At 65.8% G+C, this 230111-nt stretch carries 189 protein-coding genes and 7 pseudogenes (1 of these 196 running past the window's edge); 88 read left to right on the top strand and 108 right to left on the bottom strand.

Going from position 1 to position 230111, the window contains the following annotated elements; translation table 11 throughout:
- The 3 genes from G5S35_RS15770 to ydiK all read right to left on the bottom strand — a co-directional run.
- Positions 1–674, bottom strand: partial view of an alpha/beta fold hydrolase gene (locus G5S35_RS15770; protein WP_124261960.1) — the 5' portion only. It extends 370 nt beyond the left edge of the window; 674 of the gene's 1044 nt are visible here — the first part of the coding sequence; its start codon is at positions 672–674; its stop codon lies off the left edge, out of view.
- A 333-nt stretch (positions 675–1007) separates the two neighbouring features.
- Positions 1008–3671, bottom strand: a complete 2664-nt coding sequence (locus G5S35_RS15765) for an ATP-dependent Clp protease ATP-binding subunit (protein ID WP_183039184.1) — start codon at positions 3669–3671, stop codon at positions 1008–1010.
- A gap of 292 nt (positions 3672–3963) precedes the next feature.
- Complete coding sequence (ydiK, locus tag G5S35_RS15760; RefSeq protein ID WP_124261961.1) at positions 3964–5025, bottom strand: AI-2E family transporter YdiK; 1062 nt, start codon at positions 5023–5025, stop codon at positions 3964–3966.
- A 175-nt stretch (positions 5026–5200) separates the two neighbouring features.
- Between ydiK and surE the strand changes: the two genes are divergently transcribed.
- Entirely contained in the window at positions 5201–5989 is a 789-nt protein-coding gene (surE, locus tag G5S35_RS15755; protein WP_074985662.1) for a 5'/3'-nucleotidase SurE, read from the top strand.
- Between the two features lie 105 nt (positions 5990–6094).
- Here surE and G5S35_RS15750 read toward each other — a convergent pair whose 3' ends face one another.
- Entirely contained in the window at positions 6095–6781 is a 687-nt protein-coding gene (locus tag G5S35_RS15750; protein ID WP_065065719.1) for a CBS domain-containing protein, read from the bottom strand.
- A 151-nt stretch (positions 6782–6932) separates the two neighbouring features.
- On the bottom strand, positions 6933–7712 hold the full coding sequence (locus tag G5S35_RS15745) for a cyclase family protein (RefSeq protein ID WP_065065718.1): 780 nt from the start codon (positions 7710–7712) through the stop codon (positions 6933–6935).
- Between the two features lie 265 nt (positions 7713–7977).
- Between G5S35_RS15745 and G5S35_RS15740 the strand changes: the two genes are divergently transcribed.
- Entirely contained in the window at positions 7978–8427 is a 450-nt protein-coding gene (locus G5S35_RS15740; RefSeq protein ID WP_065065717.1) for a MarR family winged helix-turn-helix transcriptional regulator, read from the top strand.
- Between the two features lie 18 nt (positions 8428–8445).
- Here the strand turns inward: G5S35_RS15740 and G5S35_RS15735 are convergent, their stop codons facing one another.
- The 4 genes from G5S35_RS15735 to G5S35_RS15720 form a co-directional block, all read right to left on the bottom strand.
- Entirely contained in the window at positions 8446–8880 is a 435-nt protein-coding gene (locus G5S35_RS15735; RefSeq protein ID WP_065065716.1) for an acyl-CoA thioesterase, read from the bottom strand.
- 42 nt (positions 8881–8922) lie between these two features.
- On the bottom strand, positions 8923–10434 hold the full coding sequence (locus tag G5S35_RS15730; RefSeq protein ID WP_183039183.1) for an indolepyruvate oxidoreductase subunit beta family protein: 1512 nt from the start codon (positions 10432–10434) through the stop codon (positions 8923–8925).
- Positions 10435–10462: 28 nt separating this feature from the next.
- Positions 10463–12649: a thiamine pyrophosphate-dependent enzyme gene (locus tag G5S35_RS15725; protein ID WP_183039182.1), complete on the bottom strand. Its 2187-nt coding sequence runs from the start codon at positions 12647–12649 to the stop codon at positions 10463–10465.
- A gap of 394 nt (positions 12650–13043) precedes the next feature.
- A complete protein-coding gene (locus tag G5S35_RS15720) occupies positions 13044–13634 on the bottom strand; it encodes a BPSL1445 family SYLF domain-containing lipoprotein (RefSeq protein ID WP_065065713.1) in 591 nt (196 codons plus the stop codon).
- Positions 13635–14095: 461 nt separating this feature from the next.
- On the opposite strand from G5S35_RS15720, the gene G5S35_RS15715 reads away from it, so the two are divergent.
- The 3 genes from G5S35_RS15715 (at position 14096) to G5S35_RS15705 (ending at position 18840) form a co-directional block, all read left to right on the top strand.
- Positions 14096–14584, top strand: a complete 489-nt coding sequence (locus G5S35_RS15715) for a hypothetical protein (protein WP_176080596.1) — start codon at positions 14096–14098, stop codon at positions 14582–14584.
- A gap of 234 nt (positions 14585–14818) precedes the next feature.
- On the top strand, positions 14819–15481 hold the full coding sequence (locus G5S35_RS15710) for a response regulator (RefSeq protein ID WP_065065711.1): 663 nt from the start codon (positions 14819–14821) through the stop codon (positions 15479–15481).
- A complete protein-coding gene (locus G5S35_RS15705; RefSeq protein WP_074985653.1) occupies positions 15481–18840 on the top strand; it encodes a hybrid sensor histidine kinase/response regulator in 3360 nt (1119 codons plus the stop codon). The genes G5S35_RS15710 and G5S35_RS15705 overlap by 1 nt, the downstream gene beginning before the upstream one ends.
- Here G5S35_RS15705 and G5S35_RS15700 read toward each other — a convergent pair.
- Positions 18785–19153, bottom strand: a complete 369-nt coding sequence (locus tag G5S35_RS15700; RefSeq protein ID WP_176080597.1) for a hypothetical protein — start codon at positions 19151–19153, stop codon at positions 18785–18787. The two genes, G5S35_RS15705 and G5S35_RS15700, sit on opposite strands and share 56 nt — an antisense overlap.
- 250 nt (positions 19154–19403) lie before the next feature.
- On the opposite strand from G5S35_RS15700, the gene G5S35_RS15695 reads away from it, so the two are divergent.
- The 4 genes from G5S35_RS15695 to G5S35_RS15680 all read left to right on the top strand — a co-directional run bounded on the left by G5S35_RS15695 (position 19404) and on the right by G5S35_RS15680 (position 24447).
- Entirely contained in the window at positions 19404–19769 is a 366-nt protein-coding gene (locus tag G5S35_RS15695; RefSeq protein WP_074985650.1) for a DUF2946 domain-containing protein, read from the top strand.
- A gap of 299 nt (positions 19770–20068) precedes the next feature.
- The gene (locus G5S35_RS15690) at positions 20069–22414 is read left to right on the top strand and encodes a TonB-dependent receptor (RefSeq protein WP_183039428.1); all 2346 of its coding nucleotides are present in this window, start codon (positions 20069–20071) and stop codon (positions 22412–22414) included.
- A 35-nt stretch (positions 22415–22449) separates the two neighbouring features.
- Entirely contained in the window at positions 22450–23982 is a 1533-nt protein-coding gene (locus G5S35_RS15685) for a PepSY-associated TM helix domain-containing protein (RefSeq protein WP_074985648.1), read from the top strand.
- A gap of 108 nt (positions 23983–24090) precedes the next feature.
- Entirely contained in the window at positions 24091–24447 is a 357-nt protein-coding gene (locus G5S35_RS15680) for a hypothetical protein (protein ID WP_183039181.1), read from the top strand.
- A 63-nt stretch (positions 24448–24510) separates the two neighbouring features.
- Here the strand turns inward: G5S35_RS15680 and G5S35_RS15675 are convergent, their stop codons facing one another.
- Both G5S35_RS15675 and G5S35_RS15670 read right to left on the bottom strand, forming a co-directional pair.
- Positions 24511–25221 carry an SDR family NAD(P)-dependent oxidoreductase gene (locus tag G5S35_RS15675; RefSeq protein ID WP_074985645.1) on the bottom strand — a complete coding sequence of 237 codons (711 nt, stop codon included), beginning with the start codon at positions 25219–25221 and terminating at the stop codon, positions 24511–24513.
- Between the two features lie 162 nt (positions 25222–25383).
- Entirely contained in the window at positions 25384–26292 is a 909-nt protein-coding gene (locus tag G5S35_RS15670; RefSeq protein WP_183039180.1) for a sterol desaturase family protein, read from the bottom strand.
- 402 nt (positions 26293–26694) lie between these two features.
- Here G5S35_RS15670 and G5S35_RS15665 point away from each other — a divergent pair, with 402 nt between their 5' ends.
- The 5 genes from G5S35_RS15665 (at position 26695) to G5S35_RS15645 (ending at position 31273) form a co-directional block, all read left to right on the top strand.
- Positions 26695–27702, top strand: coding sequence for a hypothetical protein (locus G5S35_RS15665; RefSeq protein ID WP_074985642.1), 1008 nt, complete (start codon positions 26695–26697; stop codon positions 27700–27702).
- 110 nt (positions 27703–27812) lie between these two features.
- Positions 27813–28133 (top strand): EF-hand domain-containing protein, encoded by a 321-nt coding sequence (locus tag G5S35_RS15660; RefSeq protein ID WP_065057552.1) that lies wholly within the window; start codon positions 27813–27815, stop codon positions 28131–28133.
- A gap of 34 nt (positions 28134–28167) precedes the next feature.
- A complete protein-coding gene (locus G5S35_RS15655) occupies positions 28168–28881 on the top strand; it encodes a response regulator (RefSeq protein ID WP_074985640.1) in 714 nt (237 codons plus the stop codon).
- 10 nt (positions 28882–28891) lie between these two features.
- The gene (locus G5S35_RS15650; protein ID WP_183039179.1) at positions 28892–30259 is read left to right on the top strand and encodes an ATP-binding protein; all 1368 of its coding nucleotides are present in this window, start codon (positions 28892–28894) and stop codon (positions 30257–30259) included.
- Positions 30260–30511: 252 nt separating this feature from the next.
- Positions 30512–31273 carry a DUF4410 domain-containing protein gene (locus G5S35_RS15645; RefSeq protein ID WP_183039178.1) on the top strand — a complete coding sequence of 254 codons (762 nt, stop codon included), beginning with the start codon at positions 30512–30514 and terminating at the stop codon, positions 31271–31273.
- A gap of 50 nt (positions 31274–31323) precedes the next feature.
- Here the strand turns inward: G5S35_RS15645 and dld are convergent, their stop codons facing one another.
- The 5 genes from dld to G5S35_RS15620 form a co-directional block, all read right to left on the bottom strand.
- Complete coding sequence (gene dld, locus G5S35_RS15640) at positions 31324–33072, bottom strand: D-lactate dehydrogenase (protein WP_082991651.1); 1749 nt, start codon at positions 33070–33072, stop codon at positions 31324–31326.
- Positions 33073–33218: 146 nt separating this feature from the next.
- On the bottom strand, positions 33219–34109 hold the full coding sequence (locus G5S35_RS15635) for a LysR family transcriptional regulator (RefSeq protein ID WP_065057548.1): 891 nt from the start codon (positions 34107–34109) through the stop codon (positions 33219–33221).
- Between the two features lie 84 nt (positions 34110–34193).
- Positions 34194–35738 (bottom strand): hopanoid C-3 methylase HpnR, encoded by a 1545-nt coding sequence (gene hpnR, locus G5S35_RS15630; protein WP_065057557.1) that lies wholly within the window; start codon positions 35736–35738, stop codon positions 34194–34196.
- 175 nt (positions 35739–35913) lie between these two features.
- The gene (locus tag G5S35_RS15625) at positions 35914–37404 is read right to left on the bottom strand and encodes a GntP family permease (protein ID WP_183039177.1); all 1491 of its coding nucleotides are present in this window, start codon (positions 37402–37404) and stop codon (positions 35914–35916) included.
- Entirely contained in the window at positions 37401–38450 is a 1050-nt protein-coding gene (locus tag G5S35_RS15620; protein WP_183039176.1) for a patatin-like phospholipase family protein, read from the bottom strand. Before G5S35_RS15620 ends, G5S35_RS15625 begins: the two co-directional genes overlap by 4 nt.
- A gap of 314 nt (positions 38451–38764) precedes the next feature.
- Here G5S35_RS15620 and G5S35_RS39460 point away from each other — a divergent pair.
- Positions 38765–39331, top strand: a pseudogene (locus G5S35_RS39460) (uracil-DNA glycosylase family protein); the annotation flags it as partial.
- A complete protein-coding gene (locus G5S35_RS39455) occupies positions 39329–39811 on the top strand; it encodes a DUF488 domain-containing protein (RefSeq protein WP_313903850.1) in 483 nt (160 codons plus the stop codon). The pseudogene G5S35_RS39460 and the gene G5S35_RS39455, both read left to right, overlap by 3 nt.
- 107 nt (positions 39812–39918) lie before the next feature.
- Here G5S35_RS39455 and G5S35_RS15610 read toward each other — a convergent pair whose 3' ends face one another.
- Positions 39919–41241 (bottom strand): TIGR00366 family protein, encoded by a 1323-nt coding sequence (locus G5S35_RS15610; protein ID WP_074985636.1) that lies wholly within the window; start codon positions 41239–41241, stop codon positions 39919–39921.
- Between the two features lie 281 nt (positions 41242–41522).
- Here G5S35_RS15610 and G5S35_RS15605 point away from each other — a divergent pair, with 281 nt between their 5' ends.
- Positions 41523–42278 (top strand): SH3 domain-containing protein, encoded by a 756-nt coding sequence (locus G5S35_RS15605; RefSeq protein ID WP_074985634.1) that lies wholly within the window; start codon positions 41523–41525, stop codon positions 42276–42278.
- 59 nt (positions 42279–42337) lie between these two features.
- On the opposite strand, the gene G5S35_RS15600 is transcribed toward G5S35_RS15605, so the two are convergent.
- From G5S35_RS15600 to G5S35_RS15560, 9 genes are all read right to left on the bottom strand, one after another.
- Positions 42338–43318, bottom strand: a complete 981-nt coding sequence (locus tag G5S35_RS15600) for a hypothetical protein (RefSeq protein ID WP_110328209.1) — start codon at positions 43316–43318, stop codon at positions 42338–42340.
- 250 nt (positions 43319–43568) lie between these two features.
- On the bottom strand, positions 43569–43730 hold the full coding sequence (locus G5S35_RS15595; RefSeq protein WP_167371420.1) for a hypothetical protein: 162 nt from the start codon (positions 43728–43730) through the stop codon (positions 43569–43571).
- 134 nt (positions 43731–43864) lie between these two features.
- Positions 43865–44113, bottom strand: a complete 249-nt coding sequence (locus tag G5S35_RS15590) for a hypothetical protein (RefSeq protein ID WP_176080605.1) — start codon at positions 44111–44113, stop codon at positions 43865–43867.
- A 199-nt stretch (positions 44114–44312) separates the two neighbouring features.
- Positions 44313–44744: an Hsp20/alpha crystallin family protein gene (locus tag G5S35_RS15585; protein ID WP_065057540.1), complete on the bottom strand. Its 432-nt coding sequence runs from the start codon at positions 44742–44744 to the stop codon at positions 44313–44315.
- A 148-nt stretch (positions 44745–44892) separates the two neighbouring features.
- Positions 44893–46761: a PHA/PHB synthase family protein gene (locus G5S35_RS15580; RefSeq protein ID WP_183039174.1), complete on the bottom strand. Its 1869-nt coding sequence runs from the start codon at positions 46759–46761 to the stop codon at positions 44893–44895.
- Positions 46758–47504 (bottom strand): acetoacetyl-CoA reductase, encoded by a 747-nt coding sequence (gene phbB / locus G5S35_RS15575; protein ID WP_065057539.1) that lies wholly within the window; start codon positions 47502–47504, stop codon positions 46758–46760. Before phbB ends, G5S35_RS15580 begins: the two co-directional genes overlap by 4 nt.
- The gene (locus G5S35_RS15570; protein ID WP_065057538.1) at positions 47494–48060 is read right to left on the bottom strand and encodes a hypothetical protein; all 567 of its coding nucleotides are present in this window, start codon (positions 48058–48060) and stop codon (positions 47494–47496) included. The genes phbB and G5S35_RS15570 overlap by 11 nt, the downstream gene beginning before the upstream one ends.
- Positions 48061–48468: 408 nt before the next feature.
- Positions 48469–48930 (bottom strand): universal stress protein, encoded by a 462-nt coding sequence (locus G5S35_RS15565; protein ID WP_074985781.1) that lies wholly within the window; start codon positions 48928–48930, stop codon positions 48469–48471.
- Positions 48931–49080: 150 nt separating this feature from the next.
- Entirely contained in the window at positions 49081–50067 is a 987-nt protein-coding gene (locus tag G5S35_RS15560; protein ID WP_176080607.1) for a zinc-dependent alcohol dehydrogenase family protein, read from the bottom strand.
- 409 nt (positions 50068–50476) lie between these two features.
- On the opposite strand from G5S35_RS15560, the gene G5S35_RS15555 reads away from it, so the two are divergent.
- Positions 50477–52912, top strand: a complete 2436-nt coding sequence (locus G5S35_RS15555; protein WP_065057536.1) for a phosphoketolase family protein — start codon at positions 50477–50479, stop codon at positions 52910–52912.
- Positions 52913–52942: 30 nt separating this feature from the next.
- On the opposite strand, the gene G5S35_RS15550 is transcribed toward G5S35_RS15555, so the two are convergent.
- Positions 52943–53914, bottom strand: coding sequence for an acetyltransferase (locus G5S35_RS15550; RefSeq protein ID WP_183039173.1), 972 nt, complete (start codon positions 53912–53914; stop codon positions 52943–52945).
- A gap of 289 nt (positions 53915–54203) precedes the next feature.
- Here G5S35_RS15550 and G5S35_RS15545 point away from each other — a divergent pair, with 289 nt between their 5' ends.
- Positions 54204–55901 carry a bifunctional aminoglycoside phosphotransferase/ATP-binding protein gene (locus G5S35_RS15545; RefSeq protein WP_237181417.1) on the top strand — a complete coding sequence of 566 codons (1698 nt, stop codon included), beginning with the start codon at positions 54204–54206 and terminating at the stop codon, positions 55899–55901.
- 39 nt (positions 55902–55940) lie between these two features.
- Here G5S35_RS15545 and G5S35_RS15540 read toward each other — a convergent pair whose 3' ends face one another.
- Positions 55941–56336 carry a transposase gene (locus G5S35_RS15540; protein ID WP_065057554.1) on the bottom strand — a complete coding sequence of 132 codons (396 nt, stop codon included), beginning with the start codon at positions 56334–56336 and terminating at the stop codon, positions 55941–55943.
- Between the two features lie 167 nt (positions 56337–56503).
- Here G5S35_RS15540 and G5S35_RS15535 point away from each other — a divergent pair, with 167 nt between their 5' ends.
- Positions 56504–57358, top strand: a complete 855-nt coding sequence (locus G5S35_RS15535) for a DUF72 domain-containing protein (protein WP_183039171.1) — start codon at positions 56504–56506, stop codon at positions 57356–57358.
- Positions 57359–57382: 24 nt separating this feature from the next.
- On the opposite strand, the gene G5S35_RS15530 is transcribed toward G5S35_RS15535, so the two are convergent.
- From G5S35_RS15530 to G5S35_RS15520, 3 genes are all read right to left on the bottom strand, one after another.
- Positions 57383–58033 (bottom strand): TetR/AcrR family transcriptional regulator, encoded by a 651-nt coding sequence (locus G5S35_RS15530; protein ID WP_183039170.1) that lies wholly within the window; start codon positions 58031–58033, stop codon positions 57383–57385.
- A gap of 159 nt (positions 58034–58192) precedes the next feature.
- Positions 58193–59737 carry an RNA polymerase factor sigma-54 gene (locus tag G5S35_RS15525; RefSeq protein WP_074985619.1) on the bottom strand — a complete coding sequence of 515 codons (1545 nt, stop codon included), beginning with the start codon at positions 59735–59737 and terminating at the stop codon, positions 58193–58195.
- A 176-nt stretch (positions 59738–59913) separates the two neighbouring features.
- Complete coding sequence (locus G5S35_RS15520) at positions 59914–60132, bottom strand: hypothetical protein (protein WP_124261972.1); 219 nt, start codon at positions 60130–60132, stop codon at positions 59914–59916.
- Here G5S35_RS15520 and G5S35_RS15515 point away from each other — a divergent pair.
- Complete coding sequence (locus G5S35_RS15515; RefSeq protein WP_065057530.1) at positions 60131–60475, top strand: BON domain-containing protein; 345 nt, start codon at positions 60131–60133, stop codon at positions 60473–60475. The two genes, G5S35_RS15520 and G5S35_RS15515, sit on opposite strands and share 2 nt — an antisense overlap.
- A gap of 109 nt (positions 60476–60584) precedes the next feature.
- On the opposite strand, the pseudogene G5S35_RS15510 reads toward G5S35_RS15515, so the two are convergent.
- Positions 60585–61382 (bottom strand): annotated as a pseudogene (locus tag G5S35_RS15510) (aldo/keto reductase); the annotation flags it as partial.
- 243 nt (positions 61383–61625) lie between these two features.
- Here G5S35_RS15510 and G5S35_RS15505 point away from each other — a divergent pair.
- A pseudogene (locus G5S35_RS15505) lies at positions 61626–62060 on the top strand (ShlB/FhaC/HecB family hemolysin secretion/activation protein); the annotation flags it as partial.
- A 244-nt stretch (positions 62061–62304) separates the two neighbouring features.
- Here the strand turns inward: G5S35_RS15505 and G5S35_RS15500 are convergent.
- Positions 62305–62445: pseudogene (locus G5S35_RS15500) on the bottom strand (aldo/keto reductase); the annotation flags it as partial.
- 291 nt (positions 62446–62736) lie between these two features.
- On the opposite strand from G5S35_RS15500, the gene G5S35_RS15495 reads away from it, so the two are divergent.
- A complete protein-coding gene (locus tag G5S35_RS15495) occupies positions 62737–67332 on the top strand; it encodes a DEAD/DEAH box helicase (protein ID WP_183039169.1) in 4596 nt (1531 codons plus the stop codon).
- A gap of 213 nt (positions 67333–67545) precedes the next feature.
- On the opposite strand, the gene G5S35_RS15490 is transcribed toward G5S35_RS15495, so the two are convergent.
- The gene (locus tag G5S35_RS15490) at positions 67546–70068 is read right to left on the bottom strand and encodes a heavy metal translocating P-type ATPase (protein WP_420874536.1); all 2523 of its coding nucleotides are present in this window, start codon (positions 70066–70068) and stop codon (positions 67546–67548) included.
- A 106-nt stretch (positions 70069–70174) separates the two neighbouring features.
- On the opposite strand from G5S35_RS15490, the gene cadR reads away from it, so the two are divergent.
- Positions 70175–70657 carry a Cd(II)/Pb(II)-responsive transcriptional regulator gene (gene cadR, locus G5S35_RS15485; protein WP_065060707.1) on the top strand — a complete coding sequence of 161 codons (483 nt, stop codon included), beginning with the start codon at positions 70175–70177 and terminating at the stop codon, positions 70655–70657.
- Positions 70658–70773: 116 nt separating this feature from the next.
- On the opposite strand, the gene G5S35_RS15480 is transcribed toward cadR, so the two are convergent.
- Positions 70774–72234 carry a M20 family metallopeptidase gene (locus tag G5S35_RS15480; protein WP_183039167.1) on the bottom strand — a complete coding sequence of 487 codons (1461 nt, stop codon included), beginning with the start codon at positions 72232–72234 and terminating at the stop codon, positions 70774–70776.
- A 162-nt stretch (positions 72235–72396) separates the two neighbouring features.
- Here G5S35_RS15480 and G5S35_RS15475 point away from each other — a divergent pair, with 162 nt between their 5' ends.
- Positions 72397–72753 carry a superinfection immunity protein gene (locus G5S35_RS15475; protein WP_183039166.1) on the top strand — a complete coding sequence of 119 codons (357 nt, stop codon included), beginning with the start codon at positions 72397–72399 and terminating at the stop codon, positions 72751–72753.
- Between the two features lie 218 nt (positions 72754–72971).
- Entirely contained in the window at positions 72972–73604 is a 633-nt protein-coding gene (locus tag G5S35_RS15470; RefSeq protein ID WP_065060721.1) for a LysE family translocator, read from the top strand.
- Positions 73605–73707: 103 nt separating this feature from the next.
- Here G5S35_RS15470 and G5S35_RS15465 read toward each other — a convergent pair whose 3' ends face one another.
- The 6 genes from G5S35_RS15465 to G5S35_RS39450 form a co-directional block, all read right to left on the bottom strand.
- The gene (locus G5S35_RS15465) at positions 73708–73992 is read right to left on the bottom strand and encodes a YodC family protein (protein ID WP_065060704.1); all 285 of its coding nucleotides are present in this window, start codon (positions 73990–73992) and stop codon (positions 73708–73710) included.
- Between the two features lie 712 nt (positions 73993–74704).
- Positions 74705–75271, bottom strand: a complete 567-nt coding sequence (locus tag G5S35_RS15460; RefSeq protein WP_183039165.1) for a carboxymuconolactone decarboxylase family protein — start codon at positions 75269–75271, stop codon at positions 74705–74707.
- Positions 75272–75394: 123 nt separating this feature from the next.
- A complete protein-coding gene (locus tag G5S35_RS15455) occupies positions 75395–76753 on the bottom strand; it encodes an aspartate aminotransferase family protein (RefSeq protein ID WP_183039164.1) in 1359 nt (452 codons plus the stop codon).
- A gap of 63 nt (positions 76754–76816) precedes the next feature.
- Positions 76817–77863, bottom strand: coding sequence for a C45 family autoproteolytic acyltransferase/hydrolase (locus tag G5S35_RS15450; RefSeq protein WP_183039163.1), 1047 nt, complete (start codon positions 77861–77863; stop codon positions 76817–76819).
- Between the two features lie 199 nt (positions 77864–78062).
- Positions 78063–78923 (bottom strand): MurR/RpiR family transcriptional regulator, encoded by an 861-nt coding sequence (locus G5S35_RS15445; protein ID WP_065060700.1) that lies wholly within the window; start codon positions 78921–78923, stop codon positions 78063–78065.
- 180 nt (positions 78924–79103) lie between these two features.
- Complete coding sequence (locus tag G5S35_RS39450; protein WP_234774723.1) at positions 79104–79241, bottom strand: hypothetical protein; 138 nt, start codon at positions 79239–79241, stop codon at positions 79104–79106.
- Positions 79242–79319: 78 nt separating this feature from the next.
- Between G5S35_RS39450 and G5S35_RS39445 the strand changes: the two are divergent.
- The 6 genes and pseudogenes from G5S35_RS39445 to G5S35_RS15415 all read left to right on the top strand — a co-directional run.
- Positions 79320–79517, top strand: a pseudogene (locus tag G5S35_RS39445) (N-acetylmuramoyl-L-alanine amidase family protein); the annotation flags it as partial.
- 100 nt (positions 79518–79617) lie between these two features.
- Positions 79618–80307, top strand: a complete 690-nt coding sequence (locus G5S35_RS15435; protein WP_065060698.1) for a response regulator transcription factor — start codon at positions 79618–79620, stop codon at positions 80305–80307.
- Positions 80308–80347: 40 nt separating this feature from the next.
- Complete coding sequence (locus G5S35_RS15430; RefSeq protein ID WP_074982307.1) at positions 80348–81643, top strand: sensor histidine kinase; 1296 nt, start codon at positions 80348–80350, stop codon at positions 81641–81643.
- Between the two features lie 255 nt (positions 81644–81898).
- Positions 81899–82480: a c-type cytochrome gene (locus G5S35_RS15425; RefSeq protein ID WP_065060696.1), complete on the top strand. Its 582-nt coding sequence runs from the start codon at positions 81899–81901 to the stop codon at positions 82478–82480.
- A gap of 91 nt (positions 82481–82571) precedes the next feature.
- A complete protein-coding gene (locus tag G5S35_RS15420; protein WP_065060695.1) occupies positions 82572–82847 on the top strand; it encodes a DUF4148 domain-containing protein in 276 nt (91 codons plus the stop codon).
- A gap of 255 nt (positions 82848–83102) precedes the next feature.
- Positions 83103–83864, top strand: a complete 762-nt coding sequence (locus G5S35_RS15415; protein WP_065060694.1) for a YoaK family protein — start codon at positions 83103–83105, stop codon at positions 83862–83864.
- A gap of 44 nt (positions 83865–83908) precedes the next feature.
- Here the strand turns inward: G5S35_RS15415 and G5S35_RS15410 are convergent, their stop codons facing one another.
- Complete coding sequence (locus G5S35_RS15410; protein WP_183039161.1) at positions 83909–85051, bottom strand: FAD-dependent oxidoreductase; 1143 nt, start codon at positions 85049–85051, stop codon at positions 83909–83911.
- A gap of 100 nt (positions 85052–85151) precedes the next feature.
- Here G5S35_RS15410 and G5S35_RS15405 point away from each other — a divergent pair, with 100 nt between their 5' ends.
- Complete coding sequence (locus G5S35_RS15405; protein WP_074982317.1) at positions 85152–85829, top strand: TetR/AcrR family transcriptional regulator; 678 nt, start codon at positions 85152–85154, stop codon at positions 85827–85829.
- Positions 85830–85870: 41 nt separating this feature from the next.
- Here the strand turns inward: G5S35_RS15405 and G5S35_RS15400 are convergent, their stop codons facing one another.
- The 3 genes from G5S35_RS15400 to G5S35_RS15390 all read right to left on the bottom strand — a co-directional run bounded on the left by G5S35_RS15400 (position 85871) and on the right by G5S35_RS15390 (position 88577).
- Entirely contained in the window at positions 85871–86749 is an 879-nt protein-coding gene (locus tag G5S35_RS15400) for a LysR substrate-binding domain-containing protein (RefSeq protein ID WP_110326944.1), read from the bottom strand.
- A gap of 64 nt (positions 86750–86813) precedes the next feature.
- Positions 86814–87923, bottom strand: a complete 1110-nt coding sequence (locus G5S35_RS15395; RefSeq protein WP_065060720.1) for an NAD(P)H-dependent flavin oxidoreductase — start codon at positions 87921–87923, stop codon at positions 86814–86816.
- A gap of 162 nt (positions 87924–88085) precedes the next feature.
- Positions 88086–88577: an Lrp/AsnC family transcriptional regulator gene (locus tag G5S35_RS15390; protein WP_065060690.1), complete on the bottom strand. Its 492-nt coding sequence runs from the start codon at positions 88575–88577 to the stop codon at positions 88086–88088.
- Between the two features lie 173 nt (positions 88578–88750).
- Here G5S35_RS15390 and G5S35_RS15385 point away from each other — a divergent pair, with 173 nt between their 5' ends.
- Genes G5S35_RS15385 through G5S35_RS15370 form a run of 4 tightly spaced genes read left to right on the top strand, consistent with a single transcriptional unit; the run spans position 88751 to position 92331 of the window.
- Positions 88751–89965, top strand: a complete 1215-nt coding sequence (locus tag G5S35_RS15385) for a diaminopropionate ammonia-lyase (protein WP_183039160.1) — start codon at positions 88751–88753, stop codon at positions 89963–89965.
- Between the two features lie 34 nt (positions 89966–89999).
- The gene (locus tag G5S35_RS15380) at positions 90000–91163 is read left to right on the top strand and encodes a M20 aminoacylase family protein (RefSeq protein ID WP_183039159.1); all 1164 of its coding nucleotides are present in this window, start codon (positions 90000–90002) and stop codon (positions 91161–91163) included.
- Positions 91164–91211: 48 nt separating this feature from the next.
- On the top strand, positions 91212–91895 hold the full coding sequence (locus G5S35_RS15375) for a nucleotidyltransferase domain-containing protein (protein ID WP_183039158.1): 684 nt from the start codon (positions 91212–91214) through the stop codon (positions 91893–91895).
- Entirely contained in the window at positions 91870–92331 is a 462-nt protein-coding gene (locus G5S35_RS15370; protein WP_183039157.1) for a hypothetical protein, read from the top strand. Before G5S35_RS15375 ends, G5S35_RS15370 begins: the two co-directional genes overlap by 26 nt.
- 15 nt (positions 92332–92346) lie before the next feature.
- Here the strand turns inward: G5S35_RS15370 and G5S35_RS15365 are convergent, their stop codons facing one another.
- The gene (locus tag G5S35_RS15365) at positions 92347–93225 is read right to left on the bottom strand and encodes a LysR family transcriptional regulator (protein WP_065060687.1); all 879 of its coding nucleotides are present in this window, start codon (positions 93223–93225) and stop codon (positions 92347–92349) included.
- 133 nt (positions 93226–93358) lie between these two features.
- On the opposite strand from G5S35_RS15365, the gene G5S35_RS15360 reads away from it, so the two are divergent.
- Complete coding sequence (locus G5S35_RS15360; protein ID WP_183039156.1) at positions 93359–94933, top strand: MFS transporter; 1575 nt, start codon at positions 93359–93361, stop codon at positions 94931–94933.
- A gap of 133 nt (positions 94934–95066) precedes the next feature.
- Here G5S35_RS15360 and G5S35_RS15355 read toward each other — a convergent pair whose 3' ends face one another.
- The gene (locus G5S35_RS15355) at positions 95067–96224 is read right to left on the bottom strand and encodes a porin (protein ID WP_065060685.1); all 1158 of its coding nucleotides are present in this window, start codon (positions 96222–96224) and stop codon (positions 95067–95069) included.
- Positions 96225–96347: 123 nt separating this feature from the next.
- Complete coding sequence (locus G5S35_RS15350; protein ID WP_161495534.1) at positions 96348–96776, bottom strand: hypothetical protein; 429 nt, start codon at positions 96774–96776, stop codon at positions 96348–96350.
- A 67-nt stretch (positions 96777–96843) separates the two neighbouring features.
- Between G5S35_RS15350 and G5S35_RS15345 the strand changes: the two genes are divergently transcribed.
- Positions 96844–97911, top strand: a complete 1068-nt coding sequence (locus tag G5S35_RS15345) for an asparaginase (RefSeq protein ID WP_183039155.1) — start codon at positions 96844–96846, stop codon at positions 97909–97911.
- A gap of 80 nt (positions 97912–97991) precedes the next feature.
- Here the strand turns inward: G5S35_RS15345 and G5S35_RS15340 are convergent, their stop codons facing one another.
- Positions 97992–100262, bottom strand: a complete 2271-nt coding sequence (locus G5S35_RS15340; RefSeq protein WP_110326930.1) for an amylo-alpha-1,6-glucosidase — start codon at positions 100260–100262, stop codon at positions 97992–97994.
- Positions 100263–100513: 251 nt separating this feature from the next.
- A complete protein-coding gene (gltA, locus tag G5S35_RS15335; RefSeq protein ID WP_065060682.1) occupies positions 100514–101815 on the bottom strand; it encodes a citrate synthase in 1302 nt (433 codons plus the stop codon).
- 364 nt (positions 101816–102179) lie between these two features.
- On the opposite strand from gltA, the gene G5S35_RS15330 reads away from it, so the two are divergent.
- Entirely contained in the window at positions 102180–102581 is a 402-nt protein-coding gene (locus tag G5S35_RS15330) for a hypothetical protein (RefSeq protein WP_065060681.1), read from the top strand.
- Positions 102582–102789: 208 nt separating this feature from the next.
- On the opposite strand, the gene G5S35_RS15325 is transcribed toward G5S35_RS15330, so the two are convergent.
- From G5S35_RS15325 to G5S35_RS15315, 3 genes are all read right to left on the bottom strand, one after another.
- Entirely contained in the window at positions 102790–103575 is a 786-nt protein-coding gene (locus G5S35_RS15325; protein WP_110326928.1) for an alpha/beta fold hydrolase, read from the bottom strand.
- Positions 103576–103788: 213 nt separating this feature from the next.
- Positions 103789–104862: a rod shape-determining protein gene (mreB, locus tag G5S35_RS15320; RefSeq protein WP_065060679.1), complete on the bottom strand. Its 1074-nt coding sequence runs from the start codon at positions 104860–104862 to the stop codon at positions 103789–103791.
- A 392-nt stretch (positions 104863–105254) separates the two neighbouring features.
- Entirely contained in the window at positions 105255–105902 is a 648-nt protein-coding gene (locus G5S35_RS15315) for an alpha/beta hydrolase (RefSeq protein WP_124260543.1), read from the bottom strand.
- Positions 105903–106332: 430 nt separating this feature from the next.
- Here G5S35_RS15315 and G5S35_RS15310 point away from each other — a divergent pair, with 430 nt between their 5' ends.
- The 4 genes from G5S35_RS15310 to G5S35_RS15295 are packed head-to-tail and all read left to right on the top strand — an operon-like array spanning position 106333 to position 109147.
- A complete protein-coding gene (locus G5S35_RS15310) occupies positions 106333–107016 on the top strand; it encodes a YdcF family protein (protein WP_183039154.1) in 684 nt (227 codons plus the stop codon).
- Between the two features lie 19 nt (positions 107017–107035).
- Positions 107036–108184 (top strand): MGDG synthase family glycosyltransferase, encoded by a 1149-nt coding sequence (locus tag G5S35_RS15305; RefSeq protein WP_183039153.1) that lies wholly within the window; start codon positions 107036–107038, stop codon positions 108182–108184.
- Positions 108181–108696: a hypothetical protein gene (locus G5S35_RS15300; RefSeq protein ID WP_074982340.1), complete on the top strand. Its 516-nt coding sequence runs from the start codon at positions 108181–108183 to the stop codon at positions 108694–108696. The genes G5S35_RS15305 and G5S35_RS15300 overlap by 4 nt, the downstream gene beginning before the upstream one ends.
- The gene (locus G5S35_RS15295; RefSeq protein WP_074982342.1) at positions 108683–109147 is read left to right on the top strand and encodes a tyrosine-protein phosphatase; all 465 of its coding nucleotides are present in this window, start codon (positions 108683–108685) and stop codon (positions 109145–109147) included. The genes G5S35_RS15300 and G5S35_RS15295 overlap by 14 nt, the downstream gene beginning before the upstream one ends.
- 12 nt (positions 109148–109159) lie before the next feature.
- Here G5S35_RS15295 and G5S35_RS15290 read toward each other — a convergent pair whose 3' ends face one another.
- The 9 genes from G5S35_RS15290 to G5S35_RS15250 all read right to left on the bottom strand — a co-directional run bounded on the left by G5S35_RS15290 (position 109160) and on the right by G5S35_RS15250 (position 118319).
- On the bottom strand, positions 109160–110215 hold the full coding sequence (locus tag G5S35_RS15290; protein WP_074982343.1) for a GntR family transcriptional regulator: 1056 nt from the start codon (positions 110213–110215) through the stop codon (positions 109160–109162).
- 19 nt (positions 110216–110234) lie between these two features.
- Positions 110235–111449 carry an ABC transporter substrate-binding protein gene (locus tag G5S35_RS15285; protein WP_074982662.1) on the bottom strand — a complete coding sequence of 405 codons (1215 nt, stop codon included), beginning with the start codon at positions 111447–111449 and terminating at the stop codon, positions 110235–110237.
- A 77-nt stretch (positions 111450–111526) separates the two neighbouring features.
- The gene (locus tag G5S35_RS15280; RefSeq protein WP_183039152.1) at positions 111527–112627 is read right to left on the bottom strand and encodes a CobW family GTP-binding protein; all 1101 of its coding nucleotides are present in this window, start codon (positions 112625–112627) and stop codon (positions 111527–111529) included.
- Positions 112624–112923 (bottom strand): hypothetical protein, encoded by a 300-nt coding sequence (locus G5S35_RS15275; protein WP_183039151.1) that lies wholly within the window; start codon positions 112921–112923, stop codon positions 112624–112626. The genes G5S35_RS15280 and G5S35_RS15275 overlap by 4 nt, the downstream gene beginning before the upstream one ends.
- Before the next feature lie 74 nt (positions 112924–112997).
- The gene (locus tag G5S35_RS15270; RefSeq protein WP_183039150.1) at positions 112998–113756 is read right to left on the bottom strand and encodes an SDR family NAD(P)-dependent oxidoreductase; all 759 of its coding nucleotides are present in this window, start codon (positions 113754–113756) and stop codon (positions 112998–113000) included.
- 65 nt (positions 113757–113821) lie between these two features.
- Entirely contained in the window at positions 113822–114577 is a 756-nt protein-coding gene (locus G5S35_RS15265) for an SDR family NAD(P)-dependent oxidoreductase (RefSeq protein WP_074982347.1), read from the bottom strand.
- A 29-nt stretch (positions 114578–114606) separates the two neighbouring features.
- On the bottom strand, positions 114607–115944 hold the full coding sequence (locus G5S35_RS15260; RefSeq protein ID WP_065060670.1) for an MFS transporter: 1338 nt from the start codon (positions 115942–115944) through the stop codon (positions 114607–114609).
- 83 nt (positions 115945–116027) lie between these two features.
- Positions 116028–116912: a polysaccharide deacetylase family protein gene (locus G5S35_RS15255; RefSeq protein WP_065060669.1), complete on the bottom strand. Its 885-nt coding sequence runs from the start codon at positions 116910–116912 to the stop codon at positions 116028–116030.
- 18 nt (positions 116913–116930) lie between these two features.
- On the bottom strand, positions 116931–118319 hold the full coding sequence (locus tag G5S35_RS15250; RefSeq protein ID WP_202035003.1) for an amidase family protein: 1389 nt from the start codon (positions 118317–118319) through the stop codon (positions 116931–116933).
- A 242-nt stretch (positions 118320–118561) separates the two neighbouring features.
- Between G5S35_RS15250 and G5S35_RS15245 the strand changes: the two genes are divergently transcribed.
- Positions 118562–120142, top strand: a complete 1581-nt coding sequence (locus tag G5S35_RS15245) for a DHA2 family efflux MFS transporter permease subunit (RefSeq protein WP_065060668.1) — start codon at positions 118562–118564, stop codon at positions 120140–120142.
- A gap of 12 nt (positions 120143–120154) precedes the next feature.
- Here the strand turns inward: G5S35_RS15245 and G5S35_RS15240 are convergent, their stop codons facing one another.
- Together G5S35_RS15240 and G5S35_RS15235 are read right to left on the bottom strand one after the other, a co-directional pair.
- A complete protein-coding gene (locus G5S35_RS15240; protein ID WP_183039149.1) occupies positions 120155–121399 on the bottom strand; it encodes an NAD(P)/FAD-dependent oxidoreductase in 1245 nt (414 codons plus the stop codon).
- A gap of 31 nt (positions 121400–121430) precedes the next feature.
- Positions 121431–122249: an ABC transporter substrate-binding protein gene (locus G5S35_RS15235; RefSeq protein ID WP_176081858.1), complete on the bottom strand. Its 819-nt coding sequence runs from the start codon at positions 122247–122249 to the stop codon at positions 121431–121433.
- A gap of 196 nt (positions 122250–122445) precedes the next feature.
- Here G5S35_RS15235 and G5S35_RS15230 point away from each other — a divergent pair, with 196 nt between their 5' ends.
- The 4 genes from G5S35_RS15230 to G5S35_RS15215 all read left to right on the top strand — a co-directional run bounded on the left by G5S35_RS15230 (position 122446) and on the right by G5S35_RS15215 (position 125720).
- Positions 122446–123435 (top strand): ornithine cyclodeaminase family protein, encoded by a 990-nt coding sequence (locus tag G5S35_RS15230; RefSeq protein ID WP_183039148.1) that lies wholly within the window; start codon positions 122446–122448, stop codon positions 123433–123435.
- A 71-nt stretch (positions 123436–123506) separates the two neighbouring features.
- Complete coding sequence (locus G5S35_RS15225; RefSeq protein WP_065060665.1) at positions 123507–124175, top strand: helix-turn-helix transcriptional regulator; 669 nt, start codon at positions 123507–123509, stop codon at positions 124173–124175.
- Positions 124176–124357: 182 nt separating this feature from the next.
- Positions 124358–125272 carry a glutaminase gene (locus G5S35_RS15220; RefSeq protein WP_065060664.1) on the top strand — a complete coding sequence of 305 codons (915 nt, stop codon included), beginning with the start codon at positions 124358–124360 and terminating at the stop codon, positions 125270–125272.
- A 109-nt stretch (positions 125273–125381) separates the two neighbouring features.
- Positions 125382–125720 carry a zinc ribbon domain-containing protein YjdM gene (locus tag G5S35_RS15215; RefSeq protein ID WP_065060663.1) on the top strand — a complete coding sequence of 113 codons (339 nt, stop codon included), beginning with the start codon at positions 125382–125384 and terminating at the stop codon, positions 125718–125720.
- Positions 125721–125784: 64 nt separating this feature from the next.
- Here G5S35_RS15215 and G5S35_RS15210 read toward each other — a convergent pair whose 3' ends face one another.
- Genes G5S35_RS15210 through G5S35_RS15200 form a run of 3 tightly spaced genes read right to left on the bottom strand, consistent with a single transcriptional unit; the run spans position 125785 to position 129628 of the window.
- Positions 125785–126339 (bottom strand): Fur family transcriptional regulator, encoded by a 555-nt coding sequence (locus tag G5S35_RS15210; RefSeq protein ID WP_124260535.1) that lies wholly within the window; start codon positions 126337–126339, stop codon positions 125785–125787.
- A 38-nt stretch (positions 126340–126377) separates the two neighbouring features.
- Positions 126378–127454 (bottom strand): hemin-degrading factor, encoded by a 1077-nt coding sequence (locus G5S35_RS15205; RefSeq protein WP_183039147.1) that lies wholly within the window; start codon positions 127452–127454, stop codon positions 126378–126380.
- A 29-nt stretch (positions 127455–127483) separates the two neighbouring features.
- A complete protein-coding gene (locus G5S35_RS15200) occupies positions 127484–129628 on the bottom strand; it encodes a TonB-dependent hemoglobin/transferrin/lactoferrin family receptor (protein WP_231957582.1) in 2145 nt (714 codons plus the stop codon).
- A 574-nt stretch (positions 129629–130202) separates the two neighbouring features.
- Between G5S35_RS15200 and G5S35_RS15195 the strand changes: the two genes are divergently transcribed.
- Positions 130203–131954, top strand: coding sequence for an IlvD/Edd family dehydratase (locus G5S35_RS15195; RefSeq protein ID WP_124260534.1), 1752 nt, complete (start codon positions 130203–130205; stop codon positions 131952–131954).
- 31 nt (positions 131955–131985) lie between these two features.
- Here the strand turns inward: G5S35_RS15195 and G5S35_RS15190 are convergent, their stop codons facing one another.
- The 4 genes from G5S35_RS15190 to mhpA form a co-directional block, all read right to left on the bottom strand.
- A complete protein-coding gene (locus G5S35_RS15190; RefSeq protein WP_237181415.1) occupies positions 131986–132453 on the bottom strand; it encodes a hypothetical protein in 468 nt (155 codons plus the stop codon).
- Between the two features lie 321 nt (positions 132454–132774).
- Positions 132775–133614 (bottom strand): intradiol ring-cleavage dioxygenase, encoded by an 840-nt coding sequence (locus tag G5S35_RS15185; RefSeq protein ID WP_065060657.1) that lies wholly within the window; start codon positions 133612–133614, stop codon positions 132775–132777.
- Between the two features lie 33 nt (positions 133615–133647).
- On the bottom strand, positions 133648–134706 hold the full coding sequence (locus G5S35_RS15180; protein WP_183039144.1) for a maleylacetate reductase: 1059 nt from the start codon (positions 134704–134706) through the stop codon (positions 133648–133650).
- Between the two features lie 15 nt (positions 134707–134721).
- Entirely contained in the window at positions 134722–136485 is a 1764-nt protein-coding gene (gene mhpA / locus G5S35_RS15175) for a bifunctional 3-(3-hydroxy-phenyl)propionate/3-hydroxycinnamic acid hydroxylase MhpA (RefSeq protein ID WP_237181414.1), read from the bottom strand.
- Between the two features lie 159 nt (positions 136486–136644).
- Here mhpA and G5S35_RS15170 point away from each other — a divergent pair, with 159 nt between their 5' ends.
- From G5S35_RS15170 to G5S35_RS15150, 5 genes are all read left to right on the top strand, one after another.
- Positions 136645–137298 (top strand): TetR/AcrR family transcriptional regulator, encoded by a 654-nt coding sequence (locus G5S35_RS15170; RefSeq protein WP_183039142.1) that lies wholly within the window; start codon positions 136645–136647, stop codon positions 137296–137298.
- A 42-nt stretch (positions 137299–137340) separates the two neighbouring features.
- Complete coding sequence (locus G5S35_RS15165; protein WP_065060654.1) at positions 137341–137847, top strand: GNAT family N-acetyltransferase; 507 nt, start codon at positions 137341–137343, stop codon at positions 137845–137847.
- A gap of 94 nt (positions 137848–137941) precedes the next feature.
- The gene (locus tag G5S35_RS15160) at positions 137942–139000 is read left to right on the top strand and encodes an LLM class flavin-dependent oxidoreductase (RefSeq protein ID WP_183039141.1); all 1059 of its coding nucleotides are present in this window, start codon (positions 137942–137944) and stop codon (positions 138998–139000) included.
- Between the two features lie 68 nt (positions 139001–139068).
- Positions 139069–140040, top strand: coding sequence for an aliphatic sulfonate ABC transporter substrate-binding protein (locus G5S35_RS15155; protein WP_074982368.1), 972 nt, complete (start codon positions 139069–139071; stop codon positions 140038–140040).
- 195 nt (positions 140041–140235) lie between these two features.
- Complete coding sequence (locus G5S35_RS15150) at positions 140236–140988, top strand: putative quinol monooxygenase (RefSeq protein ID WP_065060652.1); 753 nt, start codon at positions 140236–140238, stop codon at positions 140986–140988.
- Positions 140989–141100: 112 nt separating this feature from the next.
- On the opposite strand, the gene G5S35_RS15145 is transcribed toward G5S35_RS15150, so the two are convergent.
- Complete coding sequence (locus tag G5S35_RS15145) at positions 141101–141805, bottom strand: CerR family C-terminal domain-containing protein (RefSeq protein WP_065060651.1); 705 nt, start codon at positions 141803–141805, stop codon at positions 141101–141103.
- A gap of 102 nt (positions 141806–141907) precedes the next feature.
- On the opposite strand from G5S35_RS15145, the gene G5S35_RS15140 reads away from it, so the two are divergent.
- The 6 genes from G5S35_RS15140 to G5S35_RS15115 all read left to right on the top strand — a co-directional run bounded on the left by G5S35_RS15140 (position 141908) and on the right by G5S35_RS15115 (position 149894).
- Positions 141908–143044 (top strand): HlyD family secretion protein, encoded by a 1137-nt coding sequence (locus G5S35_RS15140; protein WP_065060650.1) that lies wholly within the window; start codon positions 141908–141910, stop codon positions 143042–143044.
- On the top strand, positions 143037–144644 hold the full coding sequence (locus G5S35_RS15135; RefSeq protein ID WP_373681588.1) for an MDR family MFS transporter: 1608 nt from the start codon (positions 143037–143039) through the stop codon (positions 144642–144644). Before G5S35_RS15140 ends, G5S35_RS15135 begins: the two co-directional genes overlap by 8 nt.
- Before the next feature lie 19 nt (positions 144645–144663).
- The gene (locus G5S35_RS15130) at positions 144664–146133 is read left to right on the top strand and encodes an efflux transporter outer membrane subunit (protein WP_183039427.1); all 1470 of its coding nucleotides are present in this window, start codon (positions 144664–144666) and stop codon (positions 146131–146133) included.
- A 128-nt stretch (positions 146134–146261) separates the two neighbouring features.
- A complete protein-coding gene (locus G5S35_RS15125) occupies positions 146262–147614 on the top strand; it encodes a paraquat-inducible protein A (protein WP_183039140.1) in 1353 nt (450 codons plus the stop codon).
- Positions 147607–149244 carry a PqiB family protein gene (locus G5S35_RS15120; protein ID WP_183039139.1) on the top strand — a complete coding sequence of 546 codons (1638 nt, stop codon included), beginning with the start codon at positions 147607–147609 and terminating at the stop codon, positions 149242–149244. Before G5S35_RS15125 ends, G5S35_RS15120 begins: the two co-directional genes overlap by 8 nt.
- Positions 149241–149894, top strand: a complete 654-nt coding sequence (locus G5S35_RS15115; protein ID WP_110326898.1) for a PqiC family protein — start codon at positions 149241–149243, stop codon at positions 149892–149894. Before G5S35_RS15120 ends, G5S35_RS15115 begins: the two co-directional genes overlap by 4 nt.
- A 65-nt stretch (positions 149895–149959) precedes the next feature.
- Here G5S35_RS15115 and G5S35_RS15110 read toward each other — a convergent pair whose 3' ends face one another.
- Positions 149960–151123, bottom strand: a complete 1164-nt coding sequence (locus tag G5S35_RS15110; RefSeq protein ID WP_183039138.1) for a porin — start codon at positions 151121–151123, stop codon at positions 149960–149962.
- Between the two features lie 624 nt (positions 151124–151747).
- Positions 151748–152527, bottom strand: coding sequence for a hypothetical protein (locus G5S35_RS15105; RefSeq protein ID WP_183039137.1), 780 nt, complete (start codon positions 152525–152527; stop codon positions 151748–151750).
- 256 nt (positions 152528–152783) lie between these two features.
- On the opposite strand from G5S35_RS15105, the gene G5S35_RS15100 reads away from it, so the two are divergent.
- The 3 genes from G5S35_RS15100 to G5S35_RS15090 all read left to right on the top strand — a co-directional run bounded on the left by G5S35_RS15100 (position 152784) and on the right by G5S35_RS15090 (position 155868).
- The gene (locus tag G5S35_RS15100; RefSeq protein ID WP_183039136.1) at positions 152784–153653 is read left to right on the top strand and encodes a PadR family transcriptional regulator; all 870 of its coding nucleotides are present in this window, start codon (positions 152784–152786) and stop codon (positions 153651–153653) included.
- Between the two features lie 60 nt (positions 153654–153713).
- Positions 153714–154523, top strand: coding sequence for a siderophore-interacting protein (locus G5S35_RS15095; RefSeq protein ID WP_065060643.1), 810 nt, complete (start codon positions 153714–153716; stop codon positions 154521–154523).
- 91 nt (positions 154524–154614) lie between these two features.
- Positions 154615–155868, top strand: a complete 1254-nt coding sequence (locus G5S35_RS15090) for an MFS transporter (RefSeq protein ID WP_183039135.1) — start codon at positions 154615–154617, stop codon at positions 155866–155868.
- Positions 155869–155994: 126 nt separating this feature from the next.
- On the opposite strand, the gene G5S35_RS15085 is transcribed toward G5S35_RS15090, so the two are convergent.
- The 3 genes from G5S35_RS15085 to G5S35_RS15075 form a co-directional block, all read right to left on the bottom strand.
- Entirely contained in the window at positions 155995–157122 is a 1128-nt protein-coding gene (locus G5S35_RS15085) for a 3-deoxy-7-phosphoheptulonate synthase (protein WP_237181413.1), read from the bottom strand.
- A 193-nt stretch (positions 157123–157315) separates the two neighbouring features.
- Positions 157316–158323, bottom strand: coding sequence for a sterol desaturase family protein (locus tag G5S35_RS15080; protein WP_065060640.1), 1008 nt, complete (start codon positions 158321–158323; stop codon positions 157316–157318).
- A gap of 15 nt (positions 158324–158338) precedes the next feature.
- Positions 158339–159370 (bottom strand): YncE family protein, encoded by a 1032-nt coding sequence (locus G5S35_RS15075; RefSeq protein ID WP_065060639.1) that lies wholly within the window; start codon positions 159368–159370, stop codon positions 158339–158341.
- A 299-nt stretch (positions 159371–159669) separates the two neighbouring features.
- Between G5S35_RS15075 and G5S35_RS15070 the strand changes: the two genes are divergently transcribed.
- From G5S35_RS15070 to zwf, 3 genes are all read left to right on the top strand, one after another.
- Complete coding sequence (locus G5S35_RS15070) at positions 159670–160995, top strand: Nramp family divalent metal transporter (protein WP_183039133.1); 1326 nt, start codon at positions 159670–159672, stop codon at positions 160993–160995.
- Positions 160996–161004: 9 nt separating this feature from the next.
- Positions 161005–161247 (top strand): hypothetical protein, encoded by a 243-nt coding sequence (locus G5S35_RS15065; RefSeq protein ID WP_183039132.1) that lies wholly within the window; start codon positions 161005–161007, stop codon positions 161245–161247.
- 116 nt (positions 161248–161363) lie between these two features.
- Complete coding sequence (gene zwf / locus G5S35_RS15060) at positions 161364–162839, top strand: glucose-6-phosphate dehydrogenase (protein ID WP_065060638.1); 1476 nt, start codon at positions 161364–161366, stop codon at positions 162837–162839.
- Positions 162840–162984: 145 nt separating this feature from the next.
- Here the strand turns inward: zwf and G5S35_RS15055 are convergent, their stop codons facing one another.
- From G5S35_RS15055 to G5S35_RS15045, 3 genes are all read right to left on the bottom strand, one after another.
- Entirely contained in the window at positions 162985–163164 is a 180-nt protein-coding gene (locus tag G5S35_RS15055; protein ID WP_065060637.1) for a hypothetical protein, read from the bottom strand.
- A gap of 109 nt (positions 163165–163273) precedes the next feature.
- The gene (locus tag G5S35_RS15050) at positions 163274–163690 is read right to left on the bottom strand and encodes a MarR family winged helix-turn-helix transcriptional regulator (RefSeq protein ID WP_065060636.1); all 417 of its coding nucleotides are present in this window, start codon (positions 163688–163690) and stop codon (positions 163274–163276) included.
- A 124-nt stretch (positions 163691–163814) separates the two neighbouring features.
- Entirely contained in the window at positions 163815–165443 is a 1629-nt protein-coding gene (locus G5S35_RS15045; RefSeq protein ID WP_183039131.1) for a Na/Pi cotransporter family protein, read from the bottom strand.
- 273 nt (positions 165444–165716) lie between these two features.
- Between G5S35_RS15045 and G5S35_RS15040 the strand changes: the two genes are divergently transcribed.
- Positions 165717–166769 carry an alcohol dehydrogenase gene (locus tag G5S35_RS15040; protein ID WP_183039426.1) on the top strand — a complete coding sequence of 351 codons (1053 nt, stop codon included), beginning with the start codon at positions 165717–165719 and terminating at the stop codon, positions 166767–166769.
- Positions 166770–166867: 98 nt separating this feature from the next.
- Here G5S35_RS15040 and G5S35_RS15035 read toward each other — a convergent pair whose 3' ends face one another.
- Positions 166868–167872 (bottom strand): aldo/keto reductase, encoded by a 1005-nt coding sequence (locus tag G5S35_RS15035; protein WP_065060634.1) that lies wholly within the window; start codon positions 167870–167872, stop codon positions 166868–166870.
- A 315-nt stretch (positions 167873–168187) separates the two neighbouring features.
- On the opposite strand from G5S35_RS15035, the gene G5S35_RS15030 reads away from it, so the two are divergent.
- On the top strand, positions 168188–170344 hold the full coding sequence (locus G5S35_RS15030) for a tetratricopeptide repeat protein (protein ID WP_183039130.1): 2157 nt from the start codon (positions 168188–168190) through the stop codon (positions 170342–170344).
- A gap of 44 nt (positions 170345–170388) precedes the next feature.
- Here the strand turns inward: G5S35_RS15030 and G5S35_RS15025 are convergent, their stop codons facing one another.
- The gene (locus G5S35_RS15025; RefSeq protein WP_065060632.1) at positions 170389–170607 is read right to left on the bottom strand and encodes a hypothetical protein; all 219 of its coding nucleotides are present in this window, start codon (positions 170605–170607) and stop codon (positions 170389–170391) included.
- A 459-nt stretch (positions 170608–171066) separates the two neighbouring features.
- Between G5S35_RS15025 and G5S35_RS15020 the strand changes: the two genes are divergently transcribed.
- From G5S35_RS15020 to G5S35_RS14995, 6 genes are all read left to right on the top strand, one after another.
- Positions 171067–171396, top strand: a complete 330-nt coding sequence (locus G5S35_RS15020) for a DUF1330 domain-containing protein (protein WP_065060631.1) — start codon at positions 171067–171069, stop codon at positions 171394–171396.
- 273 nt (positions 171397–171669) lie between these two features.
- Entirely contained in the window at positions 171670–172818 is a 1149-nt protein-coding gene (locus G5S35_RS15015; protein WP_065060630.1) for a porin, read from the top strand.
- A gap of 322 nt (positions 172819–173140) precedes the next feature.
- Positions 173141–173569 (top strand): hypothetical protein, encoded by a 429-nt coding sequence (locus tag G5S35_RS15010; protein WP_183039129.1) that lies wholly within the window; start codon positions 173141–173143, stop codon positions 173567–173569.
- A 59-nt stretch (positions 173570–173628) separates the two neighbouring features.
- Positions 173629–175767 (top strand): phosphocholine-specific phospholipase C, encoded by a 2139-nt coding sequence (locus G5S35_RS15005; protein ID WP_183039128.1) that lies wholly within the window; start codon positions 173629–173631, stop codon positions 175765–175767.
- Positions 175768–176159: 392 nt separating this feature from the next.
- The gene (locus G5S35_RS15000; protein WP_237181412.1) at positions 176160–178352 is read left to right on the top strand and encodes a TonB-dependent siderophore receptor; all 2193 of its coding nucleotides are present in this window, start codon (positions 176160–176162) and stop codon (positions 178350–178352) included.
- 247 nt (positions 178353–178599) lie between these two features.
- Positions 178600–180042, top strand: coding sequence for an NAD-dependent succinate-semialdehyde dehydrogenase (locus G5S35_RS14995; protein ID WP_183039126.1), 1443 nt, complete (start codon positions 178600–178602; stop codon positions 180040–180042).
- Between the two features lie 58 nt (positions 180043–180100).
- On the opposite strand, the gene G5S35_RS14990 is transcribed toward G5S35_RS14995, so the two are convergent.
- Positions 180101–180505 carry a GFA family protein gene (locus G5S35_RS14990; protein ID WP_183039125.1) on the bottom strand — a complete coding sequence of 135 codons (405 nt, stop codon included), beginning with the start codon at positions 180503–180505 and terminating at the stop codon, positions 180101–180103.
- 192 nt (positions 180506–180697) lie between these two features.
- Between G5S35_RS14990 and G5S35_RS14985 the strand changes: the two genes are divergently transcribed.
- Positions 180698–181759 (top strand): catalase family peroxidase, encoded by a 1062-nt coding sequence (locus G5S35_RS14985; protein ID WP_237181411.1) that lies wholly within the window; start codon positions 180698–180700, stop codon positions 181757–181759.
- Complete coding sequence (locus G5S35_RS14980; RefSeq protein WP_183039124.1) at positions 181756–182298, top strand: cytochrome b; 543 nt, start codon at positions 181756–181758, stop codon at positions 182296–182298. The genes G5S35_RS14985 and G5S35_RS14980 overlap by 4 nt, the downstream gene beginning before the upstream one ends.
- A 38-nt stretch (positions 182299–182336) precedes the next feature.
- On the opposite strand, the gene kdgT is transcribed toward G5S35_RS14980, so the two are convergent.
- The 4 genes from kdgT to G5S35_RS14960 form a co-directional block, all read right to left on the bottom strand.
- Positions 182337–183353, bottom strand: a complete 1017-nt coding sequence (kdgT, locus tag G5S35_RS14975) for a 2-keto-3-deoxygluconate transporter (protein ID WP_074982396.1) — start codon at positions 183351–183353, stop codon at positions 182337–182339.
- A gap of 226 nt (positions 183354–183579) precedes the next feature.
- Positions 183580–185073 (bottom strand): efflux transporter outer membrane subunit, encoded by a 1494-nt coding sequence (locus G5S35_RS14970; RefSeq protein ID WP_183039123.1) that lies wholly within the window; start codon positions 185071–185073, stop codon positions 183580–183582.
- A gap of 18 nt (positions 185074–185091) precedes the next feature.
- Positions 185092–186771, bottom strand: coding sequence for an MDR family MFS transporter (locus tag G5S35_RS14965; RefSeq protein WP_124260518.1), 1680 nt, complete (start codon positions 186769–186771; stop codon positions 185092–185094).
- Positions 186701–187888: an HlyD family secretion protein gene (locus G5S35_RS14960; RefSeq protein ID WP_183039122.1), complete on the bottom strand. Its 1188-nt coding sequence runs from the start codon at positions 187886–187888 to the stop codon at positions 186701–186703. The genes G5S35_RS14965 and G5S35_RS14960 overlap by 71 nt, the downstream gene beginning before the upstream one ends.
- A 102-nt stretch (positions 187889–187990) precedes the next feature.
- Here G5S35_RS14960 and G5S35_RS14955 point away from each other — a divergent pair, with 102 nt between their 5' ends.
- Positions 187991–188758, top strand: coding sequence for a CerR family C-terminal domain-containing protein (locus G5S35_RS14955; protein WP_065065359.1), 768 nt, complete (start codon positions 187991–187993; stop codon positions 188756–188758).
- A 150-nt stretch (positions 188759–188908) separates the two neighbouring features.
- On the opposite strand, the gene G5S35_RS14950 is transcribed toward G5S35_RS14955, so the two are convergent.
- Positions 188909–189589, bottom strand: a complete 681-nt coding sequence (locus G5S35_RS14950; protein ID WP_074982399.1) for a Fe2+-dependent dioxygenase — start codon at positions 189587–189589, stop codon at positions 188909–188911.
- Between the two features lie 57 nt (positions 189590–189646).
- Entirely contained in the window at positions 189647–192097 is a 2451-nt protein-coding gene (locus G5S35_RS14945; RefSeq protein WP_183039121.1) for a TonB-dependent receptor, read from the bottom strand.
- A gap of 222 nt (positions 192098–192319) precedes the next feature.
- Between G5S35_RS14945 and G5S35_RS14940 the strand changes: the two genes are divergently transcribed.
- Positions 192320–192886 carry a TetR/AcrR family transcriptional regulator gene (locus tag G5S35_RS14940; protein ID WP_065065362.1) on the top strand — a complete coding sequence of 189 codons (567 nt, stop codon included), beginning with the start codon at positions 192320–192322 and terminating at the stop codon, positions 192884–192886.
- Positions 192887–193141: 255 nt separating this feature from the next.
- Positions 193142–193567, top strand: coding sequence for an organic hydroperoxide resistance protein (locus G5S35_RS14935; RefSeq protein ID WP_065065363.1), 426 nt, complete (start codon positions 193142–193144; stop codon positions 193565–193567).
- A 196-nt stretch (positions 193568–193763) separates the two neighbouring features.
- On the opposite strand, the gene recD is transcribed toward G5S35_RS14935, so the two are convergent.
- From recD to G5S35_RS14910, 5 genes are all read right to left on the bottom strand, one after another.
- Positions 193764–196040 (bottom strand): exodeoxyribonuclease V subunit alpha, encoded by a 2277-nt coding sequence (gene recD, locus G5S35_RS14930; protein WP_237181409.1) that lies wholly within the window; start codon positions 196038–196040, stop codon positions 193764–193766.
- Positions 196037–199954 (bottom strand): exodeoxyribonuclease V subunit beta, encoded by a 3918-nt coding sequence (recB, locus tag G5S35_RS14925; RefSeq protein WP_237181408.1) that lies wholly within the window; start codon positions 199952–199954, stop codon positions 196037–196039. The genes recD and recB overlap by 4 nt, the downstream gene beginning before the upstream one ends.
- The gene (gene recC, locus G5S35_RS14920; RefSeq protein ID WP_237181407.1) at positions 199951–203538 is read right to left on the bottom strand and encodes an exodeoxyribonuclease V subunit gamma; all 3588 of its coding nucleotides are present in this window, start codon (positions 203536–203538) and stop codon (positions 199951–199953) included. Before recC ends, recB begins: the two co-directional genes overlap by 4 nt.
- Positions 203539–203996: 458 nt before the next feature.
- Complete coding sequence (locus G5S35_RS14915) at positions 203997–205238, bottom strand: NAD(P)/FAD-dependent oxidoreductase (RefSeq protein ID WP_183039120.1); 1242 nt, start codon at positions 205236–205238, stop codon at positions 203997–203999.
- Between the two features lie 272 nt (positions 205239–205510).
- A complete protein-coding gene (locus G5S35_RS14910; RefSeq protein WP_183039421.1) occupies positions 205511–206383 on the bottom strand; it encodes a transporter substrate-binding domain-containing protein in 873 nt (290 codons plus the stop codon).
- Between the two features lie 349 nt (positions 206384–206732).
- On the opposite strand from G5S35_RS14910, the gene G5S35_RS14905 reads away from it, so the two are divergent.
- Both G5S35_RS14905 and G5S35_RS14900 read left to right on the top strand, forming a co-directional pair.
- The gene (locus G5S35_RS14905) at positions 206733–207107 is read left to right on the top strand and encodes a Rap1a/Tai family immunity protein (protein ID WP_074982405.1); all 375 of its coding nucleotides are present in this window, start codon (positions 206733–206735) and stop codon (positions 207105–207107) included.
- A gap of 71 nt (positions 207108–207178) precedes the next feature.
- A complete protein-coding gene (locus G5S35_RS14900; RefSeq protein WP_074982407.1) occupies positions 207179–207703 on the top strand; it encodes a nucleoside 2-deoxyribosyltransferase in 525 nt (174 codons plus the stop codon).
- A 39-nt stretch (positions 207704–207742) separates the two neighbouring features.
- On the opposite strand, the gene G5S35_RS14895 is transcribed toward G5S35_RS14900, so the two are convergent.
- On the bottom strand, positions 207743–209404 hold the full coding sequence (locus G5S35_RS14895; RefSeq protein WP_080180212.1) for a S10 family peptidase: 1662 nt from the start codon (positions 209402–209404) through the stop codon (positions 207743–207745).
- Between the two features lie 212 nt (positions 209405–209616).
- Entirely contained in the window at positions 209617–211236 is a 1620-nt protein-coding gene (locus G5S35_RS14890) for a S53 family peptidase (RefSeq protein WP_183039119.1), read from the bottom strand.
- A 399-nt stretch (positions 211237–211635) separates the two neighbouring features.
- Here G5S35_RS14890 and G5S35_RS14885 point away from each other — a divergent pair, with 399 nt between their 5' ends.
- Positions 211636–212736, top strand: coding sequence for a BMP family ABC transporter substrate-binding protein (locus G5S35_RS14885; RefSeq protein ID WP_080180213.1), 1101 nt, complete (start codon positions 211636–211638; stop codon positions 212734–212736).
- Between the two features lie 74 nt (positions 212737–212810).
- On the top strand, positions 212811–213335 hold the full coding sequence (locus G5S35_RS14880; RefSeq protein WP_183039118.1) for a nucleoside deaminase: 525 nt from the start codon (positions 212811–212813) through the stop codon (positions 213333–213335).
- Positions 213336–213405: 70 nt separating this feature from the next.
- Here G5S35_RS14880 and galU read toward each other — a convergent pair whose 3' ends face one another.
- Entirely contained in the window at positions 213406–214296 is an 891-nt protein-coding gene (galU, locus tag G5S35_RS14875; RefSeq protein WP_065065473.1) for a UTP--glucose-1-phosphate uridylyltransferase GalU, read from the bottom strand.
- A 358-nt stretch (positions 214297–214654) separates the two neighbouring features.
- Positions 214655–214798 (bottom strand): hypothetical protein, encoded by a 144-nt coding sequence (locus G5S35_RS14870; protein WP_167371401.1) that lies wholly within the window; start codon positions 214796–214798, stop codon positions 214655–214657.
- Between the two features lie 248 nt (positions 214799–215046).
- Here G5S35_RS14870 and G5S35_RS14865 point away from each other — a divergent pair, with 248 nt between their 5' ends.
- On the top strand, positions 215047–216207 hold the full coding sequence (locus tag G5S35_RS14865) for an acyltransferase family protein (RefSeq protein WP_074982412.1): 1161 nt from the start codon (positions 215047–215049) through the stop codon (positions 216205–216207).
- Between the two features lie 148 nt (positions 216208–216355).
- Here the strand turns inward: G5S35_RS14865 and G5S35_RS14860 are convergent, their stop codons facing one another.
- From G5S35_RS14860 to G5S35_RS14850, 3 genes are read right to left on the bottom strand one after another with little or no spacing between them, the layout of a single operon-like run.
- A complete protein-coding gene (locus G5S35_RS14860) occupies positions 216356–218854 on the bottom strand; it encodes a glycosyltransferase family 4 protein (protein ID WP_124260513.1) in 2499 nt (832 codons plus the stop codon).
- Positions 218851–220317: a flippase gene (locus G5S35_RS14855; protein WP_124260512.1), complete on the bottom strand. Its 1467-nt coding sequence runs from the start codon at positions 220315–220317 to the stop codon at positions 218851–218853. The genes G5S35_RS14860 and G5S35_RS14855 overlap by 4 nt, the downstream gene beginning before the upstream one ends.
- Before the next feature lie 39 nt (positions 220318–220356).
- On the bottom strand, positions 220357–222540 hold the full coding sequence (locus G5S35_RS14850; protein WP_183039420.1) for an NHL repeat-containing protein: 2184 nt from the start codon (positions 222538–222540) through the stop codon (positions 220357–220359).
- A gap of 379 nt (positions 222541–222919) precedes the next feature.
- Here G5S35_RS14850 and G5S35_RS14845 point away from each other — a divergent pair, with 379 nt between their 5' ends.
- Genes G5S35_RS14845 through G5S35_RS14835 form a run of 3 tightly spaced genes read left to right on the top strand, consistent with a single transcriptional unit; the run spans position 222920 to position 226039 of the window.
- Complete coding sequence (locus tag G5S35_RS14845) at positions 222920–224008, top strand: acyltransferase family protein (RefSeq protein ID WP_074982417.1); 1089 nt, start codon at positions 222920–222922, stop codon at positions 224006–224008.
- A gap of 44 nt (positions 224009–224052) precedes the next feature.
- Positions 224053–225096, top strand: a complete 1044-nt coding sequence (gene gmd / locus G5S35_RS14840) for a GDP-mannose 4,6-dehydratase (RefSeq protein ID WP_183039117.1) — start codon at positions 224053–224055, stop codon at positions 225094–225096.
- A complete protein-coding gene (locus G5S35_RS14835; protein ID WP_183039116.1) occupies positions 225083–226039 on the top strand; it encodes a GDP-mannose 4,6-dehydratase in 957 nt (318 codons plus the stop codon). The genes gmd and G5S35_RS14835 overlap by 14 nt, the downstream gene beginning before the upstream one ends.
- Before the next feature lie 83 nt (positions 226040–226122).
- On the opposite strand, the gene G5S35_RS14830 is transcribed toward G5S35_RS14835, so the two are convergent.
- The 6 genes and pseudogenes from G5S35_RS14830 to G5S35_RS14820 form a co-directional block, all read right to left on the bottom strand.
- On the bottom strand, positions 226123–227283 hold the full coding sequence (locus G5S35_RS14830) for a glycosyltransferase family 4 protein (RefSeq protein WP_183039115.1): 1161 nt from the start codon (positions 227281–227283) through the stop codon (positions 226123–226125).
- A 54-nt stretch (positions 227284–227337) separates the two neighbouring features.
- A complete protein-coding gene (locus G5S35_RS39440; RefSeq protein ID WP_237181406.1) occupies positions 227338–227661 on the bottom strand; it encodes a hypothetical protein in 324 nt (107 codons plus the stop codon).
- Positions 227655–227960 carry a glycosyltransferase family 4 protein gene (locus G5S35_RS39435; protein WP_237181465.1) on the bottom strand — a complete coding sequence of 102 codons (306 nt, stop codon included), beginning with the start codon at positions 227958–227960 and terminating at the stop codon, positions 227655–227657. Before G5S35_RS39435 ends, G5S35_RS39440 begins: the two co-directional genes overlap by 7 nt.
- A 108-nt stretch (positions 227961–228068) precedes the next feature.
- Positions 228069–228419, bottom strand: a pseudogene (locus G5S35_RS39430) (glycosyltransferase family 4 protein); the annotation flags it as partial.
- On the bottom strand, positions 228338–228559 hold the full coding sequence (locus G5S35_RS39425) for an SDR family oxidoreductase (RefSeq protein WP_237181405.1): 222 nt from the start codon (positions 228557–228559) through the stop codon (positions 228338–228340). The gene G5S35_RS39425 and the pseudogene G5S35_RS39430, both read right to left, overlap by 82 nt.
- A pseudogene (locus tag G5S35_RS14820) lies at positions 228556–229973 on the bottom strand (glucose-6-phosphate isomerase). Before G5S35_RS14820 ends, G5S35_RS39425 begins: the two are co-directional and overlap by 4 nt.
- Between the last annotated feature and the right edge of the window lie 138 nt (positions 229974–230111).

The raw sequence follows: 230111 nt of genomic DNA, 5'->3' as shown, positions 1-230111 counted from the left end.
ATCAGTTTGTTGAACGCGTCGCGATTCTGCGCGTAACCCAGTTCGCCGCGCTCGGTCGTGAAATAAAACTGATACCACCATTGCAGTTCCGCTTTCGGCGGCAGCGGATTCTTGTTCGCCGCCTGGCTACCGATCAGATAACCGCTCACGGAAACCAGCCCCTTCACGCGCTCGGGCCACAGCGCGGCGATCGTATCGGCCGTACGCGCGCCCCAGTCGTAGCCGCCGAGCACGGCCTGATCGATCTTGAGCGCATCCATCAGTGCGATGATGTCCACGGCGGTCACCGCCTGCTGCCCGTTGCGCGGCGTATCCGCCGAGAGAAAACGCGTCGAGCCGTAACCGCGCAAATACGGCACGATCACGCGATAACCCGCTGCGGCAAGCATCGGCGCCACTTCCACGTAGCTGTGGATGTCGTAAGGCCAGCCGTGCAGCAACAGCACCGGCGTGCCGTTCGTCGGACCGGCTTCCGCATAGCCGACGTTGAGCACGCCCGCGTCGATCTGCTTGATCGGCCCGAACGACGCGCCGCTGCCGGTGCGCGAGTTGCCCGCCGTCTCGTTCGACGATTGCGCGTGCGCGAGGCTGCTCAGCCCCAGATCCGCGAGGCTGAAGCTCGCGAGCGTTGTACCGAGAATACGGCGGCGGCGGACATTGACGGGATCGGACATGAGCCCACTTCTCCTGGTTGTCTTCTGAAAAGGCCCGCGCCGGAATCGGCGCGGTTGCTCGAATTCGCCGTCATATGCGGATCGAACGATCGCAGGCGCGGCGGCAGAAAAACGCTTCAGAGGATTTATAGCGGAATCGCGCGCGCGCTTTGTATCCCAATGTGTCTGTTCGGAAGACGTACACAAAAAAATCAATTTGGCGCGAAAGCGTGGTGCGGGCACGACGCGGCCGGGTCGCCGCCGTACAAAAGTTTCCGAACGGAAACCGGGAAAACTTCGGGCCGATGACGCGTCCAGCCAGGCCAGACGCGTCATCGGCCCGTCACACGATGCTCAGGACTGCGCCGTGAATTCGACGCGGCGTTGCGCCGTATCGTAACGGCACACGACCTTCGCGCCCTCCTTCACCTCGCCCTTGAGCATTTCCTTGGCAAGCTCGTTCTCAATGGCCTGCTGGATCTGGCGTTTCAGCTCGCGCGCGCCGTACTCGGGCCGATAACCCTCGGCGGCAAGGAAATCCACCACGCTCTCGTCGAAGCTGAGATCGATATCCTGACTGCGCGCCATACGCTGCACCTGTTCGAGTTGCAGGCGCACGATCGAACGCAGTTCATCGTCGGAGAGCGGCTGAAAAACGATGATGTCGTCGATGCGGTTCAGAAACTCCGGGCGGAAATGCTGGCGCAACTCGCCCAGCACGGCGCTCTGCATCGACGCATCGGCGCTCGCGAGAAAGCCCGGACCCGAACGCTTCTGGCCCGAGACCACGTCGGAGCCGAGATTGCTCGTCGCGATCACCACCGTGTTGCTGAAATCGACCACGCGGCCCTTGCCGTCGGTGAGGCGACCGTCGTCGAATACCTGCAGCAGCACGTTATAAACGTCCGGATGCGCCTTCTCGATCTCGTCGAGCAGAATCACGCAGTACGGTCGGCGGCGCACGCGCTCGGTCAACTGGCCGCCCTCGTCGTAACCCACGTAACCCGGCGGCGAGCCGATCAGTCGCGACACCGCGTGACGCTCCATGTACTCGCTCATGTCGATGCGCACGATGGCGTCCTCGTCGCCGAACACCACTTCGGCCAGCGCCTTCGCCAGTTCGGTCTTGCCCACGCCGGTCGGGCCGAGAAACAGGAACACGGCGGTCGGGCGTCGGCCGCGACGCAAGCCGGCGCGCGAGCGGCGCACGGCATCGCTGACCGCGACAATCGCCTGATTCTGACCGATCACGCGCTCGTGCAGACGCTGCTCCATTTCGAGCAGCCGCGTGCGCTCCTCCGCCGTGAGCTGCGTGACGGGCACGCCGGTGAGCTTCGACACGATCTCGGCCACCTGCTCCGTCGTCACGTCGGATGTGACCGAACCGAGCTGGCCTTTCCAGTCGCTCGTGGCGTCGGCGAGTGACTTTTCCTTATCGGCGATGGGGTCGTCGAGCGCATGCGCGCGCTCGAAATTCTTGCGCGTGGCCGCGTAGTCCTGCTCGCGTTTGAGCTGCGCGAGTTCGGATTCGAGTTCGAGAATCGCGGCGGGCCGCGAGGTCGCCGAAAGATGCACGCGCGCCGCCGCCTGGTCGATCAAGTCGATGGCCTTGTCGGGCAGAAAACGGCCCGTGACATAGCGGTCGGACAATTCGGCGGCCGACACGAGCGCGTCGTCGCGAATGGTCACATGATGATGGACTTCGAGTTTATCCCGCAGCCCGCGCAGAATATTGATGGTCTGATCGACGCTCGGCTCGGCGACGAACACCGGCTGAAAGCGCCGTTCGAGCGCGGCGTCTTTCTCGATGTACTTCTGGTATTCCGCGAGCGTGGTCGCGCCGATCAGGTTCAGCTCGCCGCGCGCCATCGCGGGCTTGAAGACGTTTGCGATATCGAGGCCGCCTTCGTTGCCGCCTTGCCCCGCGCCCACGATCATGTGCACTTCGTCGATGAACAGCACGAGCGTCTCGCGCTGCGCGTTGATTTCCTCCATCACGCCCTTCACGCGCTCCTCGAATTCGCCGCGATATTTCGCGCCCGCGATCAGGCCGTTCACATTCAGTTCGACGAGCCGTCTGCCGCGCAGCGACTCGGGCACGTCGCCGCTCAGCATGCGCTGCGCGAGCCCTTCGGCGATGGCCGTTTTGCCCACGCCCGGCTCGCCGATCAGCACCGGATTGTTCTTGCGGCGGCGCGCGAGCACTTCCACCACGGTTTCGATTTCGCTCGACCGGCCGATCACGGGATCGAGTTTGCCCTCGCTCGCGAGCGCGGTGAGATCGCGGCTGTATTGATCGAGTTGCGGCGTGGGGCTCGGCGCCTTCGCGGCGGGCTGCTCGCGCTTGTCGCCTTGCGCCTCGACGAGCCGTTGCAGCACCTTTTGCGGCGTCACGCCGTAGCGGCCCAGCAGATGACCCGCGAAACTGTCCGGCACCTGCGTGAGACCGAACAGCAAATGCTCGGGCGCGACGTAGCTGTGACCGAGTTCGCGCGAGACCAGGAAGGCGCGGTCGAGCGCGCCCTTGAGTCGCGGCGACACGGCCATGCGCGCTTCGTCGTGCGCTGCGCCCGCTTCGCGCTTTTGCGCGTTGGCGTCGATGAAGGCGCGCACGTCGTCGGGCTCGATGCCGAGGCGCTTGAGCATGGCCGCGCCCGCATCGTTGCCCGCAAGTTCGTACAGCAAATGTTCCGTGTCGACTTCGCGGCGGCCGAACTGCACCGCGCGTTCGGCCGCGCGTTGCAGCAATTCGCGCGCCGTGTCGCTGAAATAGCGCTCGACGATCGCGCCGTCGCCGGCTTCCATGGTCTGCGGCGCGGGTTGAGCCGCAGGATCGCCCGCGGCTTGCTGCGCGCCGCGGAACAGCGATTCGAGCGGACTCACCGTGCGCTGATGGCGCGTAAGCTGCGCGTAGTGATAATCGCAGACGTCGAGATAACGCCGCCTGCCGTCCTGCAACACGGCCACCCGCACGGTCGCAGGACGCACGCCGCAAATGTCGCAGTTGAACTGAGCCATTTCCCCTCCTCGATAGCGGTGCGCCGCGCGAAGCCACGCGCGCGTCCACGAACGGCGGGACGACGTGTGCGGATTATCGGGCGCAAGAAAACGCGCGTGAACGCGAATGACGCCACTCGGGCAGCGACGCCCCGGCGGTCGAAGACGCGCAAAACGCAAGAGCCAAAGCGAAGTCCAGCCGTCATCCTAGCGTCGAATCGTGCGGCGCGTTGCCAGGCTGTCGCACCGGCGGCCGGGCGCGGCATTCAGACGAATAGCGTCTTGATCCGCGCGCAGCCGTTGCCGACGCGGGTCAGGCGCTGGATGCCGGCGTCTTGTCGATCCAGGCCGTCAGCAAGGTGGACGACACCGCAAGAATGACCGGCCCGATAAACAGGCCGACGATGCCGAACGCGAACAGGCCGCCCAGCACGCCGGCGAGGATCAGCAGCATCGAGAGATTCACGCCGCGCCGGATCAGCACGGGGCGCACGAAGTTGTCGAGCATCGCCACCATCACCGACCAGATCGCGAGCAGGATCGCCGCGACATTCGCGTCGTGCATGAACAGCCAGATCACGCCGCCGAGCAGCGGCAGGGCCGGGCCGATCTGCGCGAGACAGAGCATCAGCAACACGGCGGTGAGCACGCCCGCGCCCGGCACGCCCGCCACGGCGAGGCCAATGCCGCCGAGCGCCGATTGCAGCACCGCCGTGACGACGATGCCGAGCGCGACCGCGCGAATCGACGCGCCCGCGAGCTTGACGGCTTGCGCGCCGTGGCTCGGCGCGACGCGCGCCGCGAAGCGCACGACATAGGCGGCGGCCTTCTCGCCCTGCATGTAGAGCAGGCCGGTGATGATCACCGTGATGAACATGTGGATCACGAACACGCCCACCGAAGCCGCATGGCCGATCAACCAGTGCGCCGCAATCGACGCGTAAGGTTCGAGCTGCGCGAGCAGGCCGCCGGGACCGGCGTCGGAGAACGACTGCCATTTGTCGGCCACGCGCGCGCCGATCATCGGCAGGTCGTGCACCCAGCCGGGCGGCGGCGGCAGTGCGTAATCCGGCAGCTTGCGGATCAGATCCATGATCTCGGCGCCGTGCGCGGCGAGCGTGGAGATCGCTTCGTAGAGCGGCAGCACGATCACCACCAGCAGAATCAGCAGCATGCAGAGCGTGGCGAGCCAGCGCCGCCGGCAGCGCCGCTCGACGGCGAGCATGGCGGGCCAGGTGGCGACGACGATGGTGGTCGCCCAGATCAGCCCGGGCAGGAACGGGCGCATGACGTAGAGGCTGCCGACCGTCAACGCGCAGAGGATCGCGACGACAAACAGCACGCGAGCAATATCCGGCGGGTCTTGCGGCTTCACGGGGTTCTCCTCGCTGCGGCCACGCCGCGCGCGTCGTCAGGGGCTTCGGATCATCGGGATTCGGCGCGCACGCCGACGCGCTAGTCTATCCCGGATGCGAGGGCTCCCGTCGCGAAATGGCCCTTTATCCGATAATGACCTTCCCCCCGCCCCCTCACTGGAAGCGCTAACCACCATGTCCGTATCCGCACCGAAACTGCCCTGCGTGCTCCTGACCAATGACGACGGCATCGACGCGCCCGGCCTCGCCGTGCTCGAAGAAGTCGCGCACGAACTGGCCAACGAAGTCTGGGTCGTCGCGCCCGAACACGACCAGAGCGGCACCTCGCATTCGATCAGCCTGCATTCGCCGCTGCGCGTGAGCCGCCGCGGCGAGCGCCGCTTCGGCGTGCTCGGCACGCCCGGCGACTGCGTGGTGATGGCCGTGCGCCAGTTGATGGGCGACGTCACGCCCACGCTGGTGCTCTCCGGCATCAACCGCGGCGCCAACCTCGGCGTGGAGACGATGTTCTCGGGCACCGTCGGCGCGGCCATGACGGGCCTGTTGCTCGGCCTGCCGTCGATCGCGCTCAGCCAGACCTTCCGCGACCGCGAGCACGTGCGCTGGGACACGGCACGCGCGCTCGCGCCGGACGTGATCCGCCGTCTCGCCGCGATCGCGCACGACGCGCCCGTGTGCCTGAACGTGAATTTCCCCGATGTGGACGCCAGCGCGGCGGGACCGCTGACCGTCACGCGTCAGGGCGTGGGCCTCGTGCAAGGCATCGACGTGGTGCCGCTGACCGATCCGCGCGGCATCGACTATCACTGGCTGCGCTTTCATCGCGGTCCGCGCGAAAACGGCCCGGATACGGAAACGGCCGTCGTCGGCTCGGGACGCGTGTCGGTCACGCCGCTGCATTTCGACCGCACCGCCGCGCGGACCTTCGCCACGCTGGAAAACGCGCTTGCGGCCGGCGCATGACGCAATCGTCGATTCGATGAAAAAGGCCGGCGTTGCGCCGGCCTTTTCACGTGCGATGCGCGCCGGTTCCGGTCGGTTCCAGTCGGCCGCGCCAGATTCCGGATCTCAGATGCCCGGCATGATCGGATACGGTTCGGTGTGATCCTCCACGGCGCGCACGCCGGGAATGCCTTCGGCGGCCACGCGCACCGCACGCACGGCGTCGGCGGAATTGAAAGTGCCCCACAGATGCACCACGCCCTCGCGCACGACGACGTTACGGCCCGCGAACGCCCACGGCCGCCCTTCGAGTTCCTCCACCAGACGCTCGCGGATCTCGCGATCGCTCGGCGACACCGGCTGCGGCTCCTCGGCGCTGCTCGCCAGCGCCTGCAACAGATTCGCACGGCTCACGATGCCCACGAGCTTGCCGTCGCGCAGCACCGGCACGCGCTTCACGCCGCGCCGCTCCATCAGCGCCGCGATGTGCGTGAGCGAATCTTCCTCGTTCACGCTGACGATCTCGGTCGTCATCACGTCTTCGACGCGGCGCGCGTGCGACTTCACGTAGGCGTCCGCGTCGGCGTTGGTCGCGAAGAAGTCGAGCCAGCGCTTGCGGCGCGTGCTGTCGGTGCCGATCTCGATGCGCCGCAGCAAATCGCCCTCGCTGATGATGCCCACGAGCTGCCCCTGCGCATCGAGCACCGGCGCACCGCTGATGCGCCGGTCCAGCAGCAGCTTCGCTGCGTCGCGCACGCTCGTTTCGGGACTGACGGTAACGACGTTCGGGGTCATGACGTCCATTGCACGCATGGTTTTTCTCCTGTTCGCTCGTGAAATCGTGGTCGATAGTCAAAGCGTACTGGCGTCCGACCCACTGACATTGATTTACATCAATTCGTACACCGGACGCTGATTCATGCGATGAAATGTCCTGCCGCAATGCGTCTCAGGCGCGCCGATTTCAGTCCTGCACCATCGCCAGCACGCGCAACGGGCTGCCCGAACCGGCCTGGATCTTCAGCGGCGCGGAAACGATGACCGCGCCCGTCGGCGGCAGTTGATCGAGATTTTTCAGGCATTGCAGGCCGTAGCGATTCGAGCCGTGCATGAGCGTGTGACACGGATACGGCACCGGCCACGCATAGGCCTGGCCCGCATCGGTATTGATGGTTTCCACGCCGAAGCCATGCACCTGGCGTTCGTGGATCAGCCACTCGACGGCCGCCTGGGTCGGGCCGGGCGTATGCGCGCCGTCCTCGCGCAGATTGAGGAATTCGGCGGGATCGGTGCGCTTCGACCAGTCCGAGCGCAGCAGCACCCACGCGCCGGCGGGAATACGGCCGTGCCGCGCTTCCCACGCCTCCAGAAACTCGACGGTCAGCAGCCAGTCCGGATCCGCCGCGATCTCGGCGCTCGCATCGACGACGACCGCGGGCGCCACGAAATTCTTCACGTCGATCGTATCGACGGAGTTCTGCGCGTGGTCCTTGCCGGAGATCCAGTGCACGGGCGCGTCGAAGTGCGTGCCGGTGTGCTCGCCGCAGGAAAAGTTGTTCCAGTACCAGCCCGGACCCTGCTCGTCGTACTGGCTGATCGTCTCCATCCTGAACGCCCACACCTGGCCGAACTGCGGCGGCAACTGCAGCGCCGGAAACTCGGGCGACAGCGTTTGCGTCAGGTCCACGATGCGCACACGGCCGCTCGCGAGATCGGTGGTCAGTTGCTGCAGACTGCTCGTCATCTTGCGCTCCTTTCGGTTCTGAACTGCTTGTCCGCTTGTTCTACCGCTGTTTTGCCGCTCCTCGACCGTCATCCGCCCGCACGGCGAATTCATCCTAAGACGCCAAAATTATCTTTAGGCATAAATCAATTCAAAATCATGGTTAACCCCTTTTTCCTTTCGCCGACAAGGGGCCGCACAAGCGTCGTGGTATGTTTGCGTTCCGGCCGTCCCGGCCGTTTCCACCACGTTTCCACCGATTCGCCACCCGCCTGCCCAGACCCGTATGAGCCAGCCCATCGCCCCCAGCTTCGTCGACAGCTACACGCCCGCGCTGCTCGCCCAGGTCAGCCAGCTGATCTCGGGCGAATTCCACGTGATCGTGCAGGCGGCGGGATTCGAGGTATCGGACTGGCGCGTGCTCTCCACGCTCTCGGACGGCAAGCCCATCAGCATCGGACGGCTCGCGCAGATTTCGGTGACGAAGCAGCCCACCGTGACGCGCCTGCTCGACCGCATGGAGGCGCAGGGCTACGTCAAGCGGATTCCGAGCGAAGCCGACCGGCGCGTGACGAACGTGCGCATCACGCCGCGCGGGCAGAAGCTCGTATCGGAACTGATGGTGCAGGCCAAACAGCACGAGGATCAGGTGCTCGAACCGCTCGGCAAGGACAAGGCCGAAGAACTGAAGGCCACGCTGCGGCTCTTGATCGAACTGCATCGTCCGCCGGCCTGAATGTCCAGGCGCACGCGCTTAGCCGGTCTGCGCGCGCGCCATGGCCAGCTCGATGGCGCCGCGCAGATCGTCGGGCATCGGAATGGCCTTGTGCGTGTCGAGCGAGGTCGTCACCAGGGTTTGCAGCGCGCTCATGCGCACCACGCCGTCCGCGCCCGTGCAGGCCCACGCGAGCACCAGCGACGCATTGCCGAGCCGCTGCACATCGAGCGACAGCGTCACGCGGTCGCCCATCTTGCTGATCGCCTTGAAATCGACTTCGAGCCGCACGGTCGGCATGCCGATGCGCCGCGCGCCGATCACGCCGTGATAACCCTCGGGCAGCAGGTCGTCGATCCACGCCTCGATCAGATCGTTGAACAGCACGAAATACTGCGGATAAAACACGATGCCCGCGGGATCGCATTCGGAAAAATGAATCTTGTGCGGACGGCTGAAGGTGGGCGCTTTCATGTCAATCTCGATCTCGATGTCTTGCCGCGCGCCGCGTACGAATCAGGCGAGCGCGTGTCTCGCGAGCGCCGCGCGCAGCTTGTGGCCGTGCTCGTCGGCGAGCGCGGCGTCGCGCAACTCGCGCAGCGTGGCCGGCGCGAGCCGCTGCCCCGCGCGCGCGACCGCCGCCATCACGGTCTGGAAATTCGCCAGCCCGCGCGCATGCGTGTCGCTGTAACCCTTCACGAGACGCTGGCATTGCGCGACTTCGGTCGCCAGCGCCGGATTGTGGCGCGCCGACTCGACGATCTGCGCAAGCCAGCCGTCGATGCGCGCGTGCTCCAGTTCGTAGCGCAACGTGCGGCGGCGCAGGCCGCGCAAACGCGCGACCGCATAGAGTAGCAGGTAGCCGCGCAGCGAACTCGTACGCACGACGCGCCCCGACGCCGCGAAGCGCTTCACGAGCCGATGCACGCCATGCGGTTTCGCGAGCCAGCGCCCGAGACCGGCAGGCAGCGTCTCGCAGATTTCCTCGATGCGCGGATGCATGAACTCGTTGATGGCGAGCAGTTGATCGGCCTGCGCGCGCACTTCGCCGCGCACGCGCTCGAAACGCGAGCCGCGCGTTTTCAGATCGGCGACGCGAATCGTATCTTCGTACGACATCCAGAGCGCGAGATGGCGTGCCGTTTCGCGCAGCAAGGCGCGGTCGGTGTCGGGCAGCGCGGCGCGCAATTGGATCAGACGATCGAGATAGGACGCGGCGTAATCGGGGTCCTGATAGTCGATCAGGCGACGCACGCCTTCGATCGCGAACGGCTGCGCGTCAGCGGGCAAATCCGCGCGTACGCGCTCGATCAGTCTCGCGACGGCAGGATCGCGCGGCGCGGGCGTTTGAGCCTGCTCTGGCTGTTCCGTTTGCGTGGGCGATGAGGCGTCGGTGTCGGTATCGACATCGGCACGCGAGAAGCCTAGTTCAAACGCGCGCAAGCTCGGCTTCACGCCCACGCCGCCGCGCTCGATGGTGGCCTCGAACTGCGCGCGGCTGAACGGCAGCACGCCCGTGCCCGCAAGCGCGCCGAACAATACCGCGCTGATCACGCTGCCGCTCGCCTCGGCGGCCTGCGCCATGTCGAAGCGCACGAAGCGTTTCGCGGCCTGATGCGCGTGCGCGACGAGCGCGCTGTCGTCGACGCGGCCATCGCCCAGCGCGGTTTTCTCGGCTATCGAATACACGCGATGCGTCGACGCCACGAGCGTCGTGCGCTCCGCCGTCACGAGTCCGCGCTGCACGGCGCGGCCCGCTTCCATCAGCTCGGAGGCGAGCACCACGTCGACGTCGCCGGGCAGCGGCATGAGCGCCAGCACCGGCGTGCGCGGCTCGTGCGCCTCGCGGGCGAACAGCTCGACGTAGTAAATGGTCGCGCCGGTGCGCTGCGCGACGCCGGGCACCGAGGTGGTCTGCGCGTAGTAGCCGTTGTGCTCGCCGAGATCGACGATCCAGTCGGCCAGCACGCCGCCGCCCTCGCCGCCCATGGCCAGAATCGCAATCTTGATCGGTTGGGTTGTCGTCATGGTTTCGCCCTGGAATCAAAATGCCGAATCAGAATGCGTAGCGCGCGCGGCGCTGCGCCTCGCGGCGTTGCAGCCAGCCGATCACCGCGTTGCGCAGGCGCTGCCGCAAGCGATCCACTTTAGTAGGATTGCTGATGATCTGCGCGCGATAGAACGACGGGCACAGCACCGCCGCATGCGAAACCTCGCCGCACAGGCCGCAACCCACGCAGCTATCGAGCACGCTCGCGACCGGATCGGTGCGCAGAGGATCGGGATTGGGCTTGATCGACAGCGACGGACAACCCGACAGCCGGATGCACGAATGATCGCCGGTACAGGTATCCGAATCGACGCCGAAGCGCTCGCGCACCACGCGCTCGCCCGCCGCTATCGCCTTGCGCTGCTTCGGTTTCTCGCGACGCTGCTTGTTCAGCATGCATTCGCTCTGCGCGATCAGCACCTTCGGCCCTTTCGCGCCGGTCGTGAGCCCGTCCCTGAGCGTGGCCATCATGGTCTTGAGGTCGTAGGTGCGGCGCACCGTCCTGACCCATTTCACGCCCACGCCGCGCACCGCCTGCTCGATTTCGTGGCCCGTGCTGCGGGTGGGATTGAGCGCCGTCGACGACAGAATGTCCTGGCCGCCCGTCGCCGACGTATAGCTGTTATCGACGACGATCGTCAGGTTGTCGCTCTTGTTGAACACCGCGTTGGCGATGCCGCTCGTCAGACCGTTGTGCCAGAAGCCGCCGTCGCCCATCACCGAGATCGCGCGCTTGCTCGCGGGCGCGTTGAGCGCGGCGGCGCTCGCGCTGCCGAGGCCGTAGCCCATCGTCGTCGCGCCGAGATTGAACGGCGGCAAGATCGAGAACAGATGGCAGCCGATGTCGGCGCTCACGTGATGCGGCCCAAGCTCGCGCTCGACGAGCTTCATCGCCGTGAAGATCGGGCGTTCGGGACAGCCCGTGCAGAAGCCCGGCGGACGCGCATGCACGCTGTCGTCGAGCGTGGGCTGAGTGGGACTTTCGGCGGCCGCAGTGGCCACGGCCTGCACCGGAATCACCTTGCGCGGCGCGGGTTGCTCCGGTTGTGCTTGCAGCACGCCATAGCGCTCGAAGAACGCACGCAGGCCCTTCACCACCGTCGCGGCGTTGTACTCGCCCGCGAGCGGCAGCATGTCCTTGCCGTGCAGCGTGGCGTTCACGCCGCGCTGACGCAGAATCGCGCTCGCGTTCTGCTCGACGAAATTCGGCTGCCCTTCCTCGATCACGAGCACGGCGCGCTTGCCCGCGCAAAAGCGCTCCCACTCCGAATCGATCAGCGGATAGGCCACGTTCATCACGTACAGCGGAATCGCCGAGTCGCCGTAGACATCGGCGAGACCCAGCCGTTCCAGCGCGCGCAGCACCGTGTTGTAGCTGCCGCCTTGCACGGCGAGGCCGATATCGTGCCAGTCGCTTTTATCGTCGGCAAAGAATTCGTTGAGCCGGCGCTCCTCGATGAACTTCACCGCGGCGGGCCAGCGTTCGTGAATCTTTTCGCGCTCGTGCAGGAAACTCGCGGGCGGCAGCACGATGCGGTCGACGTCGCGTCTCGGATGGTCGAGCGCGTCCTTGATCGTGAACGCCGGGCGTCGATTGTCGGACGCCACGAACTGTCCATGCACGTGGCACGCGCGAATGCGCAATTGCAGCATCACCGGCGTGCTGCTCGCCTCGGAAAGATCGAAGCCGTCCTTCACGGCCTGCACGATGCACGGCAGATTCGGACGCGGATCGAGCAGCCAGATCTGCGACTTCATCGCAAACGCGTGGCTGCGTTCCTGCATGATCGACGAACCTTCGCCATAGTCTTCGCCGACGATCACGAGCGCGCCGCCCGTCACGCCGCCCGAGGCGAGATTCGCGAGCGCGTCGGACGCGACGTTCGTGCCCACGGTCGCCTTGAAGGTGACGGCGCCGCGCAGCGGATAGTTGACCGAGGCGGCCAGCGACGCGGCGGCCGTGGCCTCGCTCGCGCTGTTCTCGAAGCGGATGCCGTGGTCGGCGAGGATGTCCTGGGCGTCGGCCAGCACGTCCATCAGATGCGAGATGGGCGCGCCCTGATAGCCCGCCACATAGGCCACGCCCGATTCGAGCAGCGCCTTCGTCACCGCGAGAATGCCCTCGCCGCTGAACACTTCGCCTGCGCCGAGGCGCAGTTTCTTCACTTCCTCGACAAACGACCGCTCTGCCATGACCGTCCTCTTCGCGATGTTCGAAACCGTGGCGCACGACGCGCCATCGTCATGCGTCGGGCCAGTATAGTTTAGATTTAAATATTTCCAAAATCATAGTTAACCCTGCGAAAACGCGTTGCGCGGCGCGTGCCGGAACGCGCGCGGGCGGGTGAAATGGGATTTGCAGGGGGCCGTCCCCGCACGCTACATCGGCCAAAAAATTCTGGAAACCGGGCGCGCGCGGATGCACCGTTCATGTGCTCGAAGCGGCACAGAAGTCGGCGTGGAGATCAGGGAAAACGCGGGGAAAGGCGGAAAACCGACTGGGGGCCCGTGCGCGCGAAGCACCCGATACGGTCGATACGATCGAGGCAAGCGCACGGGCCGCGCCGGACGGGCGCGGCGCGCCCGCTCAGATGACGAGACGCGAGACCTTCACGCCTTCGAGCGAAACGCCGGCCATGAGACCGGCATTGGTCAGCACGAAGGCTTCGACGGGGCTCATGGCCGTCGACGTATCGACATTGCCGTTCGCGCCCACGGTTACGACCGCGACCGTGGCGTCGGCGCCCGCCGACCAGCCCTGGCTGCGCACGAAGCTGTCGAGCGCGCCCTCGTTCATGAACGCGAAGATGATGGCCTTCGATTGCGCGCCGATCTGCAGGCCGAACGAGCCCGCCACGGTGCTGTAGTAGCCCGACGTGCGGCCGTTCACGCGCAGCGCGCCGGTGCCGTACTGGCCGCCGATCCAGAAGCCCGCGGCGATCACGTTCGGAAAGACCAGCACGCCGCTGGCTTTCGAGAGCAGTTCCTGCGAGCCGGACACCGTGCCGTAGAGACGCGAGAGCGTGGCGTCCACGCTGGCGTCGATGGCATTGCGTTTGGCCGCGTTCTGCGCGGCGCTGTTACTTGAACCCAGCGGGGTCGTCGTGCAGCCCGCGAGAGCGAGGCCGCTTGCGGCGAGTGCGGCGCTGGAGCTGAGAAGAAATTGACGTCGGCGCATTGAGGTGTTCCCGTAAAAGCGATGCTTCGATGAGTCTCGCGGGCGCAGCCCCGTTCGAGCGGCGCGCCCCGCGAGGGGCCACAGGATGGCGCGCGTGGCAGCCGGGCCGATGGATGGCTGCGGCGGTCACGTCCGCCCTCCTTGGCGGTATCTGACCATGCGCCGCGCATCGAGTTCACAAACTGGATGAAGAATTCTGCGCGAAGCCGCGTCGGGCGGGCTTTCGTGCGCCGCCATCGCCGGACTTTGGCGGTCTTTTTGCTGCTCCGCAGCAGCGCCGCCGCGTTTCTCGAAATCGTCTGATTTTGCCGGCGCGGCGCGCCTCTTAGAGTGAAGGTGTGGCCAGAGCGTGGCCGCCTCCGTCACCGAGCCCCATCGAGCCCCACCGAACTCATACGGGCTCCACGACGAAACCGCGCCCCGCACGCCACGCTGTCTCCACTCACGCAAAAGGTCCGATCATGTTCGCCGCCACGTTCCAACGCCTGCCCCAAGCCGCCGCCGCGCGGATTGCGCGCGCGTGCGAACGGGCAAGCGGCGTCGGCATCGTGCTGTTGCCCATCGTCTATATCGCGTTCTTTGCCGCGCTTTTCATGCTCGGCGTGATGCCGCGCGCCCCATTCGGTCTGACGATGGCGATGCTCACGCTCGGCGGCGCGATGCTCGCGGGCGCGCTGATCTTCTATCTGGCGAGCGTCGCACCGCAAGCGCGCCCGTCCACGCGCGCGACGGCTGCCGGTTGCGCCGGTCTTCACGCACCGATCACCGCACCGGCCCACGCGCCGACCATCGCGCCGATCCGCTTCGCGCACATGCCGACCCGCACCTGCCAGCAAAGCTGCAAGACGGCCTCGGGCGAGGAAATCCGCATTGCGGTCAACTGCTATCAGGCGCATTGCCCGGCCGCGAATCAAGCGGAATCGCGGCGGCGTTCGACCTGCGGTTCCTGATTTCACGCCGCGCGCGAGTCCTTCGCTTCCGCGTCTGTCGGAATAGATCGCATGACGAAGCGGTTATCGCCGCGCAATCCCAGGCCGAGCGTCCTCCCGCTGACCGCCACCCTACAATGACCCTCATTCCGCGCTGTCATATAATCGGCTGAAGACGTCAAACACTGTCAGCAGGGATCTCCGCGCGTGTAGGCGGGACCGTGCCGACGCGCGCGAGCCGCTACGCACCCGCCCATGACGAACGCCACGCAAACCCTGCGGATCGTGGTCGCCGACGACCATCCGCTCGTGCTCACGGCCATCAGCGACTATCTGACCCAGGCGCCCGGCTGCACGGTGGTCGGCACCGCCGACTCGGGCGCGCGTCTGCTCGACCTGTTGCGCAGGACGCCTTGCGATCTGCTCGTCACCGACTTCTCGATGCAAGGCGAAGTCGAGGACGAAGACGGCCTGCGCCTGATCGCCCGCCTGCGCCGCCTCTACCCCGGTCTGCCCGTCGTCGTGTTCACGATGCTCACGAACGGCGGCATCCTGCACGAACTGACAGCACTGGGCGTGGCCGGACTCGTCGGAAAAGAAGAGCCGATCACCGTGCTCGCCGAAGTCTGCCGGCGCGCGCTCGTCGAGCCGGGCACCACGCTCTCGGCGCGCGTCGCCGAACGTCTCGCACTGGACGGCGCGAACGTGGACGAATTCCGCCGCAGCAATCCGCTTTCGCCGCGCGAACTCGAAGTCGTGCGCCTCTTCGCGCTCGGCCTGAACGTGACCGAGATCTCGAAGCGCCTGAACCGCTCGGTCACGACGGTCGCCACGCAGAAACGCGCGGCCATGCGCAAGCTGCATCTCGATTCGAACGCCGATTTGATCCGCTACGCGAGCGAGCACGGATTCGCCTGATGGAAGCCAACGCCTCCGCGCCCAACGCGTCGCCGTTCGCCACGCTGAAGGCGCTCGAACACAATCTGCGGCGCGAACGCCGCGTGTTCACGATGCTGATCGGCCTGCTGGTGTTCGCCGCGGTCGCGGCCGCCTGCGTGGCGATCACGACGATCGCGTTCCTCTCGCTTGCAGGCGACGGCGCCCAGTTGCGCGCGACCATCGCGCAGAGCAACGAAGCGCTGTCGTTCCGGTACAACCAGCTCACGAGCGCGCGCCTGCTGCTCGGCCTCAAGGAGGCGTCGCTGCTCGTCGCCGACGACACGCCCGCCGCGCACGCGCACTGCGCGCCGACGTTCGCAGGCGTGGATGGCTCGCCGCCGCTGCGCGCGCTCTGCGACCGTGCGATCGACGCGATGTCCCACGCGAGTTCGGACACGCCGTTGCTGTTCGTGCTCGTCGACGGCAGCGCCGCCTACGGCTATCAGCTCGCGCCCGCCGCGCACCTGCCGGACGGCCCGCTGCGCCCCGGCGAAGGCGCGCGCGTGCTGGTCGACAGCGCGCTGCTGCACATGAGCGCGCGCGGCGCGGACCCGCTCTCGGTGGGCCGGGGGCGTTCGGTCATCTGGTTCCGGCCGCCCGCCGCGCTGGGCTTCGCGCCGAACCTCGTGCTCGGCGCGACCAGCGTGCTCAAGGACGGCAAGCCCTATGCGCTCGTGCTGACGAGCGTCGACATCGCGACGCTCGGCCGCGACCCGGACGGCAACGGGCCGGACGTCGCGCCCGTGCTCGTCGATGCGGATGGCCTGCGCCTCGCCGGACCGCTCTCCGACGGCGCGACGCAAGTGATCGAGCGTTACCTCGCGAGCGAGCCGACCGGCCGCTTCCATCTGCTGCCGCGTTTCGGCTGGGCGATGCGCGAGCGCCCGCTCGTTCACGATTTCGGCCACTACCTGCTGGCGCTGTCGTGGGCCGACCATCTGCGCCAGATCCGCGCGCCCGTCGCCGTGGTGCTGCTACTCACGGTCGCACTGGTGCTGATGCTGCTCTCGCTGCTGCGTTACTGGAACCGGCGCGTGCTCGCGCGCACCTATGGCGAGGCCACGCGCGCGCTCGAAAACGAGTTGCTCAATCATCTGCTCGTGCACGCGACGCCGATCGGCCTGTGCATCGTGCGCAAACGCGACTTCGATATCGTCATCGCCAATCAGATCGTGCGCAACGTGCTCGGCCTCGACACCCGCGCGACGCGCCTGCCCGCCGCGCTCTGCCTCGAGTTCGAAAAGCATCTGCCCGCGCCTGTCAACGAAGGCACGGCCAGCACGCCGATCTACGCGCTGCCGTTTTCGCTCACGCGCGAAAACGGCGAGAGCGTGCATCTCGACATCACCTACGCGGCCGCCACGCTGAACCGCGAAGCGGTGATGTTCTGCGCGTTCGCCGACATGTCGAAGCATTACGAAGCCGAACGTCTGCTGCGCGAAGCGCAGCGCACGAGCGACGAAGCCGCGCGCACCAAGGTGAGCTTTTTCGCGGCGATGAGTCATGAAATCCGCACGCCGCTGGCCTCGCTGGTCGGCAATATCGAACTGGTGGCGCGCGGGCCGCTCGCCGCCGAACAGGAAGCGCGCGTGGATGCCATGCAAGTGTCGGCGGCGGAACTGCTGCAAATCGTCAGCGACGTGCTCGACTTCTCGAAGATCGACGTCGGCGCGATGAAGCTGTCCGAGGACGCCGAGTCGATCGCCGCGCTGCTGGTGCGCATCGCGCTCGCGCATGCGCCGCTCGCGGTGCGCCAGAAGCTGCCGTTCTATCTCGTGATGGACCGCGCCATTCCCGCGCGGCTGTTCTTCGATCCGATCCGGCTCGCGCAGATCGTCAACAACCTGCTGAGCAACGCGTTCAAGTTCACGCATTCCGGAAAGATCGTGTTGCGCGCGGCCTGGCGCGACGCCACGCTCGACATCAGCGTGGCCGATTCGGGCGTGGGCATGCCCGACGACCTCAAGGCGCGCCTGTTCCAGCCGTTCACGCAAGGCGACGACCACCGGCTCACCGAATCGCGCGGCACGGGCCTCGGCCTGACGATCTGCGGACGGCTCGCGGCGCTCATGCACGGCCGCTGCGAAGTGGAAAGCACGCTGGGCGTGGGCACTCGCGTGCTCGTCAGCCTGCCGCTGCGCGCGGACGGTGCGGCGACCGCGGGCGAGCAATGGACGCTGCCCGATCCGCATCCCGCGCTTCTGTGCCGCGCGCCCGAGAATCGCGAATGGCTCACGAATCTCTTCGACGCCCGGCTCAGCACGCCGGTCTATCTGCATGCGACCGAGACGCCGCCCGACGGCGCGTTCGACTATCTGCTGGTCACGGGCGAATTCTCCGTGAACGACGTGCAGCGCGTGTGGCGCGATCCGGCGAAAGTCGTCTGGCTGCGCCAGGACGGACCGCTCGTGCCGCTCGCGCTCGAAGGCGGCGGCGTGGAAGTCAGCCTGTACAGCCTCGCGGGCATCCGCACCGCGACGCAGATGCTGCGCGGACAGTTGCCCGCCGCGGATGCAGCGCCCACGCAGACCGACACTGGCGCTGCCGGCGCAGAAGCACACGCGCCGGCTGATTTCCACCGCTTGAGCGTGCTGATCGCCGAAGACAATCTGCTCAACCGCTCGCTGCTGCGCGACCAGTTGCGCACGCTGGGTGCGAACGTGATCGAGGCGAAGGACGGCGAGGAAGCGCTCGCGAAACTCGAGACGGCGCACGTCGATCTCGTCATCACCGATCTCAACATGCCGAAGATGAATGGCTACGAGCTGCTGCAAACCGCGCGTGCGAAACAGCCGTCGTTGCCCGTCTACGCGGTGAGCGGCAATGCGCTGCCCGAACAGATCGCGCAAGGCCGCACGCTGGGATTTACCGACTATCTGAGCAAGCCCGTGCCGCTCGCGGCACTCGCGCGCGTGCTGACCGACGTGACCTCGCGTGTGCTTGCCGATCACGCCGCGGCACAACCCGCGCAAGCGACGCCGGGCACGTCGCCGCTGAGCGCGGACAACGCAACCGGCGTCGATGAACAGACGCCGCGCTTCCCTGACCTGCCGCCCGGACTCGCGCCGATTTTCATCGAGCAGGCCGATCACGATCTCGCCGATTTCGCGCGGATCGCCGGCACGCAGGACGTACAGCGTCTGCGCGAATGGGTGCATCGCGTCGCGGGCGGTATCGCCGTGCTGGGTCCTTCGGTGCTGCACGATACCTGCCGCGAACTGCGCGCCGCCATCCACGAATCCGGCGCGTGGGACGAGAACGTGCAGACGCTGGCCGCCGCGCTCATTGCGGATCTGGAAGCCTTGCGCGCGTATGCGGCGAACCGTGAATCGACGTGACCGGCGTCTCGCCGCCGCTGCGCAAAAAGACCGGCGCCTGTGCGCCCGCTTCCTCGGGACAGCTGCCGCGCTGCCGACGCACGCACCACTGACGCAACGTGCTCGCGTCGAGCGGACAGCGCGCCGTTCCAGTCGGCTTGACGTGCTGGCGCGCCTCCAGTCGCAACGCAAACGCCGACGGCAACGCGAGACCGCAGGCGGCGACGCGCGTCGTGCCCTCGTCGGCTGGAGAATTCGTCGGCACTCCGCACGGTTCGGACGCGCGGGCCACCCAGCGCAGACTCGGCGCGGGACGCAATGAAAAGACAGGCATGATCGATCGCCGCGAAACGCGGCGTGGTAATCGTGTGGATATCGACGATCTTCGCGCAGCGCACAAGTACGCGCTATAGGACGGATTCTAAATACGGGCGCATTCGAGAGACGCGCATTCGAAACGCCCGCGCAACAAGGGTCGCAACGCACCGAATACGCTGTGCTTTATGCCGTGATTCAGCGTGCCGGATCGCGTGCGCAAACGCGCCGACGCGTGGTAGACTGCGCGCGCAATCGCTCACTCCATCATGAAACTACACAAGCACGCACTGCTGACCGCATGGCTTGGCCTCGTCGCCATGTGGCTCATCGTGCTCGCGCCGCTCGTGAGCCAACTGGTTGCCGCGCATCAGGCGCAGCAGCCCGACGCCGCGCTGTGCTCGGCGCTGCAACCCACATCGGCGGCGCCGCATCTTTCGCACGACGACGCATTCGGCGCCTGCGGCTATTGCAACCTGCTCGAACATCATGTGGCGATGCCGTCTATCGCGGTGCCCGCGCTCACGCTCGGCTTCGCGATCGCCGCTCCCGTCGTCGCCACGCTCTCCACGCGTCACACGCCGTTCGGCGCCTTCCCCTCGGGCCGTCCGCGCGCCCCACCCGCGCTCGCCTGATCGCTGCCGTCACCGGCTGCCCATCCGCGCTCACTCATGTTCTGTCGTCTGCTTCGGCGCTTGCGTCCATTAGCGTGTCTTCGCTCGCCCGTTATCGCGCGATGACACCCTGAACGGCGCGAAGGCGCGCGCTGTCGCCAACGCGTCGCGTGCATCGCCTGCATCGACCCGAACGAAGCAGCAACGCCGCGCGCGTGGGCAGCCGCACGTCCATCGTTTCCGGGGAAGTCTCCTACATGTCCACGCCCGTTTCGCGCGGTGCGCGTTTGCGCCTGCGCGCCCGTGCTCGTCTCGGTTTGATGCGGCATTTGCCGCCGTTTTTTCCGATCCTGCCGCTTTCGCTGATCGCACCGTTCGCGGTCGCGACCGCACACGCCGAACAAAGCACCACACAAACCGCAGCCGATAGCGCATCGAACACCGACATCACCACGCTGCCCACCGTCAGCGTGAGCGCATCGAACGGCACGTCGAACGCAGCGCCCACGCGTGCCGTCGATCCGAATCTACCCGCCACGGTCGAAACCGTCACGCCCGCGCAATTCGACAACTGGAACGTCGTCAATACCGAAGACGTCCTCAAGTACCTGCCGAATCTCGCCGTGCGCAAACGCTTCGTCGGCGACCTCAATTCGATCATCGCCGTGCGCGGCACGAGCAATACGCAGAGCGCGCGCGGCCTCGTCTATGCGGACGGCCTGCTGCTCTCGAATCTGCTCGGCAACAGCTATGCGTTTCCGCCGCGCTGGTCGATGGTGTTTCCCGACCAGATCCAGCAGGTCGATGTGATCTACGGTCCGTATTCGGCGCTCTATCCGGGCAATTCGCTGGGCGCGACCGTGCTGATCACCACGCGCATGCCGACGAAGTTCGAAGCGACCGCCGATGTCAAAGCGTTCACGCAGCACTTCAGCCTTTATGGCGTGAACCAGAATTTCAACGGCAGCGAAATGAGCGCGTCGATTGGCGACCGCATCGGCAAGTTCTCGTATCTGCTGGGCGTGAATCATCTGGAAAACGCGAGCCAGCCGCTGCAGTTCGCCACGCTCGCGCAATCGAGCACGGTGGCGCAGCCCGGCGACACGCCCGTGCACGGCGCGTACTTCTACAACAACCAGACCAACACGCGCACGGCGGTGCTCGGCGTGAACGGCGAAGGCATCGAGCATACGGTGCAGGATCAGTTCAAGCTGCGCATGCAGTACGATTTCACGCCGACCGTGCAAGGCGGCGTGACGCTCGGTTACTGGCATCAAAGCTACGACAGCCAGACCTCGACCTTCCTCTACGACGACAACGGCAATCCCGTCTACAGCGGCAAGGTCAACATCGGCGGCTACGAATACACCATTCCGGCCTCCGCGCTCGCGCCCAGCCGCGGCTGGAGCGAGAACTGGCTGTACGGCGCGTCGCTGCGCACGCATCAGGCCACCGGCTGGAATGCGGAAGCGATCGCTTCGTACTACGACGTCAGCAACAGCGTCGCACGCACGGCCAGCAGCGGCGGCTCCGGCGACGGTCCCGGCACGATGACGCTCGGCGACGGCACCGGCTGGAAAACGCTCGACCTCAAGGCGACGTGGACGCCCGCGCGACCCGACGCGGGCCTCGCCGCGCACTGGCTGAGCTTCGGCTATCACTACGACAATTATTCCGTCGACAACCGGACCTACAACACGCTCGCCTGGCGCGACGGCGGCGCGGGCAGCTTCGCCAACGCATTCGCGGGCAAGACCGAAACGCAGGCGTTCTACGCGCAGGACGCGTGGCGTTTCCTGCCGCGCTGGAAACTGGTCTACGGCGTGCGTTACGAAGACTGGCAGGCCTATGACGGCTACCAGGCGCTCGGCGGCGTGCGCGTGCCATATGCGGGCGTGAGCGACCGCCACTTCTCGCCGAGGGCCTCGCTGTCGTTCGACGTCACCGACGACCTCACGCTGCGCGCTTCGATCGCGCGCGCGTATCGCTTCCCGACCGTCGGCGAACTGTTCCAGGGGCAGATTAACGGCTCGTCGATCGTCAACAACAATCCGAACCTGCGTCCCGAAGACGATCTCTCGAAAGAGCTGAGCGCCGAATGGGCGCACTGGAACGGCCTGTTCCGCTTCACGCTCTTTCAGGACGACGTGAAGAACACAATCTTCAGTCAGACCGACACGACCGTCATTCCGAACGTGACGAACTTCCAGAACATCGGCAAGGTGCGTTCGCGCGGCGTGGAAACGAGCTATCAAGGTCAGGACGTGCTGCTGCACGGCCTCGATTTTTCGGCGAACGTCGCCTATACGCAGTCGAAGATTCTCGCCAACGCGCAGAACCCGGCGAGCGTCGGCAAATACTTCTACCGCATTCCGCTGTGGCGCGTGAACGTCGTCGCGACGTATCGCTTCGACGCGCGCAGCGCGCTCACGCTCGCGGCGCGTTATTCGGGGCGTCAGTACAACACGCTCACGAATACCGACACGAATCCGAACGTGTTCGGCGGCACCAGCAGCTACACGGTCGCCGACGTGAAGTTCACGTTCCGTCCGACGAAGCAGACCGAAATCGGCGTGGGCATCGACAACCTGTTCGACGCCCGCTACTACGTCTATCACCCGTATCCCGGCCGCACGTTCTACGCCGAAGCGAAGTTCGGCCTGTGAAGGTCATATTGCAGCCCATCCCCAAGGAGCCTTCGATGTCGACGACAATGCCCGCTTCCGGGCGCCCCGACGCGCGCAGCACACACGCGTCCGGCGCCGCGTATCCCGGCTACCGCACACTCTGGCGCTGGCACTTTTACGCCGGTCTGTTCGTGATGCCGTTTCTGATCGTGCTCGCCATCACCGGCACGATCTACTGTTTTCAGCCGCAGATCGAGCCGCTGCTGTATCCGCATCGGCTCGTGGTCGCGCCGCAAGCGACGCCGCGTCTGCCCGCCGATGCGCTGCTCGCGCGCGCTCAGGCGTCGCTGCCGCCCGGCGCGCAGGCGATCCGCGCGCATATCGAAGCGAATCCGGCGCGCAGCGCGGAGTTCGTGTTCGCGCTGCCGCACGGCAACGCGCCCGCGACGAAGGAAAGCGTCTACGTGAATCCGTATAACGGCGACGTGCTCGGCACGCTCGACGTCGACCGGCGCTTCATGCAGGTCGATCGCATGCTGCATCGCAAACTGCTGATCGGCAAGCCGGGCGAATTGCTGATGGAACTCGCCGCGTGCTGGACGCTGGTGATGATCGGCACCGGCGTCGCGCTCTGGTGGCCGCGCCGATCCGTGTCGCCGAACGCGACGCTGCGTGCCGCGCTGCTGCCGCGTTTCGGCGCGAAGGGACGGCCGTTCTGGAAAAGCCTGCATGCCGCGATCGGCTTCTGGCTCGCGGCGGGCGCGCTGGCGTTCGTGCTCAGCGGCCTGCCGTGGACGGGTTCGTGGGGCAAGCAGTTCAAGGCGCTCGCGACGCGCGTGAGTCTGGGCGCGCCGCGCGGCGCATGGGGCGGCGGGCTGCCGCTGCAATCGACGCTGCCGGGCGCGGGTCAAGCGGCACATGGTGAACATGGCGAACACGCCGGCCACGACATGGCGTCGATGCCCGGCATGGTGATGGACGATCTGCCGCTGCCCAACGTGCCGTGGGCCGTGGGCGCGGTGCCCGTGCCGCAATCGCCCGAAGCGGGCGCGCAGTCCGCGGATGATTCACCCGCGCCGACGCCCGCGCGCTGGACGCTCGATCAGGTCGTCGCGCAGATGGCCGCGCTCGGCGTGCAAAGCGGTTACGACATCGCGCTGCCCGCGTCCGCGAGCGGTGTCTACACGGTCTCGTACTTTCCGCCCGATCCGAAACGCGAGCGCACCGTCTATATCGACCAGTACAGCGGCAAGGTGCTCAAGGACATTCGCTATGCCGATTACGGCGCGGTCTCGCAGGTGATTTCGTACGGCACGTCGCTGCATATGGGCCGTTATTTCGGGCTCGCGAATCAACTGATCTGTACGGCGATTTCGCTCGGGCTCGCGGCGCTCGCGGTGACGGGCTTCGTCATGTGGTGGCTGCGCCGTCCGGCTCGCGCGCTCGCAGCGCCCGCGCGCGAACGCGCCGCGCCGCCGATGCGTTCCTGGAAAGCGGGACTTGTCGTGCTCGGCATCGTCTTTCCGCTGATGGGCGCAACGATGCTGGGCGTGTGGTTGCTCGACAAAATCGCATTCGGCAGACGAGAAACTCTTTCGTCTTCCTGACATTGATTTCCGTGCGTGAGTCAAACGCGCTGCGGTAATCTGCGGACACAATTGCCATTGAACCTGTCCCCGCCGATGGCTTTCCAAGCAGTATCGAGGGAGACGACCGTGTTGCGCCTAATTTCTGCATTGAGTATTGCGAGTCTCGCGGCGGCGCTCGCCGGTTGCGCCGTCGCGCCCTGGCCGGCCTATCCCGGCTACTACGGCGGCGGTTACTACGACGCCGGCTATAGCTATCCATACGGCTATCCCTATGGTTACGGCTACGGCTACGGCTATCCCGGCTACTACGGTTATTACGGCCCGAGTTTCGGCGTGTCGTATTGGGGCGGCGGCGGTTGCTGCTGGCGCGGCGGCTGGCATGGCGGCCACGGCGGCTGGCATGGTGGGGGCGGCTGGCACGGCGGCGGTGGAACGTGGCAAGGCGGCGGCGGGATGCACGGCGGCGGCGGTCACGGCCACTGAGCCGGGCATCGCGCCCACGCCACCATCCGCGTCAATCATCCGCGCAAGACCGGAAGCGATTCGTCAGACGCGTCCGTTCACCGGGATCGACGCGCCCGTGACGGCGCGCGCCTCGCCGGATAGCAGAAAGGCGATCACCGCCGCGATCTCGTCGGGCTGCACCCAGCGCGTGAAATCGGCGTCGGGCATATCGGCGCGATTCTGCGGCGTGTCGATAATGCTCGGCAGGATGGCGTTCACCGTCACGCCCTTGTCCTTGAGTTCCTCCGCGAGCGCTTCGGTCAGGCGCGCGACACCCGCTTTCGAAGCCGCATAGGCGCCCATTCCCAGTCCCGCCTTCAATCCCGCGCCCGCGCCGATATTGACGATGCGCCCCGCGCCGCGCGCGAGCAGATGCGGCAGCGCCGCCTTCGACGCGTTGAGCGTCGTCTTCACGTTCAGATCGAACATCAGGTCCCAGGTGCGGGCGTCGCCCTCCGCGACGGTTTCCCAGCGAAACGCGCCCGCGATGTTGACGAGCGCATCGAGCCCGCCGAGCGCCTGATGCGCCGCGTCGAGGCCCTTGCGCGCGGCCTCGGGATCGACGAGATCGACGCCGCCCACCGGCACGGCGTTCGTCAGGGCGGCGGGCCACGCCGAACCTTGCGGCGCGTCGCCCCGGCCGATCAGCGCCACGCGTGCGCCGCGCGCCGCGAAAAATGCGGCGGTGGCCATGCCGAGATTGCCGAAGCCGCCCGTGATCGCCACGGTCATTCCGTTCATCGAGTTGTGCATTTTTTCTTCCTGCGAGAGATGCGCCGGACGCGCTCGCTTCGCTGCGCTGCGTCCTGGCGGCGCGTGCTTGCCAATTGCTGAAGCGGCAGCGCAAAACGCGCTGCCGCTGCGTGCCGCCACGTTAACCGAGCGCGCCGGCGTCGGCAACTGCAGCCACCGCGCTCAGGCGTCGGTGCGTACCGCGGCGAGCGTGCGCTTGCGCAGATCCTCCGTGGTCTCGCCCTTGCCGTTCGCGCTCCAGCCCGGCGGCAGAAACACGTGACGCACGGCGGTCCACAGATCGGGCGCGGCGGCGATGTCGCGCGCGAGGCTCACCCAGTGCTCGAATTCGACGACCAGCGGATTGCGCGAACGCGTCGGCGTCACTAGGCCGTAGCGGCACGGCTCGTCGGCGCGCTCCGCCACATAGGTGCCGAACAGCCGGTCGAACACGACCAGCACGCCGCCGTAATTCGCATCGAGGTAATCGACGTTCGACGCATGATGCACGCGATGCGCGGACGGCGTATTGAACACGTACTCGAGCCAGCCGAGCTTCGGCATCCACGTGTTGTGCAGCCAGAACTGATAGAGCAGGTTGAACGAGAGAATCGCGAAAACGATTTCCGGACGCACGCCGAGCCAGACGAGCGGCGCGAAGAACATCGCCGGCCCCGTGAGTTTGCCGGTCCAGCCGAGCCGATACGCGGACGACAGCGTGAGCTGGTTCGGCGAATGATGCACGGCATGCGTGGCCCAGAAGAAGCGCATGCGATGCGACGCGCGGTGATACCAGTAGTAACAGAACTCCTGGCCGATGAAGACGAACAGCGCGAGCGTGACGTTGTCGATGGACAGCGTGAAGATGCGATGCGTCCACGCGAAATGGAAGATCGGCGCCGACAGCGAAATCGGCAGGAACGCGAACAATTTTCTGCCGACCAGATCGGCCAGCGAAATCCAGACTTCGCTCCAGTCGAAGCGTTCGGCGCCAGGCTGGCGCTTCTTGAAGGTGAGCACGGCGGCTTCGATCATCGACGCGGCGACGATGAAGAGCGTGACATAAACCGCGATTTTTCCGGTGGCAAGCATGATGGGCGACAGCCTCTTTGCGCGATGCGGCGCGATGCAGTGCAGTTGAGGAAAGACGCGTCGCTCGCAACGGAATGCGCGGGGCGCGTCGGATGAACAGCACTGTAGTGACGCGTCGCGCGAAACTCCACGCGCGAATTATGTCGCCGCATGTCATGGGTCTTTTTTGGCCTTTTGCAGCGCCGCGCGCCCTGCCCGCCTGCGCCCGCCGCGTCTGGCGCGGACGCGTTTCGCCGCCCCGCCATGTAACACGGCGACATGGTTTTCAACGCGACTTGCGCGAGGCGCCGCCCTATAGTTCGTTCCGCTGACACGCCACGAACGTGCTGCCACGAAGCCCCCGGAACCACCCGGCCGATTCGTCCTCCGCCACCCGCGCCACCCGCACCGCAAGGAACCACGATGAACAAGCTCACACTCGCCGTCGCCGCCACGCTGATCGGCCTCGCCAGCGCCCCCGCGTTCGCCGGCTGGTCCGGCCACGGCACCGCCTACACGCCGCACGGCACCTACAGCGGCGCGCACGCCGGGTCGTGCGGCGGCGGTAGCTGCACGCATGCGGGCGGCGTGGTCGGTCCGTGGGGCGGGCTCGCGACCAACACGGGCACGGTCACGCGCACCGCGCCGGGCCAGTTCGCTAACAGCGGCACGGCGGTCGGCCCGAATGGCCGCTCGGTCCAGCATTCGGGCGACACGAGCTGCGCGGGCGGCACCTGCTCGCACACCGGCAGCATGACCGGCGAGGACGGCCGCAGCGCGTCGACCTCGGGCAGCGTGACGCGCACGGCGCCGGGCCAGTATTCGTCGACGGGCACGGTCACGGCCGCGAACGGCAACAGCGTCAGCCACAACGCCTCGACGAGCTGCGCGGGCAACACCTGCTCGCGCTCGGGCACGGCGACCGGCTCGAACGGCGGCAGCGTCGCGCACTCGGGCAGCGCGACGCGCGTCGCGCCCGGCGTCGTGACCACGTCGGGCGGCAGCACGGTCGTGCACGGCGGCACGGTGAGCACGGGCGGCACGACGGTCGTGCATGGCGGGACCGTCGCAGTCGGCGCGACCGTGGCCGTGGTCCCCGCGCCCGCGCCGGTTCCGGTCGTCGTGCCCGCGCCGGTCGTCGTGACGCCGCCGCCCGCGCCCACCGTCTACGTCGCGCCCGCTCCGGCACCTGCGCCGAAGACCGTGTATGTCGCGCCGCCGCCGCCGAAAACCGTCTACGTGGCCCCGCCCGCGCCGAAGGTCGTGTACGTCGCGCCGCCGCCGCCCAAGGTCGTCTACGTGGCGCGCCCCCTGCCGCGCGCGGTCTATATCGCGCCGCGTCCCGTCTATGTCGCGCCCGCGCCGCGCGCCGCCATCTGGGTTCCGGCGCATTGGGCCGGCGGCGTCTGGGTGCCCGCACATTGGGCGTGATTCGGCATAAAAGACGTAAGTCCTTAATTAGCCGCCGCTTTTAATCGCATTCCCTGATCCGCTTTTCAACCACACCGGCGCGCTGCGTCGGCTGCCTCACGGAGTTCAGCATGAAGAAGATGATTGCCGCCCTTGTTTTGTGTATCGTTTCAGCAGCAGCGACGGTGCCGGCCACGGCCCTCGCGCAAACGACGTCCACGCCGCCCGGCGCGATCAACAGCGGACGACTCGAACGCGCGATGGCGCAGTTGCCCACACGCTTCGCCCAGGCGAACACGAGCGGCGACGGCAAGCTCACGCGCGCGCAGGCGCAAAGCGGCATGCCGATGGTCGCGCAGCACTTCGACGAAATCGACACGCAGCACAACGGCTACATCACGCTCGCGCAGATCGAAGATTTCATGCGCGAACGCGCCGCCGCGGTGCGCTGACGCCCTTCAACCCTACCCCCGCCGGAGGCGGCCGATGGAGCAGGCAAACCGGATCATCGTGCTCGATGACGAAGCCGAGCTGCGCAACATGCTGCAACGCTTCCTGAGCGGACATGGCTTCGAGGTGCGCGCCGTCGCCGACGGCAAGCGCCTCGACCGCATGCTGCAACGCGAGCCCTACGACCTGCTCGTGCTCGACCTGATGATGGAGCCGGAAGACGGCCTGAGCGTCTGCCGCCGTCTGCGCGCCGAAGGCCACACCTTGCCGATCCTGATGCTCACCGCGAAAGGCGACGCCGCCGACAAGGTCATCGGCCTCGAAACAGGCGCCGACGACTATCTCGCCAAACCCTTCCTGCCCGACGAACTCGTCGCGCGCGTGAAAGCGCTGCTGCGCCGCCAGAAAATGGCGTCCGGCGAACCCACGGTCACCTCGCAGCGGCTGCGTTTCGGCGCCTTCACCTTCGACGTGGGCCAGCAGACGCTCATGCGCGACGGCGTGCCGATCGACGTCCACTCGGCGCAGATGCTGTTGCTGCACGCGCTCGGCTCGTCGCCGAACCGCGCCGTGAGCCGGGAAAACCTGCTCGCCCGCGCGCGCGGACGCGATCACAACGCGCTCGATCGCAGCGTCGACGTGCAGATCCTGCGGCTGCGCCAGATCGTCGAGGACGATCCCGCCAAGCCGCGCTTCATCAAGACCGTGTGGGGCATCGGCTACATGCTGGTGGCCGGCGTCGACACCTGACGCGCCCCGCATGCGTGCTCCCGCCCAACCGCGCCGCTGGCTGCCGCGCTCGCTGCTCTCGCGCAACATCGTGCTGCTGGTGGTGCTCGTCGCGCTCACGCAGGCGTGCTCGCTGAGCGCGCTGCTTCACTTCGTGCAGCGCCCGCGCATCGAGCGCGCGTCGATCATTTTCGCGGACTACGTGCGCATGCTCGACAGCCTGCTCGCCGCCATGCCGCCCGACGAAGGCCGCGCGGCCGCCACGCGCATGAACGCGCATCGCAGCGCGCCCGCCGCGAGTACGGCGATGCCGGCGATCAGCCCGCTGCGCTTCTTCCGCACGTGGCAGCGCGATGTCTTCATCCGCTCGCTTACGCGCGATCTGCCCGCCGACATGCCCATACGCTGGGAAACCACCGACGAGGAGCGCCTCTGGATCCGCGTGCATGCGGCCGGCGAGCCGGTCTGGATCGCGCTGCCGATGACCGCCGACGCCCAGGCGAGCGGCATCACCACGGCGGTCATTCTGTCGATCGGCCTCGCGCTGCTCGCGGGCTTGACGGGCTGGCTGATCCAGCTGCATCTGAACCGCCCGCTAGCCGATCTCGCGGATGCGGCCCGGCGCGTGAGCGCCGGCGACGCGCCCGCGCCGCTGCCGACCGACGGCCCCACCGAAATCGCCGAGGTCAGCCGCGCCTTCAATCAGATGACCGACGCGCTCAAACAGGCGGAAGCGACGCGCGCGCTGATGCTCGCAGGCGTCTCGCACGACATCCGCACGCCGCTCACGAAGCTGCGCCTCGCGATTGCGATGGCGCTGCCGCGCGGCACCAACGACAGCCTCGTCGCGTCGTCCGAGGGCTATCTCGACCATATCGACACGATTCTTCAGCAGTTCATGGATTACGCGGGCAGCGGCGAGCGCGAGGCGCCGCAAACGGGCGATCTGAACGCGCTCGCGGGCCAGCTCGTCGCCGAATTCACGGGGCTCGGGCACGAGTTCGATCTGGAGGAAGGCGACCTGCCGCCGTTCGCGTTCCGGCCCGTCGCCGTCATGCGCGTGCTGATGAACCTGATGCAGAACGCGGTGGTGTACGGACGCACAGGTCTGCGCGTGCGCACCTGGCGCGACGGCGACGACGCCTGCGTGGCCATCTGCGATCGCGGCAACGGCATTCGCGCCGCGGAACTCGAGCACCTCAAATCGCCGTTCAGCCGTGGCGACAACGCGCGCACGCATTCCGGCGGCACCGGCCTCGGACTCGCCATCGTCGAACGCATCGCGCGTCTGCACGGCGGTTCGCTAACTTTTCACGACCGCGCGGGCGGCGGACTCGAAGCCCTCGTGCGGCTGCCGCTGAACCCTCAGACGAATGCCCCGGCCGCCGCGCGCAGATAAGCGCGGCTCACTGCGGGTGATCGCAGGTGACATGAATCGACATAATTTGCGCGTGGCGTCCGCGCGCGCCTTTGCCCATACTTGCACCCATGCGCTGAACGACGCATCGGACCGCAAGACACGCCAGACACCGCGCGCGTAACACGATGCCCTGCCAGCTCTAACGAAGCATTTCCGATAGTTCGCCATCCTGATCAATTCGCGAGTATCGGACCACTCATGCAATCAAGCACTCAGGCAACGGACATCGACATGAACTCGCTCCTTCTCTCCCTCGTCAACAAGACCAAGCGCCTCGCGGGCGCCGTACTGCTCGCCGGCTCGCTGTTCGCCTCGGGCTGCGCCTCGGCCGCCACGGCGTTGCAGTCGGCCGGTCCGCTGCCGCAAGTTCATGCGGACGTGATCTACGTGTCGGCGTTCGAGATTTCGCCCGATCTCGTGAAGCTCGACGGCGGCATGGCGCAGAAGATCAAGTCGATGGCGAGCGGCGAATCGTCGGCGCAACAGCAGCAACAAACGGCGCTCGCAGCACGCGAAGCGCTCGCCAATGAAATCGTCGCCGAATTGCGCAAGCAGGGTTTGAACGCCGTGCGCGCCGATGGTCCGGTTCCCGCCGGACGCAACGCGATCGTCGTGGAAGGCCGCATCGACACCATCGACGCAGGCAGCCGTCGCCGTCGCATTCTGATTGGTCTGGGCGCGGGCAAGAGCGAAGTGAGCGCGACCATCGCACTCTCGTTCGTGCCGGCCAACGGCGCGCCGCAAGCGCTCGCGACCTTCGAAGCCAACGCGGACAGCGGCCATATGCCGGGCGTCGCCGAAACGGCAGGCGTGGGCGCGGCGGCGGGTCATGTGGCGGTGTCGGCGGCGGCAGGCGGCGGCTTGCACGGCGCGTCGGAAGCGAAGCACGACACCGTGACCTCCGACGCCGACAAGCTCGCCCGCTCGATCGCGAAGCAACTGGGTCAAGCCGCGCAGGAAAATGGCTGGATGCCGGTCAGCCACGCAAGCTGAGTCTTGCGTCGATAAAAAAAGGCGGCGCATGAAAGCGCCGCCTTTTTCATTTATTCAGCCTGCTCGCGATAATGCGCGAACTTCGACGTCTGCCCGATCCCGGGATTGAAGCAGTTGCACGGGTCGAGTTCTTCGTAAAACGCTTTCAACGCAGGCTTCGCGTGATAAAGATGCCCGACGTTGTGCTCCGCCGGATATTCGGCGCCGCGTTCATCGAGCAGTTTCCACATCTCGTGTTCGAGCGCGAGGCAGTCGTTGCCCTTGCGAACGATATAGTCCTGATGAAACACGTGGCAAAGAAAATGCCCGTAATACAGCTTGATCGCGATGGGCTTTTCGACGTGCGCGGGCAAAGTTTCGAACCAGTCGCGATCGTTACGGCGCAAGGCGATATCGAGCGCAACGATATCCTCGACTTCCTGACCGTGCACGGCGCGATAACGCACCGCCGCACCCGCCGCCGCGAAGCGATGCAGAAAAGCCTTGCTGCCTTCTTCGTCGGTGCATTCGAAAAAGTCGCCGCTCGCGTCCCCGAAATAGCGCTGCAAATACGCGCGCGTTTCATCGACGGTATCGGCGGACACCTTGAGCATCAAATGATGTTCGTAGCGCTCGCGATAATCCTTGAGGCGCGCGGGCAAATGGCTCGGAAACAGGCGGCTCAGCGCCTGCATCACGCGGTCGGTGAAATGCGCGGGCAGAAAGCCGAGTCGCTCGAAAAACGCGTCGAAGCGGCTCTTGAGCGCGAACAGCCCCGGCAGACGCTGCGTGCCGAGATGCTGGATCATGAGAAACATGTCCTTGCCGTAGCGCTCGGCGATATCGAAAGCGTCTCGATGCAGATATTCGCCCGCAATCGGCAGATTCGACAGTTTCGTGAGCAGATAACGGCGCACGTCGGTGAGTTCGGACGTTGCGTTGGTGCCGATATAAAACACCTTCGCACCCTTCTCGATGGGGAACGTATCGAGGCGCACCGCGAACACCATCACCTTGCCCGCCGATCCCGACGCCTCATGCAGACGCAGCGGATCGGCGTTATAGCGCGCGGGCGTATCGGCGTTGACGTCGCGCACGTGCTCGGCATAGTGCCGGTCCGATGCCGCACCCGCATCGTGGCGAATCGCGTCTTCGGGCAGCTCGCCGCGATCGAGACGCGCGAGGATCTGCTCGGGCGTGTCGCCCAGCGCGATGCCCAGATGATTCACGAGACTCAGCCGCCCTTGTGCGTCGACCTGCGCGTACACGCTCATTTCCGTGTAAGCCGGACCGCGCCGCACCAGCGAACCGCCGGAGTTGTTGCAGACGCCGCCCATCACCGACGCGCCGATGCACGACGAGCCGATCACCGAATGCGGTTCGCGGCCAAGCGGTTTGAGCGTCTGTTCGAGCTGATCGAGCGTCGAGCCTGGCAGACAGACAACCTGCTTGCCGCCGTCGATCACGTAAACTTTGCGCATGCGCGCCATGCTGACGATCACGACATCGCGATCGTAGTTGTCGCCGTCGGGCGTGGAGCCGCCTGTTAAACCGGTATTCGACGCCTGCGAAATCACGATCGCATTCGCGGCCATGCACGCTTGCAGCACCTGCCACTGCTCGACGAGCGAGCCGGGCCGCACCACCGCCGCCACCTTGCCCTGACCGAAGCGAAATCCCGTGCGATAACGCCGCGTGGCTTCGTCGCCGGTCAGCACATAGTCGCGGCCAACGAGCGCTTGCAGCGAGGCGATTAGCACCGGACGCGCGGCGTCGCGTTGAGCGCGCGACGCGACCGGTGACGGAGAAACAGTGGACATGCGAACAGCTCCTGGATCAAGGGCGAAAACACACACGAAACGGGGCTTTCGCAACTTTTACAAGGATAAAGGCGGGCTGCGGCGCCGTCCAATATCGGAAGCCCGCTCGATCAAGACGAAAAAGATATAGATCGACCTGGGTCGCCTCAGGCGTGGCGCGCCGCCTCGCGCACGATCCGCACGAAGTTCTGCAACGTGGGGGCTTTCTCGCGCGGACGATAGACGAGTGCGATGGTCGTGTGCAGCGAGCCGCCCTTGAGCGCGTGATAGGTCACGCCCTTCGCCTGAATCTGCCGCATAGAGGACGGAATCAGCGTCACGCCGAAACCTGCCGCGGCCATGTTCACGGTCGAGGAAATCTGCGGCGACTCCATGCTGATGACCGGATTGAAGCCCGCCGCATGACACGCGCTGATGATGGAATCGTAGAGATCAGGTCCAATAGGACGGGGAAACAGAATCAGCGGATCACCCGCGAGATCAGCCAGATCGATGCTGCGGCGACGCGCGTAACGGTGGCGCGGCGGCAGCACGGCGAGCACGTCTTCTTCCACCAGCATCTGCGTGGCAAGCCCCCGGCAATCGAGCGGCAAACGCACGAAAGCCGCGTCCACTTTGGCATCGTTCACGCGGTCGAGCAGCACCGAACTGTTGCTCTCCTCGCAGCCGATCGTCACGCCGGGCCACGCGCTGCGAAAGCGCTGCAAGACCGTGGCAACGAGCGGATGAAACACGGTAGAGCCCGCGAAGCCCAGAATCAGCCGTCCGCTTTCGCCGCGCCCGACGTTCTGCGCCTCCGCGAGCGCGAGGTCGGCGTCTTCGACGATGCGTTGCGCGCGCACGCGAAACAGCCGCCCCGCTTCGGTCAGTTCCACGCGCCGCGAATGGCGGATAAACAGCCGCGTGCCGATTTCCTTTTCGAGCTTGAGGATTTGCTGGCTCAGCGGCGGCTGGGCAATGCCGAGTGCGTTCGCGGCTTCGCTGAAGTGCAAATGCTCGGCGACCGCGAGAAAATAGCGTAGCTGACGCAGTTCCATATCTTTTTCGTCTAGATCCAATCCGCGCAGTGTGGATCAGATCGGCGCGCGCGTCCATGACGCCGGATGGCGGATGACGTGGCGTCAGCCCGTGCCCATGCGCGTTTCGTCGACGAAGCGCTCGGTGGCGTCGTCGATCTTGCGGCCCTTGCGGCCGATCGGACCGTGAATATAGACGGTTTTCATATCGATGGCCGGCGCGCCGTGCATGGCAGGCGGCGGCGACATGGCGTATTTCACCTCGCGTTCGTGATCGGCGAGTTGCAGGCGCGGATCGAACACCGAGTTGAACTTCCATAGCATGCGCACAAAATTGGTCTGACCGCGCACGAGCAGATGCGCGGCCTGGCCCGCCGCGCCGCGCAATGCGCTCCAGCCCAGATGTTTGCGATTGAGCACCTGCTGCGTGCGCACGAGTTCCGCGTAGAACTCGGCCAACGGCAGGCGCGTCGGCACCACGGCGTGCTGAATGTCGTAGAGGCGATAGTCGAGGCTCGTGAGCGGCCGCGATTCCTGCTGCCAGTTTTCGGTGCCCGGATACGGCGTGTTCACGCTGATATTCACGATCTCCGGAATCTCCAGGCACCACTGCCGAATGGTTTCGAAGCGGTCGTGATCCCAATCGGGATCGGCGATCAGATTGATGGCCACGGTGATGCCCAGCGAGCGCGCGAATTCCAGCGCCTCGAAATTGCGGTCGAGACTGATGCGTTTGCGAAACGCCTTGAGCCCCGCTTCGTCGATCGCTTCGAGGCCCAGAAACATGTATTTGAGCCCGAGCGATTCCCACGCGCGAAACACGTCCTTGTTGCGCAGCAGCACGTCGCCGCGCGTCTCGAGGTAGTAACGCTTCTTGATGCCGCGTTGGCGGATTGCATCGGCGATCGCCATGCCGTGTTCGGCGTGCACGAAGGCCACGTCGTCGACGATGAAAACGCCCGGTTCGCGCAGCGCAGCGAGTTCTTCCACCACCACTTCGGGGCTGCGCGTGCGATAGCTGCGCCCGTAAAAGGTCCACGCGCTGCAGAACGTGCAGTCCCACGGACAACCACGCGCGAACTCGATGGACGCGCATGGATCGAGTGTGCCGATGAAGTATTTGCGCCGATGCCGCAACAGATCGCGCGCGGGACGCACAGGATCGAGATGCTCGACGAAGCGCGGCGGCGGCCCGGAGCCGTCGCGCGTGACGACGCCCGCCACGCTCAGCAGGTCGCCGCCCTGCGCCACCACGGCGAGCAGATCGTTGATCGACGCTTCGCCCTCGCCGCGCAGAATACAGTCGATCGCGCCCTCGGCGTGGCGCAGTAGATCGTGCGCCGTAAACGACACGCTGTGGCCGCCCACGAACACGAAGCACGACGGCAGCACGGCCTTCACGGCTTTCGCGAGATCGACGATTTCGGGAATGTTCGCCAGGTAGTTGCCCGAAAAGCACAGCGCTTCGGGCCGCCAGTTGCGCACGCGGCGCATGAGGTCGCGATGGGTTTCCACCTGGAGGTCGAGCAGTTGCACCTCGTGGCCCGCATCGCGCGCCGTGCCCGCGACCGATTCGAGACCCAGCGGTTCGAGCCGCAGGAACACGCGCGTGTACATCAACCCACTCGGGTGGACGGCAAGCAATCTCATGAAGCCTCCTTGCACGACGCGCGTCACGCGCCTGCCTGTTGCTCGATGCTGGATGCCTGGCACTGCCACGTGCGAGTCTACGCGCGTTCGCGCGAGCGCGCTTTCAGGCGCGCCGCTTCCTTATCGGCCCTTTATCGTTGCTTCGTGGTTGCTTCCTTATCACCGCATCGCGCATTCAAAAACTGCCGAACAGCGAGCCCAGCGCGATCACCACGGCCAGCGCGATCAGTGCGCCGACGATGCTCACCACCACCAGATCGCGATAGCTGTCGCGATGCGTGGAACCGCATACGGCCAGCAGCGTCACCACCGCGCCGTTGTGCGGCAGGCTGTCGAGCGTGCCCGATGACATCACGGCCACGCGATGCATCAGCGCCGGATCGATATGATGCTGCGCGGCAAGCTGCATATACGTGCTGCCGAGCGCATCGAGCGCGATCGTCAGGCCGCCCGAAGCCGAGCCGGTCAGCCCGGCGAGCAGGTTCGTCGCGACCGCGAGCGAAACGAGCGGACCGCCGCCGATGCCGAGCACCCAGTCGCGCACGGCCTCGAACGCGGGCAGCGCGGCGATCACCGCGCCGTAGCCGACGAGGCTGCCGACGCTCAGCACCGGCAGCACCGACGCGTTCGCGCCCGCATCGACGCTCTCGCGCAGCGCGCCCAGCCGCTGACGGTTCAGCGCCACCAGCACGAGGATGCCGAGCGCGAGCGCCACGCACACACCCCACACGCCCGCGACGGCGGACAGCGACGTCGCGCCCCAGCGCGGCTCGGCGAGATAGCTCGCGTCGATGCGCGGAAACACCAGCATGTTCATCACGAAGTTCATCGCGACCACCACCACGAGCGGCGCGAGCGCGACCGACGCGGGCGGCGCGCCGGCGTGCAGCGACGCGTCCGCGCCCGCGTCGATTTCGGCGGGATCGAAGGTTTGCGCCACGCTCGCGCGTTCGCGCACGAGCGGGCTTTTGCCGCGCGAGGCGTCGTCTGCGCCGCCGTCGTGCGGCTCGACGAAGCCTTCGCCGTTGCGCTTCGCCGCGGCGGCCGCGCGCCCGAGCCACCAGAGCCCGAAGCCCGCCATCACGCAGGTCGCGACGATGCCAAGCCCCGGCGCCGCGAACGGCGTCGTGCCGAAGAACGGCATCGGAATCGCATTTTGCAGCGCGGGCGTGCCGGGAAGCGCGGACATCGTGAACGTGGCCGTGCCAAGCATGATCGTCGCGGGCATCAGACGGCGCGGAATATTCGCGGAGCGGAACAACGCCTGCGCCATCGGCGCGAGCACGAAGAACGCCACGAAGAGGCTCACGCCGCCGTAAGTCACGAGCGCGCCGCCGAGCACCACGGCCACCAGCGCGTGACGCGTGCCGAGCTTGTCGATCATGAATTGCGCGACGGCGTCGACCGAACCGCTGTCCTCCATCAGCTTGCCGAACAGCGAGCCGAGCAGAAACAGCGGAAAGAACTGCGCGAGAAAACGGCCCGTGCTCAGCATGAAGGTCTGCGTCCAGTGCGCGAGCACGGGCTGCCCCGAGATCAGCGCGGCGAGCATCGCGCAGAGCGGCGCGAGCAGCAGCACGCTCCAGCCGCGATACGCGAGCCAGATCAGCAGCGCAAGACTCGCGAGCATGCCGACGAGGCCGAGCGCCAGCGCGCCGGCGGTCATGGCTGTTCTCCGTGGAAGAGTTCGTCGAGTGTGAAGGTCGAGTCCACGCCCAGTTGCGCGCCGTGGCTGGCGAGGAACGCGTCGGCGGTGCGCCGCCCTTCGTCGCGCAACATCGTCATGAAAGCCCATTCCGCATTGAGTTTCGATGACGAGCCGAGCGACACGAGCGTGTCGCTGTGCACGCGATGCAGCCGCATGCTGGCCCAGCGGCGGCCCTCCTCGCTGCCCGCGTCGGCGACCTTGTGCAGCAGCGCCATCATGCGCAGCTCCTTGATGAGCGGCGCGTTGAACGCGATCTCGTTGACCCGGTTGATGATCTCGCGCGCCGAACGCGGCGTGCCCGTGCGCTCCACCGGATTGACCTGCACGAGGATCGTGTCGATCGAATCGGTTTCGCGGATCAGCGGCGTGATCGACGGATTGCCCGCGTAACCGCCGTCCCAGTACGCCTCGCCGTCGATTTCGACGGCCTGGAACAGCGTGGGCAGGCAAGCCGAGGCGAGCAGCGCGTCGGGCGTGAGATCGGCGTTGCGGAACACCCGCGCCTGCCCGTTGCTCACGCGCGTCGCGGTCGTGAACAGCTTGATGCGCGAGGTTCGCAGCGCGTCGAAATCGATGGTGTCCGCGAGGATCGTGCGCAGCGGATTGACGCTCGCGGGATTGAGGTCGTAGGGCGAAGCCACGCGCGCCATCATGTCGAGCGCGACGAAGATCGGCGAGTGATCGAGCGTCCAGCGACCCAGCAGCATGTCGACGAAACCGCGCCGGAACGGACTGAAACGCGCGGCGTCGGCGACGCGTCGCCAGAAGGATTCGAGCGCCTTGCGCGCGCCGGGCGCGCCGTCGTGCGCGAAGCCGCTCGCGAGCACGGCGGCGTTCATCGCGCCCGCCGAGGTGCCGGAAATGCCTTCGATCCGCAGCCACGGCTCTTCGAGCAGGCGGTCGAGCACGCCCCAGGTGTAGGCGCCGTGCGAGCCGCCGCCCTGCAAGGCGAGGTCGACGAGCAGCGGTTCGGCGTGGGATGTCGTGTCACGTTCGGCGGCCATGGGGGCTCCTTGATCTGCGACCCTTGGCGAGGTTACAGGAAAAGCGCGGAGCGCTTCGCGCGGATGCCGCACTGCGCCAATTTCTGGCTTGGGATGGGCTTTTGGGGAGATTGGCGGGGATTTTGGGTACGCTTGAGGTGCGTCCGAGGTGCGCTTTGTCATGCATCAGGACGTGCGTCCCGAATGCCTTTGGTAGACTGATTTTTTCGCCTTTGTCGAGCGTGGCCGCGCCGGTCGCCGCTTCGTTTTTCGCCGCTTCGTTTTTCGCCCCTTCGTTTTCGCCAATCGTGCCCCGTTCCGCCACACTGTCCCGGCTTCCCCGTCTGCTTGCCGACATCCGCGCCTGCGGCGTGTGCGGCGATGCGTTGCCGCTCGGCCCGCGCCCGGTGTTGCAGGCCAGCACGACCGCGCGTCTGCTGATCGTCGGTCAGGCGCCGGGCGCGAAGGTCCACGCCTCCGGCATTCCGTGGGACGACGCAAGCGGCGAGCGTCTGCGCGCGTGGCTCGGCATCGGCAAGGATGTGTTCTACGACGCCGCGCGCGTCGCCATCGTGCCGATGGGTTTCTGCTATCCGGGCCGCGGCGCGAGCGGCGATAACCCGCCGCGCCCCGAGTGCGCCGCGCTTTGGCACGAACGCCTGCTCGCCCTGCTGCCGCAGGTGCGGCTTACGCTGCTGGTCGGACAGTACGCGCAGCGCTATATGCTCGGCGCGCGCCGCAAGGCGTCGCTGACCGAAACGGTCGAAGCGTGGCGCGAGTACGGGCCGGATTGCGTGCCGCTGCCGCATCCGTCGCCGCGCAATCAGGCGTGGTTCAAGCACCATCCGTGGTTCGGGCACGACGTGCTGCCCGCGTTGCGCGCGCGCGTCGCGGCGCTGATGGATGCGGCGGACGGGGCCTCGGCTGCTGCATCGCTAATCGCATCGCCCACATCCGCGCACCGAGGCGCGCGTATCGCCACGGCTCACCAGGAGACGCACACGATGACTCAAGGGACCATCGAGATCCAGCGGGTGTACGAACCGCTGCCCGACGACGGACGCGCCTGCTTTCTCGTCGACCGCCTGTGGCCGCGCGGCATCCGCAAGGAGACGCTCGCCGGCGTGACCTGGGCGAAGGATGTCGCGCCGAGCACGGCGCTGCGCCAGTGGTTTCACGCGAGCGGCACCGACGCCGCGCACTGGGACGAATTCCGCCGCCGCTATCTCGCCGAACTCGACGCCAACCGCGAGGGCTGGCAACCGCTTGCCGACGCCAGCGCGCAGCATCCCATCGTGCTGCTCTACGGCGCGCACGATACGGAGCACAATCACGCCGCCGTGCTGCGCGACTTTCTCGCGAAACATCGCCACCGGAAGTGACAACGCCCGGCGCATGGGCCGGGCGTTGCACTGTCCAAAGTGTCCGTGAAGTGTCCAGACTGTCCCTGGCGGACACTTCAGTACACCTCAAAACACTTCGGTACGGATCAGAACAGATACATCCCCGCGATGAACACTACGCCCGAGAACAGCAGCGTGGTCACGCAGTAACCCATGATGTCGCGCACGCCGAGGCCCGCGATCGCCAGTGCGGGCAACGCCCAGAACGGCTGCGCCATATTGGTCCACGCCTCGCCGTAAGCGATCGCCATCGCCGACTTGCCGAGGTCCGCGCCCAGCGCCTGGGCCGCCGGCATCACGAACGGTCCCTGCACGACCCAGTGGCCGCCGCCCGACGGCACCGCGAAATTGATGACCGCCGAGCTCAGGAACGCGAGCAGCGGGAACGTGTGCACATTGGCGATATCGACGAACCATTTCGTGATCACGCCCGCGAGACCCGAATGGTCCATCAGCGCCTGAATGCCCGCGTAGAACGGGAACTGGATCATGATGCCCGACGCGCCCTTCGCCGCGCCGGCCACCGCACGCGCATAGGCCATCGGCGTCTTGTGCAGCACGAGGCCCGCGGCGAGGAACACCAGATTCACGGTGTCGATGTCGAGCGCGAAACCCTTTTCGTGGAAACGCACGCCCAGAAACACCGCGCACAGCGCCGCCACCAGCAGCGAGAGCGCGCGGCTTTCCTCGATGCGTTCGGCGAAGGTCGCGTCCGGCCCGAGCTTGCGCTCGACCGAGGGCGGATCTTCGAGCAGCGCGGGATCGACCGAGACGACGTCTTCAGGCTTCGGCATCATCAGGCGCACGAGAATCGGCAGCAGGACGATCAGCGCGATCGTGATGAAGGCGTTGTAGCCCGTGAAAATGGTCTGCGAAACCGGGATCAGGCCGATGGTCTTTTCCATCGGATTGCCCTTGGTGGCCGCGACCAGCGGCACCGAGCCCGAGAGGCCGCCGTGCCACGTGAGAAAACCCATGTACGCAGCGGCGACCAGCAGCCGGTAGTCGGTGCCGCGCACGCGGCGCGCCACTTCGCGCGAGAACATCGCGCCGAGCACGAGGCCGAAGCCCCAGTTGATCGCGCACGCAACCGCGCCCACGAAGGCCACCAGCATCACACCCTGGCCCGGCGTGCGCGCACAGCCGGCGAGCGCGACCAGCAGGCGCTTGACCGGCGCCGAGCTGGCGAGCGCGTGGCCGGTCACGAGGATCAGCACCATCTGCATCGAGAATGCGAGCAGATTCCAGAAGCCCGAGCCCCACATCATCACAAGTTGGGCGGGCGGCTGCGGCGTCAGCGAGAACGCCAGCACGAAGGTCACGACCGTCAGCAGGATCGCGAAAATGAGCGGGTCCGGCAAGAATCGATGGACTACGCCGGTAAAGAAATTGGCAATGCGTTGAATCACCTGGTCTGCTCCTCGTCTTTCTGATTTGATCCGGCTGCCGCTTCTGCTGCGACTTGGGGCGCCTGCGTCCTGCGGCGTGCCGAGCCGCGATTCTTGCACAAGCCGCGCGAGCGCGTGCGGCTCGCCCGCGCGCCGTCGTGTCCCGAAATGCGGCGTATGCGTCCTGATGGCGTCGAAATAACCCGTAACATGCGCAACCGCGCCCTAAATCGCTTATCTGCTACCGTTGAGGTTGTGTCCCAATAATTTCACCGGGCAGTGCCAACCACCAAGGAGCCGCGATGCGCAAACAGCTCATCGGTGCGATGCTCGCCGGACTCGCCACGCTCGTCGCGGCGCCCGCGCCGGCGCTCGCGCAGTCCCAGGCGTTCACGAGCATGACCGTCAATCTGTACGCCGGTCCCGCCGGCGATTTCCCCGTCGTGGCGCAAGTGCCGGGCGGCGTTTCGATTGCGGTGATGGGTTGCGTCTCCGGCTTCAGCTGGTGCGACGTCAGCCTGCCCGGCCTGCGCGGCTGGGTCTATGGCGGGTATATCTCGTATCCGTGGCAAGGTGCGCGCGTGCCGGTGATGAACTACGGCCCGACCATCGGCCTGCCGATCATCACGTTCTCGCTCGGCGCGTATTGGGGCAGCTATTACCGTGACCGGCCGTGGTACGGCAACCGGGCACGCTGGAGCCGTCATCCGGGTCCGCGTCCGGGACCGCCGCCCGCGATCCGGCCGCCCTCGCATGGACGTCCGCCGGGTGGTCCCGGCAACCGGCCCGGTTCGGGTCAGGGACATCGTCCGCCCAATAACAGCGGCGCGCGGCCGCCGGGTCATAACAACGCCCGCCCGCCAGGCAACAACAATGCACGGCCGCCAGGCAACAACAACGCGCGGCCGCCAGGCAACCAAGCAGGCGGCAGGCCGCAAGGACAAGGCGGTGGTGGCGGAAGGCCGCCCGGCGGTGGGGGCGGCGGACGTGGTGGCGGTGGCGGTGGCGGAAATCGCCCGTCCGGAGGTGGCGGCGGCGGTGGACGCCCCGGCAATTGATCGCGGCCGGGCGCGCCGCACCTGCCAGGCAGGCGCGCCCGACCTGTCTTTAAGCTTGCTCAGAAGCGATAGCCGATGCCGCCCAGGATCACGTCGGTATCGCGGCTATAGCGCGTGACGACGCGATTCCACGTCACGCGCGCCGCCCAATGCTGGGTGAACCGATACGACGCCGAAACCGAGACGAGCCCCGACAGAATGCCGTCGCCGGTATCGCGCTGATCGCTGTCGTCGCCGTGGTGAATCGCGGCGTAAAGGCCCGCGCCGAAACCCAGCGTGAGATGGTCGTCGAGAAATGCGCGCGTGAGCCACAGTTGCGCGGTTGCGCCGTCGCGACGCGCCGACAGGCCATTCCCCTCGTGCAGATACCCGATCGAACCGTCGAGCCAATGCGTGATGCCGCGCCGGTATTCGATCGATTCGGCTGCGGACGTTTGCGACTCCAGGCTGTTGAGGATGGTCTCGCCCGCCATCAACGTGATTTCGTTGTTCGTTACGTCGTGCGTGCGCGGCAGCGCGAAGTCGCGCGGCCCCGGCGTGTCCGGCGCGTCCAGTTGATAGCCGACGCCGAGCATGAGCGCCGTGGTGGACGGCCCGCGCGCGACGCCCACGCGGTTCAGTTGCAGATTCGCCGTCCAGCGGTTGCTGGCGTACCACGTCAAACGCGCGCTATACACCGCGCCCCAGCCGTGCGTGTTCGAATAGCCGAGCCCCTGCTTCGCGGCTTCGGTATCGAAATAACGATACGGGCCGACGCCCAGCGAAAACACGAAGCGCCGGTTGTCGAACGGCAGACGCGCCCACGCCTGAATGCTCTGCCCGTCGCGATGATGCCCGGGAATATGGCCTTCGTTGAGCCATGAAACGCTGCCGGCGAAATACTTGCCGAAGCCTTCCATATAATTCATTTCCCACGAATACGAATGGTCGGAGCCGCTCACGAGCGGACCGGCGAACAGCGTGAACTCCTGGGCGACAGCACACCTGGACGACAGGAACAATACCGCGGCGCCAACCGCGAAACTCCAGGCTTGCTTCATTACGTAGACGACCCTGTGTGAGTGCCGGACGACGCCGGTTGCGCGTCGTCTTGCGATGCGATCGCATCATTTTCCCGGCGAACGGCGCGTACTGCGTGTGCGCAACCACACAAAACACGACATACATCACATCGCCGCGTATTCCGCGCATTGCCATTTCCGCCAATTACTTCGGATAACGAATTATTACGGAGAAAAAAATGCCGCACCTCGGTGCGGCAAGCTCCGCCGAAGCGGAATCGGTACTCGATCAGTGCACGTTGTGGCAAACGCGCACCGGGTGGTGATGCTGAACTTCGGTGTGGCACACGGTGTGATGATGCGGAGCGGCGACGGCGGCCAGCGGCGCGGCCATGGCAGCGCACAGCATCAGGGCGGACAGACGGGCGAACGGCTTGGCGATGATTTTCATGCGTGGACTCTCGATGGACGGCAACAAAAGGCAGCACTGTAACGCAAAGCGCATCACATTTAGTTACACGCTTGTAACGAGCGTAGCGCCCGATATCCGCCTCTTGACAACAGCCGCATCGCCAATGTCCACCGTCACGCCGTGCCGCCCTCTTCGTTCCAGCGGTCGTCGCGTTGGTCGTGATCGTCGTGACCGTCGTGTGTCAGCCGCCGCAGCACTTCCTGGCCCAGACTCGTGAGACGCGGTGCGTAACCGCGTTCGTCGGCGTCCATTTCAACAAGCTGGTAGCGCGCCAGCGCGAGAAAATCGGAATCGAGCGTGTGCAGCGGCGTGTTCGCGTCGCGGATCAGCAGCAGCGCGGCCAGTTCGTGGTGACTGAGCATCGAATCTCTCCTGTCCAGAACTCACAGTGCTGACCAGCATAGCGGCCTAAACGTACAGTTTCGCTACAAGCGTGTTTCGTCGCATTACGGCCCGAAGATCGTTGCTAATGACGTAAAAATGCGGCGCGCGGTTCGCAATAATCGCGAACCGCGCGCCGCCTGTCTTACGTCACCAGTCGCCCTGGCTGTTGACCAGGCTTTAGTGGATCTCGAGACGCCTGCTCGCGCCCGCCGCCTTCTTCGGCAACACCAGCGTCAACACGCCGTCGTTATAGCTCGCGCTTGCCTGCGCTTCGTCGACGTCGGCGGCCAGCGTGAACGAGCGGCTCACGCTGCCCGAATAACGCTCGCGCCGTAGCACGCGCTCGCCTTCTTTCAATTCGGCATCGCGCTCGACCTTGGCCGCGATCGCCACCAGATTGCCGTCGATTTTCACGTCGATGTCCTGCTTGGCGACGCCCGGCATTTCCGCCTTGACCGTATAAGCCGCATCGTTTTCCGTCACGTCGATGCGAATACTCGCCGCTTGACCTTCGGACGCACCCGCACTCCGCATCGGACGGAACAAACCCTGGAACAGATCGGGCACACCATCGAACGAAAACGGATCGTGACGCGAGATATGGCTCATGACTGGCTCCTTGAAGATCACTTGAAGAATGATTTGGCTGTCCGCACTTGCGTGGCGTGATTTTTCACGCACATCAATTGAACGGACTCCTTAGCAATACGCGAGGATGGCCAAACCCGGCTTGGCCTCTGTTCCCCTGCGATCGCGCCTACCGCTCGAAGATATAGACGCCTGGCGCGTTTGCAAGACCCTCTTCAAGCCCGCGTGCAGAAATTTTTTCGCTCGACTGCGCGTGCAGCCATTGTGCGAAGCGCGGCCACCATGAACCCTCGACCGGCGGCGTCTCGTCGAAGAAGGATTGCGGCGGCTGCCACGGCGCGCCCGCCTCGCGATTCCCACAGCGATAGTGACGCCGCGGATGCCCCGGTTCCGAAACGATGCCCGCGTTATGCCCGCCCGAAGTCAGCACGAACGTCGCCGGATTGCGCGTCATATGCAGCAACTGATAAACCGACCGCCACGGAGAAACATGATCGCGCTCGGTGCCCACCATGAACATCGGCTGCGCGATATCGGCGAGCGACACGGCATGGCCGTTCACGCGGTAACGCCCTTGCGCCAGATCGTTGTGCAGATAGAGACGGCGCAGGTACTCGCTGTGCATGCGGTACGGCATCCGCGTGGTATCGGCGTTCCACGACATCAGGTCGTTGGGTTTCGAGCGCTGGCCGAGCAGATACTCGTTGACCGCGCGCGACCAGACGAGATCGCGCGAATTGAGCAACTGGAACGTCGCGGCCATCTGCTCGCCTTCGAGACAACCCTGGCGCGCCATCAGCGCATCGAGCGCCGCTAGCTCGCTCTCGCCGATAAAGAAACGCAGCTCCCCCGGCGCGCGGAAATCGGTTTGCGCGGCGAGCAGCGATACCGTGCGCAGCGCGTCCGCTTGCATCGGCGCGCTGCCGTTCACCGCTTGCGGCTCTCGACCGAGCGCCGCCGCGGCGATCGCGAGCAGCGTGCCGCCGAGACAATAGCCGACCGCATGCGCGGGGGCGTCGCCGCAACGCGCGCGGGCGGCCGCGAGGGCTTCGAATACCGCGTTCAGATAGTCGTCGAGATGCCAGTCGCGCTCGGCCGGCGACGGGTTGTGCCACGAGAGCATGAACACCGTGAAGCCCTGATCGACGAGAAAACGCACCAGCGAATTGTGCGGTTGCAGGTCGAGCACGTAGTACTTCATGATCCACGACGGCACGATGAACACGGGCTCGCGCGCGACGTCTGGCGTCGTGGGCGCGTATTGCAGCAGCTCGCAGAGCGCGTTGCGCCAGACGACCTTGCCGGGCGTCACGGCCACGTCGCGGCCCGGTACGAACGCAAGCGGCTCGGGCGGCCCGCCTGCCGCGCGGCGCGCCTGCGCGGCGCAGTCTTCGAGCCAGTGCCGGTAGCCCGCGACGAAATTCGCGCCGCCGCTCGCACGCGCCGCATCGAGCACCACGGGATTGGTCGCCGCGAAATTGCCCGGCGACGCTGCGTCGAGCCAGAGCCGCACCATGAAGCGCACGAGATCGGCGCGATGGGGATCGACGCCGGCGACGGTCTCGGTCGCTTCGCGCCACCACGACTGCGTGCGCAGATAACCGTCGCGCCACGCGCTGTACGGCCAGGCCGACCACGCGGGCGCGGCGAATCGCGCATCAGCGGACGCGCCCGGCGGCGGGTCTTGCGTCGAGGAAGCCGCGCCGGGCCACGCCGCGCCCCACGCGGCCAGCGCGTCGGACCACGCACGCGTAGTCAGCGCGAAGCAGGTAGCGGGGGCGCTCGCCAGATGCGTGCTCCAGTCGAGCCACGCCAGCGACGCCGACACGGGCGACAACCCGCTCGCCTGCAACGTCAGCGCGGCGCGCGCGGCCTGATCGAGCGGATCGTGCCAATCCGGCGCAAGCGGCGGCGGCGCGTCCGCGCCCTTCGCGCGCGGCGCCGTCGCACCGGCGGTCTCGCGCCCTGTGCCGCCCTCGGCGCCGCTGAGCGGCGGACGCGGTTGAGCGAGCGCGCTGCGCGTCCTCGTCGGCTTCATTGCATGTGCATCCCGCCGTTGATGGCGATATCGGCGCCCGTGATGAACGCCGCGTCGTCGGAACAGAGGAATGCGACCAGCGCCGCCACTTCCTCGGGCCGCCCGAGACGGCCGACCGGAATCTGCGGCAGGATGCGCGTCTTCATCACCTCTTCCGGCACGGCCGCGACCATCTGCGTGGCGAGATAACCGGGCGACACCGTGTTCACCGTCACGCCCTTCTTCGCCACTTCGAGCGCGAGCGATTTCGTGAAGCCGTGCAGCCCCGCCTTCGCGGCCGCGTAGTTGGTCTGCCCGAACGCGCCGCGCGAACCGTTCACGGAACCCACGTTGACGATGCGCCCGTAGCCGCGTTCGAGCATGCCCGGCAGATAGGGTTTCGTAACGTTGAAGAGCGCATCGAGATCGGTGCGCAGCACGCAGTCCCAGTCGGCTTTCGTCATCTTCACGAAACTGCGGTCGCAGGTGATGCCCGCGTTGTTCACGAGCACGTCGATGCGGCCCAGGTCCGCGAGCACGCGCTCCGCCGTGCGCGCGCAGTCGTCGTGATCGGCGACGTCCATCGTGTAGTGTTCGAACGCGCGGCCCGCCGCGCGCTCCGCGTCGAGCCACGCGGCCACGTGGTCGTTGCCCTTCGAGCACGACACGGCGACCTTGAAGCCCGCCGCGGCGAGGCTGCGGCTGATCGCGGCGCCCAGCCCGCCCATGCCGCCGGTGACGAAAGCGATGCGCTCAGCGTCCATGCTGGCCTCCGTCGGCGCCGGCTTCCTGCTTTTTCGACGTGCGCGCGCCGTCCGCGGCCGGACTGGCCGTGGCAGCGTTCGCCGCCTGCGCCATCGTGTTGGCGACGCCTGCCGCCTGCGCCGCCGCGCCGTTCATCGCGCGCTCGAACGCCGCCATCCACTCGCGCATCGGCAAGGCCGCGCCGTTTTTCGGCACCGCCGCGCCGCGCTGCAAGACTTCGAGCGAAGTCTGCCAGTGCTGCGCCATGTCGCGCGCGGCGTCGCTCCATGCGCCCGCGTTCTGCATCGACGTGGTCACGCCCTCCTGCCAGAGCGCCGCGCTCGCACTCAGATAGTCGCGCCAGACCGTTTGCGCCGCCGCCGAGAAATCGCTCCAGTCCTGTGCGCCATGCAGCGACTCGAGCGTGCCATCGAGCGCATGACGGTCGCGTTCGAGGCGGCGCTGCCAGAGCTTGAGCATCTGCTCGCGCCATTGCTGTTGATGCACGAGCAGTTGCAGCGCGGCGGACGCACTGGTGCGCCACGCATCGAACGAGGGATGGGAAGCCTGGGTCATGATCGAGGTCCTCACAAGAGTGCGGCGAGTGCGGAAAGTGCGTGATCCGGCTGAACGCCGGGCGGAATGTGAGCGACGCCGCGCATTGCGCTGCACAAGCGCAATCGCGACGAGCGCGGTCCCGTCCACTCGCGGCGGCGCGCTGCCGACCGCTGCATCGCAACAAACCGCCGTGAGCGGCGCCGCGAAGCAATCGTTCGGACTACGGCCTATTTCGGAGCCGACGGGATCGAACCCACATCATAGGCACGAAGCCCCGCGTCCGCGCGCCACATGACGTCGACACGACTGATCGACGTCATATTTTGGGATGTCAACTACGTCAAAACGCATCACCAGTCAGGCGCGAGCGTCATTTTTGCGACAGATCGTCGCGCGCGGTCCGCACCGATCGGCGGCTTTTCCGGCTCACGCCGCGTGCGGGTCCTCGTTGCGCACGAGCATGACGGGACGATCCGCCGTGCGCAGAAAACTCTCGGCGACGCTGCCGAGCAGGATCCGCTTCACGCCCGACAGCCCGCGCGTGCCCATGACGACGAGATCGGCGTCCTCCTCCGCCGCGATGCGGTAGATCACCGCCGCGACCTCCTCGCCGTTCGAATCGGCCGCACGCGTGCTGCCGTTCACGCCGGCGTCGGCGAGCGCGGTTTTCGCTTCGTCGAGCGCCTCGGTCGCGACATCGGCTTCGGCGGCATGGCGCGTCTGTTCTTCCGCAAAACCCGTGCTGATATCGACGAGACGCGCCGGATGCTGCACCACATACAACGCGGTGATCGCGCCGCCCGTCGCCTGCGCGATCTTGATCGCCTCGTCCAGCGCACGGCGGCCGCTGCGGCTGCCGTCGACCGCCACCAGAATCTGCTTGTACATCGTGACCTCCCGGGCTTCGCCCATGATCCGCGGCGAACGGCTCATCCCGTTCGCGCAACCGAAAATCTGTCCGCCGACCGGCCTGCTCGCTGCTCTGGCGCTTTTGCGCGCTCGGCCCGCACTGTCCACATGGGGACGATTGCGCGCCGCTCAACGCATCGTCAAGACCGCCGCGCCCGTTAGCCGCCCCTCGCGCAGATCGGCGAGCGCCTCGTTCGCGCGCGCGAGCGGGTACGTCGTGGTCTCGATGTCGAGCGTGTGACGCGCGGCGATCGCGATGAAGGCCGTGCCGTCGTCGCGCGTGAGGTTCGCGACCGAGACGATGCGCCGTTCCTCCCAGAGCCATGCGTACGGAAACGACGGAATGTCGCTCATGTGAATGCCGCCGCAGACGACCGTGCCGCCCTTCGTCACCGCGCGCAGTGCGGCGGGCACGAGCGCGCCGACCGGCGCGAACAGCAAGGCGGCGTCGAGCGGCGCGGGCGGCGTTTCGTCGCTGCCGCCGGCCCACGCCGCGCCGAGCCGCCGCGCGAAGTCCTGCGCGGCCGTGTCGCCGGGGCGCGTGAACGCGTAGACCGTGCGGCCCTGATAGCGCGCAAGCTGGGCGACGATATGCGCCGCCGCGCCGAATCCGTAGATGCCGATGCAGTCGGCATCGCCGGCCAGCACGAGCGTGCGATAGCCGATGAGCCCCGCGCAAAGCAGCGGCGCCGCCGCGACGCTGCTGTACTGGCGCGGCAAATGGAAGCAGTAGTGCGCGTCGGCGACCGTGCGTTCGGCGTAGCCGCCGTCGATCGTGTAGCCGGTGAAACCGGGCGCGTCGCAGAGATTTTCGCGGCCGCGCAGACAGAATCGGCAGTGGCCGCAGGTGTGGCCGAGCCACGGCACGCCCACGCGGTCGCCGGGCGCGAAGCCCGTCACGCCCTCGCCGAGCGCCGCCACCGTGCCGACGATTTCATGGCCCGGAATCACGGGCCGCTTCGGGTGCGTCAGGTCGCCGTCGACCACATGGAGATCGGTGCGGCACACGCCGCAGGCTTCCACGTCGATCAGCAATTCTCCCGCGCGCGGTGTCGGATCGGGCAGATCCACTTCGCGCAATCGCGGACTCGTGCCGTCGAACAACATCGCTCGCATCGTCGTCCTCCTGGCCTTGCGCCTTGCAGGGTGCCGTGTGTGGCGGGATCGCGTCGGGAGAGCCGTGCGCCGCACTTCGCGAACGGGGACGCATCGATCATGTTACGCGCTCGGCACGCGCGCCGCGATGAGCGCGTCCGCCGCAGTGCGCTCCGGATGCACGCCGGATGCACGCCGCACGCACAGTCAATGCACTCCGAACGCACACTCAGCGAAAGCGCTTCCATCGAACGTGGCACCATAGCGCGAGCCGCGACGCCACGCCCAAGCCTGGCACTCGACCGCCGGCCGACCGCCCGCGCGGCGCTGTGCCTGTGTCGCGGCATCCGCAAACCAGTCTTCTCGCGCGCGAGCACCCTCGCGCGCCGATCCGTCCCATGCCGCGCCACCGCGCGCCACAGGAGCACGCATGAGCCCCATCACGCCCATCACGCCGTCTTCCCGCCCGACGCTTTCCGACGATCAGTTGCAGCTTATGGACGCCTGGTGGCGCGCGGCGAACTATCTCTCGGTCGGCCAGATTTATCTGCTCGCCAATCCGCTGCTGCGCGAACCGCTGCAACTCACGCACGTGAAGCCGCGCCTGCTCGGCCACTGGGGCACCACGCCCGGCCTGAATTTTCTCTACACGCATCTGAACCGCGTCATCAACGAGCGCGATCTCGATCTGCTCTTTCTCGCGGGGCCGGGACATGGCGGCCCGGCCGTGGTCGCCAACACCTGGCTCGAAGGCACTTATAGCGAGACCTGGCCGAACGTGCCGCAGGACGAAGAAGGCATGGGCGTGCTGTTCAAGCAGTTCAGCTTTCCGGGCGGCATTCCGAGTCACGTTGCGCCGCAGACGCCCGGCTCGATCCACGAAGGCGGCGAACTCGGTTACGCGCTGTCGCATGCGTACGGCGCGGTGTTCGACAATCCCGACCTGATCGTCGCCTGCGTGATCGGCGACGGCGAGGCCGAGACCGGTCCGCTCGCCACCGCCTGGCACTCGAACAAGTTCCTCAATCCGGTGACGGACGGCGCGGTGCTGCCCATCCTGCATCTGAACGGCTTCAAGATCGCGGGGCCGACCGTGCTCGCGCGCATCGGCGACGAAGAACTCGCTTCGCTGATGCGCGGCTACGGCTACGAGCCCGTGTTCGTCGAAACCGAGGATCCGGTCGAGGGACATCGCTTGATGGCTGCTGCGTTCGACACCGTGTTCGACGAGATCGCGCGCATTCAGCAAGCCGCGCGGGCGCAGGCCGAAACCGATCCCCAGGCGGCGATCGAACGGCCGCGCTGGCCGATGATCGTGCTACGGACCCCCAAGGGCTGGACCGGCCCGAAGACTGTCGACGGACTCAAGACCGAAGGTTCGTGGCGCGCGCATCAGGTGCCGCTCGCGAACATCGCCAAGCCCGGTCATCTGGCGCTGCTCGAAAGCTGGATGCGCAGCTATCGGCCCGAGGAACTGTTCGACGAGCACGGCCACCTCGCGCCCGAGATTGCCGCGCTCTCGCCGCGCGGCGAACGGCGCATGAGCGCGAATCCGCGTTCGAACGGCGGCGGACGCGTGCGCGAACTGCGCGTGCCCGCGTTCGAGCGCCACGCCGTGGAGGTGCCCTCGCCGGGCCAGGTCGACGCCGAAGCCACGCGCGTGATGGGCGCATTCCTGCGCGAAGTGATGCGCGTGAATTTGCCGACGCGCAACTTCCGCATCTTCGGCCCCGACGAAACCGCTTCGAACCGCTGGTCCGACGTCTTCGACGTGACGTCGCGCACATGGCTCGCCGACACCACGCCCGACGACGTGCAGCTCGCGCAGGACGGACGCGTGATGGAAATCCTCTCCGAGCACACCTGCCAGGGCTGGCTCGAAGGCTATCTGCTGACGGGCCGGCACGGCTTCATGTCGTGCTACGAGGCGTTTATTCACATCATCGATTCGATGTTCAACCAGCACGCGAAGTGGCTGAAGGTCATCCGCGAGATTCCGTGGCGGCGGCCGCTGCCCTCGCTCAATTACCTGCTCACGTCGCATGTGTGGCGTCAGGACCATAACGGCTTCAGCCATCAGGACCCGGGTTTCATCGACTACGCGGTGAACAAGAAGGCGGACACGGTGCGCGTCTATTTGCCGCCCGACGCCAACACGCTGCTCGCCGTGACCGATCACGTGCTGCGCACCTGGAACCGCATCAACATTATCGTGGCGGGCAAGCAGCCGCAGGCGCAGTGGCTCGATATGGATGCGGCGATCCGCCATTGCGCGGACGGCATCGGCATCTGGCAATGGGCGAGCAACGACGAAGGCGGCGAGCCCGATGTGGTGATGGCCTGCGCGGGCGACGTGCCGACGCTGGAGACGCTCGCGGCCGTCGACCTGCTGCGCGGCTGGCTGCCCGATCTGAAAATACGCGTCGTGAACGTGGTGGATCTGATGACGCTCGAACCGGCCGACCGCCATCCGCACGGTCTGTCGGACGCCGATTTCAACGCGCTGTTCACCGTGAGCCGGCCCGTGATCTTCGCGCATCACAGCTATCCGTCGCTGATTCACCGCCTCACCTACCGGCGCGTGAATCACGCGAATATTCACGTGCACGGCTTTATCGAGGAAGGCACGACGACCACGCCATTCGACATGACGGTGGTGAACCGACTCGACCGTTTCCACCTTTGCGAAGCGGTGATCGACCGCGTGGAAGGCCTCGCGCAGCGCGCAGCGCACCTGCGGCAGACGCTGCACGACAAGCTTGCGGAGCACCGCCGCTACGTGGACGAATACGGCGACGACATGCCCGAGATCAAGAACTGGCGCTGGTCGCGCTCGCGCACGCCGCAGCCGGGCGGCGAGACCTGAAACCCGACCTGAGGCTCAAACGCGCGCGATTCAGCGGGTTTTGACGCCGCCGAACACGCGCGCAAACGCGGTGCAGAACTGGTCGAGCTTGTCCGAGGCGAGGCAGTCGATGCCCGCCGCGCCGACCCGGCCGTTGCCGCCGGGGAACGCGCGGCACAGTTCGTCGGCGCCACGCGGACGCTCGATCGGCGCGCGCACGCTCGCGGCATAGTTGCCGTCGGCGTTCACGCTGAGCACCGCGTGCGCGCACGACGGCTCCTCGAGCGCGAGCACGTTTGCGAACACGCCGCGCACGCGCCGCGCCCACGGTTCGTCGGGCAGCACGCAGACGCTGCCGTACTGGAACGCGACCAGCGGCGTGATCTCCTGGGCCAGTTCGAGATCGTCGCGACGGCAGGCCGACAGACGCTGCATCAGCGGCGCCGAGGCGATGAACTCGAACGGATCGGCGTAAGGCTTGATCGCCTCGTAAAGCGCGGCGGGCGCGATGAAGAGATCGTCGACGCTGTCGCCATAAGCGTTGTAATTGAGCGATTCGCCGAGTTCGCGGAGCTGCTCCGTCTGCGCCTCCGTGAGGCCGGACTCGCGCGCGAGCGCCTGCGCCGTGACGGGCAGATTGTCGCCGAACGCCGCCGCGATCGCCCACGGACGATAGCGGCCGCCCAGATGACGGTCGACCAGCACGCTCGTGCAGACCTGCGCGGTGGTGTCGATATGGGCGATCAGATTCACGTTGGCCGGCAGGTCGCCGGCGTGATGGTGGTCGAAGTACTCGACGTGCACGCCCTTGTGCAGCAAGGCGTTGACCGCTTCGCGGTTGGTGTCGAACGAGATGTCGAGCACCGTGAGCGAGTCGCCCTCGTGCGCTTCCACTCGCTTGACGAGTGCGATGTCGCGCTTCACCCCGGTGACCAGCGTGGCCTCGCGCGGCCGGGCGAGTCGAAGCTGATGCAGCGCGCAAATGCCGTCCGCGTCGCCGTTGAATACATCGAAATGCGCCATGTGCCGAATAATCCGTTGCGTTGAGCCCCACAGTATCGCGCACTGGCGGCCAATCCCGCAAAGGTCGCCCAAGCCTGACGCCCGCGCGGGCTGATTCGCTCAGTCGCGCGGATGCCGATCCGGTGCGGTCATCGGAACGCGACACAGGCGCGCACGCGAGGCGGCGCCGCGCGGCCGGCGTACGGGCGGCACCCGTCGCGGGGTATGCTCGAATGCCCGAATGCCGGATAGCGCTCGACCACGCGCTACGCAACCCTTCCCTGCCACCGACCGGATCCACCCGCCATCGATGCCCGAAGCCCGCCGCCCCAGCCCTCGCGCCCCGCTCCACGTCCAGAACCGCCTGCGCGCCGCGCGCCGCCACGGCCACGCGCTCGACAAAGCGCTGCGACGCGCGCACACCTATGCGCATCCGGCGGGCAGCATCGTGCGCATCGAAACGCATATTTCCGTGGTCTATCTGGCGGGGCGCTACGCGTACAAGCTCATGAAGCCGGTGAACTTCGGTTTCGTCGATTTCACGACGCTCGACGCGCGGCGGCGCTGCTGCGAGGCCGAAATCCGCCTCAACCGGCCCTTCGCGGGACCGATTTATCGCGACGTTCAGGCAGTCGTGCCGCTGGCGCGCGGTGTCGCACTGAAGCGCGCGGCGCGTCGAGGGACGCGCGACGGCGTGATCGATTACGCCGTGCGCATGCGGCGCTTCGACCAGCACGCGCTGTTTTCGCAGCGGCTCGCGGCCGGCGTGCTCGGGTCGGCCGATATCGATGCCGCCGCGCACGCGCTTGCCGTCTGTCATCGCGCGGCGCGGCGTGCGGCTCCGGTTCGCGGTGGACGCGGCACGCCTTATGGATCGGCGGCGCTGCTCGGCCAGCAGGTGTTCGACGCGCTCGCGCCGCTCGAACGCGACGTGCGCAGCGCGGCTTTCGTGCGCGACGCCGGGTTGCGCACGTGGTGCGAAGCCAGCCTCGCCCGCGTCGCCCCGCGGCTCGACGCGCGCCGCGCCGGCGGATTCGTGCGCGCCTGCCACGGCGACCTGCATCTCGACAATATCGTGCGGCAAGGGCGTCGCGCGCTGCTGTTCGATTGCATCGAGTTCAGCGAGGCGCTGCGCTGGATCGACATCGCCAGCGACCTGGCTTTTCTCGTCATGGACCTGCGCGCGCATGGCCGCGACGATCTCGCGAATCGCCTGCTCACGCGCTATCTCGATGCGACCGGCGACTTCGGCGGCCTTGCCGCGCTGCGGCTCTACGTCGTCTATCGCGCGCTGGTGCGGGCGCTCGTGGCGCATCTGAAGACGCCGCCCGCCGACGATGCGGCACACGCCACGTCTGCCCCATCAGCCCAACCCGGGCAGCGCTATCTCCAGCTCGCGGCGCGCGAAGCGAGCGATCGACGCCCGCCCTGGCTGCTGCTTTGCCACGGGTTGTCGGGGTCGGGAAAATCGGTCGCGAGCCGCGAGTTCGCGGCGCTGAGCGGCGCGATCCGCATTTCAAGCGATATTGAGCGCAAACGCGCCCATGTGCTGGACGCCCCCACGCTGGGCGCGCTGCCGCCGCAAGCCTATACGCGTGAAGCCATCGATGCGCACTACGCGCGGCTGGTCGCGCTGGCCACTGATGTGCTCGACGCGGGCTACACGGTGTTGATCGACGCGACCTTCCTGCAGTCGGCCAATCGCAAGCGCTTCGCGGCGCTGGCGCGGCGCAAGAACGTGCCGATGCTGATTCTCGACTTTCACGCCGACGCGGCGCGGCTGAAGGAGCGTGTGAAAGCGCGCGCCGCCGGGCCGCGCGATCCGTCCGATGCGGGTGAAGCGGTGCTCACCGCGCAGATGGCCAGTGCCGAAGCGCTCGACGCAGAGGAGCGGCGCATGACGGTGCAACTCGATACGGACGTGCCGATCGAAGCGTTCAGCGACACGGCGTGGTGGGCGCCGCTGTGGGCGCGCATGAACGCGGCAGCGGACTCATCGTCCGCCTGAGACAGGCGACGGCCAGTGGACGACGGCCGCCCCGTCGCATCACGTGCGCGCGACCGGCCAACGCAGCGAAAAGGCTAGCGGAAACCGCGGCGCCTTGCGCCCGGCCGGCGCGCGCCATGGTTGCATGCGCGCGCTCATGGCCGCACACATCGCGAGGCCTTCTTCGCCGTAAAGATGCGACATGGCCTGTTGCACGAGGCCCGCGTCGAACCAGAGCTTGAAGCGGCGATGGCAGGTGCGGAAGTCGGGGTAGCACTCGGGCATCTTCGCCCAGACGGAACCGGTGGTGAGCACCCAGACGATGCCTTCGAACACGGCGCGCGAGCTATGCGCGGGACGGCCGCGACGCGGACCGCTGGAGCGGATTTCATGAAAGAGCGGCTCGACGCTGCGCCATTGCGCGTCGGTCAGCTCTGAAGTAGGACGAGACTGCATCTGATATTCCAAGTGAGGTTTGTCTGACACACACCGACTAAATTAGCCTCACTCCATCCCAGAAAATATCGGACTATGCCTAAAACGCTCCGAAAATCTGCCAGTCAATCGGCCCTGCGGCGGGCGCGCCAAATCGCCGCTGCCAGCGATCGAAAACGGACGAATTCATGACACGTTCCCCTGCGACAGCCCGCGCGACTGCGCGCAAGAAAACGGGACGCATCCGCGTCGGTATCGGCGGATGGATCTTTGCGCCGTGGCGCGGCACGTTCTATCCGGACGGACTCGCGCAACGCCTCGAACTCGACTACGCGAGCCGCCACCTGACCTCGCTGGAAATCAATTCGACGTATTACGGCGCGCAGCGTCCCACGAGCTTCGCGCGCTGGCGCGACGAAACGCCTGAGGACTTCGTGTTCGCACTGAAAGGCCCGCGTTTCGCCATGAACCGGCGCGTGCTTGCGGAAGCCGGCGCGTCGATCGAGCGCTTTCTGACGGGCGGCCTGCTCGAACTCGGCGACAAACTCGGCCCGATCAACTGGCAGTTGATGCCGACCAAACGCTTCGAGCCGGACGACTACGCGCGCTTTCTCGAACTGCTGCCCGCGCAGGTCGAAGGCCGTCCGCTGCGGCACGCGCTCGAAGTGCGGCACGAGAGTTTCTGCACGCCGGAGTTCGTCGCGCTCGCACGCAGCCGCAACGCGGCGATCGTGATGTCGGGCGATTCCGACTATCCGCAGATCGCCGATGCAAGCGCGCCCTTCGTCTACGCGCGCATCATGGGCACGCAGGCGAAACATCGGCACGGCTACGCGAACGCCGACCTCGACCGCTGGGCCGATCGCGCGATCGCGTGGGCACAAGGCGAGACGCCCGACGATCTCGACACCTACGCGAAACCGCTCAAGGCGAAAACAGGCCGCGACGTGTTTCTCTATGTGATCAGCGGCCACAAGGCGCACAACCCGGCCGCCGCGATGGCGCTCATCGAGCGGCTGCGCGAACGCGACGCGAACGCCTGAGACCGCGTCGCTCAACGTCCGGCGTCACAAGGTCTCACTCGCGCGCTCCGCGCACGACAGATAGCCCACCACCGCATGCGTCGCGCGTGCTTCGAGCGCGGCGGCGTCGGTTTCGCCGCGCGCGCCTGCGGCATCGACCATGCCACGCACGATCGCATAGACGTCGTGCGCGGCCGTGCGAGGATCCGGCAAACGCGGCGCGTCGGGCAGCGCGAACGCGTACATCAGCGTGGCGTGCAGGCGCTCGCGCACGCGCGCATCGCGCTCGCCGAGCGGCAGGCGCTCTTCCTCGAAATCGAGCACGCGTGCGAGCACGGGCCGCCGCATCTGATGCGCGACCGATGCGCGAATCAGTTCGCGCATGGCCGTCTCGCAGCTCGACGACTCGCCCGCGCGTTCCAGCGCCGCGAGCAACGGGACGCTCTCGCGGTCGATCAACGCGGCCGTGAGTGCGTCGCGGTTCGGAAAGTATTGATAGAGCGAGCCGACGCTCACGCCCGCACGCTCGGCGATGGCGTTGGTCGTGTAGCCGCCGGGTCCGCGCGTTTCGAGCAGGCGTGCGGCGGCTTCGAGAATCGCGTCGACGGTTGCGGCCGAGCGGCGCTGCCGCGGCAGCTTGCGCGCGTCGAGCGGCGTGGGGCGACGACGTGCGCCGCCGCGTGGCGTGGTGGTCATGGTGGTCGGCAAATCAGTGCGAGCGTTGAAAACTGAGCATTCGCTCGCATTCTAACCAGGCACGTCGATGACCCGCCGACCCCATCCTGCACGCAAAAAAAAAGCGGCGGCGGATCGCTCCGCCGCCGCTGGATCGAGATCATTCGATCCGAATGCCGCTTAAATCTGCCGACGCATTTCCGCCGCAGGCAGCTTCATCATCTGCCGATACTTGGTCACGGTGCGGCGCGCCACCTGCACGCCCTGCTTTTCGAGTTCCTGCGTCAGCACGACATCCGACAGCGGATCCTTCGGATTTTCCGCATCGATCATTTCCTTGATCAGCGCGCGCACCGCCGCCGCCGAGCACGTGCCGCCCGTGCGCGTTTCCAGCTCGCGCGGGAAGAAACGCTTGAATTCGAAAATGCCGCGCGGCGTGGCCATGTACTTGTTGCCCGTGGCGCGCGAAACCGTGGATTCGTGCAGGCCGAGTTCGTCGGCGACATCGCGCAGCAGCATCGGACGCAGCGCAATTTCACCGTACTGGAAGAACGCCTTCTGACGCGCGACGATACATTCGCCCACGCGCAGAATCGTCTCGCAGCGCTTGTGCGCATTGCGGATCAGCCAGCGCGCTTCCTGCAATTGCTGCGCGAGCGGCGAACGGCTCGTCTGATCGGAACGCGCGAACATTTCGGCATAGAGCTTGTGGATGCGCGCGCGCGGTTCGATCGCCGGATTCACGCTCACGACCCACTTGCCGCGCACCTGACGCACGATCACGTCCGGCACCACGTAGCCGCCGTCGGCGCGTCCGTAGTGGTTGCCCGGCTTCGGATCGAGGCGGCGCACCAGCGCGGTCGCGGCCTGGAGTGCCTGCGCATCGCAGCCGAGCTGACGTTGCAGCTCGCCGTTTTCACGGCGCGCGAGGCGTTCGAGATGCTGCGTGACGATCTGGAGCGCGAGATCGCGATGCGGCGTGTCCTCGGGCATCGCCTCGAGTTGCAGCGACAGACATTCGGACAACGAACGCGCGCCGATGCCGGGCCGGTCGAGCGTCTGCACGACGCGCAGCGCCACGCGCAGGCGGTCTTCGTCGAGCGCTTCGCCGATATCTTCGAAATCGGTCAGTTCGGACAGCTCCTGACGCAGATAGCCGTCGTCGTCGAGCGCTTCGATGACAATCTGCGCCGCGGCGCGGTCGAGGTCGTCGAGCGGCGACAGACGCAGCGAGTCATGCAGTTGCTCGCGCAGCGAGAGCGGCACGCGCACCCAGTCGGAGGCGTCGGAGTCGCCATCTTCCGAGCCGCGGTAATTCGACGAGGTGCGCATGGCGCCCGTCGACGGCATGTCGGCGGAATACGCGCCGCCGTCGTCCGGATAGCCGGAGTTGTCGTCGCCGTAGCTGGCGGGTTCGTCGTTATAGCTCGATGCGTCTTGCGGCATCGCGGCTTCCATGCCGCCGTCCATGCCGCCCTCGGGCATCTCGGCCACGGCCGTGGGCGCATCGGCAGCGGCGCCGATGCCCGCCGCGCCGTCGGCGGCCTCGGCGGCTTCGCCGGTTTCCGTCGCGGGCGGAACGTATTCGAGGAACGGATTGGTGTCGAGCGCTTCACGCAGTTCCTGCTGGAATTCGAGCGACGAGAGCTGCAGCAGACGCACAGCCTGCTGGAGGCGCGGCGTCAGCGCCAGATGCTGGCGCGTTTGTAACGCGATGGAAGGCATGGCGGTCCCGTTCTTGAAATGAGTTGAGCGTTGGCCTTCCTGATGCAACACCCATGCCAGTTATTACAAGAGCTTGTTTTCAAACGGGATCACGTCTTGCGACAGCGCAAATCAACGGACAAATTCGAGTGCGCCACCGACGTTTTTACAACGACCCGGAAAAATTGCGTGCCCGATTAGCGCCGGATGGACGCGCCATCTTCCTGCCATTTTCGCGACAGGAAGCCGTCGCGAGATTCTTCGGCCATCGCCCAACTCGGCTCGATTCCCACGCAGGTCCCAGATAGTGTGCGTTCCGCACATTTCGCGCCGGCCCCTTTTTCGGGCTTTTTACGCGGCGCGGCACGGACCTTGCGGTAGCCCCTGTCGGATACAACCAGAAAAGGAGAAACCATGAACCGCATTCCTCTGCTCAAGACCGCCGCAGGCGTGGCCTGCATGACCTTCGCGCTCGTGGCGGGCGCCCAGACGAACAGCGCGTCCACCGCGCCGGCCAGCTCGGAAAGCGTGGGCCAGCACGTCGACGACGCCACCATCACGACCAAGGTGAAGGCCGAACTGCTCGGCGCGAAGAACGTGAAGTCGGAGCACATTCACGTGAAGACGCGCAAGGGCATCGTCTCGCTGACCGGCACGGTGCCGACCGCCGAAGACCGCGACAACGCCAAGCAAGTTGTGGAAGGCGTATCGGGCGTGAGCTCGGTGAAGAACCATCTGAAGATCGTGGCGGCGCAGTAATCGCGCTGAAGTCAGTGCAGCTCGCGGCGTAACTGCCGCTGCCGGGCCACCCGCGCCGCGTTCTCACGAACGCATGCGCGGGTGGCCTTTCTCTTTCCACGCTGCGGCTTTAACCGCGCCCGGCCTGCTTCAGTTGCTCGCGGCGCGCATCGCCCTGACGCGCGAGCATCCAGCCCGGATACTCGGCGGGCAAACCGCTGACATCGTCGAGCATCGCCAGTTCTTCCACGCTGAGCTTGACCTTCGTGGCCGCCACGTTGTCGTCGAGCTGATCCGTGCGTTTCGCGCCGATGATCACCGTCGTCACCGCGCGCTGATGCAGCAGCCACGCCAGCGCGATCTGCGCCACCGACACGCCCTTTTGCTCCGCGATCGGCCGCATCGCATCGATGCAATCCCACGCGCGCTCGCGCTCCACGGGCGGAAAGTCGAAGGTCGTGCGACGGCTGCCCGCTTCGCCCTGCTTGTCGCGCCCGTATTTGCCGCTCAGCAGGCCGCCCGCAAGCGGGCTCCACACCATCAGCCCGAGTCCTTCGCTCGCGAGCATCGGCACGATTTCGCGTTCGAGATCGCGGCCCGCGATCGTGTAATACGCCTGCAAGGACTGGAACTGCGCAAGCCCGCGATGCTGCGCGATGCCGAGCGCCTTCACGATCTGCCACGCCGCCCAGTTCGAGACGCCCACGTAACGCACGTGGCCGTGCTGCACGAGCGTGTCGAGCGCGCGCACGGTTTCCTCGATCGGCGTGGCCGGGTCGAAACCGTGAATCTGATAGAGGTCGATGTGGTCGAGTTGCAGGCGCTTGAGGCTCGCCTTCACGCCTTCCATGATGTGATAGCGCGTTGCGCCGCGCTGGTTCGGCGACGGGCCCATTTCGCCGGGCACCTTGGTCGCGATCAAGTAACGGACTGTAAAGGGAACCGGCTGCGTGCCGATAATCCATACAACCTGTTTTCTATGTTGATCGAGTTTCGCCAGGCCGCGCCTCGCGCGCAAACGCAGCACACTGAAAACTCAACCCGGCCCGGCATATACAAGGGCTCGCTCATCAACGTCAGCGAGGCTGCAACGGAAAGCCCGCCACCCACGGCAGTACCCGCAATTCCGCAGCATGGACGTGCAGGCCGTCAGTCGGAGAGCCGGCAGCGACTGGAAGCACTGTTCGCCATCGCCAACCAGCCATTCCGGTACGTCACGACGTTCCACGGCCAGTTCACCAACGACACGCTTTTCTACATCGACGACCTGACCATCGGCAGCCGTTACACCGTGCGCGGCTTCGACGGCGAAACGATGCTCGCGGCCGAACGTGGCTTCTACTGGCGCAACGAACTGCAATGGCCGGTGCTCCAGACGGGACAGACGTTGTACGCGGGGATCGACTACGGGCGCGTGTTCGGGCCGAACACGGCAGCACTGGCTGGAACGCAACTGGCGGGCGCGGTGATCGGCATTCGCGGCGGCGTGCCGACGAAATATGTTGGCGTCTCGTATGACCTGTTTGCGGGGACGCCGATCTACAAGCCCAAAAACTTCCCGACCGCGCGCTGGACAGTCGGGTTCCAGATCACGGGGCAGTTCTGACTAGTGCTGTGTCGCCGGCACTTTGAGGGCACCGATCACTTCGTTAAACTTCTCGGTTTCGTCAGGTCCGATTCTGTAGGCATGCACGGGACATCGGATGTCCATTTCTGACGACTGGCTGCCTTCCGACGCTACGCCCTCAAGCGCGGCCAGGCATTCGTGCAACTGCTCTTTCGATAGTCCGTCTTCCATCGCGAGTGAAGTTACTCTTTGAATCGTGCCAAAAAAGTTTGAGTGATTTATCGCGGCCGACGAGGCGTTCGGCGTCGGCCTGTTGCAGGTCGCCGATCTGGTTCCAGATGCCGGCGCCGCCTCCGAACGTCATGGTGCCAAGACATAGTTCGGACACGAACAGGCCGGTGCGGCCCAGAGGATTCAATCGCATGGTGGAACTCCTGATGACACTTGCGGGGTCGAGGAAACGTCCAACGGGGCGAGGATACTGCGTTCGCGCGCCGCGTGCCGGAAGCGGGCGCGACGCCGGCACGCGCGGCCGAAACCTGCCAGACTGGCGTGACGCTCTGGACACCGTGAGCGGACGACTTCATCGAATCCTGTCCGCGAACGACGTTACCGGACGCCTTTCGACACGCCGCGCCCGCCCGCGACATCCGGCGCGACGCCTGGAAATTCGCACGCCTGGAAATTCGCGTAACGCGCCCTCATCTTCGTGCGCATGAACCCGCCCTCGACCGCCTCAAGCCGCGCCGACCCGCCGTCCGACCCGCCGGTGAAGCCGCGCCGCCGCCGCGCCGCGGCCGGCGACAACGCGCTCGCGCAGTTCCATCCGGCCGTGGCCGGCTGGTTCCGGCGCAGCTTCGACGCGCCCACGCCCGCGCAGCGCGCCGCGTGGCCGCTGATCGCCGCCCATCGCGCCACGCTGGTCGCCGCGCCGACGGGTTCGGGCAAGACGCTGACGGCCTTTCTCGCCGCGCTCGACGAACTCGTGCGCGAAGGTCTCGCGAACGGCGGCGCGCTGCCCGACGCGACGCTCGTCCTCTACGTCTCGCCGCTCAAGGCGCTCTCGAACGACATCCGCCTGAATCTGGAGCAGCCGCTCGCGGGCATCGGCGAGGAACTCGCGCGCCTGCATTTGCCGCCCGTCGAGATCCGCACCGCCGTGCGCACCGGCGACACACCGCAGCACGAACGCGCCGCGCTGCGCAAACGCCCGCCACACATCCTCGTGACGACGCCCGAATCGCTCTACGTGCTGCTCGGTTCCGAATCGGGCCGACGCATGCTGGCGAGCGTGCGCAGCGTGATCGTCGACGAAATTCACGCGCTCGCGGGCAACAAGCGCGGCGCGCATCTCGCGCTGAGCCTCGAACGGCTCGACGCGCTGTGCGGGCGCAAGCTGCTGCGCATTGGCTTGTCGGCGACGCAAAAGCCGATCGAGACCGTGGCGCGCTTTCTGGTCGGCTTCGGCGATAGCGATGGCGATGAAAATGGCGACGAACGCGCCGCGCCCGCCTGCGAAATCGTCGACGTGGGACACGCGCGCGAGCGCGATCTCGCGCTCGAAGTGCCGCCCGTGCCGCTCGAAGCCGTGATGGCCAACGACGTCTGGGAGCGCGTCTACGACCGCATGGCCGAGCTGGTCGCGCTGCATCGCACCACGCTCGTGTTCGTGAACACGCGGCGCATGGCCGAGCGCGTGGCGCGCCATCTGACCGAGCGGCTCGGCAACGACGTGGTGGCCGCGCATCACGGCAGCCTCGCGCGCGAGCAGCGCTTCGACGCCGAACAGCGCCTCAAACGCGGCGAATTGCGCGTGCTGGTCGCGACGGCGTCGCTTGAACTGGGCATCGATATCGGCGATGTCGATCTCGTCGTGCAGGTCGGCTCGCCGCGCTCGATTGCCGCCTTCCTGCAACGCGTCGGGCGCTCGGGCCACCAGGTCGGCGGCACGCCGAAGGGCCGGCTCTTTCCGACTTCGCGCGACGATCTGATCGAATGCGCGGCGCTGCTCGATTGCGTGCGGCGCGGCGAACTCGACCGGCTCGCGCTGCCGCACACGCCGCTCGATGTGCTCTCGCAGCAGATCGTGGCCGAAGTGGCCTGCGAGGAATGGAACGAGGACGCGCTCTATGCGCTCGCGCGCCGCGCCGCGCCGTTCGCGACGCTCGAACGCGCGAAATTCGACGCCGTGCTGCGCATGCTCGCCGAAGGCTACACGAGCCGTCACGGGCCGCGCGCCGCGTATCTGCATCGCGACGTGGTGAGCCAGACGCTGCGCGCGCGGCGTGGCGCGCGACTCGCCGCGCTGACTTCGGGCGGCACGATCCCCGACAACGCCGATTACGCCGTGCTGCTCGAACCGCAAAGCGTGCGGATCGGCACCGTCAACGAGGATTTCGCGGTCGAAAGTCTCGCGGGCGATGTGTTTCAGCTCGGCAATGCGTCGTACCGGATTCTGCGCATCGAAGCGGGCCGCGTGCGCGTGGAGGACGCGCAGGGTCAGCCGCCCAACATCCCGTTCTGGCTCGGCGAAGCGCCCGGACGCAGCGACGAGCTGTCGTTCGCGATTTCGCGTTTGCGCACGCAGATCGAGGCGCTCTTGAGCGACGGCGATGAAGCCTTGAATCATTCGGATGGCGAATCATCGTCGAAAGCGAAAGCAAGCAGCGCGGCGAACATCGAGCGCGCGATTGCCTGGCTCATCGACACGGCCGGTATCGACGACGCCAGCGCGCGGCAAATCGTCGACTATCTCGCGCGTGCCCGCCAGGCGCTGACCGTCTTGCCCACGCAGGACACGCTCGTGATGGAGCGCTTTTTCGACGAAGCGGGCGGCACGCAACTCGTGATCCACGCGCCGTTCGGCAGCCGCGTGAATCGCGCGTGGGGACTCGCGCTGCGCAAGCGTTTCTGTCGCCAGTTCAATTTCGAACTGCAGGCCGCCGCGACCGAGGACGCCATCATTCTGTCGCTGACGGGCGCGCACAGCTTCGCGCTCGACGAGGTCTGGCGCTATCTGCATTCGAATTCCGCCGAGCATCTGCTGGTGCAGGCGCTGCTCGACGCGCCGCTGTTCGGCGTGCGCTGGCGCTGGAACGCGACCACCGCGCTCGCGCTGCCGCGCCAGACCGGCGGACACAAGACGCCGCCGCAAATCCAGCGCATGCGCAGCGAGGATCTGCTCGCCGCCGTCTTTCCCGATCAGGTTGCGTGCGTCGAAAATCTCGCGGGCGAGCGCGAGATTCCCGCGCATCCGCTCGTCGCCCAGACGCTCGACGATTGCCTGCACGACGCGATGGACACGCACGCGTGGCTCGCGCTGCTGCGCCGCATCGAGTCGCGCGACGTGGCGCTCGTGACGCGCGAGCTCTCCGCGCCCTCGCCGCTCGCGGCCGAAATCCTGACCGCGCGTCCCTACGCTTTTCTCGACGACGCGCCGATCGAGGAGCGCCGCACGCAGGCCGTGCTGTCGCGGCGCTGGAGCGATCCCGAATCCGCTGACGATCTGGGCGCGCTCGACGCCGACGCCATCGCGAACGTGCGCGGAGAAGCGTGGCCGCAAGTGCGCAGCGCCGACGAAATGCACGACGCGCTCACCACGCTCGGCGCGCTCGCGCAAAGCGAAATCGACAGCGAGCCGAACGCGCGCGACTGGCAGACGTGGCTCGCCGGACTCGCCGCCGCCGGGCGCGCGACGCGCGTGCCGATCGTCCACAACGACAGCCGCGACGAAGCCTTGTGGGTAAGCATCGAGCGGCTCGCGTGCGTGCGCGCCGTCTATCCGCAAGCGCGTTGCGAGCCGCCGCTCACGCCGCCGCCCGAGTATGACGAGCCGTGGACCGAGGACGCCGCGCTCGTCGAATTGATCCGCGCGCGGCTCTCGGGTTTCGGGCCGCTGACGGTCGCGCAGATCGCGCGGCCGCTCGCGCTGGAAGCGAGCGTGGTCGCGCTTGCGCTGACGCGGCTCGAAGCCGAAGGCAGCGTGATGCGCGGTCGCTTCACGCCAGGCGCGCGCGACGAAGAATGGTGCGAGCGTCACCTGCTCGCGCGCATCCATCGCTATACCGTGCGCAAGCTGCGCCGCGAAATCGAGCCGGTCGAGCGCCACGATTTCATGCGCTTCCTGTTCGAATGGCAGCACGTCGCGCGCGACGCACGCGGCTCGGGGCGCGACGCGCTCGCCGCGATGCTCGAACAACTCGAAGGCTGGGAAGCGTCGGCGCTCGCGTGGGAGGACGAGATCCTGCCCGCGCGCATCGACGATTACACGCCGATGCTGCTCGACGAGTTGTGCCGCTCCGGACGCCTCACGTGGGCGCGGCTGCCCGCGCGCGCGGGTGCGGCGACGACGACCGTGCGCAGCACGCCGGTCGTGCTGTTGCCGCGCCGCGAAATGGCGCGCTGGACCGCGCTCGTCGATGCGACCGACACCGCTGGACTCTCGGTGCGCGCGCAGCGCGTGTATGGCGCGCTGCTGCGGCACGGCGCGATGTTCTTCGACGAACTGGCCGCCGATGCGCATCTGCTCGGCGTCGAACTGGAGAACGCGCTGGGCGAACTCGTCGCCGCCGGACTCGTGAACGCCGACAGTTTCGCCGGCTTGCGCGCGCTGGTGAAGCCCGCCGCGAAGCGCAATGCGCATCACGGACGCCGCAAGCCGCGCGGTTTCGGGCCGCTCGCCGGCGGCATGGCGGACGCGGGCCGCTGGGCGGTGTTGCGGCGCGTGGAGCCGGCCGATGAGCAGGAAAGCGCGACGGACGATGGCAGCGCGCGAACGCCGCGTGCGGTGACGGCGAGTCCCGCGCGACGTCCGCCCGCCGATCCGGCCTTGCTTGAGCACGTCGCGGACGTGCTGCTGCGCCGCTACGGCGTGGTGTGCTGGCAAGTGCTCGCGCGCGAGGCCGCGTGGCTGCCGCCGTGGCGCGATCTGCTGCGCGTGCTGCATCGGATGGAAGCGCGCGGAAACGTGCGCGGCGGACGCTTCGTCGCGGGGCTATCGGGCGAACAGTTCGCGCTGCCCGAAGCGGTGGCGTTGTTGCGCGAGGTGCGGCGGCGCGGGGAGCGGTCCGTTCGTTCAGATCGCTCGGATCGTTCGGAGGGCGAAACGGTGTGCATCGCCGCCGTCGATCCGCTGAATCTCGTGGGATCGGTGCTGCCTGGCGAGAAGGTGCCGGCGGTCGCGGGTAATCGCCTGGCTTTTCGTGATGGCGTGCCGGTTGCCGCGCTGGTCGCGGGACGGTTTGAATTTCGCGGCGAGTTCGATGAGGCGACGCGCGCGGCATTGCGCGCCGCGTTGGCGCGAGGGGCTTAGGCGCGGGGCGCTCGGGCTGCGCGTGTGTGCCTTTATCGTGGACTCTGACTTGCCTCGATATCCGCGCTAGAAACGGCCCGCTCCGCATCCACGCGTTGCAAGCCATAGCTTCGCGATGAATGCGGGCGCTTTTACGATGGACCTTTCTGTTCAGCCGTCTCGCGCAGGACTGGCAGTTAGTTGCAATTCGCTGCGCGGCAAATAAGCGGGCAGTTAGTTGCGAACGCTCACCGGCACGCCGCCAAAATGCCGACGCACACGCAGACCATTCGCGACCACCAGCAAACTGGCGCCGACATCGGCGAACACGGCCATCCAGAGCGTCGCCTCGCCCGCCAGCGCGAGCACCAGAAACACGGCCTTGATGCCGAGCGCCAGCGCGATGTTCTGCATCAGCACCGCCGACACCTTGCGGCTCAGTCCCACGAACGCCGCGATCTTGCGCGGATCGTCGTCCATGATCGCGACGTCGGCGGTTTCGAGCGCCGTCGCCGTGCCCGCCGCGCCCATCGCGAAGCCGATGTCGGCGCGCGCCAGCGCCGGCGCGTCGTTCACGCCGTCGCCCACCATCGCGGTCATGCCGTGGCGCGCCGACAGATCCGCGACCGCGTCCTGTTTGTCCTGCGGCAGCAGATTGCCGCGCGCGTCGTCGATGCCGAGCTGCGCGGCGATCGCGCGCGCCGTCGCCGGGTTGTCGCCGGTCAGCATGACGGGCGTCACGCCGAGCTGCTTGAGCGCGCGCACCGCGTCCGCGCTTTCGGGCCGCACGGCGTCGGCGACCGCGAACAGCGCGACGGCCTCGCGCGGCGAGCACAGCACGATCGCCGTCTTGCCCTGGGTTTCGAGCGTCGCAAGACGCGCTTCGAGGTCGGGCGAGCACACGCCCAGCGACTCCACCAGCCGGTGATTGCCGAGATGCCAGACTTCGCCCGCGATGCGCCCTTTCACGCCGAGCCCGTTGAGCACCGCGAAATCGTCGACGGCGACCAGCGCGGCCTGCGCACCTTGCTCCGCACGCGTCCGCCAGCCCGCGACGACGGCGCGCGCGACCGGATGCGTGCTCGCATCGTCGAGGCTCGCGGCGAGGTGTAACGCGTCATCGACGGACAGCGCGCCGAGCGCAAACGCATCGGTCAGCGCGGGCTGGCCGCGCGTGAGCGTGCCGGTCTTGTCGAGCGCGACGGCCTTGAGCAGATGCCCGCGTTCGAGCCACACGCCGCCCTTCACGAGGATGCCCGCGCGGGCCGCGGCGGCGAGGCCGCTCACCACCGTCACGGGCGTCGACACGACCAGCGCGCACGGACACGCGATCACCAGCAGCACGAGCGCCTTGTAGAGCCACGCGCTCCACGCGCCGCCGAACGCGAGCGGCCCGGCCACGGCGATCAGCACCGCGAGCGCGACGACCGCCGGCGTGTAATAGCGCGCGAACTGATCGACGAAACGCTGCGTGGGCGCGCGCTGCGCCTGCGCCTCCTGAACCGCCGCCGCGATGCGCGCGAGCGTGCTGTCGCGCGCGACCGCCGTGACGCGCGCCTCCACGACGCCGTCGACGACGATGCTGCCAGCGTAAAGCGCATCGCCTTGCGCCTTGTCGACGGGCAGGCTCTCGCCGGTGATGGGCGCCTGGTCGAGCGCGGCGCGGCCCGATTCGACGCGGGCGTCGAGCGGCACGCGCTCGCCGGTGCGCACACGGATGCGGCTATCGACGGCGACGTCGGCCACCGCCAGCGTGCGCCACTCGCCTGCGCTCCAGACGTCGGCCGTTTCGGGCGCGAGCGCGGTCAGCGAGCGGATCGCATTGCGCGCGCGTTCGAGCGAGAGGGCCTCGATTTGCTCGGCGAGCGCGAACAGGAACACGACCATGGCCGCTTCCGGCCACTTGCCGATGACGATCGCGCCGGCCACCGCCAGCGACATCAGAAAGTAAATGTTGATCGTGAAGTTCTTGAGCGCGATCCAGCCTTTGCGCAGCGTCGGCAGACCGGCGCAGAGCAGCGAAACGACGGCGCAGATCAGCACGGGCACGCCGGTTTCGTGGCCGGTGGTCCACGCGAGCACTTCCGCGCCCGCCGCCGCGACGCCGCTTGCGGCAAGCAGCAGCTTCTGGCGCAGCGCGAGGCCAACGCCCGGCGCCAGGCCAGCATCGGCGCGATTCCCGGCGTCATCGTCGGCGAGCGGACGCGGCGCCATGTCGAGCGCGCGCAACGCGAATTCGAGCGGCTGCGCATCGGGCAGACGGTGATAGACGGTCAACTCGCGCGCGATCAGGTCGAAGTCGAGGCGCGCGACGCCCGGCATCGGTTCGAGCCGGTTGCGGATCAGCCGCTCCTCGGTCGGACAGTCCATGTTGTCGATGCGGTAGCGCGCGCGTTGCGTGCCTTCCGGCGCGGGCGCCAGCGCGCGAAGACGTGCGGCGGGTTGCGGTGCGGCGCCTTGGCAGCAGGACGACGCGGCGTGGTCGTGGGTGTGGTCGTGATCGTGCGCGTGATCCGCATGGTCGTGATCGTGGCCGTGCGAATGGTCGTGATCGTGTTCATGTCCGCCAGCCGGCGCGGCCGAATCGGCCGTTGCCGCCGCGTCCGCGACTTCGGTGTGACAGCCATGATCGGCATGACAGCCGCAGGCAGGTTTATGATCGTGCCCCGATCGCTTCGATGCCACGCCCGATGCCGCGGCTGCGCCGTCCGCGCCGGACGCACCGGCGCGCGCCCGATAGCGCCGAGCGAGCACCAACCGCGACAAGAATGCCTGACCCATGGCCGAGTTCTCCCAAAGATGACAGAATCATTGGACAGCCTGTAGTCGCTACAGGGTCAAGCCATTTTTGGGAACTGTGACGATGAGAATCGGTGAATTGGCGCGCCACGCCCACTGCGACGTGGAAACCGTGCGCTTCTACGAGCGCGAGGGTTTGCTCGACGAACCCGCGCGCGAAACCAACGGCTACCGCAGCTATACGGCCGCGCACGCAGCACAGCTGAACTTCATCCGCCATTGCCGTTCGCTGGGCATCGGTCTCGCGGACATCCGCACGCTGCGACGCTTTCAGGCGGACCCGAGCCAGCCGTGCGACGAAGTAAACGAGCTGATCGACAGCCAGATCGCGCGTATTCATCAGCAGATCGAATCGATGCGCACGCTCGAACAGCAACTGCGCACGCTGCGCGACAGTTGCCACGCGCACCACAGCAGCAGCGCCGAGTGCGGGATCATGAAAAATCTCGAGCAGCCGATCGACGATGAAAACTGCTCGTGCCACGCGGACGCGCCGCTCGACGCCCAGGCGCCTCACTCCCAGCGCGCGAATCAGTCGCATCACTGAACCGCAGCACGGATTCACGCCGCGCTGGAAGCCGGCAAGCCCGCGCGACATCCTCCTATGCACGGCCCGGCAACGTTCCGGGCGGCGCATGACGGCAAGATGGCCGTTTCAGCGCATCACGGCGCCTTGGCGATCACTTCGGCGACCGTCGCCGTGAGCTTCTTCGCGTAGGGCACGTGCAGGAATTCGTTCGGCCCGTGCGCATTCGACTTCGGGCCGAGCACGCCGCACACCATGAACTGCGACTTCGGGAAACCGGCCTGCAGCACGTTCATCAGCGGGATCGTGCCGCCCTGACCCAGGTATGCGCAGTCGGCGCCGAAGTGCGTGCGCGAGGCGTCGTCGAGCGCGCCCGCCAGCCACGGCGCGAGATCGGGCGCGCTCCAGCCGTTGGCCGCGCCGGCGTCGGGCTTGAAGGTGACCTTTGCGTTATACGGCGGGTCGAGTTCCAGCAGGGCCTTGAGTTCCGCCACGGCCTTCGACGCCTCCACGAGCGGCGGCAAGCGCAGCGAGAGCTTGAATGCCGTGCGCGGACGCAACACGTTGCCCGCATCGGCCAGCGCGGGCAGGCCCGCCGCGCCCGTCACGGACAGCGAAGGCCGCCACGTGGAATCGAGCAGCGCCTGTTGCGGATCGCTCGTGGTAGGCAGCACGCGGCGGCCATCCTGACCGCACGCCCACGGCATGCTCTTCCAGACGTTTTCGCCAAGGATTTGCGCCGTGGCCTGCGCCTCCGCAAGCCGCGTGGACGGAATCGCGCAATGGAAGCCCTTGGGCAGCAGCGTGCCGCTCGCGGCGTCTTCGAGCCGCTCGAACAACTGACGCATGATGCGGAAGCTCGACGGCGCGATGCCGCCATACGAGCCCGAGTGAATGCCCTCTTCCAGCACGTCGACTTCCAGATCGCCCGAGACGAGTCCGCGCAACGAAGTCGTGAGCCAGAGCTGATCGTAATTGCCCGCGCCGGAGTCGAGACACACCACGAGACCGACATCGCCCAGACGATCGCGCAGCGCGTCGACATACGACAACAGGTCGTAGCTGCCCGATTCCTCGCAGGTTTCGATGAGGCCCACGCAACGCGGACGCTCGATACCCTGCGCGTCGAGCGCCGCCAGCGCGGTGACGCTCGCATAGATGGCGTAGCCGTCGTCCGCGCCGCCGCGACCGTAGAGGCGGCCGTCTTCGAGCTTCGGCGTCCACGGGCCGAGGTCGTTGCGCCACCCCGCGAACTCGGGCTGCTTGTCGAGGTGGCCGTAGAGCACGACGGTTTCAGTGCTGCCCGAACGCGTGGCGGGCGCCTCGAAGAAGATTACCGGCGTGCGGCCCGCCAGCCTGACGACTTCGAGCTTGAGGCCGCGCACCGGCTGCTGCTCGGCCCATTGCGCCGCTTCCTGCACGACGCGCTCCAGATAACCGTGCTTCGCCCAGTCGGGATCGAACGCCGGACTCTTCGCCGGCACGGCGATGTAATCCGTGAGCGCGGGCACGATTTCGTCGTTCCACTTACGCTCGACGAAGGCGCGCAAGGCGTCGTGATCGAGTTGACGGGTGTCCTCTGTCGTGTCTGAGCTCATGGCGGGCATTCCTGCGAAGAAAAACCCGATGATAGACCCGAACAGGCATCGGGCGGAGGGTTCGCCAAAAACGTTGGCCATCCGGCCAGGACCGATAACCGCGCAACCCCGATCCGCGCGACAATGGGCCACCGGCGGCGCCCTTTCCACGGAGGATCGACCATGGCGAGCCATTCCCTCTTCGAGATCGTCGTGCTGCTCGCGGCGGTCGTGATCTACTTCCTGCCCGCGATGATCGCGGACCGGCGCGCGCGCCACGACCTGCTGACCATCGCGCTATTCAATGCGGTGATCGGCTGGACCGTGCTGGGCTGGCTGCTCGCGCTCTACTGGGCGCTGCAGCCGAATCCCCCCAAGGACCTCGGCGGCAACGTCAAGGTGCGCAGCCGGCGCGTCGGCATGCAGCTGTTTTCGCGCCGTCTCGACGACCGCGTTCAGGCACGCGGCGCACGTCGCGACACCGACACCGCGCCCACCAGCGAGCCCAGGAACGCCGACCGCGAACGCTCGTCGCATTGAATCGCGCCATCGCGTGATCACGGGGTCACGCCTGGCCACGCCCTGGCCAGATGGCCAACGTCGAAGGAAGGCCGCGCACACGGACGCGGCGCATGAAATAATCGGTCCATTAACGTTCGAGCAGCTTCAAGGACGTTCAAGCGCGTTCGAGCCGTTGCCCTGATACGGCTCGCACGCGTCCCTCCCGCCACGCCACCCGCATGCCCACGGAGCCCGCCATGCCCCACGTCGCCCCGCTGTTCGCCTTTGCCGCCGTCGCTCTCGGCATGGCGCTCACGCCCGGTCCCAACATGATCTATCTGATCTCGCGCTCGATCTGCCAGGGTCGCAAGGCCGGGCTCATTTCGCTCGGCGGCGTTGCGCTGGGCTTCATCTTCTATATGTTGTGCGCCGCTTTCGGCATTACCGCGCTGCTCATGGCCGTGCCGTTCGCCTACGACGCGCTGCGCCTCGGCGGCGCGCTCTATCTGGCCTGGCTCGCGTGGCAAACGCTCAAGCCGGGTGGCCGCTCGCCCTTCCAGGTGCGCGAACTCACGCCGGACCGTCCCAGCAAGCTGTTCCTGATGGGCTTCGTCACGAATCTGCTGAATCCGAAGGTGGCGATCCTGTATCTCTCGCTGCTGCCGCAGTTCATCGACCCGTCGCGCGGCAGCGTGCTCACGCAGTCGATCGAACTCGGCACCGTGCAGATCGCGCTTTCGGTGACGGTGAACGCCGCCGCCGCGATCACGGCCGGCTCGATCGCGTCGTTCCTGGCGCGTCGCCCGACATGGCTCGTGATCCAGCGTTATCTGATGGGGACGGTATTGGCCGGTCTGGCCGTGCGGATTGCCGCCGAAGGGCAACGTTAAGACGTAGCGCGAACCAGTATGTGCCTGCGGCACCGCTGCGGGCACGGCACGCGCAAGGCGCCGAACCTGCGTTCAACCTGTACGTGCACGCGCAACCTGGCGCTCAGGCCGCGCGTGCGGCCGGCGGCATGCGCAGCTTCACGGAACCCGCGGGAATCGAGCGCGGCTCGATGCGGACCATGTCCTGCGCGAACATGTCCTGACGCAGTTCGCCCTGTTCGTCGAACCATTGGCAGATCAGCCAGTGACCACTGGCGAAGCCCACCGGCCCCGCATACATCACCGTCATGCGCGGCCCACCCGACATAAGGGTGACGACATCGCCAATACCGGCCAGGACGATGGGCTGGCTTTCTGCAAGCGCTAGCTCTACGGTCGTATCAAGCATGATGTACCCCGGAAAAAGATCGGCCCATTGAAATCCCCGGAGCGGGCCTCGTGTCCCGCCTTGATGCCGCTTCGACGCCATTTTTCACAATAATGGCTTTTACGCGGCTATTAATGAGTTTCGCAAGACTATCAACCCGATTTAATCCGCGCAAGCAATTTTAGCCAGACTACGGAAAACCCGTATTAGCATTGCTCACCTGTCAGAACGATCATCAATTTGCGTAATTGCAATACGCATCGGCGTGGGCATTGAAGCACGCAGAAACTACCGTCAGCCCCCGCCACTGGGCGACTGGAGCAGGCAATTCGTACCGTCCCGGGCCGCGACTGCGCAAACAGTATTATTATTTCCGCGCTGCTACGCTTTTTTGACGAGTTGGGTGCTGCGACAATTCGACCAGAATCCCTGCATTAACCATTCAGTTCAAAACCACGGCATTCGTAACTGCAAGGTAAAACCACACTAAAAAAAGCCATCTGAAAAAGCGCGCCGTCAAAACCGTCCGTTCGTTTTATTTTTTGTTTAGGATGCGGGCAATTATTTATCGCTCACCGTTGTTTTCAAATAAACATACGGTTTCAAAATCACGCGTGAAATATGGCTGTCACGCGCAGGGGATGGCAAGGGTCCGCCGCACAAGGTAAAACGCCCCGTCCGGTCAACCCGGACGGGGCGTTTAACAGCCGGTCACTGCCCGACGAACCGCCGCTTACTCCGCGAACGGCAGCGTGGTCTGCCCTTCGGCGCGCATGCCGAACACGTTGAGCGTCATCGCCACCAGCGCGTAATAGCCCAGCAGGCCGACCAGGTTGATCGTCGTCTCGTGGCCGAAGCGCTCGACCGCGCGGGCATACGTGGCGTCGGAAACGCGCTTCGTGTCGTAAAGCTCGGTCGTGAATGCGTAGATCAGCGCGTCGTCGGCTTCGTCGAAAACCGGCTGTGCGCCGGTGCGGATCTGCTCCGCCAGCGCTTCGGGCACGCCCGCCTTCAGCGCGATCGGATAGTGGATGAACCACTCCGCCTGCGCCTGCCAGCGCTGCGCCGTCACAAGAATCGCGAGTTCGGACAGACGCAGCGACAGGCCCGTGCTGTACCGGCAGAACGCGCCCAGACGCTGCGCATGCTGCGCCAGTTCCGGGCTGTGAACCCAGCCGAGAAACGGCCCGTTCAGATTGCCGCGCGGGCCGGAAAGGATTTCGTCGAGCACGGCTTTCTGCTCGGGCGTCGCGGTCGCGGCGTCGAAGGCCGGCAGCCGCGGGTTCTGGGATTGCGTCATCGCTTGACTCCGATTGACTTCGATTAACTGCGATTGACTCCGGGCTTCCCGGTTGAGGTCGAAAAAGTATGCCGATTGCGCCACTCCGGATTACGCCATTCGGGCGCAACGGCGCGCGGACAGTCAGGCCGTCGCCGACGCAGCCACGTTCACGCCCGTCGACGCCAGCGCCGCCCCGATCGCCGCCGCAAGCCGGTCCTCGATCGTATCGATCTCCTGCGCCGTGCAGATGAACGGCGGCGCGAGCAGCACGTGGTCGCCGTTCCTGCCATCGACGGTCCCGCCCATCGGATACACCATCAGCCCGCGCGCGAACGCCTCGCGCTTGATCGCCGCATGCAGCTTGAGCGCCGGATCGAAGCTCGCCTTCGTTTCACGGTCCTTCACCAGCTCGACGCCGACGAACAGCCCACGGCCGCGCACGTCGCCGATATACGGATGCTCGGCGTAACGCTCGCGCAGCCGCGCGCGCAGTTGCTCGCCGCGCGCGAGCACGTTGTCGAGCAGCTTGTCCTCGGCGATCACGCGCTGCACTTCGAGCGCCGCCGCGCAGGCCGTGGCATGGCCGATATAGGTGTGGCCGTGCTGGAAGTAACCGCTGCCGCCCACGATGGTTTCATAGATGCGCGCGCTCACGAGCGTCGCGCCGATCGGCTGATAGCCGGCGCCCAGACCCTTCGCGATGGTCAGCAGATCGGGCGCGACGCCGTCCTCCGCGCAGGCGTACAGCCAGCCCGTGCGGCCCATGCCCGACATGATCTCGTCGAGGATCAGCAGCACGCCGTAGCGATCGCACACCGCGCGGATCTTGCGGAAGTAGTCGCGCACCGGCGGCACCGCGCCGGCCGTCGCGCCGACCACCGTCTCCGCCACGAAGGCCGCGACGTTTTCCGCGCCGAGTTCGAGGATCTTCTGTTCGAGTTCATCGGCGAGACGTTGCGCGTAGGCTTCGTCGGTTTCGCCCTCGTGACGCTCGCGATACGCGTAGCACGGGCTCACGTGATGCGATTCGATCAGGATCGGCAGGAACGGCTCGCGTCGCCATGCGTTGCCGCCGATCGCCAGCGCGCCGAGCGTATTGCCGTGATAGCTCTGGCGACGCGCGATGAAATGACGGCGCGTCAGCTCGCCCTTCTCCACGAAGAACTGGCGCGCGAGCTTGAGCGCGGCCTCGATCGCCTCGGAACCGCCCGAGACGAAATAGACGTGATCGAGCCCTTCGGGCGCGTTCGCGATCAGATGATCGGCGAGTTGCTCGGAGGCGTCGGTGGTGAAGAACGAGGTGTGCGCGTACGGCAGTTGCTGCGCCTGGCGCTTGATCGCGTCGATCACGCGCTGGTTGCTGTGACCGAGGCACGACACGGCCGCGCCGCCGCTCGCGTCGATATAGCGCTTGCCGGTCGAATCGATGATCTCGATACCCTCGCCCGCCACTGCCACCGGCAGGGTCTGTTTGGGCATGCGATGAAAGACTTTGCTCATGTGCGGTCTCGCTGAATGCTGCGAAGTGAGGCGATGAAATCGGGGAATGTTCGGACGCGCGTGTCAGACGCGCGCGATCTGCTGGCGCATGACGCGCTCGCCGCCTTGCCAGACGTCGAGTGCGACGCCGCGCGGCTCGATGCGCATGCAGGCCGTGGCGAGCGTGTTTTCGTCGTCGGGATCGTGCGGGTCGTCGCGGAAAATCGGCAGGCCCGCGCCGCCGCGGTCGTGCAGCGTCTGCACGAAGGCCTCGCGGTCGGGATGCGCGCCGAGCGGCGGCAGCAAGTCTGCGAGCCGCGCCTGTCGATCGCGCGACGAATCGGTGACGATCTGCGACTCGCGCTCGCCATCCGGGTGATCCGCGTGAATCAGGTGATTGGCGTGGCCCGACGGCGCGCCGACCTCGACGACCGAGGCGCGCCGCGCCGTGGCCTCGACGCTGACGACGCGCACCGCACCCGTTGCGTCGAGGCCGCCCAGCGTGTGGTGAAAGCCGCTCGCGCGCGGCGTGTCGCGCAGCAGCGCGAGTGCGGCGTCGAGCGAGGCGGCGTCGAGCACGGCGCGCGCGAGGATCATGCGCGGCACGCCCGCGCGCGGCTCGCGGATGCGCACGTTGTTGATCGCCTGCGCCACCCCGGCACGCGACGCCGCGAACGTGTGGCCCGGCAGCGAACCCGGGTAATAGAAGCTGACGAAACCGGGCCGGCCCGCCGGCTCCACCTCGACCATGTGGCAGCGACCGCGCAGAAATGGATCGCCGTCTTCGTTGTGCGCGATCAGCCCGGCCTCGGGCGTGGCTGTCGCCAGCGTCGTGCAGCCGTCCGGCGCGTTATGGATCAGCTCGCCGCGGCAATTCCAGAGGAACAGATCGTGCGCCGGCCAGCCGAGCGCCGCCGCCATCGCGTCCAGTTCGGCCACCTGCGCCGGGAAATGACGCTCTGCCGCCTTGCGCAGCGCCTGCACGAACGCGTGACCGCGCCAGCGGCTCACCGCCTGCCACGCGGCGCTTCGCGCCATATAGCTGTCGAAGACGGGCTTCGCGAGTTCGCCGAGCTGCCGCCCGATCGCCTCGGGCGTGCCGCCCATCCGGAAAGACTTCAGTTCCTGCATCGATTGTTCCGCCTGTCAGTCTGGGCCGCGCCTGAAACGGCCGATGTCGGATTTATACGCCACACAACATATGTTGTCAAATGAAAAGCAATTTGCAACAAATGGGTTTACACGGCGCGTAAAAAAGCCGCCCTGGAAGGCGGCATGGCGGAACCGGTGTGCTGTCCGGACACTTCAATACAGTACGGATCAGTACGCTTCACGGGACATAAGCGCCGCGCGCGTTGAGCGAACGCTCGGCTTCCTCCAGCTGCGCCACCGCGCCCGCCCCTTCCAGCGAGAGCAGATGCGCAACCAGCGATTCGGCCAGCGCCGTCGCCGCCACGAGGGACGGAAAAAACGACGGGCTCTCGTGCGTGAAGATCAGCACCTTTTCGGCGTTGAGCGCGATGGGCGACACAGCGCTGTCGGTAATGGCGATCAGCTTGCTGCCCTTTTCGAGCGCGGCTTCGGCCACGCGCACCGCTTCGACCGAATACGGCGCGAAGCTGACAACGATCGTTGCGCTGTCGTGCTCGATGCCGAGCAACTGCATTTCGAGCGTCCCGGCTTCGCCGCCCAGCAACGAGACGGACGGACGGAACAAGCGGTAGCCATAGACGAGCCCGAACGCGACCGCGTAGCACGAGCGAAAGCCCGCCACGTGCACATGCTTCGCCTTCTTCAGCACGCGCGCGGCCTCGATGAGCGTGCGCGTGTTGTGCACGGCGCTGGCATCGAGGTTGTGTTGCTGCGCGGCGAGCAGATCGCGGGCGAGCGCGTCTTTTGCGCTGCCGGCGACGAGCGAACGCGCGCGGCTCGACAGCGGCTCGGGACGCGTGCGCACGCGCGCGACGAACAGATCGCGCAGCTCGTTCCAGCCCGGAAAGCCCAGTTGCTGCGAAAGCCGCACGAGCGATGCGGGCTGCACGCTGGCGCGCTCGGCGACCTTGCGCATCGACGAGACGGCGACTTCATCGGGATGATCGAGCAGAAATGCCGCGCCCGTCTGGAACTGCGGGCTCAGGTCGGAAAAGCGCGCGCGAATCAGCGCGGCAAGCTGGTCGAAGCTGTCTGGCATGCGAATGGCGGCGTAAGCCGGGCAGTGGGCGACAACAAATGTTACCACTGGTGTTGCGCAATGTTGTGAACGGAGCGGACAGACCCTCGCGATTCACCACCTCACTCACGAATGTATTGAGCGCTGCGTGGCAACGGATAGTCGCGGGCGATCGTTTCCTGAAGAAACTGCGTCACCGATTTAATGCATGACGATGCCCGCCGCCGACATCGCCGCAAACAATTGCGCAATCATGCTCGACGACTGGAACGACAGACGCGGATTGCTCACCACTTCATCGAGCCAGCGCACCGTATCGAGTTGAATCAGGTCGTTCACATACGAGGCGAATTCGTGACGACTCAAATCGTCCACATCGACCGGCGTGCCATGCGCTTCGAGATAAGCCGGCGCCGCGAACAGGCCGGATTCGCCGTACTGAAAGCGCCCGAAATTCCATCGATTCTGGTGGAGACCGCGTTTATCAGCAACCCGGGCGAAAAACGCAAACTCCAGATTCCGGCTTACCGCCAGCAAATGGCCGATGCGATTTACGACGGCATCCGCCAATATTTCGCCAGTCATCCGCCGCTTAAGCGCAACGTCACCGTTTGAATCTCGCGACCACATCGCACATCGACGTTCAGGACAGCTTGTTTCGCGGTGCGCTGTTAAAATGCCCGCGATTTCAGCCACTTTTCTCCGTGCATCGACCATGCGAATTCTCGCGATTGAAGATGACCCCGATATTCTCGGCAATATCGCCAGCTATTTGGGTGCCCGAAACACGATGGTCGATTGCGCGCTCGACGGCGTGCAAGGCTATGCGCTCGCCACGCGCAACGAATACGACGTCATCATTCTCGATCTCGCGCTGCCGCGGCTCGACGGCTACGAATTGTGCCGCCGCCTGCGTGAAGACGCGCAATGCGAAACGCCGCTCATCATGGTCACGGCGCGCGACACGCTCGACGAACGGCTCGCGGGTTTTCACGCCGGCGCCGACGACTATCTCGTGAAGCCGTTCGCGCTCGCCGAACTCGGCGCGCGCGTCAAGGCGCTCTCGCAGCGTCCGCGCAAACGCTCGGTCGCGCGCTCGCTGCAGGTCGCTGACCTCGTGCTCGATCTCGACACGCGCGAACTCGCGCGCGCGGGCCGAACCTTGCGTCTGCCGCCCGCGCCCATGACCTTGCTGAAAATTCTTATGCAGGAAAGCCCGTCGGTGGTGGCCCGCGTGCGTCTCGAGGAAGCGCTGTGGCTCGACTCGCCACCCGACAGCGACAGCCTGCGCACGCACATTCATCAGCTACGCCAGGTGATCGACAAGCCGTTCGAACAAGCGCTGCTGCAGACGGTGCACGGCGTGGGTTATCAGCTACGCGCGGCGCAAGACGATGCGCGCTGACGCGCCGCGAGACGCGAGCCAGACTCAGCCGCAGACTCGGTTGGAAACGCGTCCGCGCCGCACGCTCGCGCGCGACTTCGTGCTCGCCTATCTGGTGCTCGCGTTGATCGTCGGCGCGCTGCTCTCGCTCGTCTCGATGTGGACCGTCAACCGCCTCGAAACGCATTTGCAGCAGATCGATATGGGCATGGCGCTCGACCGCGTGCGCGACGAATATCTCGCGGGCAAGAGCGTTGGCCGCGTGAACCGCTTCTTTCACGGCGAACCGGGCAGCGATACGTTTCCGACCTGGCTGCGCGACGTCGAGCCCGGCTTCTCGCGCCTCGAACACGGCGACCGCGACTGGCATGTGATGGCCGACGACCGCGACGGCGTGCGCTACATGCTGCTGCGCGACTACACGGCTTTCGAGGAGCGCCGCGTGCATTCGCACTGGCTCACGGTGCTCAGCGTGGTCGCGAGTCTGCTGGTGGCGTTTCTGCTGGGCGGCGCCGTCACGCGCCGCTTCGTGCGCCCGCTGATCCGGCTCGCGGAACAGGTCGTCAAGCGTCCTGCGCTGCCGCCGCAAACGCGTCTCGCGCACGCGTATCCGGAGAACGAAATCGGCCGGCTCGCTGCCGCTTTCGACGCCACCTACAACGAACTCGAAGCCGCGCTGCAACGCGAAAAACTCTTTACCGCCGATGTGAGCCACGAATTGCGCACGCCGCTCACGGTTATTTCGAGTTCGTGCGAACTGCTGCTCGACGACCCCGCGCTCACCGCCACGCAACGCGCGAAACTCGAACGTGCGCACGCGGCCTCGCGCGACATTCATCAGCAACTCGCCGCGTATCTGATGCTGTCACGCGGTTCGGCCACGGCCACGGGCTTCGCGCAAAGCGACGTCGCCAGTGTGGTGCGCGAGGAAATCGCGCACTGGTCGCCACGCGCCACGCAACTCGGCTTGCGCATGGAAGGCGAATTCGCCCCTGCTAATCCATTACCTGGGATGACGAATCTTTTTCCGGCTGCACTGCTGCGTATCGTGCTCTCGAATCTGATCCGCAACGCGCTCCAGCACGCGGCCAGCGGCACGCGTATTCTCGTGCGCGCCGACGCCGCCAGTTTCGAAGTCGCCGACGACGGTCCTGGCATCGCGGCGAGCGTGAAGCCCCATGTTTTCACCCCATTCGTGCGCGGCGGCGAAGCGGGCGCGGACAATCTCGGCCTCGGGCTCTCGCTCGTCCAGCGCATCTGCGAGCATCAAGGCTGGCTTGTCACGCTCGATTCCGCGCCCGGCGCAGGCACGCGCTTTCGTATCGAACTCACGGCGAGCAAGGCCGCGATCGACTGAAAAATGCCTTGAATCAAGGGCTTTTCGCATCGACCGGGCATCGGCCACGCATCGGCGAAATCTGCCCTCGCCCGAATCATAGCGATGCCGGCATCAAGAAAACGTTAAGACGTCGTTCCGCGCGCACAGTGACACCTCACCATGCGTGCAACTCATGAAGTCAGCGAAATTACTCAACGTCGGCGCACGCGTGCAACGGTAGGATGCGGAGTTTTCCGCCAACGCCATTGCGCACGCACGTTCATGAGCACAGGTATGACTTCACGCCGCGCCTTCGCCACGCGCACGATTTTCACCGCCCTCCTGTTGCTCGCGCTGATCGGCGCGGGCGCATCGGTCTGGGCGTTTTCCGGTTACGTCGGTGTGGCGGCGACCGACAAGGACAATGCGCTCGTCGCGTGGTTTTTGCACACGACCTACCAGCGCTCGCTCGACCGGCAGTCGGCCGCGGTCGCGGTGCCGGACAATCTCGTGAACGACGTCAACGTGCGCGCGGGCGCGCATCTCTATGCGCAGCATTGTGTCTACTGCCACGGCGCGCCCGGCGTGCGTCTCGATCCGATCGGCGCGGGCATTTCGCCGCGCGCGCCGGATCTGCTCGCGGCCAAACGTCATAACGGGCCGCAATCGACGTTCTGGGTCATGCGCCACGGCGTCAAGATGACCGCGATGCCCGCCTTCGGCAAATCGCTCGACGACACGCAGCTCTGGCAGCTCGCGGCATTCCTGCGCGCCCGACGCGGCATCGACGCCGGGGACTATCGCGCGCTCACCGGCCCGGTAGCGGACGCGAGCGGCGATCCTTCCACCGGCCGGAAGAGTCCCTTGGCGGATTAGTGGTTAACCCTGGGAGATAAGACCTCTAGACTTTTAGTCATGGATTGCGGCGAGTTGCCGCAGCCAATCACGAAACAGATCGGAGGTTGTCATGAAGTCGCTTGTCCAGGTTGCTGCTGTTGCCCTTGCTCTCACGCTCCCGGTTGCCTCGTTCGCCCAGTCGAACGGCGGCATGACCCGCGCGCAGGTTCGCGCCGAACTCGTGCAGCTCGAACAGGCCGGCTATCGCCCGGGCGACGGCGACAACGCCCACTACCCGGAAGCGATCCAGGCCGCCGAAGCCAAGGTCGCCGCGCAGAACAGCGCAGTGGGCGGCGCCGCGGCCGGTTCGTCGGCAGCAGGCGGCCGTTCGCAAGCGGGCCAGTAAGGCCTCGTGAGCGTCGATGAGCGCCGATGAGCGCCCGTCGGCTTCACAGGCGCGGCCCGGTTGCGGCTGACGCATGACCGGCAAGCCGCGCCGAGCGTGCAAACGGAACATGAAACCGAGCGTGCGCGCGGCACACGACGCGCGCTCGGGCGCCGGATCGCGGCAATCCGCCGCACCGCTATAGTGCGACGGACCTCGATCCCGTCAAGCCGACAGGTCTTACACTGGTTACCGTCGCCCGCCGAGGAACCGCCCGTGCCTATCCAGTATCTGCGCAGCTTCACGTCCGTGGAACGCACCGAGAAAGCCAATCTCCGGCTCGGCCGCGCGCTCGCGTGCATCGCGGGCGCGGCCAACGCCGGCGGCTTCCTGGCGGTCGGGCAATACACCTCGCACATGTCCGGCATCGTCTCGTCGGTGGCCGACAACCTCGCGCTCGGCGATATCGGCCTCGCGCTCGCCGCGCTCAGCGCCATCTTCGCCTTCGCGGGCGGCGCGGCCACGTCCGCGGTCCTGATCAACTGGGGACGCCGCCGCGCCGTCCACAGCGTCTACGCCTTGCCGATGATGCTCGAAGCCCTGCTGCTGACGGGCTTCGCCGTGCTCGGCGCGAACATGGAACACCATCGCGTGCTGTTCGTGCCCGCCACCGTCGCGCTGCTCTGCTACGTGATGGGCCTGCAGAACGCGATGATCACGAAGATCTCGCACGCCGAAATCCGCACGACGCATATGACCGGCATCGTGACCGATCTCGGCATCGAGCTCGGCAAGGGGCTGTACTGGAACTGGGGCGTGCCGGCGGGCGCGGCGCAGCACGTGCGCGCGGACATGCTGCGCGTGCGCGTGCTGGCCTCGCTGCTCGGCATGTTCCTGATCGGCGGGCTGGGCGGCGCGCTGGCGTTCCGGCATCTGGGTTTTTCGTCCGCGGCCCTGCTCGCGGCCGCGCTGCTCACGCTCGCCTGCGTGCCGCTCGCCGACGATCTGCGCCGATGGTCGCCGCGCGATCCGGCTTGATCCGTCCCAGTTCAGGTTGATCGGTTCGGCCGCGGCGAGTCTCGCTATGCCGTCGCGCGACTCGCCGCGCCGCCGCTGAGGAATTCGACGAGACTCGCGGGCGTGCGCTCGTCGAGACACAGCGCGAGCGTGGTGCAGGAATCCACCGCCGCCGCGTAGCTGCGCGCAAACATCTTCGTTTCGTAGGCGGCGAACGCGGCCTCGGCATCGCCGGGATGGGCGGCGATCGCCGCGCCTAGCTCCGCACCGTCGAGCATGGCGAGATTCGCGCCTTCGCCCGCGGGCGGCGCGAGATGCGCGGCGTCGCCGAGCAGCGTCACCCCGCGCACGCGCGTCCAGCGATGATCGACCGGCAGCATGAACAGCGGACGCGGGACCGGCGCGCCCTCGCCATCGGTGATCAACGCCGTGAGCGCGGGCGCCCAGCCCACGAATTCCGCCGCGATGGCAGCCGTCGCACTGGCCGCGTCGTTGAAGTCGATCGCGTCGAACCACGCCAGCGGGCGATTCAGCGCGATATACGCGTGCAGCACGCCGCCGGGTTCGCGATGCGCGAAGATCCCTTTGCCGGGCGCGGGCGCGAACAAGCCGCCGCCGCCCACGGCCTCGGCGGCCGCGACGTGGCGCGTATCGACGTCGCGCAAATACGTTTCGATGAACGTCGTGCCGACATACTCCGGCACCGCCGCCGACAGCAGCGGCCTGACCTTCGACCACGCGCCATCGGCGCCCACCAGCAACCGGCTGATCACGCTGGAACCGTCGGTGAACCTCAGCCGGTGCTCGCCATCGCCGAGCGGCGCGACCTCGCTGAGCTTCTTGCCCCAGCGCACCGTGCCCGGCGGCAGCGACGTCAGCAGCATGTCGCGCAATTCCCCGCGCAACACTTCGGGCCGCCCGCCCGTGCCGTCGTCGGGCTCATCGAGCAGCAGCGCGCCCTGCGAGTCCCGCACGCGCGTGGCCTCGCCGCCCACGTGAACGATCGCCCGGAACGCGTCGCTCAAACCGGCCGCCGCCAGCGCGGCCTGCCCGTCCTGCTCGTGGATGTCGAGCATGCCGCCCTGCGTGCGCGCTTGCGCCGACGGCTCCGTCTCGTAAAGGGTCGCGGGAATGCCGTGCAGATGCAGGACGCGCGCGAGCACCAGCCCGCCGAGTCCCGCGCCGACGATCGTCACCGGTGTCGTCATCGCGTTTCCTTTCAATTGGTCATGTACGAAACACTCATGGAACGACGTTCCATAGGAAAAATAGTTTGGAACGAAGTTCCATAAGTGTCAAGCTACGGGGATGACCACGGAAAACCGGACACGGCGGCGCGCGGACGCGCTCACCCAACAGCGGATCGTCGAAGCGGCGATCGAGATCCTCGACCAGGACGGCGAGGACGCGCTGACCTTTCGCGCCCTTGCGGCGCATCTCGCGACCGGCAGCGGCGCGCTCTACTGGCACGTCGCCGACAAGCAGACCTTGCTCGCCCAGGCCACCGACCAGATCGTTGCCGCCGCGCTACACGAAGCGGCAACGCGGCCGCAACCGCAGGACGCGATCCGCGCGCTGGCGCTCGGCGTCTTCGATGCCATCGACGCCCATCCATGGGTCGGCGCGCAGTTGGCGCGCGATCCGTGGCAGTACGCGGTCTTGCGGATACTCGAAGGCGTCGGCGTGCAGGTGCAGGCGATGGGCGTGCCCGAGCCCGCGCAATTCAACGCGGCGACGGCCATTCTGAGCTTCATTCTCGGACTCGCGGGGCAGTACGCGACGCGTCCGCAAGCGGCGCTCGAAGGCGTGGATCGGGCGGCGGTGCTGGAAAACGTCGCCGCGAAATGGGCGCAGCTCGATGCGGCACAACACCCGTTTGTACGTCAGGTGGCGGCCATGCTGTCGGGTCACGACGACCGCGAGCAGTTTCTCGCCGGTATCGATTTCATTCTGGCCGGCATCGTACAGAACACGATCGTGTCCTGATCGGCAATTAATCAGCCATCCGAATTAATGGTGCGTGCCCCTCAGAATGTGGGCAAGAGCCGGCTCAATTCGTCCAGCGACCGACTTTGATAAGCAGGACGCGACACCATCCAGGTCTGGATGGCGGTCAGCGGAATGGACTGCACGGTGCTCGCAACCGCGAGCGTGGCGAGCACCGACTTCGGAAACACCGCCACGGCTGTTCCGGCGGATACCGCCGCAAAAATCGCGTGATACGAGTGGTATTCGATGATCTCGGGACGAGATCCCGCGTCCGCGTGTTGCGACTCCAGCCATTGCTCGCCGAGCCGGCGATATGTACAGCCCTTCGGAAAGGCCGCGAGCGGAAAGTGCGCCACGCTCCCGGACGCAGCGCCCGCGCGACCCGGCACCAGCAGCAGCAACTCCTCGCGAAACACCGGCACCGCCGCGAGACTGGTATCGTCGTCCGTGTTGAATTCGAGGGCGGCGCGCTCGTCGGTTTCCGCCACGAAGGCGCAATCGAGCCGGCTGGCCTTCACGTCGTCGATCAACGCGCGCGTGGTGCCCGTGGAGATTTCGAGCTGCACGTCGGGCCACAAACTCTGATACGCGCCCAGTAGCCCAGGCAGCCGCGCCGCCGCCGTGCTTTCCATCGCGCCAATTCTCAGCTTGCCGACGGGTACGTCCGACTGCATCGCCTGCCGCGCCTCTTCAGCGAGCGTGAGCATGCGATGCGCGTAGCCAAGCAGACGCTGCCCGTTTTCGGTCAGCGTCATACGCTTGCCTTCACGCGAAAAGAGCTGCACGCCCAGTTCCTCTTCGAGCTGCTTGACGCGCGTCGTGACGTTCGATTGCACGCGCTGCAGCAATTGCGCCGCGCGCGTGACGCTCTGTTCCTTCGCGACCAGGCTGAAAATCTCCAGATCGAGCAGTTCCATACGTCGATTCCCAAATAGCGAATACGTCAATCACAATCATCTCAATTCGAGATTTTACTGCCACTCAAGCGGCATTCGAAACGACTGAATTGAGTCGCGCCACCGCGTCGCGCATTTCCACTTCGAGCGTCCGCATGAGTTCCGCAGCGGGCAGCGCGCGGGACAAGGACGCAGCCTGACCGGCCCATTGCGCGCCATAACCGAACTCGCCCTTGGCCTTGGCCGCCGCATTCAACGCCTTGCCCGCGTCGTAGGTGATGGGATAGGCGGGCACGGTTTTCGGGCTCCCTGCCTCGTGCAAGATCTGCGTGAATTTGTTCACGATCGAGCGCGCCGCGCGGCCGGAAATGGCCTCCGTGAAGGTGGTGTGTTCGGCGGCAGCGCCGAGCAACGCTTTGCGATAACCGTCGTCGACCGACGTTTCCGGACACGAAACGAACGCCGTTCCCAGTTGCGCCGCCGATGCGCCGAGCGCCAGCGCCGCCACGATGCCCGCGCCGTCCATGATGCCGCCCGACGCGATCACCGGCAGGCTGCATTTCGCGGCCACGAGCCGCGTGAGCGCGAACGTGCCGAGCGCGTCGTCGTGCGGCGTGGCGTCGAAGATACCGCGATGGCCGCCCGCTTCGATACCTTGCACGACGATCGCATCGACACCGGCCGCCTCGACCTGACGCGCTTCATCCAGATTGGTCGCGCTCGCGAGCAGACGAATCCCAGCCTGTTTGTAAGCGGCAATCAGCGCGGCATCCGGCAAACCGAAATGAAAACTCACGACTGCCGGACGCGCGTCGAGCAGCATCGTCTGCATCGCCTCGTCGGCGACGAAGCTGGTGTAGATCTCGCGCAATTGCGCCGGCGGCTCGGCGTCGTACAGCGCGAAGTAGCGCTGCAGCCATTTGAGCCAGGTTTGCTCGACCTCGCGATTCGCCACCGCAGGCGCGTGGCAAAAGAGATTCACGTTGAACGGTTTCTGCGTCAGCGCGCGCGTGGCGTCGATGGCCTTGCGCGCGTCGGCGGCATTCATGGCGCCCAGGCCAAGCGAGCCGAGGCCGCCGGCATTCGACACTGCCGCAGCCAGCGCGGGCGTCGCCACGCCTGCCATCGGCGCCTGAATGATGGGCTTCTCGATGCCCAGGATTTCCAGAAGCGTGCCTGAAGATTTCACGTTCATGATGACCTCATTTCGTTCGCTGAACCGCGAGGAGTGATACGCCTGTCGATACGGCATCATCTTACATGGAAATTATGTACGTTATATACATCTTTTTATGAGATTAATCGCGCAGGCGCGCAGGCCATCATGTTTCGATGTCAGATTGCCCGACGCGCGCGCTCAAGCGCGCAAGCCCACCGGCACGTTGAGCGTGGTCTTCACACGCTCCATCGCCACGAAGGTTCGGAAACTCTTCACATTCCCTTCCGCGAAAAACAGCGAGCGTGTCAGCGCGGTGTACTCGGCCATATCCCGCACGCAGAAAATCAGAATGAAATCGACATCGCCGGTCACGTAATAACACTGCTGGACCTGCTCGCACGCTTCGAAGCGTGCCTTCATTGCGTCGAGTAATTCGACCGCTTCATTCTCGGCCGATACATGCGTGATCACCGTGACATGCGAACCGAGCGCGCCCGGATTCAACACGCTGCAATCGCTTTCGATCACACCGCTCTTGCGCAGACGTTGCAGACGCCGTGCGACGGACGGCACCGAAAGATTGATCTGCTGACCGATTTCCCGATGCGGAACCTGATTGTCCCGCTGGACGATGTCGAGAATCTTGAGGTCGAAATCATCGAGTTCGATGCCGCGGTCGGTCGTGGCCATGAGAAAAATTCTCGTATTGAAGTGCAAGGAAGAAGCCGGATTTACGTGCGCAAACCGCAGTCGAGCGTGAGAATTTATTGCATTCTTCACTCGAATTACGATTACAAATAACGCACGCATCGCAATATTATTTCACGCATCGAATCGACGCCATGTCTTACGGAGTGTGTTAAATGCTGATCGCCAATCCGCGCGCCACGTGTGCCGCGTACCCTTCCTCGCTGCAAACTATCCTGAACGTGCGCGCGGCGGATGAAAGCGGAGCGTGGCTCTCCAGTTGGGGCCAGCTTTCGCGCTCCGCCACGCCTTTGTGGGATCTGCCCGATGCGGCCTCGGCGCTGGGCATCGCGCGCCTGAGCGTGAAAGACGAAGGATTGCGCTCGCCGCTCGGCAGTTTCAAGGCGCTCGGCGCGCCGATCGCGCTCACGCGGCTGATCCTGCGTCTCTGGCACACGCACGAGCTGAATCCACAGCGCCTGCTGCGCGGCGATTACGCCGACCTGCTCGCGTCGCTCACGGTCATCAGTGCGACGGACGGCAACCACGGCAAAGCGCTGGCCGCGGCCGCACGCGATATCGGCTGCCAATGCGTGATCGTGCTTCATGCCAACGTCAGCCGCGAACGCGAGGACGCCATCGCGCACTACGGCGCACGCATCGTCCGGATTGAAGGCGACTACGACGCGTCCGTCGAACATGCCGCGACACTCGCGGCGGACAATCAATGGCATGTCGTCTCGGACACCTCGTACGACGGCTACGAAACAATTCCGCGCGACGTCATGCAGGGCTACGGCGTGATTGCGGCCGAGACGCTTTCGCAACTCGACAGCCCGGTCACGCACGTGTTTCTGCAAGGCGGTGTCGGCGGCCTGGCGGCGGGCGTCGCCAGTTATCTCTGGGAACACTTCGGCGCGCAGCGACCGCAATTCATCGTCGTCGAACCGCAACAGGCCGACTGTCTGTATCAAAGCGCGATGGCGGGCCGCGCGACTCGCGCAACGGGCAGCGTCGATTCGGTGATGGCCGGACTGGCCTGCGGCGAAGCCTCGCCGCTCGCGTGGAAAATTCTCGAGGGCTGCATCGACCACTTCATGACCATCAGCGACGACGACGCCGTGGCCGCCATGCGTGCGCTCGCCGCCGGCTCGGAACGCGATGCGCCATTGGTCGTGGGCGAATCGGGCGCGGCAGGATTCGCCGGCCTGAGCGAACTCATACGGAATCCTGAATTTTCACTGCAAGTCGGCTTGGGATCGGCATCGCACGTGCTCGTTATCAACACGGAAGGCGCGACGGCGCCCGGCGTCTACGAGGCGCTGGTCGGCGAGTCGGCGATCAGCGTCGGCACGCGCCAGGCGGCGTGGATGAACGCGATCGAACACTGACATCGGCACAACAAGTCACGAGACAGGTCACGACATGGAAACCTCGCTGCAAGAAAAGCTGCAAGGCTGGCGCCGCCAGTTGCACCAGCATCCCGAAACCGGGTTCGAAGAAGTCCAAACGTCCGATTACGTCGCGAACATTCTCAAGACGCTCGGCATGGACGTGCACCGGAACATCGGCGGAACCGGACTCGTCGCCAATCTGAAAGTCGGCAACGGAACGCGGGCGATCGGCCTGCGCGCCGAGATGGACGCGCTGAATATCGCCGAGCAGGCGCCCGGCCGACCCTATGCGTCGTGCAACGCGGGCAAGATGCACGCTTGCGGCCACGACGGACATATGGCGATGATCCTCGGCGCGGCGCAACTGCTCGCGGAACGTCGCGATTTCGACGGCACGGTGCGCTTCATCTTTCAGCCCGCCGAAGAACACGGACGCGGCGCCAAGGCCATGATGGCCGACGGTTTGTTCGAGCGCTTTCCCGTCGACGCCATCTTCGGCGTACACAATATGCCCGGCCTGCCCGCAGGCAGCATCTCGACGCGATCCGGTGGCGTCATGGCCAGTGAAGATAACTTCGTTATCCATATCAAATCGCGTGGCACGCATGCGGCGCGGCCGCATATGGGCGTCGATCCTGTGGTGATTGCCGCGCAGATCGTGCTCGCGTTGCAGACGATCGTTTCGCGCAATCTGGATCCGAGCCAAAGCGCCGTTATTTCGTGCACGGAAATCATCACGGATGGTCTGCGCAACGTGATTCCTTCGAATGTCGTCATCAAAGGCGATACGCGCAGTTATTCGCCCGACGTGCAGCGTCTGCTGGCGACCCGCATGCGCGAAGTGAGCGAAGGCATTTGCCGCACGCATGGCGCCGAATGCGCGTTCGAGTACACACACGAATTCGTGCCGACCGTGAATACACCGGCATTCGTCGACGTGGCTGCGGCAGCAGCGAGCATGGTCGTCGGCGCGGACAAGGTCGACGCGAATGTTCAGCCGATGATGATTTCGGAAGACTTCGGCGCGTTTCTGCAGGTCGTGCCGGGCAATTTTGCGTTCATCGGCAACGGCATCGACGCGGACGACGGCGGCACGCCGCTGCACAATGCCGGCTACGATTTCAACGACAGCATCCTGACGACAGGCGCGCGGTATTTTGCGGAGATTGCGCGGATGCAGTTGGCGGCGAGGTGAGCGGCGTGTGGGGAGTTTCGTTGTATATTGAACAACAAACGTTGTAGAATGGACAACAACCAGTCGTCAAATGGCGGCCAAGTGGTGTTCGAATGTTGTACAAAACACAACATTTGTTGTCTAATACACAACAACCCTCGCCGTTCGACAGGAGCCGCCATGAATGAAGCACTTTTCTCCGAGCTGTTTGGCGGCAGCGGCCGCTACAAGGTATTGCGACATCTATTCGAACATCCCGCGCAGTTTTACAGCGCGCGCAGGCTCGCCGAGGAAACCGGCGTCGATCCCGGCAACATTCATCGCTGGCTGCGCAAATGGACCGATGTGGGCATCCTGTGCGGTTCGGGCAAAACCGGTTATCAGGCGTCGCTCGATCCGGCGCTCGTGCCGCTCGGTGCCCTCTTTCGTCAGAGCAGCGAACTCGTCGACGGTCTGCGAAACACGCTCGAAGCCGTCCCGGGCATCGTGGCGGCCGTGATCTTCGGCTCTTACGCGCGCGGCGAGGAAAAGGCCGAGAGCGATATCGACGTGCTGATTGTCGGCGATGTGCCCGAACTGAAAGTCAACGCACTGCTCAAGCCGCTGGCGCGTCGATGCGGGCGCCCCATCAATGCAAGCGTCATTCGGCCTGCGCTATATCGTGAACTCGTCAACAAGCAGGACGCGTTCGTCACCGACGTGCTGCACAATCCAACGATTCCGTTAATTGGAACGCTGGATGCCCACACTTGACGACCTGCTGAACGAGCCCAACACACCCCTCGTTCGCCGCGCGGCGAACAAGGCGGATCTGCGCGCGTGGATCGGCGAGGCCGACAAGAAACTGCGCGACGCACGCAATACCGATATCAGCGAAAGCACACGCATGGACGCCGCCTACGACGCGGTCTTCTTCTGCGCCCTCGGCGTGCTCTCCACGCAGGGCTGTCGCGCGACGGCGAGGCCCGGGCATCACGTCAAGGTGCTCGAAGCGGCGGCCATCGTCATGAAGACGCCGCAACGCCTGCAGGACAGCGTCGAGGCCTTGCAGGACTGGCGGAACCGCAAGTATGTGGCGGCTTTTCTTGCGACGGAAGGCGATGTGGCCGAGGCGATCGAAACGGCACAGACGTATCAGGCGAAGGTCTTCGACTGGCTCCAGGCCAACGCCGCGACGCTGCTCAAGTAAAAGCGACTCGCCCCCTCACTTCGCCTTCGGCACCAACCGCAAAAACGCCCGCACCGCGGGTGCGCGCTCGTGCCTGCGGCACACGAGCGCCAACTCCGACGTAATCGGCTTGCCCGCAATCCGCCGATACACGATGCCCGGCAAGCTCACACAGCCCGCCAGCGCGTCGGGAATCACCGCCACCCAGCCGTTCACCGAGACGCACGCAAGCACCGCCAGCAAGCCGCCCGGCCGCGCCGCGATGCGCGGCACGAAGCGCCCGCGACGCGCGAGTTCGAGCGTGCCGAACTCCTGCTCCGGCACCGCGAAACTGGCCTCCGCGAGATCGGCCGGCCGCAGCGTCTCCAGCGCCGCATAGGGCGAATCCGCCGGCACCGCCGCCACGAAGGCGTCGCGCTGCAAGGTGAACACGCGCACCGTGTCGGGCAGCGTGAGCGGCGGGCGCACGTAAGCGACGTCGAGCAGACCCGTCTCCAGACGCCGCGCCACGTCTTCCATCGGGATCTCGGTCACGCTCACTTCCACGCGCGGCCACGCGGCGCGAAACTCGCCGATCGAGCGTTGCAGCGCGCCCGAATAGACCGCCGACGACACATAGCCCGCCACGATCCGCCCCACCTCGCCGCGCGCCGCCAGCGCCGCGAGTTCCTGACCGCGCTGCAGATGTTCGAGCGCCGCCGCCGCTTCGGGCAGATACGCCTCGCCCGCCGCGGTCAGCGACACCGCCGTGCGCGAACGATGAAACAGCCGCGCGCCCAGATGACGCTCGGCCTCCTGAACGTGGCGCGTGAGCGCGGGCGGCGCCATGTCGAGCTCTTCGGCCGCGCGCGCGAAATGCAGATGCCGCGCCACGCTGAGAAAGGCCCGCACGTGGCGCAGTTCGAGACGACTCATGATTACCGGTTTCGTGAAGCAAATTGCCATTTTATGGCAATGACTGATAACCGTCGATGATGCGACGATGCGGGCTCTTTCTTCGCGTCTTTTTCTTCACGTCTTTTCCAGCGCGCCACCATCGCTCATCGCCATGTCCGATTCGTCCGTTTCCAGCGTCGCGCTCGACTCCGCCGCGCCGACCGATCCGCACCCGGATTCGTTTTCCAGCCGCCATCCGAACGTCACGCTTGCCGTCGCGTCCGCGACCTGCGCGCTGATCGTGCTCGACACCAACGTGGTCGCCGTGTCGTTGCCCGCGATCGCGCACGCTTTTCACGCGAGTTTCGCCGACATCGAATGGGTCGTGAGCGCCTACATGACCGCGTTCGCCGCCTGCCTGCTGCCTGCCGGTGCAATCGCCGACCGCTTCGGCCGCCGTCGCGTGCTGCAATGCGGCCTCGCGCTGTTCGCGCTCGCTTCGCTCGGCTGCGGCGCGGCGCCCACGGCGGCGCTGCTGATCGCCGCGCGCGCCGTGAAAGGCCTGGGCGCGGCGCTGTTGCTCACGTCTGCGCTCGCCGTGATCGCGCACCGCTTCGCGCAGGGCCCGTCGCGCGAGCGCGCATGGGCGATCTGGGGCATGTGCATGGGCATCGCGACCGCCATCGCGCCGTGGGTCGGCGGCGCGATCACGCAATGGGTCGGCTGGCGCTGGATCTTTCTGATGAATCTGCCCGTGTGCGCGGTGCTCGCCCTCGGCGCGCGGCGCGCCATCGACGAATCGCGCGATCCGCACGCCAAGCGCCTCGATCTGCCCGGCGGCATGCTTTTCGCAGCGGCGCTCGCGTGCGCCGTGTCGACGCTGATCGGCATTCCCGCGCACGGCTGGCAATCGGGCGCCACGCTCGGACGGGGCGCAGCGAGCATCGCGCTGTTCGCACTCTTCATCTGCAGCCAGCGCTGGCAAACACGGCCGATGATCGATCTGCGCCTGTTCCGGCGCGCGCGCTTCGTCGGCGCGCTGCTCGGCATGTTCGGTTACGCGGCCTGCGCTCAGGTCATGATGACGTTCCTGCCGCTCTACTTGCAGATCGCGTTCGGTTTCACCGCGCTGCAGGCGGGTCTCGGCATGCTGCCATTCGCGGCGGCGATGATCGCCGGGCCGTCGCTCGGCGCAGCGCTCGCGCGGCGCGTCACGACGGGCGGCGTGCTGAGCGCGGGCCTCGCGCTGATCGGCGCGGGCAATCTCGCGATGGCCGCGTGCGCGGCGGGCGGCCACTATCTCGCCGTGGCGTTCGCGATGCTCGTGACCGGCACCGGCGCGGGCGTCATGAACGGCGACACGCAAAAAGCCATCATGGCCTGCGTGCCGCGCGAGCGCACCGGCATGGCCTCGGGCATCAGCACGACCACGCGATTCACGGCCATCGTGACCGCCGTCGGCGTGCTCGGCGCCGTGCTCGCGGTGCGCACGCACAGCGCGCTCGTGCAGTCGATCGCCAGCGTGCCGGCCGCGCTCCATGCCGTCGACGCGCGTTTCATGGCGAGCCTGCTCGCAGGCGACCCCGGCGAGGCGCTGCGCACGCTCGACGCGCCCACCGCGCATCTGCTGGCGCAGGCCGCGCCGCTCGCGTTCGCGCACGGTTTCGCGCGGGCCTTGCTGGTGAGCGGCGTCGTGGCGCTGGCGAGCGCCATTGCAGTCAAACTGATGGCCGACGCACGCGATTGAATCGCGCCAATTATTTCGTCATCCGAATAATTCGACGAAAAAGAAAATGCGGGCTCGCCGCGAAGGACGAACCCGCATCGTTCGATCGACACGCGCGGCCCAAGCCGCGCGCGCCAGTCACACGATCCGTCGATCAGAACGCGTGACGCATGCCCACCGTGACGGCAACCTGCGTGTCCGTCGACGACGGCGACAGCGTGTTGATCATCGCGTGCGAGAGCACCGAGCCTTCCGGCGCGCCGTGGACGTTCTGGTACACGCCTTCGAGGTAGAAGTCCGTGCGCTTGCTGATCGCGTAGTCCGTTTGCAGCATCGCCGTGTTCCAGCCCGGGTTCGAGCCGTTGTACGCGCCGTGCGTGTACGTGTAGGCGCCCGACACCGACCATGCCGGCGTCAGTGCGTACTTCACGTTCGCTTCGAAGTTGTCCAGACGCAGCGAGCCCGCGAGCGAGCCGGCCGAGTTATCGCCGCTGCCAAGGTACGTGCCCGTGCCGAACGAGAACACGCCCGACGCGTTGTCGATCTGCGAGTGGCTCCAGACGAGGCCGGCCGTGACCGGGCCGTACGTGTAGTTGCCGCCCAGCGACCAGACGCGTTGACGTTGCGCCACGAAGTTCGCGCTCGCGTCGCTCGTTTGCACCGCGCCGCTGCCGTTGCCCGCGCCGTTCAGTTGCAGGTAGCCGGCTGCGAGGTTGATCGGGCCTTGTGCGTACGACACCGCGAAGCCGTACGAGCGGTTGCTTGCGAAGCTGGTCTGGTTGCTGAACGAGTACATCGTCTCGAACGTGACGCCGTACCACGTCGGGCTCGCGTACTTAACCGAGTTGTTGATGACGACCGAGTTCGCCGCGAGGTTGTCGTTTTCGAACGGATGCGCCGCGAGGCTGCCGCCCCACGTGTTGAATTCCGCCGTCAGCGGGCCGACGAGGTCGTTCATCACGTCGAACTGGCGGCCGAACGTGACCGTGCCGTATTGATCCGCCTGGAGACCGACCCACGCCTGCGAGCCGAACATGTCGCCCGAGAATGCCTGCGCGCCGTTGTTGAGGATGAAGCCTTGCTCGAGCTTGAAGATCGCCTTCAGACCGCCGCCGAGATCCTCCGTACCCTTCAGGCCGAACACCGTGTTCTGCGTCGAGCTGCTGTTGAGCTGCCAGTTGCTATGGCCCATCTGGTTGTTCGTGTAGACGAGACCGGTGTCGATGAGACCGTACAGCGTGACGCTGCTCTGGGCATGCGCGGAGACGGCAAAAGCGCCGGTAAGTGCGAGGGCGATTAGCGATTTTTTCATGTTTTATGGCTCCGGGTTTTGGCGTTAATTCATTGAATCGAATGCGCTTTCCACACAACACCTGTCGAGGCGGCCAGTGCGTTTCGCAGATCCATGCGAATCGCGCTTGAATTGCGAAATACCTCAATAACGACAAGCGATTATTGCGAACGACGCAATGCCGACCTTAACTTGCAAGACAAGGCAGGCATGCCGGGCAGGCCGCTCGTGGCGCCGCGCCCAGTGGCGGAAATAACGATCAGGCGCATCATAAGGCTTCGAAAATAAAAATTGCGTTGAAATTGAGGCAGGCGTTGCGCCGAAAGAACACCTGCCAATAACGCGTGCATCGGCGGTGCAATTCGCGCCCCAAAAAAGCGCATGCGATGCAATAAATCGACCATTCAGACGCGATCGTAAAGAAAATGAAATCTGAATCGCGATATATCGATTAAGCCGGACGTGAACATTACGCGCGTTCAATGCGTAATTCATAAGCGTATTCAAGACGCGATTCAAATCGCCATTCAGATGACGAATGCGCTCGCCATGCGGCGTTAGAATCCGCAGCACGCGTGCGCCACGTCCGATCCGGCGCGAGCCGTCGCGCGACCCGAACCGCCAGCCACGGAGACACCCCATGACGACCGCTACGCCGCCCGCCGCCGTTCTGTATCGCGGCGGCCTCGTCGAGACCACCCACCTCGCCCATATCGCCGTCGTCGATGCGCACGGTGCGCTGCTTTACGCGTTCGGCGATCCACATCGGCTCACGCTCGTGCGTTCGGCGGCCAAACCCGCGCAGGCGCTGGCCGTCATCGAAACGGGCGCGCTCGATCGTTTCGGTTTCGACGACGCCGATCTCGCGCTCATGTGCGGCTCGAACAACAGCGAAGCGCGCCATATCGAACGCACGCTCGCCATGCTCGCGAAGGTGGGCGCGCACGAAGCCGACATGCGCTGCGGCGGCCATCCGCCCTTGTCGGATGCCGTCTGGCGCGACTGGATCAAACGCGGCTTCGAGCCGGGCCCGGCGTGCAGCAACTGCTCGGGCAAGCACGCGGGAATGCTCGCGGGGGCGCGCGCGATCGGCGCGCCGCTGGAGGATTACCACCTCGCGGGGCATCCGCTGCAACTGCGCGTGAAGCACGCGGTCGCCGAGGTCTGCGATTTACCCGACGACGGCGTGCAATGGGCGATCGACGGCTGCAATCTGCCCACGCCGGCCTTCCCGCTCGATCGTCTCGCGCGCCTGTACGCAAAGCTCGCCGACGCAGCCGACACCCTCGAACGCGACGACGCCAACCGCGCTTCCCCGCGCACGCAGGCGCTCGCCCGCATCCATCGCGCGATGACCACGCATCCGGAGATGGTCGCGGGCGAGCAGCGCTTCTGCACGACGCTCATGCGGGCGTTCGGCGGCGACGTGGTCGGCAAGGTGGGCGCGGCGGGCAGCTACGCGATCGGCGTGAGACCGAATGGGAAGCGCGGCTCACAGCAAGCGAACGCGCTCGGCATCGCCGTGAAAGTGGAAGACGGGAATCAGACCGCGCTGTATGCGATCGTCGTGGAGGTGTTGCGGCAGCTCGGCATTGGCACGCCTGAGCAACTGGCCGCCTTGCGCGCGTACGACACGCCGCACGTGCTCAATACGCGAGGCGTCGACACAGGCGCGCTCGAAGCGCGTTTCACGCTCGCCCGAGCCTGATCGATCAAACGAGGAAGCGATAAACGAGAAAGCGCCGCGCGGTCTTCACCGCGCGGCGCCTGCAACACGAGACGCAGGCGTTAGAGCACCGCCACGACCTTCACGTCGCTGCGGTCCGCCGAAGCCACGACCTTGCCGTCCACACGACGGAACGTGAGCGTGACCGACGCGTTGCCCACCCGCAGATGTCCGACTTCGAGCCAGTCGATGCCTTCGGGCAGCATCGGCTGCTCGATGCGCACTTCACGGCGCGTGGCGTCGATGCTCACGCCCAGACACGCCTCCAGCATCATGAACGGCGAACCCGCCGCCCAGGCCTGCGGCAGACACGCGACCGGATACGCGGTGGGCGGCGAGCCGCGTCGACGCGGGAAACCGCAGAACAGCTCGGGCAGACGCATGTCGAACGTTACCGCCGCCTCGAACAGCGCCTGCAGCAATCGCACCGCCGCTTCCTTGCGCCCGTAACGCGCGAGGCCGCGCGCGCAGAGCGCGTTGTCGTGCGGCCAGACCGAGCCGTTGTGATACGCCATCGGATTGAAGCGCGCCTGGCCCGCCGCGAGCGTACGCACGCCCCAGCCCGTATGGAACAGCGCCGATTCGAGAATCTCCGCGACCGCGCGTCCGCGTTCATACTCAGGCAGCCCGAAGGCCAGCAGATGCCCGGCATTCGACGCGAGCACGCGGCACAGATCGCCGTGCCCGTCGAGCGCGATGCCGTAGAACTCCGACTCCGGCATCCAGTACTTCTCTTCCACGCAGCGGCGGATTTTCGCGGCGCGGCCCGCGTAGCGCGCGGCGTCCTCGATCAGACCGCGTTGCGTCGCGAAACGCGACATCGTCTCGAACGCCGCGCTCGCATAAGCCTGCACCTCGACGAGCGCGATCGGCCCATCGGGAAAGCGGCCATCGGCGTGAAAGACCGAATCATGGCTGTCTTTCCAGCCTTGATTCGCGAGCCCGCCTTCGGACTCGCGCCGGTAATCGAGCAGACCATGCGGATTGCGGTCGCACACGCCCGCGACCCAGCCCGCTGCGCGTTCGAGCGCGGGCCAGAGTTCGTCGATCAGCGCGAGGTCGCCGGTGCGCTCCACGTAGGCGCCTGCCAGCACGACGAACAGCGGCGTCGAATCCACGCCGCCGTAGTAGAGCGCGAACGGCACTTCGCCCGTGGCCGCCATTTCGCTCTTGCGCAACTCGTGCATGATCTTGCCGACCTCGGCGTCGCGGAACGCCGAGTCCTCGCGCGCCTGATGCGCGGCGAGAAAGCGCAGCACGCCGCGCGCGAGCGCCGGTTGCAGCCACAGCGTTTGCAGCGACGTGATGATCGCGTCGCGGCCGAACGGCGTGGAGAACCACGGAATGCCCGCGTACGGATACGGCCCGGTCGGCAGATCGGTCGTCAGCAGACTGAGGTCGGCGATCGAACGGTTGATCCACGAATTGAAGAGCGGATTGCTCGAACGCACGCGCGCGGTCCGGCGGCGGCGTTCGCGCATCAAGATGTGCGCGTCGACCAGCGCGGCGCGAATCGCCGCGCGGCCCACGCTCTGGCCGTTCGAGTCGGCGAGACAATAGTCCGGCTTGATGATGCCCGCGCTCGGCGTATCGGGCGCCGCGCCTTCGAGCGGCTCGACTTCGATCGCGACCGTGAGATAGAGCGACACGCAGGCCTGCGCCGGCAGCGCGACGGTGAAGTCGGCGCGATCGGCGAGCAGCTTGTCGGGCTTCGGCGAGAACTCGATGCTCACGCGCCGCGCAACTTTGTCGAGGCCGATATATTCGAGCCGCACTTCGCTGCCTTCCACGCGCGGCGGCTTGAGTTCGCCGCGCACTTCGCGCTTGAGGCCACGCACTTCGAACATGTCGCGGAAGTCGCTCGCGAACGAGATCGACAGCGGCACGACCGCTTCTTCCGTGCCGTAATTCGTGAGCTCGATGGCCTCGGTCATCATCGTGCCCGAGAGCACGCGCTCGCGTTCGACGTGAATCACGCCTTCGGGCGTGCTCGTGCCGCCGAGCGGCGGCAGCGGACGATTGGTGAAATGCGCGGTGAACGCCGTGTTGTCGCTGCTCACGCTGCCCGAAAGCAGTGACGGCACGCGGCCGCCGAACGTGAGACGCAGCGAGGACAGCACGCGCGTGTCGTTGACGAAGAGACCGTCGTCGATGCCGGTGATATCGCCGAGCGGATCGTTGACGATGAAGGTGTCGCCCGACTTCAGCACATGCTGGTCGGCGCTTGCGACTTCGGGGGTTTCGGGCGCGATGAAGGCGCCGTCGGCGGTTTGATCGGGATGATCCACGCCGCTCGAACGCGAGACGCCACCGAGTGTTTCAGGATCCTGCATTACGTTGTCTCCTTTAGAGCCGTTCCGTACACATCGCCTTCCGCTCGATTGTAGTGGCTCAGGACCCGTTCGCGTCAAATCCTGCATGCCCGATGGGTGTCTAACCGCGCGCCGGAAAAAATTACGGGCGCCGGCACGGTAAAACGTGCGGGCGCCCGTCGATCGCGGCGCGGCGGCTCGTGGCCGCCGCGTATTCAAACGTTATGCAGCGTTCATGCAAGGTGTCCGGCGATCGGGTTCGGCGTTGTCGATTAACGTTGCGCGATCGGCTTCGCTTCACGCGGCGTATTGCCGATGAAGAGCTGACGCGGACGGCCGATCTTCTGCTCCGGATCGCCGATCATTTCGTTCCATTGCGCGATCCAGCCCACCGTACGCGCCATCGCGAAGATGCAGGTGAACATCGCGGTCGGGATGCCCAGCGCGCGTTGCACGATGCCCGAGTAGAAGTCGACGTTCGGGTAGAGCTTGCGCGACACGAAGTATTCGTCTTCGAGTGCGATCTTTTCGAGCGCCATCGCGAGCTTGAACAGCGGATCGTCGTGCAGGCCCAGTTCTTCGAGCACTTCGTGGCACGTTTCGCGCATCAGCTTCGCACGCGGATCGTAGTTTTTGTACACGCGGTGACCGAAGCCCATGAGCTTCACGCCCGAGTTCTTGTCCTTCACCTTGCGGATGAATTCGGGGATGTTGTCGACCGAGCCGATCTCTTCGAGCATGTTCAGCGCGGCTTCGTTCGCGCCGCCGTGCGCCGGGCCCCACAGACACGCGATACCGGCCGCGATACACGCGAACGGATTCGCGCCCGACGAACCGGCCAGACGCACCGTCGAAGTCGAGGCGTTCTGTTCGTGGTCGGCGTGCAGGATCAGGATGCGGTCGAGCGCGCGCACCAGCACGTCGTTGACCTTGTACTCCTCGGCCGGGTTCGAGAACATCATCTGCATGAAGTTCGCGCTGTACGAGAGGTCGTTGCGCGGATACACGAACGGCTGGCCGACCGTGTACTTGTACGCCATCGCCACCAGCGTCGGCAGCTTCGCGATCATGCGGATCGCCGAGACTTCGCGATGCTTCGGATCGTTGATGTCGAGCGAGTCGTGATAGAACGCCGACAGCGCGCCGACGGCCGCGACCAGAATCGCCATCGGATGCGCGTCGCGGCGGAAGCCACGGAAGAAGAAGTGCATCTGCTCGTGAACCATCGTGTGGTTCGTGACGGTCGCGACGAATTCGTCTTTTTGCGCCTGCGTCGGCAGTTCGCCCTTCAGCAGCAGGTAGCAGCTTTCGAGGAAGTCGGCGTTCTGCGCGAGGTTGTCGATGGGGTAGCCGCGGTACAGCAGTTCACCCTTGTCGCCGTCGATATAGGTGATCGCCGAGTTGCACGATGCCGTCGACATGAAGCCCGGGTCATACGTGAACATGCCGGTCTGGCCGTACAGCTTGCGGATGTCGATCACGTCCGGGCCCAGCGTGCCCTTGTAGACCGGCAGCTGAATGCCTTCGGCCGAACCAGGGATGGTGAGAGTGGCGTGAGTCTTCGAATCGATCATGTCTTGTCCTTGCATTGAATTGCAGTCATCTCGCAAGACGCAGCGCCGCCCGTCGCCCGAATTTCCGGACCGGCCTCACTGCGACCACTTGACGCATTTTACGGCGCAATGCAACATCGATTGATAGCCCAGGCTGCAACAATGCCTATTGAACCCCGCAACACTGAATACTTGCAGCTTCCTTAACATCGATTCCTGCAACAATATTTTGCTCTGCAACACAACATGAGCGGCTTTAGCTCTGACATACTGCTTGACATGCAACGACTTCCCCTGTCAGAGCATGCATCATTGGCCCGCCCTCGAAGGCGGGCCTTTTTTCTAAGGCCACACGCGCTGTACGCAAAACGTAAGGAATGAACAGATGAACATCTCGATCGACACCCTGTTCGCGGAAGACGAACTTGCCGAGGGCGCCGTCGTCACGGCCCTCAATCACCAGGACATCGTTGTCGCCCTGTCGGCAGCGCTCGCGAACGAACGCGTGGCGGTGCTCCACATGCTGTATCCGCGCACCGATGCGCGCACGCACCGCAGCCTCGACGCGCTCGTCGACGCGCTGCACGGCCACGGCCTGCATCAGGTCGCGCGCCTCGTCGCTCAGGAAGCGCACTACCTCGTGTTCAAGGATCCGGTGAAGGCATGGAAGGCCTTCCACGAAATCCGCAACGACTCGCTCGCCATCGGCGTGCACCTCTACTACGCGGGCCTCGTTGGCGAAGCCGCCGAGCACAAGCTCGACGCGCACGCGCACGGCCGCGACTAAGCATTCCCGCGCGATTCGCGCGCAAGGCCTCGGGCGGGCCGGAATCGACATCGTGATTTTCGGGCCGCCCCGCCTCCATTACTTTCTGCTTACGACGCGCATTCGCGGTCTTCTTCTACGTTGATTATTCAGGATTCCGATCTGAATCGGCGGATGTGAAAACGGCCGCGCAATGCGGCCGTTTGTTTGTCGGGCATGACGCTGAAACTCAGCGCCCGTGCCCGCTCGCGAAGTGATCGACGAGATCGTTGAACGCGCCGGGACGCGCGAGATTCATGCCGTGCGACGCGCCTTCGACCGTCGCGCGACGCGCATCGGGCATCCACTCTTCAAGCGCCGCCGCCGCGCGCTGGAACATCTGCGGGCTCAATTCGCCGTCGATCAGCAGCACGGGGCACGTCACCTCGGCGGCCTCTTCGCGCGTGTACGCGGCGAGCGGGTCGAGGAACTGCGGGCCGAGCGTGTGCGCGTTGTCGGTCGCCATCTGGCGGAACGACTGCGTGCTCTTGCCCCAGAAACCGGGACGGCTCACCGAATCGACAAACAGTTCGAGACCGCCGTTCACGTCGCCGGACTCGATCAGCTGCACCGCACGGGCACGCAGCGCGTTGACGGTTTCCGGCAGCTTCGCGAGGCTCTGCCCCGGCATCTGCACCGGACCGCCGGGATCGGCGAGCATCAGGCTTTGCAGATGATCCGGATAGCGGCGCGCGAAGTGATACGCGACCGAGCCGCCGCGCGAATGGCCGATCACGTGCGCGGGACCGGCGCCCAGGGCGTCGATGAACTGCGCGATCTCGTCGGCGTGACGGCTCCAGCTAAACGGCTGGTCGGGCGTGGGCGCGGCCGCGGGCCAGTAGTGCGTGAGGCTCACGGAGACGCAGCGGTAGTGCTCGGAGAGCCCCGACATCTGCGGCTGCCAGTAGCGGTAGTCGCACAGCGACCCGTGGATGAAGAGGAGCAATTCGCCCTCGCCGCGTTCGACATACGGCATGGGCTGCCCGCCGGGGAGTTCGACAAACGACCCGGGAGCGGGAAAAACGGCTTGATTCACGGCTGGATGATATGGAGACGACAAACCGGCTGCGCGTGCGCGTCAGCATGCGCAAAACGTGCGGCGCGCCGGGAAAGGCGCGTATTGTCGCACGTCGGCCCGCCGCGCGTGAGGAGTGACCTGGGCGACGCGCCGGCCGGGGCGCGCAAAGGCTCAGTCGTGGCCGTGGAAGTCCGGCTGGCCGGCCTCGACGGCGCCTGCCGCCGCCGCGCCCGCGCCGCGCACGGCGCAGGAAAGCGGCTCGTCGGCGATACGCACGCGCACGCCCAGTTCGGCCTGCAGACACTGATCGAGGCGGCCCAGCAGCGCGCCGCCGCCGGTCAGCACGATGCCGGTGTCGGCGATATCGGTCACGAGTTCGGGCGGCGCGGTCTCGAACACCTGGCGCACCACGCCGATCACCTGGCGCAGCGGCATGGCGAGCGCATCGGCGATGTCTTCGCTCGTGACTTCGACGGTACGCGGCAGGCCGTCGTCGAGGCTGCGGCCCGTCGCGCGCAGGCGCTCGATGGGCTCGCCGCGCAACGCGCTGCCGATGGTCTTTTTCAGATGCTCGGCGGTCTGGTCGCCGATGATCACGCCGTACAGGCCGCGCACGTAGTCGATGATCGCGCGGTCGAACTGGTCGCCGCCCACGCGGATCGAGCCGCTGCAGGCCACCGCGCCGAGCGCGATCACGCCCACTTCGGTGGTGCCGCCGCCGATATCGACGACCATCGAGCCGGTCGAGGAGCCGACCGGCAGCCCCGCGCCCAGCGCCGCCGCCAGCGATTCGCCGATCAGGTTCACGCTCGCCGCGCCCGCCGAAAACGCCGCCTCGCGGATCGCGCGGCGCTCCACACGCGTGGCCGCGCCCGGCACGCACACCGTGAAGGCCGGACGACGGCCGAACAGGCGGCGCGGCTGCGCCATCGCGACGAAGCGGCGCATCATGTGCTCGGCGGCCGAAAAGTCGGCGATCACGCCATGCACCAGCGGCTTCACGGTTTCGAGGTTCTGCGGCGCGCGGCCCACGAGCGCTTTCGCGTCGCGGCCCACGGCGGCGACCGTCGTTTCGCCGGCCTTGCCCAAGGCGCCGCCGCGCTCGAAGCAGACGACCGAGGGCTGATCGAGCACGATGCCCTCGTCCGCGGTATAGATCAGCGTGTTGGCCGTGCCGAGATCGAGCGCCACGTCGTGGCGGGACAGCTTGTGCAAAAAGGAAGAATGCCGCGCGGCTTGAGCCATGTCGTCTTGTCTGTATGGAGCGGCCCTGCCGGCGGACCGTTCCGGATCTTCAACCCGGTGTGCAGCCGTCAGAAACGAGCGTCGGCATCTCGTGGATACCGCCTGTCTGAAGGTCTGCGCGCGCTGTGAAACGCGATCGGGCACGTGGGGCCCCGTGGCCCACTGGCTCCTGTTAACGGCCAAGCCGGGCGAGACTTTAATCGCGCCAAAAATAACCCGGCAGCCTAATTCACAAATGTAAAGAAATGATGTCGGGCCGCCGCGACAGGCGGCCCGTTCCGGCCTGATTTTCAGCGCAATACGGCTGAATTCGTCTGCGGAATGCGCGCCGTTTTCAGGCGCGATCCGCGCGATGTTTCGCGTCCGCGCATTGCACGCGAACGCGTGCGCGCTCAGGGCTGCAGTGCGCGCACCAACGCGTCGCGGCCGAGCATCGCGCCCTGTGCCGTAATCGTGTGACCCACGCCAGGCAAGGCGTACGCGGCGACGGCGAAGCCCGCGTCGCTGAACGCCACGGCCGCGCGTTCGAGTTCCTGCACGGGAATCACTTCGTCGTCCTCGCCATGTACGAGCGTGATCGACGTTTGGCTATGCGCCACGACCGGCGTCGACAGACGGCCCGCGAAAGCGACCACGGCGGCCGCGCCCTGCTCCTGCGTCGCCGTGTAATAAAGCGACATAATCGAGCCCTGCGAAAAGCCGACCAGCGCGAGTGCGTCGACGCCGAGGCCCCAATGCGCGAGTTCGTCGGCGAGACGTTTTTGCAGCACCGGCAGCGCCGCCGCGACGCGCGCGCCGCGATTCGTTTCGTTCACGTCGCGCAGACTGAACCACTGGCGGCCGCCGAAGCCGCCATCGAACGGCTCGCTGCCGTCGAGCGACGCGAACGCCACGCCGGGCAGCGCGTCGCGCCAGGCGTCGGCGAGCGGCACCAGATCGCGTGCGTTGCTGCCCACGCCGTGCAGCAGCACGACCAGCGCGCGCGGCGCGCCTTCGGCCGGCGCGAGACGCCAGCCGCCATCGAATTGTTCCCAGCTCATTGTTGCGATTCCCCTGTGAGCTTGATCGCCGGATGCATGCGCGGATCGCGAAGCGGGCATCGCCCTTTGCGCGCCGCGCGCCAGCCGCAAGCATACGACGCCCGCGCGCGCGGTGTCGGCGACTCGGGCGGACGAAAGGCGGCGGTAAGGTCGATGCCGGAATGTCGACGCGCGCGGACGCGGCCCGACACAGTTCGCCAGAATCGCGGCGCACCGGCACTTCGCGGCGCTACGCTGCGCCCGTGTGTTCGCGATCCGCGTGCGCCAGGCGCACTCCGCGCTCGTACCCCACAAGCGGCCGCCGCGCATCTCGCGTGGTATCGTTGCCGCCGCAGCCCACGTCGGCCGCGCAGCCAATGAACACCCGCACTCCAGCAAGGTTGTCATGACGCACACACACCGAAGACGGTCCCGCCTTCTTCGCCTTTGCATGCTGATCGGAATCGTCTGGGTCCTCGCCGCCCTCGCGATCGCGCTCTCGGGTCTTGCGACACCCGCAAAGCCGTCCGAACTCGGCGCGATCTTCGGCAACGGTCTCGAAGCCGACGGCACGCCCGCGAGACTGCTCGCCGAGCGGCTCGACGCGGGTCTCGACTGCTATCGCGCGGGCCGCTGCCAGCGGCTTTTCATCAGCGGCAGCCTCGACGGTCCGGGACTCGACGAAACGCTCGCCATGCAGAACTATCTGATTCAGCACGGCGTCGAGCCGCACGACATCGTCCCCGACCGCGCCGGCGACAACACGCTTGCGAGCGCCCAGCATCTCGTCGCCTATATGCGCGAACGACATCTCGGCTCGGTCACGCTGGTCAGCCAGTACTACCACCTGCCGCGCGCCCGGCTCGCCGTCGCGCGCGCCGGCGGCGACGCGTTCGCGGTCTACGGCGTCTATCCGCGCACCTTCCACGTGCGCGATCTCTATTCGAGCTGGCGCGAAGTGCCCGCGTGGCTCGTTTACCGCGTGCGCCTCGGCGCGAATCCCGATGCACAGCCCGTGACGATCCGCCCGTTCCTTTCGATGTTCAACCTGATCCGCAGCCTGTTCACGGGCGAGGCCGCCGATGCGCCCACCGGCGCGCCCGGCCCGACGTCCGTCCCTGCCTGGAAAACATGAAATGCACGACCTGCGTGAAATGAAGCGACCCGTGAAGAAACTGCTGGTGCTGAGCGTCAGCGCCGGTGCCGGCCATACGCGCGCGGCCGAAGCGATCAGCGCTTACGCCGCGACGCATCCGGCCGGTATCGAAGCGCTGCATCTCGACGTCATGGACTTCGTGCCGTCCACGTTCCGCAAGATCTACACCGACCTCTATCTCGCGCTGGTGCGCTCGCAGCCCGCCATCTGGAGCTATCTCTACCAGAAGACGGATCGCACCGATCCGGCCGCGCTCTCGCAGAAACTGCGCCGCGCCGTCGAGCGCCTGAACTGCCGCTCGCTGTTCGCCGAAATCGAGCAATGGCAGCCGGACGCTATCGTCTGCACGCATTTTCTGCCCGCCGAACTGCTCTCGCGCGAGATCCGCAAGACGCGTCTCGACGTGCCGGTCTGGGTGCAGGTCACCGATTTCGATCTGCACACGCTCTGGGTCGTCCCGCATCTGAGCGGCTATTTCGCGGCCAACGACGAAGTGGCGTGGCGCATGCGCACGCGCGGGCTGCCGCCGGACGCGATCCACGTGACCGGCATTCCCGTGATGCCGGCGTTCAGCCAGCCGCTCGACCGCGCCGAATGCGCGGCCTCGCTCGGCCTCGATCCGAAGCGCCGCACCTTGCTGATGATGTCGGGCGGCGCGGGACTCGGGCCGATGGATCAGCTCGCCACGCGTCTGCTCGACATGGACGGCGACTTCCAGCTGATCGCGCTCGCGGGCCGCAACCGCGAGTTGCTGGCCGCGCTCGAAGAACAGGCGAAGGCGCATCCGGGCCGCCTGTTTCCGCACGGCTTCACGCGCGAAGTGGAACGCCTGATGGCGTGCTCGGACCTCGTCATCACGAAGCCCGGCGGCCTGACGACCTCCGAATGTCTCGCGATGAATCTGCCGATGCTGCTGAATTCGCCGATTCCCGGCCAGGAAGAGCGCAACGCCGATTTCCTGCTCGAACAAGGCGTGGCGCTCAAGGCTATCGACGACGACGCCCTCGCCTATCGCGTGCACACCTTGCTGCACGATCCCGCGAAGCTCGACGCGATGCGTCAGCGCAGCGTGCCGCTCGGACGCCCGCTCGCCGCGCGCGCGGTGCTCGACCTCGTGACCGGCACCGGCAGCGGGGCCGCGGCATGACGCTCGCGCGATTCGTGCCCGCGCGCCGCACCGTCGTGCTGGTCGCGTGGGTCATGCTGCTCGCGTTCTTTTTCGCCAACGTCGAAATCCAGATCGAAGGCAGCGCGGGCTGGGCGGCGAATCTGCCGACGTGGCGCATCGAAAAGAGCTGGCTGCAGGACATATTCTGGGGCGGCCGCCCGATGACCGGCTATCACGCGTGGGTCTTTCCATTCGTGGCGCTGTTCTTCCATCTGCCGCCGATCTTCAGCGCGCGCTGGTCGTGGCGCATCGAAGCTCGCCTGATCGCCTGCATCATGGTGTTCTGGATTACCGAGGATTTTCTGTGGTTCGTGCTGAACCCGGCGTTCGGACTCGCGCGATTCAAACCCGCCTTCGTGCCGTGGCACGTCCACTGGTTCGGCCCCGCGCCCACCGACTACTGGACCATGAGCGCCGTCGCGCTCGTGCTGTTCCAGTTGTCGCGCGGCTGGTGGCGCACTTCGAAAGACCCGTTCTATGGCCGTTCATAACCTGTTTCGCCTCACGCCCTCGCTGTTTCGCAGCGCGCGCCTTTCGCGCAAGGATGTCGCGCATCTGCAGGAACTCGGCGTGCGCAAGGTCATCAGCTTTCGCGCGTTTCATTCGGATCGCCGCATTCTCGCGGGCTCCGGCATCGCCACGCTGCGCATTCCGATCAACACCTGGAATATCCGCGATCGCGACATGCTCGCCGCGCTGCGCGTGCTGCGCCACGCCGAACGCGACGGCCCGATCCTCGTGCATTGCCAGCACGGCGCCGATCGCACCGGCCTCGTCTGCGCGCTGTATCGCATCGTCTATCAGGACTGGACGCGCGAAGCCGCGCTCGACGAACTGCTCAACGGCGGCTTCGGTTTTCATGCGATCTGGCAGAACATCCGCCGCTATCTGACCGAAGTCGATATCGACCGTCTACGCCGCGAACTCGGCAAACACCCCTGAAAACAAGGGGTGTTACGCGAGCCGCTGCATATACGGCGGCAGCGCGGGCTCGGGCAGCACCGCCAGCACCTTCAGGCGTTGGAGCGTGCGTTTCTGGCCGCGTTCGAGATGCACGGCCAGCGCTTGCGACGCGCGCTGGAACTCGCCGTCGCGCAACGCTTCGAGCACGCTGCGATGTTCGATCAGCATGCCGTTGTCAGGATGCAGATTGAACGCGTCGTAGAAGGCGTGATTGACCGTCAGCGGCATATGCGCGCCGGTGATCGTCGCGAGCAGTTTGCGGTTCGGCGCATGGCGCAGGCAATCGACGTGCAGATCCGTTTCGAGCCGATACAGCGCGGCGGCGTCGACGGAATCCGGATCGGCGATGGCGTCGGCCAGACGCGCGAGCGCCGCTTCGATCCGCTCGCGCGGCAGCGACGGCGCGCTCGCGAGCAACGCGGCCGGTTCGAGCAGCAGGCGCAGTTCGTAATCCTGCGCGACCGCGCGCGCGGTGAGCGGCCCGCACAACCAGTGCGAATACGCCGATTTCTCGACGAGACCCACATCGCGCAAACGCGTCAGCGCCTCGCGGATCGCGCCGCGGCTCACGCCGAAATGCTGCGCGGCGAGCGTTTCATCGATACGAAAATGTCCGAACACCACGCCCAGCGAAATGGCCGCTTCGAGCGCGTCGTAAATGCGTTCGCTGGTCGAGGGAATGTCGAGCGGCGCGGGCGGTTCGTCGAAACCGAGCGCGGCTTCCGAAAGCGGCGCGCGCAGCGGCTCGGGCACGCTGCCGTCGGAATGCGCGACGAGATAGCCGCGTCCGTCGAAGGTATGCAGCAGACCGCCCGCATGCAGCATTTCGAAGGCTTTGCGCACCGGCACGCGGCTCGTGCCGAACATGCGCGCAACCGGTCCTTCGAGCAGCACGAGGCCGGGCGCGATCTTGCCGAGCGCGATCGCGCTCTTCAACTGGTCGTGAATCAGCCGGTAACGCAGGCGGCTGTCCGCGTTGGTTTCGGGTAGGTCCGCCGCTGGTGTGAGGGCGTGCTCTGGCTGGGTGGCGCGTGAGCGTTTCGTCATCGTTGCTTTGCTGGCGCCGTCACGACCGCATGAATTCGGTCCACCGGCGCACCAGATAATTGTGCTCGTCCATCACCGAGTTCCACACGGCAATGCGGCCCATGCGCGACAGATAATCGCCGCCATCGCGGCGCTGCCCCATGCGCACGAGATGACGCGTGGTCGGCCCCGGCAGCTCCGCCGCCGCGGGGGCACCATCGTACCAGTATGCCCACTCGGCGTCGTCGAGCTGCGCACGCGCGCGCGCCGGATTCGACATGTAATAGCCCTGGCGCGCCATCGTCGCGCCGGCCCAGCCGTCGAGCCACCAGTTCAGGTACTCGTAGGCGGCATCGAGCACGCGGCCATGCGCGGTGCGCGAGATCGACATGCCGCCGAACCACGCGCGATAGCCTTCCTTCGGGCACGCGAGGCGAAAGTGCAATCCGGCGCGTTCGAGTTCGATCGTGGCCGGCGACCAGATGCTCTGGATCGCGACCTTGTTGGCGATCATCAGATCCGCGGCCTCGGCAAAGGTCGACCAGAAACCGGCGAAATGGCCGCGCCGCTTGTAGTCGACGAGCACGCCGATCAGCGCGTCGATTTCCTCGATGCTCAGATTGCCGATGTTCTCGAAACGCATGAGCCCGCTGGCCTCCACGGCGAGCGCGGCGTCGATCGCGCCGATCGCCGCGTCGGCTTGCAAGGCGACGCGACCCGCCAGTTCGGGCGCGAGCAGCCACGCCCAGCTTTCCTCCCCGTTGCGCAGCGAAGGCGGCAATGCGTCTTCGAGATAGACGAAGCTGTCGGCGTTGTGCGTGAGCGGCAACATGCTGATGCGCTCGCTCGGCTCGCGCGAGAGCGAGTTGTCGGGCTGCACGAAGAGGCGGTCGGCGGGCACGCTGCCCGCGTTGCATATCGTGGCGGTCGTGCCCGCGGCGGCAGCGCTCGAACCCGGCGGCACGTCGATACGTCCCGTGCGCGCCAGCCCGTTCACTTCGTTCCAGCGCGCGATGCGTGTCGTGTCGATCGGTTGCAGCGCATGCGCGGGCCACAGGCAATCGATGCTGTGAATCCACTGGTCGTAGATTTCATAGCGCTCGGGATGCATAACGCCGTGACGCTGCACGTCGAGTCCATCTTCGACGATGAAGCGCAGCTTGATGCCGAGGTCCTGTTCGGCGCGCTTGCGGATATGCTCGCGCAGCGTCACCGACGTGCCGAGCACGCGCAGTTCGACCTTCGAGGGATGCACGGCGGGCGCGCGCGGCGCCGCGGCGTTCGCGTTGGCCGGATGGGCGCCCGATCTGGCAGTGCGGGAAGTGACGGGATTCAAGTCGGGACGTCGGCGTGATGTAGATGCGCATGAAAGCGCCGGTAAGACGCCATGATAGCGTCTTGCGAGAGACCGTCGGTGATGAAGACGAGGCGCGTCGAACGCTCGGCGTCGGGCCACGCGTCGAGATGCAGGACCGGATGCACGAGGTGATGCACGGCATGCAGCACCACGAGCAGATCGCTGCCCTCGAGCGCGAGCACGCCCTTCACGCGCAGGATGCGTTCGCCGTGACGGTTGAGCAGCATCGTGAGCCAGAGCGTGAACACGGCCCAGTCGAGCGGTTCGTCGAAACGCGCGCAGAACGCTTCGATGCGCGCGAGTTCGGCTTCGTGCGCGGTGGGGTTTGCTTCAGGGTTTGCTTCAGGGCTTTCTGCCGACTCCGCGCGCACGACGCCTGCGAGACGCAACGCGCGCGTCGCCCCGCCCACGCGCGACGCGGCGTGCATGGCGGCCTGCAGCGGGTCCGCAACGGGCGCGCCCAGCACGTCCTCCAGCTGCGCATGCGGCGCTTGCGCATCGCGCAGATGCACCTGCGCGGCAGGATTGAGCGCCTGCAATTCACCGATCAGCGCCTCGACACCGGCGGCCTCGGCGAGATCGGTTTTCGTCACCAGAAAACGGTCGGCGGCGCTCACTTGCGCGAGCCATTCGGGATGCGCGGCGCGTTGCGTGCGCGCGTTCACGGCGTCGACCACGGTGAGCGTGGCCGCCAGCGTGTAGTGGCTCGCGAGCACGGCGTCGCCGAGCAGCGTCGCGATGATCGGCGCGGGCGTGGCCAGCCCCGTCGTCTCGACGATCACGCGCGAAAACGGCGGCGTCTCGCCCCGCGCGCGCCGCGAGAACAGCATCGCGAGCGCTTCTTTCATTTCGCCGCGCATCGCGCAGCACAGGCAGCCGTTGTCGAGCAGCACGGTTTGCGGCCCGACCTCGCCCATCAGCAGATGATCGAGCCCGACCGCGCCGAACTCGTTGACGAGCACGGCCGTATCGCGCGCGCGTTCGCCCGTGAGCGCGTCGGCGATCAAGGTGGATTTGCCGCTGCCGAGAAAACCCGTGACGAGCGTGACGGGCAACACATCGTAGGCGAGGCTCATGCGGCACGCTCGTCAGCGTCGGCGAACAGCGCGAGCGGATCGAGCGGACGCCCGAGCATTTTTTCGGCCGCGCGCCAGACCTGCATGAAGTCGCTGACGATTTCCTGCGCGCCCGTGGGCGACGCGAGCACGAACGACTGACCATGAAAATCGGCGAGCGTGAGCCGGAACGGCCGCAGCACGCGATTAGCCAGCGCAACCTGCACGTAACGATGCCGCCGCGCGCCCGCCTCCGCACCCGCCGTTGCATTCGACCAATGACGCCCGCCGCCGAGCACGCCGCACATTCCACACATTGCCTGACCTCGCTTGCCTTGCTTGAACTGCCTTGCTTGTACTGCTTTCGTGGCCTCGATCGCCGCTTCGCCCATCAGGGCATCACGTCGCCGGAATTCGGGCCGAGCGTCTGGCCCACGAACAGATTGCCGCCCGGATCGGACGCGAGCAGCACGGCCACGGGCGCGACTTCCTCCACACGGCCGAAGCGGCGCAACGGCAATTCCGCCGACTTCGCCTCCTTCCACGCGGCGCTGATGCCGTCGACGAGCGGCGTCTCGATCGGCCCCGGCGCGATTGCGTTGACCAGCACGTTCTGCGGCGCGACCTCGATGGCGAGCGACTTCGTGAAGCCGATCACGCCCGCCTTCGCCGCCGAGTAATGGCACAGCTCCGCGCCGCCCTTGATGCCCAGTTGCGAGGCCACATTGATCACGCGGCCCCACTTCTGCGCGAGCATCGCAGGCAGCGCACGGCGCGTGCAGAGAAACACGCTGCGCAGATCGACGCGCATCATATCGTCCCACATCTGCGTGGTGAGATCCACGCAGCGCGCCTGCGTCAGCATGCCCGCATTGTTGACGAGAATGTCGATGCCGTCGAACGCGCCGATACAGCGATCGACGATCGCGTTCGCGGACGCCTCCTGCCCCACGTCGGCGGTGACGGTTTCGACCTGCGCGCCGAGCGCGCGGCACGCGTCGGCCTGCGCTTCGAGGCGCATGGTGTCGAGGTCGGCGAGCACGAGGCGCGCGCCGGCCTGCGCATAGGCACGCGCAATCGCGGCGCCGATGCCGCTCGCCGCGCCGGTGACGACCGCGCGGCGGCCGTCGAGTGAAAACGCTTGAGTCATGGTGTCGATGTCCTTCTACATGCGTGTGCGTGTTTGCACGTGTATCGCGAATGACGCGACGCGCGTCAGCCCGGCCAGCGCACCGTGAGGCCGCCGTCCGCGACGATCGCCTGGCCCGTGATGTACGAGGCGTCGTCGCTGGTCAGGAAGCGAATGAGGCGCGCGATCTCGTCGGGCCGTCCCACGCGCTTGAGCGGAATGCCGGCGGCGGCTTCGCGCAGACCTTGCGGTCCGAGCGAATTGACCGCGTCGAGCGATTGCGGCGTCTCGATCAGCCCCGGAATCACGGCGTTGCAGCGGATGTTGCGCGGCGCGAGTTCCATCGCGACGGCGCGGCACAAACCGGGCACGCCCGCCTTAGCCGCCGCGTAATGCACGTGGTTTTCCCAGCCGTACACGCCGCCCGCAATCGACGACACCGCGACCATCGCGCCGCCGTCGGCCATATGACGCGCGGCCGCGCGGAATGTGCGCATCACGCCCGTGAGATCGACGTCGAGCATCTCGTGCCATTGCTCGTCGCGCATCTCGGTGAGCGGCGCGGCGCGCAGCAGGCCCGCGTTGGCGACCGCGTAATCGAGGCGGCCGAAACGCCCGAGCGCGACTTGCGCGAACGCCTCGACCTCCTCCGCCGAGGTCACATTCACCGGCTGCATCAGGCACTGTCCGCCCACGGCTTCGACCGCGTGCGCCGTGGCCTGCGGGTCGTGCGGATCGCCCGGAAAATAGCCGCCGACGACGGCCACGCCGGCCTGTGCGTAAGCGACGGCGAGCGCCTGGCCAATGCCGCTCGCGGCGCCGGTAACGAGTGCAACTTTCACGTTTGACTCTCCTTGAATGAGGGTGGGCGTCACTGCACGCCGTCCGGCGTCACGTGCTTCGCGAACAGCACGAGCAGGCCGGAAAGAAAGCACGGCAGCGCGCCGAACCAGAGCGCGGCATGCAGCCAGTCGCTGCCTTGATTGAGCAGCGTGGTCACGCCGATGCCCGCGAGAATCGCGCCGATCGGACCCATCGCGTGCACGATCGAGCTGCCCGTGCCGCGAATCGCCGTCGGATAGCTTTCGCCGATGAAAAACAGCGCCGCCGAATACGGACCGATCAGAAAGAACAGGCCGAGGCTGTAGAGCGCGACGACCATGCCCGTGCTGCTCGGTCCCAGCAGCATGGCCGCGAAAGCGAGACCGCCGAGCATCCAGCCGATGGCGAGCGTATTGCGGCGGCCGATGCGATCGCCAATCCAGCCGTGCGTGAGATAACCGCAATAACCGATCACATTAGAGAGCACGAGAATCAGCAGCGAGCTTTCGAACGAGACGTTGTGCACGCGCGTGAGCACCGTGGTGCCGAGCACGCTGAACACCTGGATCGCCGACCAGTTCAGCAGAATGCCGCCGCCCAGCACCAGCGTGGCGCGCAGCGCGCTGCCGCGAAACGCCTGCGCGATGCCCGCGCGGCTGTGCTCCTCGTAATCGACGCGATGTTCGCCCGCGAGGGTGCGCGCCTCGCCGTCACGACCGGTTTCGCGCAGCACGCGAATCTGCTTGTGCAGCAGGAATTGCGGGCTTTCCTTGAGGCGGCGCGTCATGAAGAAAATGACGATCGCGGGAAACGTCGCGAAAATAAAGCAGCCTTGCCAGCCGATGCGCGGCAGCAGCAGCGCCGTGAGCGCCGAAGCGAGCAGCGCCCCGATCGGCCAGCCGCCCTGCACGAGGCTGTAAATGAAGCCCTTGCGCTTGTTGAGCTTCGGGTCGTTGGCCGCCGCGTAGAGTTCGTTCAGATAGGTCGCGTTGACGGTTTCCTCGGCATAACCGAGGCCCGAAAGCGAACGGATCAGCACCAGCGGCACCTGCCCCATCGCGCCGCCCACGACGGTCAGGCCCGAGCACACGGCCGCGCCCGCGACGGTCCACAACAGGCCCGCGCGACGGCCGAGACGGTCGAGCACCGGACCGATCGCGAACGCGATCACGGCGGTGCCGACGGCCACGAGCGTCGCGATTTCGGCCTGCGCGGCGGCATCCCAGTTGTAATGACGGCCGATCTCGGGCAACAGCGTGCCGAACAGAATGAAATCGTAGACGGCGAAAACCCACGCGAAGAACGCGACGACGGTCGCCCGCTTCACGTCGCCCGGCAGGATCTTCTCGAGTTTGAAGCCCGAGGCGGATAGCGGATTCTCTTGCATCGTTCGCACTCCTTCAGATAGGTGTGGCATGGAGGTTATGGTTGTATAAGCGCGCGACGCATGCCGCGCGCGGGTCGAAACAATCAGCCCTTATTGCGCGGATTGCGCTTCAGGAAATCGTCGGCGATTTCATCGCAGGTGCAAAAGCGCACGCCTTCGTGCGACTTGAAATGCGCGATCAGGCGTTCGAGCATCAGCAGCACCTGCGGGCGGCCCGACACGTCCGGATGGATCGTGATCGGAAACACCGCGTAATCGTGCTCGCGATACACCCAGTCGAACTGGTCGCGCCACATCTGCTCGATGTCGCGCGGATTCACGAAGCCGTGGCTGTTCGGCGACTTTTTGATGAACATCATCGGCGGCAGATCGTCGAGATACCAGTTCGCGGGCACTTCGACGAGATCGGTTTCCTCGCCGCGCACGAGCGGTTTCATCCACGTATCGGGATGCTTGCTGTAATCGATCTTCGTCCACGTATCGCCCACGCGCACGTAATACGGATGGAAGTCGTTGTGCATCAGGCTGTGGTCGTACTTGATGCCTTTTTTCACGAGCAGCGCGTTCGACACCGGGCTGAATTCCCACCACGGCGCGACGTAGCCGGTCGGACGGCGGCCCGAGAGTTGCGTGACGAGTTCGATGCTGCGGTCGAGCACGGCCTCTTCCTGTTCGGGCGTCATCGCGATCGGGTTTTCGTGGCTGTAGCCGTGAATGCCGATTTCGTGGCCTGCGTCCGCGACCGCTTTCATCTGTTCGGGAAACGTTTCGATCGAGTGGCCGGGGATGAACCACGTCGTCTTGATGCCTTCGCGCTCGAACAGCTTGAGCAGGCGCATCGAGCCGACTTCGCCCGCGAACAGGCCGCGCGAGATGTCGTCGGGTGAGTCCTCGCCGCCGTACGAGCCGAGCCAGCCCGCGACCGCGTCCACGTCGATGCCGAATGCGATCAGGATTTCCTTTGCCATATCGAATGCTCCTTGTTTTCAGTGCTGCGAGGAAAAAACCGCCTGCGCGGCTTCGGCCACGGCAAGCAGACGGTCGTCGTCGTTTTGCGCGCGCAACAGTTGCGCGCCGGTGGGCAGCCCCGCGTCGTCGCGGCCGCTGGGCAGCGCGACGGCGGGCGTATCGAGAAAACTGCCGGGCATGGTGAGCGCGAGCGTCGCGAGATTCACGCGCGCGAACAGATCGGCGTCGCGTTCGAGCGGCGCAAGCGCGGGCGCGACGTGCGGCACCGTGGGCAGCACAAGCGTGGCGTCGCCGAGTTCCTGCGCGAACGCGGCCAGCAGGTCCGCGCGGCGCGCGTGCAGTTCGGCCAGCCGCGTGGCGCTCACGTTGCGGCTCGCTTCGAGCCGCGTGCGCACGCGCGCGTCAAGGCGCGCCGCGTCGGGCGAATCGAGCAGCGAGCGGTAACGCGCGAACGCTTCGAGCGAACCGATCCAGCCCAGCTCGCGAATCACGCCGCAGGCCGCGAGAAAACTCGCGGGCGTGCGCGTGTCGATCGTCGCGCCGGCGCGCGCGAGGCGGGCCACGAAGGTGTCGAGATTGCGCGCGACGGCGTCGCTCACGCCGAAGCGCGCGAGGCTGCGCTCGTCGTAAATGAAGCGCTGGCCGCGCACATCCGGCAGCGGCGCGACGCGCGCGGCGCCGCGCAACAGCGCGTCGAAGTCGATGCAGTCGGTCACGTCGTGCGCGAGCGGGCCGGACGTATCGCAGGTCTGCGACAGCCCGGTCACGCCCTCGCCCGGATAGCGCGCGGTGCTGGCGCGATAGCCGGTCAGGCCGTTGAAGGCGGCGGGCACGCGGATCGAGCCCGCCGTGTCGGTGCCCATCGCGAGCGGCACGACGCCCGTGGCGACCGCGACCGCCGAACCGGACGACGACCCGCCGGGCGCGCGCGCGCCTTGCGCGCCGTCGAGCGCGGGATTCACCGGCGTGCCGAAATGCGGATTGAGGCCGAGCCCCGAGTACGCAAGCTCGCTGAGATTGGTCTTGCCGATAGCGATCGCGCCGCCGCGCCGGGCCGCGGCCACGAGCGGCGCATCCACGGTCGCGGCGGCGCGCTCGCGGTAAATCTGCGCGCCCGCCGTGGTCACGCTGCCCGCGACGTCGAACAGATCCTTCCAGGCAAGCGGCACGCCGTCGAACGCCGACAGTGGCGCACCCGCGCGCCAGCGCGCCGCCGAGGCCCGCGCCGCACCGAGCGCGCCCGCTTCATCGACGCTGATGAACGCCGCGCCCGCACGCGACGCACGCGCGAGCGCCTCGCTCGCGACCTCGACGGGATCGGTCGCGCCCGCCTTGTACGCCGCCGCGATGGCGCGCGCCGTGATGTTCGAAGTACTGCCCGCCGCCGGGCGATCCTGCTCCGTCACTGTGTTTCCTCTTTCGATAAATGTATGTCGTTGACAACATACGTTTACGATGCAGGTGAACAAAAAAACGGCCTACCAGGGTTTTACCGGGGTATCGGCGTGTTTTTGTCCAGGAATGCAGAGGCGCCCAAAGTCCCTGCGCGGCATGGGTATTGCGATTGCGGTTATCCTTGCGCGTCATCCGGCCTGTCAGACGCCGGCACGCCGAAAGCCAGTCGTAACCGAATCCGCGGAGAAGACGCTTGAACCAGCCTGCCGCCTCAACCACGCCGGGCGCGCCGCCCGCGCCCCCGCCGCCGCTAGAGGGCGGCAAGCTGATCCTCGCGACCGTCGCGGTCGCGCTGGCCACGTTCATGAACGTGCTCGACACCTCGATCGCCAACGTCGCCATTCCGACGATCTCCGGCGACCTCGGCGTGTCCGTCGACGAAGGCACGTGGGTCATCACCGTGTTCGCGGCGGCCAACGCGGTCTCGATCCCTCTGACCGGCTGGCTCACGCAGCGCTTCGGCCAGATCCGCCTGTTCGTCGCGTCGATTCTGTCGTTCGTGCTTGCCTCGTGGCTCTGCGGCATTGCGCCGACGCTGCCCTTCCTGCTCGTCGCGCGCGTGCTGCAAGGCGCCGTGGCCGGTCCGCTGATTCCGCTCTCGCAGGCCATCCTGCTCGGTTCATGGCCACGCGACAAATCCGCCACCGCGCTCGCCTTCTGGGCGATGACGACCACGGTCGGCCCGATCGCGGGCCCCGCGCTCGGCGGCTGGATCACCGACAGCTACAACTGGTCGTGGATCTTCTACATCAACATTCCGGTCGGCCTGTTCGCCGCCTCGATCACGTGGTCGATCTACCGGCAGCGCGAGTCGGCCACGCGCAAGCCGCCCATCGACATAGTGGGTCTCGGCCTGTTGATCGCGTGGGTCGCCTCGCTGCAGATCCTGCTCGACAAGGGCAAGGATCTCGACTGGTTTTCCTCGCCCGTGATCGTCGGGCTGGGGATCGTCGCGCTGATCAGCTTTGCGTTCTTTCTCGTCTGGGAATTGACCGAGGAACATCCGATCGTCGATTTACGATTGTTCGGACAACGTAATTTCCTCGGCGGCACCGTGGCGATTTCAGTGGCGTACGGCGTGTTTTTCGGCAATCTCGTGCTCTTGCCGCAATGGATGCAGGAGTATCTGAATTACCGTTCCGTCGACGCGGGCCTCGTGACCGCGCCGCTCGGCATATTCGCGATGTTGCTCTCGCCCGTCGTGGGCCGCATCTTGCCGCGCTCGGATGCGCGCGTGATCGCGACTTCGGCGTTCGTGCTGTTCGCGGTGGTGTTTTTCATGCGCTCGCGTTACGTAGTCGAGATCGACACGTTCCACCTCGTGTTGCCGACGCTGCTGCAAGGCGTGCCGATGGCGCTGTTCTTCGTGCCGCTCACGGCGATCATTCTCGCGGGGCAGCCGCCGCAACGCATTCCGGCGGCGGCGGGTCTGTCGAATTTCGTGCGCGTGTTTTGCGGCGCGGTGGGCACGTCGATTTCGACGAACGCGTGGAATAACCGTACGATCCTGCATCACGAACGGCTCACCGAGCAGGCGAGCATCGACAATCCGCTGTTCCGGCAATCGATCGAGCAGACGCAGCAGGTGCTGCATCTGAGCGAGCCGTCGGCGCGCGCGCTATTCGATTTTCAGTTGACGACCCAGGCTGCGATGATGGGGCTGAACGATATTTTCTATATCTCGGCGATTATTTTTCTCGCGATCATTCCGCTTATCTGGATCACGAAATCGACGAAAGGCGGCGGTGGAGGCGGCGCGGCCGGCGCGCACTAATCACTGCCGCGATTACCCAAACCGCGCCGGCGAATACGGCGCGGGATCCGTAAACGGCGTCTCGCCCATTATCTGTTCCGCGAGCAGGCGCCCCGACACCGGCCCGAGCGTCAGGCCATGATGGTTATGGCCGAACGCGAACCACAGACCCGTGTGACGCGGCGCGGGACCGAGCAGCGGACGCATGTCGGGCGTGCACGGACGCATGCCCATCCACGGCGTATCGTCCAGACGTTGCCCCAGCCCGAACACGGGACGCGCGTTGCGTTCCGCGTCGTCGAGTTGCGCGTAGTTCGGCGGCCGCTCGCGCGTGGCGAGTTCGACGCCGGTCGTGAGACGCAGGCCGCGCCGCATCGGCGCGACCACATAACCGCCTTCGATATCGACCACGGGCCGCGTGAGCGGCGCGCGCGCCGCGCTCGCGTAGTGCATGTGATAGCCGCGCTTGGCCATCAGCGGCACGCGATAACCAAGCGGCGCGGTCACCGTATCGGACCACGGCCCCATCGCCACCACGGCGAGTTGCGCGTCGAGCGGACCGTCGTCGGTCTGCACGGACCAGCCGCCGCCCTGCGCGCGCAACGTGCGCGCATCGCCCTTCACGATCGCGCCGCCCTCGCGCTCGAACAGCGCGGCGTAGCCCTTCACCAGCGCGCCCGGATCGGCGACGCTGGCCGGATCGATCCAGTGAATCGCGCCCGCATAACCCGCCGCCAGCGACGGCTCCGCCGCACGCAAACCGGCGGCGTCGAACGTCTCGATACGCAGATGATGATCGGCCGCCACATGCTGCGCCGCCGCGCGTTCGCGCTCGAACGCCTCGGCCGAGCGATACGCCTCGAGCCAGCCGATCGGGCGCACGAGCGCGCGCAGATCGGTGCGCGCGACGAAGGCCTCGTGCTCCGCGACGCTGCGCTCGATCAGCGGCAGCATGTCGCGCGCCGCGCCCGCCAGCCGCGCCGGCGACGACTCGCGCCAGAAGGTCGCGAGCCAGCGCGCGTAAGCGGGCATCGAGCGCAGGTCGTAGCGCAGCACCGTCGAGTCGTTGCGCACGAGACGCAGCAGCGTGCGCCAGTCGCGCGGAAAACCATACGGCACCACCGACGACGCCTCGATCAGCCCCGCGTTGCCGTGGCTCGTTTCCTCGCCGGGCGCGCGCCGGTCGACCAGCGCCACGCGCACGCCGCGCTGCTGCAAATGCAGCGCCACGCTCACGCCGACGATGCCCGCGCCGAGCACGATCGCGCTCTTGCTCATGCGATTCCTCTGGACTCCGTATCGTTCAAAATTACTTCGCGACGATGTCGCGGCCAAAATACTTCATCGACAGCTTCGTGAGCGTGCCGTCCTTGCGCAGCGAATCGAGCGCCGCCACCACTTTGGCCTTGAGCGCCGCGTCGTTCTTGCGCAGACCGAAGCCCGTGCCCTCGCCCAGCGTGGCCGGGTCCTTGAGCGGCGCGCCCGCGAAATCGTAGTCCTTGCCTTGCGGCTTCGAGAGGAAACCGTCGGTGGCAGTCTGCACTTCCTGGACCGCGCCGTCCAGACGGCCCGCCGCGAGATCCGCGAAAATCTGGTCCTGATTCTCGTACGTGACGATCGACACGCCCTGCGCCGCCCAGTGCTTGCGCACGTAATCTTCCTGCGTCGAGCCTTGCAGCACGCCGATCTGCTTGCCTTTGAGGCTCGCGGGCGTGGGCTGCAAACCGGAGCCGCGCTTCGCGACCATCTGGATCGGCATAACGTAGACGGCCGGCGTGAAGTCGATCTGCTGACGACGCTTGTCCGTGATGTTCATCGCCGAATTGATGACGTCGAACTTGCGCGCCTCCAGCGCCGCGATCAGGCCGTCGAAGCTGTTCTCGACCCACACGCACTTCACCTGCATGCGCTGGCACACGGCATTGCCGATGTCGATGTCGAAGCCCTGCAACTGGCCCGACGGCGCCTTGCTCTCGAACGGCGGATACGACGCCTCCACGCCGAAACGCAGCGTCTGCGGATCCTGCGCGTGCGCGACGCCCGAGGTCAGCGCGGTCGTGCCGAGCGCCGCGGCGAGCAGGCCGGCCAGTCCCGCCGCGCGCGCGCAGCGAATCGTCTTCGTGTTCATCGTCGTCATCCTTGGTCTCATGGGTCGGGCGGCGCGCCGCTGCGCAGGGTGCCTCGCACACGGCGCGTCCGCAGAACGAATATAGACGAAAAATCAAAATAAAGTCTAGAATGGACAAAAAAGTCCACCTCGACTTTCCCACCACCTTCCCGTCCCCACATCCTCGCGCCGCCGCGAGATTTCGAAGGAATCCAGCATGTCCGGTACGACAAATTCGCCGCTTTCCCACGCCGCCGCGCCCTTTATCGCCGACGCCGCCACGGTGCGCGCCGCGCTGCCGCACCTCGACGTGCGCGGCGTGCTTGCGCGCCTGTTCGCCTCGCTCGGACGCGGCGAAGCCGTGCAGCCGCCGCAGACGCTCGCGCTGTTTCCGCAGCAGGCCGGCGACTTCATCACCTATCTGGGCGTGCTCGCCGAAGCGGGCGTGTTCGGCGCGAAGCTCTCGCCGTACATCGCGGGCACGAGCGGCAACGCGCCCATCATCACGGCCTGGACCGCGCTGATGTCGATGCAGACCGGCCAGCCGCTCATGTGGTGCGACGCCGGTTTGCTGACGACCGAGCGCACGGCGGGCACCACGGCGCTCGCCGTCGACCAGCTCGCGCCGCGCGAGGCGCGCCGGCTCGCCGTGATCGGCGCGGGCGCAGTGGCGCTCGCGCATATCCGCCACGCCGCGCCGCTGCGCGCGTGGGAGATCATCCGCGTGTTTTCGCCATCGCTCGCGGGCGACGCCGCGCGCGCCGAGCAGGTGCGCGCGACCGACGCGCGCGTGAGCGTCGAAAGCTCGGCGCAAGCCTGCGTCGCCGACGCCGACGTGATCATGCTCTGCACCTCGTCGGGCAAGCCGGTGCTCGCGCTCGACACGCTGACGAAACCCGCGCTCATCACCTCGATCAGCACGAACGTCGCGCAGGCGCACGAAATCGATCCGGCCGCGCTGCCCACGCTCGACGTCTTTTGCGACTATCGCCGCACCACGCCGCACAGCGCGGGCGAAATGACGATCGCCGCGCGCGAGCACGGCTGGTCGCCGGACGCGATCGTGGGCGATCTCGCCGATCTCGCCAACGACGCCTGTCCGCGCCCGACCTACGCGCGCCACGCGTTTTTCCGCTCGATCGGCCTCGGCCTCGAAGACATCGCCGTGGCGTACGCGCTCTACGCGCATCTGCGCGCGGCGCGATAAGCAGTATCATCGACGTCCTCCGCAATCGCGCCACACCGCGCCACCCATACGTCGCCCACAGGTCCGCTCCGATGCCGAAAAAAGCACCCGCGAAAACCGCCGCGCCCCGCCTTCCGGACACGCGCGCGCGTCTGCTCGAGCGCTACGCGCACGTCGCGGACAGCATCACGACGCTGTTCTTTCCGTTCGCCGAAGTCGTGATCCACGACCTCGCGGACCAGACCGTGGCGTATCTGTCGAACAATCTCTCGAAGCGCGAGATCGGCGACGATTCCGCGCTCGAGGACATCGAGGAAACCACCCGCAACAAGCTGCTCGGGCCGTACGAGAAGGTGAACTGGGACGGCCGGCGCATGCGCTGCGTGAGCACCGCGCTGTTCGACGACGACGGCCGCGCGGCGGGCGTCATGTGCATCAACCTCAACATCGCGGCGTTCGAGGACATGCAGGCGACGCTCGATCTGTTCCTGCGCGGCGCGGGCGTGATCGCGCAACCCGAGGAGCTGTTCAAGGACGACTGGCAGGAGCGCATCAACACCTTCCTGCACGGCTGGCTGCGCGAGCGTCAGGTGGCGCTCAACTCGCTCACGCGCGAGCATCGGCGCGAACTGGTCGAGGCGCTGCATGCCGAGGGCGCGTTCAAGGGCAAGAGTTCGGCGAATTACGTGGCCAAGGTGCTGGGCATGGGGCGCGCGACCGTCTACAAGCATCTGCGCGAGATGAAGGCCGACGCGGCGTAAAGCCGCAGGCGCATCGTTTCGCGCGAATCGGCGCAAGCCGGCCAAGCCGGGCGAATTCGGGCAAGCGCGCGCCACGCAAGAACGAAGCGGCCAACCCCGCCGGAGCCGCTACAATCGCCGGGATGGCGGCGGCCACCGCGCCGCCCTTCGCTCCCTGCTCCTCGCCCTTGCCCGCGATGTCCATGAACTACACGCCCATCCTCGACGCGATCCGCCGCGACCTGCAACCGCATCTCGGCTCGGGCCGCGTCGCCGATTACATCCCCGAACTCGCCAAGGTCCGCGCCGATCACTTCGGCATGGCGATCGTCACCGTCGACGGCCAGGTTTATCGCACCGGCGACGCCGACGTGCGCTTCTCCATCCAGAGCATTTCGAAGCTGTTCGCCTGCACGCTGGCGTTTCAGCTGCTCGGCGACGCGCTCTGGGAACGCGTGGGCCGCGAGCCGTCGGGCACCGCGTTCAACTCGCTCGTGCAGCTGGAATTCGAAGCGGGCAAGCCGCGCAATCCGTTCATCAACGCGGGCGCGCTCGTGGTCACCGACGTGCTCTGCCGCCGCTTCGTGCAGGCCGAAACGGCGCTCGTCGATTTCGTACGGCGACTCTCGGGCGAAGCGGGCATCGGCTACGATTTGCGCGTCGCGCAATCCGAACTCGCGCACGCCGAACGCAATCGCGCGATGGCGCATTTCATCGCCAGTTTCGGCAACCTGGAAATGCCCGCCGATACGGTCATCGACGCGTATTGCCGGCAATGCGCGATCGAGATGAGCTGCGTGGAACTCGCGCGCGCGGCGCTCTTTCTCGCCAACGGCGGCGTGTCGCCCGCGAGCAGCGAAAGCGTGCTCGACGCGAGTTCGGCCAAGCGGCTTTCGGCGCTGATGCTGACCTGCGGCACGTACGACGCCGCCGGCGATTTCGTCTACCGCGTGGGCCTGCCCGCGAAAAGCGGCGTGGGCGGCGGCATCGTCGCGGTGCTGCCGGGCGAATTCGCCGTCTGCGTGTGGTCGCCGGGACTCGACGCGACGGGCAACTCGGCGGTCGGCTCCCTCGCGCTCGAATGGCTGACGACGCGCATCGGCCGCTCGATTTTTTAAGACGTCCGCTTCGGACGGAGCGCGTTGGCGAGCGCGCTATACTTGCGCGCTTTCGTTGTCTGCTTCCGTTGTCCGCTGCCGTTGTCAGCCCACGCACCAAGGATTCCCCATGAGCACTTTGCCGCCCTGCCCGAAATGCAGTTCCGCGTTCACCTACGAAGACGCGGGCATGTTCATCTGCCCCGAATGCGCGCATGAATGGTCGGGAGAAGCGGGCGCGCCCGCGGAAACCGCGAAGGTTTATCGCGATTCGGCGGGCAATGTGCTGCAGGACGGCGATACCGTCACGGTCATCAAGGACCTGAAGCTCAAAGGCTCGGGCGGCGTGATCAAGATGGGCACCAAGGTCAAGAATATCCGCCTCGTGGATAGCGATCACGATATCGATTGCAAGATCGACGGTTTCGGTGCGATGAGCCTGAAGACGGAGTTTGTCAGAAAGGCTTGAGGCTTCGAGCGTTAAAGGGCGGCGAATAGCCGGATTCGCCACTCGCTTTAATTCGCGCCGCCCTTCACTCGCACGTCCCGCAGACAATCAGAATGTTGACGGTCTGCTCCAGCGAGCCAAACATATCGACCTGCGACGCCGCTTTCACCGCGTCGAGAAAACCCGGATTCTTGAAACGCACGCGCCGCCCGCATTTCCTGCACGAAATCGAGTGCATCTTTTCGGCTTCGTACGGGCATTGAAGGAAGAACGTCGCTCGCGCGCCGGTATTGCCGGCCGCCCATTGTCTCGACACGATACCTGCGCTTTCGAAATCGACGAGCGCGCGATAAATCGACGCCTTGCTCAAGCCGATTTTCTTTCTGAGCGCGAATTTATAAATCTCGTCGGCTTTCACGCCGCGCTCGATTTCAAACATCGTTGTCAGAACGCCAATTCGCGTCGGCGTGACACGAACGCCCATCTCGTTCATGTACTTGACGACGGAATCACGGTGAGCAAAGTACTTCGAACCAACCGGCTCAATTTTTCCCATAGTGTCAATACCGGGAAAGCGGCATCCGCAACGGCACGCCCTCCCCGGTTTCCCTAACTCCGGCCCGTGGCCGGAAAGTTTCAAGGTGTCAGCACGTCGGCGTGCAACGAGACGTTGCCGCCTCAGGCCGCGCTCAATTGCGCATGCGATTGCAACGCGCCGGCCAGTTCACGCCACGCCGCCAATTCAGGCGCGCCCGGTTTGCGCGCGCCAAACAGCATGGCGATGTTCTCGCCTTGCGCGTCGAACAGTTCCACTGACGTCACGATGCCGTCGTCGGTCGGCTTGCGCACGAGCCACGCGCTCGCAACGAGATCGTTGCGCAAATGCAGATTGAAACGTTCGTCGAGCACGTTGACCCACTCGCCCATGGTGCAGATGTTCGTCACGGGCCCGGTATGAATCTGGATCATGCCGGCGTTGCCCACGAACACCATGATGGGCACCTGCTCGCGCGCGGCCTCGACCAGCAGCGTCTCGATCACGTCATCGGCGAGTCGCGTCACGTAGCGCGGTTCGGCGAGCCGCAGCGCCTGCGTGCGCGTCAGGCCGAACTTGCGCAGCAACGGGAAAAACTCGTGCGTGTCTTTCATCTCGGCCCACGCGGCGTGGAATCCGGCGCGATCGATGGCTTCATCGGCGCGCGGCGACGGTGCGGGTTCCGCGGGCTGCAAGGCGAGCACCGCCGACTGCCCGGCGTCGGTCCATTCCGCCACGATCGCGTCGAATGCCGCGTGATCGCTATGGGCGCGCAAAAACACCTTGAATACGGCTTCGCCTTGCGCATCGTAGAACTGGAAGCTTTTCATCTCGCCATTGGCCGACGCTTCGCGAACCGCGAACGCAAAGGCCCAGCGCCGATGAAAAACACGCAGATCGATATCCGCGCCGAGCACGAGGCCGACATGGCCCTCCGCGCTCACCTTTTCGAATACGCCGTCTTTTTCGTGCACGGCCGCTTCGTTGCGGGTCAACGTCATCACGGCGCCCAGTCGCGGCATTTGCGCGATCAACCCCATGAAATCAGGCTTCAAACGCACGACGTTGACGCCGACAAAAGCCGCCACCGCCTGCGCTTCACTGACCTGCATCGCCGCGGCGGCATCGCGCTGACGCAGCTTGTTCGCCGTCTTGTGCGCGAGATAAGATTCCCGCCATTGCGCACATGCTTCGGAATCCGAAAAATTAGTTTGGGTCATAACGATCCTTCGTATGTGAGGGACGAGTTTCAGAAGTCGATCTTCATGCCGACGTTGAAGTTTCGTCCGGGTGCCGTATAGGCGTTAAGCGTCGCGTAGCTCGAGGATCCCGACAGGTCTCGCACGTCGCTCCAGCGCCAGTACTTGCGATTGAACAGATTGTTGATGCCGGCCGTCAGGCTCACGTGCTGCGTGATCTTGTAGCCCGCATGCAGATCGACGATCGTGTACGACGGCGTCGAGAAATACTTCGTGCTCGACGTATTCACGTCGCTGGTGTTGCGGCGCGAGTTGTAGGTCACGTCGGCGCCCACGAACCAGCGATCGTCCGCGCGGTATTTGATCCCCAGCACGGCGGCCAGCGGCGGAACCGACATGATCCCGCTGCTCGTGCCGTCGGTGTTCTGCTCGCTGCCGTCGATATAGGCCACGCCGCCCTTGACCTCGACCGACTCGCCCGCGAACCAGTCGAATTTCGCTTCGACGCCCTTGATGGTCGCCTTGCTGAAATTGATGTACTGGAACTTCTCCGGATCGCTCGCCGAAGTAATGCTGCCGCCCACCACTTCCGAGTCGATGAAGTTCTTGTAGCGGCCATAGAATGCCGACGCGCTGTACGCCACGCGATTCGTGCCGAATGCGAGCTTGCCGCGCATACCCGCTTCGAACGAGTTGCTGGTTTCCGGCTTCAGATTCGGATTGCCGACCTGCTCGTAATAGGTGTGATACAGCGAGGCCGCCACGCCGCCGCCGTAATAGCTGTTGACCTGATTGGCCGACGGCGCGCGGAAGCCGCGTGCGTATTGCACATACGGCACGAGCGCCGGGCTGATTTCATACAGGAACGCGAGGCGCGGCGAGAGCGCATTGCCGCTCGAATTGGACAGCGGCTGCGTCGACGCGCTCGCGGCCGACGTATAGGTGCTGTCGGCATCGGGCGTCATGTGGTAGTAGTCGAAGCGCAGGCCCGGCACGAAGGTCAGCTTGTTCCAGCTGATGCTGTCCTGCATGTACGCGCCCAGATTGAGCGTTTGCGTCTTCGGGAAATTCTCCAGATAACCGGAGGTCGTATCGACCGTATTGCCGTTCGAATCGGTGCTGTATTGCGACACGCTCAGGTCGAAACCGTACACGAGCTTGTGCGAGAACGGACCGGTCTTGAACGAACTTTCGGCCACGCTATTGCCACCGACGATGCTCTCGCCATAGTGGTTGTAGCGCGTGACATCGGTCGTCGTCTCGCCGATCAGCAGCGACTGGTCGGTCGCCGCGTTGCGGTAGAACACCGAGCTCTTGACGTGCTGCACCCAGCGATTCGTTTCGTCGTCGTGATCCCATTCGAGCTTCACGCGATTGCTCGTCACGTTGTTGGTCGTGTTGTACGAGGTGGTATTGGCGGTGTAATTGCCAATCTCGTACAGACTGTCGACTTCATTGGAATTGTTGAGCGTTTCGGCGGTCAGCTTGAGCTTGTCGGTCGCCGAGAGCCTGAAGACGAGTTTCGCCAATGCCGAGCGGTTGTTGTACGTCGCCGGATCGGCTTCGTCGCGATTCGCGCCCGTGCCGCCGGTGCTGCCGTGATTGTCCAGTTCGTGGCCATGACGGCCCGAGAGCATCAGCAAACCCTGCACCGCGCCATTCGCAGTGCTAAACGCCGTGGTCGCAGTGCCACCCCAGCTGCGATCGCTCGAGTCATAGTCCGAGCGCACGGAGAAATATGTTTTCTTGCCGTAGATGCTCAGCAAGTCGGCGGGATCCTTCGTCACGAAGTTCACCGCGCCGGTCAGGCCGTCGCTGCCGTACAGCACGGACGCGGGGCCGCGCAACACTTCGACGCGTTCGTACAGGTCCGTGTTCAGATAGTCGCCGCGACCTGCCGAGCCGGAGCCGAAGGAGAACGATTGCGGCAGCGGAATGCCGTCTTCGAGCAGCAGGACCTGATTGCCTTCGAGGCCGCGAATGTTGATGCCGTCGTTGCCGGCGCGGCCCGTCGAGCTGCCGATGCCGCTCGGGCGATAGGCCTGGCGATTGACGGCCACGCCCGGCTCGTATTTCAGCGCGTCCTTGATGTCCTTGGCGTTGTTCTCCTCCATGTCGTCGGACGTGATGACCGACACCGTCGCCGCCGATCTGGTCGGGTCCGTCTTGCCGATGCGGTTCGCCGTCACCGACATGACGTTCAACTGGCTTTCCGCGCGCGATGTCGCGGTCTTCGCAGTTTTCCCGCTCGATGCAGCGTCCGAGGCCGCAGTCGCGGCAGCCGCCGACGGGGCCGTTTGGGCCTGTGCCCCTTGCACGCCCGTGAGTTCCGCGAGCGCCAGTGGAATCAAAATCGCCAGAATTCTTCGCTGAAACACCATCTTCCCCTATTGATTGGCTTACTTTTTCGTCGCATAAGCCGACAGAATCATTAAGGTTGGTGAATATACATGAGAAGCATTCTCATTTACATCGCACGTAAAATTACGGCGTGTTTCGTGGATGTCAGGAAGATCGGGCGTTGTCGGGTCGCGGGAAGCCTTGACGGGCGGGCTCGCGGCGGTGCAATCCGATGCGGCACTATTTAATCTGGCGCGCTTCGAGGCGGCGTCGCGCGTGGCGTTCAGACGCGCGATCTCCTCGCGGTCCGGCGCGCGTTCCGCCCGGAGTGGCCGAATCGGCAAGCGGTGTACGCTGGCAGCAAACCGACGTCGTCGCGCGATCGAACGGCATAGCCAAAACAAGCCACCACACCTTCCGGAGAACGCCATGGCTGACAAGAAAGACGCCCCGCACCACCCCGCTGAAGCAACGGGCATGACGCGCGGGTTGACCTCTTACGGCGATCAGGGGTTTTCGCTGTTCCTTCGCAAAGCGTTCATCAAAGGAGCGGGTTACACGGACGAGGCGCTCGAACGTCCGGTGATCGGCATCGTCAACACCGGCAGCGGCTATAACGCCTGCCACGCGAACATGCCGCAACTGATCGAAGCCGTGAAGCGCGGCGTCATGCTCGCGGGCGGTTTGCCGATCGACTTTCCGACCATTTCGATTCACGAAAGCTTCGCGTCGCCCACGTCGATGTATCTGCGCAATCTGATGTCGATGGACACCGAGGAGATGATTCGCGCACAACCGATGGACGCCGTCGTACTGATCGGCGGTTGCGACAAGACGGTGCCCGCGCAATTGATGGGCGCGGCCTCGGCCGGTCTGCCCGCCATTCAGCTCGTCACCGGCGCGATGCTCACGGGTTCGCATCGCGGCGAACGCGTGGGCGCGTGTACGGATTGCCGTCGCTACTGGGCCAGGTTCCGCGCGAATGAAATCGATCAGGACGAGATCGACGACGTCAACAACCAGCTCGTGGCGAGCGTGGGAACGTGCTCCGTCATGGGGACCGCGAGCACGATGGCCTGTATTGCCGAAGCGCTCGGCATGACGGTTCCCGGCGGTGCGTCACCGCCCGCGGTCACGGCCGATCGTATCCGTGTGGCGGAGCAAACCGGCACAACCGCCGTGAAGCTCGCCAAATCGCGGCTGGGCATCGACCGGATTCTCACGCCTCACGCCTTCGACAACGCGATGCGCGTGCTGCTGGCGATCGGCGGCTCGACCAACGCCATCGTGCATCTGAGCGCGATCGCCGGGCGAGTCGGTCACAAGATCGATCTCGATACGCTCGACCGGATGGGCAAGGAAACGCCCGTGCTGCTCGACCTCAAACCGACCGGCCAGCACTACATGGAAGATTTCCATCACGCCGGCGGCGTCGCCACGCTGCTGCGCGAGTTGAAGCCGCTGCTGCATCTCGATGCGATGACGGTCAGCGGTCTCACGCTCGGCGAGCAGATCGAGGCGAGCGGCCCAGGCTTCGCGCAAACGGTCGTGCGTGCGTTTTCGCAGCCGGTTTATCCGCAAGGCGGCCTGGCCGTTTTGCGCGGCAATCTCGCGCCGGGCGGCGCCATCATCAAGCAGTCGGCCGCCGACGCGCGATTGATGGAGCACGAGGGACGCGCCGTGGTGTTCGAGACGGTCGAAGACCTCATGCAGCGCATCGACGATGAAGCGCTCGACGTGAACGCCGACGACGTGCTCGTCCTCAAGAACATCGGTCCGCTGGGCGCACCCGGCATGCCCGAAGCGGGCTACCTCCCGATTCCCCGCAAGCTCGCGCGGGCCGGCGTGAAAGACATGGTGCGCATTTCCGACGGCCGCATGAGCGGCACCGCGTTCGGCACGATCGTCCTTCACGTGACGCCCGAAGCCGCTGCGGGCGGCACGCTGGCTTATGTTCGAAACGGCGACCGCATTCGCCTGAGCGTCCGCAATCGCGAGGTCACGCTGCTCGTCTCCGATGACGAACTACAGCAGCGTGCAGCACAGACGCCGATCGCGCGCCCCACAGCCGAGCGCGGCTACCGCAAGCTCTTTCTGCAGAGCGTCACGCAAGCCGACGAAGGCGTGGATTTCGATTTCCTGCGAGCGGCGAGCCTGCAGAACAAACCGCCATCCGCGTAGACAGGCGCGCATGACGGCGTAGCGCCGAGCCCTATCGTTGCGATGCTCGCAGCGCGGCGTATCGGCGCTTCACCACGAGTGCGAGCGGAACCGTGAAGCAGAAATGCGACATGAATCCGCCGATAACGACATTGGGATCGAAGTAATTCGGGTGATTGTCCGACGCGATGGAAATCGCCACGTGCATGGCAATCCAGGCAAGGATCGCGTAGAACAACGCGATGAACGTCGCCTCGTAACCGCGACGCTGGAAATACGGCCAGACGCGTGCGAACAGCACGCCCCATGCGGCGGCGAACGCGAAGTGAATAATCGTGCCGAGCACATAAGCGCCAATGCCCAGACTCTGCTGGACATGCTTGCCGAACACGAGGCCCGTGGCGTTGCTGGGGATGCCGCCGAGCGTCAATAGATGCTGCACGCCAACCCAGACCACCGCCTCGTAAATCCAGATGCAGATCGCGCCCGTGAGGCCCGCCACGATTCCGCTGGACACCATCGCGGCCATACTCGGCCAACCGCCAGCGGCATTCACTGCACTCTTTCCGTAGCCATTGTCGCGAGCGCCTGCGCTGCCGTTCATTGTCGTTCCTGTTCGACCGTTGTGGGTTCGCCGGCCGGTTTCACGGCCAGCTTGCACAACATAGGAAACGCGCGTGAGCGGGACTATCGAGGGTAAACGGCAAGTCATCGACAGGACGCAAGCGCTAACGCGCCATCCACACCTTGCGCGGATAGCGCTTTTCGCCACCCATTCAATAAGTAAATTAGATGTCTTATTAAACACTTTGCAATCGATTCGGCAAATTCAACGCCTTATTCACTCCGGCGTCAGCACGAAATCGAATGTCGACCGCCAGCGCGTGCTGCCGTCGTTCACGCGTTCGAACGGCGCAACGAGCGTCTCCTTGACGCCAAATACCGCATCGGATTTCAGATAGGCGTCGTCGCCCACGAAGGTGTGCGTGACGATCTTCTCGAAACCGGGCGCAGTCACAATGAAATGCATATGCGCGGGCCGGTACGGATGCCGCCCGAGCGCCGCCAGCATCTTGCCGACCGGGCCATCGTCGGGAATCGGATACGACACCGGCTTAATGCCGACAAAACGGTATGCGCCATCGGCGCCCGTCGTGAAGATGCCGCGATTGTTCCATTTCGGCTGAACGCCGGGCTGCTGAACGTCGTAGAAACCCTCCGGGTTATCGGACCAGACATCGAGCCGCGCACCGGCCACCGGATTGCCCTGAAGATCGAGCACGCGTCCTTCGAACACGCAGCTTTCGCCTTTCCCATCGAGCGTGATGCATGCACCCATCTCGCGCTGCGGCGACTCGGCCACATGAAACGGACCGAGCACGGTATTTTCGGTCGCGCCATCAGGGCGACGATGGTTGATCGCATCGACGAGCATCGACACACCCAGCGTATCGCTCAGCAGAATGAACTCCTGGCGCTCGTTGCCGCAAATCTGTCCGGTGCGCGTCAGGAATTCGATGGCGCTTTCCCACTCGTCCTGCGTGAGATGAACGTCCTTGATAAAGGCGTGGAGATGCTTGACGAGCGAGGCCATGACCGTCTTCAGGCGCGCGTCGACCTCCACGCCCATGCGTGCATTCACGGCCTGCTCCGAACTGGCTTCGGTAAAGAACTGGGACATGTTTAGCATTCCTTTTAATATGTTGACGAGCCGTTATTCCGGCCGCGTGCCTTCCCACGCGCGCTGCAGCAACGCACGTACGGCGTCGCGCTCGACAGGCCGCGGATTCCAGTACGGGTTGCGCACCGCGAGGTCGGCGGCTGCGTCGAGTTGCGCGGATGTCAGCCCGAGATCGCGCAGGGCAAGCGGCGCGCCAAGCGAGCGCGCGAAGTCGTAGAGGCCGCCGCCGATCGATCCACCGAACAGTTGCGCAAGCGGCTGAAGTTCCTGCGCCGCCGCATTGGCGTTATAGGCCGCGGAATGCGCCAGTACGATGGCGTGCGTTTCCGCGTGAGGCAGATCGAAGCTGCCGCCCAGCGTGTGGCAGAGTTTGTGATGCAAGGACATGCCGACCGTGCCGAGCACCGAGCCGCACAGCCACGATCCATAAAGCGCACGGGATCGGGCGGCGAGATCGTCGGGGCGCGTGACGATCGCAGGCAGCGCATCGCGCAACGCCCGCACGCCTTCGACGGCCATCAGCGACGTCACCGGATTGCGATCCCGCGCGTAGACGCCCTCCACGGCATGCGCGATCGCGTTCAGGCCGCTCGTCACGCTCATCGCGACCGGCAGGCCGAGCGTCAGCGTCGGATCGTAGATCACCACTTCCGGCAGGATCTTCGGATCGCGCACGGTCGTCTTGATGCCGTCTTCGGTTTGACCGAGGATCGGCGTGACTTCCGAACCGGCATAGGTCGTCGCGACCACGATCTGCGGGGCGTCGTTGCGCCACGCGATGGCCTTGCCCAGGCCGATCGTCGATCCACCGCCGAGCGACACGAGACAATCCGCGCGCGCCGCATCGAACGCGGCGAGCGCATCGCGCGTGACCGCCACGGGCGTGTGCATCGCCGCCTCGCTGAACACGCCCGCCGCCAGCGGGCCGATCTGCGCGGCCAGTTTCTGCGCGTCGGCGCATTGCGACGGCGTCGAGAGAATCAGCGCGCGCTTCGCGCCCAGTCGCGCGATTTCGTCGGCGACGGCGTCAAGCGTTCCGGGGCCGAACAGAATGCGGCCCGGATGCATATCGTAGGTAAAACTCGCAGTCATGAACGCACTCCGTACTCAAACGACTTCGCGAACGCGAACATGGAGCTTCGCGATGACTTCGTCGAAACGCTCACGCAACTGCGCCGCGCTGCTCGCCGTGGCCGCCACGTAAAAGTCGGGGCGCAGCACGACATAGCTTGCCTCGATTTTTTCGAGCCAGTGCCGATACGTTGAGTCGATATCGAGCGCTTCGCAAGCCGTATTTGCACCACCCGGCGTGGCGATGCGCGCCGTGCGGCCTTCGATCAGCGCCAGTTGCTCCAGCCGCTCGGGCCCGAGCGCCTGCGCCGGATCGGCATCCAGACCGATCACGAACCAGCCATGCCCGACAGCCTGATCAAAACGGTCGCGCCGCCCGTTCGCCTCGACCACGCCCTGCACCGACAACTCGCCCGCATGCGCCGATCCGGCGGACCAGGCGCCCGGCCCCAGATGGCACACATCGGTCGGCACCGGCTGATGGTTGCGTGCCAGCAAATCGGCCTTCATTTTCACGTCGCGCTCGGCGGCCTCGTTTTCGTTCGCAATGCAGATGATCTTGCCCAGCGCCTGGCTGAACTCGATGTAATGCTTCGCGTGTTCAAGGCGTTCCGTGGTGTAACTGTCGAGCACGGCGTCGGACATCCGGCCTTCGAGCATCGCGTTCAGACGCCAGCCGAGCGCGAACGCATCGCGCAACCCCGCGCACATGCCCTCGCCCGCGAACGGCGGCATCAGATGCGCGGCGTCGCCCGCAATCACGCAACGGCCGCGATGCCAGGTCTTCGCCCAGCGAGCCTGAAAGCGATAGACCGCGCTGCGTTCGAGTTCGGCGTTGTCGGGCGTCATGCCCCAGGGCGCCAGCAGTTCCCACGCGCGTCGCGTCGTCTGCAATTCCTCGGCCGACTCGCCCGGCAGGACCATGAACTCCCAGCGTCGACGACCCGGGCCGCCGGGCACGATCGTCGTCGGCCGCTTCGGATCGCACAGTTGCCACTGCGTCGGCTGCGCGGTGTAGGCCTCGCGCGGGATGAGGTCGAGAATGAGCCAGTCGAAGAAATAACCGCGGTCCTCGTTCTCGATGCCGAGCGCCTCGCGCACGAAGCTGTTCGCACCGTCCGCGCCCACCAGGTACTGCGCGCGCAGCACGCGGGCATCGGCATCGGCATCGACATCACCGCCACCCTCGCCAACTTCCTGCGGCGTGCGTCTGAGCGACACCGTCACGCTGTCGCGGTCCTGGACCAGCTCCGTGCCCTCCCATCCACGCAATTGCGTGACGCCCGGCATACCGTCGACGATGCGCGTGAGCCGCGCTTCGAGGTCGGGCTGATTGAACCAGTAACGCACGCGCCAGCCCGACGCGGACTGGCTCTGCCAATCGACGATCTGCAGATTCTCGCCGCGCGCGTCTTTCCAGTAGTACAGCTCGTCGTGATACGAGATGGCCGGATCGCGCTCCGAGTCGATCCCGAGCGTCGCGAGAATGCGGGCGATTTCGTGGTCGTAGGTGACGGCGCGCGGGCGGCCGTACGCCTTCGACCAGCGCTCGACCAGCGTGACGCGTTTGCCGCGCTGACCGAGCAGGATCGCGAGCAGCGTACCGACGGGGCCGCCGCCGATGATGGCGACGTCAGCATCGAAGCGGGAATGCGGGCTTGAGGCGGGGGCGTTCATATTCTGTCTCCTGGATTCGTCGCCCTGCTGGGCTAATGTGGCACGGTGCGAGCCGCTGCCCGGGACGCCTGCCGTCCGGCCATCGGCGCATCCGCACGTCGCTTGAGACAGAATGTAGATCAAAACTGAATGTTCGTCACATATGGTAAACGCTCAGATACGATATTCGCTCATAGTCAATGATCGCGGATCATTTGTCCCCATGGAACGCACCGCCACGCAGCCTGACATCCGCCCATTCGGATTAGAATGATCGTCAACAATGACTCTGGATGGATTTCGATGAGCGCTTCGGCCCAGGAAAGCGAGAAGGAAGGACGCGTGGCGCGGCGGCAGCGCCGTAACCGCGAGGCGCTGATCAAGGCCGCCGGCACGATCATGAGCGAGAAAGGCATCGACGCCGCGACGATGCTGGAGATCGCCGATCTCGCCGACGTCGGCGCGGGAACGGTCTACAACTACTTCAAATCGAAGGACGAACTCGCGATCGCGGTGCTGGAGGACATGATGCACGAGCTGGCGCTGCGCATCGAACGCGCGACCGCCGGCCTGTCCGATCCGGCCGAGGTCTACGCATTCGGCATTCGCACGGTGCTCGAAGCGGCCACGACGGATATCCGCTGGAAGGAAATGCTGTTCCGCTCGGAGGTAATCGCCGACGCGCTGTTCCGGCGCATGGGGCCGTTCGCGATTCGCGATTTGCGCCGAGCCGTCGAGGCGGGACTGTTCAGCGTCTCCGATCCCGATCTCGTCTGGCACCTGAGCGCGCACGCGATTGTCGGCGCCAGCCTCGCCATCACCACGGGCCGGATCTCGGGCAGCGTCAAGGACGAGATCGTCGTGCGCCTGCTCTGCATGACCGGCATCGGTATCGAGGCGGCCACGGCACTCGCGGCGCGTCCGCGGCCCGCTTCCGTGATCGCATCGATCGCATAAACGAGTGATTCACACCATCGGCGTAATTGACGGGTTTAAACCATGCACATTCGTACAGCTTCGAAAACCGACGCACACGCCATCAGCGCAGTGGCGGTCCAGACATTCGCACTCGCCTGTCCCGCGAATACGCCCGAATTCGAGCTTCGAAAATATATCGACGAGAATCTCACGCCGTCGCGCTTCGAATCGATTCTCGCGGACGGCAACTTCGATGTGCGCGTCGTGGACGATGGCGGGAATGTCGTCGGTTTCAGCGTGCTGACTCATCGTCCTGACGTGCTGGACATGCCGCTCGCAGACGGCATCGCGGAATTGACCCGGTGCTATGTACTGCCGGCGTATCACGGCACCGGCGCGGCGCAAAAGCTGGTGACGGCCACGCTCGCCGCATTGAATGGCGCGGTCCGACTCACCGTCAACGATCAGAACGCGCGCGGCATCCGCTTTTACGAGCGCAATGGATTCGCGACGGTCGGCGAAACCACGTTTGAATGCGGCGACGATCTCCATCGGGATCTGGTGATGGTTCGGGCCGCCGCGCGTTAGCCGTTCCAGGAACATCGATAGAAAAAATGCTTCGCTCGCAAGAGCGACCAAAAGCGCATCATGGCGGATCGTTCCGTCAACCTAGATGATGCTCATGTCTCACCCGCTGCCCCGTTTCGGTGTCTGGGCTCTGGTCCACGGCAGCCGCGCCGCCCTGCAAGATCCCGCCGAGCCCTACGACGCGTCGTGGGCTCGCAACAAGGCCCTCGTGCTGGAGGCCGAACGCCTCGGCTACGACTCGGTTCTCGTCGCTCAGCACACGATCAATCCGCACGATCCGCAACTCGACCAGCTCGAAGCGTGGACCGCCTCGGCCGCGCTCGCGGCGCTCACCGAGCGCATCGAGATCATCGCGGCGATCAAGCCTTATCTTTACCATCCCGTCGTGCTCGCCAAGATGGCGCAGCAGATCGAACACATCAGCGGCGGCCGTTTCGCGATCAATCTCGTCAACGCGTGGAACCGTCCCGAACTGGAGCGCGCCGGCATCGGCTTCGCGGAACACGACGCGCGCTATGCCTACGGCCGCGAATGGATCACGGTGGTCGATTCGCTGTTGCGCGGCGAACGCACGTCGTTCGACGGCGAACATTTTCGCGTCGACGACTACGCGCTGCGCCCCGCCGATCCTTACCGCGAACGTCCGCGCATTTATGTGGGCGGCGAATCCGAACCGGCGCGTCAGCTCGTGGCGGATAAAGGCGACGTGTGGTTCATCAACGGCCAGCCGCTCGACGACGTGCAGCGTCTGATCGGCGACGTTGCCGCGCGTGCACGACCGCAAGGCCGCCCCGCGCTGCGCTACGGTCTCTCGGCTTTCGTGATCGCGCGCGAGACCGATGCGCAGGCGCATGAGCATCACGCGCACCTTTTCGCGCTCGCGGAAAAAGACCGTCCGCTGCGCGAGCGCCAGCAGGCGAACATCGACCCGAAGGCCGTCATGTTCCAGACCTTTGCGCAATCGGCCCGCGTGGGATCGAACGGCGGCACGGCCGCGCAACTCGTGGGCAGCTATGACGCGGTCGCGCAGCGCATCGCCGACTTTCATCGCGCCGGCGTCGAACTGTTCATGCTGCAATTCCAGCCCTTCGAGGCGGATATGCGCACGTTCGCGCAGCACGTCGTCCCGCGCGTGAAGGCGCTGCTGAGCTAATTCAACGCAAGCCGCGACTGATCCCGGTCGATCGCGGGTTCGATATTTCCACTTTGATCAGTCATCCTATGGATATTCAACGTCGCCGTTTCATCAACACGCTGACGGCCGCCACGCTGGGCACCGTCGCCGCGCCCGCCTTCATGTCGATCGCGCGCGCCGCCGAGACGCGCACGCTGCGCATCGGTTATCAGAAGTTCAACACGCTCAATATCCTCAAGGGCACCGGCCATCTCGAACGCGCGCTCGAACCGCTGGGCTGGAACGTGCGCTGGGCCGAGTTCACGGCCGGGCCGCAACTCACGGAAGCGCTCAATGCGGGCGCGCTCGACTTCGGTCATGCGGCGGATACGCCGTCGGCCTTTGCCAATGCCGCGGGCGTGAACGCGGTCTATCTCGGCGCCGAGCAACCGTATCCGAAGGGAATCGGGATCTTCGTGCCGGCCAACTCGCCGATACGCTCGATCCGCGAATTGCGCGGCAAGAAAGTGGCGATCGGCCGCGGCTGGAACGTGCAATATCTGCTGGTGCGGGCGCTCAACGAAGCCGGCCTGCAATACACGGATATCGAGCCCGTCTATCTCACGAGCGCAGCGGATGTGAGCGCCACCTATCTGTCCGGCAATGTCGATGCCGCGGGCCTCTGGGATCCGTTCCTCGCCAGCCAGCAACTCGCCACGTCGCCGCGCGTGCTGCGCGACGGCACCGGCCTCTCGAATAACCGGACCTTCCATCTCGCGCGCCCGGAATTCGTGAAGGCCAATCCGGACGTGATCCGCGTGCTCTTTCGCGAACTGCGCAACGCGAACACCTGGACGCAAAGCCATCCGCAGGAAACGGCGAGCCTGCTCGCGCCGCAACTGGGCGTGCCGCCTGGCGTGTTGCTGCTATCGACCGAACGCCGTCACTACACGACCGTTGCCGTGACGCCCGACATCGTCAAGGAACAGCAGGATATCGTCGATACGTTCCATGGGCTCGGGCTCATCAAGGAACGCGTCGATGTCGCGCGATTCGTGTATCCGGAGGTCTTCGTGTAAGACGCCGTGGGGACGCCCGAACGTTGGGCGCCCCCACGACTCCCGCATCGCTCAGCGTGTTGGCCGAACAGCGCAGGCGCCTTCAGGCGCGCCGTGATCGCCGTAATCGCCGTGACCTAAAGGATTCTTCATGTTTGATTGCGCGGGATCTGGCACCATCGGCCACCTTCCCTTTTGAGCGAGTTGCCTTTACTCATGCGCCATTCCTGCTTCGCCACACTCCGCAATCGCACCGGCAAACTCGTTGTGCTCGCAAGTTCCGCGCTGATCGCCGCCTCGGCCTTCGCTGCCGCGCCAGACGCTTCGTCGAACGCGCTGCCCTATTCGAATCTTTCGACCTTGCATGTTAAAGCGGCGCAATTGCAGCCTTTCCTGCGAGCGCTGCGCCACAACGCCGCCAATGCGCGCGAGGAAGCGGGCAATCTGTCGTTCACCGTGTTTCAGTCGACGACTTCGCCGACTACGCTGTACGTGCTCGAACAATGGAAAGATCAGGCGGCCTACGAGGCGCATATGAAGCAGCCGGCGCTGCTTGAAATGCACCAGGCCGCGAAGGCCGATCTGGATGGCGGCATTGCGCACATGCGCATTATTCCGGCCACGCCGGACGCCGGCATTCAGCCGAAGCAGATTGCGCAAGGCAATCAGACCAGCAACGTGCTGGTGTTTCTTTCGGTGAAACCCGCTGAATCGGCGCAATTCCACGCAGATGTCGCGGCCGTTTCGCCGACGTTTCGCGCCGCGCCCGGCAACGTTTCGTTCGAGGTGTATCAGAACGCCGACGACAAGAACGAAATGGTTCAACTCGAACGCTGGACCAGCGAGTCGACGCATCAGGACAATCTGAAACGCCCCGTGATCCAGCAGATTCGCAGCGGCTACGCCGTCACGCTGGCCAAGCCGATGCTCGACGGACGCGTGCTGCTCAAGGACGTGACGGACGATTAAACCGCGCTCGCGCCGCGCTTTGGCCTGCCGTCCGCGGCAGGCGCATCAACATTCGCGCGGCGGCACGAAGAAAAATGATGATGATGAAGCCGCAGGCGGCCACGTCGAAACTTCATGCCTCGTTGCGCCACGAATTCAGCAACAGCCGTGTTTGCGCGCTGACGACGGTCTTCACGAACTCCGCGTTTTCCCCGTCGATATCGCCCCAGCCGAGCATCGAAAGCGTCGACTCGCGCGCGACGTGAAACGCGAAGTACTGCCCCCACATGCTGATCATTCGCACGATGGTCAGCGGGTCGTTTTCCGCACGTCCCGTGATGCGCGCCACGAGTGCCGCGTTGACCTTGTTCATCGGCGCACGCAAGCGTTCACGCAGCACCTGCGTGCCGATTTCCGGCTCGCCGCCGCCCTGCTCGCGGGCAAAAAAGAGCCGGCGATCGGTCTCGCGCCCCTTCTTGAACATCAGATCGGCGATCGTGCATTGCAGTGCGACGAACGCTTCGATCAGCGCCTCCTGCGAGGCGTTCTCGTCCTTCAAGGTCGCTTGAGCGCGTAAAAGCGCCGGTTCGAGCACCTGAAGCGCGTCGTCGACGATCGCCTCCGCGCACGCCCGGTACACGCCTTCCTTGTTTTCGAAGTAGTACTGCAACGCCGGCGCATTGACGCCCGCGCGCGCCGCGATATCACGCGTCGACGCGCCCGCGAAACCATGCTGCCCGAACAGGGAAATGGCTGCGTCGATCAGCTTTCGGCGAGTCTCTTCGCCGCGTGCGTAGCCGCCCTCGCCGGGGTGACGGGGTCGTCGTGGTTCGTTCATACAAAAAGAAACGTCAATGAAAACTTCCAAAATATAACACTTGACAGATATCTTCCGAGTGGAATAATTCGTCCATCTGGAATAAATTAAGGTTTGTTAACCATGTCGACGACTGCTGGAGCGCCTGGACGCGCTGATCAGGAAACCACTCCCAACGCGCCCGCACGCGGTTCCCGGCGCGGCATGGTGATCGGCGGCGCACTGCTGGCGCTCGCCGCCGCAGCGGGCTGGGCGGGCCACTGGTGGCTCGTCGGGCGCTTTATCGAAAGCACCGACGATGCCTATCTCCAGGCCGATAGCGTGACCATTGCGCCCAAGGTGAGCGGCTATATCACCGACGTTTTCGTGGCGGACAATCAGGCCGTCAAGGCCGGCGACCCGCTCGTGCGCCTTGACACGCGCCAGTATCAGGCTGCACTCGACCAGGCCAGCGCCACGGTCGATGCGCGCAATGCCGATATCCAGCAGGCCGAAGCGCAGCTCACGCAGCAGCGCGCGAAGATCGCGCAGGCCGCGGCTGAGGAAGACGTGGCGCGCGTGAGCCTGCGCCATGCGCAGGACGAAGTGGCGCGCTACACGCCGCTCGCGGCGTCGGGTGCGGAAACGGCCGAGAAGCTTTCGGAACTCAAGAGCTCGCGCGATCAGGCGCAGGCCACGCTGGCCGCCGATCACGCGGCCGTCGAATCGGCGCGCTCGCAGGTGGGCGCGCTGACGGCCCAGCTCGGCCAGGCCCGCGCGCAACTCGAAGCGGCCAAGGCGAGCGCGGCGCAATCGCAGCTCGACCTCAACCATACGGTCGTCACGAGTTCCATTTCGGGCCGCGTCGGCGACCGCACGGTGCGCGTGGGACAGTACGTGCAGCCCGGCACGCGCATGCTCTCGATCGTCCCGGTTCAGGACACCTATCTGACCGCCAACTTCAAGGAAACGCAGATCGGGCGCATGCGCATCGGTCAGCCGGTGGAAATTTCCGTCGACGCGCTTTCCGGACACAAGCTTCACGGCGTCGTCGACAGCTTCTCGCCGGGCACCGGCGCGCAATTCGCGCTGCTGCCGGCGGAGAACGCAACCGGCAACTTCACGAAGATCGTGCAGCGCGTGCCGGTGCGCATCCGCCTCGAAACCGGTCCGCAAACGCGCAAGGTGCTGCTGCCCGGCATGTCGGTGACCGCCGAGGTCGATACGCGAAGCTCGCGCGACGACGATCGACGCATCGACGCCGAGAACCATCGTGAGTAACGCCAGCTCCACCAGTCCGGCCGGCATGACGGGGCACGCCCCGCATGCTCACGGCGAGCGCGCAAGCACGTCGGACTGGATCGCCGTCGCGGCGGGCGCGCTCGGCGCGCTCATCGCCACGCTCGACATTTCGATCACGAACTCGGCGCTGCCGCAGATTCAGGGCGAAATCGGCGCGACCGGCACCGAGGGCACGTGGATTTCCACGGGCTATCTGATGTCGGAAATCGTCATGATTCCGCTCGCGGCGTGGCTCACGCGCGTGTTCGGCCTGCGCAATTTCCTGCTCGTCAACGCCACGCTGTTCATCGGCTTTTCGATGATGTGCGGCTGGTCGGGCTCGCTCGCCATCATGATCGCCGGACGTATCGGCCAGGGTTTCACGGGCGGCGCGATGATCCCGACCGCGCAGACCATCATTCGCACCCGCCTGCCCCCGTCGCAGTTGCCGATCGGCATGACGATATTCGGGCTGACCGCGCTGCTCGGGCCATTGCTGGGTCCGGTGGTCGGCGGATGGCTCGCGGAAAACATCAGCTGGAGCTGGTGCTTCTTCGTCAACCTGCCCGTGTGTCTCGCGCTGATCACGCTGCTGCTTTACGGGCTCGGTCCCGATCGTCCGCATTGGGAAGCCTTTTTGAAGGCCGACTGGATCGGCATCATGGGGCTCGCCATCGGTCTCAGTTCGCTGACCGTGGTGCTCGAAGAGGGACAACGCGAACGCTGGTTCGAATCGCAGATGATCGTGACGCTCACCTTCGTTTCGCTGTTCGGGATGCTGCTGATCGCCGTTTCCCAGTTCGTCGCCAAAAAGCCCATTTTGCGTCTTTCGCTGATGCGCAACCTGCGCTTCGCCAGCGTCAACGTGATCGTCTTCATGGTCGGCGCGGGGCTGTACGGCATTTCGTATCTGCTGCCGCAGTTTCTGAGCCAGGTCGCCGGTTATAACGCCGAGCAGTCGGGCATGGTGATGCTGCTGTCCGGCATCCCGGCCATGTTGACGATGCCGTTCCTGCCGCGTCTGCTGGGCAAGGTGGATATCCGCATGCTGGTGATCACGGGTCTGCTGCTGTTCGCGTGGAGTTGCATGCTCGACACCACGCTCACGGCGCAGAGCGTCGGGCACGATTTCACGTGGTCGCAGCTGCTGCGCGGCGTCGGCCAGATCCTCTCGATGATGCCGCTCAATCAGGCGGCGATGGCCACGGTCACGCGAGAAGAATCGGGCGACGCGGCGGGCATCTACAACATGGCGCGCAATCTCGGCGGCTCGGTGGGCCTCGCGATTATCGGCACGCTGATCGACCGGCGCGAAACCTTCCATACGGCCGTGCTTCGCGAGGCCGTCACGAACAATTCGGTCAACGGACAGGCGCATATCGCCGCGAGCGCGGCGAGTTTCTTCGCGCAGACCGGCGACATGGCCTACGCAAAGATGCAGGCGCTGGGGCAACTGGCCGCCCAGATCCAGACGCAGTCGACCGTCATCACCTATTCGGAGACGTTCTGGGTGCTCGGTATTGCCTTGCTCGCGTGCATTCCGCTTGCCGCGCTGCTCAAGAATCCGCGCCCTGGCGCCGCTCCTTCCGCCGGTCATTGAAGCTAAAGAATCGAACATGATGACAACCTTTACCCTCCGCCCTCGTGCGGGCGCACTCGCCGTGGCCTGTGCCGCCAGCCTGCTGGCCGCCTGCACGGTGGGTCCGGACTACCACGGCGCGCCCGCCGTGGCGCCCGAGGCGGCCAGCGCGGACAGCTTCGTGCGCACGCCCGCGAAGGGCATCGTCGCGACCGCGCCCGCTCCCAACCAGTGGTGGCTGGCGCTGAACGACCCGCAACTGAATACGCTGATCGCCGCCGCCTTCGCGCATAACCCCGACCTGCGCGCGGCGCAGGCGCGGCTGCGCGAATCGCGCGCGCAATTGCAGCAGCAGCGCGCGGCCGAAATGCCCAAGCTCAGCGCCGACGCCGCCGCGGTCCGCATGCGCGAGCCCGATCTGAGCGCGCTGTCGTCGGCGGACTCCAGCGCGGGTTCGTCGGGACGCGGCCCGCTCTCGCTCTACACCGCCGGCTTCGACGCCTCGTGGGAAATCGATCTGTTCGGCGGCACGCGCCGTGCAATCGAAGCCGCGGATGCGCAGTCCCAGGCCGTCAACGCCGACCTCGCCGATGCACAGGTCTCGATGGCCGCCGAAGTCGCGCAGGCCTATATCGATCTGCGCGATCAGCAGCAGCGCCTGCTCATCGCGCAACGCACCGCCGAGCTTCAGCAGCAGAGTCTCACGCTCACCGAGCAGCGGCGCGCAGGCGGCACGGCCGCCGACGTCGATGTCGAGCGCCTGACGACCCAGGTCGAAAACACCCGCTCGACGCTCACGCCGCTCGCCGCGCAGGTGGAAATCTCGCTCGATCAACTCGCGGTGCTCACCGGCAAGGCGCCGGGCGCGCTCGACGCCGAACTGGCGCAGCCGCGTGCGTTGCCCGCGCTGCCGGCCACGGTGCCCGTGGGCGATCCGGCGAAGATGCTCGCGCAACGCCCGGATATTCGCGCCGCCGAGCGCCGCCTCGCGTCGAGCAACGCGCAGATTGGCGAACATATCGCCGACTTCTTCCCGAAGGTCACGCTGTACGGCGATCTGAGCTATTCGGCCGCCGACCCCGGCCATCTGTTCCGCAAGTCCAACGCCACGTGGCTCGGTGCGCCCTATCTCTCGTGGAACCTGTTCGATTTCGGCCGCACGCTCGGCGCGGTGCACGGCGCGGAAGCCTCGCGTGACGAAGCCATCGCGAACTACGAAAAGACCGTGCTCGGCGCGCTCAAGGACGCCAACGACGGCCTCTCGCGTTTCGGCTATCAGCGAGAACATCTGGCGACGCTGGAGAAAGTGCAGAAGTCCGCGCTGCGTTCGGCGGACCTGACGCGTCAGCGCTATCGCGCAGGCACGGTCAGCCTCGTCGATCTGCTGGATACGCAACGTGCTGAATTTTCAGCGCAGCAGGACGTGGTCGCGGGCCAGGCCGAGTTGCTCAAGGATTACGTCTCGCTGCAAAAGAGTCTAGGCCTGGGCTGGCAGCCGCCGCAGACCTGATCGCCAATCGCCGGGCGTCGGCCCGAGACCGTGGAGGCGATCGCTTGCACGGTCTCGCGCGTCGCCAGCCGAAGACGCGGAGAATCCAGGCGGATCGTTATACAAGCTTTTGCCCCACATAGTCCCGGATGCCCTACCCCACACTCGTCGCGTGTCGCCACTGTGATGCGCTTTACCGCAAGCCGCGCCTGCAGCGTCTCCAGTCCGCGCGCTGCTCGCGTTGCAGCACCGCGCTCTACCGCGAAAACGCGGCGCAACTCGACCGCATCGGCGCGATCACGGTCGCGGCGCTCGTCACCTTCCTCATCGCGCAGTCGTTTCCCATCATCCAACTCGACGCCAACGGCATCACCTCGCAGTCGAGCCTGCTCGGCGCGCTCGTGGTGCTGTGGCGCGAGGGCATGCAGTCCGTTGCGTCGATGGTGTTCTGCGCGACCTTCCTGTTCCCGCTGATCGAGATGGTCGCGCTGCTCTACGTGCTGCTGCCGCTGCGCCGGGGCATCGTCGCGCCAGGCTTCAACCTGATGATGAAGGCGCTTCGCTTCGTGCGACCCTGGGGCATGCTCGAAGTCTTCATGGTCGGGATACTCGTTGCGATCGTCAAACTGGTGAGCATCGCGCGCGTGATTCCGGAAACGGCCCTGTTCGCATTCGCCGCGCTGACGCTCATGCTGGCCGTCATCGCGGCGTTCGATCCGCGCGGGCTCTGGGATGTCGTCGACGGGTTGCGCGCTCGCGGAGCGGACCGTTCGCCGTCGCCGCGACATCAGCACCATCAGCACGATCCGCACCATCATCACAGCGAAGGACGCGAAACGCCCAGCCCTACGACCGCGCGCGAAGCGGGTCTCGATTGCTGCCACGTCTGCGGACAACTGGAGGCGCGGCAGCCGCACGCGCACGACCGGCGCTGCACGCGCTGCGATACGCCGCTGCACACGCGCCGGCCCGATGCGCTGCGCCGCACGTGGGCGCTGCTGTCCGCCGCGGCGATCCTCTATATCCCGGCGAACGTGCTGCCCATCATGAACACCGCGACGCTTGCGCACGATCGCGGCGACACCATCCTGAGCGGCATCGTTCACTTCTGGCTGACGGGCGAATGGCTGATTGCCGCCATTGTTTTCATCGCCAGCATCATGGTGCCGCTGCTCAAGCTCTCGGCGCTCGGTCTGCTCGCGCTGACCTCGCAGCGTCGCTCCACCTGGCGCTCGGCGGAACGCACCACGCTGTATCGCATCGTTGAATTCATCGGCCGCTGGTCGATGCTCGACATCTTCGTCATCGCGCTCACCGTTTCGCTGGTGCGCTTTGGCTCGTTCGGCGTCGTCACTGCCGGACCCGGCGCGATCGCCTTCGGTTCCGTCGTGATCCTGACGATGCTCGCGTCGATGCAGTTCGATCCGCGGCTCATCTGGGATCCGGTTCCCGGCGCCACGCAGGAACGCCTGCAACACACAAAGGAACACTCGAATGACTAGTCCGAAAGGCATCCGGCCACCTTCCGGCGACGCTGCGCCGCCCGATGCAAACGACCCGGATATCGTCGAGCCGCGACGCTGGCTGCCGTCGCTCATCTGGATCGTGCCGCTCGTTGCCGCGTTGATCGGCATCGGCCTCGTGGCGAAATCGGTCGCCATGCGCGGCCCCACCATCACGATCAGCTTTCTGAGCGCCGAAGGGCTCGAACCCGGCAAGACCAAGGTCAAGTACAAGAATGTCGATATCGGCTCGGTGCGTGCGGTCAAACTTTCGCCGAACCTCTCGCACGTGCTCGCGACAGTCGAACTGACGAAGGACGCCGGCAGCTTCGCGACGAAGGACAGCCGCTTCTGGGTGGTGCGTCCGCGTGTGGGCGCGGGCGGCGTGTCGGGTCTCGGCACGCTGCTCTCCGGTGCGTACATCGGCGCCGACGCGGGCCGCTCGGCGGAAACCGCGCACGACTTCACGGGTCTGGAGACGCCGCCTGCCGTGACCATCGACGAGAAGGGTCATCAATACGCGCTGCACAGCAAGGATCTGGGCTCGCTCGATATCGGCACGCCGATCTTCTATCGCCGCATGCAGGTCGGTCAGGTGATCAATTATTCGCTCGACAAGGACGGCTCGGGCGTGACCGTGCAGGTGTTCGTGCGCGCGCCCTACGATCAGTACGTGGGCGTCAACACGCGCTGGTGGCATGCGAGCGGTGTGAACGTGCAGCTCGATTCGAGCGGCTTCAAGGTCAACACGCAGTCGCTCGCCACCGTCATGGCGGGCGGCCTCGCGTTCGAAACGCCGCCGGGCGAAGCGGCCGGCGTTCAGGCGCCGGCGAACGCGGGCTTCACGCTCGCGTCCGACGAAAGCGAAGCGATGCACGAACCCGACGGCAAACCCGTTCGCGTGGTGATGAACTTCAACCAGTCGTTGCGCGGGCTGTCGGTCGGCGCGCCCGTGGATTTCCGCGGCATCGTGCTCGGCCAGGTGACCGATATCGGCATCGACTATGACGCGAAGAGCGGCAATTTCACGATGCCCGTGACGATGAATCTTTATCCGCTGCGCCTTGTGCGCCGCTCGCGCGGCAGTCCGACGCCGCCACCGGATTCGCCGCAGAGCCACGCGCTGATCGAGCGCCTCGTGCAACACGGCCTGCGCGGACAGTTGCGCAACGGCAATCTGCTGACGGGGCAGCTCTACGTCGCGCTCGACATGTTCCCGAAGGCGGCGCCCGCGAAAGCCGATCTCGACCACGATCCGATGCAATTGCCGACCGTGCCGAATTCGCTCGACGAACTCCAGCAGCAGGTCGCCGATATCACGAAGAAACTCAATCAGATTCCGTTCGACAAGATCGGGAACAACCTCAATGAGTCGCTCAAAAGCGCGAATCAGATGTTCGGTCAGGTTAACAACGAGCTGCTGCCCCAGATGCAGGGCACACTCGCCGAAGCGCAGAAAACCTTCAGCGCCGCTCAGTCCACGCTGCAGCAGGATTCGCCACTGCAGTCGGACGTGCACCAGGCGCTGCAGGAACTGACGCGCACGCTGCAATCGCTGAACTCGCTCTCGGATTACCTCGAGCGCCATCCGGAGTCGCTGCTGCGCGGCAAATCAGGAGACAAACCATGACGTTCCGGTTTCTGTCGCTTCGGGCCACCGTCCCGGCACTTGCGCTCGCGGCGGCGCTCGCGGGCTGCGCCTCGCCCGTCAGCCACTTTTATACGCTGAGCCCGAGCGACGACGCGGCGCGCACTCGGCCCGCTGCCGCTTCGAAGGACGGCAATCCGGCGTCGTTGATCGAACTCGCGCCCGTCGACGTGCCGCCGCAAGTCGCGAAGGCGCAGTTCGTCGTGCAGACCGACGCGAACCAGGTGCGCGTGCTCGAACAGGAACGCTGGGCGTCGATGCCCGGCGACGAGATTCGCCGCGCGCTGTCGGGCGATCTCACGCAGCAGTTGAATACGATCGACGTGTACGGCTCGCCGCATCCCGCAGGCGTGCCGGTCTATCGCGTGAGCGTGAACGTGCAGCGCTTCGAATCGTGGCCCGCTTCGCACGCGCTGATCGACGCGGTCTGGAGCGTGCGCTCGCTCGACTCGCAGACCGTCATGACCTGCCGCAGCGTGCTCAATGAACCGGTCGGCGACGGCTATCAGGCGCTGGTGGCCGGTCACCGCCGCGCCGTCGATGCGCTCTCGCAGGCCATCGCCGGTGGCGTTCGCGCGCTTCAGGGCGAGCACGGCAAGGGCAAGCCGGTGAGCTGTCCGGTATCGCCGTGATGCGTTGAACACGGAACCCCCGGCCAAGACACGGCCGGGCGTCCGTTGGCGCGAGGCGCGATAGATCAGAACGAGTGGTACATGCCGACGACCACGATCGTCTGCGTACCCGTGCCGTCGATCCCGTACGACGAGATGTCCGCACGCGCCGCCTGCAGGCCGCCGTCCGCGGTGCGCTGCACGCCGCTCGCGCGCTGGAAGGTGGCGACTGCGTACAACTCGGTCAGCTTCGACACGGAATAGAACGCGCCCGCGCTCACGTCGTTGTAATGCGCCGATGCATCGCCCTTCGCCGACGTGTAGATATAGCCCATGCCGACAGTGGCCGAAGGCGTGATCCGGTAGAAGGCGTACGCGCGACCCGTGTTGTACGTTTCCGTGTTCGCGAACGTCGATTCGCCGTCGGCGGTATAGCGGGCGTTGCTGTAGCCCACGCCGATCTGCCACGGGCCGCTATCGTATTGCACCGCGGCCTGGCCGATGCCCAGCACGTGTGCGGTTTCGTAGGCGGAGTTGATCGATCCGCCTTCGAACTGGCCGTCGTCGGTACTGCTGGTCCAGCCGGTACGCAGCCCGCCATTGGTCGAATTCGCGTTGACGGAGTCGTGATAACCGGCCGCGATCTTGAACGGACCGGTGCTGTAGACCGCCGCCGTCGACCACGTATAACCCTGCCCCAGCGATCCCGCGACGCCGCCCGGCGCGACCAGCGCCTCGAATTTCAGGCCGTTGATGATTGGCGAAACGTACTTGATCGCGTTCGATACGCGCGAGCTGAAGTCGTTGTTGTCGACGTCGCCCGGCGTCGCGAACACAACGCTACCGTATGAGCCGTCCGCCGTCAGCGGATGGACGAGATCGACGATCGGCTCATACATGCGGCCGGCATCGACCGTGCCCCAACGCGAGCTGGACAGCCCGACGAACGATTGACGCCCGAACAGCCGGCTACCTTGCGACGACTTGCCGGTGCCGATCTGGAAACCGGACTCGACCTGGAAGATCGCCCGAAGGCCGCCGCCGAGATCCTCGCTGCCTATCAAGCCCCAGCGATTGCCGTAGATCGTGCCGTTCTGCAAGGTATAGCGATTGCCGTCGCTGGTCTTCAGATAGCTGAGCCCCGCGTCGAGAATGCCGTACATCGTGACGCTGCTTTGCGCGTGAGCCGTGCCGACGCCGATCAGCCCGAAGATGAGGCTGGCCAGCAGCAGGCGTGGTGTTTTTTTCATAAGGGTTACTAATCGATACGTGATAGATGAGTGGAGAACCGGATCCAATCGCGGATCCGACCGGAACAGCAGGCCTGCCCGATACACCTTCAATCCGGTCGAAATCCGTTGGCGAAGATCGCAGACCCGCATGCCAGACACGAAGCGTCGTGTCATAGCGGCCCACGAGGAAAAAAGCGATGTTTTGCTTTATTTGTGTTGATTTATACAAATGCTAAAAAAGGTCGTCAAGAAGAAATCAATATTCACCTAGGAACTTCATCGCGATCACGCCGAAACACTACGAATACATCATCGATATTTTTGTATTTTTAGATCATTACATACACATTACCTTGAGGCGATTCTGAACAATCCGGCGCGATGATTCGAAGCGGCACGCATGCGCGTGCCTGCCGATCGCGTCGATCTGCTGGGAGAAGGTTGCTTGATGGAGGCGCCAGATGAGCGAGGCCGCTACGCGCCGCGTTGTGGCGAGGGCTCGCCGTTAATTTCAGCTATTCAAAGTATCTATTTCTTTTTACTGAATAGCGGAAAACCCGCGGCATTGCTGCATGCAGCGAACCACGAAAGAGCGCCCTAATAATTTGAATAACCCGCGTAAGCCCGCACTTGCTCCGCTATTCAATCTCTCGCCATGCGTCGCAACCGCCTTGCGTGCATGTGCTGGGAAAGACCTTTAAACACGCTGTCCTCGTGAGGATCGCCGAAATGCAGCAACACCGTGCTTCGCACGCTCGTCGGCAAACACGCCTGATTCGCGTGCAGAGAGCGCATGCCCCAGAAGAAGTAGAGATTCCCCGGCGTCAGCGGTATCAGTTTTGCCGACATGCGTTGCTGCACGCCCTCATTGCGCCATAACCGTTTCAGCAGTTTCTCGACCAGAAGCTTTTCGAGAATATTCACCACCGCAAAACGCCTCGCATTGCGCAAATTCGGAAACATCACCAGATGCCCCGGCGGCTCACCCGGCGCATGGGGAATCAGAATGGGGATCAGCACCGTCACGACATACGAGTCGTAGTGAAAATTGAGCGCATGCCGCAATCCGTGCGTACCGGTCAGCACACGCAGAACCGGGAAGATCCGCCTGCTCGGCGGCGATGCGCGCATCTTCCTTTCATAGAGGGATCGCAGCAGACTCCGCAGACCCGCATCCTCGAATAAGGGCTGCAGGCAGGTGCCGGTGATCCATGATTTGCCTTCGAAGCTGAAGTACTGCCCGTCGTGTTGCTCGATCTGCTGCTCGATGAAACTTCGCAGTTTCGCGAGGATCGCCGCCGGGACAATCTCGTGAAGGACGCCGACCCCATAGTCGTCCATTGATCTGGCCAGCGCTTGCGCACTCGCGGGACTCACTGCTGCAAATCCTTCGGAGGCCGCCCACTCGTTCGTTGCAGTCATCGACTTCCCCTGCTGACCAGTCGGGAGATCGTGATCGCAAACTGTAAGGCGTTAAGTGCGGATGCGCACCAAGCAGGCTGATTTCCCGGCACGGCGCGCTTGCCGGCCTTGCGCGATGCAGCGGCGTTATCGGTGGTCGGAGCGCGACTTCGTGCTCGAGGGCTGCGATCGCGCCCCCAAAATTCTCTTTGACAAACGCTCTTACGATATATATCTTAAGACATGTTTTAAGACACTCAAATGTTAAGGAGGCCCTATGCGCCACCACCATCACCTGTCCGGTCATCACGGACACCACGGCCGTCGAGGCCGTCACGGCCAGCCGGAGCGCGATTTCGCCGACCGCCGCCAGGACGGTTTCGGCCCTGCCGAACGTCATGAACGTAGCGAACGCCACGAACAACGCAGCGAGCGCGCCTTCGCTTTCGGCTTCGGCTTCGGCCGCGGCGACATGCACACCGCCCGCTTCGCGATGCGCCACCCTCTGCACGCGCTGCGCCACGCCATGGGCCGCCATCGCGGCGGCGAAGGCCCAGGCGATTTCAGCGAAGGTTTTGGCCGCGGCGGCGGTTTCGGCAACTTCGGTGACGGCGACGGTTTCGGCCGCGGCCGCAAGTTCAGCTCGGAAGACCTGCAACTGATGCTGCTCGTGCTGCTCGCCGAACGCCCGAGCCACGGCTACGAGCTGATCAAGGCGCTCGACGCGCGCTCGAACGGCTTCTACAGCCCGAGCCCCGGCATGGTCTATCCGGCGCTCACGTATCTGGAAGAACTCGGCTACGTCAGCGTGGCGCTCGAAGGCAATCGCAAGCGTTACGAGCTGTCCGACGAAGGTCGTCAGTATCTGGACGCCAATCGCGAACGCGCCGACCTGATCCTCGCCAAGCTCACGCACTTCGGCCGCAAGATGGAAGTCATGCGCCGCGCGCTCGCGGGCGAAGACCCGTCGGACGGCACCGGCTGGGTGCGCGAGCTGATCGACGCGCGCCGCGCGCTCAAGCGCGCGTTGCTGCGCCGCACGGACGTCGCGCCCGACGAGCAGCGCCGCATCGCGGCCATCCTCGCGCGCGCCACCCAGGAAATCGAAGGCGGCAGCAACGGCGGCGGAGAGAACAGCGGCGCCTGATCACCGGCGCAGTGCCCTTCATCCCTCGTCGATCGACCGCCCCCCCTATCGGAGTCAAAGATGCAGAATCAAAGCAAGCTCGACGTCGTCCGCGTGCGACATCCGCTCAAGTTCCGCCTGCTGCGCGTCGTGCGCGTCGAGGCGCTGTCGTCCGCGCTCGTGCGCGTCACGCTCACGGGCGATCTCAGCGACTTCGTGTCGGCGTCGTTCGACGATCACGTGAAGGTGTTCTTCCCGCCCGAGGGCGCGAGCCAGCCGGTCCTGCCGAGTCTCGGCCCGGACGGCATCGTGTTTCCCGAAGGCGTCGAGCGTCCCGCCGCGCGCGATTACACGCCGCGCCGTTTCGACCCCGTCGCCAATGAACTCGATATCGAGTTCGCCCTGCACGAAGCCGGTCCTGCCACGGCGTGGGCGGCGCAGGCGCAGCCCGGCCAGTATCTCGGCGTGGGCGGCCCGCGCGGTTCGATGGTGATCCCCACGGGCTTCGACTGGCACTTGCTGATCGGCGATGAAACCGCCCTGCCCGCGATTCAGCGCCGCCTGAGCGAGCTGCCCGCCGGCGCGCGCGTGGCCGTGGTCGCCGAAGTGGCGAACCGCGCGGCGCGCATCGAACTGCCGACCGCCGCCGATCTCTACGCGATCTGGTGCTACCGCGAGGAATCCGAATCGGAAAACCCGCTCGTCGACGCCGTCGACGAAGTCTGGCTGCCGCCCGGCGACGGCTTCGTATGGGCAGCCGGCGAAGCCTCGGTGATTCGCGCCGTGCGCGCGAAGCTGTGCAACGAGCGCGGCGTCGACAAGAAGCGCATTCGTGCGTCGGCGTACTGGCGCCGCGGCGCGCAGGCCGCGCACGAAACGATCGACGATTGATTCAGCCTCGATCGGCGGTCGGCGATCGCTGAAACCCGCACATACGGCCCCGCCTTTTCGCGGGGCCGTATGTGCTTGAACAAGGTCCCGAATGACCCTCACACTCAATCCGCTGCGCGAACGCACGCTGCTCTGGCTGCTGGCGCTCACGCAGTTCACCGTCATCATGGACTTCATGGTGATGATGCCGCTCGGCCCGCAGATCATGCACGCGTTCGCGATCACGCCCGCGATGTTCGCGACGGCCGTGTCCGCGTACTCGCTGTGTTCCGGTTTGTCCGGGCTGCTCGCGGCCACCTATATCGACCGCTTCGACCGGCGTCGTCTGCTGCAGGTCGCCTATGCGCTGTTCGCGCTGTCGAATCTGGCCTGTGCGTTCGCGACCAACTTCCATCTGCTGCTGTTCGCGCGCGCATTCGCCGGTCTCACGGGCGGCGTGCTCGGCTCGATCGTGATGGCGATCGTCAGCGACGTGATTCCCATCCAGCGCCGCGGCGCTGCGACCGGCGTCATCATGACGGGCTTCTCGATGGCCGCGATCGCGGGCGTGCCGGCGGGCATCGTGCTCGGCGCGCACTTCGGCTGGAGCGCGCCGTTCCTGCTGCTCGTCGCGCTCTCCGCCGTGATCTGGGTGGCGGGCTCGCGCGTGATTCCGCCGCTCACCGAGCACGTCGACCGCGACACGCCGCTCGCCGACATCGTGCCGCGGCTGTGGCAACTGCTCACGCTGCCGCGTCACATGAAGGCGTTCGCGCTTACCTTCACGATGATGTGCGCGCACATGCTGGTGATCCCGTTCATTTCGCCGATGCTGGTCGCCAACTACGGCGTCGCGCCCGAGCAGCTTTCGTGGCTCTACGTGGCGGGCGGCGCGTCGACCTTCCTGACCGCGCGCGCGGTGGGCCGTCTCGCGGATCGTTACGGCAAGCGCCGCGTGTTCCGCATCATGGCGCTCGTGTCGATCGCGCCGGTGCTGTTCGTCACGCATCTGCCGGTGCTGCCGTTCATCGCGATGGTCGGCTTCTTCGCGGTGTTCATGATCGCGCTGTCGAGCCGCATGGTGCCGATGCAGGCGCTGCTCACGACGATTCCCGAGCCCGCACGGCGCGGTGCGTTCCTGAGCGCGAACAACGCGGTGCAGGCGCTGGGCACGGGCATCGGCGCGTGGGTTGGCGGGCTGCTGCTGCAAAACGGTCCGCATGGGACGATCGTCGGCTTCGGCTACAACGGCTGGCTCGCGGCGGCGCTCGCCGTGGTGGCCGTGCTGTGGGTCGGCCAGGTGCGCGGTTTCGGCGACGAAGTCGCGAATCGTGTTCCGGACGCGAGCGCGGCGGCCAAAGCCTGATCGGGTCTTTTCAACACGCGCGAGACGCGAGAGACGCATAAAAAACGCGCGCCGGACTCGGAGTCCGCCGCGCGTTTTTTTACGTCCCGAACAAGGCGCCGATGAAAGCGCCCGCAAACCCGCCCCTCAACCCGCGCGCGTCGTCCGGCGCACACGCACCGCTTGCGCCAGCGCGTCGAGCACGGGCTCGGTCTGCGCCCAGCTGATGCACGCGTCGGTGATCGACACGCCGCGCTTGAGCGGCACGCCCGGCTGCTGGTCCTGACGCCCTTCTTCCAGATGGCTCTCGATCATCACGCCGACGATGCGCGCATCGCCGCCCTTCAACTGCTCGCCGATATCGCGCGCCACGTCGATCTGACGCTGATGCTGCTTGCTCGAATTCGCGTGCGAGCAGTCGATCATCACCTGCTCGCGCAGCCCCGCCTTCGCGAGCGACGCGCAGCACGCCGCCACCGACGCCGCGTCGTAATTCGGCCCGCTCTTGCCGCCGCGCAGAATCACGTGGCAGGCGTCGTTGCCGCGCGTTTCGAAGATCGCGGCCATGCCCATCTTCGTCATGCCCATGAACGCGTGGCTCGCGCTCGCGGCCACGATCGCGTCCGCCGCGACCTGCACGCCGCCGTCCGTGCCGTTCTTGAAGCCGATCGGGCACGACAGCCCCGACGCCAGTTGCCGATGGCTCTGGCTCTCGGTCGTGCGCGCGCCGATCGCGCCCCACGCCACCAGATCGGCGATGTATTGCGGGCTCAGCAGATCGAGGAATTCGGTGCCGGTCGGCAGGCCGAGCGCGTTGATGTCGAGCAGCAGCTCGCGCGCCTTGCGCAGCCCTTCGTTGATGCGGAAGCTGCCGTCGAGACGCGGATCGTTGATATAGCCCTTCCAGCCCACCGTCGTGCGCGGCTTCTCGAAGTAGACGCGCATCACGATCAGCAGGTCGTCGCTCAGCGTGTCAGCCTTCGCCTTGAGCAGCTTCGCGTATTCGATCGCCTGGTCGTGGTCGTGGATCGAGCACGGCCCGACCACGATCACGAGGCGGTCGTCGCGCTGCGCGAGCACCTCGGCAATCTGCGCGCGGCTCGTTTCGACGAGCGTCTGCGTGTCCTGCGGCACCGGCAGCTCGTCGAGCAGCAGCGCGGGCGAGATGAGCGGACGCACGGCGCCGATGCGCACGTCGTCGATGCGGGTGGTGTCCTGGGTGGCGTCGGCAAAGCCGACTTCCTGGTCGTGCTGCGGGTTGTCGATACGGCTCAAGGTGCTCTCCAGTCTCATGCAACGCCTGCGCTTTTTATGCAGATTTCATGCAGATGATGCGGACGCGGCGCACGCGTCTCGCGGGGGACAAGTCGGGATTATCGCATCTGCCGCACCTTGGCCGTCAACGAAACGAGGCGGCTCGCGGCCGCCTCGTGGTGGATGTGCGTCACGCCGACGCGCGAGCGCCGGCTCAGTTCGCCGTGCCGCCCATCGGATAGCCCTTGCCCGCCAGCCGCTTCGCGATGCGCACGAGCGCGAGCCACTGCTGGGCGATCAGGCCGTCGCCGTAGTTCACGCCCTTGCCGTGCGGCGCGGGCAACTGGTCGCGGATGCCCGTGGGTTCCGGCGCCTTGTTCCAGGACGCGGTGCGGAACATCACGTCCCACCACGGAAACAGCACGCCGAAGTTGCAGCCGTAGCGCGTGCCTTCGTGGCCGTAGCCGATCGCGTGATGGCGGCGATGAAACGCCGGGCTCACGAGAATGCGCTCCAGCACCCGGCCGTAGTCGAGCCGCGCGTTCACGTGCTGCACGGCCTGCAGGAAGTTGCTCACCGCGATCAACACGACGAACTGCGCGGGCGGCACGCCGATAAACAGCGAAATCGCCGCAAAAAACGCCGCCTGCACGATGTCGTCGAGGAAGTGATTGCGGTCGTCGCACCAGAGCGACATCTGCTGCTGGCTATGGTGCACCGCGTGCAATTCCCACCACACGCCGAAACGATGCTGCCAGCGGTGATACCAGTAGCCCGCGAAATCGAGCACGACCAGATAGACCAGGAACGAGACGTACGGCTTGTCGGTGACGCCGGGCCACAGGCTGTCCACGTCGATGTTCGGAATGTTGTGGATCGCCATCTCGCTTTGCAGATGGTTGAACAGCGGCGTGAGCATGAAGAAGAACGCCATGTTCAGAATGCCGAGCTTCGCGATCCACGTGTACCAGACGTCGGCGCGCAGCGCCTTGCGGTCCTGCCACGATTCGGCCGGGCGCAGCGCTTCGAGCGGGCGCAGCAGCACGTAAGTCAGCGCGATTTCGAGCACGCCGACGATCACCCAATAGAGCGCGTCGTAGGTGTCCTCGTCGTAGCCCATCAGGCCGACCTTGTAGAAGATCGGCTGCACGACGTCGACGTAGACGAGCGTCTGCAGCCACGAAACGAGGTTGTCGGCCTGCGAAAGCAGCGTGTCAAGCATCGGGACTCCCGCTCGTCAATCCGGATTCGGCGCGTAAAACGGCGCGCTGTTGGCGAAATAGATGCCGTGCGGCGAGCGGCCCACGGCGATCGTATCGATCAGCTTGCGCGTCGTGAGATCGATGATGCCCACGTGCTTCGCGAAGCGGAACGTAACCCACAGATAGCGTTTGTCGGCGGAAAGTTCCATGTCGTCGGGACCGGGGCGCAGGCCCGTGATGTCGGCGACCTTGGTGAGCGTCGTGTAATCGAGAATGCTGATGGTGCTTTCCACGCGATTCGACACGGCGATGTGCTTGCCGTCGTCGAGATTGCGGAAGTTGTGCGCGCCGCGCCCGGTCTGGATCTTTTTCACCAGCGTGCGGTTGTGCCAGTCCACCACGGCCACGTCGTCCTCGCCCGTCATGCCGACCAGCAGGTACTTGTCGCCGGGCGTCATCCACAGGCCCGCGGGCGTGTTGCCGATATGCAGCTTCCAGAGCACGGTCTGCGTCGGCAGGTCGATGGCCGCCACTTCGCCGGTGTCCTGAAGCGTCACGAACGCGGTCTTGTTGTCCGACGCGAAGGTGATGTGGCTCGGCGTCTTCGCGAGCGGGATGCGCTTGACGAGCGTGACGTCATGGCCGTTGTAGCTGTAGATGTCCACGCGGTCCAGACGCAGGCCGGCCGTCACGAACCACTTGTGGTCGGGCGAGAAGCCGAGCTGGTACGGATCTTCGATCCCTTCGACGCGGCGCTGCACCTTGCCGCTGTGCGGGTCGAGGAACAGCAGGTCGTTCGAGACGGAATCGGCGACGATCAGCGACTGGCCGTCGGGCGTGATCATCAGGTGATGCGGTTCCTTGCCGGTGGGCTCCGTGCCCACGACGGTGCGGCTCGCTTCGTCGATCAGCGAAAGCTGAGCCTCGCCGGAGTCGAGCACGATGACCTTGTCGTTCGGATTGACGTTGGCGTCGGCGTGGGCCAGCGCGCTGCAAGCGAGACCGCCCGCGAGGAGCGCCGCTGCGGCGCGTTTGCGGGTCAGGGAGAAAATCGGGAAATGGGACATTTCGTAAGGGCGTGAGGCCGGGGAATTGCCGGGAAAAGCGGCCGGGGAAAGCGCGCGGGGCCGGTTTGTGCTGAGATAGTTGCTGGTGCGCCGCAACGCGGTCGAAAGCCAGATGAAACCTCAATGAAACCGGGCAGCGAATCGCGCGCCGCGGATCATCTGCTTAACGCGTGAGCGATGCATTCCGATGACGCGCGTGGCACATTCTGACGCGCTTTTCTGCTGATTTCCGACAAATTGTGAGCCGCGGCGTGCGCGAGGCGCGTGTGTTCCGGCCCCGCAACCGCGACGAGGCGCCCATGCAGCATCGCACCCGCGACGACGATGTGCGCGACGTGCCCGACGGTCTCTCCGCGGGCACGGTGCGCAAGGTACGCGAAGCGCTCGAAGGGCGCCGGCGCGGCGCCGCGCTGCTGCTGCCGCTCGCGGGCCCGGCCGTGATCGTCTCGGTCGCGTACATGGACCCCGGCAACTTCGCGACCAACATCCAGGCGGGCGCGCGCTACGGTTACGCGCTGCTGTGGGTCGTGCTGCTCGCCAACGGCGTGGCGATGCTGTTCCAGGCCTTGTCGGCGAAACTCGGCATCGTCACCGGCCGCAATCTCGCCGAGCTGTGCCGCGAGCGCCTGCCCGCGCCGCTCGTCTGGTGCATGTGGATCGTGAGCGAGATCGCCGCCATGGCCACCGATCTCGCCGAATTCCTCGGCGGCGCGATCGGCCTCGCGCTGCTGTTCCATCTGCCGCTGATCGCGGGCATGGCCGTCACGGCGCTCGTCACCTATGGGCTGCTGTTCTTCGAGCGCGCGGGTTTCCGGCCGCTCGAACTCGTGATCGGCGCGCTCGTCGGCCTGATCGGGCTCTGCTATCTGCTCGAACTCTTCATCGTGCCGGTTGCGTGGACGGGCGTGCTGCGCGGCACCTTCTCGCCGCGCCTGCCCGATGCGCAGGCGGTCACGATCGCGGTCGGCATCGTCGGCGCGACGGTCATGCCGCACGCCCTCTTCCTGCATTCCGGGCTCACCCAGGCGCGCGTGCAGCCGCGCAACGACGCCGAACGCGCACGTCTGCTGCGCTTTTCGAACGTCGAAGTGGTCATCGCGCTGGCGTTCGCGGGCCTCATCAACATGGCGATGGTGATCATGGCGTCGGCGTCGTTTCATCAGGGCCATGCCGATGTCGCCGAAATCAGGACCGCCTGGCACACGCTCGCGCCGCTGTTCGGCGTGGCCGCGGCGGGCATCTTTCTGGCTTCGCTGATCGCCTCGGGCATTTCGAGTTCGGTGGTCGGCACGCTCGCGGGACAGATGATCATGCAGGGCTTCGTCGGCTTCCAGATTCCGCTCTGGCTGCGCCGCCTCGTGACGATGGCGCCGAGCTTCGCGGTCGTGGGCCTCGGCGTGAACGCCACCGATGCGCTGGTCGCAAGCCAGGTCGTGCTGAGTCTCGCGCTGCCGTTTCCGATGGCCGTGCTGGTGGTGTTCACGTGCCGGCGCGACGTCATGGGCGCGTACGCGAATAGCGCGTGGGTGGCGTGGCTCGCGGTGCTGGGCGCGCTGACCGTGCTCGCGCTCAACGCGCTGCTGCTCGTGCAGGCGCTAGGCGTGAGCGTGCCTGGGCTCGGTTGATGCTGCGCCATGAGCCGCGCTGCGGGCCGCGCCATAAAAACCCTGCGCGATGCGGGGCTAAATGCAGCAAACGCCGCCGCCCGCGAGCGAGCGCTAAACAACGTTAGCAACGCTTCAGCGCGAAGCGAGCAACGCAGGGTGCGCCATCCCATCGATTCGCGATCGATTCGCGCAAGATCGCGCGTGGACGTGCGCGAACCGTTCATCGGCCCGTTCGCGTCGGCAAAGACGAATCGAATTGAATCGGCGTGATGCGTGCAAACTCGCGCAAAACCATGCACCATTACCGTTTTCAACGCTCCGGCCCCCGCGCCGGCTGCACACTTCGCAACCTAGCGCCACACATCGCCACAAGCGAGCGACCTGCCATGACGAATCAGCCTGCCCAAGCCGCGCCCGAACAGCCCGTCGACATGATCATCTTCGGCGGCGGAGGCGACCTGGCCGCGCGCAAACTGCTCCCCGCGCTCTACATGGCGCACCTGCACGGCAACCTGCCCGCCGAGACGCGCATCATCGCCGTCGGCCGCAAGAACTGGACCATCGACGACTATCGCAAGTTCATGGAAGAGCAGTCGCGTCCGTTCATCGACGCCAAGGCCTTCGACCCGCAAGCGTGGGACCGTTATCTGAGCCTGTTCCAGTACGTGATCATCGACGTGAACGATCCCGCCGATTACGCGCATCTGAAGCAGGCTTCGCGCGAGCACGCGCTGCGCGTGTTCTATCTTTCGACGTCGCCCGAACTCTTCACGACGATCTGCGACAACCTGTCGGCCGGCGGTCTGCTCGACAGCCAGTCGCGCGTCGTGCTCGAAAAGCCGCTCGGCCACGACCTCGCTTCGGCGCAGGAGATCAACGAGTCGGTGGGCCGTCACTTCGCGGAATCGCAGATCTACCGCATCGACCATTATCTCGGCAAGGAAACGGTGCAGAACCTGATGGTGCTGCGCTTCGGCAATCCGATCTTCGGACCGCTGTGGCAAGCGCCGTATATCCGCAGCGTGCAGATCACGGTGGCGGAAACCGTGGGCGTGGGCAGCCGCGCGGGCTTCTACGATCACACGGGCGCGCTGCGCGACATGGTGCAGAACCACCTGCTGCAACTGCTGTGCATCGTGGCGATGGAGCCGCCCGTTTCGCTCGATCCGGACGCGGTGCGCGACGAAAAGCTCAAGGTGCTGCGCTCGCTGCGCCCGATGTCGCTCGCCGATATCGCGCGCGACACGGTGCGCGGCCAGTACGCGGCGGGCGCCGTCGACGGACAGCCGGTGAAGGGCTATCTGGAAGAAGACAACGTGCCGGCCGACAGCAAGGCCGAAACCTTCGTGGCGATCCGCGCGCACATCAACAACTGGCGCTGGGCCAACGTGCCGTTCTTCCTGCGCACGGGCAAGCGCCTGCAAAAGCGCCAGTCGGAAATCGTGATCGAATTCGCGGACCTGCCGTTCTCGATCTTCCCGAGCGGCCCGCGCAATTACGGCAATCGACTCGTGATCCAGTTGCAGCCGGAAGAATCGATCCAGTTGCAGATGCTCGCGAAGGAACCGGGCAGCGGCATGAACATGCTGCCGGTGAATCTGAATCTGGATTTGCAGCAGGCAATTCCGGAGCGCCGCGCGGAAGCGTACGAGCGTCTGCTGATCGACGTGATTCGCGGCCGTCTCACGCACTTCATGCGCCGCGACGAACTCGAAGCCGCATGGACGTGGGTCGAGCCGATTCTCGACGGCTGGAAGGAACTGAACGACCGCCCGCGCACGTACACGGCGGGCACGTTCGGCCCGGCGGCTTCGTCGGCGCTGCTCGCGCGCGAGAACATGTCGTGGGCCGAAGAGGCTTGATGATTTCGTGCTGAGATTCGAAGCATGAAAAAACGCCGCGCTTCATGCGCGGCGTTTTTGTTGGTGTTTGCCGATGTATCTGCTCTGGCGCCGATACATTCAACGCGGCAAGGCAGGCAACCCAGGCAACGACTCGCGCGAACGATCAGCGACGATCGTCGCCCGGCGACGCATTCTCCGCGCCCGCGCGCTCGGGATGAAACAGATCAAGACCGGCGAACACCACCACGCCGCTCAGCGCCATCATCGGCACCGAATGGCGCCCCAGAAAGAGAATCAACGCGGCCAGCCACGTCGAAATACAAAAAGCGCCGATGCGCCGCATGATGCCACTCCATTCACTACCCGCGCGGCGTTCGCCCTGAATCGCGAGAACGCGCGCGTGCTGCAGTTTCCTGCTGTTGTTTGCGATTGCCTGTGTTGATCGATGGCGGCTAGCCGAGCGTCGCGCGCGCGGTGCGCAGACGGCTCACGGTGTCGACGAACGCCTCGCCGCCCAGCGTGCGCTTGATGCGCCCCGTGACCGTTGCGCTCGCGTGATGCAGCGCCTCGCGAATGGCCTGCGCCTGCGCCGTGGGCACGATGGCCACTTCGCGCTGATCGCCTTCGGTGCGCTGGCGCTCGACATAGCCGCGCGCCTCCAGACCGTCGATGACGCGCGTGGCCGTGGGCCGTGCGATCGAGAGCATGTCCGAAAGCTCGTGCTGCAAAGAACCGGGCCGTTCCAGCACCGCGCGCAGCATGAAACCCTGGGGCGGCGTGAGGCCGAAAGGCTCGAAAGCTTCAGACCACTCGCGTTCGAGGCGGCGTGCCAGCGCCGACGTGTTGAAATAAAGACACTGATCGAACATGGCCACAGGATAACCGTTTGTCGTTAGCCATGCAATCAATCGCATGCGATCCGGGCCTTTTTTAAGGCACTTTCGAATTCGTCCGATGAGGTTTCGATGAGCTTTTCGCGTGCTTGGATCGGCTTCAATCCGCGAAGGAAAGCGCGCGCGAATGCGCCTTCGCGACCTGTTGCAACGCGCGCCGCAACGCACTGTGACGACGCAACAACTCTTCCATCAGCGCAATCGACACCGTGCCCGCCGCACCCTCGCCGAGCAGTTGCGCCTTGAGCGCGCCATACGCGCCCTCCATCGCCTGCGAGAGATTTTCGATCAGCGCGCTGTCCTCGCCGGGCGATCGCAGACGACTTTCGTTCTCCCGACTGGCGTGATCGACGGCCTCGATCGCGTCGAGCAGCGCGAGCGAACGGCGCTCGAACTGCGCGTAACTCGCGGCGACGCCCGCGTCGGGCAGCACGTTCGCGAGCGCCGCGGCCTGCATGGCCTGCTCCGCCGCGCTTTCGTGATAACGCAGCTCGCGCAGCGACTCGGCGAGCGCCGCCGCCGTGGCCGGCACCATCTCCTGCCGATTCATTCGCTGTACGAACTTCTGCGCTGTGTTGAACAGCCGCGTGGTCGCGCTCTGTTCATGCGCGAGCGCGTGAGCGTCGGCGCCCGCGAGCGTCATGCGCACCATGCGTCGCACGATCGCGCCGATGCGCTTGACTTCGTGGCGCAGCGCGTCGGCGGCGAGTTCGGGCACCACGGCCACGGTGTCGTCGAGAAATTGCGGCGCGCCCTCGTCGCCCTCGCGCGCGCGAAAACGGCTCTGCAGCCAGCGCGTGAGCCGCCCCGCCAACGGCACCATGATGACGAGACCCAGCACGTTGAACGCCGTGTGAAAGAGCGCGAGCGCGATGGCAGGATCGTGCGGCAGATGCAGCCAGTCGCCCACGCGCACGATGAAGCCGATCATCCACGGCAGCAGCGCGGTGGCGACGAGCCCCGTCACCACGTTGAAGATCACCTGCGCGACCGCCGCGCGCCGCGCGTTGGGCGTCGCGCCCACGGCCGCCAGCAGCGCCGTGGCCGTGGTGCCGATGTTCGCGCCGATGATCACGGCCGCGCCGCCCTGCGTGCTCAGCATGCCGCCTTGCGCGGCGGCGAGCGTGATGGTCATGGTCGCCGACGACGACTGCACGAGCAACGTGATGACAAGGCCCGCGAACACCTGCATCAGCACTTCGACGAGCCCTTCGCCCTGCGGCAACCGGTACTGCGCGACGAGGCCGGTGAACGCGCCCTGCAACGTGGCGATGCCGATGAACAGAATGCCGAAGCCCGCCAGCGCATCGCCGAGCGCGCCGCGCCGCTGCCCCACGCCCGTCAGCCGCAGCGCGATGCCGATGCCGACGAGCGGCAGCGCGAGCGCGTCGATCTTCATCTTCAGGCCGAGCAGCGAGACGATCCAGCCGGTGGTCGTCATGCCGAGATTGGCGCCGAACAGCACCCAGAGCGCGCCGCCGAGATCGAGCAGGCCCGCGTTCACGAAGCCGATCACCGCGACCGTCACCGCGCTCGACGACTGCACCAGCGCCGTGACCAGCACGCCCGACGCGAGGCCCGCCGCGGGCGTGCGCGTCGCGCGGCTCAGGATCACTTCGAGCGCGGGCCCGGCCGCGAGCTTCAGGCCGTTGGTCATCATCGTGATGCCGAGCAGAAACAGGCCGATGCCGCCGATCAGCACGCCCAGCGATTCGACGAGGCCGCTCATGCGCGCGCGCCTGCGCGCCCGCGCGATCCGATAGCGAACAGGAGGCAACGCATGAGAGCCTTTGCGCTTTGCACGGAGTGGACCGGCTCATGGTACGCGACCCGCTTCAAGCATGACCGCAAAGTGAACGCTCATGCGCACGCCACGCCTGCATTCCGGTTATCGCCCCATAAAAACGAACGACCGGACGAATTTATCCGCAATCCGTTATGATGCAGAGGATTCGACATCGCCCGCCTGCTTGACACAACACACACGGAGACATCGATGCAGATGCGTTGTTATTGCGTGACCGGTCACGGTCAACCGCTCGAACTCGTCCAGCGCGACACGCCGCAACCCAAAGGCACGGAAGTGCTCGTGCGCGTGAAAGCCGCCGGTCTGTGCCATTCCGACCTGCATATCTGGGAGGGCTACTACGACCTCGGCGGCGGCAAGAAGCTGTCGCTCGCCGATCGCGGCATCAAGCTGCCGCTCACGCTCAGCCATGAAATCTGCGGGGAAATCGTCGCGGCGGGCCCCGATGCCGGCGACGTGAAGACCGGCACGGTGGCCGTGGTGCATCCGTGGATCGGCTGCGGCGTCTGCGCGGCCTGCCAGCGCGGCGAGGAAAATATCTGCACGAAGCCGCAATCGCTCGGCGTGATGCGCGACGGCGGTTTCGCCGACTACGTGATCGTGCCGCATCCGCGCTATCTGGTCGATCTCGGCGGCCTCGATCCCGTGAAAGCCGCGCCGCTCGCCTGCGCGGGCGTGACCACGTATTCGGCGGTGAAGAAGTTCGGCGAGCGCATTCACGACGACGCGGTCGTGATCATCGGCGCGGGCGGGCTCGGCATGATGGCGATCGAAGTGCTCAAGGCGCTCGGCGCGAAAGGCGCGATTGTCGTCGACGTGGACGCCGCCAAGCGCGAAGCCGCGCTCAAGGCGGGCGCGCTGGCCGCCATCGACGCACGCGCGCCCGATGCGGCGAAGCAGATCATCGAAGCCACGGGCGGCGGCGCGCGCGCCGTGCTCGATCTCGTCGGCGCGACGCCCACGGTGAAGCTCGCGCTCGATTCGTGCGCACGCGGCGGGCATGTGGTGGTGGTCGGCCTGATGGGCGGCGACATCACGCTCTCGCTGCCGATCATTCCGATGCGCCCGCTCAAGATCGAAGGCAGCTATGTGGGCACGCTGCCCGAATTGCGCGAACTCGTCACGCTCATGCGCGACGGCAAGATGCAGCCGTCGGCGGTGTCGCCGCGTCCGCTCGGCGAAGTGAACGACGCGCTCGAAGCGCTCGCGCACGGCAAGGTGGTGGGTCGTCAGGTGCTCGTGCCTTAGACGGTGTCTTAAGGCGTCTGCATTTCGATCGACGATAAAAAAGGCGAGCGCAACACGCTCGCCTTTTTCACACCCCGTCAATTACTTCGGATGCCTGATCAACGCGCCGCGTCGCCCATGCGGTACTCGTGGCTCGCTTCGTCGAGCTGCTGTTTGAGCGCGGGATCGAGCACGAGATCGGCGGCGGCAATCGACGCATCCAGTTGCTCGGGCCGGCTCGCGCCGATCAGCGCCGACGTCACCTGCGGATTCGCCAGCACCCACGCGACGGACGCCGTCGTGAGCGACTGGCCGCCCTGCTCCACGATCGCGCGCAGTTTCTCGATGCTCGCGAACTCGCGCTCGTGCCAGTAGCGGTCCTGATACATCGAACCGGCCACGCCCACGCTCTGCGTGAAGCGGCCTTCGGACGGCGCACTGCCCTGCTGGTACTTGCCGGTCAGCAGGCCGCCCGCCAGCGGGTTGTACGGAATCACCGCGAGCCCTTCCTCGTTCGCGAGCGGCAGCAGTTCGCGCTCGATCTGGCGGAACAGCAGGTTGTAGCGCGGCTGCACCGACACGAAGCGCGCGCAGCGCAGGAAATCGGCGCGGCCGAGCGCGCGCGCGAGGCGATACGCCAGAAAATTCGACACGCCGATGTAGCGCGCCTTGCCCGAGCGCACGATCGTGTCGAGCGCTTCGATCGTTTCGTCGAGTGGCGTGTTCGCGTCGTCGGAGTGGAGCTGATAGAGATCGACGTAATCGGTGCCGAGGCGGCGCAGCGAGGCGTCGATGGCATCGAGCAGATGCTTGCGCGACGCGCCCTGATCCCACGGCGACGGCCCGACCTTGCCGACCGCCTTGGTCGCGAGGATGAAGCGCTCGCGGCGTCCCTTCTCCGCGTTGAGCCAGCGCCCGACGATCTCCTCGGTGCGGCCCGCGCGCGATTCGCCGCCGCCGAGCGGGTAGACGTCGGCGGTGTCGATGAAATTGATGCCCGCGTCGGCGGCCTTGTCGAGAATGCGGCGGGACACGTCCTCTTCGGTCTGCAAACCGAAGGTCATGGTCCCGAGGCAAAGACGCGAAACGGTGAGGCCGGTCTGGCCGAAACGGCGGTATTGCATCGATGTCTCCTGTGGAAGCGGCGCGCAAGCGGCAAACGTCAGCGGACGACCCGCCGCGCGCGATCCCGAAGAGCATAGCGCGGCTTTGCAGCGGGCGCTGAAGACGCCCTCGACGCCTTACGAACCTGCAAGCGACCTTGCCGGATTTTTCCATTCCTTCCCGGGCTTTCGCAGGGATTCGGCGCGCACGCGGGCCGTAACCGCCGTGAAGGTCCGATCGCCCGAAAAAACGCAGTCTGTGCGCTCTTATCGCGACGTTGCGCGGGCCGCAGATGGCTTAAGCTCATACAGTCCTTTATTTCGCCCAGCACCACCGTGACCACGACGACGACCGCCGCGCCTCTTCGCCCCGATTGCCTGCAAGAGGCAAGCGCCCTGTGCGCGCAAGGCCGTTTCGCGGATGCCTATGCCGTGATCGGGCCCTTCGTCGGCACGCAGCCGTGCGCCGACGACGCCGCGCGCGTCGACGTGCTCAATTTCGCCGCACTCTGCGCGATGGGATCGGGCCAGGCCAACGCCGCCGAAGCGCTGTGGCAGCGCTGTATCGACGCGCAGCCGCAACACGTCGAGGCCTACAACGGGCTCGCCGCGATGCTCACGGCGCTCGGCAAGCTGCCCGCCGCGGAAGCGGTCTGGCGCAAGCTGCTCGCCCTGACGCCCGCGCACGCCGACGCCTGGAGCAATCTCGGCACCGTGCTGCATCGGCTCGGACGCCAGCAGGAAGCCGAAGCGGCCTACCGCGCGGCGCTCGCGCACAACCCCGCGCACGCCGACGCGCATTACAACCTCGGCCTCGCGCTGCACACGACGGGACGTCTCGACGAAGCCGAAGCGGCCTATCGCGCGGCGGTGGCGGCCAATCCGCAAGGCGCGCGCGCGCATAACAATCTCGGCAATCTGCTGCGCGAGTGCGGACGTCTCGCCGATGCAGAAGAAGCGTTTCGCCAGGCGCTGCTCGTGCAACCGCAGTATCCCGAGGCGCTCAACAACTACGGCGCGCTGCTCAAGACGCTCGGCCGGCTCGGCGAAGCGGAAATGGTCTGCCGCCGCGCGGTGCAGATTCGTCCCGATTACGTCGAGGCGGTCATCAATCTCGGCTGCGTGCTCGTCGACCTCAAGCGTCTGCCCGACGCCGAACAACTGTTCCGGCAAGCGCTCGCGCTACGCCCCGATCACGCGGAGGCGCATTACAACCTCGGCGTCGTGCTGCGGCAGCTCGAACGCTATCCCGAAGCCGAAACCGCCTATCGCCAGGCGCTGCGCCTCGCGCCGACGCATACGGAAACGCTCAACAATCTCGGCGGCGTGCTCGTCGCGCTCGACCGGCTGCAGGAAGCGCTCGCGATCTTCCAGGAAGCGCTCGTCTGCAATCCCGACTTCGCGCTCACGCATTTCAATCTCGGCAGCACGCACAAGGAACTCGGCGCGCTCGACGAAGCGGAAGCGGCTTATCGCCGCGCGTTCGAACTGAATCCCGCGTATGGCGACGCGCAGTTCCGCCTCGCCACGCTGCTCATCGCGATGGGACGTTACGAAGAAGGCTGGCGCCTCTACGAACGACGCTACGACAACACGGGTTTCGTGCACTATCACTCGCGCGACATGCTCGACTGCCTGCACTGGCAAGGCGAGCCGATCGCGGGCAAGGCGCTGCTGCTGTGGCAGGAAGACGGACTCGGCGACATGCTGCAATTCGCGCGTTACGCGCGGCTGCTGAAGGCGCAAGGCGCGGCGCACGTGACGTTCGCGTGCGTGAACACGCTGCATCGCGTGCTCGCGGGCGTGGAAGGCGTCGACATGGTGATCGATCATCCCGAGGCCGTTTCGCGCGCGTCGCAATTCGACTACTGGGTCAGCCCGCTGAGCTTGCCGATGCATCTGGGCACGACGCTGGAGACCACGCCTGCACCCACGCATTTCCCGCCCGACGCGGCGCTCCTAGAACACTGGGCCGCGCGCCTCGACACGCTGGCGCCGGGCACGCGCGTGGGTCTCGTGTGGCGCGGCAACCCGAAACATCACAACGATCATCATCGCTCGATCCCGTCGCTGGCCGCGCTCGCGCCGCTCTGGCGCGTGCCGGGTCTGCGCTTCGTGAGCCTGCAAAAAGGCGCGGGCGAAGACGAAGCGCTGCGCGCGCCGCTGCATCAGCCGATTCTGCCGCTGGGCAGCGAAGTCACGGATTTCGTCGATACGGCCGCGATCATCGCGCAGCTCGATCTCGTGATCTGCGTGGATACGTCGACGGCGCATCTGGCCGCCTCGCTCGGCAAGCCGTGCTGGATCATGCTGCCGCGTCGCGACCTGGACTGGCGCTGGTTGTACGAGCGCGAGGATTCGCCGTGGTATCCGCAGAACGTGCGGCTGTTCCGGCAAGGCAATTACGAAACGTGGGGCGCGGTCATCGAGCGCGTGCGCGAGGCGTGCGCGTTGGCGTTCGCCGGTCAGGTCGAAGAAGAAGCGGTGAAATAAACGATCAAAGCGACCCGATCGCAAAGCGCGGACGACGGTCCGCGCTAGTCCCAGAAATTACGGAACGCGACGGCGACGATCACCGGCACGCACATCACGAGCGGGATCGCGAAGTACGGAATTTCCATATCGACGATCCAGCTGCGGATCAGCCAGCCCACGCCGATCGCCAGCGTGAGCACGCCGACGAGCGCGGTCAGCGTATTGAGCAGCCAGGTCGGCGGGCGCTTGCGCCTGGGTTCCTGCGCGGAAGACGGTTTCATCGGGCTTGGGAGTTCGGAGCGTCCCGACTGGACGCCGATTAGCTTATTTTACTCTCGATGGATCGCCGCAACGGAAGCGGCAAGCGATGCGCGGGAAAGCGGGCATTACAGGCGTAATGCGCGGACGCAATAAGCGCATGCGATGCTCGAAGAACACCCGCGCAAAACCAGCGCACCAAAAGAAAAAGCCCACCTAAGTTGGCGGGCTGAATCCATATCAGGAGGAGACATGGAGGAGACGGTTCAACTATAGGGTTTTCCCCTAAACTTTGCAAGCGTTTTTTGAGCATTTCAATAATTTTCTGCCGATTCAGCTTTCGTTTAATTCAGACGTTATTTAACGTTATTGTCACAGGCTTGCATTACCTGCCACGTAATCGCCACGCCGCCGCGCGCGCCCTATCCTCGCTTGCATCGCTTCACTGAATGCACCACTGAGCACACACCGCGAGGATCGCCATGACCGCTTACGCCATTGCCCATCTGCACCGCTGCGAAGCTTGCGCGGAGATCGTCGAGTATCTGGAGAAGATCGACGCCACGCTCGCGCCGTTCGGCGGCCGGTTCCTCATTCACGGCGGACGCGTCGAGCGGCTCGAAGGCGCATTCAAGGGCGACCTCATCATGATCGAATTCGACGATCGCGAGCGTGCCCGCGCCTGGTATCGTTCGCCGGCTTATCAGGCGATCCTGCCGTTGCGCACGCAACACGCGAGCGGCGACGTGCTGCTGATCGATCAGGTCGCGCAGCCGCATCGCGCCACCGATGTGCTGGCGAAACGCGGATAACCACGCATAGCCTGCATCACGCGCCGCGCCGCATGAATTCCACTTGTTGTGCAAATGCGACTCAATGGACCGCGCAATCAGTCATATCGGCGTGTCATGCGCGGCGCAAGTATTGACGGTGCATGACTTGCGCCGATTTATTTCAATTTTTTGAAACTATTCTTCCAGATTACGGAATAGTCCTTGCGGACTGCCCGTCACCTTTCATCCAAGGTCGCTTCCTATACTCGCTCCCGTCTCAACCCGGCGTTTCTACAGGACTGGAGTCCCACAGTGAAAAAAATCTCTATCGCCGCCGCGTGCGTTACCGCATTCGCCGCAGCGTCCGCCCACGCTCAAAGCTCGGTCACCCTTTACGGCCTCGTCGATGCGGGCATCGCCTACACGAACAATGTCGGCGGCAGCGGCCGCGTGGCGCTCGCGAGCGGCAACATCAGCGGCAGCCGCTTCGGCCTCAAGGGCGCCGAAGATCTCGGCGGCGGTCTGAAGGCGATCTTCCTGCTCGAAAACGGTTTCAGCGTCAACAACGGCCAGCTCGGCCAGAACAGCCGCCTGTTCGGTCGCCAGGCGTATGTCGGCCTGAGCAGCAACACGTTCGGTACGCTCACGATGGGTCGCCAGTACGACGACGTCGTCGACTTCGTTGCGCCGCTCTCGGCCACGGCCGGCACGTTCGGCGACTCGGGCTTCGCGCATCCGTACGACAACGACAATCTCCAGCACAGCGTCCGCTTCAACAACTCGGTCAAGTACACCAGCCTGAACTACGGCGGCTTCAAGTTCGGCGGCATGTACGCGTTCAGCAACAACACGGACTTCGCCGTCAGCCGCGCATACAGCGCCGCCGCCAGCTACACGTTCGGTTCGTTGACGGCCGCCGCGGGCTACCTGCAGACCAACGGTTCGGGCGCGAAGACGGTGTCGGGCACGACCAGCGCGTTCACGAATACCGCCGGCGCGGTCGATCAGGCCGAAGTCAAGGGCAGCCTGACGTCCGACGTGCAGCGCACCGTGGCCGCCGGCCTGAACTACGGCTTCGGCCCGGCCGTCGTGGGCTTCGTCTACTCGCACAGCCAGTATCAAGGCACCAGCGCATTCGGCCTGAGCAACGGCTCGGTGCGCTTCGACAACTACGAAGTCAACGGCATGTACAACTTCACGCCCGCCTTCAAGGCCGGTCTGTCGTATGCGTACACCGACGCACATCTGAGCGGCGCAACCTCGTATGGCGCCGATCCGAAGTGGAACCAGGTGAACGCGATCGCGCGTTACTCGCTGTCCAAGCGCACCGAACTGTACGCCGAAGCGATGTTCCAGCACGCCACGGGCAACAAGAACGTCGCGGTGATGTACAACGCGGGCGGCTCGTCGTCGACGGGCAATCAGGTCATGGGCGCGGTCGGCATGCTGACGCGCTTCTAAAGCGCGCCGATTCGCGCAATCTGATTCGCGCAAGCCGTTTCGCGCGAATCGGCGATACGAAAAGCCCGTCTCCGGACGGGCTTTTTTTCGTCCTGCGTTTTGCATCCGGTGCAATTAAACCCTTCGAAAGTATCGAGAAAGTTTTGTCGGCGATTAGAAAGAATTAACTCGCACGGCACGCATCTTTTACGCATTCCGCATTCGATCAATCCCGTTTGCAAAAGAAAAATCATCGCGCGCAAACGTTTTCACCCGTTTCACAATTCTTTCTTCTCCTTACCGGAAACTGTGCGCCGATCCATTCACGGGAGTGCAAGCGCACATGACTCGACGCTCTCTCGCCGTCACGCCGGCGACCGCGATTTCCGTTGTGCTCGCAACCATGGCGCTCGCTGCCTGCGGGCCGGGCGATAACGCGTCGTCATCGGCGCCGCAGCAGAGTGCGCCGAATCTCACCGCGAATGCCGCGAATGCCGCAAATGCCGCGGATACCGCCGCATACGCCAACGCCGGGAATGCAGGCAATGCCGCCAACGCCGCCAGCGACACGCTCGCCGCCGCGCCCGCCGTTTATGCGAGCGATCCCGTGCAAAGCGTGCAAGCGAGTCTCGCGGCGGACAGCGAGCAGATCGCACCCGTCATGAGCTACGCGCCCGGCGACGAGCCGCCCCAAACGAACAGCGCCATCAACGCCGACGCCAACTCCAGCACCGGCAACGAATCCCGCAGCACCGTAACGACGAGCCAGTAATACACCGTTGTGTGCCTATGCACACTTAATTCCATCCGCAAGCAGAAAGGTGAACAACAATGACGTCAACCAGCCGTCGCCGTTTCCTGCAAACCGTCGCTTCATCGGGCGCAGCCGCCGCCGCGATGACCGTGCTTCCCGAATCGATCCGTAGCGCGCTCGCGATTCCCGCGTTCTCGCGCACGGGTTCGATCCGCGACGTCGAGCACATCGTCGTGTTCATGCAGGAGAACCGCTCGTTCGACCACTACTTCGGCCATCTGCGCGGCGTGCGCGGCTATAACGACCGCCTGCCGATTCCGCTGCCGGGCGGCCTGCCGGTCTGGTATCAGCCGTCGAAGGAAGACGCCACGAAGCCGGTGCTGCCGTTCCACCTCAACACGCAGACCACCAGCGCGCAATGCGTGGGCGACCTCGATCACTCGTGGTATCCGACGCAATACGCGATCAACAACGGTCGGCACAATCAGTGGCCGCAGTACAAGACCGACATGACGATGGGCTATTACATGCGCGCGGACATTCCGTTCCACTACGCGCTGGCCGATGCGTTCACCGTCTGCGACAACTACTTCTGCTCGCTGCCCGGCCCGACGCACCCGAACCGTTCCTATCTGATGACCGGCATGGTCGATCCGACCGGCACGATGGGCGGCCCGCTGCTCGACAACAACGATTACGTGGATGGCGACGTGCCGCCCGCGTATCAACTGCTCTCGTGGACGACCTATCCCGAGCGCCTGCAGGCCGCCGGCGTTTCGTGGCAGATCTATCAGCAAGGCACGAACGGCAGCGATCCGCTGAACGGCAATTACGGCACCAACATCCTGCAGAACTTCGCGAACTTCATCAACGCGCAACCGGGTTCGGCGCTCTATCAGCGCGCGCAGACCGCGCGCACGATCGCCGATCTCAAGCAGGACGTGCTGGCGAACAAGTTGCCGCAAGTGTCGTGGCTGCTGCCGCCCGCCGCGTTCTCGGAGCATCCGAAATACACGCCCGCCTACGGCGCGGAATACACCTCGCAGATTCTCGACGCGCTGACCTCGAATCCCGAAGTGTGGAGCAAGACCGTCCTCTTTATCATGTACGACGAGAACGACGGCTTCTTCGATCACGTCGTGCCGCCGCAGCCGCCCACGACGTCGTCGCAGGGCAAGTCGACGGTCAGCGTCGAAGGCGAAATCCATAACGTCGTCAATCCGGCGCGCGGCGGCTCGTACACCGCCGACGGCCTGCCCTACGGCCTCGGACCGCGCGTGCCGATGACCATCGTCTCGCCGTGGAGCAAGGGCGGCTTCGTCTGCTCGCAGGTGTTCGATCACACTTCGGTCATTCGCTTCATCGAAGAACGCTTTGGCGTGCAGGAGCCGAACATCACGGCATGGCGTCGCGCTGTTTGCGGCGACCTCACCACGGCGTTCGATTTCCGCACGCCCGATGCATCGATGCCCGCGCTGCCCGACACCAGCAATTACATGTCGATGGCCGACAACCAGTGCTCGGCCAACGCCGCGCCCACGGTGCCCGCCACGCCCGGCCCGATCGATGCGCAGGAACCCGGCGTGCGTTACGCGCGCGCGCTGCCCTACGAGTTGCACGTGAACGCACACGTCGATCCGACGAAGAACGCGCTCTCGATCACGTTCGCGAACAAGGGCCGCCAGGGCGCGCACTTCTACGTGTACGGCACGAACCGCACGGACGGTCCGTGGCGCTACACGGTGGAAGCAGGCAAGTCGATCGACGACACCTGGGATCTGGGCGCGACCGACGGCGTCTACGGGTTCGAAGTGCACGGTCCGAACGGCTTCGTGCGCCGCTTCTCGGGCACGGTCGCGGCCACGCAGACGTCGCAACAGGGTAAGCACGGCGGCACGCCGCAACCCGAAATCACAGCGCAGTACGACGTGGCCAACGGCAACCTGTTCCTCAAGTTCACGAACACGGGCGGCGGCCTCGCGCGCCTCACGGTCACCGACAACGCCTACGGCGCGCGCGAGCGCCTGATCGTGGTCCCCGCGGGCGCGCGCATCGAAGAACCGTGGGTGCTGGCGTCGAGCCATCACTGGTACGACCTCACGGTCACGAATCGCGACGACACCAGCTTCGCGCGCCGCTACGCCGGTCACGTCGAAACCGGCAAGCCGAGCATCAGCGACCCGGCCGCCGTCGCGCCGATCACGCAGATCAGCTAAACCCCGCCTCGCAGCGGGCCTTCACCCGCCCGCTTCTCTTCTCTGCCCCGCTCTCCTCGCACGGCGCCTTCGGGCGCCGTGTGCTTTGGTGCGTCCGCGCCGCCATCGATCCCGCATTGCGCGCCGCCGTCATGTGCACAAAAGCGCAGCCCAGGCAAGCCGCTCCCGCCCAATTCAACACCTTTCAGACACCTTTATGCATTTTGTTGTAGATGCGAATCATTTCCATTACGATCTGGCCGATTCTTTCACTGCACTTTCATCGCACTTGCATGCGATGACACGCGTACACCGTCCAACCGGGGGCGCCCGGTCATCCGACTCATCAGAATAATATGAAGAATACTGCTGCCGCGCGCCGATCCGGCCCTGCCTTCGCGTCCCGCCCCGTCATGGGCGCCCGCACTTCGCTGAGCGCCGCGCTGCTCGTCAGCGCGGGCGTGACGCTCTCCACGCTGTCGACGGCCGGCTGCGCCCAGGCGATCGCGCAAACGGAGACACAACCGGCAACCCAAAGCGATAACACCGGCGACGCGGTAACCGGCGACGCCGCCGACGGCAAGGCGCTGCCCGCCGTCAAGGTGAACGCCGCGCGCGACAGCGAGACGGCCTCGCCCAAGCGCGTGACGGCCGGCGCGCTCGGCAATCGCCGCCAGGTGGACACGCCGTTCTCGACCGATGTGGTGACGACGGAACGCGGCAAGGATCTGCTCGCCAACACGGCCAACGATCTCTTCAAATACGATCCGGCGGTGACCGTCGTCGGCGACAACGCGACCGGTGAGAACTCCGCCTTCGCGATTCGCGGCCTCGCGGTCGACATGCTCAACGGCGTGAAAGTCGACGGCCAGAATTTCCCTTCCTGGGACACCGAACTATCGCTCGAACAGTTCGAGCAGGTGGAAGTGCTCAAGGGTCTCTCCGGCTTCATGTACGGCTTCAGCACGCCCGGCGGCATCGTCAATTACGTGCTCAAGCGCCCCACCGACGACCCGTACCGCAGCTTCTCGATCGGCTATCAATCGGCGGGCGTGTTCAGCGAAAAGATCGATCTGGGCGGGCGTTTCGGCAACGACAAGCGCTTCGGTTATCGCCTGAATCTCGTCAACGAAGACGGCAACACCGCCGAAGCGAACGGCCACGTGCGCCGCCAGGTGGCGTCGCTCGCGCTCGACTTGCGCATCACGCCCGATCTCACCTGGACCGCCGACGCGTTCTACCAGAAGCGCAAGACCAACGGCACGCTGTTCGGCATCTACGTGGGCGGCGGCCTCGGCATTCCCGACGCGGGCAAGGTCACGCGCGATCTCACGCAGCCGCAGAACTTCTACGAGACCGAGATCGCTTCGTTCGGCACGGGCCTCGACTATCGCATTTCCGACACGTGGCGCGCGAGCCTGAAATACCGCTTCGCGAAGGAAAACCGCACCAACTCGGACAGCCTGCTGTACGTCTACAACGCGGCGGGCGATTATCAGAACACGCTGTATGCGGCGTTGACGCGCTACTTCTATCAGAACGTCGACGCGATGGTGCAAGGCAAGTTCAACACGGGACCGTTCAAGCACGACGTGGTGATCGGCGCGAGCTACCAGACCCAGCAAAGCGAATACGACGACAGCGAAGGCTGGAACGACGGCTATAGCCTCGGCACCGGCAATCTGTACCAGAGCACGCTGCTCACGAACGACGCGGTGCATATCGGCGAAAATCTGTTCCGCCACGAACGCACCACGCAGACCGCGCTCTACGCGAGCGACACGGTGCAGATCACGCCGCGTCTTTCGGCGCTGCTCGGCCTGCGTTATACGCAGTTCCGCGACCGCGTCTATAACGTCGATCAGTCGGTGCAGGCCGATTACAGCGCGAACCCCGTCACGCCCACCGGCGCGCTGATGTTCAAGCTCGATCCCGACACCACAGTCTACGCGAGCTACGTGGAAGCGCTGCAGCAAGGCGGCGCGTCGAGCAACACGAACGTGAACTATCCGCAGACCTTCGGGCCGCTCAAGAGCAAGCAATACGAAGTGGGCCTCAAGGCCGATCATCGCAACTGGGGCGCGAATCTCGCGCTGTTCCGCATCGATCAGGGTTACGAGTACACCAACTCGGCGAACGTGTTTACGCAGAGCGGCACGAAGCGTTATCAGGGCATCGACGCGAGCGGCTGGCTGCAGCTCGCCGCCGACTGGCGTCTGATGGGCGGCGTCATGTGGCTGAACGCGAAGGCTGTCGATGTCGACGATGCAAGCGTGGACGGCAAGCGCATCTACGGCGCGCCGCGCTTCACGGTCACGGGCCGCGTGGAATACAACCCGTCGTATCTGCGCGCGCTGACGGTCGCGTTCGGCGGCAAGTATGTCGGCAACATGGCGGTCGATGCGGCCAACACGCAGTTCGTGCCGGCGTACACCACGTGGGACCTGAGCGCGAAATACGAAACCCAGGTCGCGGGCAAGGACGTGACGCTGCGCGCGGGCGTGAACAATCTGTTCAACCGCCGCTACTGGACCGCCGCGTGGGGCTATTACGTGATGCCGTCGGCCACACGCACCTTCGTTGCGAACGCCACGCTCGAATTCTGATGCGGGACGTATAAACGCGCGCCGGCGCAATGCGCTTCAGCCCCTGAAACACGGGGCTATCCACAAGGCCCTTCGCATTTGCCGAAGGGCTTTTTGCTTTTGTGCCACATGACGGCACTCCGGAGGCCGCCTGCAAGCCTTGCGAAGCGGTGGCACAATGAGCGGTCCCGCGGCCCACGCGACGCGCGTTGCCGAGCGCGTCGCCGGCTCCTCTCACCGTTGCATCGTTGCAAAGGATCGCCCCATCATGAGTTCCAGCGTGAAGCCCTATCCGGATACCCAGATCTACGTCGACGGCGCGTGGCGCGCCGGCGCAAAGACGATCGCCGTGATCGACCCGGCCACCGAAGCGGAAATCGGCCGCCTGAGCCTCGCGAGCGAGCAGGACCTTTCGGACGCAGCCGACGCCTCGGCGCGCGCGTTCAACGCATGGCGCAAGGTCTCGCCGCTCGAGCGCAGCAAGCTCATGCGCCGCGCCGCCGACCTGCTGCGCGAACGCGCAGGCGACATCGCCGCGATCATGACGCGCGAACAAGGCAAGCCGCTCGGCGAAGCCAAGGCTGAAACGCTCGCGGGCGCCGACGTGATCGACTGGTTCGCCGAAGAAGGCCGCCGCACTTATGGCCGCGTGGTGCCCTCGCGCACCGACGCCGTCCGCCAGATCGTCACGCGCGAACCGGTTGGCCCGGTCGCCTGCTTCACGCCCTGGAATTTCCCGCTCAATCAAGCCGTGCGCAAGGTCTCGGCCGCGCTCGCTTCGGGCTGTACCGTCGTGCTCAAGGGACCGGAAGAAACGCCGGCCAGCTGCGCGGCGCTCGTGCAGGTGTTCATCGACGCGGGTCTGCCGCAAGGCGCGCTGAATCTGGTGTTCGGCGTGCCCTCGGAAGTGTCGTCGTATCTGATCGCGCATCCGGCGATCCGCAAGATCTCGTTCACGGGCTCGACGCCGGTGGGCAAGCTGCTGGCCTCGAAGGCCGGCGAGCACATGAAGCGCGCGACGATGGAACTCGGCGGCCACGCCCCCGCCATCGTGTTCGCCGACGCCGACGTGCCGCGCGCCGCCAAGCTGCTCGCGGGCGCGAAGATCCGCAACGCGGGTCAGGTCTGCATTTCGCCCACGCGCTTCATGGTGGAAGACGCCGCATACGACGAGTTCGTCGAGCACTTCGTGGCCGCCATCAAGACCGTGAAGGTCGGCAACGGCCTGCATGAAGGCGTGCAAATGGGCCCGCTCGCCAACGACCGCCGCCTCGCCGCCATGGAGCGACTCGTGGCCGACGCGCGCGAACACGGCGCGAAGGTGCTCACGGGCGGCGAACGCGTGGGCCGCGAAGGCTACTTCTTCGCGCCGACCGTGCTGACCGACGTGCCGCTCTCCGCGCGCATCATGAACGAAGAGCCGTTCGGCCCGCTCGCGCCGATCACGCGCTTCTCGCGTTACGAAGACGCGATCGCCGAAGCGAATCGTCTGCCGTACGGTCTCGCCGCGTATGCCTACACGCGTTCGAGCGCGACCTCGGCGGCGCTCTCCGAAGACGTGGAAACCGGCATGCTGTCGATCAATCACCACGGCCTCGCGCTGCCCGAAGTGCCGTTCGGCGGCGTGAAGGATTCGGGCTACGGTTCGGAAGGCGGTACGGAAGCGATGGAAGCGTATCTGGTCACGAAGTTCGTCACCGAACATCGTTGATCGAGCGAAACGCCGCGGCGCTGTCAATGCGCCGCGGCGTTTTTTATCGGCTGGTTATTCAGGATTCCGTATAACTTCGCGGATGGCGCGGAAGGCCGTCCGCCAGCTTCACCCACGCAAGCTGCTGCGACACCCACGAGTGCCGCTCGGGCGGCGCGGCATCGGGCTGATCGAGCGTGCCGGTCGCTACATCGATCTCGTCTGCGAAGGCGGCGCTGTGGTAGGTGATCGGCGTGCCGCAGTCGGCGCAAAAGCCGCGCTCGACCTTGGGGCTCGACGCATAGCGCTTCAGATGACCCGCCGTCACGCGAAACGCCGTGCGCGCCACGCTCAGCCACGCCACGAAGGGCGCGCCCGAAGCACGGCGGCAATCCACGCAATGGCACGCCGTGTTGCCGATCGCCTCGCCCGCGATCTCGTAGCGGATCTTCCCGCATAGACACCCGCCCGTCAGCTTCAGCATCGTTCGCTCCTGTTGGTTTCGTTCGCCTGACACCGGCGCCGCTCGATCGCCGCAAAAAAACCCGCAAAAAAACTTCTGCATCGGGTGGAATAGACCGCGTGCCCGCCGTGTTGACGCCAGTAACAGCCCTTATTGGCCATCGACAGGACCGATCATGCCTCATCGTACCTCCACGCGGCGCAGGAGCGCGCCATGAGCCAGAACGCCATCTGCATGCCGTGCCGGCTCGCGGCCATCGCGGCGGTCGTCGTCGGCGCCGCCGGCGCGTTCGCCTGGACCGCCGGCTGGCTCACGCCCAAACGCGTGAACGCGCCGCACATCATCAACACCTTCGAGTCGAATTACGGCGTGCATGCGGGCTTCCGGCGCAATCACGCCAAGGGCCTCTGCCTCGAAGGCGAGTTCGAAAGCAACGGCAACGGCGCACGCGTCTCGCGCGCGGCTGTGTTCGCGCCGGGCGAGACGCCGGTGATCGGCCGCTTCGCCATTCCGGGCAGCAATCCGTCCGCGCCCGACGCCAGCACGCCGGTACGCAGCATGGCGCTGCTGTTCCAGTTGAAGGACGGCGAGCAATGGCGCACCGGCATGAATTCGACGCCGGTTTTCGTCGTTCGGACACCGAAGCAGTTTTATCAGCAACTGGTGGCCTCGAAACCCGACCCGGCTACCGGCAAGCCCGATCCCGCGAAACTCAACGCGTTTTTTGACGCGAATCCGGAAACGCTGCCGTTCCGGCAATGGTTGAAGTCGCATCCGCCTTCGTCGAGTTTCGCCAACACCGGCTTCTACAGCATCAACGCGTTCCTCGCCACGGATGCCGAGGACAACACGCGTGCGATCCGCTGGCAGACCGTGCCCGAGATCGCCTACGCGCCGCAAAGCGCCGCGCAGAAGAACGATCCGGATTTTCTCGCCGACGATCTCGAAGCACGCCTCGCGCAAGGTCCGCTGCTTTGGCGTCTCGTGCTGACGGTCGGCCAGCCCGGCGACCCGACCAACGACGCCACGCAGCAATGGCCCGCCGACCGCGAGCAGATCGACGCGGGCACGCTGGTGCTGCGCCGCGCGACGCCGCAGCGCGAAGGCGCTTGCCGCGACGTGAATTACGACCCGACGATTCTGCCCGACGGCCTGAAACCGTCCGACGATCCGCTGCTCGCGGCACGCTCGGCCGCCTATGCCGTTTCGTTCAACCGCCGCACGCGCGAAGAAGCCGCGCAATCGCACGAACCGCACGGAGACACTCAGCCATGAAAACCGGCACCCATTTCAGCGGCCTCGCGCGGCTGATTCACTGGTCGATGGCCGTGTTGATCATCGCGATGCTGTTCGTGGGCGTCGGCATGGTCGCGACCGTTTCGCGCCTGCACGAGACGCTGATCGCGCTGCATCGGCCGCTCGGCATCGCGCTGCTGCTGCTCGTGATCGTGCGCGTGGCCGTGCGCCTCTCGCGCGGCGCGCCCGCCCTGCCCGCCGATATTCCCGCGTGGCAGCGCGGCGCGGCGCACGCCTCGCATCTCGTGCTGTATGCGTTGATGATCGCGATGCCGCTGATCGGCTGGTCGATGTTGTCGGCGGGCGGCTATCCGGTCGTGCTCGCAAGCGGCGTGCAGTTGCCGCCGATCGTGCCGCACAACGTCACGCTCTATGCGTGGTTGCGCGCGGCGCATACGTGGCTCGCGTTCGCGCTGTTCGCGACGGTGTTGATGCATCTCGCGGCCGCGCTATTCCATGCGCTGATCCGCCGCGACGGCGTGCTCGCGAGCATGGCGCGCGGCGCCGCACGAAACTGACGCGACGCGCGCGGATCAGGCGGAATTCAAGGCGCGAATCAAACGTGCACGTCCTGGCTCGCAACCGGCTGCACGGGCGGCCCCATGAACTCTTCGCGCAAAGCGTCGCGCGCGCTTTTCCTGCGCACCCACAGCGCCGTGAGGATCGGCACGAGGATCGCCGTGACGAGGCACGACGTGGCGACCATCGCGGTCGCGGCCGGCACGAGCGGCTTGAAGCGCGGAATCATCTCGCCGATGATCGCGGGGTTCGCCACCGCCGCGCCCGCCGTCGACGACGCCGCGAGTCCCGCCGCGCCATTGCCGCCCGCGAGCAGACGATCCGCGAGAATCAGCGGAATGCCGGTCACGACGATCACGCCGAGCCCCAGCATCACGCCCGCGAACCCGCTGTTGACGATCACGCCAAGGTCGATGCCGTTGCCGAGCGCGAAGCCGAAAAACGGAATCAGCGGATGCACGCAGCGTCCGAACAGATCGCGCAGATCGTGATCGAGATTGCCGAGCACGAAGCCGACGAGAAACGGCAGCACCGCGCCCGCGAACAGACGCGGCTCGAAGAAGGCCACGCCCGTCGCGCCCAGAATGAGCATGCTGACGAGCGGCCCCGATTCGATCGACATCAGCACGAACGCGCCCGCCTCTTCCTTTGTGCCGTATTGCTGCATGACGGCGGCGTAGAGGCCGCCGTTGGTCATGTCCATCGAGGTGGTGATGGCGAGCACCGAAAGCCCCGCGAACAGGCCGGCCTTGACGCCGTCGGCGGGCAGATAGCGCGCCGCGACCAGCGTGGCAATCCACGCAACCGCGGTTTTCGTCGCGAGCAAGGTGCCGGATTTGCGCAGCACCGCGCCGGTCGCGCGCAGATCGATGGTCGCGCCCATGCAGAAGAACCAGACCGCGAGGATCGGCACGGTCCCGGCGATCAGCCCGTTGGTGAACGAACCGAAGTACTTGCCCGCGCCGGGCGCGAACGTGTGCACGCAGGCGCCGAGCAGCAAGGGCACCAGCATCAGGCCGCCAGGCACGCGGTCGATGGCCTTCTTCAGCTTCATGCCTCCTCCTGGATGTCTCATCCACGCCGGATCGGCACGCACGCGCATGGCGTCCGGGTTCTAGTCGCGACTCCCTGACGAAAAAATATAGCAGCCTGAAAGGCGAGCGAATTCGATTTTTAATCGTTGCCCGCTCATCGTTTACCCCGCAAATTGAGGGTGATTTCCCACTATCTGGGGTTTGATGTGGCGTGGATATTTTCGCGGCGCGAGCGCGCCGCCCGGTTCAGCTTTTGAGCGGACTTTGCGAAGCGCTGCGCCAGCCCAGACCCAGACTCTTCTGCAAGGAGACGAAGTCCTTGAGCAACTGCGCCTGCGCGGACACCACGTCCTGTTGCGCTGCAAATTCGGCGCGCTGCGTATCGAGCAGATCGACGAGGCTCGACGCACCCGCACGATAACGCTGACGCATCAGCGTGGCCGAGCGCTCCGCCGACGCCTGCACTTTCTGCAGCGTCACCACGTGCTCGCGCTGATAGCCATAGCGCGAGAGCGCGCCATTGGCGTCCTGCAACGCGGCGAGCACCGTTTTTTCGTAACGCGCTTCGGCTTCGTCGCGCGAGGCTTCTGCGCCACGCACGGCACCGGCCGTGCGGCCGAAATCAAACAGATTCCATTGCAGATACGGCGCGCCCACCCAGCTGAAATTGCGCTTGCGCATCAGATGGCCCGGATCGGCGGCGGTGAAGCCAAGGTCGCCGAACAGCGTGAGCTTCGGAAAATAGTCGGCCACGTGCTGGCCAATCTGCGCATTGCTCGACGCAAGCCTGCGCTCGGCAGCGCGAATGTCGGGGCGCTGCGCGAGCACGGTTGCGGGATCGCTGACCGTGACGGTGGCGGGCAACGTCGGCAACGGGCTCGGCGCGGCCAGTTCCGCGTCGAGCGCGCCGGGCGCCTTGCCCGTGAGCACCGCGAGCTGATCGAGCGACATCTCCACTTGCGCGGCGAGCGGCGCAAGCGTCGAGCGCGTGTTTTCGACCTGCGTGGTCAGACGCTCGACGTCCACCTCGGCGGCCGTGCCGCCCGCGCGGCGCTGCTCGGTCAGCGTAAGCGACTGCTGCTGAATCTCCGCCGTGCGCTGCGCAAGCGCGAAACGCTGCTGCTCGTCGCGCAGATCGATATAGGCCTGCGCCACTTCGGCCGCGAGCGACACCTGCGTGTCGGCGAGATCGGCGGATACGGCGTCGGCTTCGTCGGTGGCCGCTTCCACCGCGCGGCGCGTGCCGCCGAACAGGTCGATTTCCCACGACGCGTCGAAGCCCGCCGTATAGAACTGCAGCGGCCCGCGTCCCGAAACCGAACTCCCCGACGACTGCGAGAGCGTACTGAGATCGGGTTCGCGCATGCGCGGCGCGGCGACCGCGGCCGACACCTTCGGCAATTCGGCCGCGCGCTGTTGCTGCAGTTGCGCACGCGATTCGCGCAGCCGCGCCTGCGCGACGCGCACATCGGGATTGTGTTCGAGCGCCGCCGCGATCAGCGCGTTCAGATGCGGATCGTCGAGCGCGGTCCACCAGTCGCTCGGCGCGCGCGCCGTCGTCACGCCCTGCGCGGGCGTACGCACGAAGTTCGCGGCGCTCGCGGCTTCGGGCGCGACCGCGGGCGCGCCGTGATAGTCGGGGCCCACGGTGCAGGCCGACAGCACGCATGCACCGGCGAGCAGCGTGAGGCGCGTGAAGGGCTTTGCCCGAGGAAAGCGGTAAGAACGAATGGCCGTCATGAGTCGAATATTGAAGCGTCAGTGGCCGGCGGACGGCGGCTTCGCGCCGGGCTGCGGTTTCTTGAGCATGAGCGCGAGCGGCACACACGCCGCGAGCGCAATACCGAGCACCCAGAATGTTTCGGAGTACGTCATCACCATCGATTGCTGCTGGATCTGCGAAGCGATCTGGGCAAGCGAGATCATCTTCGAATAGGCCATGTCGCCGTTCTGCGCAAACCAGCTGGCCGCGCCGTTCGCGAGTCGCTCCTGACCGATCAGCGAATTCGCGCTGATCGACTCGCGCAACATGGCCGTGTGGAAGGTCTCGCGGCGATCGATCAGCGTGCCGATGATCGCGAGCCCCACCGAGCCGCCGAGATTGCGCGCCATGTTGTAGAGACCCGCCGCATCGCCGGAATCCTCGCGCGCGACCGCCGCCATCGAGGCCTGATTCAGCGGCATCATCGCGAGCATCTGCGCCACGCCGCGAATCAGCTGCGACCACACGAAATCGTGGCCCACGCTCTGCGCGGTCAGCGAAATATCGAGCATGCAGCTCAGCGTGAACAGCAGCAGGCCGCTCACCACCAGCACGCGGAAATCGACCTTCGCGAGCAGACGCGGCAGAATCGGCATCACGAGGAAGGCCGGCAGCCCGGACAGCAGCATGATCGCGCCCGATTGCTCCGCGTTGTATCCAGCGACGAGGCTCAGGAACTGCGGCAGCAGATACGAAATGCCATAGAGGCCCGCGCCCACCGCCGACACGATGACGATCACGCTCGCGTAGCGCGGGTTGCGCATGAGCGAGAGCCGCAAGATGGGCTTCTTCGCGACGAACTGCGAGATCGCGATCAGCACCATGCCCGCGAGCGACACGCAGCTCAGCGTGACGATCATGCTCGATTCGAACCAGCGCTCGCGTTGACCCTCTTCGAGCACGACCGTGAGCGTGCTCAGGCCGACCGCGAGACCGACGATGCCCAGCCAGTCGGCCTTGAAAAAAGCCTCCCAGTGCGGACGGTCGGCGGGCAGGCCCACGATCAGCAGCGTAATCAGCGCGATACACACGGGCAGGTTGATGAAGAAGCACCAGCTCCAGCTGATGTTCTCCGCGAGCCAACCGCCCACCACGGGCCCGAGCAACGGCCCGAGCAGCACGATGAGCCCGAACACCGTCATGCCCACAGGTAGCTGCGAAAGCGGCAGCCGCGTGCGGATGATGGTCTGCGCCGTGGGGATCATCGCGCCGCCGGTGAAGCCCTGGCCGATGCGGCCCGCGATCATCACGGCGAGCGTGCTCGACCAGCCGCACATCATCGAGAAGCCGATAAAGAGCGCGGCATTCGCCAGCAGAAAGTTTCGGAGTCCGAACACACGCGTGAGCCACGCGGCGAGCGGAATCATCACGATCTCGGACATCAGATAGCCCGTGGAAATCCACGTGCCTTCGGTGCCGGTCGCGCCGATTTCGCCCTGGATCTGCGGCAGCGCCGAGTTCGTGATGGAGATGTCGAGCGTGGCCATCAACGCGCCCAGCGCGCCGGCGGCCACCGCGATCCAGTCGGCGACGCCCGCGCGCTGCTCGCCGTGCGGCTGCGGCGCGGCGGGTGCTTGCGCGGCGTTGGGTGGGACGTTGGGTACGTCAGCCACGATGGTTCTCTGCGTCGATGCGGCGATCGTCGTCGCGCGCCGAACGCGTATCGACGTCGACATTCACGGACATGCCGGGCAGCAGCACCGAGCGCGTTTCCGGCCCGACGTCGAGACGAATGCGCACCGGCACGCGCTGCACGATCTTCGTGAAGTTGCCGGTGGCGTTTTCCGGCGGCAGCAGCGCGAACTGCGCGCCCGTGCCCGGCGCAAAGCTGTCGACCACGCCATGCAGCGTGTGACCCGACAAGGCGTCGACGCGCATTTCCACCGGTTGCCCCACGCGCATGCGGCCGATCTGCGTTTCCTTGAAGTTCGCCGTGAGATAGGTCTGCTGGACCGGCACCACAGTCAGCATGCGCGTGCCTGGCTGCACGTACTGGCCCACGCGCACGGTGCGATCGCCGACGCGGCCGGACAGCGCCGCCTTCACGACGGTGTTGTCGAGATCGAGCTGCGATTGCGCCGCGCTCGCGCGCGCCGCTTCGAGCTGGGCGCGCGCCTGCGCGAGTTGCGCCGTGAGCGCGGCAATCTGCGAACGCGCCGCCTCGACCGACGCCGAATCCGCCGCCAGCGTCGCCTGTGCCTGATCGCGCGTGCTCTTGAGTTCGGTGAGACGCTCGACCGTTTCCGCGCCCGTGGCCGCCAGCGGCGCGTAACGCGCGACTTCGTCCTGCGCGTGCCGCAAGCTCACGCGCGCCACGTCCTGCTGCGCCTGGGTCTGCTCGATGTTCGCGCGCTGCTGAACGAGTTGCGCCTCGGCGTGCTGAATGTCGGCCTGGCGCGCATCGACGGTGGCGTTGGCCTGATCGAGCGCGACTTGATACTGGCGCGCGTCGAGTTTCACCAGCGGATCGCCGGCCTTCACGGCCTGGTTGTCGGCGACGAAGACGTCGGTGATATAGCCGCTGACTTTCGGCGCGACGGTGACGCTGTCGGCCTGAAGATAGGCGTCGTCGGTGCTCTCGATGAAGCGGCCGACCCGCCACCAGTGACCGAGCCACGTCGCGCCCGCGAGCAGCGCCACGATGCAGAGGCCGATCAGGACGATGCGCTTCTTGCCCGACTTGTTGCCGGTCTTGTCGCCGGTCTTGTTATCGGCGGTTTGAATATCGCGCTTATCGGGTGAATGGGTGTCGCTCGACGCATCTCGTCCGGGCGCACCTGCGGTCGTTGACATGTTCTTATCAGTCTCAATTTATTCCAGTTGGCAAAATTATTCCATCCGGAAAAATTGTGTCAAGTGATATATTTCGAGAAATCCGATCGCTACCCGAATCACATGAACGACACGAAACCGCTACGGCGTCCCAAAGCGGGCGGCTACGCGCGCGGCGACGAAACGCGCCGCAAGATTATCGAAGCGGCCATCAGCCTGTTTGGCAAGCACGGTTTCGAAGGCGCCTCCACCCGGGATATCGCCGCGCGCGCGGGCGTCAACGCGCCGGCCCTCCAGTACTACTTCGAGAGCAAGGAAGGGCTGTACTGCGCGTGCGCCGAATCGCTCGCCGACGAGTCATGGCAATCCTTCGAGCCCGCCGTGCTGCGCGCACGCGCCGTGCTCGAACGCAACGGCGACACCGCCGAGCTGATCGACGCGTTTCTCGACATTCAGCGCGCCGTCGCCGATCGCACCTTCGTCAAGCGCAGCGACCCCGACCAGCGGCTCTTTTTCGCGCGCGAGCAAGGCGGCGGCGAACCGGAATCGGGCTCCGAAGTCCTGCGCCAGCGCGTACGCGCGCCGCTCAACGAGGTGAACATCACGCTGCTCGCCCGCATCAGCGGCATGAGCGCTGACGATCCGCTCACCGTCATGCGGATGCTCAGCCTCTACGGCCAGTTTCTGCTGTTCTACATCGCGCGCCGCGTGACGCTGTCGACGCTGAAATGGGACGATATCGACGCCGAAAGAGCCGAGTTTCTGAAAGCGAATATCGCCGATCAAACCCGCGTGCTGCTCGAGCACTGGAGCCGCCAGGGCGGCACGGACGGCGAAAAGCGCGTCGCCGAGAAAACGGATTCGACGCCCGCGAAAACCGCCACGCGCTGAGCGATCGCGCTTCGCGTTTCCTCACGGAAACGCGAACGACGATGCGACGCGTATCGGAAACTCGCGTGCATGCGCGAGTTTTCCCGGTTTCCGATCCGACACAGCCAACGCGCTACGCGCGCCCGGCGCCCGGCGCTCAGCAATCCACAATCAGCAATCGGCCCACATGCGCAGCAGATTGTGATAACAGCCGGTGAGCTGCACGAGCGATTCGTCGCTGGCGTTCTGCATCGTGAGCCGCTGGATCGCGACGTCCATATCGAGCAGCAGCGCGCGCTGCGCGTCCTCGCGCACGAGGCTTTCGATCCAGAAGAACGACGCGATGCGCTCGCCGCGCGTGACCGGCTCGACTTTGTGCACGCTCGACCCCGGATACAGGATTATGTGCCCTGCGGGCAGCTTCACGCGCTGCTCGCCATAGGTGTCGCGAATCACGAGTTCGCCGCCATCGTAGCTCGCCGGATCGGCGAGAAACAACGTGGCGGACAGATCGGTTCGCACCCGCTCACGTGACGCGCGAATACCGCGCACTGCGTTATCGATATGGAATCCGAATGATTCTCCAATTCCATAACTGTTGAACAGCGGCGGATAAATACGCTTCGGCAGCGCCGCCGACATGAACACCGCATCCTTCGCGAGACGGTCGATAATCTCGTCGCCGATCTCGCGTGCGAGCGGATCGTCGCCACCGAGTTGGCGATTGTGTTTGACGCGCTGCGATTGCGCGCCCGCCGTCGCCTTGCCGTCGATCCATTGCGCCGCGCGCAACCGCTCGACCCGCACCTTCGATTCCTGCGGGCTGAATACGCCCGGAATTTCCACGATCATCGTTTCACTCTGTGCATCGTCTGAATGGGCGAGCGGCGGCGCCGCTCGCGAAAACCGCTAGAAACGCACGTCCGCCGACAGCAGCACGGTGCGTCCGGCACCCGGCACGCCATACAACTGGAAGCCGTCGAGCGACGCCCCCACCGCCGAGTAGTAGAACGTGTTGAACAGGTTCTGCACGTTGAGGCTCAGCGCGAGATTCTTGTTGACCTCATAGCGCGCCGCGAGCGAATGCAGCCAGAATGCCGGCGCTTTTTCCGCGTCGTACACATAGGCCGGATGATTGCCGCTCGCGCCGCTCACCGTGCTGCTGTTGTTGTTCTGGCCGCCGACGTATTCGTTGTCGGTATAACGGCGCGTGCCGACGTACTGCACGCCATAGCTCACCGAGAACTTCGGCGTGACCGCATACGAGGTCCAGAGATTGACGGTCGCGTTCGGCACGTTGGCCGGTCGCTGGCCTTCGTTGATGCCTTTCGTGATGCGCCCGCGCATCGCCGCGAAGCCCGCGAACGCCGACCACTTTTCGGTGATGTTGCCCGACACGCCCAGTTCGATGCCATCAACGCGTTTGGGCGGCAACTCGCGCACGACGCTCGACGTCGTGTCGCCGTAGTCCCACGAATCGCTGAGTTCGGTGCGGAACAGTGCGCTCGTGATCGACAGACGCCGGTCGAGCAGATCCCACTTGGTACCCAGCTCCCAGGTCTGCGCCACGGCCGGTTTGAGGCTCGCCGTGGCCGCCGAGGTCGCGCCGTAAATCGTGTTGTTGGTCGTCGCGCCCACCGCCGAAGGCTGCGCCGCACGCCCGTAGGTCGCGTAGAGGCTGCCGAACGGCAGCGGCTTGTACGTGATGCCGATACGGCCGCTGAACGCGCCGTCGCTCGTCGTCAGCACCGAGTGCGCGTTGGCCGCGCCGCTCACCTGCTTGACCCAGAAACGGTCGTAGCGCGCCGCGCCTTCAACGATCCACTTCGGCGTGATCGTCACGGTATCGCGGATATACACGCCCGCATCGTTGACCGCCGCGTAGTCGCCGGTCGTGCCTTCCATCGCGTTCACGCCGCCCATGCTCGTGCCATACGCGTTCGTGAGGTCCATCACCGGATTCGTCGATGGCGCGACCACGCTGCGCGGCAGATCGCCATAACGCTCGTGATAGAACTCCGCGCCGACGACGACATCGTGATGCAGCCCCGCCGTATCGAACGACGTGTTCACGTTGGTCTCGTTGGCGAGAATGTCGTAGCGCTTCGACGTGCCGTAGTTGTTGCCGCGCAGCACCGCGAGCGGCGAGAGATTCGGGTCCGCCGACACGCCGCTGTACGAGAGCACGCCCGAGGCGCTCGTCACAAGCGAGCCCGAGCCCACGTAGCCGTACGACGTGCCGCTCGTCGAATTGAAACGCGCGGGCGCGAGCACGGTGGTGCGATCGGTCTGCTCCCAGCGCGTCATGTTCGAGATGCGCAGGTTGTCGTTGAAGTCGTGCTCGATCTTCACGCTCGCGCGGTTGGTGGTCGAGTGATCCTTGTAGAGATTCGGGTCGCCATACCAGCCATTGCGCGGCACGCCGGGCATGCGCTGGCCGCCCGTGCCGCGCTCGATCGGCACGCCGGTGTCCGGCACGTTGTTGTCCTGCTGATGGAAATAGTCGAGCGTCACGCGCGTGGGCGTGCCGAGCCCCATCGCGAGCGAACCGGCCACGCCCCAGCGGTCGTCGTGCACGTTGGCGCGACCGTCCACGTCCTGCGTGTGGCGCATGAGATTCAGACGCAGCGCCGAGTGCTCGCCGATCTGCTTGTTGAGGTCGGCGCTCACGCGGCGATAGCGCGCCGAGCCGAGTGTGGTCGCGAGGTGATACGCGTCGTCGAGATGCGCTTCCTTCGTGACGAGATTGACGCTGCCGCCCGGCGCGGCCACGCCCGATTCGATCGTGCCGGTGCCCTTGAACACTTCCACGCGATCGACGTCGAAGGTGTCCGAGCGGCTCGCGAGGCCCGCGTCGCGCAGGCCGTCGATCGTGATGCTCTGCTCGCCCGAAAAGCCGCGAATCGTGAACATGTCGCCCCAGCCGAGATTACCCTCGCCCGACGTGAACGTGATGCCCGGCACGTTCTTGAGAATGTCCTGGAGACTTTGCGCCTGCTGTTCATCGAGCACGCGCCTGGGCACGATCGCGATGCTCTGCGCGATGTCGAGCAGCGGCGCCGTGAACTGATCCGACTCCACGTATTTCGTCTGATATGGCGAGTTCCTGCCGCTGACGTTCACGGCGGGCAGCGTCGCGCCAGCGGTTTGCGTGGCGCCGGTTGCGTCGGTCGTATTCGCGGCTTGTGCGGCTTGTGCCGGTTGCGTCGTCTGCGCGGTTTGTGTGGATTGCGCCGACGTTTGCGCGTGCGCCGACGTTTGCGCGTGCGCCGCCGTCAGCGCGACGCAACCGAACGTCGCGCCGAACAGATTGATCAGCAAGCCCGACGGACGGCCTCGCGTTCCCCGATTCAACTGCATGTTGTATTCACCCCAGTTTCCTGTTTTGCTGGATTGCCTGCCGGCATCGCCATCACAAATAAGAATGATTGCGATTTGCAATGGTAAGAATGCAGGCATCAAGAAAACGTTAAGACCCGGTTTCCGATCGGAAACCGTGCAGAAACAAGGGCTTTCCAGTGCGAAAAAATATTTCGCTTCGGAAACTTGACAATCTATCTTCCAGTAGATAAATTAACACCCATGGACACGCAATCAACCGTACGCGAGCAGCTTCTGGATCACGCCATCACGTTGATGATGCTGCGGGGTTACAACGGCTTCAGCTATCGCGACCTGTCGGAACTGGTCGGCGTGAAAACATCGAGCATCCACTACTACTTCCCGTCGAAGGACGACCTGGTGCTCGAAGCGGTCAAGCAGTACAGCGAAGAAGTCGTGCGGGCATTGCAGTCGATCGACCCGGCGTTGCCGGCGAACGAAAAGCTCAGCCTGTACACGCGCTTCTTCGGCAAGACCTTGGGCGACGGCAACCAGATCTGTCTGTGCGGCATGCTCGCCGCCGACATCGAGACGCTGCCCGAAACCGTGCGTGAAGCGGTGCAGGCCTTCTTCCGCACCAACGAAGCCTGGCTGGCCAAGGTGCTGGCGCAAGGCGTCGAGGAAGGCACGCTGGTCGCGAAAGGCAAGCCGGAAAGCGCGGCGCGCACGCTGTTCGCGGCGCTGCAAGGCAGCGTGATCGCGAGCCGGCTGTTTCACACGAAGTCGCGTCTGGAAGACGTGGAAGCCATGTGGCGAGTCGCGGCCTGAGGGGCATAGCAACGCGGCCACAGGCAAGGATTGCAGTACCGGGGCGGTTCACCGCCCCATTGTTGGACCCCGTTGTCTATCTAGTGATAGATAGCATTACGAGAATCACGATGACGATCACGCGTACGCCACGAATGACCGTTATCGTCGCTGCACAACAGTGGCACAACCGGTCGCGAAGATCCCTTCGATCTGGACGACTAACGAATCAACCTTGTTGCTTGACCTATCGTTACTCACACTGGAGAGTCAGTCATGTCGATCGAAAAAGTCCTCTACACCGCCGAAGCCACCGCAACCGGAGGCCGTGACGGCCGCGCCGTTGTGCCCGAGAGCAACCTCGACCTCAAGCTCACGACGCCGCGCGAACTGGGCGGTGCAGGCGGCGCCGGCACGAACCCGGAGCAACTGTTCGCAGCCGGTTACAGCGCGTGTTTCATCGGCGCGATGAAGTTCGTCGCCGCGCGCGACAAGATCGCCATTCCGGCGGACGTCTCGGTTACGGGCCGCGTCGGCATCGGCCAGATTCCGAACGGCTTCGGCATCGAAGTGGAACTGCGCGTCTCGCTGCCGGGCCTCGACCGCGAAGCCGCTCAGGCGCTGGTCGACAAGGCTCACATCGTGTGCCCGTACTCGAACGCCACGCGCGGCAACATCGACGTCACGCTGACGATCGTTTAAGGCCGCACGACGACCGGGAACCATCGCGGGAAAAGCAAAGTTTTCCCGATTTCCGATCGGAGAATAACGGGCCGCCCCGGATCATCTGCATGATCCGGCGCGGCCCGTTTGTTTCGTCATGGGTTCAGAAGTTTTCTCGATTTCCGATGGGAAACGCGCGCGGCGATCGCATGCAACAACATCGCAATGCCGCGTTTCAGCGCGCGTCGTCGAATAGCGCCGCCATCAAGCCGCTCGCGCGCTGCACGCGGGCGCAAACCGCGCGCTCCAGCACCGAGCGCCCTTCCGGCACGGCCAGCGTGAACCACGTGCGCGCGCGCGTGATGCCCGTGTAGACGAGTTCGCGCGTGAGAATCGGACTGTACGTATCGGGCAGCACGAGCGCCGCGTGCGTGAATTCCGAACCCTGCGACTTGTGCACGGTCAGCGCGAACACGGTCTCGACGCCTTGCAGGCGGCTCGGCGACACCCACTTCACGCCGCCCGCGCCATCGCCCGACGGGAACGCCACGCGCAGCACCGGCGGCGCGCCCGCTTCCACGGGCAGATCGAGCGCAATGCCGATATCGCCGTTCATCAGCCCAAGCTCGTAGTCGTTATGCGTGACGAGCACGGGCCGCCCCGCATACCAGTCGCCGAGCGGATCGATCAGACCGTCTTCCTGCAGCAACCGCGCGACGCGCCGATTAAGCCCCTCCACGCCCCAAGTGCCGCGTCGCAACGCGCACAGCAACTGGAACTGCGTATGCGCCTGCAAAACCGCCGATGCCCACTTCGCCAGCGCTTCCGGCGACGCGCCCGCTTCCGGACGCAACGCACGCATGGTGTGCAGATAATGCCGATAGCCCCGGCGCTGCGTGGCGGGCGCGCTGCTGCCGCCGCCCGCTTCTTCGTTCACCACGCCGTCGGTGATCAGCGCGCGCAACGGCGCGTCGTCGCCCGCCGGACAGATGAGGCGCGCGAGATCCGCATAGCCGCGCGTCCAGATCTTCGCCACGCCCGTGGCATCGCCCGCGTTGACGAGTTCTGCCAGCGCGCCAATCCCGCTTTCCGATGCGAAACGATGGCTCTCGCGCAGCATCGCCACGGCCTGATCGAGCGGCGTGCCGTGCGTATCGAGCATGGCGGCGTCGATGCGCTCGCCCGTGGCCGCTTCGAGCCATGCGCGCGTCGCCTCCGTGTAGTGGCCGTCGCGCGCGCGCTCGCAAAGTTCGCCGAGCACCGCGCCCGCTTCGACCGAGGCCAGCTGGTCCTTGTCGCCGAGCAGGATCAGACGCGCATTCGACGGCAACGCATCGAGCACCGCGGCCATCATCTCCAGATCGACCATCGACGCTTCGTCGATCACGAGCACGTCGACGGGCAGCGGATTGCCCGCATCGTGACGAAAACGCCGGCTGCCGGGCCGCGTGCCGAGCACGCGATGCAGCGTGGTCACGACAGTCGGAATCGCGCTGCGCAGCGCAGCCGGATCGACGCGCTGCGCGAGCGCGTCGAACGGCAATCGTTCGACGGCGCCCGCGATCGATTCGTTCAGGCGCGCGGCGGCCTTGCCCGTCGGCGCGGCGAGGCGAATGCGCAGCGGGCGTCCGCCTGTGCCGTCCGGATCGAGCGCCAGCGTTTGCAGCAGCGCCAGCAATTTGACGACGGTGGTCGTCTTGCCCGTGCCGGGTCCGCCCGTGATGATGCTGAACGCGCTGCGCGCCGCGAGCGCGCACGCGAGTTTCTGCCAGTCCGCGCCTTTTGCCGATGCCGAACGCGGCGCGAACAAGGCGTCGAGCGCCGCGCGCGCCGCCGCGGCGGGCAGCGCCGCTTCGAGACGCGGTCCGCGCGCAAGCCGCGCTTCGATACCCGCGCGCACGTCCTGCTCGTACTGCCAGTACCGGCGCAGATAGAAACGATTGCCGGCCAGCACGAGCGGCGTGCTGTCTTGCACGCTGGCTTGCGTGCTGTCGTGCCCATCGGCTTGCGCGTGCCCGACCAGTTCCGGCGCGTCGAGCGCCGCGCGCCAGCGCTCGAGCGTCACCCCCGCGAGCACTTCGGCGGGCGGCTGCGGCGGCTCGGCCGTGGGCGTTTGCGGACCGTCGGGCGGCAACGAGAGCGCGAAGGCGGGATCGTCGAGCGTCGCCTGCAAGTCGAGACACACATGGCCGCGCCCCAACTGATGACTCGCGAGCGCGGCGGCGAGCAGCAACAGCGGCGGCGCATCGGGCGTCTCGTCGAGCAGAAAGCGCGCGAACGCGCCGTCGAGCGTGCGCAGCCAGCCGCGCTCCACCCAGCGATCGAGCGTCGCGAGCATCTGCGCCGCCGACTCGCTGACGTTGGGACGCTGCGCGATGGACTCAGCGGCTTCGACAGGCGCCGGCTTCGCCTCCTCCTCGATCTCTTCAGGCAAAAACGTATCGAACAGATCGCCGGTCGTGCCGATCGCGCCTTTCGGCAAATCGTTGCGCGTGTTGCGTCGCGGGCTCATGCTGCATCCTCAAGCGCGTCGTGATGCGCGAACAGCGCATCGAGTCCTTCGATCAACTCGCGCGGCGGGCGCTCCCAATGCAGGCCCTGGCTCGGCGCACGGCCGCCGCGCAGGAACATATAGACGGCGCCGCCCACGTGCAGGTCGTAGTCGTAATCGGGCAAACGCGCCTTCAGCAAACGATGCAGCGCGAACAGATAAAGCGCGTACTGCAACTCATAACGCGAGTGCAGAATCTGCGCGCTCATTCTCGATTCGGTGTACGAATCATCGTCGGCTCCGAGCCAGTTCGATTTGTAATCGGCGACGTAATAGCGACCCTCGTGCTCGAACACCAGATCGATAAAACCCTTGAGCATACCGTTCAAACGCGTCGCGTCGAGCGGCGGACGCGGCGCGCCGTCGAGCGTGAGTTCGGTGACGAGCGCATCGAGTTCGAGCGTATTCACCTTGTGCGCCGCGACCCAGAATTCCATTTCCGCCATATACGACGCGCTGTCGAGCTTCGCGAGCGTGAGCGGCGCCACCGCTTCGCCATCGATCGACGGCAGACGCAGCGGCGTGCTCAACCACGCCAGCATCCACGAGGTGAGCGTATCGATCCATTGCGACCAGCCGCGCACGTTGCAGCGCCGCGCGATCATGTCGCGCAGTTTCGTGGCGTCGCGCGCGACTTCCGCAAAGCCCTCGTTCGCCACCCACTCGATGAGTTCGTGCAGGAAGCTGCCCGCGTCCGCGCCGCGCTCGAAGCCGTGCATCGGCGCGCCCTCGGGCGCGAGTTCCGCCGATACGGGCAACACATCGTCCGCGTCGACATCGTCGATCACGCGCGCGTCGAGCAGTTCGCGAAACACGTCTTCACTGCGCGTGTCGGGCGCGATGTGTTCTTCCTGCGCCATCTGCGCCGCGTAGGCGAGTTGCGTGCCCTCCACGGTTTTCAGGCTCGAATAGCTCGCGATCCACCACGGTTCGCGCCCACGCCGCGGGAACATGCGCGCGTGACCGCGCACGACGCCCGGCCCGCGCAGCGCGAAGGTTTCGTGCGTGGGCACAGGCGCTTCCGCCACCGCGATATCCGCGCATGCGCCGCGCAACTCGCCGAGCAGCGTCGCGCTCTGCTCCGCCGGCAACGGCGCGCCGCCGCTCACCAGATAACCGAATGCGCTGCCTTCGACGTTCTGCAACGGCGCATAACCGATCCACGTCGCGTAACGCGCGCGCGTGAGCGCGACGTAAAGCTTGCGCAGATCCTCGCCGAGCCGTTCGCGATCGGCCTGCGCCAGCACCTGCCTATCCGCTTCGAGCGTGACGCGCAGATTGCCCGCCTCGTCGTGCCATTTGAACGGCACGTCGTCGGCCTTCACCGCGCGATGCGCGCACGCGAACGGCAGAAATACGAGCGGATATTCGAGGCCTTTCGACTTGTGGATCGTCACCACCTGCACGAGTCCCGCGTCGCTTTCGAGGCGCAACTGGCGTGCGTCGCCACCGCCGCCCGCACTCTCGTCCTCGCGTTGTTCGTCGAGATAGCGGATCAATGCGTGTTCGCCATCGAGCTGCGTGCTCGCCTGCTGCAACAGTTCGGCCAGATGCAGCAGATTCGTGAGCGCGCGCTCGCCGTTCAGACCCGCCGCCGCGCTCGCGCCGAGCAGCCGCTGCGGCACATGGAAGTCGTTGAGCAGACGACGCAGCATCGGCAGCACGCCCTTCTTGCGCCACACTTCGCGATAGCCGCGAAATTGCAGCACGCGCGCTTCCCATGCGATTTCGTCGCGACCGAGCGCATCGAGTTCATCCCAGCCGAGGCCGAGCGATCCCGTTGCGAGCGCGCTGCGCACGAGGCGGCCGTCGTCGGGTTCGGCGCACGCGCCGAGCCAGTAGCGCAATTCTTCCGCTTGCGGCGTTTGATACACGGAATCGCGATCGGACAGATAAACGCTGCGCACGCCACGCGCCGCCAGCGCTTCGCGAATCGCGCGCGCTTCGTCGCGATTGTTCACGAGCACCGCCATGTCGGCCGGTTGCAGGGGCCGCATGCCGTGCTCGCCTTCGAAGCCCGCCGTGCCCGCCTGGCCGAGATTCAGCAGGCGCGCCATCTCGGTCGCGCAACTCGCCGCCATGCTCGCGAAATACGCGGTCTTGCTCAAGGGTTTGCCGTCGGCCGAAGCGGGCAACCACCAGACGTTCAGCGCGGGCACGTCGCCGCCAGGCGCGACCAGCGAGTCGGGACGCCCGGCTGCATCCGCCGCGACGAAAGGCAACGCATTGGCTTCGCCTGGCGCGCCGCGAAACAGGAATGCGCCGCTGCCTTCGGGCCGCTGCTCCGCCGCCTCGAAACAGCGATTGACCGCATCGACCATCGCGCGCGTGGAGCGGAAATTTTTCTTGAGCGTATAGAGCCGCCCCGCGCACGCCTCGCGCGCGCGCAGATACGTGTAGATATCCGCGCCACGGAACGCGTAGATCGCTTGCTTAGGATCGCCAATCAAGACGATAGCCGTCTCATTGCGGTTCGCCTGGATATCGTAGACCGCATCGAAGATCCGGTACTGCACTGGATCGGTGTCCTGGAACTCGTCGATCAAGGCCACAGGATACTGCTTGCGGATGATCTCGGCGAGACGCGGCCCATTAGGCTTCTTCAGCGCGTCGAGCAGACGCGTGAGCAGTTCGTCGAAACCCATCTGCGAGCGCCGCGTCTCTTCCTCTTCGAAGCGCCGCGCGATCCAGCGCGCCGCGTGGCAAAGAATCGGCAGCTTCGCCGTGGGCCGCGCGGCCAGCGCCTCGCGCAACGCCTCCATCGCCACGAAGCAATCGTGCGCGGGCGGCGGACCGTCCTTCCAGATTTCCGCGAGGCCGGCGGGCGTAAGACGCGTCCACACGGCGGCATCGTCCTTGAAACCGGGATGCAGACTGTCGGGATCGTTGGCCCATTCGCGCAGCTTGCTGAACCACGTTTCGCAATTGCGCGTATTCAGTTTCTTCGCGTCGAACAGCTTTTTCTCGCGCGCGGCCGCAATCAGTCCTTCCGCTTCGTCAATGCCCGTGCGCCACGGCGCTTTCAGCAGTTCGAGCGCGTCGTGCGCCTGCTTGCGGGCTTCGCTCAGCGCGGCTTCGGGCACGTCGGCGTCGGGCAGCAGTTCGGCGTGACCGAGCAGGCTGCGAATCGCACCGTGCAAGGCATCGGGACTCGCGAACCACGCGCGGACCTGCGCGGCGTCTTGCGCATCGAGCGGCGCGAGAAACGTGCGCCAGTAATCGCGCACGACTTCGGCGCGCAACTCGGTCTGATCGGCTTCGAGCGTCTGCGAAAACAGGCTGTCGCTGTCGAATGCGTGCTCGCTCAGCATGCGATTGCACCAGCCGTGAATCGTCGAGACCGCGGCTTCGTCCATCCATTCGGCAGCGAGTTGCAGACGGCGCGCGCACGCGGGCCATTGCGCTTCGGGATATTCCGCACGCAGATCGTGCAGCAGATCGGTGCCCGTCGCGCGCTGCGAATCCTCGTCGGGCTCGGCGCGGAAATACTCGGCCGCTTCGATCAGACGCGCGCGGATCCGCTCGCGCAGCTCCTTCGTGGCCGCGTCCGTGAAGGTCACGACGAGAATTTCCGGCGGCGTGAGCGGACGCATCGCGGGCTGTGCATCGGCAGCGGTTTCGCTGTGCGCGAGCGCTTCTTCGTCTTCGTGGGATTCGTCGAATTCGTCGAATTCGTCGAACTCGTCGTCGAAGTCGAATTCGTCGCGCTCCTGAGCGTCACGCGTGCCCGCATGACCGAGCACGAGCCGCACGTAAAGCATCGCGATCGTGAAAGTCTTGCCCGTGCCCGCGCTCGCTTCGATCAGGCGGCTGCCGTAAAGCGGAAACGAGAGCGGCTTCAATTCGTTGGCGATCATGTCGTCGGCCGGGGTCATGCGGCGTCTCCTGCGTTGTCGGCAGACGCGGCGCCGCTTTTCTTCTTCGATGAAGCGAGCGGCGCGCGCTGCACCGGCAGCAATAACGTGGCCGCGAGCGTCGCGAATTCGTCGCCTGCGATCAGCGTGTCGAAGTCGGGAAATGCGCGGCGCACGTACGGATTCGTCTCGCACTCGCCCGCCATGCGCGCCGCGCCCTCGAAGGCCGTGCGCGCCGCTTCCCACGCTTCGGCGGGCACCGCGCCCGCCGCCGCGTCGTAGTCCGCCGGCAATTTGCGCAGCCAGGCGAAGGCCGTTTTCACCGCGAGCGGCAACGGCCGCCGCGCGCCTTCGTCCCACGCCGCCAGCAGCGCGAGCAACCACGCGCGCGCAGTCTCGCGCGCGAGCGGCGCGAACTCCGCCACGCCCACCTTACTCACCACGACCGTGGTCACTTCGCCCACCGCGAGTTGCGCTGCAACGTGCGCGACCCAGTATGCGACGAGCCGTTCGCCGCGATACTTGTTGTCCTTCACGAGCGTGCCGGGTTCGAGAATCACGCGCCCGAGCGTGCCGTCCTCGCCTTCGCGAATATCGTCGAGCCAATCCTGCACGTCGATCGTGCGACCTTCGCGCGCGAGATCCAGACGAATTTCATATTGATCGGTACGCAGACGCGGCCAGCGCGCGAGCGCCTTGCGATATTCGATGAACAGTTCTTCCATCGGCGCGAGCAGTTCCTCGCCGATCACTTCGCCGAAGCCGCCGCTCGCGAGATCGCCGCTGCGATGCATGCGTTCGAGCCGTTCGCGCGCGACCGGTTCGAGATCGGTTTCGCCGCGCTCCATCGCCGCCACCTGCGCGCGAATCAGTTCGCCCTGCAACTGCCACGCCTGCAATGCATCCACTTCGAACGGCTCGTGGTTCTCGCTCGCTTCGTCCTGCATTTCGAGCGCCACGCGCAAACGCTGACGAAAGAAGCTGCGCACCGGATCGCGAAGAAACTCCGCGAGTTCACGCACCGAAAGCGGCTCGTCGCGCTCGGGCGCGGGCAGCGTCGGCGCGTCGGCCGCGGCGCTCGCCAGCGGCGCGGGACGGCTCCATTCGTGCGCATAGGTGTACAGCGGCGCGTGACGCGGATCGGCCGGAAAGTAGTCGGCGCTGAACGGCTGCAACCGATGTTCGATCGTGAGCGCGTCGAGTAGCGCGTCGGGCTTGCCGTCTTCGCTGTCGAGCCGCCAGCCCGCCTTGATGTGATCGCGCAACTGCCCGACCAGCACCGAAGGCGGACGCGGTGTGTTGTCGGTCACGCTGCGGCCGATCCACGAGATATGCAGATGCTCGCGTGCGGACAGCAGCGCTTCGAGAAACAGATAGCGGTCGTCCTCGCGGCGCGAACGGTCGCCGGGACGATAGTCGCGCCGCATCAGGTCGAAGTCGAGCGGCGTGCGGCTGCGCGGATAATCGCCGTCGTTCATCCCGAGCAGACAGACGTAGCGAAACGGAATCGCGCGCATCGGCATGAGCGTGGCGAAGGTCACCGCGCCTGCGAAAAAGCGCTGCGAAAGGCCGCCGCCGTCGAGCTGGCCGAGCCAGTTTTCGGCGACGATGGCGAGCGGCAGCGCGTCCGTGAGTTCGGCTTCGCTGCACGCGTCGCGCCACGTTTCGAGCGCGCTGTCGAGGCGTTCGAGCGTGTACGCGTCCTCGCCTTCGTCGGTGGCGAAGAAGGTGGCCTTCAACGCGCGCAGACGCTCGCACCAGACGTCCACGCTCGCCGGTTCGCGCAGCGTGCGCCATGCGTGGTCGAGTGCGTCGATCAGGCGTGTAAGCGGGCCGAGCAAGGCCGCGTCGAGCCCGCCGATTTCCGCATACGGCTCGATCCCGCGCCACGCGCTCGCACGATCGCCGGCCGCATAACCGAGCAGCATCCGGCGCAGCCCGAAAGCCCAACTGTTCGGCGCGCCGCTTTCGCCATGCGGCAGGCCGAGGCTCGCGCGCTGTTCGGCATGCAAACCCCAGCGGATATTCGCGCCATCGATCCAGTTGCGCAGCGTCGGCACATCCTCCGCGTCGATCTCGAAGCGCGTGCGCACGGCGGGCACTTCGAGCAGATCGAGCACGTCGCTCACGGTGACGCGTCCGTGCGGCAGCGCGAGCAGCATTTCGAGCGCGCCGATCAACGGATCGAATGCGCGCTGCGCGCGGTCCGCGACGCTGAACGGGATATAGCGCGGATCGTCGCTATCGACAAGACCGAACACGGCTTGAATATGCGGCGTGTAAATCTCGATGTCGGGCACCATCACGATCACGTCGCGCGGCCGCATCGCGGGGTCGGCCGCGAACGCCGCGAGCAGACGGTCGTGCAGGATCTCCACTTCGCGCTGCGCGCTGTGCGCGACGTGAAAGCGGATCGACTCGTCGGTCTGCGGATCGACGGCGGGCCAATGCTCGCGCGTCTCCGGCAGCGGACGCAGATCGCGAATATCGTCCTGCAGTTCTTGCAGCAACGTGTGCGCGTCGGCGCCGTCGAACAGATCGATACGCTGACCGATGCGCGTGAAATGCGGCGTGTAGGTTTCGCGCGCTTCGTCGCTGTCGTATTCGTCGAGCAGGCCGATGAAGTCGCGCCCCTGCTTGCCCCACGCCGCCAGCAAGGGTTGCGCGTGCAGATGCAGTTGCGATTCGTCGAGCACGGCGGGCGCGCCCGCGCGGCGGCGCTGACGCGCGTGACGCGCGCGCAGCAGATCCTGGTCGGCGACGATATCGGCCCAGTAGTGCATGCACGGGTTGTGCACGCAGAGCAGCACCTGGCTCCAGCGCGCGAGCGCCGCAAGCACTTCGAGCGACTGGCGCGGCAGACTCGAAATGCCGAACACCACGAGGCGGCGCGGCAGGCCACGCGGCCTCGGCTCGCCTTCCTGCCACGCCTGCGCGCGGCGCATGAAGAGATCGTGCACCGCCGCCCGGCCGGTTTGCGCGAGTGCGCTACCCGCAGGCGCGCGCTCGCTCACGTCGGCGAGCAGCGCGCGCCAGAGCGCGGCTTGCCAGCGCGCGTCGTCGGCGAGCGGCACGCGGTTGTTGCGCGCGTCGATCAGCACGTCGTCGTGATCGGCCCACGCAGCGAGCCAGTCGGCGCGATACACCTGGTACTGGTCGAACAGGTCGGCCACGCGTTGCGCGAGCTGAAAACACTTGCGCTGTTCCTCGTCGTTGGCCATGAAGCGCTTGAGCGGCTCGTAGCCCGGCTCGTCGAGCAGCGCGGGCAGCATGCGCATCAGCCGCCAGACGAGGCGCGATTTATCGAACGGCGAGACGGCCGGCACCGCGTCCTCGCCCAGCACCGCGCGATACACCTGCCAGAGAAAACGCGACGGCAGCGACATTTCCAGCGCCGCTGCGATGCCACACCCGCCGTCCTCGGGATCGGCGGCGAACGCGAGCTTGAGCCACTGCGCGATGCCGTTACTCTGCACCAGCAGCATTTCCTTTTCGAGCGGCGCGATCGGATGCTGACCGATCCACTGAACGATCAGGTCGCGCAGCCGTTCGGGCTCGTTGCCGTGAACGAGCATCAGGCCCGGAGGCAAGGCGCGCGCGTTCACATGCGGCTCCGTTGCGGCGCGCGGGCGGGCCGGGAAAGAAGATCGTGCGGGTGGAATGCGGCCATGTCGCCTGGTCGTAAATGTCGCAAATGTTGCCGATAGGAAACTCGGGCGCGGCGCGGAGTGGCGCGTGCCGCCCGGAGGATATCCGCGGCCCGATGCGATAGTTTACGACATCGGCGTGCTCGACGATGCCAGGTTTTGCGACGCGGCCAGCGACGGTTCAGGCCGGTTCAGGCCGCGCGTGCGCCCGGAGCGGGCACGGCGTCCACGCCGGGGATAACGTGAGCCGTATGAGGGCTTTCGTGCGTGGATAGTGCGGTGTAGCGCGCGCGTGGCGCGAACATGCGCTGAAGTGTTGGTCGCGAAGTCACGGTCGAACCGCGGTCGAAGCGCGGTCGAATTCGCGCTTGAATTCAACCGCGCTTCGTTCCCGTCTGCTGGCGCAGCCGCCGCGCTCAGGCCAGCGTGGCCGCCGCGAACTTGCCGATATCCGTAGCCGGATCGCGCAGCGCCGCCACGTCGAGCGTCTTGCCCGAACCGACCAGCTTCTTGCCGCACAGGAAATCGGACATCGAACTGACCGCATCGACCGCCAGCAGCGTGCCGTTTTTCAGGTAGTAGACGGCAAAGCGACGCGCCGCCGGATCGCCGCGCACGACGGTCTCGTCGTAGCCTTCGAGCAGGCCGACGGTCTGCAGCTTCAGTTCGTACTGATCGGACCAGAACCACGGTGCGTCGCAGGCCGGACGCGGCTTGCCGACGATCGCCGCCGCCGCGAGCTTCGCCTGTTCGACCGCGTTGTGCACGCTTTCGAGGCGGCCCGTGCGGCTGTAGTGCGAAAGCGGACGGCTCGCGCAGTCGCCGATGGCGAATACGTCCGCGTCGGAGGTGCGCGAATCGTCGTCGACCTGAATGCCGTTGACGCAGACGATGCCCGCCGTCTCGGCCAGCCCCACGTTCGGCACGATGCCGATGCCGATCAGCGCCAGCGTGGCCGGCACCACTTCGCCGCCCGCGAGCTGCACGCCCGTGAGCTTGCCGTTTTCGCCGACCAGCGCCTCGATCTTCGCGTTCAGGCGCAGATCGACGCCCTGCGCGCGATGCAGGTCGGCGTAGAACGTCGACACGATTTCGCCCGTCACGCGGCCCAGCACGCGCGGCGCGGCTTCCAGCACGGTCACGTCGTGGCCGAGCTGACGCGCGGCGGCGGCGGCTTCCAGGCCGATATAGCCCGCGCCGATCACGACGAGCTTTTCGCCGGGCTGAACGCGTTCGCGCAGCACGTCGGCGTCGGCGAGCGTGCGCAGCGCGACCACGCCCGAGAGGTCGTGGCCCGGCACCGTCAGCGCGCGCGGCAGCGAGCCGGTCGCGAGAATCAGCTTGTCGTAGTGCAGGCTGCTGCCGTCGCCGAGCGTGAGCGTATGGCCCGCGCGGTCGAGCGACTGCGCGCTCACGCCGAGCTTCAGCTCGATACGGTTGTCTTCGTAGAACTGGCGCGGCTTGAGCCAGAGGCGCTCGACGTCGGTCTCGCCCTTCAGATACGCCTTGCTGAGCGGCGGACGATGATACGGCGGCACAGGCTCCTCGCCCACCAGCACGATGCGCCCTTCAAAACCGTATTGACGCAGCAGCGCCGCGGCGTTGCCACCCGCGTGCCCTGCCCCGACGATCACCACCGTGCTGCCCTGTTCCTGCATGTCCGCTCCCTGAGGTCTGCGTGCGCGCGGCCCGCGCGCCGTGTTCGTGTTTCGTATCCGCGTCGCCTGTTTCGTTCAGGCACGCTTAAGCCCGCCATTTTCGCATCGGAAACACGCGGCTTGTGTCTTGCTTGCGCCTGCTTGCGCCCGCTTGCGCCGTGTTTCCGATCGGCAACGCGCGCTCGCGCCGCTGGCCGGGACCGAGATCATCTCACGATCGCGCCGGCCGCCCCGCAAAAGTCCCCGTTCGGCGCGGGGATCGGTATCGCCGCTCAATCGAGCGCGCGGTCGTTCGGCGCGGCGTAGAGCTTGCGCAGCGCGTCGCTCATCGGAAACCGCCAGTCCGCGCCGCTGCCGGGCGTCGGCTGCTCGAACCACTTCGTGTAGAGCTTGCCCATTTCGCCGCTCCTCATGAGCGCGCTCATCGCGTCGTCGACGACCTGACGGAAAGCCGGGTCGCCGTTGCGCATCACGAACGCATACGCCTCGGACGACTGCGGCGTGCCGACGATCACCCAGTCCGCCGGCTTCGCCATGTGGGCGCGCGTGCCCGCGAGCAGGACGTCGTCCATCATGTAGGCCACGGCGCGGCCCGATTCGAGCATGCGCCGTCCCTCGCCGTAGTCGTGCGCGCTGAGCACCTGCATGTTCATGCGGCGATCGAGATTCATGCGGCGCAGCATGCGCTCGGACGTCGTGCCCTGATTCGTGACCACGGTCTTGCCCGCGAGGTCCGGAAAATCGTGAATGCCCGAGTTGCGGCGCGTGAGCAGGCGCGTATCGGCGATGAAAAACGTGTCGGAGAACTGCACCTGGCGCTGGCGCGCGCGGGTATTGGTCGTGACGCCGCAGACCAGATCGACGCTGCCGTTCTGCACGAGCGGCATGAGATTCTGCGACGTGACGGCGATAAAGCGCACGCCCAGCCCCGGCCGCTGCGTGTGCGCCTTGACCGCCGCGATCACGCGGTCGCATATGTCCTGCGAAAAGCCGACGACCTTGCCGTTCGCATCGACGGACGAAAACGGCACCGAGGTCTCGCTGTAGCCGATCGCGATCGCGTTGGCGTCGCGGATCTTGTCGAGCGTGGGCTGCGCGACCTGCGCGCGCGCCAGCCCCGGCCACGCCACGGCGGCCGCCGCCATCGCAACGAACGCGACGAACGTGACGGACACGACGGACCTGACGAGCGCGGTGCCGGCGGCGGCACGCAGACCTGACGGCGGGCGCCTCAATCGGCTCATAACAGTCTCTCTCCTTGTTGACGGGCGAACGGCAGCAAACCTTGCGCGCATCCCGAAATCCGATGCCGCCCTGCATCATGCCACGGCCATCGCTTCCCCTTGACGGACGGCAAGCCTGAGATAAAGCGGCGCGGCTATCCTTGCGCCCGGCTCGCACGGGCCGCCGCGCGCATCGGCCTCGCCGGCACGCCGCGCTCGCGCATTCCGCATTCGCGCTGTATTCGTTCGCACTCCCTCCTTCGGAAGCAATATGATCAAGGCAACCCTCACCGCGCTGGCGCTTGCTGCCGCATTCACCGCCGGCAGCGCATCGGCGCAACCGGCGCCCGCGCAAGCCGCGCCCTCCATCGATCAGTCCGATGTGTTCTACGCCGCCTGCCAGAAGCCCGAGAACCGCGACGCCTGCCTGCTGTACATGGCCGGCTACGCCAACGGCGCGCTCGTGCAGGCGCTGCTCGACCGCCAGCAGCCGCGCTACTGCCTGCCGCCGACGGCCACGCGTCCGCAGCAACTCGGCGCGGTGCTCGCGTATATGAAGGGCCATCTGGAAAATATGCTCGAGCCCACGGGCGCGGTCGTCTACAAGGCGCTGATCGCCGCGTACCCCTGCCAGGCGAAGCGCTGAACCTGCGCGGGCGCGGGCAACGGGGCTAGAATCGGCACACGCCCCACGGCCCCGACTGGAGACGCCCCGCCATGACCCTCGCCGCCTCGCCCCGCCGCCCGCGCGTCTATCTCGCGGGCTTCGACGTTTTTCGTCTCGATGCGATCGAGCACGGCGCGCGACTCGTTGCCGCGTGTGCGGAGTTCGGCTTCGAAGGCGTCTATCCGCTCGACGCCCAGGCGCCCGCCGACCTCGACGGCCCGCGCCAGGCCGCCTGGATCTACCACGCGAACATCGAATCGATCCGCACCGCCGACATCGTCATGGCGAATGTCGACGACTTTCGCGGCCCCGGCGAGCCCGACTCCGGCACGGCGTTCGAGATCGGCTTCGCCGCCGCGCTCGGCAAGGAGATCTGGGCCTACACGACGGACGACGGCACGCTGGCCGAACGCGTGCCCTCGCGCGCCGATCCGCGCGGACGCGTCTGCGAACGCGGCTTCCTGGTCGAAGATTTCGGGCTCTCGAAGAACCTCATGATCGCGTGCTCGGCGCGCATCGTGCAAGGCGACGCGCGCGCGTGCCTCGCCGCGATGGCGCAAGGGCGCACGCTCTGACGCACGCCCTCGCGCTTCACGCGCGGCCGGCCATCGCGCTCAGTGATGCAGCGCGCTCATCGTGCTCATGCGCTGCAACGCGCGGATGCGCGCCACGGCCGGACGGTCGGCGACCGCGCTCTGGTAGAGCTTCGCGAGATCGGCCTTGAGCGCCGTGCGCGACGCGCCGTCGAGATACACCATATGCCCCGAGGGATAGAAGCGCGCGCTGAGGTTGTCGCGCACTTTCTGGTCGGCGAGCGGCATCTTCTGCAGATCGATCACGGTCTGATAGAACGGCGTGACGAAGTCGTAATAGCCGTTCGCGGACAGCACGCGTAGATCCGGATTCAAGGCCATCACCGCCGCCAGATCGCCGGCCGTGTAGAGCACGATATTGCCTTGCGCGTCGACGCCCTTCTGCGCGCCGGTCGGATCGATATGGCCGAAATTCCAGTTCTTGAACGCCTGATCGTTGAGGTCCGTGAACGACGAATTGGTGCGGAACTTGAGCGTCTCGTTCAGATAGCTGTTCCACATCGCCGTATAAACGCCGCTGACCGCCGTCATGGTCGGATCGTTGCCGCCCGCGTTCGGATCGACATTGCCCGCAATGCCCGTGTCGATCGCCGTCACGCGCCCGTCGTACGAACCGAGCGCCACGCCCTTGTCCTTGAGCAGCGTGGTGAGAAAGAGCGAATTGCCGCGGCTGTCGTAACCGGCGACATCGAGATTCCAGGCTTGCAGCGTTTGCGTGTCGATGCCCGTGTATTGCGAGAGCGTCTTGAGCGTGGCGGGAATCGACGAGTCTTTCGGATCGGGAAATTTCGCCAGCGCCTCGCGATAATCGGTGCGCGCGAATTGCGCGACCTGCGCGACGAAACTCTGCAGATCCTTCGGCGCGGGCTTCACGCCGAGCCGCTTGTGGAACCACGCGTCGGCGGCGGCCGTCGGCAAGGCGCCGATGGGATTGCCGCTCTGCGTGTAATCGAGTATCGACGATTGCAGCGTGATGCCGTTCAGGTCCACGCCGTCTTCGTGCAGCCGGTATGCGAGCACGCAGCTGCGCGCCGTGCCATACGATTCGCCGTACAGAAACTTCGGCGAATTCCAGCGATCGTTCGCGCTCAGATAGCGCTTGATGAACTGCTTGAGCGAGTCCGCGTCCTGATCGACGCCCCAGAAGTCGCGGTTGTGGTGCGGCGCGATGGCCGCCGAATACCCCGTGCCGACCGGATTGACGAAGATGAGGTCGCTCTTGTCGAGCAGGCTGTCGGGATTGTCTTCGAGCGTATACGGCGCGGGCGGCGTGAAGCCCGGCATCGACGTCTTGATGCGCCGCGGCGCGAACGAGCCGAGCAGCACGAACACCGACGACGAACCCGGCCCGCCGTTGTAGAAGAACGTGACCGGACGGTCCTGCGCCTGCACGCCGTCCTTCGTGAACGCCACGTAGAAGATCTTCGCGTTGGGCTGCGAGCTGCTCGGATCGACGGTGACGAGGTGGCCCGCGGTCGCGGTGTAGGCGATCACCTCCTTGCCGATCTGGATCGCGTGATGCGTGATGGCGGCGTTCTCGGTCATGTCGGTGACGAAGTCGTCGGGACCGTTGCCGTAGGCGGTGGGATCGAAGCACGGCTGGTCGGCGGGGCTGCGGTGCTTGCCGTTGCTGCCGGCCGGACCGTGTTCTTGACCGTTGCTGGACTGAGCCTCTTCGTTCATGTCGTCTCCTTGCTCGTGGTACGCCGGTGGGTCGTTCAGCGCCGCGCCTGGCGACAGGCGCGGGGGCTGCAACGGTGACGCACCGCGTGCCGGGGCGCCGCGTCACGATCGACACGGCGCGGATGGCACGCGGTTTCGCTTCGGAAACCAGGAAAACTTTTGTGTACGCCCCGCATCGAGCCGAACCGGGCGGAGCGCGCAGGCACTCGATGCTACGCCGAGCCGAGCGCCGCCGCCACCTTGCCGCCCACCGGCGTGCCGAGTCCCGTGCAGGCGTCCCAGCCCGGCCCGGCGGTGTAATCGCCGTTGTTGCCGCTCGTGATGTCGTTGAACGCGCCGGGCTGCGCGTAGAGCTTCGCATTGACGAAACCCGCCGCCTTGCCGTTGGTCGCGTTGATGCGCGCGATCAGCGCGGCCCACAGCGGCGCGACCGCGCTCGTGCCGCCCACCACCGTATCCGCGCCGCCGATGTGCACGGCATAACCGCTGGCCGGATCGGCGTCGCCGGCCACGTCGGGCACGCCGCGCCGCACCAGCGCGCCCGCGCCGCCGCTGCTGCGCACGACGCGCAAACCCTTCTGCCAAGCGGGCAGCGCGAAGGTGGCGCTGACGCCGCCGCCGGTCGCGCCGTCGCCCTGCGCGGCGGCGCTGCCCCAGACGGACTCGCGCGTGATCTGGCCGTTTGCGGCCGTGACGTGCGTGCCGCCGCAGCCGAGCGCGTACGGGCTCGACGCCGGGAAATCGACGTGATCGGCGCCGTCGGTCAGGCCATCCGACGAGCCGCTGTCGCCCGATGCCGCGCACACCGTCACGCCCAGCGCGACGGCGGTTTGCAGCGCGTCGTTCAGCGCGCTGAGCGTCTGCTGCGACCACGCCGATTCGGGCGCGCCCCAGCTGATCGAAATGACCGAGGGCTTGCGCTGGCTGTCGTGCAGCGCCGCGCTCACCGCGTCGACGAAACCGGCTTCGCTGTTGGGCGCGAAGTACACCGCGATCAGCGCGGCCGGCGCGAGCGCGCCCACGATCTCGACGTCGAGCGTCACTTCGCCGTCCGGGCCGTTCGCGTCGCCGGTCGGCGCGTTCTTCGCCTGATCGACGGACACCGCTTCCACCTTCGGCATGGCCACGCCGAGCGCGCTGAAATAGGCCTTGAGGTCGGACTCCGTGTAGCCGCCGCCCATTTCGATCAGCGCGATGCACTGGCCTTTGCCGTCGCCGGCGGGGAAATCGTAGAGGCTCGCGAGTTCGAGCGGCGTGAACGAGCGATTCACGGCGCGCGCGGCGCGGATGGGCGCGTGGATCGGGTTATCGTTCTGGCCGCCTTGCGTCGAATCGATGCGAAAGTGCGGCCGCACCTTCGCGCGATTGTCGAGCCCGACCACGGCGGTGACGATCTCGTGCATGTCGTCGGGCAGATGCACCGGGCCGTTCGGTTGGCGATAGTGCTGCTTGAGCGTGCCGACCTGATGCTCGAAGCGCTGCAAATCGACGCCGAACGCCGCGTTGTATTGCTGCACGGTGCCCGAGAGCACCACGCGCCGCGCGCCCGCGTCGGCGCTCACGACACTCAGGCCATGCGCCTTCGCGAAGGTCTCGACGCTTTGAATATCGGCCTGCGACGCGCCGAAGCGCTTCTCGTAGTCCGCGCGCGAAACGGGCTGCGCGCCCGCCGCGCCCGAAGCGATCTTGTCGACCAGTTCGGTGAACGCGGCCTGCGCCTGGCGCCGCAAGATGAGGACGATGTCGAAATGCTCCGCGGGATCGCAAGCGCCGACGCATCGCGCGCCGGTCGGCGCCGGATGATCGCTGCCTGCCACGGGATGACGGGTCATGAACGGCTCTCCTGTTTTCGTCGTGAATCTCGGTCGTGCGTCTCTCCACGCTATGAAAGACCCATGGCCGGGTGATCGGGTTCCGCGTAACAGCGGCGCGACGCGTGCCTTCATTCATCGCGCATGAATACGCACGTATTCGACGAGCATGCACTCGCCTGGCGTCATCCGACGCGCGGGCGAATCTTTGCGAATCGACGTCAACCGCACGCACGAAGCCACGCTGAGCCAGGCCGCTCGCCGAGCGCATTCGGCATGCCCACGCGCCCGGTCTCCACTTTGCCGCCCCCGCCCTTTCATATCCATTCCGTTATACCCGCAATAAGGGACACAAATATTTCCCTTATATTTGGCTCGCGAACATGGTGCAAACACGACTTGCCCTTCACCGGAGAATTCATGAAAGTCCGCCTGCCCCGCGCTCGCCGCGTTTGCGCACCGCTCCTTGCCGCCCTGTTCGCCGCCCTCACGAGCGGCATCGGACACGCCGCCACCGCGCCGATGGGCGTGGCCTTCGTCTACCTCGGCAACCCCGGCGATGCAGGCTGGACCTACGCGCACGAACAGGGCGTGAAAGCCGTCGAAGCGCAGTACGGCGACAAGATCAAGGTGACGCGCGTCGAAGACGTGCCCGAATCGGCCGACTCCGAGCGCGTGTTCCGCGACCTCGCCGCGAAAGGCAACAAGATCATCGTCGGCTCGAGTTTCGGCTTCCAGGACTTCGAACTCAAAGTGGCGAAGGACTATCCCGACACCGTGTTCATGCACGCGACGGGCTACAAGAAAGCGCCGAACTTCGCGACCTACGACGTGCGCACGTATCAGAGCGCGTACCTCGCGGGCGTGGTGGCGGGCTACACGACGAAGTCCAACACGCTCGGTTTCGTCGGCTCGGTGCCGGTGCCCGAAGTCGTGCGCAATATCGACGCCTTCACGATGGGCGCGCGTTCGGTGAACCCGAAGGTTCGCACCAAGGTTATCTGGATCAATAGCTGGTTCGATCCGGGCAAGGAAAAGCAGGCCGCCGAAACGCTGATCGGCCAGGGCGCCGACGTGCTGATCCAGAACACCGACTCCACGGCAACGATGCAAACCGCCGAGCAGAAGAAAGTGCACGCATTCGGCTGGGATTCGGACATGAAGAAGTTCGGCCCGAACGCCCAGCTCGGCGCGTGCGTGAGCTACTGGGGCGTCTATTACTCGCATCTGATCCAGCAGGTGATGTCGGGTACGTGGACCAACGCGCCGGTCTGGTGGGGCCTCAAGGAAAAGGCCATCGATCTCGCCGATATCAACACGCAGGCCGTTTCGCCGACCGCGCAAAAGGCGCTGGCCGAGAAGCGCGATGCGATCGTCGCGGGTAAATTCGATCCGTTCGCCGGTCCGATCAAGGACCAGTCGGGCGCGATTCGCGTGGCCGCGGGCAAGGCGCTGTCGGATACCGATCTGCTGCGCCTGAACTGGTTCGTCGAAGGCGTGGACGGCACGGTGCCGAAGTAAGCGCGCAATTTATAAAATGCAGAAAAGGCCTGAAAATCAGGCCTTTTCTGCAATCAAGACGGAGACACGCAGCGATGAAGCCGATCCATCAATCGTCCACTGCGCCGCTACGCACCGCGCCGACGCACGAACAGATCGTGCGCCATCTGCGGCGTTCGGCGGCCGTGGGCGAACGGGCCGCGTCGTTCGGCCACCATCCGTTCGGCGCGATCCTCGTCGGCCCCGATCACGAAACCGTGCTGATCGAGCAAGGCAACGTCGACACCGTGAATCACGCGGAATCCGTGCTCGCGCGCATTGCCGCGATGAATTTCAGCGCCGAGTATTTATGGGCGTGCACGCTCTACACCTCGGTCGAACCGTGCTGCATGTGCGCGGGCACGGCCTACTGGGCCAATATCGGCCGCGTGGTGTTCGGCATGACCGAAGCGCGTTTGCTGGAGGCGACCGGCAATCACGCCGAGAATCCGACGATGAGCGTCGCGTCGCGCTATGTGTTCGATCACTGCCAGAAGCCCGTCGAACTGATCGGCCCCGTAGCCGATGTGGAGGACGACGTGATGCGTGTGCAGCGCGCGTTCTGGCAGGCGCGCGCCTGAATGGGCGAGTCCAGCGTGAAAACGCATGGCACGCCTCACGCGCCATGCGTTTTCTGAACCGATTGCCGGATTACGCCGCCGCAGCCAGCGCTTGCGGCAGATGGTTCTGCAAATAGGCCTCGAATTCGTCCTTCACCTCAGGGTGACGCAGCGCGAATTCCACCGTGGCCTTCAGATAACCGAGCTTGCTGCCGCAATCGAAACGCGTGCCCATATAGCGGTACGCGAGCACCTGCTCCTCGGTCAGCAGCGATTGCAGACCGTCGGTGAGTTGCAGTTCGCCGCCCGCGCCCGGCTTGAGCGCACGCAGATGATCGAAGATCGTCGGCATCAGCACGTAGCGGCCCACCACGCCGAGATTCGACGGCGCGACTTCCGGCGCCGGCTTTTCGACGATGCCCGAGAGCTTGAACACGTCCTCTTCCCACTCGCGGCCGTCGACCACGCCATATTGCGCGGTGTGCTCGCGCGGAATGGCTTCCACGCCGACCACCGAGCTGTGATAGTGGTTGAAGGTGTTGACGAGCTGCTTCATCACCGGCGTGGGGCTATACAGCAGGTCGTCGGCGAGAATCACCGCGAACGGGCTGCCGCCCACAAGCTTTTCGGCGCACAGCACCGCGTGGCCGAGACCGAGCGCTTCGGCCTGACGCACGTAAAAGCAGTCCACGTTACTGGGTTTGATGCTGCGAACAAGGTCGAGCAGCTTTTGTTTGTTGCGGGCTTCGAGTTCAGCCTCGATCTCGTACGATTTGTCGAAGTGATCCTCGATTGCGCGCTTGCTGCGCCCGGTCACGAAAATCATCTCGGTGATTCCCGCAGCGATCGCCTCTTCCACCGCATATTGAATGAGCGGCTTGTCGACGATCGGCAGCATTTCCTTCGGGCTGGCCTTGGTGGCAGGCAAGAAGCGCGTACCGAGGCCCGCAACAGGAAATACCGCTTTGGTAACTTTCAGCATGATGTCCATTCCCAGTTCGATCGTTTGAGTAACGGTCTCGCAGCAAGGCAAGCCGGCATCCCCGAGTGTTCTGTCACAGCAACTTTTTTATATTGAAAGATATCGGCCCGTCTTTTTTTCGGAAAAATAAAAAGACAAAAATCCGAATTAAATCTGACGCGGACTCAATGCTGCCGACTTATCGTCGGCTTATCGCCGATTTACCGCGGTTTCGCGGAAATTATTACCATGCGATGCGAATAACCGGCATGAATTTCCGGATCGGCTTATCGGCGAGTGGCGCTGTGCCAGAGCGACTGCGCGAAGCGTGGCGCAATGACACGAAATGGCACGAATGGCACAACGATGCCCGCGCAGTTTACTCCGCTTCGTCGGCGGGCGGCAATCGTGCCGATTGCGTGCGCGAGCGCCGGATAGGCTCATTGCGCAGCGCCTCCCGATACGCCGACACCGCGACGAGTATCAACAGCACGGCAATGCCGGCCAGTAAATGCAGGTTCATCGAAATCTCCAGCGACCATAGGCGATCCCCTTCACGCTAGCATTTCAAATTGCGCAAATAAATCGCTTTAAGGTTACAAGGTTTTATTTCCTGATTTCGACGCAACCGGCATTAATTCGCCGTCCGCTTTCCCTCATTTCTCCCAATTTCCAGGAATACGCCAGGAATACTTTTCGAAAAACTTTTGCATAATTTCGTCGCGCGGGCCGCCTAAGATCGCGAAGTACCCTGGACTCCCTGTGCATACGATGAGCGATCCCGCACTCGAAACCGTTCTGCCGCCAGCATCCGCCATGCCCGCCGCCGCGCGGCCCGCAGCCGCCGTCGTCGCCGGCGATCATCTGATCGACGCGCTGCGCGGCTTCGCCGCCCTGCTCGTGGCCTATTTCCACTGCCGCCAGGTCACCTGGATCGGCATGGGCGCATTCCACCAGACCCACGCGAGCCTCGCGAGCCCCGGCACGATCGCCGCGTGGCTCACGCTGCCGGTGGCGTGGGGATCGGCGGGCGTGCCGATCTTCTTCGTCATCAGCGGCTATTGCATTCACCGCAGCGGCGCCGCGCGCCTGCTCGCGAATCCCGGCTTCCAGCTCGATGCGAAGCAATTCTGGCTGCGCCGTTTCGTGCGGATCTATCCGGTGCTGCTCGCGGCGCTCGCGCTCACCTTCGTCGCCGATTCGATCAGCCTGACGATGACGCCCGTGAGCCACAAGATTCTTGACATCGGCCCGCAGGCCTTTCTCGTCAATCTGTTCTCGCTGCAAGGCGTGGCGGGCAAGACCTACGGCTCGAATGGCGCGCTCTGGACGCTCTCGCTCGAAGTGCAGTTCTATCTGCTCTACCCGTTGCTGTTCGCCGCGCGCCGCCGCTTCGGCTTCAATGCGGTGCTCGCCGCGGTCGCCGCCATCAACGTGATGTCGGCGCTCACGCTCGCGCCGCACGACATCGTGTTCTTCACGTCCTACTGGTTCTCGTGGATGCTCGGCGCGTGGATCGCCGAAGCGCGTTTGCGCGGCTCCGAGGGTTTTCGCTTCGCCTGGCCCGCTGCCGCCGTGTTCGCGGTCGCGGGCTGCGCCGCGTTCCACTTCGGCCAGTACGGCGCGTTTCAGCTCTGGGCCTGCGCGTTCGCCTGCTATCTCGTCAAGGCGCTCGCGCGCCCGCTGGCGAGCGGCGGCGTGCTGCTACCGCTGTTCTCGAAGCTCGGCGAATTCAGCTATTCGCTGTATCTGATACACCTGCCGCTGTTCGTGCTGCTCGGCTCGCTGCTGTTCCGCTCGGAACTGCAAACGTCGATCTGGCCGTCGTTCGGCTTCACGCTCGCGGTGCTGCCGGTCGCGTGGGTGTTTTATCGACTCTTCGAACGCCCCGCGCTCAATGTGGCGGCGCGGCTGCGCAAGCGCGCGGTGTGATTCAAGCGCTTCACATCTCGCCATGAAGAAAGGGGCCGCATAGGCGGCCCCTTTCTTTTGCTCCTCCCACCTGTGCAGGCCGAAGCGTCCTCCCTGAATCTGCGTGCCGTCTTCCGGTCGATGCGCCGGCTATGTCCGCTGCGTCTGCTTAACGCGCGCGGGCCGCCACGCCGTCCAGTACGCGCTCAACAGCCTCCACATACTGTTCCTTGCCGAAGCGCTCGCGCGCCACTGCCAGGCCGTCCTGTGCGAGCCGCTCGCGCAGATTTTCGTCGTCGTAGAGCGCGCCCAGCGTCGTTGCGAGTTCGCGCGCGTCGCCCGGCGTGCAGAGCAGCCCGCTCTTGCCGTGCGTGACGATCTCGGTCACACCGCCGTCGCGCGACGCCACCACGGGCCGCTGCGCGAACATGCCTTCAACCACCACGCGTCCGAACGGCTCGGCCGTGATCGACGTATGCGCGATCACATCCATCGCGCGCATGCAGGCCGCGATATCGTGGCGGAAACCGAGGAAATGCACGCGCGATTCCAGACCGTTCGCCTTCACGAAGTCATGCAGTTCCTGCGCGTAGGCATCTTCGCCAAACAGCGGCGCGCCGACGAACACGGCATGCGCGCGCGGTTCGAGCAACAACGCTTCGAGCAGCACATGCTGGCCTTTCCAGCGCGCGAGACGGCTGAACGCACCGACCAGAAACGCGTCCTGCGGCAAGCCGATCTGCGCGCGCAACTGCGCTTGCGGCACCCGCGCGAGCGCGCGGAACGGCGATTCGTCGACACCGTTATGCACGACGTCGATACGACGCGCGTCGAAGCGCGTGAGATCGGCGAACACCTGCGCCGACGCATGCGAATTCGCGATCACATGCGCGAGGCCGAGCTTCGCGCAGCCCTTGATGACCGTGCGCTGCACGCGCCCGAAATGCTCATCGCTGACGATATCGCGCAGATGCCAGACGACCGGCTTGCGGGCGAGTTTGCCCGCCAGCACGCCGATCACCATCGCGCGCTGCGTGTTGGCATAGAGCACGTCAGCTTCGCGCGCGCGGCGGCGCGTTTCGCGCACCAGCGAAGCGATGCCGGCCAGCACGCCCAGCTTCGGCGCAGCGCCGCCGTCGCGCCGCACGTTTTGCAACGCGCCCGAATCGAGCACGTCGACGCGCGCGCCCGCGGCGTCGAGCGCTTCGCGGAACGGCCCGTCGTTGAACAGCAGCACGTCGATGCGCGAACGCAGGCCCTTCACCACTTCGAGCAAGGACAATTCAGCGCCGCCCAGCACGCCGCTCTGATCGATCGCCAACACGCGCGGTGCGTTGCTTGCGGCCGCATCGCCACGCGTATCGGGCGGCGGCGCAACGGGCGCGCGCGCCAGTCCCGCTTCGGCGATCGCGGGCACGGCCCGCGCCACGCGCGCGAAAAACTGTTCGCGGAAATGCTGCGCCGAAAACTGCTCCGCGTTCGCGCGGCACGCCTCGGCGCGGAATCGTCCGGGGTCGCGCTCGAACGACGCCACGGCCGCGATGATCGCTTCCGCACGCTGCTCGTCGAAGAACAAGCCAGTCGGATGCGAGCCGGTATCGCGCACGGTTTCGAGCGCGCCGCCCTTGCCATACGCAATGACCGGCGTACCGCACGCCTGCGCTTCCACCACCGAAATGCCGAAGTCTTCTTCCGCCGCGAACACGAACGCCTTCGCGCGGCGCATGCGATCGTGCAGCACCGCGAACGGCTGATACCCCATCACTTCCACATTCGGTCCCGCTTTCGCGCGGACCTTCTGCATATCCGGACCATCGCCGATCACGACGAGTTTCTTGTCCGGCATCCGAGCAAACGCCTCGACGATCAGATCGATCTTCTTGTACGGCACGAGTCGCGAAGCGGTCAGATAAAAATCTTCCTTCTTCGTTTCCAGCTCGAACGCATCGACATCGACGGGCGGATACACCACCTCCGCTTCACGCTGATACACCTTGTGAATGCGCCTCGCGATGAATGCCGAATTGGCCACGAACTGGTCGACGGAATTCGCCGTGCGCACATCCCAATTGCGGATGTAGTGAAGAATCAGCCGTGCAAGCATCGACTTCGGTCCGCGCGTGAGCTTCGATTCCTGCAGATACTGATGCTGCAAATCCCACGCATAACGAATCGGCGAATGCACGTAGCTGATGTGAAACTGGTCCGGCCCGGTCAGCACGCCCTTGGCGACCGCATGCGAACTCGAAATCACCACGTCGTAATCGGAGACGTCGAGTTGCTCGATCGCGAGCGGCATGAACGGCAGATAGGCGCGATACTTCGTGCGCGCTTTCGGCAGACGCTGCACAAACGACGTCGTCGCGCGCTTGCCGCGCAGGAAGCCGCGATCCTTGTCCTCGACGAAATCGACCACGGAAAACAGATCCGCGTCGGGGAAACAGTCGATGATCTGTTCGAGCACGCGCTCGGCGCCCGCATAGGTGACGAGCCAGTCGTGCACGATGGCCACGCGCGGGTGGCGGCGCGCGGCACGTCCTTCGTGCGCGGGCCGCAACTCGGTGACCGTGCGCGATTCGCCGCGCGAGGAAGAAGAAGCGTCGCGCCGTTGGACAGGCGCGGCGGCGCGTTCGGACGACGCCGCTTCGTCGATCAGTTCATGACTCATGCGCTTTTCCGGGAGTTGAGACGAAACAAGAGGGAACGGACGTAGCCGCGCAGCAACGGCGTCGTGATCACCGACCACGCGCAGTTGGCCAGCGCCAGCACCACGCCCGCGCCGATCGCGACGAGCGCGTCCGGCACCCACCACGCGATTCCGAGCGCGGCGGCGAGAAAACTCAGGTGTGCAAACATATCGACGACGATCGCGCGGCTATGAATGCGTGACAGCCACAGCAGCACGACGTAATCGAACAGCGAGCGGAACAGCACGGCCGCCGCCGCGCCGGGCAGACCGAAACGGTCGATGCCGAGCCACAGCAGCCCCGCAAACAGCGGCAGTTCGATCAGACCGACGCGCGCGGCCACCGCCGGGTTGTTCTGCGACTGGATCAGGATGCGCGTGACGCCCGCCTGCCCGATCAGCCACACGGCGACGATCAGGAAACGGCCCACGGGCGCGCCATGTCCGGCGATGACCGGCCCCACCCACACGCGCAGGAAGGGTTCGAGCACGACGATCGCGCCAATCGCAACGGGCGTGAAAATCGCGTTGAGAAATTGCAGCGACTGCGCGGCGATCTCGTCGGCGTGCTCGCGGCGCAAGGCGGAAAGACGCGGAAACAGCGTGCGAACGAGCGCGTTCGGCACCATGTTCAAACGCGTGACGAGGTTCTGCGGCACCGTGTAATACGTGACGAAACGCGCGCCGAGCCCCGCGCCGAGCATCATGCGGTCGAGCGAATCGGCGACCATCGTCGTGATGCTCGCGACCAGCATCCAGCCGCCGAAATTGAACAGCGCCTTCGAGGTGTCCAGACGCGGACCGAGCACGCGGCGAATGCCGAGCACACGCAACGCGGAGCGGCCGAGCAGCAGGCCCGCGAAGATACGCGCCATCACGGCGGCGGCGAGCACGGTCTGCAGATTCGGCGCGATGACCCAGGCCGCGCCCAGCGGCAAGAGCTGGAACAGAAAGGTCCCGAGCGTCTGGTTCGTGTTGTAGATGCCGAAGCGTTCCGCGCCGTTGATCGCGCCCGCGAACACCCACGAAACGTTCGCAATCGGAATCGCCACCGCGAGCCACGGCAGCGCGAGATAGACCTCGTGGCGCAGCTCGGGCGTCACGTGCGTGAAGTACGCGGTGTAGAACGCGCCGCCCGAATAGATCAGCAGGCCGCCAATCGCGCCCGTAATGAAGTTGAGCCAGAAGGCGCTCCAGAACACGCGCTCGCAGGCGTCGGCGTCTTTCGACGCATACGCCTTCGAGATCTGGTTCTGCGCGGCCATGCTCATGCCCAGATCGAGCACGCTGAAATAGCCGATCAGCGTCCACACCAGCGCAATCACGCCGTAGCGTTCGACGCCCAGCATCTTGATGTACGAGGGCACCGTGACGAGCGACACGAAGGTCGGCAGTATGAGCCCGAACAGGTTGATCGCAACGTTGCGCAGAATGCCTTTATCCATAGATTGTCCAGTAGCGTGGCGAGGCGGCGGACGCGCGCATCAAGCCGGTTTCCAGCGGTACATGAGCACCTTGCCGCGTGCATCCTCTTCCACGAAGATCAGGTATTCGCCATTGGGCTGGCGATGCGCCGTGATGCCGAAGGGCACGTCGACCCAGCCCGACGCATTGCCCACTTCCGCGCCGGGGCCGAAGGTGCCGATCTCCTTCGCGCTCGTCTTGTCGAACACGTGGACGTTGCCCGCGGGCTCGACCACGAAGAGGTATTGCCCTTCCACAGTAAGGCCAGCGGGCGTGACCGGCGGCTTCGCCTTCGGGTCCCACGGTAGGCGCAACACGTAGCGCTGTTCGGGATGACCGCTCGACCATTTGTCGTAGCGCACCAGCACGCGGCCCGCTTCTTTCCAGAAGCCCGGATCGTGCGGCGCATCGGCGGTATAGCCGGTCACGTAGAGCGTGTCTGTTTCGGGTTCGTAGATCGCGCGATGCACTTCGGTGAACGGCGCGGGAATCGCGTACTTATCGAGCTTGTCGTACGAGTAGATCGGATTGCCCTTTGCATCGAGGCCGCCGAAACGGAAGCGCCAGATGCCCTTCTCGTCGCGCGCGCGCCAGATGTCGCCGCGCGTGTCGATCCACCAGCCCCAGCCGCCGCCGAGTTTTTCGCGGCCCGGATTGCGCGTGTATTCGTCGGTATCGAATGCGCCGTTGCCGTTGACGTCGCGCCAGATCCAGTCGCCGCCGGGCGGCGCGTTCGGCACGTGCAGCACGGGACGCTCGCGGCCCGCGATAAAGCCCGAAGGAATCGCGGTCTCGCCGTCGCGTTGCGGATCGAAGCGATAGATCTTCAGGTGATCCGCGTACATGTCGGTGAGATACAGGAACGTGTGGCCGTTGAGCTGGCGCGCCGTCGGCAGGCCGGGCCACTGATCCGTGTGAAATACCGGGTCGTCGGGATACTTGAATCGATTAGACAGGAACCCTACATATTTCGAATCCTGCCCCGGCGGCTTCGACAGATCGAGTTCGAAACGCTTGTTGCCGGTGTAGACGCTGTTAGGCCGCGCCGGGTCCATCCAGGCACCATCGACGAACAGCAGCCCTTCCACGATCCACTGGCGCTTGCCGTCGGGCGCGTAGCTTTCGAGCGTCGCGCCGAGACCCGCGCCAATCGTGTCGTGCTTCGGGCCGATACCGTTGGTCGAGACGTAGATGTTGCCCTTCGCATCCGTGCCCACGCCCGTGAGTCCGTTGAAGCGACCCGGGCCGGGGCGTCCGGCAACGCCCGAGAAAATGCCGCCGCGCTCGCCGAGCGTGCCGCTTGCGGCGTAGTTCTTGCCGTTGCGCGCATAGATCAGGATCTGCTGGCGCGGGCCGTTGTCGGCGACCAGAATGCGTTGCGAGGGGTCCACGGCGAGATCGACGGCCTGGGTATCGGCGGGCAGTTCGAGCGTGTCGCCGATCAGTTTGCCGTCCGGCGAATAATGCGCGACGCGCGGCGCGCGGTCGTTCACGGTGCCGGTCAGCACCCACAGCGACCCGTCGGCGGCGAGTGCAATGCGGCCCGGCTCGTGCACGTCGAATTGCGATTTACGCTGCATCGAGTTCGCGTCGTAGACCTCGATGCGGTTCATCGACGTGTTGCTCACGTAAAGCAGCGTGTCAGTGGCCGCGAGGCCGCCTACATCGGCGTGCTGACCTGTGGGCACATCGGCGATCTTCAGGAAGGCGCTGGCGAGCTGCGCATGCGGATTGAGCGGCTGCGGCGAGGCCTGGAACGCGGCGGCGCGCTTGGGCTCGTCGAGCGGACGACGCGTGATGCCAAACCACTGGCGGCCCTTGTCGGGCCACACGCCGCCGCCCACCAGATGCCCCTTCTCGTTGCCCACGCCCACGGCCGCGTACAGATAGCGGTGGTTGAGCGCCACGGCGTTGCCGCCCTGCCCGCCCCAACCATGCGTGCCGCCCGCGAAGCCGAGCGATTTGCCGTCCTGGTAGGCGCTGATCTCGCCGCCGCTTTCATCCCACGGCGCGTTCGTGAAGACCTTGCCGTCGGGCGTGACCGCGATCGCGGTGATATTGATCTGCGTCCACGTCCCCTGGCCATAACCAAAGGTATTGCCGATCCACGACGTCGTGACGTTCAGTGGAGGCGCGGCAAGCGTCTGCACCGACGAGGTACAGACGAACGCGCTCAAAGCGGCCAGCGCCAGCGCCCTGCGCATGCGGCGGTCGGGAATCGGAAACGGCAAGGCAATTCCTCCGGTCAGAATACGGCGATTCCGCTGGATCATGCCGTACATTCACGGTGAAAAATCACCCCACAAAAAGCGAAAATAATTCAAAAAAATTCAATCGAAACCCGTACCCGCGCGGTGTTTGCGAAATAAATACCCGCGCCGCGCGCAAAGCCCTGCCACATGGGCGATCAGCAAGATTTTCCCGATTTCGCAATCACGACTTCCGCGTGCGCCGATTCATATTTACCGATCTAAATCGGCTTTCATTTTAAAAATCAGGCCACCGATATATTTCGGCTTTTTGACCATTTAATTCTTTCTAGAATGATCCGGACTGTGCACGTATGAACCCACCGGATAACCGATGACCGTTAACAGCCTCGCCAGCCCGCCGCAACACGCCCACCGCATCGTCCAGCTCGACGGCCTGCGCGCCATCGCCGTGCTCGCCGTTTTCGCACAGCACGCGCTCAAGGCGCCGCTATGGATGGGCGTGGATCTGTTCTTCGTGCTGAGCGGCTTTCTGATCACGGGCATCCTGCTCGAACGCAAGGCGCGCGGGCAGTCGTACTTCAGCTACTTCTACGCGCGACGCGTGCGCCGCATCCTGCCGCCGTACATCCTGCTGATGATCGTTTCGTCGCTGCTGTTCGGCCTCGGCTGGGCGCGCTACTGGCCGTGGTATGCGTTCTTCGCGACCAATATCGGCGATGCGCTCGGCCAGAGCGGCCACGACAGTCTCAACATTCTCTGGTCGCTCGCCGTCGAAGAGCAGTTCTACATCTTCTGGCCCTTCGTGGTGCTGTTGCTGCCGCGCCGCCTGCTCGCCGTGGTGGCCGTCGCGCTCGTGCTGATCGTGCCCGTGCTGCGCGCCATCGCAACGCCGTGGTTCGACAGCTACTGGCCGATCTACTACCTCACGCCGTTCCGCATGGACCTGCTCGCCGCCGGTTCGCTGCTCGCCGTGATGGTGCGCCGCGACCGCAATGCGCTCGATCCGTTCAAGGTGCCCGCGGCGATTTTCTTCTTCGCGGCGCTCGCGGTGCTCGCGTGGCTGCATCTGCATTACCCGCGTTTTCGCGGCATGAACACGCCGCTGTCGAATGCGCTCCTCTATAGCGTGTCGCTCGTGCTCTGCACCTCGGCGGTCGTGGTCGCGCTGCAATCGAAGGGCATCGTCAAGCGTCTGCTCTGCAATCCGGTGCTCGTCTATGTGGGCACCATCAGCTACACGATTTACCTGATTCACCTCACGATTCTCTATGCGGTGTGGGAGCACCACTACAGCCGCCCGGTGAGCGCGGCCATCGCGCTCGCCATCACGCTCGCCTACGCAAGCGCCAGCTGGTTCCTGTTCGAAAAACGCCTCACGCGCGGACCGTCGCGCCGCTCGACGCCGGTTGGCGCGAGCGCCACGGTGCGCGGCGTGAGCGCGTCCAGCTCGCAGTCCTGAAAGGCAGTTTCCGTTTCCACGTTCGCTACTTCAAAGGTACACACATGAACGAACGACGCAAAGCGATCATCACCGGCGTATCCGGCCAGGACGGCGCGTATCTGACCAAACTGCTGCTCGACAAGGGCTATCAGGTGGTCGGCACTTACCGGCGCACCAGTTCGGTCAATTTCTGGCGCATGAACGAACTCGGCGTCACCGATCATCCTTCGCTCGAACTCGTCGAGCACGATCTCACCGATGCGGGCTCGACCATGCGTCTGCTCGAACGCTCGCAGGCGGGCGAGATCTACAATCTCGCGGCGCAGAGCTTCGTGGGCGTGTCGTTCGATCAGCCGGTCACGACCGCCGAAGTCACCGGCATCGGCGCGCTCAATCTGCTCGAAGCGATTCGCGTGGTGAATCCGCGCACGCGCTACTACCAGGCGTCGACGTCCGAAATGTTCGGCAAGGTCCAGGCCGTGCCGCAACGCGAAGACACGCCCTTCTATCCGCGCAGCCCGTATGGCATCGCCAAGCTGTTCGCGCACTGGTCGACCGTGAATTACCGCGAGTCCTATGACATCTTCGCGACCAGCGGCATTCTCTTCAATCACGAATCGCCGCTGCGCGGCCGCGAATTCGTGACGCGCAAGATCACGGACGCCGTCGCGAAGATCAAGCTCGGCAAACAGAGCGTGCTCGAACTCGGCAATCTCGACGCCAAGCGCGACTGGGGTTACGCCTCCGAATACGTCGAAGGCATGTGGCGCATGCTGCAGGCCGAAGAACCGGACACCTATGTGCTCGCGACGGGCCGCACCGAAACCGTGCGCGACTTCGTGACGATGGCCTTCGCGGCGGCCGGCTTTCAGCTCGAATGGTCGGGCCGCGGCGAACGCGAAACCGGCATCGACATTTCGAACGGCCGCACGCTCGTGCGCGTGAGCCCGCGTTTCTATCGCCCCGCCGAAGTCGATCTGCTGATCGGCAGCTCGGACAAGGCGCGCACCAAGCTCGGCTGGGAGCCGCAGACGTCGCTGGAGCAGCTCTGCCAGATGATGGTCACGGCCGACCTCACCCGCAACGAACGACATGACACGTTCTGACGACACGCGCGCCCGGCGCGCGCTGATCACCGGCGTGGGCGGCTTCACCGGCCGCTACATGGCGGCGCGGCTCGCGTCGAGCGGCTATCGCGTCTGGGGCACGGTGCGCCCCGGCGAAACGCTCGCCAACACGCAGCTCGCCGACATCGTCACGCCGCTCGCCGCCGATCTGCTCGACCGCGGCGCGCTCGCGCACGCGGTCGAAACGGTGCAGCCGGACGTGGTCGTGCATCTCGCCGCCGTGGCGCACGTGGCCGACAGCGATGTCGCGCGCACCTACGTGGTCAACGTCGTGGGCACGCGCAACCTGCTCGACGCGCTCGCGCATCAGCGCCACGTGCCGCGCGCGGTGCTGCTCGCGAGCAGCGCGAACATCTACGGCAACGCCACCAACGGCGTGATCGACGAAACCGTCGCGCCCCAGCCCGCGAACGACTACGCCGTGAGCAAGCTCGCGATGGAGTACGTCGCGAAACGCTGGGACGCGCAATTGCCGATCATCGTCGCGCGGCCGTTCAACTACACGGGCGTGGGTCAGTCGGCGGACTTCCTGATTCCGAAGATCGTCGATCACTACGCACGCGGCGAGAAAACGATTTCGCTCGGCAATCTGCACGTCGCGCGCGACTTCTCCGATGTGCGCGACGTGGTGAACGCCTACGCGAAACTGATCGAAGCGGCGCCGCGCGGCGCGACCGTCAATGTGTGCTCGGGCACGGGCCACACGCTCGGTGCATTGCTCGACGCGCTCTCGCGTATCGCGGGCTACAGCATCGACGTGAAAGTCGATCCGCGTTTCGTGCGCGCCAACGAAGTGCGTCAGTTGATCGGCTCGAATGCGAAGCTGCGCGGCATTGTCGGCGACAGCGCGCGCAAGCCGCTCGAAGATACGCTGCGCTGGATGTACGAAGAAGCGCGCCAGGTGTGTCTCGATACGCGATGAGGCTGCGCTTGTTTCTTCCGCTGCAAAAAACTGCCGCTCTTTCGAGCGGCAGTTTCATTTTCCGGCTTCGATACGCGTGACGCTCAATGCGCCGCCGCGATCGCCTCGGCGTAGACATCCGCCACGCGCTTTGCGATCACCGCATTGTCGAAATGCTCGCGCGCGTAGGCCTTGCATGCGTGCTCGTCGGGCATCTTGATGCGGCCGGACAGCGCGCCGTCGATCCCTTCGGCAATCGCGCCCGCGCCCGTCGAAGGCAGCACGAGATCCTGCGAAAGTCCTTCCACCGCTTCGGGCAGACCGCCGACCGGCGTCACCAGAACAGGCGTGCCTGCGGACAGCGATTCCACCGTGATGAGGCCGAAGCCTTCGAGCGCGACCGTCGGCACCACGCTCAGCGTCGCGGCGCGATAGAGCGACGGCAGATGCGCGTCGGGCACGAAGCCGAGCAGCTTCACGTTGTCGGTGAGACCCGCTGCGTCGATACGCTGCTGGAGTTCGGATTCCAGACGGCCACGGCCTGCGATCAGCAACAGCACGTCGGGATGACGCTGCTTCACCTGCTTGATCGCGTCGATCAGATCTTCGAGACCCATGCGGCGCACGAGGCGGCGCACGGCCAGCACGATCGGGCGATTCTGCGGCAGTTGCAGGCGCAAACGCGCTTCGCCTTGCGAGCAGGCCGGATCGAAATGCGCGGTATCCACGCAGCCCGGCACGATACGCACGCGTTCGGGCGAGATCGCGTAACGCTTCGTGAGGATGTCGCCGAACGCTTTCGACAGCACGATCAGACGCGACGAGCGCTCATATACCGACTGCTCCAGCGAATGCTTGATGCGCTGGCTCAGCGATGCCGCGCCTTCGACGAAGCTCTCGTCGGCCCACGGTCCCTGAAAATGCGAGACCTGCGGAATGCCGCGCGTGACGTCGAGGCCGGGGAACGTGTAGAGCGCGAAGTGCGAGGAGATCACGTCCGGGCGTTCGCGGCGCACTTCGCGGCGCAGCGCGCGGCGCGCGTCCATCAGACGGAACGGCAAGGCGCGCGCGGCCGAGCCGAAGCCCTGAATCGCGCCGCCGCTGTCTTCGGCCACCTTGGGCGAGCCGGCCACCACGCCGCGCACCTTCACGCCCGCGCCGGGCAGCGCGCCCACGAGCGAGTAATACATGCGGTCGAGGCCGCCCGCACGCTCCGGAAACCAGTGCATGCCGATCTGTAGCGAATGGATGGAATGTTTCGTCATCGCATGTCCTTGTTATGGCCGTCTGTGCCGTTGAATTGGCGTTGAGTCGTTATTTCAGGGAGTATCCGCGCGCTGCAGCGTCTGGCCGCCGGGCAGCGTCGCCGCCGCCGCGAAGGGCCGTTCGCCGCCGCGCACGGCTTCGTTGGCGTCGCCGGCCAGTTGCCGGTAGAGCGCGATGTACTGTGCCGCCATGCGCGCCCAGCCGAAGCTGCACGCGAGTTCCGCCGCGGCTTCGCCCATCGCGAGGCGGCGCGGCGTGTCGTCGTCGAGTTGCTGGATTGCGTTGGCGAGCGCGGCCGCGTCGTCGGGATCTTCGAGCACGATGCCGCATTCGGGCGTGATGATTTCCGCGCCGCCCGCCGTGCGCGCCGTCACCACCGGCAGCCCGCCGCCATCGCTTCGAGCAGCGAGAGCGACATGGCTTCGTAGCGCGACGGGAACACGTAGGCGTCGACGCTGCGCATCAGCATCGGCATTTCGCGCACGAGGCCGAGAAAATGCACGCGCGACTCGATGCCGAGCTGGCGCGCCATCTCCGGATACGGACTGCCCAGCAGATAACCGGCGACCGCGAGATGCACGTGCTCCGGCAATTGCTTGAGCGCTTCGAGCACGGTGCCGAGGTTCTTGCGCGGCGTGCGCAGATCGCCGACAAACAGCAGCAGGAATTTGTCCACGGGCAGCTTGAAGTGCGAGCGGTCCGCGCTCGCGCCCGAGAAGCCGCGCGTATCGACGCCGTTGTAGATCACGTCGAGTCGCTCGACGGGATCACCGCCGCACGCGCGGATTTCATCGGCGACCTTGCGCGAAACGGCGGCGATCACGCGCGAGCGGCGGTACGCCCAGCGTTCGAGCACTGCGTTCACGCGCGTATAGACGAACTGATACGCCGACCACGCGCCGCGCGTGAGGCCGAACGGGTAGTACTTGCTGCGCGCCCAGCCGCCGTGCACGAAGTGCGCGGTGTTCACGTCGGCATGCGCCCACGTGATGAAGCCGTTGACGTGCAGCACGTCGTAGTCGCGGCGATGGCGGCGCAGCCACCACGCGCTTTTCAGCGCGAACACCTGCTGGCGCAGCAAGTTGGTCGCCACAGGCGCGAGGGCTGCACGGGCACCCACTTCACCCGCGGATGTTCGAGCAGTTCGGGCGCGACGTGCCGGGCCACCAGCGTGACCTCGAAGCCCTCGTCGAGCGCCGCGCGCGCGATTTCATGGTTGACGCGCCCCTGGCCGTCGTTATGGCGCACTACGTGCGTGACGATTGCGACTCTCAATCGGAGATCTCCGTAACAGGGGTAACAACGGGAGTGGCGCGCGAGGCCTGCCGGTTCATCCGGGTCCAGTGCCCCGCGCTGAGAATGGAAAACACACTGGAAAACAGCAGCAGACCGCCCGTGCCGACCAGCGAGTTCGTGAACACCAGCATCGCGAAGATCGAGATCATCAGGCTCATGCACGCGCACACGTAGCGGTCTTCGGAGAGCCGCAGCGCGATGCGCAGCGCGCGCGCCATCAGCCAGATCACGCCCGACATGTAGAGCAGCGTGCCGGCAGCCGAGCACGAACGGAATGTTCATCACGCCGCTGTCGAAGCTGCCGTACTGGCCGAGCTGGCCGTGCTGCTCGACAGCTTCGTCGATGCGCCGGTCGAGCCGAAGCCTTCGCCCGACACGTCGGTAAAGGCCTTCTTCGCGAAGTCGGCGTAGAACTGGTTGCGCGCTTCGTAGCTCTGATCGTCGCTGAGATTGACGAGCGTGTTCAGGCGCTGCTGCATGCGGTCCGCGACCGGGCCGAAGGTGAGCAACGGCACGCACACGCCCGCGAGCACGAATGCGCTCACGATGATGCGGATGCGCACCTTGTTGCTCGACTTCATCAGCTGGATCACCATCGCGATGGCCCAGCCGCCCCACGTCGAACGCACCAGCGACAGCGCGAACGAAAAGAGCCGAAGGCCGCCGCGACCCAGCGCACGCGATGTTTCGCGGCCATCACGAGCACCATCGCGCCCATCATCGCGAATGCGAACGGACCCGACGAATTCATCGTGCTGAACACGCGCACGCGAGCGGCACGGGGTCTCCCTGCGAATTCATGTCCGAGCCGATCATCCACATCGCGTCCCACGGCGGCATGATGAAGAACTGCACGAGACCGTACGCGCCCATCACGAACATGCGTAGATGAAGGTGTTGATGATGGTGTCGCGCGCCTCGGGATACTGGCGCGTGAGCACCATGATGTGAAGCCGATCAGCAGCGGATAGACCCAGTTCGCGAGGTCGTAGACAGCCGCTGCGGGCCGCTCGCGACCACGCCCACGCGAATCCATAGGCGATGCCGAGCAGCGCCAGCAGCAGCGGCAAACGCGTCGTTGCGCGAGGATCGGGTAATAGCGGATCAGCGAAATGCCGCTGATCATGGTGACGGCGAGCGGCGCGACCTGAATCAGGCTCGTGGGCGTGAAGCCGCCTTTGCCGTAGTCGGCGAGACGGCGCACTTCGGGGCTCAGGAACCACAGCCACCACATGAAGCCGATATAGCGCACCGGATTCACGAAATAGAGCCAGAAACCCACGCCGATGGCGAGCACCGGAAACGCGAGCGTGAGCACCGAGCCCTGATGCGCGAGGATCAGCAGCGCGGTGAAGGTCCACAGCGCGATGACGGGCAGCGTGTCGCGGCCCATCGCGCGGCGCAGGCCCGAACGGCGCGCCGGTTCCGCCGGTGCGCGCGCGGACGCGCCAGGCAGGTTCGGCGGAACATTGGGCGGCCGGTTCGGCGGCAGATGCGGCGAGCGCGGCGCCGGATACGAAGGCACACGCAT

It is taken from the genome of Paraburkholderia tropica, from assembly GCF_014171495.1.
In the GTDB taxonomy this organism is placed as follows: Bacteria; Pseudomonadota; Gammaproteobacteria; order Burkholderiales; family Burkholderiaceae; genus Paraburkholderia; species Paraburkholderia tropica.
Note: the sequence above shows the minus strand (reverse complement) of the source record. Positions and strands in the feature narration are given on the sequence as shown.

Excerpts from the sequence above, each read along its gene's own strand:
- G5S35_RS15765 (WP_183039184.1), bottom strand. The coding sequence starts at position 3,671 with ATGGCTCAGTTCAACTGCGACATTTGCGGCGTGCGTCCTGCGACCGTG.
- surE (WP_074985662.1), top strand. The coding sequence starts at position 5,201 with ATGTCCGTATCCGCACCGAAACTGCCCTGCGTGCTCCTGACCAATGAC.
- G5S35_RS15750 (WP_065065719.1), bottom strand. The coding sequence starts at position 6,781 with ATGCGTGCAATGGACGTCATGACCCCGAACGTCGTTACCGTCAGTCCC.
- G5S35_RS15745 (WP_065065718.1), bottom strand. The coding sequence starts at position 7,712 with ATGACGAGCAGTCTGCAGCAACTGACCACCGATCTCGCGAGCGGCCGT.
- G5S35_RS15740 (WP_065065717.1), top strand. The coding sequence starts at position 7,978 with ATGAGCCAGCCCATCGCCCCCAGCTTCGTCGACAGCTACACGCCCGCG.
- G5S35_RS15735 (WP_065065716.1), bottom strand. The coding sequence starts at position 8,880 with ATGAAAGCGCCCACCTTCAGCCGTCCGCACAAGATTCATTTTTCCGAA.
- G5S35_RS15730 (WP_183039183.1), bottom strand. The coding sequence starts at position 10,434 with ATGACGACAACCCAACCGATCAAGATTGCGATTCTGGCCATGGGCGGC.
- G5S35_RS15725 (WP_183039182.1), bottom strand. The coding sequence starts at position 12,649 with ATGGCAGAGCGGTCGTTTGTCGAGGAAGTGAAGAAACTGCGCCTCGGC.
- G5S35_RS15720 (WP_065065713.1), bottom strand. The coding sequence starts at position 13,634 with ATGCGCCGACGTCAATTTCTTCTCAGCTCCAGCGCCGCACTCGCCGCA.
- G5S35_RS15715 (WP_176080596.1), top strand. The coding sequence starts at position 14,096 with ATGTTCGCCGCCACGTTCCAACGCCTGCCCCAAGCCGCCGCCGCGCGG.
- G5S35_RS15710 (WP_065065711.1), top strand. The coding sequence starts at position 14,819 with ATGACGAACGCCACGCAAACCCTGCGGATCGTGGTCGCCGACGACCAT.
- G5S35_RS15705 (WP_074985653.1), top strand. The coding sequence starts at position 15,481 with ATGGAAGCCAACGCCTCCGCGCCCAACGCGTCGCCGTTCGCCACGCTG.
- G5S35_RS15700 (WP_176080597.1), bottom strand. The coding sequence starts at position 19,153 with ATGCCTGTCTTTTCATTGCGTCCCGCGCCGAGTCTGCGCTGGGTGGCC.
- G5S35_RS15695 (WP_074985650.1), top strand. The coding sequence starts at position 19,404 with ATGAAACTACACAAGCACGCACTGCTGACCGCATGGCTTGGCCTCGTC.
- G5S35_RS15690 (WP_183039428.1), top strand. The coding sequence starts at position 20,069 with ATGCGGCATTTGCCGCCGTTTTTTCCGATCCTGCCGCTTTCGCTGATC.
- G5S35_RS15685 (WP_074985648.1), top strand. The coding sequence starts at position 22,450 with ATGTCGACGACAATGCCCGCTTCCGGGCGCCCCGACGCGCGCAGCACA.
- G5S35_RS15675 (WP_074985645.1), bottom strand. The coding sequence starts at position 25,221 with ATGCACAACTCGATGAACGGAATGACCGTGGCGATCACGGGCGGCTTC.
- G5S35_RS15670 (WP_183039180.1), bottom strand. The coding sequence starts at position 26,292 with ATGCTTGCCACCGGAAAAATCGCGGTTTATGTCACGCTCTTCATCGTC.
- G5S35_RS15665 (WP_074985642.1), top strand. The coding sequence starts at position 26,695 with ATGAACAAGCTCACACTCGCCGTCGCCGCCACGCTGATCGGCCTCGCC.
- G5S35_RS15660 (WP_065057552.1), top strand. The coding sequence starts at position 27,813 with ATGAAGAAGATGATTGCCGCCCTTGTTTTGTGTATCGTTTCAGCAGCA.
- G5S35_RS15655 (WP_074985640.1), top strand. The coding sequence starts at position 28,168 with ATGGAGCAGGCAAACCGGATCATCGTGCTCGATGACGAAGCCGAGCTG.
- G5S35_RS15650 (WP_183039179.1), top strand. The coding sequence starts at position 28,892 with ATGCGTGCTCCCGCCCAACCGCGCCGCTGGCTGCCGCGCTCGCTGCTC.
- G5S35_RS15645 (WP_183039178.1), top strand. The coding sequence starts at position 30,512 with ATGAACTCGCTCCTTCTCTCCCTCGTCAACAAGACCAAGCGCCTCGCG.
- dld (WP_082991651.1), bottom strand. The coding sequence starts at position 33,072 with ATGTCCACTGTTTCTCCGTCACCGGTCGCGTCGCGCGCTCAACGCGAC.
- G5S35_RS15635 (WP_065057548.1), bottom strand. The coding sequence starts at position 34,109 with ATGGAACTGCGTCAGCTACGCTATTTTCTCGCGGTCGCCGAGCATTTG.
- hpnR (WP_065057557.1), bottom strand. The coding sequence starts at position 35,738 with ATGAGATTGCTTGCCGTCCACCCGAGTGGGTTGATGTACACGCGCGTG.
- G5S35_RS15625 (WP_183039177.1), bottom strand. The coding sequence starts at position 37,404 with ATGACCGCCGGCGCGCTGGCGCTCGGCCTCGTCGGCATGCTCGCGAGT.
- G5S35_RS15620 (WP_183039176.1), bottom strand. The coding sequence starts at position 38,450 with ATGGCCGCCGAACGTGACACGACATCCCACGCCGAACCGCTGCTCGTC.
- G5S35_RS39455 (WP_313903850.1), top strand. The coding sequence starts at position 39,329 with ATGGATGCGGCGGACGGGGCCTCGGCTGCTGCATCGCTAATCGCATCG.
- G5S35_RS15605 (WP_074985634.1), top strand. The coding sequence starts at position 41,523 with ATGCGCAAACAGCTCATCGGTGCGATGCTCGCCGGACTCGCCACGCTC.
- G5S35_RS15600 (WP_110328209.1), bottom strand. The coding sequence starts at position 43,318 with ATGAAGCAAGCCTGGAGTTTCGCGGTTGGCGCCGCGGTATTGTTCCTG.
- G5S35_RS15595 (WP_167371420.1), bottom strand. The coding sequence starts at position 43,730 with ATGAAAATCATCGCCAAGCCGTTCGCCCGTCTGTCCGCCCTGATGCTG.
- G5S35_RS15590 (WP_176080605.1), bottom strand. The coding sequence starts at position 44,113 with ATGCTCAGTCACCACGAACTGGCCGCGCTGCTGCTGATCCGCGACGCG.
- G5S35_RS15585 (WP_065057540.1), bottom strand. The coding sequence starts at position 44,744 with ATGAGCCATATCTCGCGTCACGATCCGTTTTCGTTCGATGGTGTGCCC.
- G5S35_RS15580 (WP_183039174.1), bottom strand. The coding sequence starts at position 46,761 with ATGAAGCCGACGAGGACGCGCAGCGCGCTCGCTCAACCGCGTCCGCCG.
- phbB (WP_065057539.1), bottom strand. The coding sequence starts at position 47,504 with ATGGACGCTGAGCGCATCGCTTTCGTCACCGGCGGCATGGGCGGGCTG.
- G5S35_RS15570 (WP_065057538.1), bottom strand. The coding sequence starts at position 48,060 with ATGACCCAGGCTTCCCATCCCTCGTTCGATGCGTGGCGCACCAGTGCG.
- G5S35_RS15565 (WP_074985781.1), bottom strand. The coding sequence starts at position 48,930 with ATGTACAAGCAGATTCTGGTGGCGGTCGACGGCAGCCGCAGCGGCCGC.
- G5S35_RS15560 (WP_176080607.1), bottom strand. The coding sequence starts at position 50,067 with ATGCGAGCGATGTTGTTCGACGGCACGAGTCCGCGATTGCGCGAAGTG.
- G5S35_RS15555 (WP_065057536.1), top strand. The coding sequence starts at position 50,477 with ATGAGCCCCATCACGCCCATCACGCCGTCTTCCCGCCCGACGCTTTCC.
- G5S35_RS15550 (WP_183039173.1), bottom strand. The coding sequence starts at position 53,914 with ATGGCGCATTTCGATGTATTCAACGGCGACGCGGACGGCATTTGCGCG.
- G5S35_RS15545 (WP_237181417.1), top strand. The coding sequence starts at position 54,204 with ATGCCCGAAGCCCGCCGCCCCAGCCCTCGCGCCCCGCTCCACGTCCAG.
- G5S35_RS15540 (WP_065057554.1), bottom strand. The coding sequence starts at position 56,336 with ATGCAGTCTCGTCCTACTTCAGAGCTGACCGACGCGCAATGGCGCAGC.
- G5S35_RS15535 (WP_183039171.1), top strand. The coding sequence starts at position 56,504 with ATGACACGTTCCCCTGCGACAGCCCGCGCGACTGCGCGCAAGAAAACG.
- G5S35_RS15530 (WP_183039170.1), bottom strand. The coding sequence starts at position 58,033 with ATGACCACCACGCCACGCGGCGGCGCACGTCGTCGCCCCACGCCGCTC.
- G5S35_RS15525 (WP_074985619.1), bottom strand. The coding sequence starts at position 59,737 with ATGCCTTCCATCGCGTTACAAACGCGCCAGCATCTGGCGCTGACGCCG.
- G5S35_RS15515 (WP_065057530.1), top strand. The coding sequence starts at position 60,131 with ATGAACCGCATTCCTCTGCTCAAGACCGCCGCAGGCGTGGCCTGCATG.
- G5S35_RS15520 (WP_124261972.1), bottom strand. The coding sequence starts at position 60,132 with ATGGTTTCTCCTTTTCTGGTTGTATCCGACAGGGGCTACCGCAAGGTC.
- G5S35_RS15495 (WP_183039169.1), top strand. The coding sequence starts at position 62,737 with ATGAACCCGCCCTCGACCGCCTCAAGCCGCGCCGACCCGCCGTCCGAC.
- cadR (WP_065060707.1), top strand. The coding sequence starts at position 70,175 with ATGAGAATCGGTGAATTGGCGCGCCACGCCCACTGCGACGTGGAAACC.
- G5S35_RS15480 (WP_183039167.1), bottom strand. The coding sequence starts at position 72,234 with ATGAGCTCAGACACGACAGAGGACACCCGTCAACTCGATCACGACGCC.
- G5S35_RS15475 (WP_183039166.1), top strand. The coding sequence starts at position 72,397 with ATGGCGAGCCATTCCCTCTTCGAGATCGTCGTGCTGCTCGCGGCGGTC.
- G5S35_RS15470 (WP_065060721.1), top strand. The coding sequence starts at position 72,972 with ATGCCCCACGTCGCCCCGCTGTTCGCCTTTGCCGCCGTCGCTCTCGGC.
- G5S35_RS15465 (WP_065060704.1), bottom strand. The coding sequence starts at position 73,992 with ATGCTTGATACGACCGTAGAGCTAGCGCTTGCAGAAAGCCAGCCCATC.
- G5S35_RS15460 (WP_183039165.1), bottom strand. The coding sequence starts at position 75,271 with ATGACGCAATCCCAGAACCCGCGGCTGCCGGCCTTCGACGCCGCGACC.
- G5S35_RS15455 (WP_183039164.1), bottom strand. The coding sequence starts at position 76,753 with ATGAGCAAAGTCTTTCATCGCATGCCCAAACAGACCCTGCCGGTGGCA.
- G5S35_RS15450 (WP_183039163.1), bottom strand. The coding sequence starts at position 77,863 with ATGCAGGAACTGAAGTCTTTCCGGATGGGCGGCACGCCCGAGGCGATC.
- G5S35_RS15445 (WP_065060700.1), bottom strand. The coding sequence starts at position 78,923 with ATGCCAGACAGCTTCGACCAGCTTGCCGCGCTGATTCGCGCGCGCTTT.
- G5S35_RS15435 (WP_065060698.1), top strand. The coding sequence starts at position 79,618 with ATGCGAATTCTCGCGATTGAAGATGACCCCGATATTCTCGGCAATATC.
- G5S35_RS15425 (WP_065060696.1), top strand. The coding sequence starts at position 81,899 with ATGACTTCACGCCGCGCCTTCGCCACGCGCACGATTTTCACCGCCCTC.
- G5S35_RS15420 (WP_065060695.1), top strand. The coding sequence starts at position 82,572 with ATGAAGTCGCTTGTCCAGGTTGCTGCTGTTGCCCTTGCTCTCACGCTC.
- G5S35_RS15410 (WP_183039161.1), bottom strand. The coding sequence starts at position 85,051 with ATGACGACACCGGTGACGATCGTCGGCGCGGGACTCGGCGGGCTGGTG.
- G5S35_RS15405 (WP_074982317.1), top strand. The coding sequence starts at position 85,152 with ATGACCACGGAAAACCGGACACGGCGGCGCGCGGACGCGCTCACCCAA.
- G5S35_RS15400 (WP_110326944.1), bottom strand. The coding sequence starts at position 86,749 with ATGGAACTGCTCGATCTGGAGATTTTCAGCCTGGTCGCGAAGGAACAG.
- G5S35_RS15395 (WP_065060720.1), bottom strand. The coding sequence starts at position 87,923 with ATGAACGTGAAATCTTCAGGCACGCTTCTGGAAATCCTGGGCATCGAG.
- G5S35_RS15390 (WP_065060690.1), bottom strand. The coding sequence starts at position 88,577 with ATGGCCACGACCGACCGCGGCATCGAACTCGATGATTTCGACCTCAAG.
- G5S35_RS15385 (WP_183039160.1), top strand. The coding sequence starts at position 88,751 with ATGCTGATCGCCAATCCGCGCGCCACGTGTGCCGCGTACCCTTCCTCG.
- G5S35_RS15380 (WP_183039159.1), top strand. The coding sequence starts at position 90,000 with ATGGAAACCTCGCTGCAAGAAAAGCTGCAAGGCTGGCGCCGCCAGTTG.
- G5S35_RS15375 (WP_183039158.1), top strand. The coding sequence starts at position 91,212 with ATGGACAACAACCAGTCGTCAAATGGCGGCCAAGTGGTGTTCGAATGT.
- G5S35_RS15365 (WP_065060687.1), bottom strand. The coding sequence starts at position 93,225 with ATGAGTCGTCTCGAACTGCGCCACGTGCGGGCCTTTCTCAGCGTGGCG.
- G5S35_RS15360 (WP_183039156.1), top strand. The coding sequence starts at position 93,359 with ATGTCCGATTCGTCCGTTTCCAGCGTCGCGCTCGACTCCGCCGCGCCG.
- G5S35_RS15355 (WP_065060685.1), bottom strand. The coding sequence starts at position 96,224 with ATGAAAAAATCGCTAATCGCCCTCGCACTTACCGGCGCTTTTGCCGTC.
- G5S35_RS15345 (WP_183039155.1), top strand. The coding sequence starts at position 96,844 with ATGACGACCGCTACGCCGCCCGCCGCCGTTCTGTATCGCGGCGGCCTC.
- G5S35_RS15340 (WP_110326930.1), bottom strand. The coding sequence starts at position 100,262 with ATGCAGGATCCTGAAACACTCGGTGGCGTCTCGCGTTCGAGCGGCGTG.
- gltA (WP_065060682.1), bottom strand. The coding sequence starts at position 101,815 with ATGATCGATTCGAAGACTCACGCCACTCTCACCATCCCTGGTTCGGCC.
- G5S35_RS15330 (WP_065060681.1), top strand. The coding sequence starts at position 102,180 with ATGAACATCTCGATCGACACCCTGTTCGCGGAAGACGAACTTGCCGAG.
- G5S35_RS15325 (WP_110326928.1), bottom strand. The coding sequence starts at position 103,575 with ATGCCGTATGTCGAACGCGGCGAGGGCGAATTGCTCCTCTTCATCCAC.
- mreB (WP_065060679.1), bottom strand. The coding sequence starts at position 104,862 with ATGGCTCAAGCCGCGCGGCATTCTTCCTTTTTGCACAAGCTGTCCCGC.
- G5S35_RS15315 (WP_124260543.1), bottom strand. The coding sequence starts at position 105,902 with ATGAGCTGGGAACAATTCGATGGCGGCTGGCGTCTCGCGCCGGCCGAA.
- G5S35_RS15310 (WP_183039154.1), top strand. The coding sequence starts at position 106,333 with ATGCTGATCGGAATCGTCTGGGTCCTCGCCGCCCTCGCGATCGCGCTC.
- G5S35_RS15305 (WP_183039153.1), top strand. The coding sequence starts at position 107,036 with ATGAAGCGACCCGTGAAGAAACTGCTGGTGCTGAGCGTCAGCGCCGGT.
- G5S35_RS15300 (WP_074982340.1), top strand. The coding sequence starts at position 108,181 with ATGACGCTCGCGCGATTCGTGCCCGCGCGCCGCACCGTCGTGCTGGTC.
- G5S35_RS15295 (WP_074982342.1), top strand. The coding sequence starts at position 108,683 with ATGGCCGTTCATAACCTGTTTCGCCTCACGCCCTCGCTGTTTCGCAGC.
- G5S35_RS15290 (WP_074982343.1), bottom strand. The coding sequence starts at position 110,215 with ATGACGAAACGCTCACGCGCCACCCAGCCAGAGCACGCCCTCACACCA.
- G5S35_RS15280 (WP_183039152.1), bottom strand. The coding sequence starts at position 112,627 with ATGAGCCTCGCCTACGATGTGTTGCCCGTCACGCTCGTCACGGGTTTT.
- G5S35_RS15275 (WP_183039151.1), bottom strand. The coding sequence starts at position 112,923 with ATGTGTGGAATGTGCGGCGTGCTCGGCGGCGGGCGTCATTGGTCGAAT.
- G5S35_RS15270 (WP_183039150.1), bottom strand. The coding sequence starts at position 113,756 with ATGACTCAAGCGTTTTCACTCGACGGCCGCCGCGCGGTCGTCACCGGC.
- G5S35_RS15260 (WP_065060670.1), bottom strand. The coding sequence starts at position 115,944 with ATGCAAGAGAATCCGCTATCCGCCTCGGGCTTCAAACTCGAGAAGATC.
- G5S35_RS15255 (WP_065060669.1), bottom strand. The coding sequence starts at position 116,912 with ATGGCAAAGGAAATCCTGATCGCATTCGGCATCGACGTGGACGCGGTC.
- G5S35_RS15240 (WP_183039149.1), bottom strand. The coding sequence starts at position 121,399 with ATGAGCAAGAGCGCGATCGTGCTCGGCGCGGGCATCGTCGGCGTGAGC.
- G5S35_RS15235 (WP_176081858.1), bottom strand. The coding sequence starts at position 122,249 with ATGAACACGAAGACGATTCGCTGCGCGCGCGCGGCGGGACTGGCCGGC.
- G5S35_RS15230 (WP_183039148.1), top strand. The coding sequence starts at position 122,446 with ATGTCCGGTACGACAAATTCGCCGCTTTCCCACGCCGCCGCGCCCTTT.
- G5S35_RS15225 (WP_065060665.1), top strand. The coding sequence starts at position 123,507 with ATGCCGAAAAAAGCACCCGCGAAAACCGCCGCGCCCCGCCTTCCGGAC.
- G5S35_RS15220 (WP_065060664.1), top strand. The coding sequence starts at position 124,358 with ATGAACTACACGCCCATCCTCGACGCGATCCGCCGCGACCTGCAACCG.
- G5S35_RS15215 (WP_065060663.1), top strand. The coding sequence starts at position 125,382 with ATGAGCACTTTGCCGCCCTGCCCGAAATGCAGTTCCGCGTTCACCTAC.
- G5S35_RS15205 (WP_183039147.1), bottom strand. The coding sequence starts at position 127,454 with ATGACCCAAACTAATTTTTCGGATTCCGAAGCATGTGCGCAATGGCGG.
- G5S35_RS15200 (WP_231957582.1), bottom strand. The coding sequence starts at position 129,628 with ATGTCGGTGACGGCGAACCGCATCGGCAAGACGGACCCGACCAGATCG.
- G5S35_RS15195 (WP_124260534.1), top strand. The coding sequence starts at position 130,203 with ATGGCTGACAAGAAAGACGCCCCGCACCACCCCGCTGAAGCAACGGGC.
- G5S35_RS15190 (WP_237181415.1), bottom strand. The coding sequence starts at position 132,453 with ATGGTGTCCAGCGGAATCGTGGCGGGCCTCACGGGCGCGATCTGCATC.
- G5S35_RS15185 (WP_065060657.1), bottom strand. The coding sequence starts at position 133,614 with ATGTCCCAGTTCTTTACCGAAGCCAGTTCGGAGCAGGCCGTGAATGCA.
- G5S35_RS15180 (WP_183039144.1), bottom strand. The coding sequence starts at position 134,706 with ATGACTGCGAGTTTTACCTACGATATGCATCCGGGCCGCATTCTGTTC.
- G5S35_RS15170 (WP_183039142.1), top strand. The coding sequence starts at position 136,645 with ATGAGCGCTTCGGCCCAGGAAAGCGAGAAGGAAGGACGCGTGGCGCGG.
- G5S35_RS15165 (WP_065060654.1), top strand. The coding sequence starts at position 137,341 with ATGCACATTCGTACAGCTTCGAAAACCGACGCACACGCCATCAGCGCA.
- G5S35_RS15160 (WP_183039141.1), top strand. The coding sequence starts at position 137,942 with ATGTCTCACCCGCTGCCCCGTTTCGGTGTCTGGGCTCTGGTCCACGGC.
- G5S35_RS15155 (WP_074982368.1), top strand. The coding sequence starts at position 139,069 with ATGGATATTCAACGTCGCCGTTTCATCAACACGCTGACGGCCGCCACG.
- G5S35_RS15150 (WP_065060652.1), top strand. The coding sequence starts at position 140,236 with ATGCGCCATTCCTGCTTCGCCACACTCCGCAATCGCACCGGCAAACTC.
- G5S35_RS15145 (WP_065060651.1), bottom strand. The coding sequence starts at position 141,805 with ATGAACGAACCACGACGACCCCGTCACCCCGGCGAGGGCGGCTACGCA.
- G5S35_RS15140 (WP_065060650.1), top strand. The coding sequence starts at position 141,908 with ATGTCGACGACTGCTGGAGCGCCTGGACGCGCTGATCAGGAAACCACT.
- G5S35_RS15130 (WP_183039427.1), top strand. The coding sequence starts at position 144,664 with ATGACAACCTTTACCCTCCGCCCTCGTGCGGGCGCACTCGCCGTGGCC.
- G5S35_RS15125 (WP_183039140.1), top strand. The coding sequence starts at position 146,262 with ATGCCCTACCCCACACTCGTCGCGTGTCGCCACTGTGATGCGCTTTAC.
- G5S35_RS15120 (WP_183039139.1), top strand. The coding sequence starts at position 147,607 with ATGACTAGTCCGAAAGGCATCCGGCCACCTTCCGGCGACGCTGCGCCG.
- G5S35_RS15115 (WP_110326898.1), top strand. The coding sequence starts at position 149,241 with ATGACGTTCCGGTTTCTGTCGCTTCGGGCCACCGTCCCGGCACTTGCG.
- G5S35_RS15110 (WP_183039138.1), bottom strand. The coding sequence starts at position 151,123 with ATGAAAAAAACACCACGCCTGCTGCTGGCCAGCCTCATCTTCGGGCTG.
- G5S35_RS15105 (WP_183039137.1), bottom strand. The coding sequence starts at position 152,527 with ATGACTGCAACGAACGAGTGGGCGGCCTCCGAAGGATTTGCAGCAGTG.
- G5S35_RS15100 (WP_183039136.1), top strand. The coding sequence starts at position 152,784 with ATGCGCCACCACCATCACCTGTCCGGTCATCACGGACACCACGGCCGT.
- G5S35_RS15095 (WP_065060643.1), top strand. The coding sequence starts at position 153,714 with ATGCAGAATCAAAGCAAGCTCGACGTCGTCCGCGTGCGACATCCGCTC.
- G5S35_RS15090 (WP_183039135.1), top strand. The coding sequence starts at position 154,615 with ATGACCCTCACACTCAATCCGCTGCGCGAACGCACGCTGCTCTGGCTG.
- G5S35_RS15080 (WP_065060640.1), bottom strand. The coding sequence starts at position 158,323 with ATGCTTGACACGCTGCTTTCGCAGGCCGACAACCTCGTTTCGTGGCTG.
- G5S35_RS15075 (WP_065060639.1), bottom strand. The coding sequence starts at position 159,370 with ATGTCCCATTTCCCGATTTTCTCCCTGACCCGCAAACGCGCCGCAGCG.
- G5S35_RS15070 (WP_183039133.1), top strand. The coding sequence starts at position 159,670 with ATGCAGCATCGCACCCGCGACGACGATGTGCGCGACGTGCCCGACGGT.
- G5S35_RS15065 (WP_183039132.1), top strand. The coding sequence starts at position 161,005 with ATGAGCCGCGCTGCGGGCCGCGCCATAAAAACCCTGCGCGATGCGGGG.
- zwf (WP_065060638.1), top strand. The coding sequence starts at position 161,364 with ATGACGAATCAGCCTGCCCAAGCCGCGCCCGAACAGCCCGTCGACATG.
- G5S35_RS15055 (WP_065060637.1), bottom strand. The coding sequence starts at position 163,164 with ATGCGGCGCATCGGCGCTTTTTGTATTTCGACGTGGCTGGCCGCGTTG.
- G5S35_RS15050 (WP_065060636.1), bottom strand. The coding sequence starts at position 163,690 with ATGTTCGATCAGTGTCTTTATTTCAACACGTCGGCGCTGGCACGCCGC.
- G5S35_RS15045 (WP_183039131.1), bottom strand. The coding sequence starts at position 165,443 with ATGAGCGGCCTCGTCGAATCGCTGGGCGTGCTGATCGGCGGCATCGGC.
- G5S35_RS15040 (WP_183039426.1), top strand. The coding sequence starts at position 165,717 with ATGCGTTGTTATTGCGTGACCGGTCACGGTCAACCGCTCGAACTCGTC.
- G5S35_RS15035 (WP_065060634.1), bottom strand. The coding sequence starts at position 167,872 with ATGCAATACCGCCGTTTCGGCCAGACCGGCCTCACCGTTTCGCGTCTT.
- G5S35_RS15025 (WP_065060632.1), bottom strand. The coding sequence starts at position 170,607 with ATGAAACCGTCTTCCGCGCAGGAACCCAGGCGCAAGCGCCCGCCGACC.
- G5S35_RS15020 (WP_065060631.1), top strand. The coding sequence starts at position 171,067 with ATGACCGCTTACGCCATTGCCCATCTGCACCGCTGCGAAGCTTGCGCG.
- G5S35_RS15010 (WP_183039129.1), top strand. The coding sequence starts at position 173,141 with ATGACTCGACGCTCTCTCGCCGTCACGCCGGCGACCGCGATTTCCGTT.
- G5S35_RS15005 (WP_183039128.1), top strand. The coding sequence starts at position 173,629 with ATGACGTCAACCAGCCGTCGCCGTTTCCTGCAAACCGTCGCTTCATCG.
- G5S35_RS15000 (WP_237181412.1), top strand. The coding sequence starts at position 176,160 with ATGGGCGCCCGCACTTCGCTGAGCGCCGCGCTGCTCGTCAGCGCGGGC.
- G5S35_RS14995 (WP_183039126.1), top strand. The coding sequence starts at position 178,600 with ATGAGTTCCAGCGTGAAGCCCTATCCGGATACCCAGATCTACGTCGAC.
- G5S35_RS14990 (WP_183039125.1), bottom strand. The coding sequence starts at position 180,505 with ATGCTGAAGCTGACGGGCGGGTGTCTATGCGGGAAGATCCGCTACGAG.
- G5S35_RS14985 (WP_237181411.1), top strand. The coding sequence starts at position 180,698 with ATGAGCCAGAACGCCATCTGCATGCCGTGCCGGCTCGCGGCCATCGCG.
- G5S35_RS14980 (WP_183039124.1), top strand. The coding sequence starts at position 181,756 with ATGAAAACCGGCACCCATTTCAGCGGCCTCGCGCGGCTGATTCACTGG.
- kdgT (WP_074982396.1), bottom strand. The coding sequence starts at position 183,353 with ATGAAGCTGAAGAAGGCCATCGACCGCGTGCCTGGCGGCCTGATGCTG.
- G5S35_RS14970 (WP_183039123.1), bottom strand. The coding sequence starts at position 185,073 with ATGACGGCCATTCGTTCTTACCGCTTTCCTCGGGCAAAGCCCTTCACG.
- G5S35_RS14965 (WP_124260518.1), bottom strand. The coding sequence starts at position 186,771 with ATGTCGACGTCGATACGCGTTCGGCGCGCGACGACGATCGCCGCATCG.
- G5S35_RS14960 (WP_183039122.1), bottom strand. The coding sequence starts at position 187,888 with ATGTCAACGACCGCAGGTGCGCCCGGACGAGATGCGTCGAGCGACACC.
- G5S35_RS14955 (WP_065065359.1), top strand. The coding sequence starts at position 187,991 with ATGAACGACACGAAACCGCTACGGCGTCCCAAAGCGGGCGGCTACGCG.
- G5S35_RS14950 (WP_074982399.1), bottom strand. The coding sequence starts at position 189,589 with ATGATCGTGGAAATTCCGGGCGTATTCAGCCCGCAGGAATCGAAGGTG.
- G5S35_RS14945 (WP_183039121.1), bottom strand. The coding sequence starts at position 192,097 with ATGCAGTTGAATCGGGGAACGCGAGGCCGTCCGTCGGGCTTGCTGATC.
- G5S35_RS14940 (WP_065065362.1), top strand. The coding sequence starts at position 192,320 with ATGGACACGCAATCAACCGTACGCGAGCAGCTTCTGGATCACGCCATC.
- G5S35_RS14935 (WP_065065363.1), top strand. The coding sequence starts at position 193,142 with ATGTCGATCGAAAAAGTCCTCTACACCGCCGAAGCCACCGCAACCGGA.
- recD (WP_237181409.1), bottom strand. The coding sequence starts at position 196,040 with ATGAGCCCGCGACGCAACACGCGCAACGATTTGCCGAAAGGCGCGATC.
- recB (WP_237181408.1), bottom strand. The coding sequence starts at position 199,954 with ATGACCCCGGCCGACGACATGATCGCCAACGAATTGAAGCCGCTCTCG.
- G5S35_RS14915 (WP_183039120.1), bottom strand. The coding sequence starts at position 205,238 with ATGCAGGAACAGGGCAGCACGGTGGTGATCGTCGGGGCAGGGCACGCG.
- G5S35_RS14910 (WP_183039421.1), bottom strand. The coding sequence starts at position 206,383 with ATGGCGGCGGCCGCCGTGGCGTGGCCGGGGCTGGCGCGCGCGCAGGTC.
- G5S35_RS14905 (WP_074982405.1), top strand. The coding sequence starts at position 206,733 with ATGATCAAGGCAACCCTCACCGCGCTGGCGCTTGCTGCCGCATTCACC.
- G5S35_RS14900 (WP_074982407.1), top strand. The coding sequence starts at position 207,179 with ATGACCCTCGCCGCCTCGCCCCGCCGCCCGCGCGTCTATCTCGCGGGC.
- G5S35_RS14895 (WP_080180212.1), bottom strand. The coding sequence starts at position 209,404 with ATGAACGAAGAGGCTCAGTCCAGCAACGGTCAAGAACACGGTCCGGCC.
- G5S35_RS14890 (WP_183039119.1), bottom strand. The coding sequence starts at position 211,236 with ATGACCCGTCATCCCGTGGCAGGCAGCGATCATCCGGCGCCGACCGGC.
- G5S35_RS14885 (WP_080180213.1), top strand. The coding sequence starts at position 211,636 with ATGAAAGTCCGCCTGCCCCGCGCTCGCCGCGTTTGCGCACCGCTCCTT.
- G5S35_RS14880 (WP_183039118.1), top strand. The coding sequence starts at position 212,811 with ATGAAGCCGATCCATCAATCGTCCACTGCGCCGCTACGCACCGCGCCG.
- galU (WP_065065473.1), bottom strand. The coding sequence starts at position 214,296 with ATGCTGAAAGTTACCAAAGCGGTATTTCCTGTTGCGGGCCTCGGTACG.
- G5S35_RS14870 (WP_167371401.1), bottom strand. The coding sequence starts at position 214,798 with ATGAACCTGCATTTACTGGCCGGCATTGCCGTGCTGTTGATACTCGTC.
- G5S35_RS14865 (WP_074982412.1), top strand. The coding sequence starts at position 215,047 with ATGAGCGATCCCGCACTCGAAACCGTTCTGCCGCCAGCATCCGCCATG.
- G5S35_RS14860 (WP_124260513.1), bottom strand. The coding sequence starts at position 218,854 with ATGAGTCATGAACTGATCGACGAAGCGGCGTCGTCCGAACGCGCCGCC.
- G5S35_RS14855 (WP_124260512.1), bottom strand. The coding sequence starts at position 220,317 with ATGGATAAAGGCATTCTGCGCAACGTTGCGATCAACCTGTTCGGGCTC.
- G5S35_RS14850 (WP_183039420.1), bottom strand. The coding sequence starts at position 222,540 with ATGCGCAGGGCGCTGGCGCTGGCCGCTTTGAGCGCGTTCGTCTGTACC.
- G5S35_RS14845 (WP_074982417.1), top strand. The coding sequence starts at position 222,920 with ATGACCGTTAACAGCCTCGCCAGCCCGCCGCAACACGCCCACCGCATC.
- gmd (WP_183039117.1), top strand. The coding sequence starts at position 224,053 with ATGAACGAACGACGCAAAGCGATCATCACCGGCGTATCCGGCCAGGAC.
- G5S35_RS14835 (WP_183039116.1), top strand. The coding sequence starts at position 225,083 with ATGACACGTTCTGACGACACGCGCGCCCGGCGCGCGCTGATCACCGGC.
- G5S35_RS14830 (WP_183039115.1), bottom strand. The coding sequence starts at position 227,283 with ATGACGAAACATTCCATCCATTCGCTACAGATCGGCATGCACTGGTTT.